Consider the following 230,686-nt stretch of genomic DNA (forward strand, 5'->3'; position numbering starts at 1 on the left):
GTGATGCGCACCTACGGCCCGGATGTCGTGGCCGACGAGGCGCTGATCTCCGCACTGCTGCTGCCCGATGCGCCGATCGTGGCCTGGTGGCCGCATGGCGTGCCGCAGGATCCGGCCGGCACCGCGCTGGGCAAGCTGGCGCACCGCCGCATCACCGATTCGGCGGAAACCGAAGACCCCACCGCCGCGCTGTTCAGCCGCATCGAGACCTACCAGGCCGGCGACACCGACCTCGCCTGGACGCGGCTGACCCTGTGGCGTGCCCAGCTGGCGAGCATCATCGACCTGATCGGCACCGAGGGGCTCTCGGGCATCACCGTGAAGGGCTCGGATAATTCCCCGTCCACCACCTTGCTGGCCGCCTGGCTGACCCTGTGCCTGGACGTCCCGGTGACCATCGCCGCGGACAAGTCCAATGGCGGGCTCTCCAGCGTCCGGCTGGCACGCGAAGCCGGCGACGTGGAGCTTTCGCGCCCTTCCGGCGCGGTAGCCCACCTTTACCTGCCCGGATCGGCCCCGCAACGCATCTCCCTGCCACGGCGTTCGGTGGCCGAATGCCTGGCCGAAGAGATGCGCCGCCTGGACGCCGATGACGTCTTCGGCGAGGTCATCACCAAGGGCCTGAACCTGACCAACCTGAGGAGCATCAGATCCAGTGATCGCTAGGCAAATACTGATCCATGAGAACCCGGAAGCTACCGCCCACGCCATTGCGGCCCGGCTGATCACCGCGATCGCCGATGCACTGGCCGCCCGCGGAGTTGCCCACGTGGTGGTGACCGGCGGTTCGCTGGGCATCGCCGCCCTGGAAGCCGTCGCGGCCAACCCCGCCAAGGCCTCGGTCAACTGGTCGCAGGTGCACTTCTGGTGGGGCGACGAGCGCTTTGTCGCCACCGATTCAGCAGATCGCAACGTGCTGCAGGCCGCAGCCCTGTTCGACGCGCTGGATGAATTGGGCCTGGACCGCGCCACCGTGCACGCCATGGGCGCCAGCGACAAGTACGAGTCCGCCGAGCAGGCCGCCGCGGCCTACGCCGAGGAACTGGCCGGGGAAGCCGAAGACAGCGCCTTGAACCCCGCGTTCGATGTGCTGATGCTGGGCATGGGCCCGGACTCGCATGTCGCCTCGCTCTTCCCGAACCACACCCGGTCCGATGAGCCAGGAGTCATCGCGGTCCACGACTCCCCCAAGCCGCCTGCGCACCGCGTCACGCTCACCATGGGCACCATCAACACCGCCAAGGAGGTCTGGCTGATCGTGGCCGGTGCCGACAAGGCGCCGGCGCTGGCCAAGGCCCAGCACGAGGTCAACGAGACTGCTGTCCCGGCCTCCGCCGTGCACGGCACCCAAGCGACCCGCTGGATCATCGACCGCGCCGCGGCCACCTTGCTCTAGCCTGCACCGCATCGCCGGTGCCGCGATCCTGCACTCCAGGATCACGGCACCGGCCTTTGCTTTCCCCTCGCCACCTGCCCGAAAGGTTCCCATGCATTCCGCCCCGCTGCCCGATGCCGCGCAGCCATCCCGCAAGGTCACGGTGATCGGCGCCGGCGTCATCGGGCTCTCCACCGCCCATGAGCTGGCTGCCGCCGGCCACCAGGTCACCGTCATCGCCGACCAGCTGCCGCTGCAGACCGTCTCCGCGGTGGCCGCAGCCATCTGGTTCCCGTACCACTCGGAGAACTCCGCAGCCGCCGATCTGCTGCTCGCCCGTTCGCTGGCACGCTTCGAGGAGCTCTCCGGCATCAAGGAAACCGGCATCGACCTGCGCCGCGGCCTGAATCTGGAAGCGTCCCCGGAGGAAGACCGCTCTTGGGCACAGATCGTCGCCAACGCCGCCGAAGCCCCAGCAGAAGACATCCCGCGCATTGCCGCCGCCGGCATGCGTGCCACCGTCCCGGTGATCACTATGCCTCTCTACCTCTCCTGGCTGCATGAACAAGCCTTGGCCAAGGGCGTCAAGTTCATCCAGCGCACCATCGAATCCATCGACGAGTTGCAGGAGGAGGCCGACGCCGTCGTATTGGCCGCGGGCCTGCGTGGCGGCGAACTCACCGGGGATGACGGCACTGTCTACCCCATCCGAGGCCAGGTGATTCGCCTGGCAAACACCGCAGGGTTGGTCCACTGGCTCTGCTATGACGAGCATCCCCAGGGCGTCACCTACATCATTCCGCGCCGCGATGACATCATTGTTGGCGGTACCGACGTGGCCAACGACTTCAACGCCGAGGTCGACCCGCAGACCGCCACCGACATGCTGCGCCGTGCCATCGGCCTGGTCCCCCAGCTGGCCGGCTGCGAGATCCTGGAGCACAAGGTGGGGCTGCGCCCGGCACGCGAGACGATCCGCCTGGAGCGCGTCGACGGGCACGCGGTGCCTGTCATTGCGGCCTACGGCCACGGCGGGGCTGGGGTCACCCTTTCCTGGGGTACCGCACAGCGGGTCGTGGAATTGCTCGAAACTTAGCAGTACCAGCGGCAAACCGGCAGCCACGCGTTTTCCGCGTGGCTGCCGGTCTGCTTTAACCGGCGGCGGGACTGTGGCAGAACGGACCAGGCGCTCCCGCAGGTCCGCTATCAACTACGGGCCAGGTGACGGGAATCACCATTGACACCGGCTTTTCCGAGCGTATTATTTCATTCGTACTACTCGTCCCACGGTTTCGCGAGACGTTATTTCGACCATTGCGATCTCCATGAATCTTCCCAATGCGCGGTCCGCCGCGCAGCACAGCGTGCTGGCCAAACCCGCACGCGCAGTAGCCTTCGCCTTTGCCGGCGCAATCCTCATTGGCGGATTGCTCCTGTCTTCACCGGCGGCCAACACGCAAGGCACCTTCACATCCTTGGTGGACGGGATCTTCACCGCGACGTCAGCGGTGTGCGTCACCGGCCTGACTGTCTTGGATACGGCAACCCACTACACCCTCTTCGGCAAGATCGTCATCCTGGTCCTGATCCAGGTCGGCGGCCTGGGTCTGATGCTCGTCGCATCATTGCTGAGCATGCTGGTCATGGGCCGAATCGGCTACCTCACCCGGCTCTCCACCCAGCGCGAAAGCTCCGCCGTTTCCGGCGCCGACGTGCGCACCTCGGCATTGATGATCATCAAGCTGTCATTGGCCATCGAATCCGCAGTGGCCTTCGTCTTGGCCCTCCGCTTCTGGCTGGCCTACGACTACGAACCCGCCAGGGCGATCTGGCATGGCCTGTTCCATGCGGTCTCTTCCTTCAATAACGCGGGATTCGCCCTCTACTCGAATAACCTGATGGATTTCGTCGCGGACCCGTGGCTATGCATCCCCATCAGCATCGCCATCATCCTCGGCGGCTTGGGCTTCCCGGTTCTGGTCCAGCTCAGGCATCACTGGCGGAATTCGCTGAAGTGGACGATGAACACTCGCCTGGTCCTGCTCATGACCGCATTGCTGCTGCTTGGCGGCACCATCTTCATCACCGCCATGGAATGGTCCAATCCGAAGACGCTGGGCGAGCTTGAACCTGCCCAGCGGATCCTGGCTGGATTCTTCCAATCGGTGCAGACACGTACCGCTGGCTTCAATTCCATCGATATCGGCGCGATGCATCCAGCCTCCTGGCTGGGCATGGATGTGCTGATGTTCATCGGCGGAGGGCCTGCCGGCACCGCCGGCGGCATCAAGATCACCACGGCTGCGATCCTGCTGTTCATCATCATGACCGAACTTCGCGGCGAGACCGCCGTCAATGTCCTGGGCAAGCGCCTGTCCCGCTCGGTGCACCGGCAGGCCATCACGGTGGCGCTGATGGGCGTAGCGGCCGTATTCGTCGGCACCATGGGCCTGCTGCTGCTGACCGGCTATTCCCTGGACCGCTGCCTCTTTGAAGCCACCTCCGCATTCGGCACCGTCGGGTTGTCCACCGGCATTACCCCGGATTTGCCGGACCCTGCCAAGGGCATCCTCATTGCATTGATGTACCTGGGCCGCGTCGGGGTCCTCTCGCTGGGCTCCGCGCTGGCCCTGCGCGATCGAAAAGCGCTCTACGAACTCCCCAAGGAAAGGCCTTCAATTGGCTAAGCTACTGAATTTTCGAAATGACGCCAAGGGCCTGTCTAAGGCGGACTCCGTTGCAGTGATCGGGCTCGGGCGATTTGGCGAATCCCTGGCCTTGGAACTGATGAAGTCCGGTACCCATGTCCTGGGCATTGACGTGCACGAGAACATCGTCCAGTCCCTGAATGGGGAATTGACTCAGGTGGTTCGCGCCGACGCCTCAAGCCGGGAAATCCTTGAACAGCTCTCGATCCACGAGTTCGACCGCGTGGTGGTTGCCGTAGGCAGCCACCTGCAGTCATCCATCCTGTGCTGCTCGCTCTTGGTCAGCATGGGGATCCCGCAGATCTGGGCCAAGGCGCAGGACGATCGGCACGGTCTGATCCTGGAGCAGCTCGGAATCCACCACATCGTCTACCCGGAGAAGGATATGGGCAAGCGAGTCGCCCACCTGGTGCGCGGATCCATGATGGACTACCTGGAAGTCGATCCAGGCTATGCCATGGTGAAAATGAGCGCACCAGCCACATTGCACGGTGTGAAACTCAGTGATGCCGGGGTACGCAATAAATACCGGGTGACCATCGCTGCCACGACCAATGCGGCCGGCGAATGGAAGAACACGGACGGAAACACCGTCCTGCAGACCGGAGACAAGATCCTCGTGCTGGGATCGATTGCCGATACCGAGAAGTTCGGGCAACTGGCCTGAGACGCGCAATAGGCGCCTTCCACATGATGTGGAAGGCGCCTATTGACTGCTACGGAAGGGTACTGCCTAGGCTTCGATGCTGAATCGCAGGACCAGAGCGAGGCCGATAATCACGGCACCCCAGATCAGACCAAGAATAATGGTGATGCGGTTCAGGTTGCGCTCGGCTACACCCGAAGATCCCATTGAGCTGGTCATGCCGCCGCCGAACATGTCGGACATACCGCCACCACGGCCCTTGTGCAAAAGGATCAGCAGGGTCAGCAGGACGCTTGTAATGCCCAGCAATACCTGCAAAATGATCTTGATAATATCCAAGTCGACGGTTCCTTAGTTAGATTCAGTCGGTGACGAGATGATGCTCGAACCTGACAATATTAGCAAATTCCTCGGCATCCAGGCTGGCACCGCCAACCAACACGCCATCAACATCGCGTTCGCGCATGATCGATGCGGCATTTGCTGCCTTAACACTACCGCCATAGAGCAGTTGAGTCTTCTCGGCAATCTCTGCACCGAAGCGTTCAGCCAGCGCACCGCGAATTGCGGCGCACATTTCCTGCGCGTCAGCTGGTCCGGCAACTTCGCCCGTACCGATGGCCCAGACTGGTTCGTAGGCGATGACCAGGCTTGCGGCCTGCTCAGCGGTTACGCCTTCCAGCGACTGAGCCAACTGGTCCAGGGTGAATGCCACATGCTCGCCGGCCTTGCGTACTTCCAGGCCTTCGCCGACGCAGAGCATCGGGGTCAGGTCGTGGCGGTAGGCAGCAGCCAGCTTGGCGGCAATCACCTGGTTGGTTTCATTGTGGTACTCGCGACGCTCGGAGTGGCCTACCAAAACGTAGGTGCAGCCGAGCTTCTTGAGGAACTGGCCCGAAATTTCACCAGTGTACGCACCTGAGTCCTGTGCGGACAGATCCTGGGCTCCGTAAACGATATCCAGTTTGTCGCCCAGGGTCAGTGTCTGCACGCCGCGGATGTCGGTGAAGGGAGGGAACACTGCGACCTCGGCACGATCGTAATCGTGCTCATGGTCCTTCAGGGTCCACGCCAGCTTCTGCACCAGGGTGATGCCCTGGACGTGGTCCATGTTCATCTTCCAGTTGCCGGCAATCAGCGGCTGGCGCACAAAGGCGCCGTTCTGCGAAATGGTCATTATTAGCCTTCCAATGCGGCAACACCCGGCAGGGTCTTGCCTTCGAGGTACTCCAGCGAAGCGCCGCCACCGGTGGAGATATGGCCGAAGTCATCCTCCGAGAAGCCCAGTGCGCGCACGGCTGCAGCGGAATCGCCGCCGCCTACGACGCTGAACGCTTCCGAGTCCGCCAGAGCCTGCGCGACGGTACGGGTACCTTCGGCGAAAGCAGGGATCTCGAAGACGCCCATCGGGCCATTCCAGAACACGGTATTTGCACTGGTGATGTAGCTTGCGAACAGTTCAGCGGACTTTGGTCCGATGTCCAGGCCAAGGCCGTTGGAGCCGAAGCTGGCTTCTTCGATCTTGTCTGCGGCCAGCACCTCGTGCTCTGCGTCGGCACCGAACTTGCTTGCCACTACGACGTCGCTAGGCACGATGATGTCGCAGCCGAGCTTCTCGGCCCGCTGCAGGTATTCCTGGCAGGTCGCGATCTGGTCTTCTTCAAGCAGCGAGCTGCCAATGGCGAAGCCCTGCGCCTTGAGGAAAGTGAAGGCCATGCCGCCACCGATCAGCAGCTGATCGGCCTTGCCCAGTAGGTTGTCGATGACAGCGAGCTTGTCCGATACCTTGGACCCTCCGAGCACCACAACGTATGGGCGCTTCGGGGCCTCGGTCAGGGTCTTGAGGACCTTGACCTCGGTAGCAACCAGGTCGCCCTGGTAGCTAGGGAGCAGACTGGCGATGTCGTAGACCGAAGCGTGCTTCCGGTGCACAGCACCGAAAGCGTCGTTCACGTAAGCGCCGTTCTGACCGGTCAGCGCAGCCAATTCCTTGGCGAACTCTTCGCGCTGCGCATCATCCTTGGAGGTTTCGCGAGCATCGAAGCGGACGTTCTCCAGAACCAGCACGGAGCCCTCTTCGAGGTTTGCCGCCAACTGGCGAGCGGAGTCGCCCACCACGTCTTCGGCAACAGCTACGTCGAAGTCAGCCAGTTCGTCCAGGCGGTTAGCCGCAGGAGCGATGGAGTACTTGGCATCGACCTGGCCCTTGGGGCGTCCCAAGTGGGCCATTACGATGACCTTTGCGCCAGCTTCAGCCAGCTTGCCGATGACTGGCAGCGACGCGCGGACGCGGCCATCATCGGTCACAGTTGCACCGTCGAGCGGTACGTTCAGGTCACTGCGGACCAGAACGTACCGTCCGCGGACGCCGTTGTCAGCGATCAATTCGTCAATGGTGTGAGAAGACATGTCTCTAGGTTATCGACTAGAGGCTGGATCCCACGAATTCAACGAGGTCAACAAGTCGCGAGGAGTAGCCCCACTCGTTGTCGTACCACGCGACGACCTTCACGCTGTTGCCCATCACGGTGGTCAGACCGGAGTCGAAAACTGCCGAGTGGGGGTTGGTCACGATGTCCGAAGAAACCAGTGGATCGGTGGAGTACTCAAGGTATCCGCTCAATGCACCCTCGGCAGCTGCCTTCTCGAATGCTGCGTTGATTTCTTCCACAGTTGCGGTGCGGGCCAGGTTCACGGTCAGGTCGGTGGCCGAACCGGTTGGAACTGGTACGCGCATAGCGTAACCGTGCAGCTTGCCCTTCAGCTCTGGGAGCACCACGCCGATGGCCTTTGCGGCACCGGTCGAGGTCGGGATGACGTTCAGCGCCGCGGCGCGGGCACGGCGTGGGTCGCTGTGCGGTGCATCCTGCAGGCGCTGGTCTGCGGTGTAAGCGTGGATGGTGGTCATCAGGCCATCAACAATGCCGAACTCTTCGTTCAGCACCTTGGCTACTGGAGCCAGGCAGTTGGTGGTGCATGACGCGTTCGAAATGATGGCGTGGTTTGCAGGATCGTACTTGTCCTGGTTGACGCCCATCACGATGGTGATGTCTTCATTCTTGGCAGGAGCCGAGATGATGACCTTCTTTGCGCCAGCAGCTACGTGCTTCTTGGCGTCTTCTGCGTTGGTGAAGAATCCGGTCGATTCAATGACGACATCGACGTTCAATTCGCCCCATGGAAGGTTGGCTGGCTCACGCTCAGACAGAACCTTGATACGGCGTTCTCCGACGACGATGGTATCGCCGTCCACGGATACCGGCTCGCCCACTGGGCCGAGCACGGAATCGAACTTCACCAGGTGAGCAAGCGAATCGATTGAACCAAGGTCATTGACGGCGACGATTTCAATGTCTGCCTTATGGGCCAGAACTGCACGCAGGAAGTTGCGTCCGATACGACCGAAACCATTGATTCCAACACGGGTTGTCACGTGACTATCTCCTCTAAATGGGATGATGATGCCACGACCGCACGCGAGCGGAGGTGGCCTTCTTTAAGAGGACACTCCGTTGTGCCGTGCTTGCGGATCCCAACGAATTGCCGGGATCCGCAACACACTTGAAACATACTACGCTACATTAGCGCAGAATGTGAGCTAACTTACCAGATAAGTCTTACTTACCTGGAAGGATCAGCGCTGCTGCGCCGTTGCGGGCAGCTTCGAAACGAGCCTGGACATCTGCCCAGTTCACGATGTTCCAGAATGCCTTGACGTAGTCAGCCTTGACGTTGACGTAGTCCAGGTAGAAGGCGTGCTCCCACATGTCCAGCATCAGCAGCGGGGTGGTTGCCACTGGGATGTTGCCCTGCTGGTCGTACAGCTGCTCGATGACCAGCTGGCCGCCCAGTGCGTCGTAAGCCAGCACTGCCCAGCCCGAGCCCTGCAGGCTCATGGCCGAAGCGGTGAAGTGGCCACGGAAAGCGTCGAACGAACCGAAGAAGTCGTCGATGGCCGCTGCCAGCTCGCCCTCAGGCTTGTCGCCACCCTCTGGGGACAGGTTGTTCCAGAAGATCGAGTGGTTGGTGTGGCCACCCAGGTGGAACGCCAGGTCCTTGGACAGCTTAGGGATATTGCCGAATTCGCCCTTTTCGCGAGCTTCAGCCAACTGCTCCAGTGCCGAGTTTGCGCCAGCAACGTAAGTTGCATGGTGCTTGGAGTGGTGCAGTTCCATGATGCGAGCCGAGATGTTCGGCTCCAGTGCGGCGTAGTCGTACTGCAGTTCTGGCAGTGAATAAACAGCCATGATTCTCCTCAATCTTCTCAATTGGTTGAATCTCCGCGGGAGGGCTCCCGCGGGGACATTTTAATGTTCCAGTTCATCTCCTGGAACGCTGGACTCCGTACCTGGTATTCCCAGATCGCTCGCCTTTTTATCCGCCATAGCCAAAAGGCGGCGGATTCGGCCAGCGATGGCGTCCTTGGTCATTGGCGGTTCGGCCATGCGGCCGAGCTCATCCAAGGAGGCTTGCTTGTGCTCAAGGCGCAGCAGTCCCGCATAGCGCAAGTGCTCGGGAACCTCGTCGCCCAAGATGCCCAGTGCACGCTCAACGCGGGCACCGGCAGCTACCGCTGCCTGGGCACTGCGCCGCAGGTTGGCGTCGTCGAAGTTCGCCAAGCGGTTCGCCGTCGCGCGAACTTCCTTGCGCATGCGCCTTTCTTCCCAGACCATGAGCGCATCGTGAGCGCCCATGCGGGTCAGCAGTTGGGCGATGGCATCGCCATCACGGATCACAACGCGGTCCACACCGCGCACTTCACGCGCCTTGACCGTCAGTCCCAGGCGGCGAGCTGCACCGACCAGCGCCAAAGCGGCTTCTGGCCCAGGGCAGGTGATTTCCAAAGCGGAGCTGCGTCCGGGTTCGGTCAACGATCCGTGGGACAGGAATGCGCCGCGCCATACAGCTTCAGCGTCGGCGGTGGAACCGTTGACGATCACCGAGGGCAGGCCGCGTACCGGCCGGCCGCGCTGGTCAAGCAGGCCAGTTTGGCGTGCAAGCACTTCGCCGTCCTTGGAAACACGCACAATGTAGCGGCTCCCCTTGCGGATGCCCGATCCGGAAACCATGACGATTTCGGCATCGTGGCCGTACAGCTCGCCGATAGCAATCTTCAACCGCCGGGCCGTCGCCGCGAGGTCCACTTCTGCTTCGATGACAATTCGTCCGGAGACGATGTGCAGCCCGCCGCTGAAGCGGAGCATGGTCGAAACCTCGGCTTTGCGGACCGATGGCTTGCGAATCTCTACCCGCGACAGCTCGTCTTTGACGGAAGCCGTCAATGCCATGAATCAAACTCCCTTACTTGGATCTTCCTAAGACCCGATCGCGGTAAACACCTCGTGATAGGCCGCCGCTAGTCGCAACGGGTCGTGCACAGCACGACCGTCAGATACTCCTACTGTACTAAAAAAGACACGCGCACCGAGTTTTTGCGCTGCCAGCTCAAATCGATCCCTGTTAAGAATCTTTGATTCGTCGGCAATAATTGCATCGAATTTGACCTCGGGTGCGTAACGTCCCAGCACCTCCAAGTGCGCCGCGGCGTCCATCCCGGAAGTCTCTGCCGTATCAAAGGCCAGGTTCATGGTCAGCAGCTTCTTGGCCGTGGTCGATGCCAGGGCCTGGCGCATATCCGGCAGCAGCAGATGCGGGAGCACCGAGGTGTACCAGGAACCGGGACCGAGAATCACCCAGTCCGCCAGATCGATGGATTCCAGCGCTTCGGAGCAGGCCGGCGCATCGGACGGTTCCAGGTACACGTGGGTAACCAGGCCGCCGGAACCGGCGCGAGCCAGCTTGGCCTGCCCATCGATTCGGCGACGCACCAAGGTGTCGTTCACCGGGTCGGATTCAAGAACCTCGCCATGGATGGACAGCGGAACCGTGCTCATTGGCAGGACCTGCCCGCGCGCGCCAAGCAGGGCACCTGCCCAACGCAGGCCAGCTACCGGGTTATCGAGCAACTCCCACAGCGCCAGGATCAGCAAATTGCCAACGGCATGGCCGTTCAATGGCTCGTCGGCGTTTTCGGTCGATTCAAAACGGTACTGCATGACATCGCGCCAGGTACGGCCCCAGTCATTGTCGTCGCACAGCGCAGCCAGCGCCATGCGCAAGTCTCCCGGGGGCAGCACATCGAAGGATCCCCGAAGCCGCCCGGAACTGCCGCCGTCATCGGCCACCGTTACTACGGCGGTGAGGTCGGTAGTCAGACGGCGCAGGGCAGAGAGCGACGAGGACAGCCCGTGTCCCCCGCCCAAGGCCACCACCGATGGGTTGCGGTAATCATCACTTCGAGTCAGTCCCTGGATCGGGATCGGACCTGTAGCAAAGGCCATGGCGGCTACTCACGCCCCAGATCACGGTGGCTGATATTCACCCTGACGTTCGGGAACTGCGCCAGGCGCCGGCCCAGCTCAATGGTGGTTGCTACCGAGCGGTGCTTGCCGCCGGTGCAGCCCACGGCAATAGTCGCGTAGTGCTTATTCTCGCGGCGGTAACCTTCAAAGACCGGTTCCAATGCCTTGAGGTAGTTCTCGATGAACTCGCTCGTGCCTTCCTGGCTCAGCACATAGTCCGACACTTCCTTGTCCTTGCCTGTCTGCGGGCGCAGTTCAGGTACCCAATGGGGGTTGGGGATGAAACGGACATCTGCCACGTAGTTGGCATCAGCGGGCAGGCCGTACTTGAACCCGAAGCTCATCACGTTGATGCGCAGGATGATCGGCCCGGATTCGCTGAACAGTTCGTTGACTGCACGTGCCAGGTCGTGCACCGACATGGTCGTGGAATCCAAGATGATTTCGGCAGCTTCACGCAATTGATCGGTGATCCCGCGTTCGCGCTTGATGCCGTCGACAATGCGGCCGTCATCCTGCAGCGGATGCGGCCGGCGACCCTGCTCGAAGCGGCGGATCAGCACCTCGTCGCTGGCGTCGAGGTAGACCAGGCGGAACTTCACCCCGCTGGCTGTCAGGTTCGCCAAGGCATCGCGGATTTCCGGGAACATTTCCTTGGAGCGCACGTCCATCACGACGGCCATCTTCGGGATGGAGCCCTGCGAACGGCTCATCATCTCCGTCAAGGGTCCAAGCATGGCCGGTGGAAGGTTCTCCACTACGTACCAGCCCTGGTCTTCCAGAGCATGCGCGACTGTGGTGCGACCGGCACCTGACATGCCGGTTACGATCACGAGTTCGGACTCAGGGGGTTTTACTGCTTCATACTCAGCGGTCATATCACAAGGCTAGTCGACAATTTCGCCTGTAGTCATATTCACACCGGTTAATGAAGCGTCTTCTAGGGACTCTTTGATGGAAGTCGCAAGTTTTTCACCGACTCCTGGCACGTCCATCAGCTCCTCGATGCTCGCCGCACGGATCTTCTTCATCGACCCGAAGTGCTTGCGCAGGGCAGCCTGCTTGGACTTGCCCAGCCCCGGGATCGCGTCCAAATCCGAGGCGATCATGGATTTAGCACGCTTGGCGCGGTGGAAGTTGATCGCAAAACGGTGCGCCTCGTCGCGAAGCCGCTGCACCAAATACAGGGCAGCTGAGGCACGCGGCAGGATCACCGGGAACGGATCGTCGGGCAGCCACAGTTCTTCCAAGCGCTTAGCCAGGCCGACCACAGGAATGTCATCGATTCCCAGGTCGTCCATGGCCTTCTGCGCCGCGGCCACCTGGGGCGGTCCGCCGTCAACGATCACCAGAGATGGCGGGTAGGAGAATCGCTTCTTTTCCTGCTCACCGGTTTCTTCATCCATTTCCCCGGTTGCAAAGCTCTTGGGGTAGATCTTCTCCTTCAGATAGCGGCTGAAGCGACGGTAGATCACGTCGTACATGCTGGCGGTATCATCGCGTGCTGCATCACCGGTGATGGAGAACTTTCGATATTCGCTCTTCTTGGGCAATCCATCTTCAAAGACCACCATGGAAGCAACCACGTTGGTGCCTTGGGTATGCGACGCGTCATAGCATTCGATGCGCAGCAGTGCTTGTTCGGCTCCCAGTGCATCCTGCAGTTCCTGCATCGCCAGCGAACGCGTGGTGATATCACCTGCTCGCTTCGACTTGTGCAGGCGCAACGCTTGCTCCGCGTTCTCCACGACCGTGGATGCCAGTGCCGCCTTGTCGCCGCGTTGGGCGACGCGCAAGGAGACCTTGGAACCACGCAGCTCAGTGAGCCAGGTCGTGACATCCTCAATGTCTTCGGGCAGAGTCGGAACCAGGATTTCCTTGGGAATCCGGTCCGCGTGATCAGCGTAGACCTGGGTGAGAAGCTGCTCGACGAATTCAGCGCCGGTGGTATCCGCAACCTTTTCGACGACCCAGCCTCGTTGCGAACGGATACGGCCGTCGCGGACATGGAATACCTGCACGGCAGCTTCCAATTCATCGCCATGAATACCGAAGATATCAGCTTCGGTACGGTCATCAAGGACCACGGCATTGCGTTCAAAAACTCTGTTCAGTGCGGCAATGTCATCGCGATAGCGGGCGGCCTTCTCGTATTCAAGTTCGGCCACCGCCTCTTGCATCTTGGCGCTCAGGGCCTTGGTGAACTTAGTCGCCTCACCGCTCATGAAGGTGCATAGGTCATCAGCCAGTTGCCGATGGTCTTCTTCGCTGATGCGCCCCACGCAAGGTGCCGAGCATTTGTCGATGTACCCCAACAGGCAAGGACGACCCGATGCTTCGGCACGCTTGAACACGCCCGGCGCACAGCTGCGCACAGGAAAGACCCGCAACAGCGTATCGAGGGTTTCCCGGATGGCCTTGGCCGGATAGAACGGCCCGAAATACTTCACGCCCTTGCGCTTGTCCCCGCGCATCACCAGGGCACGCGGGTACTTTTCGTTCAAGGTGACAGCAAGATACGGGTAGGTCTTGTCATCACGGAAAACAATGTTGAACCGGGGATTGTATTCCTTGATCCAGGAGTACTCCAGCTGCAACGCTTCCAATTCGGAACCCACCACGGTCCACTCCACGCTGCCGGCGGTGAATACCATGGCCCGGGTTTTGGGCGTGAGCCGGTCAGGATTGGCGAAGTAGGAGGTCAAGCGGTTGCGCAGGACCTTGGCCTTGCCAACGTAGATGACACGGCCGTGTTCATCGCGGAAACGGTACACGCCCGGTTTCGTGGGAATGTCCGAAGTTCTCGGACGGTAACTTGCCGGATCAGCCATGGTCTATTTCGCGTCCGGTGGCAGCTGGTTGTAGGAATCGACGCGTTCCTGGCCGGAAAGCTCGGCAATCGCATCAACGATCCGGTCCGTGGCCTGGCGGCGCTGCGGCAACGGGTGCTTGCGTCCCAGCTGGTCGAAGTACAGCGGCTCGCCATAGTGGATATGGAATTTGGCAGGACGGAAACCCTTTGAACCAGCAGGCTGCAGCTTCTCCGTGCCGATCAAGCCCACCGGTACCACTGGTACACCGGTGGTCAGCGCCAGCCAGCCCACGCCGGTGCGTCCGCGGTACAACTTGCCATCGCGCGAGCGAGTGCCCTCGGGGTAGATGCCGATGCCCTTGCCGCCTTCGACGATTTCCACCAGGGAATCGAGGGCGGCAACCGAAGCGGCCTGTTCGCCACGCTGCACCGGAATGGATCCCACGGATTCGAAGAAGGTCTTCATCACCTTGCCCTTCAGTCCCGGGGTGGTGAAGTATTCCGCCTTGGCGAAGAACGCCACGTCGCGCGGGGTCAACGCCTGAATGATCAACGAGTCGAAGAAAGACAGGTGGTTGGAGGCGACAATGAAGCCGCCTTCCTTGGGAACGTTCTCAAGCCCGGTCACTTCCGCACGGCATACACCGTGGATGACGCCCCGAATCGACGAACGGGTCATGGTGTAGATGCTCATCTACTTTGCACCTTCCTGCATGAGGTCATCGTCGAGGTTCAGCGTGTTTGCCAGCTGTGCTCCGAGCAGGAGCTCAGCAAGGTCCCGGGTTGTCGCCACAGTTGCGCCTGCCTGCTGCAGTTCATCGTCCTGGGCAAAGCCCCACGCGACGCCGACCGAAGCCACCGAATTCTCGCGGGCGGCATCCCAATCGTAGTAGCGGTCACCCACAACGACGCTGCTCGCCGGGTCCAGCTGCCCGTGCTCCAAAGCCTCAGCGACAATGTGCGTCTTGCTCGAACCCATGCTCCCGTGCTCATCCGCGTTGCCGTGAATCGCATCGAGATGCTCATCCAGCCCCTTGCGTGCAATGAGCTGGCGCGCAATGTTGATGGGCTTGGCCGTGGTCACTGCGACGTAGATCCCGGCCGATCGCAACGCGTCCAGGAGCGCCACAATGCCCGGGTAGATCACGGATTCTGCCATGCCCACCTCGGCATAGCGGGCGCGGTAGGCCGCGATGATGGAGTCGATGTTCTCGTCGGTGACGCCGTCAAGCGTACGCAGCCCGATTTGGAGGGGCGGGCCTACCAGCGCTTCAACTCGTGCTTCGCCCGGATCGGCCAAACCATGGGAGGTGACCGCGTGGCGGATACCCGAAGTTATGGCACCGGCAGGGTCCACGAGGGTCCCATCCAGATCGAAGAGCACACTTGTTACCGACATATTCACCTAGCCATCTTCCCATGAAGCGGACGCGGGTTAGCAATCCATAACTGAAATCGCATATGTCGAACATTCTCCGCCAGGCATTACAGGATCTCGGAGAGGAACTTCCCGGTGTGCGATTCGCTCACCTTGGCCACCTTTTCCGGGGTGCCAGCAGCCAGGATCGTGCCGCCGCCTGAGCCGCCTTCCGGGCCGAGGTCGATGACCCAGTCAGCCGACTTGATGACATCCAGGTTGTGCTCGATGGTCAACACGGTGTTGCCCTTGTCGACCAATCCCTGCAGCACCTTGAGCAGCTTGCGGATATCTTCGAAGTGCAGACCGGTGGTCGGCTCGTCCAGGACGTAGATGGAGCGGCCATTGGAACGCTTCTGCAGTTCCGCAGCCAGCTTCACGCGCTGGGCCTCGCCACCGGAGAGGGTGGTTGCCGGCTGACCCAGGCGCACGTAGCCCAAACCCACGTCCACCAGCGTGCGCAGGTGGCGGGCGATCGGGGTGAAGGCACTGAAGAACTCGGCGCCTTCGGCAATCGGCATATCCAGCACATCGGCAATGTTCTTGCCCTTGTACAGCACCTGCAGGGTTTCGCGGTTGTAGCGGGCGCCCTGGCAGACCTCGCAGGGCACGTAGACGTCCGGCAGGAAGTTCATCTCGATCTTCAGCGTGCCGTCACCCGAGCAGGATTCGCAGCGTCCGCCCTTGACGTTGAAGGAGAAACGGCCCGGCTGGTAGCCGCGCAGCTTCGCCTCGTTGGTTTCCGCAAACAGCTTGCGGATGTGGTCGAACACGCCGGTGTAGGTCGCAGGGTTCGAACGCGGGGTCCGGCCGATGGGCGACTGGTCAACGTGGACCACCTTGTCCAGGTGTTCCAGGCCCTGCACGCGGGTGTGGCGGCCGGGCACCTGCTTGGCGCCGTTGAGCTTGTTGGCCAGCACCTTGTACAGGATGTCGTTGACCAGGGTGGACTTGCCCGAGCCGGACACGCCGGTCACCGCGGTCAGCACGCCCAGCGGGAACTCCACCGACACGTTCTGCAGGTTGTTCTCGTTGGCACCGACCACCTTGAGCTTGCGCTCCTTGTCGATCTTGCGCCGCTTGGACGGGATGTCGATCTGCTTGCGGCCCGAAAGGTAGTCTCCGGTCAGCGACTTGGTGTTCTGCTTCAGGCCCTCCAGGGATCCGGAGTGCACCACTTCGCCGCCGTGCTCGCCGGCGCCCGGGCCGATGTCCACGATCCAGTCGGCTTCGGCAATGGTGTCTTCGTCGTGCTCCACCACGATCAGGGTGTTGCCCAGCGATCGCAGGTGCAGCAGGGTGTCGATCAGGCGGCGGTTATCGCGCTGGTGCAGGCCGATGGACGGCTCGTCCAGAACGTAGAGCACGCCGACCAGGCCCGAACCAATCTGCGTAGCCAGGCGAATGCGCTGCGCCTCGCCGCCGGACAGGGTGCCAGCAGCGCGTTCCAGGGTCAGGTACTCCAGCCCGACGTCCAGCAGGAACTTCATGCGCGCGTCGATTTCCTTGAGCACCTGCGCGGCGATCTGCGCCTCGCGTGCGGTGAGCACGATCGTGGAGAGGAATTCCGCGGCGCTGCGCAGGTCCATGGCGGCAACTTCAGCGATGGAACGCCCGCCCACCAAGACCGAGAGCGACGCCGGGTTCAGGCGCGCGCCGCCGCAGGTAGGGCACGGGATCTGGCGCATGTACTGCTCGTAGCGGTCGCGGGCGTGATCCGATTCGGTTTCCTGGTGCTTGCGGTGCACGTAGGAGATGACGCCCTCGAAGCCGGTGGAGTACTTGCGCTCGCGGCCGAAGCGGTTCTTGTACTGCACGACCACCTTGTGGTCCTTGCCATTCAGGATCGCTTCGCGGGCGGCAGCCGGCAGCTCCTGCCACTGGGTATCCATGGTGAAGCCCAGCTCATGGCCCAGGCCTTCGATCAAGCGGTTCCAGTATTCGGTGGTTGCCTTGCCTAGCGACCATGGGGCGATCGCGCCCTCGGCCAGGGTGACCTCGCCGTCCGGAACGATCAGGTGCTCATCGACCTCCAGCTTGGTGCCGATGCCGGAACAGGCCGAACAAGCACCGAACGGGTTGTTGAAGGAGAAAGTGCGCGGCTCGATCTCATCGATGGCCAGCGGATGCTCATTGGGGCAGGCCAGGTTCTCGGAGAACGCGCGCACGCGCTGGGGATCATCCTCGTCCAGGTCCACGAAGTCGGCCAGCACGCGTCCTTCGGCGATGCCCAGGGCCGTTTCGATGGAGTCAGTCAAGCGCTGGCGGGCATCTTCCTTGATGGCCAGGCGGTCGACGACCACCTCAATGGTGTGCTTGACCTGCTTGGCCAGCTTCGGCGGATCGTTCAGCTGGATGGTGGTGCCGTCAACGCGGGCACGGGCGAAGCCCTTGGAAGAGAGCTCCGCGAACAGGTCGACGAATTCGCCCTTGCGCGAACGCACTACCGGGGCGAGGATCTGGAAGCGGGTTTTCTCCGGTAGCTCCATCAGCTGGTCGACGATCTGCTGCGGAGTCTGCTTGGAGATCGGTTCGTGGCAGATCGGGCAATGCGGACGGCCCACGCGTGCCCACAGCAGGCGCATGTAGTCGTACACTTCGGTAATCGTGCCCACGGTGGAACGCGGGTTGCGGCTGGTCGACTTCTGGTCTATGGACACCGCTGGCGACAGTCCCTCGATGAAATCCACATCGGGCTTGTCCACCTGGCCGAGGAACATGCGGGCGTAGGCAGAGAGCGATTCGACGTAGCGGCGCTGGCCTTCGGCAAAGATGGTGTCGAAGGCCAAGGAGGACTTGCCCGAGCCGGACAGGCCGGTAAAGACAATCATTGCGTCACGCGGGAGATCAATGTCCACGTTTTTCAGGTTATGCTCGCGTGCACCCTTGACGACCAGGCGAGTCAGATCAGTTCTTTTACTCTGCGATGAAATAGCCACGAGGCAATACTAATCGAAAACTACTTCGAATACGTGTACGAATGGACGCAACTCACAGTTAATTCTCCAAACCCCTGATCCGGCGCACGGCGAGCGCTATGCGTGCCCGGCCACCCACCCGGAATGTCGACCGGTGAGCCAGCGTCCCCATGAATCCAGATCGGACCACGACCTCCCTATGGAGGTACCGGTTGCCCTTGGATTCCCGCTTGTGCCTGTCACGTGTGCGTCCCATCCCCAAGTTCGCAGCTATCTCGTAGATGCCAATGAGCGGCGAGCGCATGCTCTGTGTTGCACGAGCGGGAAAACGGATAAAATTCGACGTTCGGTTCACGCCGCCAACCAGGGGCACCGCAACCGCTGATCCGCAATGCAACAACATAGCGAACCTGGCCAAATGTTCCGCGCAATGGCATCGTCCGCGGTGCATGTCATCCGACAGCAATTGTTTTCTGTGCAAGCATTCGACATCATGAGGCAGCGCCACACCGTTCCGTTTCGCGCCCCCCTCACCGGTCACTACACGGACGGGGCATACGGAACGGCCGGTGTTCCTGTAAATCCATGAAACTTCTGCGATGCGAGTCAGCACGTGGCGCGATCCTATTTGTGACCGGCTTTCGGGACACTTTGAGAAAAGTGAGCACTAAGCAACACTGAACGAACCTACAACGTGAATCTGCTCGACCGATAGTAGCGTTGCAATACTTATGGATGCAGGGTTACTCGCACAGCCCGAACAACCTGCAGTCACCAATCATCTACGTCAACAGGAAATCAACATGCAAACTACCGAAGCCGCGCAACGCTGGGCGACAACATGGGCCAACGCTTGGCCACTCAAGGACGTGAATGCAATTGTCCAGTTGCAAGCTGATGACGGCGACCACTGGGCCTCGATGTTCAGACGATTACGTGGGCCTAACGGGCTGCGCACTTATCTAGAGGAATGCTTCGCGGAGGAAACCCAACCGGCAGAAACATGGTTCAGCGAACCAATCGTCAACGGAAGTTCAGCTTCCGTCGAGTACTGGGTCGTGATGTTCATCAAGGACCAGCCAATGACCGTCTCGGGATGCACTGTGCTTTCATTCGACGATTCAGGCTTAGTAACAACAGCGCGAGACTACTCACACGTCAAAGACGGGCACCACTTGCGACCTGAGCTTCCATTCAGCGCCTGACATCACACTCTGTCCCGTTCAAGGTTCCGTTCACGGGCGGCACAGCACTAAGGAGCAAAGACATGAGGCGTTGTCAGCTTTGAACACTCACACCAGCCGTCGATACGTTAGCTGAACCTCTTGAGCTTCCACTGCCGTCCGTGATTACTCGGCATGCAGAGATAAGACCGTCGAAAAATGGAGCTTTCACGAACCACCAGCGGTTCCGAGCTGAGGACAAAAGACGCTACATCGTCAATCGTTTCTTCCGCGAATTCAATGACCTCGTCCAACCCTTCAGGAATCGTTTGGTATCCGATATATCGCTCATCGTAGACGAGTTCCGGTGACTCGCTTCCCAACACTAGAGTGAAGACGCCAAGTCTAGGGCCCTGAAGATCTAAGTGGATAGAGTGTTTACGATCGTAGGCTCGACCACTGATATCCTCCGGTAAGGTCATGATGACCTCCTCAACCCGAGCCCTCAGCAGGGCGAGGTAATTCAGAACCTTTGGGTCATCTCTCATGGATCGAACACTATATCCCTCTCGTTTGAAATGCGTTCAAGTGTCTGAGCAATACAGGAACGATCGCATCCGTTCCCGGAGGAGGTCCCGGAACGGTCGGTTCAGAGTGCGCGATCTCGGCATGCCCCAGGGCCGAGAGGACAAATAGAAGCGCTTATTCTTGGGGATACTCTCCCTCAACATCCGAAGCTCCGATAGGTTTGTGGCATGAATAACCTTTCGATTCGCAAAGCCACCCTTGATGATGTTCAGGCTATCCGGTCTATCGGGATTCTTACATGGCCAGCAACATACCTTGGTTTCACGAGCCCGGATTTCGTCATGGATAATCTCAATACCTGGTGGTCACACGACTCTGTCAGTGCTTCAATCACCGATGATACGACGTACGTTGCTCTGCAGAATGGCGAAGCCGTTGGAACTCTAACGGTCGGGCAGTTTGAGGGCGAACCTGTCATATGGAAAATTTATGTGTTGCCGGAATCCCATGGCCACGGCATCGGCACCGAACTAATGAACACAGCACTTGATGCCTTCGGCCGCACTCAAGATCTGAGGATCGAGTTCGTGAGAGGCAACCCGTCGGCCCAGGCATTCTATGAACGGCGTGGCTTCAGATTCGATTTCGAAGAAAAAATGGCGGAGGGGCTGGCTACAGTCTGGCTTCGACGACCAGCTGGCCGGGTCACCTGAGGACTAGCAACGTTCCCACAGAGGGTTCGACTTAACGAACACTGAGCTGTTGTGCAGACAGCCTGTGAATTCGAGATCGATAGCGGGTATTCGCTGTCACGAAGTCACCGAGAGCGGGAGATCAGAGTTCGTCGAAGTAGGGCTCCTCTGATCCGGGAAGCAGCGGATGCGACGCAATGCTGAAACTCTCGTCCCAATCATCCGGCCTGTGGGGCCACGCCTCGACCAGCCATTTTGGCGGATTGGTCGAGTATCCAACAGTGACCCTTTTAGCTTGCAGGTCCCAGAACGACGAGCCCGGGTCAAACCGGCGAACCCCTTCTAAATACAGGTATTGAAAGGGGCGGACCTTTGACGCCAGCACTATCCCCTTGAGAGACCCAATAATGGTAAAACTCACGACCTCGGGCCAAGCGCCAGCAGGTGCAACGACCTCTATGCTCCCCGATTGATTGATTTCGATCTGGTCCAGCTGGGTCAGCCTGTCCCAGGCCCTAGGGTCTGCGGCACCCTTCACGCGTTGCAATAGGACCTTGCGCACTGTTTCCGCCATGTGCCTGAGCAGATCGAGAGTTCCGCCTTCGATCTCCATATCTTGCAGGTGAGGGGAAGCAATGAGTTGCTCGGTGGCCCCTTGCGCGTACGGCATGAGCAATCGGGTCAAGGCCATGACTCCATTTCCCGAACCGCCATAGGGCAGTATGCCGTCGCATTGATGAATGATTAGTGATGAGAGCAACGGCAGGTTCTCAATCCCCGTCAAGTCAAGGTTGCCACCATCATCCAAGTCGATTGAAACAGCTTGGACATCCGGCGCTATGGCACCGACCTCGTCCGCGAACAATCCAGTTTCGGGTAGTTGGCGGATGTTGGCGAAACGAAGCCGTGCATAGGAATCCTGGGACATCCGGACTTTTTCCACTTTGTTGTTCCAAATCAGCCCCGAAGCCGATTCATGTCTAACCGACATGCCTGCCCTTCCTGTTTCATTCGGATTTTCCGCAGCTTCGGCACAACTATTACTAGTCGCCCGTTACCTTGCTGGCAGCTAATCAACCCCGGGAAATATTGGAGCTGCCAACAGCCAAACATACCTCTGTGCCATTTCGCATTCATCAGGTTCCACCTGCGGCTGGTTCCCGGATTCACTTCCAGAGGCGCCTTGGGTCTACCTTGGCAGGGAACTAAATGCCGCGCGCAAGTACTTCACCGCGGTCGCTTCGTCGACCGACCACAGTTGGGCGATGCGGGCCAGATCGGCGGCCGCATCGCTGACTTCCTGCTCTGCACGATTCTCCGCGGCTTGGACCACGGTTCCATGGCGGCCGCGGGTGACCACTGCACCCTGCAGCTCAAGTTCCTTGTAGACCTTGGCGACGGTATTCACCGCGAGGTTCAAGGTGCCCGAGAGCGCACGAACCGACGGCAATTTGGTGCCCGGAGCTAGTTTGCCCTTGGCGATAGCTGAGAGGATCTGCTCGCGGACCTGCTGATACGGCGCCACGCCCGAGTTCGGCTCGATCTTGATGAATTCCAGTTCGGTCATCCTGCACTCCATCCTTTGGACTGTGTTTGGCATTTATCCGAGCCTATCGCGTCAGCCGGGATCTGCACCGTAGTCTGGTTGCATGAACGAACTATTGCTGAACGATGTGACCGTCCGTTGGGTCTCAGTATCCGACATGGCAAACAACGTGTACCTGGTAACTAATCGGAAGACCGGCGAACAGCTGCTGGTGGATGCGGCGGATGACATGCCGGCCATCGAGCGGCTCATCCAGGCGGCCAGTGAAGACGCGAGCGATCCGCGCCTTATCGGCATCGCCACGACGCATCAGCACTGGGACCACGTGCGCGCGTTGGCCGAAGCCGTGGAGAAGTACCCGGTGCCAACCTACGCCGGTGCAGACGATGTCGCCGGCATCGCTGAAGAATGCGGGGTCAAGATCGAGCATGCGCTGAACCACGGCGACCAGCTGAAGCTGGGCGATGTGATCATCGAGGCGATCCACCTGCGAGGGCATACACCGGGTTCGCTCGGCTATGCGCTGGTTGATTCCTCCGGCCAGCCGGTAGTGCTCAGCGGCGACAGCTTGTTCCCCGGAGGCGTGGGCAACACATGGAAGGACCCGCAGCGGTTCCTCTCTTTGCTCACCGACGTCACCGAACGCATCTTCGACCGCTTCCCGGACGAAACCAAGGTTCTGCCGGGGCACGGAGATTCGACGACACTGGGGACAGAACGCCCGAATTTGGAGCAGTGGCGCGAACGCGGGTGGTAGCCCTTTGACTGCATTGCCAGCGGCATCCGTGCCGCTGGCAGCAGCGTTTAATGGTGCGGGACCTCTTCCAGCTGATGCTTGCAGCCGGAACAGATCCGTATAATCACCACTTGTGAATTCACGGTCCTCCGCACCAATTTCCGTCTTCCCTTCGCGGACAGCCATCATCGTCGCGGTTCTCGCCGTGCTGGCGATGGCCTCCTATCCGTTGCGTGATGCCTTGTACCTGGGGATTTCAGGAACTGTTGCCCAGTCGGCGCTGCTCTCCGCAGCGGCTGTGTTCTTTTCCGAGATCTTGCTCTTGATGCTGATGGCCGGGGCCTGCACGCTCGCCGTCCTGTGCTGGTTCCGTAATCGAGTTGCGTTTTGGCGCCTGGTTTCAGGCGCGATTGGTGCGGTAGCGGCCTATGGCCTGAGCGAGCTGGCCAAGATCCTGGTCGCCGAGGAACGCCCCTGCCGCGCCCTGGATGCTCTCACCGCAGTGGCATGCCCGGAAGCAGGCGACTGGTCCTGGCCCTCCAACCATTCGGTCGTCGCCGCCGGCGTCGCCGCAGCCTGCACGCTGGCCCTTCCGAAGCTGGCCAAGTACGCGATACCGGCCGTCTTGCTCATTGCCCTGTCCCGCGTGGGCGTAGGCGCCCACTTCGTCCACGATGTCTTCTCCGGGGTGGCGTTGGGCATCCTGGTTGTCCTGGTCTGCGTCCGCGTGCTGCCCGGCATCGTGCAAAGGTGCCTGGCGGGAAGCAATCGCTGAGCCAGCTCACCCTCGAAGCGCTCTGACGATGCCGAGCCTGGAGCAAATCAGCCGAGCTTGTGCCCGATCATGAAAATCCTGCGGAACGGGAAGTTCGTCAGGACGGTACCGTCCTGCGAAGCAAATGACGGGTAGTGCGTGGAGACTTCGGCCCGGTAGTCGTTTTCGAACTCCCGATAGTCTTCGTCGCTGAGCGTGTGGCGAATGGGCAGCAGCGCCGTCCCGCGAACCCAGTTCAGGATCGGGTCCTCCCCCGCGAGCAGCTGATGGTAGGTGGTTTCCCAGACATTAGCCTGGAACCCCGCGTCCAGGAAGATCCGCTGGTATTCGCCGGGCTCGCCCACCACGTCGTCATGGCGCAGCACCCCTGCCAGCTGGCCGGACCACTTCGGGCTGTCGGCAACTGCGCGCATCACCGCATGCGACGGAGAGCCGAAATTGCCCGGGACCTGGATGGCCACGTTCGCTCCGGGCTTCAGGTGCTCCAGCCAACCGGCCAGCAACTCGCGGTGCCCCGGAAGCCATTGCAGCATCGCGTTGGAGAACAGCAGGTCCGTGTCGGAGTCAGGGGTCCACGCCGTGGCATCGGCCAGCGCGAAGCCCAGGTTTTCCTCGTGCTCGCTCTGCGTGGCCCTGGCGATCATCTCCGGTGAGGAATCAAGTCCGGTGACCTGCGCTTGCGGCCAGCGCTGGGCCAGCAGCCGGGTCATATTTCCCGGCCCGCACCCCAGATCGATGACCTTCGACGCGTCAACCGAGACCAGCTGCCCCAGCAAATCCAGGTACGGGCGGCCCCGGTAATCGGAGAATTCGGTGTATTTCGTCGGATCCCATTTCATATTCCCGAGCCTAAACGAGAGGCGCACGCAACAACTAGCCCCCAGTCACAGTTCTCAACCGATAGGCTAGGAACATCATGTTGCTCACCGATTATCTGCCAGCAGACGCCAAGAACGTATCCGACGACGAAATCTACGAGGCTTTCGGCCAATGGGTCGCGACCCGTGGCATCAACCTCTACCCCGCACAGGACGAAGCGTCGATGGCGCTGGCCGGCGGCAACAACGTCATCCTGGCCACGCCCACCGGCTCGGGCAAGTCCATGGTTGCCATCGCAGCCCACTTCTACGCCATGGCCCGCGACCAGATCAGCTTCTACACCGCGCCGATCAAGGCGCTGGTCTCCGAGAAGTTCTTCGACCTGTGCAAGATCTTCGGCGCAGAGAACGTCGGCATGGTCACCGGTGATTCCTCGGTGAACGCCGACGCCCCGATCATCTGCTGCACCGCTGAGATCCTGGCGAACATCGCCCTGCGCGAAGGCTCCAAGGCGGACGTGGGCTGCGTGATCATGGATGAGTTCCACTTCTACGCCGATCCGCAGCGCGGCTGGGCCTGGCAGGTGCCGCTGATCGAACTGCCGCAGGCGCAGTTCCTGCTGATGAGCGCCACCCTGGGCGATGTCACCCGCTTCGAGCAGGAACTCGAAGAGCGCACCGGCACCCCGACGGTGACTGTCGCGCACACCGAGCGCCCAATCCCGCTGCACTTCTACTACTCCATGGAGCCGGTGCAGGAGGCCGTGGAGGAACTGATCAAGACCAAGCAGGTGCCGATCTACATCGTGCACTTCTCCCAGCTCGATGCCATCGACCGCGCCACCGGGCTGATGAGCGTGAATGTGGCCACGCGCGAGGAGAAGGAAAAGATCTCCGAGATGATCGGCGGATTCCGCTTTGCCGCCGGGTTCGGCAAGACGCTGAACCGCCTGGTGCGCCACGGCATCGGCATCCACCACGCCGGCATGCTGCCCAAGTACCGCCGCCTGGTCGAGCAGCTGGCACAGGCCGGCCTGCTCAAGGTCATCTGCGGCACCGACACCCTGGGGGTGGGCATCAATGTGCCGATCCGCACCGTGGTGATCACCGCGCTGTCCAAGTTCGACGGCACCCGTACGCGCATCGTGAACGCCCGCGAATTCCACCAGATTGCCGGGCGCGCGGGCCGCGCAGGTTTCGATACCGCAGGCACCGTGCTGGTGCAGGCTCCGGAGCATGCGATCGAGAACCACAAGGCCATGGAAAAGGCGCTGAAGAAGCACGGCGAGGGCTCTTCCAAGCTCAAGCAGATCCCGAAGAAGAAGCCGCCGCAGAACTTCGTGACCTGGGGCGAGAAGACCTTCGAGAAGATCGTCGAGGCCGCCCCCGAGACGCTGAAGTCCTCATTCCAGGTCTCGCACTCGATGCTGCTGAACCTGCTGGAGCGCGAGGACAATTCGTTCGAGGCCGCCCAGCGCCTGCTCAGCGAAAACCACGAGACCCCGGCGTCCCAGCGCAAGCTGAAGCTGCGCGCCCTGGGAATCCTGCGCGAACTGATCGCCACCGAGGTGGTCGTGCGCCGCAATGAGCCAGACGAATACGGCAACTACTATGAGCTGACCGTGCACCTGCAGCAGAACTTCGCGCTGAACCAGCCGCTCTCGCCCTTCGCGCTGGCCGCCCTGGACCTGCTGGATCCGGATTCGGCCAGCTATGCGCTGGATGTCGTTTCGGTGATCGAGGCGACCTTGGAAAAGCCGCGCCAGGTGCTCTCCGGCCAGGAGAAGAAGGCCCGCGGCGAGGCCATCGCCGCGATGAAGGCCGAAGGCATGGACTACAACGACCGCATGAACGCACTGGATGAAATCACCTATGCGATGCCGCTGGCCGAGAAGCTGGAAAGCGCCTTCGAGCAGTACCGCTCCGGCGCGCCGTGGCTCTCGGACTTCGAACTGGCGCCGAAGTCGATCGTGCGCGACATGTACGAACGCGCCATGGGCTTCTCCGATTTCGTCCAGTACTACCAGCTGGCCCGCTCCGAGGGCGTGCTGCTGCGCTACCTCACCGATGCCTACAAGGCCCTGCGACAGACCGTTCCCCAGGACGCGCTGCGCGAGGACCTCGAAGACCTGATCGAATGGCTCGGCGAGATGATCCGCCAGATCGACTCCTCGCTGCTGGACGAATGGGAAGAGCTCTCCCGCGGCGAGCTGAGCGAGGCAACCGAAACCGCACCGCCTCCGGCACCGGAAAAGCTGACCAGCAATGTGCGCGCCTTCCGCGTAATGGTCCGCAACGAGATGTTCCGCCGGGTGAAGCTCTTCGCCGATGAGCAGGACAAGGCCCTGGGCGAGCTCGACGGGCATAGCGGCTTCGACGCGGACACCTGGGCCGATGCCATGGACGACTACTTCGACGAGCACGAGGACATCGACGACGGTCCCGCCGGACGCGGCTCGAAGCTGTTCATCATCAAGGACATGCCCCAGCGCACCTGGGAGGTGCGCCAGATCTTCGCCGACCCATCCGAGCACCACGACTGGGGCATCACCGCCACCATCTCGCTGGATGACTCGGACGAGGCCGGCGAACCTGTGGTCAAGGTGACTTCGGTGGGCCGCCTGGACTCCTGATGCCCGCCATCAGCTACGCCATCTTGCGGCGCGCCGACGAAGTCCTGCTTCAACTGAGGTCGGGAACCGGCTACATGGACGGGTTCTGGAGCACGGCGGCCGCCGGGCACGTTGAGCCCGGCGAGGCTGCCGTTGCCGCCGCCGTTCGCGAAGCCCGTGAGGAACTGGGCATCCGGATCGCGGCAGACCAGCTCCAGCCGCTGTGCACGGTGCACCGCTACCTGCAAGCGGGCAGCGGCGCCCAATCCCCTGTGGATTTCTTCTTCCTGGCGCGCCAGTGGGACGGTACTCCGCGCCTCATGGAACCGGAGAAAGCCTGCGAGCTTCGCTGGTTCCCGCTCGATGCCCTGCCGCAGAACCTCGTTGCGCAGGAACACCTGGTACTTTCCCGGCTGGATTCCGGCTTGCCGCCAATTATCTGCATGGGATCCGGCACGGCGCTGGACCGGCCCCGGCATCGGGGCTAGTCGCGCACTCGATGCCCGAGGCATTTTCCCGGAGTCCGGTGGCAATGCTGCGGACAGTGCCGTAGGGTATGGCCATGAACGGGTACAAGCTTCGCCTGCTCGGGGCAGGCCTCCTGCTGCTGGTCCTGGTCGGGCTGCTCAGCGGCTGGTCCGAGCTCTTTGCTTCCGGCGCGTGGCTGGCGACCTTGGTCCAGCTCGGTTCGCTGGTCCTGGGCCTGGCCCTGGTCTACCGCGGGGAAAATGCCACGCCGGCCCGGTTCGGCTAGCCTCTGCAATCGCCAACTAGGCCAGCCGCGCCTTGAGCCATCCACCGGTGGCGGCCGCCTGCTTCGCGTGATAGCTGCGCAGCGTGGGCAGTCCCGGAACCTCGGGCCTGCGCGCCGCGTCCACATAGTAGGCGGCCAGTCCAGCTAAGACCGCGCTGACCGCGTCCGCGCCCACCGATTCGAAGATCGGGTGGGAGGCGGCAATGGCGTCCGCATCCAGCGCCGGGTCGAAGATCCGCGCTTTAACCAGCACCGTCAACGCGTCATACCATGCGGCGCCCCGCGAAGCCCACGGCCAATCCACCAGCAGCACTTCTCCGCCGTCTCCCAGCAGGATGTTGTCCGAGCGCAGATCCGAATGCACCAGCTGGTCTCCGGCCAGCGCCCCGATACCGTCCATGGCCAGCCCATGGAGTTCTTCCAGGTTCTGTGCCACCCAGGGATCAGCTGGAAGCCAGCCGTCCTGCATGATCCGCCCAAAACCGGCTACGTCCTCGCGCAGTTCCTCCTCCAGCGGCGGCAGCAGCTCAATCAGGGAATCGGGGGCCTGATGAGCCAGCTGCGCCAGCGTGTCCAGTACCCGTTCCAGCTGTCCGGCCGGCCAGGGATGCTGCGGGCTGGCCCCTGGGCCTTCGGCGAAGACCAAGGCCTCCCAGCCTTGCCAGCTGATGCGCCCCAGGAACTGCGGAACCGGCAAGGCCGCCGGGAGCTTGGCCGCTATTGCCGCTTCGCGCGCGTGCAATGCCGTGGCCGGGGCGCTGAGGCCCGGATGCACCGCCTTGGCGAAGACCCGCTGGCCATCGGCGGTGAGCAGCCGATCGGCGCTGCCCGGGGAAAACCCCGAGGCTTGGCTTAGCGCCCGGATCACCCGGGATCCAAGGTGCGATTCGATCCGCGCGCGCAGTTCTCCGGGAAGCTGATCCCAGGTGATGCGCCGGGTGAATTGAAACTGCATGGTTCGGATCATGCCAGATCACCGGCTGCCAGCCAAAGCGCGTTGCACTGCGGCGAGCCGGCAGCGGGCCGGGGGCCGTCAGGCGACGATCAGCGCGATGCCCACATAGGTAGTGAGCAGCGTCGCGAGCAGCCATTCTGCGGTGGAGCCCGTCTCGGCCAGAATCGGCAATGCCACCCGCCCATTGGACTTCCAGCAGCCGCCAATCAGCGGCAGCCGGCGGAACCAGCGCGGCGAGCCGATCTTGATCGGCCACAGCAGGTTGCAGCCGCCGATGGTCAGCATGTCGCCCAGCACGTGCACGATCGCGCCCAGGGAGACTGCCATCAGGAACCAGAGGTTCTGCTCCGGCGCATTCATCCCGACGAAAGTCCCGGCGGCCAAGGCGATAATCCAGCACAGCAGCGGCGGCATGAATTTCATGGTCTTCACCGCGAAGGAAATCAGCAGGATCGCGAACAGCGCCGCGGCCGGGTAGACCGTGCCCAACGCCGCGGTCTGCACATCCCAGCCGTTGGCCAGCCAGGCCAGGAAGATGAAGAAGGCGATGCCGATCAGCGAATGGGTGCCGTTGCGGTGCCCGCCCGAAACCGAACCGACAATCCGCGTGAAAATGCTGGAGAACGGGGGCAGCGAGCGGGCGATCGTGGCCCCATGGTGATCCGCGTCGGGCAACAGGGCCGCGCCAGCGCAGACGATCGCGCCGGCCAGGGTTTCCCAGCGGTCCATCTGGAAAGTTCCCAGCCCCAGGTTCACCGAACCCACGGTGACGTCAGTTGTAATTGCCAACCATGCGGCTGCGCCGCTCACCGCGTGGTGTCCACCCATCATGCATTCAACCTTAGGTCTGGTCACCGACGTTTTAGCGGTGCGACGGAGGTAAGCTGGAACACATGAGTATTGTGCGTGAAGCTGTTCCGGGCGACTGCCCGCAGATCTTGGCGATGATCCAGGAATTGGCCGACTATGAAAGGGAACCTGATGCGGTGCTCAACACCGCAGCAGACCTCCAATCCCATCTGTTCGGCCCCGATCCCCAGGTCTTCGCCCATGTTGCCGAGGATGAAACCGGGACGCTCAGGGGCATGGCCCTGTGGTATCTGACCTACTCCACTTGGGAAGGCCGGCACGGCATCCATCTGGAGGATCTGTATGTGCGCGAATCCCAGCGCGGTTCAGGCACCGGGACCGCGTTGCTGCGCACGCTGGCGCAGATCTGCGTCGAACGCGGCTACAAGCGCCTGGAATGGTCAGTGCTGGATTGGAACGAGCCGGCCATCAGGTTCTACGACGCCATCGGTTCCAGCTCCATGGACGGCTGGAGCACCCGGCGCCTGGACGGCGAAGCACTGCAACAACTTGGCATGCAAGGAGCGAGCTAATGCGCCACTACCGCGGTATGGATGTCACCGACCATCGCATCGAGGTTCCACTGGATCACGCCGATCCGCAGGGCGAAAAGATCTCGGTCTTCGCCCGCGAGATCAGCACCGGCACGGCCAAGCCCTGGCTGCTGTTCCTGCAGGGCGGTCCAGGGGGCAAATCCCCGCGCCCCGGTTCCTTGTCGGGGTGGTTGGCCGAAGCCACCAAGCACTTCCGCGTGCTGCTGCTGGACCAGCGCGGCACCGGACTGTCCACCCCGGCTAACCGCAAGTCCCTGCCGCTGCGCGGGGACTCGGCCGCCCAGGCCCGCTACCTCTCGCATTTCCGCGCCGACTCGATTGTGCGCGACGCCGAAGCCCTGCGCGAGCACTTGGGCATCGAGCAGTGGAGCACCCTGGGGCAGAGCTACGGCGGGTTCTGCACCCTGACCTATCTCTCGCTCTTCCCGCAGTCGCTCACCCGCTGCCTAGTCACCGGCGGGCTGGCCTCGCTGGATGCCGATGCGAAGACCGTCTACCGCGCCACCTACCAGCGGATGGCAGAACGCAACAGCGAGTACTTCTCCTGGTACCCCGAGGACTTCCAGACCCTGCACAGGATCTACGAGCATGTGCGCACCAATGACGATGAGCTGCTGCCCAACGGCCAGCGCGTCACCGTGCCGCTGGTGCAGATGCTGGGCATGTACCTGGGCGGAAACACCCGGGTGCACCTGCTGCATCACATCTTCGAGGAGGCCTTCAGCCACACCCCGGGCGGCGACCGCCTCTCGGATCACTTCCTCGAAGCGCTCCTGGCCCAGAGCTCTTTCGCCTCGAACCCGCTCTATGCGCTGATGCATGAAACCATCTACGCCCAAGGCGAGCCGACCAATTTCGCGGCCGAACAAGTCCTGCCGGAATTCGCCGACTTCACCCGCCACGCGGCGACCCCGCTGCTGACCGGCGAGATGATCTACAGCTGGCACTTCGCCGAAGATCCTGCCCTGCGCCCCCTGGAGGACGTGGCCCGCATCCTGGCCGAGCACGAAGGCTTCGGCCCGCTCTACGATCTGGACGTCCTGGCCAAGAACACCGTGCCTGTGGCCGCCGCGGTCTACCATGACGACGTCTATGTGGACCGCGAGCTCTCGCTGCGCACCGCCTCGCAGGTGGCCGGGTTGCAGACCTGGGTGACCGATCAATTCCACCATGACGGCATCGGCGACGATGGCCCGGCGATCTTCCGCCGGCTGCTGGCCATGGCCAACGGCGAAGACCCGGACGCCGCGGCCCAGGACAGCTAGCCCGCGCACCGGCTAGGTTAACGCGCAGGGCGCTTGAATCCCCCGGGGATTCAAGCGCCCTGCGCGTTAAGCCTTCGGCTGCTAATGGTCCAGCTTCGCGGCAACCTGGTCATTCAACCGTTGCAGCAGCGGCACAGCCTGCGCCAGAATCCGCCGTTCCTCGGCGCTGAAGGAATCGATGCCGCCGGCCAGCGAGGAAATCGCGCGCTGCCGGTAGGCTTCAATGGCCTCCTTGCCGTCGCCGGTCAGGCTCACCAGGCTGGCGCGGCCGTCCCCAGGGTCCGGTTGGCGCTGGACCAACTGGTCGTTTTCCATGCGGATGACCAGACCGGTCATGGTCGGCTGGGCCACGCGCTGCTCGATGGCCAAGTCGCCCACGCGCTGGGGGCCCAACCGGTCCAGGGTGGAAAGCACCCGCCAAGCGGTCACCGATCGGCCTTGCCCGGCCGCGCGTCCAAGCAGCCGGGACATGGTGCCCGACGCTAGTGCTACGCCGGTGGCAATGCCACTGGCTTCTGTCGATAGGTCGCTCATGGAAAATACCTTAGCAGAACAGCATAGGCACACTATGCGGGTACGGAAAACCCGCCGGGGCCAGTTGGAAGCAACTGATCCCGGCGGGCGATTGTGCGGATTACTTGGCCGCGTCCTGCTCTGCAGCTTCCGCTGCGCCGGCGAGCTCCGCGGCTTCAGCCGAAGCAGCAGCACGCTTGCCCCATGGGCTCCACAGCGACAGCACGGTTGCGATAACGATCGCGCCCAGGATGACCAGCAGCGAAACACCCACGGAAATGTCCAGCCACGCGTAATGCAGCGGCTCGCCGCCGTTGATGAACGGCAGGCTGTTCTCGTGCAGGGCGTGGAAGACCAGCTTCACGCCGATGAAAGCGAGGATGAAGCTCAGTGCGTGCTTCAGGAAGACCAGGCGGTTCATCAGGCCACCGAGCAGGAAGTACAGCTGGCGCAAGCCCATCAGCGCGAAGATGTTCGCGGTGAACACAATGAACGCGGACTTGGTCAGGCCGAAGATCGCCGGGATCGAGTCGAAGGCGAACAGCAGGTCGGTCATGCCGATGGTCACGAAGACCAGCACCATCGGGGTGAACAGCTTCTTGCCGTCGACCACGGTGCGCAGCTTGGCGCCATCGAAGTCCTTGGAAATCGGCAGCTTGGAGGTCAGCTTCTTGACCAGGCCGCTTTCCTCGTCCTCATCCTCGTCCTTGAGCTGGTTCCATGCGGTCCACAGCAAGAAGGCGCCGAAGATGTAGAAGACCCACGACCACTGCTCGATGATCGCGGCGCCGAGCACAATGAAGATTGCGCGCAGGACCAACGCGATGATGATGCCGAACATCAGCACTTCCTGCTGGTACTTACGCGGTACCGAGAAGCGCGCCATGATGATGATGAAGACGAACAGGTTGTCCACCGACAACGCGTATTCGGTGACCCAGCCGGCGTAGAATTCCTGGCCGAGCTGCGGTCCAGCCTGCGTCCAGATCACGGCACCGAAGATCAATGCCAAGGAGATGTAGATGCCGACAAAAATGCCTGCTTCCTTCATGGAAGGAATGTGCGGACGCTTGGTGACGTACAGCAGGTCTGCGATGAGCACCGCGCACAGAACAATCAGCGCGATGATCTCGAATTGAATAGTTAACCCATTAGTGCCCACGGACGAGCGACCTTTCGTTGGAGGGTATGGAAAATCGCCGCAAGTCTCTCCGCCGCCACACCAGAATTCGAAACGCTTAGATAGCTGGCTCAGTGATCGGCTGCTGTGCCCGGCGAAACATCATTGGTTCGCGTGTTGACGTCCACAGCATTGGGATACTCCCCTACGTCCAGTGATCAAGTGTAGCGCACAGGAACTGCACAGGCTTGGCGCATGTCCCAATACTGCGCTGGACAGCAGCAGGGCTACGCGTGCCCGGCAGCCTTCATCTGGCGCAATTCCTTCTTCAACTCGGACACTTCATCGCGGATCCGGGCGGCCAATTCGAACTGCAACTCAGCGGCCGCGGCGTGCATCTGCTCGGTCATTTCCCCGATCTGGGCCAGCAGGTCCTCGGCCGGGGCGGCGGCCAGCCCATCCTTGCGCACCGCGGACGAGGCCTTGGTGCGCTTGGCATTCTTCGCCAACCGGTTGTTGTTCAGCAGTTCCTGGGTGTCGGCATCCTCACGCGCCAGCTGGTCGGTGATGTCAGCGATCTTCTTGCGCAGCGGCGTGGGGTCGATCCCGTGCTCCTTGTTGTGCGCTTCCTGGATTGCCCGTCGGCGATTGGTCTCCTCGATCGCCTGGTCCATCGCATCGGTGATCTTGTCGGCATACATGATCACCTGGCCCGAGACGTTACGCGCGGCACGGCCGATGGTCTGGATCAGGCTGGTGGCCGAACGCAGGAAGCCCTGCTTGTCGGCATCCAGGATCGCGACCAGCGAAACCTCGGGCAAATCCAGGCCCTCGCGCAGCAGGTTAATGCCCACCAGCACGTCGAAGGAACCCATGCGCAGCTCGCGCAGCAGCTCCACGCGGCGGATCGTGTCCACATCGGAGTGCAGGTACTGCACCCGCACCTGGTGCTCGGTGAGGTAGTCTGTCAGGTCCTCGGCCATGCGCTTGGTCAGCGTGGTGACCAGCACGCGCTCATCGCGATCCACACGGGTACGGATCTCATCGAGCAGGTCATCGATCTGGCCCTTGGTGGGCTTGACGATGATCTCGGGGTCGATCAGCCCGGTGGGGCGGATGATCTGCTCCACGAACCCGTCGGACTTGCCCAGCTCGTACTTGCCCGGGGTGGCCGAAAGGTACACGGTCTGCCCGATGCGCTCAAGGAACTCATCCCATTTCAGCGGGCGGTTGTCCATGGCACTTGGCAGGCGGAAGCCGTGTTCCACCAGCGTGCGCTTGCGGGACATGTCGCCCTCGTACATGGCGCCGATCTGCGGCACGGTGACATGCGACTCGTCGATCACCAGCAGGAAGTCATCGGGGAAATAGTCGATCAGGCAGTGCGGGGCGCTGCCGGCATCGCGGCCGTCGATATGGCGCGAGTAGTTCTCGATGCCGTTGCAGAAACCCATCTGCTCCATCATTTCCAGGTCGTAGGTGGTGCGCATGCGCAGCCGCTGGGCCTCGACGAGCTTGTTCTGCGATTCCAGCTCCTTCAGGCGCACCGCCAGCTCGTCCTCGATCCGCTTGATCGCCTTGTGCATCCGCTCGGCACCGGCCACATAGTGGCTGGCCGGGAAGATGTACATCTCGGTCTCCTCGCGGATCACCTCGCCGGTGACCGGGTGCAGGGTGTGGATCGCTTCCACCTCGTCGCCGAAGAACTCGATGCGCACGGCCTGCTCTTCGTACATCGGGATGATCTCCACCGTGTCCCCGCGCACGCGGAAGGTGCCGCGGTGGAAATCCATGTCGTTGCGGGTGTACTGCATGGCCACGAACTGGCGCAGCATCGCGTCGCGGTTCAGTTCCTCGCCGGTGCGCACGGTGACCATCCCGGCCACGTATTCCTCGGGAGTGCCCAGGCCGTAGATGCACGAGACGGTGGCGACCACAATGGTGTCGCGGCGGGTGAGCAGGGAGTTGGTGGCCGAGTGGCGCAGGCGCTCGACTTCCTCGTTGATCGAGGAGTCCTTCTCGATGAAGGTATCGGTCTGCGGGACGTAGGCCTCGGGCTGGTAGTAGTCGTAGTAGGAGACAAAGTACTCCACCGCGTTATTGGGCATCAGCTCGCGGAACTCGTTGGCCAGCTGGGCGGCCAGGGTCTTGTTCTGCACCAGCACCAGGGTGGGGCGCTGCACCTGCTCCACCAGCCAGGCGGTGGTCGCGGACTTGCCGGTACCGGTGGCACCGAGCAGCACGATGTCCTTCTCGCCGGCGTTGATCCGCTCGGTCAGCTGCTTGATGGCCTGCGGCTGGTCGCCGGCAGGCTGGTACTCGCTGATGACTTCGAAGGGGGCGACCACGCGCTTGATCGGCTGTGCAAGACTCATGCTTCCAGCATATCCACTTGCCCCGACCGTTGGGGCTGCGCCCTAGCCAGCTTTCAGCTTAAATCCGGGGTGCTACTTGCGCATCCCGTAGCGGATCGCATTGCGCTTGACGGTGCGCTGGATGCTGCTGCCGAAGAATCCCACGGTCATGATGGTGGCGGCAATCAGCCCCAGCAAGGCCAGGCAGCCGGAAATGTAGACCACCGGCGAATACGGCCCGGATTCGCTGGCAACGAATTCGGCGCGGCCGCCAAAACCGAGCCACAGCACCAAGGCGACGGCGAAAGCGATCAGGGTGCTCCACTTGCAGATCTTGTACATTCCTACTCCTGTGCTGGCGCCAATTGGCGGTAGAGGGCAGAAACCTGCCCCTCCAGTTCTTCCAAGGTACCGGAATTATCCAGCAGGTAGTCGGCTACGGCCGCCCGCTGGTCATCCGTGGCCTGCGCGGCCATCCGGGCCTCGGCGTCTTCCCGGGTCCAGCCGCGATCCTGGACCATGCGGCGAATGCGTTCGGCGTGCGGGGCGGCCACGACGACCACCGCGTCGAAGCTGTCCAGCTGGCCGGTCTCGACCAGCAGCGGGATGTCCTCGACCACCAGCGAGCCGGCTGGCGCTCCTTGGCGCAACTTCGCCGCTTGCTCCCGCACCAGCGGGTGCACGATCGCGTTGAGCTTGGCCCGCGCCGCCTCGTCGGCGAAGACTATCGCGCCTAATGCGGGACGGTTCAGCGACCCGTCGGCCAGCAAAACGGCTTCGCCAAACGTGTCCTTGATCGCAGCCAGCCCGGGCGTGCCGGGTTCGACCACCTGGCGCGCCAACGCGTCGGCATCGATGACTACGGCTCCCAGGGCGGCCAATTTGGCCGCGACCGCAGATTTTCCGGAGGCCACTCCCCCGGTCAGTCCCACATGCATCATGTTCCCACCCTATAAACTAAGAGGGATGAACACCAACGACTCGGCCGCGACACGGTACACGACCTTGACCAGCGATTGCGTGCACGAGCTGGAAATCAAGCGTTCGCGATTCATCACCTACCTCTACCGGGTCGAAACCGAGGCCGCCGCCCGCGCGCAGATCGCGGCCCTGCGCAAGACCCACTTCGATGCCCGCCACCACTGCAGCGCGTTCATCCTGGGCCCCGATCGCATGGCCCAGCGCTCCAACGACGACGGCGAGCCCTCGGGCACCGCCGGCATCCCGATGCTCGATGCCCTGGCCAAGCGCGAAATCGCCGACGGCAGCGTGCTCTCGGACGTGCTGGCCGTGGTGGTCCGCTACTTCGGCGGGATCAAGCTTGGCGCCGGCGGACTGGTCCGCGCATATTCCGAGGCGGTATCTTCCGGGCTGGACAATGCGCAGCTGCACCTGCGCCAGCGCATGCGGATCTTCACCTTCGCCGCCGCCCACGCCGACGCGGCCCGCTACGAGAACGAGCTGCGCGCCGCCGGCTACCAGGTCGAACCGACCCTCTGGCAGGCCGATGCCGCAATCGTGCAGATCGGCATCCCGGACACGCCCGAAGCCGCCGCGCAGCTGCGCACCGGCATCGCCTCACTCACCTCCGGCGCCGGGGAACTGGCCGCCGCCAACACGCAATGGGTTGATCTGATTTGAACTCCGCCGCCAATCCCGAAGGCACGCCCGCTGCCGCCAGCAGCCTCCAGGCCCTGCTGCCCGCCCTGCGCCGCTGGCCCGATGTCGAAGCCGCCAACCTCTACGCCGCCGACGCCTGCGACCGGCTCATCCTGGACCCCTGCGCCGCCGCGGCCGGACCCTCGGACCGCTGGCCGGATGCCATCGCGGTCATCGGCGACCACTACGGCGCGCTGGCCCTGGGCGCACTGGCACTAGGCAGCACGAGCGTGCGCGTGCACACCGATTCGCTCACCGCGCGCCGGGCCATCGAGGCCAACCTCGCCCGGCTCATGCCCGAGCGGGCCGGACACCTCGAATTCTGCACCCTGGAACAGGTTGCCCAGGGCGCCAGTTCGATCCTGCTGGCCCTGCCTCGCGGACTGGACGTGCTGGGCGAACAGGCCGCCGCGGCAGCAGCCGTCGCCGATCCCGGCGCGAAGCTTTTCGCCGGGGGCCGCATCAAGCACATGAGCCGTTCCATGAACGAGGTGCTCGCGGAGCATTTCACCCGCGTCGACGTCTCGCTGGCCCGGCAGAAATCCCGGGTGCTCACCGCCAGCACCCCGCGCGCCGAACAGCCCGCCAGCAGCTTCCCGGCCACTGCCACCCACCAGGTGCGCGGCACCAGCTTCACGCTGCATGCCGGTGCCGGGACCTTCGGTGCCGCCCGGCTGGATCCGGGCACCCGGCTGCTGCTGGAAAACCTTCCGGACCTCTCCGGGCACGCCACGCTGGTCGATCTGGCCTGCGGCAACGGCGCGATCGGCATCTGCGCAGCACTGGAAAACCCGCAGCTGCGCGTGGACGCCTCGGACCATTCGGCCTCCGCGGTCGCCTCCACCCTGGCCGCCGCTCAACGCAACAACCTGGACGGTCGCCTCACTGCCGTGCAGGATGACGCCCTGGGCCGCCTGCCCGACGCCAGCGCCACCCTGGTCACGCTGAACCCGCCCTTCCACATCGGCAACACCGTCACCGCCGACATCGCGTTCAAGCTGATCGACGACGCCGCCCGCGTGCTCGCTCCCGGAGGCACCCTGCTGTGCGTGTTCAACTCGCACCTGCGCTACCGCAGCGAATTGGCCCGCCGCGTTGGCCCCACCGAACAGCTGGCCCGCGACAGGACCTTCACCGTGACTGCATCAACCCGCGCGCACTAGGCTTTTCCACAGGCCGTATTGCCGGCCGGCACGCCGCGCACCGCCTGGCGCATGCTGGGGCCATGAACAGAACTGTCAGCCAGGCGCTAGCCGGGCTTGCCCAAGCGATCAAGGACGCGCCGGCCCTCGCGGTGGACGACGCCCTGGCCGTCGCCGCGTTCATCCCCGTCCTGCACCAGACCCTGCTCTGCGCCGATCCAGCCACCGGCCCCGAGTCCCACTACCTGCACGATCCGCGCTACGCCTTGGCCCTGGCCACCGCGGCTGAAGCTTCGGCCCACCAGGCCCTTCGCACCCAGATCTACGCAGCCCACCTGGTCGATGACACCGCGGCGCACACCCTGGCCCAGGTTGAACTCGCCGCAGCCCGCCAGGGCACCACCGATTTCTCCGTCCCTGCCCAGCGCACCGGAAAGCGGCCCAGCTTCACCGGCCCTGCGGCACTGCTGGCATCCTGGCTGCGCACCGACCATTTCGAGGCCAAGCGCCGCATCCAGTCCGCCAGCCACGTCTTCGCGCAATACGACTACCAACATCAGCGGCACCAGGCACAGTTCCCTTTGCTGGCGCGGCGCTTCGCCGATCTGCGCCAGCCGCCAGCCGAAGTGCTCAGCGCGGCCCGGCGCCTGGGCGCTCTGGAACCCCAACGCGACGAATACGCCGCACCGGCCACCGCCTCGGCGCTCACCGAAGATGGCGAGCTGCTTGAATCCATCGTCAACCAGCAATTGGACGAGCCCGACCCCGGCACCCGCAGGCAATTGGTCAACAGCTTCCTGAAATCCCAGAAGGAACGCTTGGGCAAGAAGCGGCCCGAAGCCCAGGAAGGCCTGTACCGGCGGGGCGAACGCGGCGGCCTGGTCCACTACGACCTCGCCCTGCGCCCTACGCGCGCAGAACTCTTCGAATCGGGCATTTCGCAAAGCGACAATCCCCGCTCCGGTTCCGGCCAAGCCGCACGGGAGGCTTTTGCCCAGTCTCCGGGACAACGTACAGAGCAGGATGCTGCCCCTGGCACTTCCTACCAGGCCGACGCCGGAGGCCATCCGGACTTCTTGACCGATGAGGAAGCTACCGCCAGCGAAGATCCTGTTTCCCCACCGCTTTCTCCCGCGGCACGCCGCCTCAACGGCCTGATGAATCTGCTGGAGATCAACACGAAGCGGCTCCAGGAGCTGCTGGATGCCGCGCGCAATGGCGGGACCCCCAAGGGCGCCGATGGGAATGATGCAGGCACCGTGGATGTCCCCACCATCACCCCGCAGGTCGTGGTCATGCTGACCTTGGACGAGTTGGAAGGCCGCGCGAGAACCCATGGCATCACCCAGCACGGTTTCAAGCTCGATGCAACTGACCTGCGCCAGACCCTGTCCAGGGCACGCATCATCCCGATGGTGCTCGGCGGCAGGGGCGAGCTGCTTGATATCGGGCGCAGCCAGCGCAAGCATCCGAACTACATGCGTCTGGGTGTTGCGGTGCGCGATCGCGGCTGCATAGTTCCCGGGTGCACCATGGATCCCGAACGCTGCAACATCCACCACATCTGGTTCTGGTCCGAGGGCGGTGTCACTGCGGTCTACTGGAGCGCGATGCTCTGCGACACGCATCATCATGACGTTCATGCCGGGTTGATCAAGGTCATTGCCGACGATGGCGTACCCAAGGTCATCCTGCCCAGCTTCGTCAATCCCACCCAGACCCCGGTGCGCAACAGCTACCACATGGCCAAGGCCGCCTAGTTCGCGGCAATGCGCCGGCGCCATCCGGCTAGATCAAGAAAGGGCGTCCACCGTGCACGCGGACGGCTTGGGCGTTGATCCCCAATGGACGAAGGTCGATCCGGTCGATCTCGCCCCGCTCATTATTCTCGAAAGTATCAGCCGTAACCGAATCACCGGCAGGGGTCAGAACCGCCAGGCGGCGCTTGGTTCTGGCCAGAGGCTCGCGTGCCGATGCCGGGACGTAGTAGGCGCTGGCCTGCTTCCCTCCACCGTAGAGCCATGAAACGCGCACCGCGACCGGGCGTGAGCCCCAGCCGCTGAGCCCTGCAATGACCAAGCGCTGGCCGGTTGCCTCTAGCAGTTTCCCATTCAGGTTCTCCCCATAGACCCAGGGCTGGGAGGCGATGCCCAGGAACTCTTCGGCCGAGCGCTGGTTGACCGCATGCACCCCGTGCACCGGGCACACCTCTGAGCAGAAAATGAATCGCGGATCCTCAAATTTCTGCTTGGATCCGTTCTTGTCGTCGTTGCGGCACAGGCAGGCCCCGGTTTCTTCCGTTTCGATGAGGATCGCGTTGCCATAGGCCCGCAATGACGTTGGACCAATTCGGTGGTCCGCTGGAACTTCGAGTGCGAAAAGTCCCATCGATTTCAAGCGCATCCAGCGCAGCATGCTCAGCAGCAGGCTGATGCCCAGCAGGACGGCCGCGGCGTACACGTCAAGACGGTAGCCTTCATCCAAGTCATGCAGCGAATAAACTTCCGTGCTGACCAGTTCCCAGCCCAGCCGGAGCAGCGGGTAGATCAGTGCTCCTACCGCAAGCTTCCATACCATGGGCGACATTTGCTTGGTGATTCCAAAATCGCTCTCTTGCCCCGGCGCCAAGGCGATGCCTCCTGAGGCTTCACGCTTCCAGGTTCTCAGCAGGCGTCGGAACCGTGCGTCCATGAGACCTACGGACAGTGCGAGCAGCAGGAAATAGCCCAGCGCCAGCATCAGGATCCTTTGCAGGTCCCCGGCAGGAGCCAGCAGGAAATAGATTCCGGCGGCTACGCCCAAGCCCATCCAGGGTGATTGCCGTCCGCCGCCAAAGATCATGGCCAGGACGGTAGCGACCATGGAGAAGGAGAGGATGTCCATGAAGCCCTTGTCCAGGTACGGGGAATGCAGAAGATCCGAACGGACGAAGACCACCAGTGCAACCAGCGGAAGCCAGGTCGCTACGGCAACCCAGAAATTGGGAATAGTGCGCGGTACAGTTTCCCACTCCTCGCGGCTGACCTGGCGCACCGGGATCTGCTGTCCGGCAGTTGCGCCTGCCGCATAGTCTGCCGGCGAATTTCCTGTCGTTGCCATGTGCTACTACCTGCCGTTAGTGAGTCCACCTGATCGGTGCACTTTTAGTCTAACCTCAGCAAGTATTAAGAGGAGTGCTCCTTCGGAGCTATTCCTGCCCGGCGGATGTCAGCAGAAATAATAACGTGCCAGCCATGCCGGCAAGCAAAAAACCAGTTAAACAACGAAGGTCCAACCCTTGCAGGGTTGGACCTTCGTGAATCAGCTAAAGCTAATCACGATCTCTGCACGAGGCAGAAGCCGGAATTAGTTGCCGGTCAGCTTCTCGCGCAGTGCAGCCAGTGCTTCGTCCGAAGCCAGGGTGCCTGCATCGGTGGCTGGTGCCTCCGAGGAGTACGAAGCTGGAGCTGGCTCGGAACCACCGGCAGCAGCAGGCTCTGCTTCTGCGTCGGCAGCGATAGCGGCAACAACCTGCTTCTTGTGTGCTTCCCAACGCTCCTGGGCAGCAGCGTACTGTGCTTCCCATGCAGCGCGCTGGGTGTCGAAGCCCTCGAGCCATTCGTTCGACTCTGGGTCGAAGCCCTCTGGGTACTTGTAGTTGCCGGCCTCGTCGTACTCTGCAGCCATGCCGTAGAGTGCTGGGTCGAACTCGGTGCCCTCTGGGTCAACACCTTCGTTAGCCTGCTTGAGCGACAGCGAGATGCGGCGGCGCTCCAGGTCGATGTCGATGACCTTGACGAACAGTTCGTCGCCAACGGAGACAACCTGCTCAGCCAGTTCAACGTGGCGAACTGCAAGCTCGGAGATGTGAACCAGGCCTTCGATGCCGTCTTCGACGCGTACGAACGCACCGAATGGAACCAGCTTGGTAACCTTGCCCGGTACAACCTGACCCAGTGCGTGGGTGCGGGCGAAGGTCTGCCAAGGATCTTCCTGGGTAGCCTTCAGCGACAGGGAAACGCGCTCGCGGTCCAGATCGACTTCCAGAACCTCTACGGTTACTTCCTGGCCAACCTCGACAACCTCGGATGGGTGGTCGATGTGCTTCCAGGACAGTTCGGAAACGTGTACCAGGCCGTCTACGCCGCCCAGGTCCACGAATGCACCGAAGTTGACGATGGAGGAAACAACGCCCGGACGAACCTGGCCCTTTTCCAGCTTGTTGAGGAAGGTCGAGCGAACCTCGGACTGGGTCTGCTCGAGCCATGCACGGCGGGAAAGCACAACGTTGTTGCGGTTCTTGTCCAGCTCGATGATCTTGGCTTCGATTTCCTGGCCGATGTATGGAGCCAGGTCGCGCACACGGCGCATCTCGACGAGCGATGCTGGCAGGAAGCCACGCAGGCCGATGTCCAGGATGAGGCCACCCTTGACAACCTCGATGACGGTACCGGTAACGACGCCGTCCTCTTCCTTGATCTTTTCGATGTCGCCCCAAGCGCGCTCGTACTGCGCACGCTTCTTGGACAGGATCAGGCGGCCTTCCTTGTCTTCCTTGGTCAGGACCAAGGCTTCGACGCTGTCGCCAACGGTGACAACTTCACCTGGGTCAACGTCATGCTTGATGGAAAGCTCGCGGGAAGGGATGACACCTTCGGTCTTGTAACCGATGTCGAGCAGAACTTCGTCGTGGTCAACCTTGACGACGGTGCCTTCGACGAGGTCACCATCGTTGAAGTACTTGATGGTGGCGTCGACTGCGGCCAAGAAGTCCTCAGCAGATCCAATGTCGTTGATTGCGACGACTGGTGCGCTGTTGTTCTCGTTCGAGGTGATGGTCATGTAGTAGGGACTCCGATGTGGATAGATTTGATCAGTCGAAACCCCGGAAGTCCCGGAATTTCGAAGGGGGTAGAACATGAATGCGGACATGACGAAGCCATGGCACGCTGTTCAAGTCTACGCGCCTAGCACACCGCGGGTCAAAGCGTAACCCGCTAACATCCTCGCCAGCATTTTGTGAACTTCGTCATATCAACCGGATAATGCGACCCGTCCCACTAGAAACCGTGCGGCGTGAAACCCTCGCGAGCCACGCTGAACAAGTGAACCCAGTCCCCCGCAGCTCCCCCGCCGACCAGTTCGGCGCGTCCCGAATCCAGCAATTGGTCCAGCTGCACGGTGCCCAGGTACAGTCCAGCCAGCTCCCGCTCCGAAAGCGCCACGCGCGGCAGCCCGGAGTCGGCCTGCCCGTCCTCGATCCGGCTCACCGTGGCGCGGGAATCGGACACCTCGAAGAGGTAGGTTCCGGAGATCAGCTCCAGCCGGTCGCTCACGCTCAATAGCAGCCGGGCATCGCGCTGGTAGCCGCGCGCTTGGAAGGCGGCAACAACATCGAGCACGCGCAGCCACAGCACATCGTCAATGGAACGCACGTGGTAGTCCCGCACGTTCTCCAGCACCTGGCGCAGTGGATCGGCCACCGGGCCTTGGCCATGCACTTCTTCCACCAGATCATGGTTGCCCAGGTATTCGAAGAGCTTGATGCGCGCGGCGTCGCCGGTGGCCACCAACTTGTGCACCACCAGCTTCGCCTTGGGCTCGTCCCAGCCGCCGAACTTGTAGGTGGCGAATCCGCCGAGCTGGCCAGCGTCATCGTAGTAGGCGGCAAAACGCAGGTTCTTCGGCTTTTCCAGGGTCTCCCAGGTGTCCCAGCGGCCCAGGGCAAAGCCATTGTCGAACTCGGTGCTGTCCACGGAGCCGAAGGTCTGCTCGAGCGCGCGCACGGCCAGCGCGGCATAGCCGGGCCCGAAATGCTGCGGATCGGCATCCACCACCCGGCCGGGTACCTGCACGCGCAGCTTCACCCCGTGGGCGCACTTGAGCGTGAATCGGCTTTGGTAGGTAGCTGGCTCGAAGCCGTACCGCCCGTAGATCGTCGCTTCCGACGCGGTCAAAGCCGCAATAGGGAAACCCGCCTGCTGGGCATAGGCCAGGTCGGCGGTGATTTGCCTGGACAGGATGCCGCGTCGCCGATAGCTCGGCGCGACGGTGACCGCGGAGATCTTGTGCGTTGCCACCGGCGCCTCGCCGCCGGCATTGAGCAGCCCGGGGAATGCTCCATAGGTGTGCACCGGGTAGGTTGCATGGCGCGAGTGCGGTTCGGCCTGCTGATCGAACACCAGGGAGAAGCGCATTTTCTGCGCATAAGTCAGGTCCAGGTAGTGCGTCCAATTGGGCTCTTCGGGCAGCTGCTCGTAGAAGCCGATCCCGGTGGCCTGATGGAACAACTTGATCGATTCGTCGAGTTCCGGACTGCGGATCGCAGCCTGGCAGGTCCGGGTTTCCAGCTGCGGCGGGGTCTCTGGTCTCATCGTGCTCCTTGGCGAGGAAATCGGCTGATCACAGTCTATGCGCCTGTCCGGCCGGCGCAAGGGGTGCATTCACCAGGCTTCGGAGAGCGTGGTGAACCGCAGGCCGGAATCCAGCGCCTGCCCCAGCCCGAGCGCCACGCCCTTGGCAGTACCCGAGGCGGGCTGGTTGAAGTGCCCGATGCCGACGTCCCCGGCGGCCAGCTGGCGGACCTGGGCGGCCACGGCTTGCGCGCCAAAGGTCGCCCCGGCGTCCAGGTTGACGGTGAAGTTCATCGGCACCACGCCCAGGTCCCGGCACATTGCCGCGCCGGCTTCGTCCATATGGGCGGTGCCGGAGCGGAAGAATTTCGCGGTGATGCCGAATTGGTCGGCAAGATACCGCTGGTTGCCCATCACCTCGTCGTAGGCCTGGCCGATCGACTCCGTGCCCCCGATGCCGTAGGCTGCCTGCCCGGAAGTGGCCAGCGGGGCGTGGCTGGTTCCGTGGTTGGCGATCTCGAACAGCTCGTCGCTTACCAGCTCGTCCATCAGCCGCGCATTGGCGCGTGCCCAGCGTTCGTTCACGAAGAGGGTCGCGGGCACCTGCATAGCACGCAAGGCGTCCAGCAGGGCCCCATCCACTCCCGAGCCCCGGGGTCCCCCGCAGGCATCGAAGGTCAACGCCGCGGCGGCATTGCCCTTGGGCAGGCCCAGCTCGATGCCCGGGACTTCCAGCCCGAACTGCCCTGCAGGAACATTCTTGAACTTTTCCATGACCTGGCTCCGGCTCGGATACACCGTCTGGAGGCTGGCGGTAGGCCGGGGCGAAGCAGTGGCGGTGGGCGAAGGACTCGCCATTGCCGAGGCCGACGCGGACCCGGCTCGTTCCGCCGGTCCGCCGGTACTGCAACCGGAGACCACCGCGGCGGCCAGCGCCCCAAGCCCCAGGCTTCCGGTTTTCAGCGCCCAACGGCGCGAGTAGTGCTCCAAGTTCGTCTCTTTCCCCAAGCCCATTCGATCCTGCCGAAAGGGGCAGGAACACCCGCGGTGCCCCTGCCCCTTTCGATTGCTGCCCCTAGTGCGCGGCGTCGTGCCAGGTCCGGCCGATGCCCGGCTGGACATCCAGCGGCACCAGCAGAGCTGCGGCCTGTCCCATTTCGCGGGTCACCAGCTCCTGCACTGCTTCCAGCTCCCCCTCGGCGATCTCCAGGATGAGTTCGTCATGGACCTGCAGCAGCATCCGGGACTTGTACTGCCCAGCGCGCAGTCCCTCATCGATGCGCAGCATGGCCACCTTCACCAGGTCGGCGGCCGAACCCTGGATCGGGGCGTTCAACGCGGCACGCTCGGCGATGTCGCGCAGCCGGCGATCCGAGCTGTTCAGCTCCGGCAGGTAGCGGCGGCGTCCGAAAATGGTTTCGGTGTAGCCATCCTTGCGGGCCTGGTCGACGACCGAACGCAGGTAGGTGCGCACGGCACCGAAGCGGTCGAAGTAGTCCTTCATCAGCTTGCGGGCCTCGTCCACGCCGATCTTCAGCTGCTTGGACAGCCCGAAGCTGCTCAGCCCATAGGCCAGGCCGTAGCTCATCGCCTTGACCTTCGAGCGCATCTCCGAGGTGACCTCGTCCGGCTCGACGTTGAACACGCGCGAACCGACATAGCGGTGCAGGTCCTCGCCGTTCTGGTAGGCCTCGATCAGCCCCTCGTCTTCGGAGAGGTGCGCCATGATGCGCATTTCGATCTGCGAGTAGTCCACTGTCAGCAGGCTCTGGTAGCCGGCCCCGACCATGAAGACGTCGCGGATGCGACGGCCCTCTTCCGAACGCACCGGGATGTTCTGCAGGTTCGGGTTCAGGCTGGAGAGGCGCCCGGTCGCGGCCACGGTCTGCGCATAGGTGGTGTGGATCCGGCCATCATCGTGGGTGGCCTTGAGCAGGCCGTCCACGGTCTGGCGCAGCTTGATCGCGTCGCGGTAGGCCATCAGCGCGACCAGGAACGGGTGCCCGGTCTTGACCAGCAGATCCTGCAGCGACTCGGCATCGGTGGTGAAACCGGTCTTGATCTTCTTGGTGCGCGGCAGATCCAGCTCTTCGAACAACACCACCTGCAGCTGCTTCGGGCTGGAGAGGTTGACTTCGTGGCCGATCGCGGCGAACGCGTCGTTGGTGGCCTGGTCCACCTGCTCGGTGAAGTGGGCACGCAGTTCGTTCAGGCGATCCACGTCCACTGCCACGCCGGCGCGTTCCATCTCGAAGAGTACCGGAATCAGCGGCAGCTCCATCTCGGCAGCCAGTTTGTCCGCGTGCTTCTCGGCCAGCTTGGTAGCCAGGTAGGCGGAGAGGTCGTGGATGGCCTGCGCCTGGGCCAACGTTGGCTCGGCAAGATCCGAAGTGAGCCCCAGATCCAGTTCGCCCTTCTTGGCCTGATGCACCGGCACGGCGTACTTCAGGTGGTACTGCACCACGTCCACCAGGTCGTGGCTGCGGCGATCGGGCTGGATCAGGTAGGCGCTGATCAAGGTGTCGTCCTTGATGCCGGCGATCCGCAGCCCGCGCTCGATGAGCAGGTGCATGGCGGCCTTGGCATCGTGGAAGAGCTTCGGCGCGTTCTCATCGGCCAGGAACTGCGCAAGCACGCCTTCGGTGGCTTCATCGAGTTCGGCCAGTTCCAGCCAGAGGGCTTCCGACCCGCGGAAAAGGGCCAGACCCACGGCTTCGCCGTCAACCGCAGCAGGCTGGATTGCGATCGGCGCGCCCTTCCCGGCCCCGATGAATCCGTCCAGTGCGTCGGCATCGGCGCCGAGCACCCGGGAGAATTCGGCAACTTCGGGTGCCGCTTCCTCTTCCTGGGCTGCAAACAGGTCGAACAGGCGCTTGCGCAGGGTGTTGAATTCCAGCGCGTCGAACAGGTTCTCGATCTCTTCGCGGTTCGGGGCTTCGAGTTCCATCTGATCGAGCGTGACCGGGAGTTCCAGGTCGTGCTTGAGCTGGTTCAACCGGCGGTTGCGGGTCACGTTGTCCACGTGCTCGCGCAGCGACTCGCCGACCTTGCCCTTGATGTTCTCCACATTCTCCAGGATGCCAGCCAGGTCCCCGTAGAGGTTGATCCATTTGGCGGCGGTCTTCGGCCCCACGCCTGGCACACCGGGCAAGTTATCCGCGGTTTCGCCGACCAGAGCCGCCAAATCCGAGTAGCGCTCGGGACGCACGAAGTACTTGGCTTCCACCGCTGCGGCATCCATCGGCGGGATATCGCTGATGCCCTTCTTCGGGTACAGCACCAAGGTCTTGTCGGTGATCAGCTGGAAGGCGTCGCGGTCGCCGGACACCACCAGCACGTTGAAACCGGCTTCTTCGCCCTGGGTGGCCAGCGTGGCCAGGATGTCATCGGCCTCGAAGCTCTCCAGGGTGATCGAAGGGATGTTCATCGCCTTCATGACTTCCTGGATCAGATCGATCTGCCCGTAGAACTCTTCGGGCGTCTTATTGCGTCCGCCCTTGTACTCGGTGTACTCCAGCGAGCGGAAAGTCGGGGTGTCCAAGTCGAAGGCCACCGCAACGTGGGTGGGCTTTTGCTGGCGGATCATCGTCAGCAGCATCGATACGAATCCGTGCACGGCATTGGTGTGCTGGCCGGTGCTTGTTGCGAAGTTCTCTGCAGGCAGCGCATAGAACGCGCGGAAGGCCATGGAGTGTCCGTCAATAATCAGCAGTCTCTTGTCCGACGAGGCAGTCGGTTTGGTAGTTTCGCTCACACCTGAAAGCCTAGTTGCCATGAGCGACAATTTCACTTCTCGAACCACGCAATCTTCGGCACATCCGTTTGCCGCGCAGCTGGCCCGCCACGGCATTCCCGAATCCATGTGGCCCTACCTGCTGCACAATGGCGTGGGCGAACTCGTGGAGAAACTGGAAATCATCTTCACCGGGTTCGAACCGCAGCGCGTTGCCGCCACCATGCCGGTGGCGGGCAACACCCAGGTCTACGGCATCCTGCATGGCGGCGCTTCGGCGGCACTTGCCGAAACCCTCGGTTCGATGGCCGCTGCGCTGCACGGTGCCGGCCGGGCCAACCCGGTCGGCGTGGATTTGAACATCACCCACCACAAGGCCGGGCGCACCGGGCTGGTCACCGGGGTATGCACGCCGGTGCATCTGGGCCGCAGCAGCACCTGCCATGAGATCGTGATCAGCAATGAGCAGGGCCAGCGTGTCGCGACCGCTCGCATCACCAATATGCTGCTGCCGGTCGAAAACTGATCCCCGCAGGCGCCGTTCGCGCCAAGCGCGGCGGATCCGGCTTCTCCGGAACGCGGACCTGGCCGGCAGATTCCTTTGGCCGCTTAGCCGATCGCGTAGCGCGAGAGGAAGATATCCGCGCCGAGCTCGGTGATCCCCAGGGCCGAGAGCTGCGTGCTGATCCCGCGGCCAAAGATATTGGCCCCGTCGCCCAGCACCTCCGGAACGGTAACCAGAAGCAGCTCATCGAGCGCATCGGCTTCGACGAACGCTCCAGCCAGGTCGGCACCGCCAACCACCCACACGTCCCCGGCCCCTGCGCTCTGGGCGATGTCCCGGCTCCAAAAGCCCACCTCGCCGCGGATGAAGGTCAGGTCCGCTCCGGGCAGTGTCGGCAGTTCATGGTGTGTGAAGACCCACACCGGCTTCTCGCCGAACACCCACGGCACGGTTCCCTCGGCAGCATCACGGACGATGTTCTCGTAGGTCTTGCCACCGATCACTACGGCGCCGACGCTCCCGAAGAACTCGTCGAAATGCTTTTTCACTCCCGGCTGCGTGGCATAGGGGATGAACCATTGGACGCTTCCGCTGCGATCGGCGATAAAACCATCGATGGAGGCACCCACGTAGTACTTGAAGCTAGTCATGGCTCCAGTCTAGGGGTGCCTCCATCGAAGGCAATATCAAGTTGTCGAGGGACCCGAAAATCGTGTCGGATCCACCCGCAGCCGCGAGCAGTTCCTAGTGGCTCGAGGAGAAGCCCAGGATCGCTTCGCTCAGCTGCGGCACGATCAGCACCACGCCGAAGAGGACGATCAGGCCGCAAATCGCGAAGCAAGCGTAGGCTCCGGCATTGCTCAGGCTCTGGTTGCGGCCCTCGTCCTTGGCAACTGCCAGCAGGCGGACGCCGAAGGAGTAGGCCGCCACGATCGCCATCGCGGAAAACCAGGTGATGGCGGCGACGATGAGAAAGGCTGTCCAGTCAATCATGAATTATCGGCTTCCTTCTGCGCTGCGGCAGCCTTGGCCAGCTTGGCTTCCGCCTTGGCCTTGGCACGGCGTTCCTTCTTGGTCAGGATGTTCACCGCTGCGCCCGAGTTATCGATGTCGGAAATGTTCGACTCGTGGTCATGCGGCTGCTTGCGCGAGAGGAACCAGATGGTCAGCATGGCGCCGGTGCCGGCGATCGCGACAATCACGATGCCGATGGTGCCCAGGTGGGTGATCGCTGCGGCCACGCCGCCAACGGCCGCGGCTGCTGGCAGGGTGAACAGCCAGCCCAACGCGATGCGTCCTGCGGTGCCCCAGCGGACTTCGCCGCCCTTGCGGCCCATGCCCGAACCGATCACGGAGCCGGAGGCTACCTGGGTGGTGGACAGCGCGAAGCCCAGGTGCGAGGAGGTCAGGATCGCCGAAGCGGTGGACATCTCGGCTGCGAAGCCCTGCGCGGGCTTCACGTCGGTCAGGCCCGAACCCATGGTGGCGATGATGCGCCAGCCGCCGGTGTAGGTACCCAGCGCGATGGCGAAGGCACAGGTGGCAACAACCCAGAACTGCACGCCGGAGTCGGAATCCTGCAGGCCAGAAGCCACCAGGGTCAGGGTGATGATGCCCATGGTCTTCTGCGCATCGTTAGTGCCGTGGGACAGCGCGACCAGCGAGGAAGAGAAGATCTGCCCGTAGCGGAAGCCCCCGCGCTTGGGCGCCGCTCCATTCTCGCGCTTGGTGATCGCGTAGGCCAGCTTGGTGCACAGGTACGCGGAGATGCCGGCGATCACCGGCGCGCACAGGGCCGGAAGCAGCACCTTGGAGAGCAGCACGCTGTAGTTCACCGAGGCGAAGCCTGCACCGACGATCGCGGCGCCTACCAGGCCGCCGAACAATGCGTGGGAGGAGCTCGAAGGCAGTCCCAGCAACCAGGTGAACAGGTTCCAGATCACGGCGCCCATCAGGCCGGCGAAAATCATCGCCGGCCCAATAGCCACGCCCGAGGTCGGGTCTTCGTTGATGATGCCACCTGAAATGGTCTTCGCTACCTCGGTGGAGAGGAATGCGCCAACCAGGTTCAGAATTGCGGCGAGGGCAACTGCCTTCTTAGGGGAAATTGCTCCGGTTGCGATTGGGGTGGCCATCGCATTGGCCGTGTCATGGAAACCATTGGTGAAGTCGAAAAACAACGCCAAGGCAATGACCAGGACGACGATAAGCGTCAAATCCATTGAATACCAGCCTGAGGGGTCGAACGGCAAGGAAAAAGAGAACGGGCCAGAAATAGGATCCTGCGAAAGGCATTGGCGTGCAGGACTTCGTTCTAAGCGCAATTTCCATCTTAGGCGTACGGCGCAGTACGTCAATCCGGAACTTCAACCCCATCCGGGGAAAACTCGGATGAACAACTGGTTACCAGAGGGTTAACTAGCCTCCAAGCGCGGTATCGGCGCATCGCAGGCATAAAAAATGTGCGCCAAACCATAAGTGGCTTGGCGCACAATCCAGTGCTTGGCGGTCCCTACTTGACCTGGTCGACGACCGTCTCGGCAACCTGGCGCATGCTCAGGCGGCGATCCATGGAGGTCTTCTGGATCCAGCGGAACGCTTCCGGCTCGGTCAAGCCCATCTTGGTGATGAGCAGCGACTTGGCGCGATCAACCAGCTTGCGGGTTTCGAACTGCTCGGCCAGGTTGCTGACTTCTTCCTCCAGCGCGCGCAGCTCGTCATTGCGGGAAATCGCGATTTCGATGGCCGGAGTGAGGTCTGCCGGGGTGAACGGCTTGACCACGTAGGCCATGGCACCGGCTTCGCGGGCACGCTCCACCAGTTCCTTCTGGCTGAAGGCGGTCAGCAAGACGACCGGGGCGATGCGTTCCTTGACGATGGCTTCGGCGGCGGTGATGCCATCCATGACCGGCATCTTCACGTCCATGAGCACCAGATCGGGCTTCAATTCGCGCGCCTTCTCCAGGGCGGTCTGGCCGTTGTCGGCTTCGGCGACGACGTCGTACCCTTCGGAACGGAGAATTTCGACGATATCCAAGCGGATCAGGGTTTCATCCTCGGCAACGACCACTCGACGCGGAGTGGATTGCACCTCGGATGGGATGCGGGTGATTTCAGGTAGTTCGCTCATTGGCGCCTTCCTCCATGGTCAGAAATCCTGCCCGCTGAATGGGCAGTATCTAGATGGTTTCAGTTCAGCGAAGCCACGTTGCCTCGGTTTCACATCTAAGCCTACTGGCATGTACTCTTGTTGAGGCGAAGACGCGAGGTTCCTGATTAGGAAATCTGGAAAACCTCTAGTAAAGTAGTCAAAGTGCCAGCCCAAGTGGCGGAATCGGTAGACGCGCCGCACTCAAAATGCGGTATCGAAAGATGTGTGGGTTCGAGTCCCACCTTGGGCACCAGCATGAAGGCCGTTGGATCGGAAATTGTCCGGTTCAACGGCCTTTTTTTGCGCGCGCAACCACAGGGCACGTGCTCGAGTTCACAATCGCGCTTTGCGGGCGCCAAGGCAAAAAATCCGCCCTGCTCCAGAATTCTGGAGCAGGGCGGATTTTCTTGCCTCAGCTAGTGCGCGAAAGAGCGTCTACAGGTTTTTCGGCGTGGAGACGTTTTCCGGTGCCCACGGACCGACCTTCTCGCGAGCAGGCATCGGCTTGCCATTGACCAGCTGGCCGGCATCGGCGAGGTCGCCGACCTTGTGCACGCGCAGCGAGTTGGTGGACCCTGCCTGTCCCGGAGGGGAGCCGGCGGCGATGCACACGATATCGTTGAGCTCCGCCAGGCCTTCGGAGAGCAGCGCCTCGTCCACCTGGGCAGTCATCTTGTCAGTGTGGTCGGCGTAGGCCACCAGGCGTGCCTGCACACCCCACATCAGGGTCATGATGTTGTAGGTCTGCTGCAGCGGGGTGAAAGCCAGGACCGGCTTCTTCGGGCGCAGGCGCGAGAGGCGCCGTGCCGAGTCGCCGGACTGGGTGAAGGCGACGATGTACTTCGCGTCGAGCTGATCGGCGATCTCCACCGCGGCACGGGTGATCGCGCCGCCGCGGGTCTTCGGCTGGGAGCCCAAGCGGGGAATGCGATCCAGGCCGTGCTGCTCGGTCGAGGAGATGATGCGCGACATGGTCTCCACGGTTTCCACCGGGTACGCGCCCACGGAGGTCTCCCCCGAGAGCATGACCGCGTCGGCGCCGTCGAGCACCGCATTGGCGCAGTCCGAAGCCTCGGCGCGGGTCGGGGTCGGCGATTCGATCATCGATTCGAGCACCTGGGTGGCGACGATGACCGGCTTGGCCCAGCGGCGTGCCAGCTCCACGGCACGCTTCTGCACGACCGGAACTTCTTCCAGCGGCAGCTCCACGCCCAAGTCGCCGCGGGCGACCATGATGGCGTCGAAGGCATTGATGATTTCTTCCAGCGCGGCCACGGCCTGCGGCTTCTCGATCTTGGCGATCACCGGCACGCGTCGGCCTTCTTCGTCCATGATCTCGTGCACGCGCTCGATGTCCTCGGCATTGCGCACGAAGGACAGTGCGACCATGTCGATGCCGGCACGCAGTGCCCAGCGCAGGTCGTCCTCGTCCTTTTCGCTCAATGCGGGAACGTTCACCGCGACGCCTGGCAGGTTGATGCCCTTGTTATTGGACACCTCGCCTCCGACGACGACCTCGGAACGCACCGAGGTCTGGTCAACTGCCAGCGCCTTGAGCTTGACCTTGCCGTCGTTGATCAGCAGGAAATCGCCCGGCTGGACATCGGTGGGAAGGCCCTTGAAGGTGGTGGAGCACAGGTTGCGGGTACCTTCGATGTCCTCGATGGTGATGGTGAATTCCTCACCAGCCTCGAGGGTGTACTTGGCGTTGTCCTTGAAGCGGCCAAGGCGGATCTTCGGACCCTGCAGGTCGGCGAAGATGCCAACCGCGCGGCCGATCTCCGCGGCCGCATTGCGCACATTCGCCAGGGATTGTGCGTGCATGGAGTGGTCTCCATGGCTCATGTTCAGGCGGGCTACGTCTACGCCCGCCTTCAGTACCGCTACAGTATTTTCATAACTTGCCAGGGCCGGGCCCCAGGTTGCCACAATCTTTGCGCGTCTCATTCCGTCAGCCAAATGCCTTTCATGTTCACATAGGCAAAATGCGGCCCACCCGGCATCCGGGTGCGCCGCATTCAAGCCTATGTCACTCAAATGATGCTGATGGCCCTATCGGTTGGAGCAACCGGTGCAGGAAGGGTAGTCGAACCCATGAGGAACTTGTCGACCGCGGCCGCGCAAGCGCGTCCTTCGGCGATAGCCCACACGATCAGCGACTGTCCCCGACCGGCGTCTCCGGCGACGAATACCGATTCGGTGTTCGTCATGTAGTAGCCATCTCGGGCGACGTTGCCCCGGTTGTCGAATTCGATACTGACCTGTTCGTCCAATCCGGAAACTTCCGGACCGGTGAACCCGAGGGCAAGCAGAACCAGATCCGCTTTGATTACGCGTTCGGTTCCAGGCTTCGGGAGGCGCTTGCCAGCAACAAATTCTGTCTCTGCAACTGTAACACCGATCACCTTGTTTTGCTCAGTTCCCTCGCCGGAGATGAAGTTCACGGTCGAAGCCAGGTAGGTCCGCTCGCCGCCTTCCTCATGGGAGGTCTGCACCTCGAAAAGCACCGGCATCATCGGCCACGGCTGGTCTTCGCGGCGCTCGGTGCCCGGCTGCTGGCCGATGGCCAGCGTCGTGACGCTCGCCGCGCCCTGGCGCAGGGCGGTGCCGATGCAGTCCGAGCCGGTGTCTCCGCCGCCCAGCACGATCACGTGCTTGCCCGCCGCATCGATGCGCGGGGCATCGAGCTGGCCGGCGACCACGCGGTTGCTCTCGGTGAGGAACTCCATGGCATGGTGCACGCCCTCGAGCTTGTTGCCCGGCACCGGCAGCTCGCGCGGCACCGTGGCACCGGTGGCCACGATGACCGCGTCGTAGTCTCGGCGCAGCTGCTTCCAGGAGATGTCCTTGCCGATCTCGATGCCGGTGCGGAAGATCGTTCCTTCGGCTTCCATCTGGGCCAGGCGCAGGTCGATGACCTGCTTCTCCAGCTTGAAGTCCGGGATGCCGAAGCGCAGCAGGCCGCCGATGGCTTCGTCGCGCTCGTAGACGGCCACGGTGTGCCCGGCACGGGTCAGCTGCTGGGCGGCGGCCAATCCGGCCGGCCCCGAACCGACGATCGCCACGCGGTGCTCGGTGTGGCGGGCAGGCGGCTGCGGCACGAAGTCGCCGGCGTCCATCAGGTGGCCAGCGAGTTCGGCTTCGACCTGCTTGATGGTCACCGCGGGCTGGTTGATGCCCAGCACGCAGGAGGACTCGCACGGGGCCGGGCACAGCTTGCCGGTGAGCTCCGGGAAATTGTTGGTGCTCAGCAGCCGGGCGGCCGCATCATCCATCCGGCCCCTGTAGGCCAGGTCGTTGAACTCCGGGATCAGGTTGCCCAGCGGGCATCCCGAATGGCAGAACGGGACGCCGCAGTCCATGCAACGGCCGGCCTGCTCCTCCAGGATGCCGGACTTCTGGCGCTCGACGACCTCCTTGTAGTCCATCAGGCGCACCGGCACCGGGCGCTTGGGCTGGGTGACACGTTCGGTCACCTTCAGGAATCCACGTGGATCAGCCACGGGTCACCTCCAAAATCTTGTTCCATACCTGCGGCGAATCCGGGTTCTGCCCGTTGGCTACTGCGTCGCTGCGCAGCTGCTGCACGGCGGCGAAGTCGCGCGGGGTGATGCTGGTCAGCCGGCTGCGGGTTCGTTCCCAGTCCAGCAGCAGGCGGGAGGCCAGCGGGGATGCGGTCAATGCGATGTGCTCGGTGAGCAGCTCGTGGATGCGTTCGGCTTCGGCATCGGTAATCGGCGCTACCAGCAGGTCCGACTGCCCGGCAGCCAGCGGGTTCAGCTTGGCTGCATCGAAGTCCAGCACCCAGGCCACGCCGCCGGAGAACCCGGCGCCGAAGTTGCGGCCGGTGGCTCCCAGGATCAGCACCTGTCCCCCGGTCATGTACTCGCAGCCGTGCTCGCCGATGCCTTCGGTGACAATCGTGGCCCCGGAGTTGCGCACCGCGAAGCGTTCGCCGACCATGCCGTTGATGAACAGCTCCCCGCTGGTGGCGCCGTAGCCGACCACGTTGCCGGCGATGACCTGCTCCTCGGGTTTGGACAGGGTGGTGTGCGGCGGGTGGATCGCGATCCGGCCGCCGGACAATCCCTTGCCGACGTAGTCATTCGCGTCGCCCGAGAGCTTGAGAGTAATGCCCTCGGGAAGGAAGGCGCCCAGCGACTGGCCGGCGCGGCCCGAGAGGTTCACCTTGATGGTGTCCCGCTCCAGGGTCTGCAGCCCGAAGGTCTTGGTCACATGGTGGCCCAGCAGCGTGCCGGTGGAGCGGTCGGTATTCACGATCGCCGCGTCGATGCTGACCGGCAGGCGGTCAGCCAGCGCCGGTCCGGCCGCGGCGAGCAGCTGCTGGTCCAGGTGCGTGTCCAGCCCGTGGTCCTGGCCGATGCGGCGGCGGCGCGCCGCCAGTTCGGTATCCGGCACGTGGGTAATCGCATCCAGGGCCAGCCCGGAGACCTTGTCGTGCGCGGCGAACTGGGCGGGATCGGCCTGGAGCAGTTCGACCTTGCCGATCACCTCGTCCAGGGTGCGCGCCCCCAGCGAGGCGAGCAGCTCGCGCACCTCCTGGGCGATGAACTCGAAGAAGTTCACCACGAACTCGGCCTTGCCGGTGAAGCGTTCGCGCAGCGCAGGATTCTGCGTGGCCACGCCCACCGGGCAGGTGTCCAGGTGGCACACGCGCATCATGATGCAGCCCGAGACCACCAGCGGGGCGGTGGCGAAGCCGAATTCCTCGGCACCCAGCAGGGCGCCGATCAGCACGTCGCGCCCGGTTTTCAGCTGGCCATCGACCTGCACGGTGACGCGGTCGCGCAACCCGTTGAGGATCAGCGTCTGCTGCGCTTCGGCCAAGCCGATTTCCCACGGGGTGCCGGCATGCTTCAGCGAATTCATCGGCGAGGCGCCGGTGCCGCCATCGTGCCCGGAAATCAGCACGACGTCGGCCTTGGCCTTGGCCACGCCGGCCGCGACGGTGCCGATGCCGGACTCGGAGACCAGCTTCACGTGCACGCGGGCGGAAGGGTTGGCGCACTTCGCGTCGTGGATCAGCTGGGCCAGGTCCTCGATCGAGTAGATGTCGTGGTGCGGCGGCGGGGAGATCAGCCCGACACCCGGGGTGGAGTGGCGAGTCTTGGCGATCCAGGGGTAGAGCTTGGCGCTCATCAGCTGGCCGCCTTCGCCGGGCTTGGCGCCCTGGGCCATCTTGATCTGGATGTCATCCGCGTTGGCCAGGTACAAGCTGGTCACCCCGAAGCGGCCCGAGGCGATCTGCTTGACCGCGCTGCGGCGCACCGGATCGAGCAGCCGCTCCGGATCCTCGCCGCCTTCGCCGGTGTTGGACTTCGCGCCCAGCTGGTTCATCGCGATGGCCAGGGTTTCGTGGGCCTCGGCCGAAATCGAGCCGTAGCTCATCGCGCCGGTGGCGAAGCGCTTCACGATGGAGCTGACCGGCTCCACCTCGTCGATGGCGATCGGGGTGATCCCCTCGGTCTTGAACTTCAGCAGCCCGCGCAGGGTCTTGAGCTGTGCGGCCTGGTCGTCGACGGCCTTGGTGTACTCCTTGAACACGTCGTAGCGGCGGGTGCGGGTGGAGTGCTGCAGGCGGAAGACGGTTTCCGGGTTGAACAGGTGCGGCGGGCCTTCGCGGCGCCACTGGTACTCTCCCCCGGTTTCCAGTTCCAGCGGCTGGGCGCCGCCGTCGATCTCCGGGTAGGCGCGGGCATGGCGGGCGGCGGCCTCGGCGGCCACCACATCCAGCTCGATGCCCGAGAGCTTGGTGGCGGTGCCGGTGAAGTACTGGTCGACCACGCGCTGGGACAGGCCCACGGCCTCGAAGGTCTGCGCGCCGCAGTAGCTGGAGACCGTGGAGATGCCCATCTTGGACATGATCTTCAGCACTCCCTTGCCCAGCGCCTTGATCAGGTTGCTGCTGGCCTGGTGCCCGTCAACTCCGGGCAGCTCGCCGTTCTCGGCCATCTGCTCGACCGATTCCAGGGCGAGGTAGGGGTTGATGGCGCTGGCGCCGTAGCCGATGAGCAGGGCGATGTGGTGCACTTCGCGGGCGTCGCCGGACTCGATGATCAGCGAAACGCGGGTGCGGTTGGAGCTCTTGAGCAGGTGGTGGTGCACCGCGGAGGTCAGCAGCAGCGACGGGATCGGCGCCCAGGCCGCGGAGGAATCGCGGTCCGAGAGCACGATGTAGCGCACCCCGCGGTTCACCGCGGCGGAAACCTTCTCGCAGATTTCCTGCAGGCGGGCGCGCAGCTCGGATTCGCCGCCGGCCGGGCGGTACAGGCCGCGCACCTTCAGCGAGTACTTGGACCCGGATTCGTCGCGCAGGTGCACGATCTTGGCCAGCTGGTCGTTGGTCAGCACCGGGTAGTCCAGCGCGATCTGGGTTTGCGGGACACGGTCCAGGGACAGCAGGTTGCCGTCGGGGCCGATCGCGGTGCCCATCGAGGTGACCAGCTCTTCGCGGATTGCATCCAGCGGCGGGTTGGTGACCTGGGCGAAGGACTGGGTGAAGTAGTCGAACAGCAGGCGCGCCCGGTCAGCCAGGGCGGCAATCGGGGTGTCGGTGCCCATGGCGGCCAGCGGTTCGGCACCGGTGGCGGCCATGGGAGCGAGCAGCACGCGCAGCTCCTCGGTGGTGTAGCCGAAGGTCAGCTGGCGCAGGGCCACGGAGGCGGAGTTGTGGCGCACGTGCTCCAGGTCCGGGAAGTCGGCCAGCGTCTTCAGGTTCTGCGAAACCCATTCGCGCCATGGCTTGGCGGTGGCCACTTCGGCCTTGATCTCGGCGTCCTCGACAATACGCTGGGCGTCCAGGTCCACGGCGAACATCTTGCCCGGGGCGACACGGCCCTTCTTCACGATGTGCTCTTCGTCGACGTCGATCACGCCGACCTCGCTGGCCAGGACCACCAGGCCGTCGTCGGTGACCCACCAGCGGGCTGGGCGCAGGCCATTGCGGTCCAGCACCGCGCCGGCCATCGCGCCATCGGTGAAGCAGACGGCGGCGGGGCCATCCCACGGCTCGATGAGCATGGACTGGTACTGGTAGAAGGCGCGCAGGTCCGCGTCCATCTGATCGTCGTTTTCCCACGGCTGCGGGATCATCATCATGATGGTCTCGGTCACGTTGCGGCCCGAGAGCATGAGCATTTCGGCGACCTCGTCGAAGGAGGCCGAGTCCGAGGCGCCGGCGGTGCAGATCGGGAACAGTTCTTCGGGCACCTCGCCGAGCAGCTCGGATTCCAGGGTCGACTGGCGGGCGCGCATCCAGTTGCGGTTGCCCTTGACGGTGTTGATCTCGCCGTTGTGCGCGATGGTGCGGAAAGGCTGGGCCAGCGGCCACGACGGGAAGGTGTTGGTGGAGAAGCGCGAGTGCACGATCGCGCAGCGGCTGGTGAAGCGGGCGTCGGACAGGTCCGGGTAGAACGGCTCGAGCTGCGCGGTGGAGACCATGCCCTTGTAGACGATGGACTGCGAGGAGAACGAGGCGAAGTACACGCCCATCTTGTTGTGCGCGCGACGGCGGATGCGCCAGGCGGCGGCGTCCAGCTCGCGGCGGGTGGCGGCCGGGGCGCCAGCGTGGGCGCCGATGAAGATCTGGGCGATGTACGGCATCACCTTGCGGGCCGAGGCGCCGAGCACGTCGGAATCAACCGGTACCTCGCGCCAGCCGAGCACCGCCAGGTTCTCCTCGGCGGCCATGGTTTCCAGTTCTTCCTGGGCGAAGGCACGTTCGCCGGCGTCGGCCGGGAGGAAGCCCATGCCCACGGCGTAGGAGCCGGCGGCGGGAAGATCGAATGCGGTGACGCTGCGCAGGAAGGCGTCGGGCAGATGCAGCAGGATGCCGGCGCCGTCGCCGGTGCCTTCATCGGCCCCGATGGCGCCGCGGTGCTCAAGCCGGCGCAGGGCGGTCAGCGCGTGGGCGACGATCTCGTGGCTGGCATCGTTCTTCAGGGACGCGATCATCGCCAGGCCGCAGGCATCCTTTTCGGCCGCTGGGTCATACAGACCCTGCGCGCCAGGCAGCGCGGAAAAACGGGTGTAGGGCGAGGGGACCTCCTCGCCAAAACCTGGCGAGGCGTTCATCTGGACTCCGGTCATGCTCATGAGCGTGCCTTTCTTTGGTTCATGCAGGATAGGCGCGCGGCAGCCCCCGGTAAAGGGCTTATTCTTGGCAAGGGCTTCCGGCCGCCTGGATGTTTCATCTAGCTGAAACTTTTCGACAGTGCTAAGCGGGGTCTGCTTGCGCATCGAGGTTTCGGGGACGAACATTTCCCACCTCGTTGTGGTGCTGCACCAGCTGGCCTTTCCAGGGGTCGATCGACCAGCGTGGCGCGTGGATCACACGTTACGCAGGTTTTGTTTCTCGCATGCGCGTGCTTGTGTTTCAGGAATGTTAAAAACTTCTGCCGCTACCGGCGCGGAAAAAGCAGTTTTTTGCGGGCGGGGATCGCGAAAACCGGTTTTGCCAGCCGGTTTTGATAGCCGCCCAATGTTTCGGGCATGTTGCGCCCGAGGGACGGAAAACTGCCCAGATTTTCCGGACATTTCGCCATATTGGGGCCAGAGCGCGTCATGAAAGCGGATCCGGGCAGCTGCTGGCGCGGCTTAAACCACCGGTGGCCGGCAAGCGTGGATGCTTGCCGGCCACCGGAATGGTGCTATGGAATTATTGCTGCCGCTCTGTGGCGTCGTTGCCCGGATCGGGGCTGGTGCCCGGATCGGAGCTGGACTCCGCCGGTGAGTGCGCGGCGGGCTTGGCGCGATCTGCTTCGACCGGCTGCGCCGGGGCCCTGCCTGGCAGGTAGAACGGATCGACCTGCTGCTTGCGCAGCTTGCCCAGGACCACGATCAGCGCGAGGATGCCGGCGATGGCGATGCCGATCGCCAGCCACTGGTGCACGCGCAGGGCCAACGGCCCGATGGCGATGATTTCGGCCGGGTCCAGGCGCAGCGATTCGGTGAAGGTGCGGCCGATGCCGTACCAGATCATGTAGCAGCAGAACAGTGCGCCGCGGCGCAGCTTGAACTTCCGGTCCAGCGCGATCAGCACGAAGGCGCCCAGCACATTCCACAGCGACTCGTACAGGAAGGTCGGGTGGAAGAGCGTGTCCGCGGGCAGCCCGGCCGGGAAGTTGTAGCTGTCCGCATCGATCTCCAGGCCCCACGGCAAGTCGGTCGGCGCGCCGAACAGCTCCTGGTTGAACCAGTTGCCCCAGCGCCCGGCCGCCTGCGCCAGCAGCAGGCCGGGCACGGCCGCGTCGACGAAGGCCGAGAGCCGGATGCCGGCTTTCCGGCAACCGATCCACGCTCCGAGTGCACCGAGCGACACCGCGCCCATGATGCCCAGCCCGCCAAGCCAGATCTGCGGGATCTCGGCCAGGTGGGCGGTTTGCCCGCCGAGTCCGAAGTAGTACATCGGGTCGGTGATCAGCACATGGTAGAGGCGTCCGCCGATGATGCCGAAGGGGATCGTCCAGATGGCGATGTCCCAGAGCATGTCGGAGTTGCCGCCGCGGGCACCGAGGCGCTTGTTGGTCAGCCACAGCGCGATCAGGATGCCCGCGAGGATGCACAGCGCGTAGGCGTGGATGGTCAGCGGGCCGATCGAGATCCTGGCGAATTCCGGCGGCGGCGAAGGGATGGAGGCGGGCAAGGCAAGCGCCAGCTGCGCGGCAAAAGCCATCAGGCCCGTCCGCTCAGTTCGGCGGCCAGGGCGCCCACGGCCGGCACTCCCCCGTCACGCAGGGCGGCGACCAGCGCGGTGCCGACGATCACGCCGTCGGCGTAGGCGCCGATTTCTTCCACGTGCTCGCGGCGCGAGACGCCCAGGCCCACGCAGGCATTCTCGGCGCCGGCGTTGTGGGCGGCGGCGACCACTGCCTGCGCGGCGGAGGAAACCTCGGTACGGGCGCCGGTGACGCCCATCAGCGACACGCAGTAGACGAAGCCGGAGGACGCATCCACGGTGCGCTGCACCCTCGCTTCGGTGGACGAAGGGGCAATGAGGAACACGCGCTCCAGGCCGTGCTTCTCGCTGGCCTGGATCCATTCGGCGGCCTCGTCGGGCACCAGATCCGGGGTGATCAGGCCGGCGCCGCCGGCTTCGGCGAAGCGCCGGGAGAACTCGTCCACGCCCAGGCGCAGCACCGGGTTCCAGTAGGTCATGACCATTACTGCCACGTCGGTGCGTTCGGTGATTCCGCGCACGATGTCGAAGATCTGCGGGACCTTGAAGCCGTTGGCCAGCGCCTGCACGGTCGCTTCCTGGATCACCGAACCGTCCATCACCGGGTCGGAGTACGGGATGCCGATCTCGATGACATCCACGCCGTTCTCGGCCAGCGCCACGGCGGCCTCGATGCTGGTGGCGACGTCGGGGAAGCCGGCAGGCAGGTAGCCGATGAGGGCCGGGCGGCCCTCGGCGCGGGCTGCGGCGATCTTCTGGGCGCTGGTCACGCGGGTCATCTACTTCTCCTCGGATTTCTGCGAGCCGGAGTTCTGCGCAGTGGCCGCGTTGATTTCGGCCTCGGCGTCTTTTTCGTCGATCATGTTGAACCAGGCGGCAGCGGTGCCCACGTCCTTGTCCCCGCGGCCCGAGAGGTTCGCGATGATGATGGTCTCTTCGGGGACCGCGCCTTCGGCGATCTTGCGCGCCGCCAGGCGGATGGTGCCGGCCAGGGCGTGCGCGGACTCGATCGCCGGCAGGATGCCCTCGGTGCGGCACAGCGCCTTGAACGCGTCCATCGCCTCGGTGTCGGTGACCGGCTCGTACTTCACGCGGCCGATGTCGGCCAGGTAGGCGTGCTCCGGGCCGACGCCCGGGTAGTCCAGGCCCGCGGAGATGGAGTGCGATTCGACGGTCTGCCCGTCCTCGTCCTGCATCAGGTAGGACTTCGCGCCGTGCAGCACGCCCGGGCGGCCCAGGGTGATGGTCGCGGCGTGGCGGTCGGTGTCCACGCCGTCGCCGCCGGCCTCGTAGCCGTAGATCTCCACCTCGGGATCGTCGAGGAAGCCGTGGAAGATGCCGATCGCGTTCGATCCGCCGCCGATGCAGGCGGTCACCGCGTCGGGCAGGCGGCCGGCCTGGGCCAGGATCTGCTCGCGGGCCTCGTCACCGATGACCTCGTGGAAGTAGCGGACCATGGCCGGGAACGGTGCGCCGCCGGCGGCGGTGCCCAGCAGGTAGTGGGTGTTATCCACGTTGGCCACCCAGTCGCGCAGCGCCTCGTTGATCGCGTCCTTCAGCGTCTGGGAGCCGACGGTGACCGGGATGACGGTGGCGCCGAGCAGGCGCATGCGCGCGACATTCAGCGCCTGCCGGCGGGTGTCTTCCGCGCCCATGTAGACCACGCATTCCAGGCCCATCAGGGCCGCGGCGGTGGCCGAGGCGACGCCGTGCTGGCCGGCACCGGTCTCGGCGATGATGCGGGTCTTGCCCATGCGCTTGGCCAGCAGCGCCTGGCCGAGCACGTTGTTGATCTTGTGGCTGCCGGTGTGGTTCAAGTCCTCGCGCTTGAGGAAGATCCGCACCCCGCCGCAGTACTGCTCGGAAAAGCGCTTGGCTTCGGTGAGCAGCGAGGGGCGCCCCGAGTAGTTCTTGTTCAGGTCCTTGACCTGGGCGATGAACTCGGGGTCGTTCTTGGCCGCTTCGAAGGTCTCGTTCAGCTCGTCCATGGCGGCCATGAGGGACTCGGGCATCCATCGCCCGCCGTAGGCACCAAAGTACGGGCCGCTTGCGTGCCTTAGCGACTGTGCATCGATCGACTGGCGGTGCTCGGAGTTTTCCGGAGTGCTCATCGATTCCCTCTTTCCTCGTACGGAGCTTGATTCGTGGTAAGTCTCGTGCCCCGCCGGAAACTCCTGCGGGGCACGAAAAGCAGTTCTGGGTCCTTCGCCGCCGTGCGCGGCTAGCGCTGCGGCTTGGCGCCGGTACCGGCCTTGATGAACGCGGCGACCGAAGCGCGCGGATCGGCATGCTTCACCAGCGCTTCGCCCACCAAGACCGCGTCGGCGCCGGCCGCACCGTATTGGACGACCTGTTCGGTGGATTCCACACCGGACTCGGCGACGATCACCGCCTGGGCCGGCAGCAGCGGAGCGAGCTTGCCGAAGGTGGCTGGATCGACGTCCAGCGTCTTCAGGTTGCGCACGTTCACGCCGATGATCCTCGCTCCGGCCTTGCTGGCGCGGGCGATTTCCTCCTCGGTGTGGGTCTCCACCAGGGCGTTCATTCCCAGCTGGTGAGTCAATTCTAGGAAAGATGCCAGCAATTCATCATTCAGCGCCGCAACAATGAGCAACACGAGGTCAGCGCCGTGGGCGCGGGCTTCGTAGATCTGGTACTCGTCGACCGTGAAATCCTTGCGCAGCACCGGAATCTGCACGGCAGCGCGTACCGCGTCGAGATCCTGGAGCGAACCGCCGAAACGGCGGGCTTCGGTGAGCACGGAAATCACCGAGGCGCCACCGGCCTCGTATTCAGCGGCCAGTACGGCAGGCTCCGGGATATCTGCCAGCGCGCCCTTGGACGGGGACTTGCGCTTGACCTCGGAGATGACACGCAGCGTGGTGTCGCGGGCGGCCTGGTCGGCATGGCCACCGAGCGCGGCGAAAGCATCGCGCGCAGGAGCTGCCGCTGCCGCGGCCTGCTTGATCGCTTCCAGGCTGGTGATTGCGCGACGGGCGCCCAGGTCTTCCCGGACGCCCGCGATGATCTCATCAAGAACAGTCAATTTAGTGCGATGCTCCGCTGCGAGCGCCGCCCACGCCGAAACCGGCTGCCTTCAGGATCCAGCCCAGGAGCAGGCCAACCACCATGATGCCGCAACCGACCCAGACGATGGACCAGGCGAAGTAGGCGAAGGCGATGCCGGCCACGATTGAACCGGCAATCATGGTCAGTACGCAGGCCCACGCTGCGATGGAGTTACCGTGGCCAATCTCTTCGGTGTATACCGGATCGAGCTCGGTGTTCTGCGACATGTTCGATGTCTCCTCATGTTGTGATGCTGCGTCCCGGCAGGGCGTTGCTGCCCGGGACGTTGGTCTTCAGGTTCCATTCTGCCACCTGCGCGCGGGAACCTCCTATTCCGGAAGCCTTCGTTTCGCGCCGGTGGTGCGAATCACGATCCGCCCGGGTTATTTCCGGCCAGCAGTCGGGTCTTCGCCGTCCGAGAGCTGCTCCCAGCTGGCGATGTTGCGCGAGGACTGGTCCTTGGGCTCCGCGCTGGACCTTGCCGCCTGCCGATCGTACTTGCTGGCCTTGGCGGGCCAGCGGCCGGCGAAGACGAACACCAGCACGGCCTGCAGCACCATCAGCGCTCCGGCGAACACCGCCACCGCTGGCCACGCGCTGAGCGTGTACTCGCCGACGTTCTGGGCCAATCCGGTAGCTTCGGCCACGGTGGTGGAGGCGACGGCCTGCGGATCGCGCAGCGCCCCGAGGCCGGCGGCAACCACGGTGGCACCGGCGAGCAGGCAGATCGCCGCAATGATGTAGCGGGCGATCTTCCCGGCGATCAGCAGCGCCAGCGAACCGGCCAGCACCACCACGGAGACCGCGGTGACCGAGGCGGCCGCGGTGGCGCCGTCGATGGCGATCTGCGGGATCTGCACGGAGCTGGAGGCCACATCGACGGTGATCCATGTGCGGGTGGCCGACCAGAGGCCGATCAGTGCGCCGGCCATGCCGAAGAGGGCGAGGGTGCGGGCGCTGGTCAATTTCTTCACTTCGTTTCACCTGATTCGGTGTTGATGTTGTGGGCCGCACGCATCGACTGCGCAGCCCAGACGGCGCGCAGCGGGGCGGCTGCCTTGTTCACGGTTTCCAGGGCTTCGTCGGCGAACTTCGAGTCATTGACGATGCCGCCGCCGGCTTGCATATAGGCGCGTTCCCCCTTGAGCAGGGCGGAGCGGATGGCGATGGCCATGTCCATGTCGCCGGCGAAGTCCAGGTAGCCGACCACGCCGCCGTAGATGCCGCGGCGGTACGGTTCGTACTCGTCCAGCAGCTGCAGGGCGCGGGGCTTCGGTGCGCCGGAGAGCGTGCCGGCCGGGAAGGTCGCGGCCAGCACGTCGTAGGCGTCCACGTCGTCGCGGGTCTTGCCCACCACATTGGAGACCAGGTGCATGATGTGGCTGAAGCGCTCGACCTCCATGAACTGGGTGACTTCCACGGTGCCGGCCTTGCAGACCCGCGAGAGGTCGTTGCGCGAAAGGTCAACCAGCATCAGGTGCTCGGCGCGCTCCTTCTCGTCGTTGAGCAGCGACTTCTCGTGCAACTGGTCGTCCTCGTAGTTCGCCCCGCGCGGGCGGGAACCGGCGATCGGGTGGGTGACCACGTGCGAATCGTTGACGGTGACCAGCGCTTCGGGCGAGGAGCCGACGATCTCGAACCGTTCGCCGTGCTCGTTGACGAAGTTGAACAGGTACATGTACGGGCTCGGGTTAGTCGCGCGCAGCACGCGGTAGACATCCAGCGCGTCGGCCTGCGTTTCCAGCTCGAAGCGGCGCGAGACGACGATCTGGAAGACCTCTCCGTCCACGATCGCGGTCTTGGACTTGGCCAGCGCCTTGAGGTACTCGTTCTCATCCCAGGAGTGGGTGACAGCTTCCATCAGGGTTTCGCGCGGCACATCGGTACCGGTGAGCACCGCCGCGGCCGAATCCACCGGCACCGCGAGCTGGTCGAGCATCGCCTGCAGGCGGGTGACGGCACGGTCGTAGGCGTCGTCGACATTCTCGTCGCTGCCATCGAAATTGATCGCGTTGGCGATCAGCGTGACGGTGCCTTCGGCCGCATCATGGGCAGCCATGTCTGCTACCAGGTTCATGCTCAGCTCAGGCAGGTTCAGATCATCGGCCGGCGGGTTGGGCAGCTTCTCCCAGTGGCGCACGCATTCCCAGCCGATGAAGCCGACCATGCCGCCGGTCAAGGGAGGCATGCCGGGAACGGGTTCGGTCTTCAGCGCGCGCACGGTGTCGCGCAAGACATCCACGCCCGCACCGCCGGTAGGCAGGCCAGCTGGCGCATGGCCCTGCCAGTAGGCTTCTGAACCACGGGTGCTCAGCGTTGCCGGGGAGTTCACTCCAATGAAGGAATAGCGGCTCCAGACACCGCCCGGGGCAGCCGATTCCATCAGGAAAGTGCCCGGGCGGCCCTGCGCCAGGGTGCGGTAGAGGCCGATGGGCGTGAGCGAGTCAGCCAGCACGGTGATAGTCACGGGGATGACACGACGGTTCGCGGCCATGGCGCGGAAGGACTCGCGGGACGGGGAAATCTTGCCAAGGGTTTTCATCTGTGTTCTTCTTCTACGTATTCTTCGAGCGCGTGCTGCGATGCGCAGCTGGGCGCGGCATTCCCGGCGCTAGCCAACCGCGTGTGCCGATGCTTCGAAAGTCCTACTCGGGGCGGTGGCCCACGACGGCCGGCAATTCACGATCGGTGAAGCAGGATTCGGTGCCGGTGTGGCAGGCGGCGCCTACCTGGTCGACCTGCACCAGCAGCGCGTCCCCATCGCAATCCAGGGCAACGGACTTCACGAACTGGAAGTGGCCGGAGGTGTCGCCCTTGCGCCAGTACTCCTGGCGGGAACGGGAGTAGAAGGTGACCCGACCAGTGGTCAACGTGCGGTGCAACGCTTCATCGTCCATCCAGCCGAGCATCAGCACTTTCCCGGAGTCGTACTGCTGCGCGATGGCAGCAAACAGGCCATTGGCATCTCGCTTGAGACGCCTGGCAATAGCCGGGTCGAGGCTATGGGATTCAGGGCTCGGATTCGAGCCGTCGTTAGAAGTAGACATCACCATTAGCATACTGGTTTTCCGCGGAATCCAGAGACCTGTGACGTACCGCTCGTCGACGCGCCACGCCGTCTTGGCGACACCACTTTCACCTTGCACAATTAGTCACTTGGAGCGTGCTAGTTTCAGAAGTGATGCACTTAGTTCAGGCTTCCAGACTTGCGTTGGCCGAGACCCTGCTTGCGGCAGGACCTACCGCCGACACCCTTTGCGACGGTTGGCAGACCCGCCATCTCGCCGCTCACCTTGTGTTGCGCGAAAGCTCACTGCTTTCTGCCGGCATGTTCTTCAAACCGCTGTCCAAGAAGCTCGAGGCGAAGCAGAACCAAATGGTGATCGCGGCGCAGACTCCCGAAGGCTATGCCGGGTTGGTCCGCAGCTTCCGATCGGGTCCACCCGCTTTCTCGCCCTTCGCCATCGACAAGGTCAACCAGTCGGCGAACCTCTCCGAGTTCTTCATCCACACCGAAGATGTGCGGCGTGCCCGCGGCCAGTGGGCTCCGCGGGTCCTGGACACCGAGTACACCGAACTGCTCTGGCAGTCGCTGACCCGCATGTCTCGCCTGCTGTTCCGCCATGCGCCAATTGGCATCATCCTGACGCGTCCCGATGGCCAGCGTCATGTCGCCAAGAAGGCTCCGAACGCTGTTTCGATTACCGGCCCGGTCACCGAGCTGATGATGTACTCGTTCGGCCGCATCGACCAGAGCCTGGTCTTGTTCGAAGGCGGGGAAACCGCATTGGAAATCGTCAAGGGCTTCAAGCCAGGGCTATAAAGCTCCCTTGGTTATCCACATTCGTGGGTGTGCCGTCCAAGTTCGCGTCGCACCGGCCTAGGATTTCGAGCAATCGATATCCAACAGGTCTGGAGCTTGGCCATGAACACGCGCAGAGTCCTTGAGCATTACCCCAGTGTCGCTATCGCCATCGTGCCCGCGTTCGTCTTGGTTGCCCTGGTATCAGCACTCTTCGTTTCAGTCGCTCCCGCCGATCCGGCGTCCTCGGCTTCATTGCCGACTTCTTCAAGTACCACGCAGGCACCTCCATCAAGCGAACTGGAGCTTCCGGAGTCGGCAGATATCACGTATGAAAAATCGGATTACGGAGTCCAGGACGCCGGAACGTACTTCTTCGACTTGCTCAATTATGAAATCATCTACCAGGACTCCGCCGATTTCACCCCGATAGTTACCGGAACATGCAAAGCGGAACAGTGCTGGAAGACCTTCCGCGAGCAAGAAGACCTCCGAACAGGTCCGGAATACATGCAAACCGGCGGCTACTACTTCCTGCACACGGACTATATCGTCCGGTTTGACGGTAATTCTGCTTATCTGATGGGCGAGCTGACCTTGTCTGAACGTTCGCTCCTTCGTCCCGATCAGGAAAACATCATTGTCGAAGAACAAAATCTGGGTGAAATCACCATGGGACTTGAATACACCGACAGCGGATGGAAAGTTTCTGCCATCGCGCTTGAGAGTCTCCCGAGTAAGGCACCGCTCAGCTAATTGAACGTGCCTGATTTCAGGCTAGGCGATTCCATGAGTCCTGAAATCAAACGTCGCCAGTCGCATCGTTTCACTCCAGACCGTCATCAAACGTGGTTACAGGTAATTGGGATTCGGGATTTAGCTGCCCTGAGTTTTCCACAGATTCCTCGAAAACTCTCCACTTTCTTGAAACACGGGCATAGGATGGCGCACAACCTGGCATTCCCAATGATCATGGAGAGTTCGAATGGACACTCGGAAAATTGCAGTTGTCGCGTCCGTTGCAGCTGTTGCACTCGCACTATCAGGTTGCAACGCAGGGAACGCTGAAGGGCCAACTGCATCACCGACTGAAGCCTCTAAGTCTTCTTCGGCGCCAGGTTCAACGTCGGCTCCGCCGTCGCCGAGCAATACGGAAAAATATGAACCAGCCACGGCAAAAGGTCCAGCGCAAAACGTCCCTGTTCCGAAAATGCCAGAGGCAGCCAAAGTGAAATCGAAGGAAGGCGCAGCCGAGTTCACCAGATATTACTTCGATCTCATCAATTACACTGCCGAAACAACGAAGACTGGGCCGATCAAGAACGTGACTTCTCGCAGTTGCAAGTTATGCGCCGAAGCGATTATCGACTCTGCTGACGAGAGTGCATCAGTCGGTGAATGGCAAGTCGGAGGCGAATATAAGGCATCAGTAATCGACTCTTACATTTCTGCACCAGGAAGGGCCATCGTCACCGCTAGATTCTCCGCAGAACCGTTCGATACTTACGTAGTGCCTGATTCTGTAGTTGCGGAATATTCAGAAGTAAAGTCTTCTTTATCAACTTTTCAATTGTCCTTTGACACCAAATGGACAGTTGAAGATTTACTCGTCGCAGAAGAGTAATTCTCATGCTTTATCTTCGCCTAGCAATGGCCTCACTCCTGCTCTTTTCTCCACTCAGTTCCGTTTCGCTAACGGAGCAACAATCGAATCTCGTACCTTGCAAAAAGAAAGAATCTCTCGGTCAAAAAGATGTAAATGTAAAGTGGTCATTCTGCCCCAAGAAGGATAGAGACGGAGGCTACCACAGAGAGGATCCGCCAATAACGGAAAAGCAAGAGAAACCGAAATATGATTTCCGTGACTTTGATTCATGCAGCCCTACAAATGATTCCTTCATGGGATGCCGATCGAATCCAGACCTAAAGGTTTGCGACGATGGATCTTATCCGATAATCCGCCAAATCTTGGTCTTGGAAGGGAATGATAAAGGCGGCATCCTGGATTCCTTCCGCGTTTGCCCAGAAGACCCCAAGGACGAAAGAATAGAAAGAATTAAAAAGGAATCAGTCAGCGTCTCGCTCGAACAATTCCGATCATTTCCAATCATCGCTTCGAACATCAGCAGTTCCCCGGCGAAATTTTCGTTGCGAAATGGTCATAGTCATCTTTGGGCAACTAGGGAAGTTCAATCTTTCGACTTGGAGATAGGACAAAGTTCGGTACGAATCAATGCGATACCGATTCAGTGGAACTGGAACTATGGGGATGGGACGACTCGAAATCTAAGTTTCCCTGGCGAACCGATGCCGCACCATACGCTGAGAGATAAAACCCCCACGAGTCACTCGTATGGAGAGACGGGAACTTTCAAGGTCGGGGTGACCACTCTCTACCGCGGAGAATTCAGCGTCGATGGTGGCGCGTGGCAAGCTATACCCGGCCAGGCTGCCGTCGCCAGCGTTCCTATTGAAATTGACGTCTGGCGGACCGAGAAGGAACTGATTGCCAACGATTAGCCGGGTACAGCTAAGGCCCAGCTCCATTTGGTGCTGGGCCTTCGGCTTACGTGCCTAGCGAACTGGGTAGCCAGCTTCGCGGATGGCCTGTTTGACCTTGGCGATCATGTCCTTCGGACCGAAGTGGAAAATCGAGGCGGCCAAAACAGCGTCGGCGCCTGCTTCGATTGCTGGAGGGAAGTCCTCAGGCTTTCCTGCACCACCCGATGCGATCAGCGGGACCGAGACCTCGGCGCGAACTGCACGGATCATTTCCAGATCGAAACCATCCTTGGTGCCATCAGCATCGATCGAGTTCAGCAGGATCTCCCCCACGCCTCGTTCAGCCGCTTCCTTGGCCCAAGCTACGGCGCACATGCCCGTGCCGGTCCGACCACCATGAGTAGTAACCTCGTAGCCCGATGCAATCGTCGGATCATCTGTGCGTCGGGCGTCGAGCGACAGCACGAGTACCTGGGAGCCGAAGCGCTGGGTAATCTCGTTGATGACCTCAGGACGGTTCACCGCCGCGGTATTGATCGAGGCCTTGTCGGCGCCGTTGCGCAGCAGGCGATCGACGTCTTCGGCAGCGCGGACGCCTCCGCCTACGGTCAGCGGGATGAAAACTTCTTCTGCGGTATGGCGAACGACCTCATAAGTAGTTTCACGATCCGCGCTGGATGCGGTGACATCCAAGAAGGTCAACTCGTCGGCACCTGCATCATTGTAGCGACGGGCAAGCTCAACGGGATCGCCAGCATCGCGAAGCCCCGCAAAGTTCACGCCCTTCACAACACGTCCGGCGTCAACGTCGAGGCAAGGAATAACACGAATTGCAACGCTCATCAGCGAATTTTCCTTGTCTACTTAGATGCGGCAGGCGTGGATCTGGCTGACCAAGATGGCGCGGGCGCCAACTTCGTACAGCTCGTCCATGATGTTATTGGTCTGCGACTTCTTGACCATGGCGCGCACGGCCACCCAATCGGAGTTTGCAAGGTCCGACACGGTTGGCGATTCCAGGCCAGGGGTCAGCTCGCAAGCCTGGTCGGCAAGCTCGCGGCGGACGTCGTAGTCGAGCATGACGTACTGGCGGGCAACGAGCACACCGTTCAGGCGGCGGATCAGTACGTCCAAGCCGGATGGCTTGTGGCCGACACGGCCGATCATGACTGCTTCGGAGTTCAGCAGCGGATCGCCGAAGATCTCCATGCCAGCGGCCTTGATGGTATTGCCGGTTTCTACAACGTCAGCGATGGCATCGGCCACGCCCAGCCGGACCGAGGATTCGATGGCACCGTCAAGGCGCACGATCGAAGCCTGGATGCCGGACTTTTCGAGGTAGTGGCGCAGCAGCACGTCATAGCTGGTGGCAATGCGCTTGCCATTGAGCTGCTGTGCATCGTTGAAGGCGCCAACCGGGGCAGCGAAGCGGAAAGCCGATTTCCCGATGCCTAGCGAGAGCTGCTCTTCGACAGCGTCGTCGACATCTGCGTCAAGGTACAGATCGCGACCGGTGATGCCTACGTCCAGGATTCCCCGGCCGACATAGACTGCGATGTCGCGCGGACGCAGGTAGAAGAATTCAACTTGGTTTTCCTCATCGACCAGGACCAGTTCGCGGGAATCGCGGCGCTGGAGGTAGCCGGCTTCCTTGAACATGGTGGAAGCGATTTCGGATAGGGCACCCTTATTGGGTAGGGCTACGCGGAGCATTATTGACTCATTTCGTCATGAATGGCGCTGCGGCGATTAGCCATAAACAAGCGCCAAGGATTAATTCGTTGGCCGTTGTTTCTGCCGCCGTGCGTTGACTGCGCCCTGATCGGCAGTGGATCAGGCCGCAATCGCGCGACGGCTATAGATGCTTGTAAACGTCGGCCAAGGTCATTCCCTTGGCGATCATGAGGACCTGAAGGTGGTACAGCAGCTGGGAGATCTCCTCCGCCGCGGCCTCATCGGTTTCGTACTCCGCAGCCATCCAAACTTCGGCGGCTTCCTCGACGATCTTCTTGCCGATGCCATGGACACCAGAGTCGAGTTCGGTGACGGTACGTGAGCCTTCCGGGCGGGATTGTGCCTTGAGCGATAGTTCGCTGAAGAGCTCGTCAAAAGTTTTCACGGAACTTATCCTAGCTGTTTTCTCTGCAGGGGCTGCATTCTGGTGGCCCTTTGTGACAGGGCCACCCGAATGCTATGGCAGTGCGGCTACCGTCATGACGGCAGCCGAGTAGGCTTCATAGCCTTTGTCCTCGCTGGAGTTTTCCAAGCCAGCGCGGTCAAGGGCCTGCTCTTCGTTATCGCAGGTGAGCACGCCAAAACCGATTGGTGTTTTGGTGTCCACGCTCACATTGGTTAAGCCATTGGTCGCGGCCAAGCAGACGTAGTCAAAGTGCGGGGTACCGCCACGGATGACCACGCCCAGCGCGATGACCGCATCGTAGTCGCCGGCAAGAGTGGAGGCAGCGACCGGCAATTCGAAGGTGCCCGGTACGCGGATCAGGGTGGTGCTCGATTCCAGACCGGCATCCTTGGCGGCGCGCTCGGCGCCGTCAATCAGTCCGTTCATGATCACCTCGTGCCAGCTCGCGGCCACGATGGCCACCTTGAGCTGTGAGAACTTCTCCTGAACGGCCAGGGCCTTCAGCTGTTCGCTGACATCGGCAGGTGCGCCATGCTTGCTCATCTTGATGCTCCTTCTATTCTTCTGGATTCGTGGGGTTCAGGCGCCGTGGTAGGCGTCGGCCTGCTGGTCATCGTCGGCGTCGGGCAGATCCAGGTGGTGGCCGAAGCGCGTCTGCTTGGTGCGCAGGTAGGCCGAGTTCTGCTCACGCGGTGCAATCTGCAGGCCGATCAGCTCTGCTACCTTGATTCCCGCGTCATTCAGCTGTTCCTGCTTGTCCGGGTTGTTGCTCAGCAATCGGATTTCGTCCATGCCCATGGCCTTGAGGATGGCAGCGACGGCGAAGTACTCGCGTGCGTCGGCAGGGAAGCCCAGATGCAGGTTGGCGTCCAGGGTATCCATGCCGCCTTCCTGCAGGGCGTAGGCGCGCAGCTTGTTGGCCAGGCCGATGCCGCGGCCTTCGTGCCCGCGGATGTAGATGACGTGACCGCCTTCGCGGGCGATGGTTTCCATCGAAGCATGCAGCTGTTCGCCGCAGTCGCACCGGTAGGAACCGAAAATGTCCCCGGTGAGGCACTCCGAATGGATGCGCACCAGGTTGCCGGGCTTAGCGCCGTCGGGGCCGGCGTGGCTGAGCACGACGTGCTCGTGGCCTTCTGCGGTAGCAGCGCGGGCGGTGAAGTCCCCGAAGGCGGTGGGCAGCTTGATCGGATCGGTCAGCTCGATCTCGTCGTTGACACGGCGCCAGCGGGCCAGGTCGTCGATGGAGATCAGCGGCAAGTTGTGTTCAGCTGCGAAGACGCGCAGGTCATCCAGGCGCATCATTTCACCGTCGTCCTTGGTGATTTCGCCGATCACCCCAACCGGTTCCAAGCCGGCGGCTTGGCACAGGTCGACCGCCGCTTCGGTGTGCCCGCGACGTTCCAGCACTCCCCCGGCCGCAGCTCGCAGCGGGAAGATATGGCCCGGGCGGGAGAGCTGGGCCGGTTCGGTGGCCGGGTCGGCCAGCAGTCGGCTGGTCAGCGCACGATCGGCAGCGGAAATACCGGTGGTGATCCCTTCGGCGGCGTCGCAGGTGACGGTGAAGGCAGTGCCCTTGGCATCCTGGTTGATGCCGACCATCGGGGCCAGGCGCAGCGCGTCGGCCCGCTTGGCGCCCAAGGGCACGCAAATCACCCCTGAGGTGTAGCGGATGGTGAAGGCCATCAGCTCGGCCGTAGCGTGCTGGGCGGCGAAGATGATGTCGCCCTCGTTTTCCCGGTCCTCGTCGTCGACGACCACTACGGCTCGGCCGGCGGCCAGGGCTGCCAGCGCGGTAGGGATGGAATCCAAAGTCGAGGTGCCCATTACTGCTGGCCTCCGAATTCATTCAGGCGTGCCACGTACTTGGCGAGCACGTCGACCTCGATATTGATCTTCTCGCCCACTTGGCGGGTGCCCATGGTGGTCTCGGCGAGGGTGATCGGGATGATGCCGACCTCGACCCAGTGCCCACCGGAATTCGTTGCCGGGGAGACTGCGGTAATGGTCAGCGAGATGCCGTCCAGCGCAATGGAACCCTTTTCCGCGGTCAGCGGCGCGTAAGCAGCGTCGATTCCAATGCGGAAGGTGGTCCACTGGCCGTGGTCTTCGCGGGCCAGCACCTCGCCGACGGAGTCTACGTGGCCCTGCACCACATGCCCATCGAGCCGGCCTCCGGCGGGGGTGCAGCGTTCGAGGTTGACCTGGTCGCCGGTTTTCAAGGCGCCGATGGTGGTGCGGCGCAGGGTTTCGCCCATGACGTCGACGCTGAGCGTGTCGCCTTCCAGCTCGGTGGCGGTCAGGCAGACCCCGTTGACGGCAAGAGAACCGCCAAGGCCCAGGTTTTCGGTGTGGCCCGGGGCACGCAGGGTCAGTACTGCCAGATCCTTGCCGCTGAAGGTCTCGATGCCTTCTATGACTCCCTGGCCGGTGACAATTCCGGTGAACATGATTACTCCTTGAAAAGTTTGGGGTTGCTGGCGCTTAGGCGCGGGGCAACGGTTCTAGATGCAGGGCAATATCATCGCCCAGCCGGGTCAACGATTCGTTGCTGGCCGAATCCAGCCGGAAACGCTGCGCGTCACTGAGTGTGGTGGTGCTTGGCATGTTGACCGATGAGCTGCCTGCGCCGATCAGCACTGGTGCTTGGTAGCAGTAGATTTCGTCGGCCAGATCTGCTGCGATGAAGGCCGAGGCGACCGTGGCGCCACCTTCAATCAGCAGGTGGGCCAGGCCCAACTCGTTAGCCCGGGCGATGGCCTCTTGCACGTCGTGGCTGCGGATCTGCGACCAATCGCTTCCCTGGGCGAGTGCCAGATCTGCTGGCAAATCGCGTTCGCCCATGACCAGGCGGAAGGGCTGGCGTTCATGCAGCTGCCCCTCGGGAGTGCGGGCGGTCAGCCGCGGATTGTCGATGATCGCCGTGTTCGTGCCGACCAGGATGCCATCCACGCGGGAGCGCAGGGTGTGCGCGTGGTTGCGCGAGGCCTCGGAGGTGATCCATTGGCTCGTGCCATCCGGTGCGTTGATCCGGCCGTCGAGCGACTGGGCAATTTTTACCGTGATGAACGGTCGGACTTCGGCCTTGGCGATGAACCAGCGGTGGTTCAGCTGCTTCGCCGCGGAGAAATCCTCCAGCTGGGTGGCTTGGGTTCCGTGGCTGCGCAGGTAGTCGGCACCTCCGCTGGCGGCGGTGTTATCCGAGACTGCGTAGTACACCTGCCCGATGCCGGCTTCCACGATGGCTCGGGCACAGGGACCTGTGCGACCGGTGTGGTTGCACGGTTCGAGGGTCACTACCATCGTTAGTTCGCGGGCCTTGGCAGGAGGCATCTTGCCCAGGCGCCGCAGTGCGTCGACCTCGGCGTGCGGATGCCCCGCCCCGATATGAAAACCGGTGGCGATGATATTTCCCTCGGCATCCAGGACGCAGGCGCCGACCAGCGGGTTGGCCCCGCGGTGGCCGCGTCCGGCGGTTTCCAGCGCGGTGCGCAATGCGGCGTCGAGCTGCTGGGTCGTAATCATGGTGCTGCTCCCCTTTCAGCGTTGGCGCGAGATGGTTGGATCGAGCATTTCGGTTTCAATCTGGGGTTTCGCGTCGCGCTTGGACTTGGCCCAGACGAAGAAGCCGACCAGGGTGAATGCCCCGTAGAACAGGTACATGAACGCGCTGGCGTAGTAGCCGGCGGAGAACAGCAGCGGCACGCCTACGGCGTCGACGGCGACCCAGATCAGCCAGAATTCGACCCAGCCCTTGGCCATGCCGTACGTGGCGAGCATCGAGCCAACGAAGGTCCACGCATCAGCCCAGACAGGTTCATAGGAGCCGAGGAGGCGGAAGATCGGTGTCACTGCGAGGGTACCGAGGATCAGCACGGCGATCAGGCCCAGGCGAGCCTTGTTGGAAGCCCATTCAGGGGTGACGGCGCTACCGGTGCCGTTCTTGGCCTGCTTCCAGCGGTACCAGCCGAAGACCGAGACGGCGATGAACATGATCTGCCGGCCGGCTTGGCCCCAGAGGTTGGCAGTGTATCCGGTATCGAAAATGCTGCCCAGGAACACCGTCAGCAGCAACAGGTTGCCGACGATTCCGATAGGCCAGGCCCAGACTTTGCGGCGCATGCCGCCCACGGCGCTGGCCAGGCCGAAGATATTGCCTACGACTTCGCGCACCAAAAGTGCCGACGAGCCGATCGCAATTTGTGAGTTGAAAGCTTCAATGAGCCACCGCAGGAAATCCATCATTCCACCCTTCTCGAAGCGGCGGCTCCGGGGGTGTGCATTTGATGGGCCTGTGGCTCTGCTTTAAGAGATAGACCCGGTGCGGGCTATCGGCAGTACCAGTAGGCATATCAAATTCGTGCTTCTCCCATCCAGACTTTAACTGTCGGTACCGGAATTTCACCAGTTCAACCGTTCCCTCAGCTTGTGGCTTTGGTTGCGGGTCGCGGACTATCACCGCCGGTTCGGACTTTCACCGACCCCGGAGCACGTATTCGTGTTTACTGGGTTTATTCTGACACACTTTGTGCGCCGCTAGTGACCGCCCAGCGCAAGATTGCGTAATACATCGATTTCCACCGATGGCTCCTGGGCCGAGTACACCGCGGAACCGGCGACGAAGACATCCGCACCGGCTTCGGCGGCGCGCAGGATCGTGTCGCGTGAAATGCCGCCGTCAACCTGCAGCGCAATCGGCTTGCCGCTGCCGTCAATGGCAGCCCGGGCACGCTTGATCTTGGGAAGGACGAGATCCAGGAACTTCTGGCCGCCGAAACCTGGTTCCACGGTCATCAGCAGAACCATGTCCAGCTCGCCGAGCATGTCCAGGTAGGGTTCGATCGGCGTGGCCGGGCGCAAGGCCATGGCGGCCCTGGACCCGGCGGAACGCAATTCACGAGCCAAGCGGACAGGAGCTGCCGAAGCCTCGGCGTGGAAAGTTACCGAATCCACGCCGAGCTGCGCGTATTCCGGGGCCCAGCGATCCGCGTTCTCAATCATCAGGTGCACATCGATCGGCAGCTTGCTGACCTTGTGCAGCGCATCAACCACGGGCAAGCCCAAGGTCAGATTGGGAACGAAATGGTTGTCCATGACATCCACGTGGACCGCGTCGGCAGTGTGGATGCGGTCCAGCTCGCTAGCGAGGTTCGCAAAATCGGCGGACAGGATCGACGGGTTGATCCGCGCATTACGCATGGATGCTCCTTGGAATACTCGGGCTTGGCTAGGCTTTTTTGGTCAGGATTGCCATGAACATGGCGTCGGTGCCGTGCACGTGCGGCCACAGCTGCACGGTGCTCCCATCGCCCAGTGCATGGCCTGCCGATGGCGCGTCCTGATACATCACCGAGGAAACCGCGGCGCTGGTATCCAGCAGTGCCGCGTTTTCGTGGTGCTTCAAGAAGTCTTCCACAACCAGGCGGGTTTCGGCCTGATGCGGCGAACAGGTGACGAAGCCGATGACGCCGCCGACGCGGACCGCGTTGAAGGCTGCAGCGAGCAGCTCGCCTTGCAACTTGGTCAGTTCCGGAATGTCGCGCGGGGCTTTGCGCCAACGCGATTCCGGGCGGCGGCGCAATGCGCCCAAGCCGGAGCAAGGGGCATCGACCATGATGCGATCGTAGTCCCCTGCATAGTCCAGACCGCCGAAGCTGCGTCCGTCGTCACCGGTGACCATCCAGTAGTCATGCGGCACCGCAGCCAACGAGTTCTCGACCAGGCGAGCGCGGTGCGGTGTTGGCTCGTTGGCAGTCAGGCGGGCGTCGCGCTGCACGGCGATCGCTGCGAGCAGCGCCGCCTTTCCGCCTGGACCTGCGCAAAGATCCAGCCAGTAGCGGTCCTCGCCAGCTTCGGGCAATTCGATAGTAGCCAGGGCGCGGGCCATGACCTGGCTGCCGGCATCCTGGACACGCACGGTGCCTTCCTTGACCCCTGGCACACGCGAGACGTCGCCGTGCTTGTAGGTGGCCGAATCAGCCAGCAAGGTGCCCGGTTCCGCCCCGGATTCCAGGGCGCCGGACAGATCGCCCAGCCCTGGCAGGGACACCAGGTTCACCAGCGGCGCCAGGTTATCCGCTTCCAGCAGGGCTTCAAGTTCGCTGGCGTCGCGGCCATGGGAAATCAGCGCGCCGCGCAAGGCACGGACAATCCAGTCCGGGTGCGAGTGCTCGATGGCCAGCCGCTCGGACTCCGAAGCGGCAGCATTGGCCAGCAGTTCGGTCCATTCGTCGGCTTCCTTGGCCGAAACGCGCCGCAGTACGGCGTTGATCAGGCCGGACGGACCGGCACCGATCTGCGCACGAGCCAGCGACACGGTTTCATCCAGGGCGGCATGCTTTGGCACACGCATGGCCAGCAGCTGGTGGGCGCCCAGGCGCAGGGCATCGAGGATGGCCGGATCCAGCTCGGCCAGCGGACGGTCAACCAGGGTGGTCAGGATCGCGTCGTAGAACCCCTGGCCGCGCAGTGCCCCGTAGGCCAGTTCAGTGGCGAAGCCCGCGTCGCGGCGGTCAAGCTGGTATTCGCGGATCATCTTCGGCAGCACCAGGTTGGCGTAGGCATCCGCGCCGGATACCTCACGCAGGGTCTTGAAAGCTACCAGGCGTGCCGGGTCGGCCGCGCGCTTTCGCTGGCCGGGTGCGGATGCCGAATACTTGCGCGGGCCGGCCTGGCCGCGGTTGCGGGTACGGCCCTGCTCATTGCGGCGATCATTGTCGCGGTATCCGCCGCGTGGTTCCTGTCCGCTCATGCGAAGCTCACTTTCGTTCCCTGGGTGAGCACTCCACGTGCCCAGTCGCTGGCGTTCATCATTTTCTTGCCCGGAGGCTGGATTTCGGTGGGCTGCAGGGCCCAGGTGGCGGTGCCGATGTATACCTTCGGCTGCTTGCCTGGCTCGATGCGCACTTCGCCTGGAGCAAGGTCGGCGATCTCGCGGTGCTCACGCAGTGGACCGAATTTGAAGCGCTTGTCTTCGGCCTTGACCCAGGCGCCCGGGGACGGGGTGGTTCCGTGGGCGCGCCGACGGATTTCCGTGGCGGTCCGGGTGAAGTCCAGCTCCGCATCCACGTCGGTAATCTTCGGTGCGTAGGTGTGCGATCCGGACTGCGGAATGGCAATGGCCTGCCCGGAATCCAGAGCTTGCAAGGTCTGCACCAGCAGGTTCGAGCCGGACCGGCTGAGCCGTTCGAGCATGATGCCTGCGGTGTCCAGTTCACCAATTCTCTCGGTGAACTGTCCGAATACCGGACCTGTGTCCAGTCCGGTTTCCAGCTGGAAGGTGACTGCACCGGTGATGTCATCGCCGTTGATAATGGAATGCTGCACCGGAGCGGCACCCCGCCAGTGCGGCAGCAAGGAGAAGTGCAGGTTGATCCAGCCATAGGTTGGAACTGCCAATGCCGCCTCCGGCACTAGCCCTCCATAGGCGACGATGGCCGCGGCTTCAAGGTCCAAGGCCGCAAGTTCGGCGGTAGTTTCTTCGGTGATCTTGGCAGCCTTAATGATCGGCAGGCCAAGTTCTGCGGCGCGAGCGGCAACCGGCGATGGGGTCAGCACGCGTTTACGTCCCAACGGGGCATCGGGACGGGTGAGCACTGCGGCAATTTCAAAACCGGCCTCGTGCAGGTAATCCAGGGAAGTGACGGCGACCTGTGGTGTGCCGGCGAATAAAATACGCATGAGTTAGAACCCCAATCCTGCGCCAAAGCTGGAGCCCAGGGCTCCGGAACGTTTCTTTACGGTGGCGTTAGCGGTCTGCGAGTAGTTGTTGGCCCGCAAGGTGCGCCACGCCGCTTTCTTTTCTTCTGGTGCCAGCCGGTCCAGGAACAAGATGCCGTCCAGGTGATCGGTTTCGTGCTGGAAGCAGCGGGCGAGCATGTCGGCGCCTTCGAGTTCTACCGGGTTGCCGAACTTATCGAAGCCGGCGGCCCTGGCATAGCGCCGGCGCCGAACTGGTGCTGCAATGCCCGGGATGGACAGGCAGCCCTCCACCTGGTCTTCCTGGTAATCCTCGCTGAGCTCCAGCACCGGATTCACGATATGTCCGCGTTTTTCGCCAATTTGGTAGGTGAAGACGCGCAGGGAAACACCGACCTGCGGTGCGGCAAGTCCTGCACCGGTGACGTTTTCCATCGTCTGGTCCATGTCTTCGACGAGCTTCTGGAGCTCCGGGCCAAAGTCGGTCACCTCCTGCGCTGGGGTGCGTAGAACGGGGTCTCCGATGATCCGAATTCCCAAAATCGCCATAATCCGCTGATACCTTCCCTGCCGTGGACATTGGTATTAGGTTTCGCAATGCCGAAAGCTAACCGTTCCAGTCTACGCGGTGGGCGTGCGACTTTATTGAGCTGGCGGCGTGATTTCGGCCAGTGAGGCACGCGACTGCGCGATCCTGAATGAGGCTTCCCAATTCCGGCGCAAGGCATAGAACTTGGACCAGTAGTCGGGCAAAGCTGGAGGCGGGGCCATGAAGGTGCGCGCCCCGGTCTCGCCCAGGGCTACGGCGAGCAGCATGGCATCGGTCCCGTGCTCCCACTCTTCCCACGTGCCTTGTTCGGCATCGACGACTTGCTCTTCGGCTTTGCATGCGGCCGCGAGCTGCATGATCACCTTGTCGTCAGGACGCTTGACGAAGCCGTCGCGGTCGGTGTTTTTGGTCTTGTAGTCAACGAGACAGGTTCGACCGCCGATCTTGGCGACCAGGTCGATGGTGCCGGCGTAGCCGACGCTGTGATTCCAAACCGTCACCTCGGCGGCAAGGGGCCGGACATCGTAGTCTTCCCACCATTGGTCGAAGTGGCGTGCGAAGCCCAGCTCCTTATTCGCTTCGAGCGCGGCTTGGGCTGAGCCTAGGTCATGTTCCAGATCCAGCGCTTGCAGGGCGCGCTGCTCCGCGTAGTTATGCACCCGGTCCCCGCGCATGGCCGCGGAATCCCGATAAGCTTCGGCCGCACCGGCTGCATCTCGCACGAGTGAGCGCAATTGGCGCGGGTCCCCCACCGCTTGCACCAGCCGATGATCATCGGAAAGCGACTTGGCCGCCATGTACCCGGCCCAGCCGGAGAGGTCGAGCTTGTCCATGCCAATGACTGTGGTGATGGATGGGACAATCGCTTCCCCGCCGACTTTTCGGCTGTACATGCGGCCCAGGTCTGTTTGAATAGCCAGTTTTGGTGACGTCATGCACACGATCATGGCATGCGCTCGGCTTGCTTCGCTCCTAGTCGAGACGGAAAAATCAATTTTCCGCGTAGTTCCGCGGTTTTTAGGCCATGTGAACCAGATCTCAGCGTCTCGATTTGTGGGGATGCGAAAACTCGTATAGAGTTTTTACTCGTTGGAGCGAACGGAAACGTTCACAAAACAACACATTTTGCGGACATAGCTCAGCTGGTAGAGCGCAACCTTGCCAAGGTTGAGGTCGCGAGTTCGAACCTCGTTGTCCGCTCGCAAAAAGATTCACCGACTAGGTAAAACTAGTCACTCTGACTTCGGTCAGTATGGTGGGGTGGCCGAGAGGCGAGGCAGCGGCCTGCAAAGCCGTATACGCGGGTTCGAATCCCGTCCCCACCTCGCAATGAAGATTGCTTGATCTTTTTTGCGCGATTGGCGCAGCGGTAGCGCGCTTCCCTGACACGGAAGAGGTCACTGGTTCGATCCCAGTATCGCGCACGGAATCATGGTTCACCAGACCATGGATCTAATAACTAAATATATGCGGTCATAGCTCAGCTGGTAGAGCGCAACCTTGCCAAGGTTGAGGTCGCGAGTTCGAACCTCGTTGACCGCTCTGTGAATTCATAAGGCAATTTTGAATTCTGTCGAGATTCCTTGCGAATCTTCGGCGCGATTGGCGCAGCGGTAGCGCGCTTCCCTGACACGGAAGAGGTCACTGGTTCGATCCCAGTATCGCGCACGGAATCATGGTTCACCAGACCATGGATCTACTAATTAAATATATGCGGTCATAGCTCAGCTGGTAGAGCGCAACCTTGCCAAGGTTGAGGTCGCGAGTTCGAACCTCGTTGACCGCTCCAAATAATTGAATATAGTTTTGCGGTCATAGCTCAGCTGGTAGAGCGCAACCTTGCCAAGGTTGAGGTCGCGAGTTCGAACCTCGTTGACCGCTCCAAATAATTGAATATAGTTTTGCGGTCATAGCTCAGCTGGTAGAGCGCAACCTTGCCAAGGTTGAGGTCGCGAGTTCGAACCTCGTTGACCGCTCCAAATAATTGAATATAGTTATGCGGTCATAGCTCAGCTGGTAGAGCGCAACCTTGCCAAGGTTGAGGTCGCGAGTTCGAACCTCGTTGACCGCTCCAAATAATTGAATATAGTTTTGCGGTCATAGCTCAGCTGGTAGAGCGCAACCTTGCCAAGGTTGAGGTCGCGAGTTCGAACCTCGTTGACCGCTCCAAATAAAGATGGGAATCACTTTTCGTGATTCCCATCTTTGCTTTAACCATCGTTCCAGGCGGCCACCACTTCCCTGACTAGTAAATAGCTAACCTGTGTGCAATCTGACAGCCACCAGCAAAACACCTAGGCAACTGGGGAAATGTCCCTAATGCACTTCCATGCGTTGGCCTGAGCCTTTAGGGTGGGTAGTAGTTGTGGAGCTACAGGGGTTCCCACAGACGAATGGAGGTGCAGCATGGCAGGATTTGATGATCTGCGTGGCAAGGCAGAGGAATTCGCCAAGGAGAACCCGGAGCAGGTATCCCAGGGTATCGAACAGGCTGGTGATTTTGTCGATGACAAGACCGGCGGCAAGTTCGCCGAGCAGGTAGACGGTGTCCAGCAGGGCGCTGGCGACTACCTCAATGGCCTTGGCGGAGACGAAGGCGAGAATAACGAGGCCTAATTCCTCGACGCACTCCCCTCGGCTTGCCCGAGCATCCTGGGAAGGTACCGACCGAGGTCGGTACCTTCCCTGCTTTAACGTCATATCAGGGGAATTAATTCATGCCGATTTTCGGCCAACCGGCGCCACCCTGTAGAAAAAGAGTATGACTCGTCACACGCCCCCAGATGGAGCTGGCCTTTTCCATTCCGTGCTTGCGGGATTGATCACCACCATGGTGGGGTTTGTAGCATCCTTCGCCGTCGTACTGGCCGGATTATTCCAGGTCGGAGCTTCTAGCGAACAGGCCGCCTCAGGCTTATTCGTCCTGTCCCTCTGCATAGGCCTGAGCACCATTGCGCTTTCGCTGCGATACCGCCAGCCGATCAGCATTGCATGGTCCACTCCCGGTGCCGCGATGCTCGCCTCACTGGCTCCCGGAGTGTTCGGGTTCAATCAGGCAGTGGGGGCATTCATCGTCAGCGGCGCACTGATCATGTTGACCGGTCTGGTACCGTCCTTGCACCGGCTGCTCACTCGTATTCCGGTCCCAATTGCCCAAGGCATGCTCGCCGGTGTCTTGATCCCGCTGTGCCTGAAACCATTTACAGCCGTGGCCAGCATCCCGTTGCCCGCGTTGGGTATCCTCCTGGTGTTCTTCGTCGGGCTCAGGATCCTTCCGAAATTCGCTGTAGCGCTGAGCATGCTGGCGGCGGTGGGGTTCGGCCTATGGCATATTGGACGCACCGCGACGTGGGATTCACTCGAAGTTCTTCCGCAGCTGCAGTGGGTCGGTCCTGAATTCTCCTGGCAGGCCATTGCCAGCATCAGCGTTCCGTTGTTCGTGGTGACGATGGCATCGCAGAATATTCCGGGCGTGGCCGTGCTCAGCTCCTTCGGGTACACAGCGCCGTGGCGCCCCACCATGCTGGCGACCGGAGTGGGGTCGGCTAGCGGCGCGTTCTTCGGCGGGCATGCCATCAACCTGGCGGCAATCACCGCGGCGCTGGCTGCCGGAGAGCAGGCCGGCCCGGACCCCCGGCTGCGCTGGCGGGCGGCGGCGAGTTCAGGCGTCTTCTACTTGGTCTTCGGTGCCTTGAGCGCGCTGATCGTATCGGTGGCCAGCGCCTCGCCCGAGGGGCTGTTCCAGGCGGCGGCGGGCTTGGCGTTGCTGGCAACACTCGCCAATGCGCTGCTCGGAGCGATGGCCGATTCCTCCTGGCGGTTGAGCGCATTGGCCACGGTCCTGGTCGCTGCCGGCAATCTCACGCTCTTCGGGATCGGCGGTGCCTTCTGGGCCTTGGTGGCAGGGCTCTTAACGCACTTCATCGTCGAGCGCAGGGCTCGACGATGAAGTGGCGGGACCGGTGTTTCCGGCTTAGAGCGCTGGTTCTCCAACTTGGCCTTCACGAGCCAAAGCGGTCAGGCGCGAGACGGCGCGGAAGTACTTTTTCTGGTAGCCGCCGGACATCATTTCCGGGGTGAACAGTTCGCTGAATGGCTTGCCTGAGGCAACGATTGGCACGTCCTTGTCGTACAGGCGGTCAGCAAGAACCACGAAACGCAGGGCGATGGCCTGATCGGTGATGGTATCCACGTTGTGCAGAACCAGCACATCAGTCTCGGAAAGCAACTGGCGGTAACGCGACGGGTGAACCTTCGAAAGGTGAGCCACCAGATCGTCGAAGTTGTCATCGGCCAAGGTCTTGTCCGGGTAGCGATCCAGGGCGAATGCCTCGATGCTCGCATCGTCCAAGGGCTCGGGGGCATCGGGCAGGCCACGGTGGCGGAAGTCTTCGCCTTCGACGCGGTGCACGTCGAACTGCTCTGACAGGGTCTTGATTTCACGCTGGAAATCCACTGCCGCGAAGCGCCCCTCGCCCAGCGCACCAGGCAGGGTGTTGGAGGTTGCAGCCAGCTTCACGCCAGCATCGGACAGCTCGCGCATCAACCGGGACATCAGCACGGTGTCCCCCGGATCATCCAGTTCGAACTCGTCGATGCAGACCAGCGAGTATTGGCTGAGCACTTCAACGGTCTGGCGGAAGGACAGCGCGCCAACCAGGTTGGTGTACTCAACGAAGGTGCCGAAGGCCTTGCGGCCCGGGGCTGCATGCCACAGGGAGGCGAGCAGGTGGGTCTTGCCCACGCCGAAGCCGCCATCGAGGTAGATGCCGTTCTTGGTTTCCTTCTTCTTGCCGAAAAGCTTGGAGAAGAACGAACCGGAGTTGTTCTTGCCCACGGTTTCTGCGAAAGCCTTGAGCTTATTGACGGCTTCGGTCTGCGAAGGCTGGTTAGGATCCGGGCGATAGGTATTGAAGGACACTTCACCAAAGCGGTAGGACGGGTGGAATCCGGCCAGCAGTTCTTCGATTGAAAGATTCGGCTTGGTCTCGCTCAGGTGGGTGATCGTCGCCATTGGCTGTGGGAGTCCTTCAGTTGATTGCTCAGGAAATGGTCGGGAAGCCGTGGCTTTCCCATCGGCCAGTTTACCTTGAACGCGGCGAATCATTGCCGAAAATGTCGTAGAGCACACTGGGTTCGCAATGGATGAGGACTAGGCTAGAAGTAATGCCCGTGCCCGCTGTTTCCAGCGTGGCAAAAACTGACACCCGCAAGGATCGTGATTAGGAATGTCGTTGTCCGTCGAATCCAACGAGAAATATGCTGCCTATGCTCACCCAGAACGACTGGTTTCCACCCAGTGGGTGGCAGACAACCTCGGAGCCGAGAATCTCGTAGTACTGGAATCGGATGAGGACATCTTGCTGTATTCCACTGGCCACGTGCCAGGCGCGCTGAAGATTGACTGGCACACGGAGCTGAATGACGAAGTCACGCGCGACTACGTCGACGGCGAAGGCTTCGCACAGCTGATGGCCGCCAAGGGCATCACCCGCGAGTCGACCGTGGTCATCTACGGGGACAAGTCCAACTGGTGGGCCGCCTACGCGCTGTGGGTCTTCACACTTTTCGGCCACGAAGATGTCCGCCTGATGGACGGCGGCCGCGACAAGTGGATCGCTGAAGGCCGCGAGCTGAGCACCGAGAAGCCGGCCGTGACCGCCACCGAATACCCGGTAATCGAGCGCGTCGACTCCGAGATCCGCGCTTTCCTTCCGGAGGTCCTGAAGCACCTGGGCAACCCGCTGATCGACGTGCGTTCGGCCGAGGAATACACCGGCGAACGTACCCACATGCCGAATTACCCGGAAGAAGGCGCCCTGCGCGGCGGGCACATTCCAACCGCCGCATCGGTGCCATGGGCCAAGGCTGCGGCCGAGGACGGCACCTTCCGCTCGCGCGGAGAATTGGAAGCCATCTACCTCGACGGCGCCGGCCTGAAGCCGGGCGACGATGTGGTGGCCTACTGCCGCATCGGTGAACGTTCGAGCCATACCTGGTTCGTGCTCAAGCACCTGCTGGGCTTCGAAACCGTGCGCAACTACGACGGTTCATGGACCGAGTGGGGCAACGCGGTTGGCGTGCCCATCGTTCGCGGCGAAGCCGCCGGCGAGATGCCTGCACAGCGCGGAGCCCGCGCATGAGCCAGCTCCCCGATGCACTGAACGAAATCGTCGAGGAGTTCACCGAGGTGCCCGAGGCCGACCGCTTGGAACTGCTGCTGGAGTACTCGCGCGAGCTGCCCGAGCTTCCAGCACGCCTGGCTGATCATCCTGAACTATTCGAGCAGGTTGTCGAATGCCAGTCGCCGCTGTTCTTGGCCGTCGAGGTCTCGGCCGAAGCGAATAACCCGGTGGGACTGTTCTTCTCCGCTCCCCCGGAGGCTCCAACCACCCGCGGCTTCGCCTCGGTGCTGGCTGCCGGCCTTGACGGCGCGGAGGCCGCAGCGATTCTCGCCGTTCCCGATGACATGCCCCATCAGCTGGGTCTGACCCGTGCGCTGTCGCCGTTGCGCATGCGCGGCATGACCGCCATGCTCGGCCGCATTAAGCGCCAGATCTCAGAGCAGCTGCCTGCGTAGGTTTTGCATCGAACGCAGCTAGAAGCCAATAAGCAGTAGTTAAGGATCCCCAAGCACGTGGGCAAGAAGAAGCAGGCCGCCTCCACCCCGGCGACCGCCGCGCTGGATGCGGCAGGTATCAGCTATGTAGCGCACAGCTATGCGCATAGCGACTTGGCCGAAAGCTACGGCGCCGAAGCAGCCGAGCAATTGGGTGCCAGTGGCGACCGGGTCTTCAAGACCCTGATGGTCTCCACCGGGGCCAACGCCGCCCAGGATCTGGCCGTCGCAGTGGTGCCAGTGAATGCGAAGCTGGATCTGAAGGCGATTGGCACCGCGTTGGGCAAGAAGAAGGCGCAGATGGCTGACAAGGCTGCCGCCCAGCGACGCAGCGGCTATGTCCTGGGCGGGATTTCCCCGTTCGGGCAGCGCCAGAAAACCGCTACCGTCATTGACTCCAGTGCGCAGCAGTTCGAGACGGTATTCATTTCTGGCGGGCGCCGCGGTTTCAGCCTGGAGATCGCTCCGCGAGATGCCGCGAAGGCGACCGGAGCCATTTGGGCGCCGATCGCCTCCGGCTAGACAGCGATTGGCCAAAAAAGGGCCCTGCCTGCGGGATCGAGATCTGTTGATCGTTCTCGCGGGCAGGGCCCTTTGCCGCCTTGGGCTATTGGACTTGAGGCAGCGGCATGCGCTTGCTCAAGAAGTCGGTGATCGCCCGGGCAAAACCCTGTGGATCCACATTCGGCTCACGCGTGTGCCCTGCCTTGGCAAAGGTCTTGAGCGTGACCAAATCCGGGCGCAGCGCCGCCAGTTTCAAGCTCGGGCCATTAGGGACGAACTCGTCATCACGGCTGTGCATTATCAGCGTCGGGAATTTCAATTCGTCCGCGCGGTCCACCCAATTCAACCGGCGCAGATTGACCGGGGCCGCTTGGCCGGTGACCCAGCGCCCTGCCTTATTGGACAGCAGCCACTGGCCGAACAGGCCCACCGATTGCGGGATCTTATTGGCCCGGGCCTGGTGCGAAAGCACATCTACCCAATTGATTACCGGGCCGACCAGCATGAGCGAGTCAATATGGTGGGCCAGCTTGCTCCGATCGGCGGCCTGCAGGCTGATGGCACCTCCCATGGACCAGCCCAGCAAGATGATCTGCTTCGCTCCGCGGTCCAGTGCGAATTGGATACCCGATTCCACGTCATGCCATTCGGTATCGCCCAGACCGTAGCGGCCATCCGGGGCGCTCGGAGCCAAACCGTCATTGCGGTAGCTCATCAGCAAGGTCGTAACCCCGAGTTCGCTCAAGGCAGGCAGCGCCCGAATGGTCTCATTACGTCGGGCGCCTCGGCCGTGCACGCCAATCACCCAGACATCTTCGTTCGTGGAGCCACGCACCAGCCAGGCTGGACCGTCGCCGCCATCCAGGGGCACGACTACGTCTTCTGCGTCAAAGCCCAGGTCCGCGGGGTGCTCGTAAATTGCCCCGGATAGGTTGCCGCGGCGTACTCCCTGGAGGGTGCCGTGATAGATCTTCTCGATTTTGCGCGCCACCAGGCGGGATTTGCCCGGAACGGCTTCCGGCGCGGAAAGCCGCAGCGCGCAGGAGTCGAATTCGGTGAGGAAGCTGCACGGACCAGGTTCGCTGGTATCGGCGTCCTTGTTGAAATGCAACCAGAGTTTGCCCTCGGCATCGGTGACGACCTCCCGGATGATGCTGTTGCCGGTGCGGCGTTCTTCCGGGGTCACTACACGTCGGGCGAAGTAACCGGCGAGCGCTGATACGCTGGCGGCCACCAGGGAACCAGCGCCCAGTCCCAGCCCAACCCCAATCAGGGTTGCAGGCACTGCGCTGCGGGGTTGCATGGTATCTACGATGTTCCGAGCCATGTTTTCATCTTTCCATGACCTGGCCCGGGAATCATCTAGCCTGCTCAAGCGTTTTATATTGCATGAATGATGAATCGGTAAACCAATCAGCACAGCCAGCAGACGAAGCAACCGCGCGCAGCGATGTGCAGTGGCAGCAGATCCTCTCTTCCGAGGAATTCCGCGTATTGCGCCAAGCAGGGACCGAGCGTCCATTTACCGGCGAATACTGGGATACCACTACCGAGGGCGTGTACTCCTGCCGAGCCTGCGGTTCGGAACTGTTCGCCAGCACTACGAAGTTCGATGCCGGTTGCGGCTGGCCTTCCTTCTTCGCGCCGTTGGCCGAAGATCGGGTGCGCTATATCAGCGACGAGTCCATGGGCATGAAGCGTGTTGAGGTGCGTTGCGCCAATTGCGATTCGCATATGGGCCACGTTTTCGAGGGTGAAGGTTTCCAAACCCCAACCGATCTGCGTTACTGCATGAACTCTTTGAGCTTGACCCTGCGTCCTGCTCAGGGCTAATGCCTTTGTCGGTGGCAAGGCATGGATCACTTTTAGAGCAAGAGTTGCTTATTCACTGATGACTTAGCATCACCTTTTCTGTTGTTTGAGCGTAGCGTTCAAGGTAAGCACTTGAGCGCTGCCCCAAACATGAAAAGAAGGTGTATGAAATGACTCAGATTTCCTCCAAGCCAGTACCGGCCACCGACGCAGAAGTACTGCAGATCGCAAACTCGGAAGCTTGGCTGACGCTGAAGTCTGCCGCCACCGAGTTCCAGGGCCTCCAGGGACAGGACGGTTCCTTGGCCGACAGCGCATCTGCACCACAGGCTGCCAAGCTCGTTGATTCCATCATCGAGTCGGTGCAGTCCTTGCGCGTGCACTTCGAGCACGACGCAGAGTACCTCGAACAGGTGGTCACGGACCTGCGCCAGTGGGCAGATGCAGGCTTCGGCGTTCCCGACTTCCTCGATTCGCTGATGCAGTTCCAGCCCCAGGCCCAGCGCATTGACGGCCTGCTGCATCTGGTGCTTTTCCCGATGTACACCCAGAACGGTTCAACCAACCGCCACCTCGAAGCCGTGCTGGTGCAGGTCATGTGGCCTGAGTTCATTGCCGATCTGGAGAGCAAGGACTACGCCAACGCCCTGTTCGTGCCGCTGCGCTTCATCGACTTCACCGAAGGCTACAACACCAATTCCGCGGTGCTCTTCCCGGAGTCGGTCGCCATTCGGCAGACTCCGTCATTCACTTGGGGCGCGATCTTCCAGGATCGTGAGGCTGTACGCTTCCGCAAGGTCCTGCAGGAAGCTACACGCATCACCAACCTCGAACTGCCCGATGACGCCGCAGAGCTGCTCAAGGACCAGCACCTGACCGAAGAAACCTTCATCATGTGGGACCTGATTCACGACCGCACCCACATGCGTGGCGATCTGCCATTCGACCCGTTCATGATCAAGCAGCGCATGCCGTTCTTCCTGTACTCGCTCGAAGAACTGCGTTGCGATTTGACCGCGTTCCGCGAATGCATGAAGATCGCCGCCAACCCGGCTTCGGATCAGAAGAGCGCCAAGATGGCCAAGCTGGTGCAATACGCGGTGATCTTCGACCGCATCTTCCGCTTCGCCATCACCGGCTCGCGCGTACGCAACTACGACGGTCTCGGTGGCCAGTTGCTGTTCGCATGGATGCACCAGCACCATGTACTGCACTGGACCGACACCAAGTTGAGCATCGATTGGGATCAGGTACCCGAGGTGGTTGCAGCCTTGGGGGATGCGATCGACGAACTGTATTGGAAGTCCATCGACCGTCCGAAGCTGGCTCACTGGCTTGCTGCCTACGAACTGGTTTCGGCCACCGTCACCCCGAACCCCGCGTCGGTCTGGGCCAAGGGTCCGGATGCCCTGCCGCTGACCGCACCACTACGTGAAATCACCGACCAGGTCATGGACGATGAATTCCCGCTGTCGATGTTCTACGAAGCTCTGAATAAGAAAATGGCCACCGTCATCGAATCGACCAAGGGCATGACCGGGGCAACGAAAATCTAGCCTTTCCTCTAGGCTAGAAAATGTGAGCAAAGAAAGAATCTCCTTGAACGAGACATCCAGACTAGTGCTCCTTGCCGGTGCTACTTCCGCCTCCGGCATTGCCAGCGCCACCGCGCTGGTTGATGCCGGAGCGCGTGTGCTTGCAGTGGGAAGCAACCAAGAGCGCCTCGACGAACGCCTCCCGTTCGTTCATGCCCGCTATGAATGCGATCTGGGCGACTTCGCAGCGGTCAAGCAATTGGCACTGCGGATTCATGAAGAGCACGGCAGCATCGATGCGCTGATCCACCTGGTAGGTGGCTGGCGTGGCGGTAAGTCGATCACCGGCCAAACCGACGAGGACTGGGATTTCTTGCACAGCAGCGTGCTGACCACCCTGCGCAACACCTCCCGCGCCTTCGTCGATGATCTGGTCGCCTCCCCCGCAGGCCGCTTGGCGATAGTCAGTGCCGAGGCAGTGCTGAATCCGACCCCGTCCAATGCCAACTACGGTGCGGTCAAGGCCGCAGCGGAACACTGGGTCAATGCCATCGCCCGCCTGTTCGCCAAGCAGGCAGAAAATGCCGCCGCGGTGAGTTGGGTCGTCAAGGCATTGAGCGACAAGTCTCCCGAAGAAACGCCTTCCGGGCAGACCCCGGTGCAGTTTCTTGCCCAGGCCGCAGTGGCTTTGCTTGGCCAGGATGCCCGCGAGCTCAACGGCACCCGGGTTGCATTGCCCAAGGCCTGATTACTGGTCGGTGCACACCTCTGGGCGCTGCACTGGCATAGCTTTCGACTTCACCCCTTGAACTACTAAGGACCTCCACAGCATGACTTTTACCCACGACGCTTCGATTCGCGGATTCGCTTCGGATAATTATTCTGGCGTGCACCCGCGCATCATGGATGCGATTGCCCGCGCCAACGGCGGCCACCAGATCTCCTACGGTGAGGACCAGTACACCGAGGAACTAGGCAACGTCGCCCGCAATGCCTTTGGCCCGGAAGCCCAGATCTTCCCGGTTTTCAACGGCACCGGCGCCAACGTCATCGCCTTGCAGTCCTTGCTTCCACGCTGGGGCGCTGTCATCTGCGCATCTTCTGCACATATCAACGTGGATGAGAACGGTGCGCCGGAGCGCATCGGCGGCTTCAAGCTGCTGCAGGTTGACACTCCCGACGGCAAACTGACTCCAGAGCTGATCGACCAGGAAGCATGGGGCTGGGGCGACGAGCACCGCGCGCAGCCGCTGGCCGTGTCGATCACCCAGGCCACCGAGCTGGGCACCCTGTACACCCCTGGGGAAATCAAGGCCATCACCGACCACGCGCACAAGCTGGGCATGAAAGTGCATCTGGATGGCTCGCGCCTGTCCAACGCCGCGGCCTCCCTGGGCGTGCCGTTGCGCGCGCTGACCACTGACGTCGGCGTGGACATTGTTTCCCTCGGCGGTACCAAGAACGGCATCCTGCTCGGTGAGGGCATTTTGACCCTGCGCAGCGAACTGGCCCAGGACCTGAAGTACCTGCGCAAGATGAACATGCAGCTGGGTTCGAAAATGCGCTTCATCTCCGCACAGCTGATCGAGCTCTACGGCACCGATCTGTGGCGCGAATTGGCAAGCCACTCCAACGCCATGGCCGCCAAGCTCTCGCAGGCAGTTGAGGAAATTGACGGAGTCCAGCTGGTCTACCCGACTCAGGCCAACGGCGTCTTCGCCCAGCTGCCTACCGAGGTCAGCGACCAGCTGCGCGAGCACTTCCGCTTCTACGACTGGGATCGCGCGGCCGGCCAAGTGCGCTGGATGTGCTCGTTCGACACCACCGAGGAAGATGTTGCAGCGTTCATTGCCAAGCTGCACGAGCTGCTCGGCGCCTACGCCGCCGCTTAGCATGAACCCGCGGTCGGCGCGCCGTACCCATGCTCGGGTACGGCGCGCTTAGACTCAAATTGTGACCAATGATCGCCCTGCTTCCGCCATTCCGAAGGCCTTTGCCACGGCCCTTGAAGAGTTGTCGCATGCCAAGGTGCGCAAGGAACTGAAATTCACCGAAATTCCGGCCCCTGGCAGGCTGGCGCCGTTCGCGCTGGCACTCAGCGGCGACGTGATGGATGTGGTTGCTCCCGGACACGGCCCCCAGGGCCAGGAGATTGGCCGCACCCCGTTCCTCCAACCAGCCGAGCAGCTGGCCACCGGACGCTTCATCCTCCTCTTCGACCCCGCAGGCCAAGAACTGTGGAATGGCCAGTTCCGCATCGTCACCTACATTCGGGCCCGTCTGGATCATGAAATGGGCCAGGATTCCATGCTGGCTTCCGTCGCGTGGTCATGGCTCGAAGAAGCCCTGCGCGATCGCGACGCCGCATACCATTCCGCTGGCGGTACTGCGACTCGGGTAATTTCCGAATCCTTCGGCAATCTCGCCGGGGAACAAGACCATATCGATATCGAGCTGCGTGCTTCCTGGTCCCCGGACTCTGACCATCTGGGAACGCATCTGAGCGCGTGGGCCGATATGGTTTGCACTTTCGCCGGCCTGCCTCCCCTGCCCGAAGGTGTGCAGCAGCTGCCTCATCGCCGCCTGAGCTAGCGATTATCAATGCGATGGAGCCGAATAGTCCTAGAATGGAAGCACCATGCCGAATTCTGACTCTTCCGCTCCCGCATCATCCACCACTGCCAACGAGGCCGCCGCACCCGTTCTGACGCCACTAAGTGCGCCACGCGACGGGATCCCCGAAGTCATCGACACCGCACCTGCCTTGCGCCGTGCAGTGCGGGCGCTGGAAGCCGGCATCGGCGATCTGGCCGTGGATACCGAAAGAGCCAGCGGGTTCCGCTACGGCCAGCGCGCCTTCTTGCTGCAGATTCGCCGAGAAGGTGCGGGTACTTGGCTGATCGACCCTGAAACCCTGGACGATCTGTCCCCGCTGCGCGAGTTCGTCAACGAGCAGCCCTGGATCCTGCATGCGGCCACCCAGGATTTGCCGTGCCTGCACGAATTGGGCATGTCCCCTACCTCGCTGTTCGATACCGAGATGGCTGGCCGTCTTGCGGGATTCCCCCGCGTCTCGCTGGGTACCATGGTGGGCGAATTGCTCGAGCTGCAGTTGGCCAAAGAACATTCGGCAGTGGACTGGTCCACCCGCCCGTTGCCTGAATCATGGCTGAACTACGCCGCACTGGATGTGGAAGTTCTCGAAGAGCTGCGCCAGGCCATCACCGCGGTGCTGGAAGAGCAGGGCAAGCTGGATTTCGCCTTCCAGGAATTCGAGTACGAACGCAATCTGCCTGACCCTTCCCCGGCACAGGTGCCGTGGCGCAAATTGTCCGGCATCCATAAGCTCAAGAGCCGACGCAATCTGGCGGTAGCTCGCGAACTGTGGCTTTCCCGCGAAGCCCTGGCGCAGAGCCGCGACGTTGCCCCGGGTCGGCTCATTCCCGACCGCGCCATCATGGCCGCCGTGGATCAGCGCGCCACCAGCGTTCCAGCGCTCTTGCAGATCCCCGGGTTCCACACGCGCAATGCCAAACGCGATGCCGCACGCTGGGTCGACGCGATCAAGCGCGGCAATAGCACCAGGGACCTGCCCGACCTGCGCGCCCCCAAGCCGGACTTGCCGCACCCCCGCTCATGGGCCGAAAAGAACCCGGCCGCGGCGAACCGGCTGGACGCGGCCAAGCTGGTCGTCAATGAGGTGAGCGAGCACTGGAATATTCCCGGCGAGAATCTCTTGACCCCGAAGTACCTGCGTGAATTGTGCTGGAATGCGCCGGCTCGCATCAGCGAGGCAAGCGTAGCGGACATGCTGGAAAATCTCGGTGCCCGCCAGTGGCAGCGTGGACTTCTTGCGGACAAGCTGGCCATCGCGTTGAAGCAGGCCTAGGCGGTTTCCAAGAAGGATTCACCGCGGGTTCCCGGATTTGCGAGGTGCTGCACTTGCACTTCAAGTTACTACTGAGTAACGTATGGTTCAGGTCACAGTGATGCTGGCCACTGCCCGGTCTTCACGGGCAGCATGAACCAACCCCAAGGAGCCCGACGGTGAGTGCCAACGCTTCGACCGTGCGCAACAATGCGCGCCCTTCGCTCGACGACCGCGATGTCGTCTTCATCGACGGGGTACGCACCCCATTTGGCAAAGCCGGCGAGAAGGGGATCTACCACGGTACCCGCGCCGATGACCTTGCCGTCAAAGCCGTACGCGGCCTGCTGGAACGCAACCCGGAAGTTCCTGCCGAGAAGATCGACGAGATCTCCATTGCCGCAACTACGCAGTCCGGCGATCAGGGCTTGACCTTGGGCCGCACCGTGGGCCTGCTCTCCGGTATCCCCAAGTCCGTTCCGGGCTTCGCCATCGACCGCATGTGCGCCGGAGCGATGACCGCCGTCACCGCGACCGCCGGCGGCATCGCTTTCGGCGCCTACGACGTAGTGGTCGCCGGCGGCGTGGAGCACATGGGCAACCACCCCATGGGCGCCGGAGCGGACCCGAACCCGCGCTTCCTCTCCGAGCGCATCGTCGACCCGCAAGCATTGAACATGGGCAATACCGCGGAGAACCTGCACGACCGCTTCCCTGCGATCACCAAGGAACGCGCCGACCGCTATGCTGTCGCATCGCAGGCCAAGCTGGCCAAGGCCTACGAGAACCAGCAGATCCAGGCCGATCTGATCCCCGTGGCAGCCAAGCGGCCGGGCGAAGGCTGGGCCGTGAACTCGGTTGACGAGCCGCCACGGCCAGGCACCACCATGGAATCGCTGGCCGAACTGCGCACCCCCTTCCGCGCCCACGGACGCGTGACCGCAGGCAACGCAGCAGGCTTGAACGACGGAGCCACCGCCGCCCTGCTGGCCAGCGGCGAGGCAGTGCGCGAACTGGGCCTGGAACCGAAGATGCGCATGGTCTCCTTCGCCTTCGCCGGCGTGGACCCGGACGTGATGGGCTACGGGCCGGTGCCGGCCACCGAAAAGGCCCTGGCCAAGGCCGGCCTTGGCATCGACGACATCGGCCTGTTCGAAATCAACGAGGCTTTCGCCGTGCAAGTGCTGTCCTTCCTCGACTACTACGGAATCGACCAGGACGATGAGCGCGTGAACCGGTACGGCGGTGCCATCGCCGTGGGCCACCCGCTGGCCTCTTCCGGCGTGCGCCTGATGTCCCAGCTGGCCCGCCAGTTCTCCGAAGACCATTCGGTGCGCTATGGCATCACCACCATGTGCATCGGCTTGGGCATGGGCGGCACAGTGATCTGGGAGAACCCAAACCACGCGGACTTCGGCAGCAAGGCATAAGGAAGAGACAATGACTGCAATGAGCAAAGATTTCCAGGCTGTCGCGCAGCTGATGCACGATGAGACCGTCACCCACACCTTCGTGAAGGATGTGGCCTTGCCAAGCGGCAAGACAATGGCACTGCTGACCCTGGATAACGGCCTGGACCACAAGAAGCCGACCACCCTCGGGCCCAATGGCCTGCTGGAACTGCGCGCCGCGCTGGAAGTCCAAGCAGAACGCGCCAAGAATGGCGAGATCGATGCCCTGGCGATCACCGGCAAGCCGTACTTCCTGATTGCCGGTGCCGACCTGTCGGCCGTCACCCGCCTGAGCGCACCGGATCAATCAACCGCCATGGCTTCGCTGGGCCACTACACCTATGAGCTGCTTGCCGATTTGGGCGTTCCGACCTTCGCTTTCATCAACGGCCTGGCGCTCGGCGGCGGCTTGGAAATCGCGCTGGCTTGCAACTACCGCACGGTCAGCACCGCCGCGGGCGCTTTGGGCCTGCCAGAAGGTTTCCTCGGCCTGATTCCGGGTTGGGCCGGCGTATACCGCCTGCCCCGCCTAGTCGGCCCCGAGAACGCGCTGAAGGTCATGATCGAGAACCCGCTGAACAGCAACCGCACCCTCTCCGGTCCGGCAGCTGCCAAGATGGGGGTGGCCGACGCCCTGTTCGAACCAGCTGACTTCATCGAGCACTCCATTGCCTTCGCTGACGGTGTCATCTCCGGAACCACAGAGGTCAAGCGCCCCAATGCGGTCGATCCAACCGATCCCGAGGTTGCTCGCCGCTGGCTGGATGCGGCCGACGCTGCCGAAAAGTTCGTCGATGCGAAGCTGTCCGGCGCGGCCCCGGCACCGTACAAGGTGCTTGAGGTCTTCCGCAAGGGCCTGGCCATCTCGCAGCAGGAATCAGCAGTCCTTGAAGTCGAAGCGCTGACTGGCCTGATGAGCACCCCGCAGTTCCAGAACACCGTGTACGCCTTCCTGGACCTGGTCCAGAAGCGCGGCAAGCGCCCCGCCGGCGCACCGGATCCAAAGCTCGCGCGCCCCGTCACCAAAGTGGGTGTCGTTGGCGCAGGGTTGATGGCTGGCCAGCTGGCCCTGCTGTTCGCCCGCCGCCTGAACGTTCCGGTGGTTATCACCGATCTGGATCAATCGCGCGTGGACAAGGGCCTTGCCTACATCCATGGCGAGATCGACAAGCTGCACGCCAAGGGCCGCATGAGCCAGGATGCGGTCAACCGCACCAAGGCTCTGGTTACCGGATCGGTCACCAAGAAGGCGTTCGCGGATGCCGACTTCGTCATCGAGGCCGTCTTCGAAGAGCTGAATGTGAAGAAGCAAGTTTTCGCAGAGGTTGAAGCCGTGGTCTCCCCCGAGTGCATCCTGGCCACCAACACTTCCTCGCTCTCTGTCACCGAGATGGGCCGCGACTTGTCGCATCCAGAGCGCCTGGTCGGTTTCCACTTCTTCAACCCGGTAGCCGTGATGCCGCTGCTGGAAATTGCTGCTACGGAGTGGACCAACGATTCCTCGCTGTCCACTGCATTCGTGCTGGGCAAGAAGCTGAAGAAGACCACGGTGAAAACCAAGGATTCTGCCGCATTCGTGGTCAACCGCGTACTGCTTCGCCTGATGAGTGAAGTCCAGGCCGCTTTCGACGAGGGCACCGACGCGAAGACAGCTGACTCGGCACTGACCCCCATGGGCCTGCCAATGAGCCCGTTGACCTTGTTGGCGATGGTAGGTCTGCCGGTCGCGCAGCATGTCAACGAGTCGCTGAACGCCGCTTTCGGCGAACGATTTGCCGTCTCGGAGAATCTGCAGAAACTGATCGATGCCAAGATCACTGCCCTCTGGGTCAAGGATGAGGCAGGCAACCAGGTGCTGAATCCCGAGGCTGAAAAGCTGATGGCCTTCGGCGATCAGCACTCGAGCAAGGAACAGATCCTGGCTCGTGTTCAAGATGCTCTGGCCGAGGAAATCGGGCTGCTGCTGGATGAGGGCGTCGTTGCCGAAGCAGCCGACGTCGATCTATGCATGATCACCGGTGCCGGCTGGCCAATGCACCTCGGTGGCATCACCCCGTACCTGGACCAGGTTGGCGCCTCCGAACGTGTCAACGGGAAGAGGTTCAACGGCTAGTACCTTCCGGGCCGTTCTTGGTTCCGGTGCTTCTCCCTGAGTGCTGGACCCATGCGAGATGCCGTGACCGCTTCCCTCATGAGGAAAGCTGGTCCCGGCTTCTTGCTGCCCCGTTAAGATGCAGGAACCCCGTACAGCTGGTAAATGCTGCTGTACGGGGTTCCTGCGCTCCATGGAGCTGGGCTTCGCATGCCCAGTTACTTAGATGATGTCTTCACCATTGCGACGGGCTTCCAGCCATTCCTGGATAAATCCCCTGCTGATGAAGAACAGTACTCCGGCCACTATAACTGGCCATACCAGTACGTACAGGCTCAGGAAAAACGTCGTCATTATTTGCCTCCCAGGCTCTTTGGGTCGTGTCCGGCTTCTGCAGCCCCGGTCTTTGCAGGTACTGCGTCGAAGTCACCGGTGCGTACTGCGATGACATCGAAGTCGAATTCCATCTTGGATCTGAATGACATGAGGTAGCAGACGATGGTACTTACCGAGTAGGCAACCAGCGAGGCGCTCAAGGTCGTGTAGTCGCGCAAGAATCCGAAGACGAATGGTGCGCTGGCCAGCATCGCGACGACCCCAACAATTTTGGCGACGCGCAGACCGAAGAACCCGAAGCTCATCAATGCCAAGACCACGCCAATGCCAATCACCGACAGCAACTCGATCAGCAAGCCGGTGACGCCATTGATAGGGATCAGCTCGAAGCGAACCGGGATGAAGATCGCCAGAGCAACCAGTACTGAAACGGTGAAAGCCTTGTTCGTGACCTTCTTCCAGTAGAAGCTGGCCAAAACCGGGAAGACCAGCGCGCCCCAAAGAGCTCCTACGAAGACCAGCAGGTCCAGGATGTTCAGTTGCATGCTCGCGAAAGCGACTGCCAACGCGGTGGCAACGACCATGGTCGCACGGCCAATGAGAAGCATCTTCTTCGGATCAGCCTTGTCCTTGCCTGCGACGTTCTGTCCGTACACGTCGGCCATCATGATCGAGGACAAAGCTGCCAAGTCCGAGTCAGCAGTTGACGACAGTGCACCAATGATCATGATGAAGAACAGCGCCAGCAGTACACCTGGCAGGTAGCTGGCTGCCATCTCAGGGATGAGGTTGTTCATGTCGCCACCGGATGGCTCGAACCCAATGTACAGGGCGAGCACGCCGAGCATGCCCACGCCAATGACCATCGCGCCGTAGCCGATGGTTGCAGTGATGAAAGTTGGCTTGATCAGGTCCTCGCGTACTGCGAAGAGACGCTGGGCAATGGTCTGGTTGCCAATTGCGTAGGCCAGAACAGCGGCAATGTATGGTGCGCCCTGGCCCAAGAATGCTTCAGAAGAGAAGAAATTGGACTGCTGCGGGGTCAAGTTGCTCGCACCGGTTTCGAATGCGGCCGGGAACCCTGAGGCAAAGAAGATTACTGGGACAATAATTGCTACAGCGCCGAGCATGGCAACGACCTGGACAAAGTCGGTCAATACCGAGGCACGGAATCCGGACCACAGCGTGTAGAGCAGAACGCCGCCGGCAACGGCCAGCACGCCTTGGATGAAGTTGAAGGGCGAAAGCATCGAAATCAATACGCCACCGGCAATGAAGTTGGACATCAAGGAGATGACCGAACCAACGATATTCGACCCGGCGAGCATCAGCTGGCTGGAGCGCCCATGGCGTGCGTGCATGACCTCTGCGAGCGTGTGCGCGCGTGGCGCGACCTTGCGTATCCGCTTGCCGAATGGGTAGATGAACAGAATCATCAACGCACCCCAGAGCCCATAGTGGATCGGGCCGGAGATTCCGTAGGTGTACCCGGACGTGGCCGAGGCATACATCGATGAGGCCCAGATCCAGGTAGCGGTCATGCTTGCAGCGGAAATGCCGAATCCAATTTTATTTCCCGCCGTCATGTAGTCGTCGGCGTTTTCTTTCTTCTTCCCGATTCGGGTGGAAATATAGAAGGTTCCTCCATAGAAGAACACCAATAGCAAGACAACAGTTAGGGCGCTGAACTGCACTATTTCGTTATTCACGCGCCACCTCCCTCTAATAGACAGTGATGAGATTCGCGCCGGGAGCTAAATGCTCAACCGGCGACTTATCCTGCACGTCTTCCTGCGAGATGTCATCGCAAGGGGTAAATTTCAGCTGACGCGCACAAGCCCCTGGGCCCATGAACCACTTCCCAACACTCAAGTTTCGTTCGTTTCTCATTCGTATCGTTCATCCCTAGTCACGGGGAGCACCAGCTCGTGGATTCGCTCCAGAACCTGGCGCTTTTGGCTTCACAACGTGAATCCGGACCCATGGTTTGCCTGCATCGCACTTGCGGCTAGCCATATTGGCGCGCAATGGCGCTTCGGGTCAGTTCAGGCGCGGTACTCGCGTTGGCGAATGCCGCCTGCCTTCCATCGGAGGACTGCTGCCCGGAACTCAACACGCGATTACTGCGTGGAGTAACTCAGTCGGCGATAAAATGCCGCACGGGAAAACAGCGAAAGCTCTCTCCGAAATTAGTAGCTTCAACTAACTACATACAAATATTAGCATGAATGCAAAGATATTCGAATCTTCCGCCGCAAGGCAGCGGGGCAACCCAATCACCGATCGGCCGGCAGGGGGCACGATGTTGAATCAGCCCATCGCCTGTATCAATCACGGGACTACCTTGCAGATGCGTGTAACGGTGCGCACATAAGTGCGGAAAACCGGGGTAAAAAATATCTAGTTCTGGCCGTTCTATTCCCCACTGGGAGACGGGCGGGCATGCCCCAATTACACCACCCGAAATGCCCCACCTGGATTACTAACCTCTCCAAAGTGCGGGATTCAGAGCCATGCCGAGGGAGCACCCGGCGCTATGGATACTCTCGGGACTTCGAAAACACTGCATAAATATTCATAGTATTCGATACCGCCTGGCGAACGCATGCAGACCGCTCCCCCGCCGATCAAACTCACCGCATGCCGCATCCTCCTGACGCGGACGCTTTGCTCTTAGCGCCGGCACAGAGATCTCTGCCAGAATGGGTGCATGACTGACATCGCCCGACCAGCCCGTCGTACGTTCATGTGCGCCTCGGCAGCACTTGGTTCCGCCGCACTGCTCACCGCCTGCGGTGATGGACATTCTGAAGCCGACACCCCCGAGGCATTGCCGATCCCTGAACCAACCGGAGAAGGACAGGCGCTCATGAAGGCCAAGGACCTTGCCATCGGATCGCGTGCACTCGCTCCAGCCAAGGATCCTTCCGGAAAAGAAGTAGGCGTTTTGCTCTTCCGCAAGGATGAGAAGACAGTTTTGGCCTACTCGAACGTCTGCACCCACCAGGGTTGTGCCGTGAGCCCGAAGTCCAGCAAGGAAGATTTCTACTGCGCCTGCCATGGCTCACGATTCGCACCCGCTGACGGTACCGTGGACGAAGGTCCAGCTATCGCGGCTCTGCCACGCTACGCGGCGGCAATTGAAGGTGACGACATCGTCGCCTATATCACCGCCACAGAGTAGTTTCCCAGCTCTTTTAAAGCACGAAAGGCTGAACCCGGATGGGTTCAGCCTTTCGTGCTTTCTAATTGGTTCGTTTAGAACAATGCAACCTTCTGCGGGGTCGGGAAGAGCTCATCCATCTGGACCCGTTCCGCAGCGCTCGGAACCCAACGCACCGCTGCAGCGTTGGCTCGAATCTGCTCGGGACGGGTGGCACCGGCAATCACTGAGGCCACCGGCGACTGCGCTGCCAGCCACGAAAACGCCAATTCGATCGGCGTCAGATCCCGTTCGGCGGCAAACGCATCGAATTTATCCAACTGCTCGAAATCGCTGGTTTCCACGAGATGCTGACGAGCGTGAGTCAGGCGACTGCCTTCTGGGGCATGCCCCTTGGAGTATTTCCCGGTCAGCAGGCCGTTTGCCAGCGGGAAGTAGGGCAAGACGCCCAGATCGAATTCACGAGCCGCTGGAAGCACTTCCAGTTCTGCACGGCGGTCAATCAGGTTGTAGTGATTCTGTGCCGAGACGAATCGCTCGGTTCCCAATTCACGGGCCACGTACTCCGCCTGGGCGATTTGCCAGCCGGCCCGGTTGGAATGACCGATGTAGCGAACCTTGCCGCTGGTGACTAGCTCATCCATAGCCCGCAAGGTTTCTTCGATGGGAGTGTTCGCATCTGGGGTATGGAACTGATACAGGTCGATGTAGTCGGTACCGAGCCGCTTGAGCGACGCTTCGACGGCTTTGACGATATAACGGCGCGAACCACGTGCATTGAAGTCCGGACCATTTGCGCCCTGCATATCCATGCCGAATTTGGTGGCCAGCACGATGTCATTGCGTGCTTGCCCTAGCGCTTTGCCCAGACGGATTTCGGAAAGCCCTGGTTCCTTTCCATAGACATCCGCGACATCGAAGAGCGTAATACCCGCATCAAGCGCCGCATGGATAACCGCGTCGGTTCCTTCTTGGGATTCGGTCGCAGTACCTGCGCGGCCAAGATTGTTGCAGCCTAGCCCGACGACGGAAACACTCAGGCCGCTGCGGCCTAGCTGACGGAATTCCATGGACACCTCATCTGTTGGTTTGTTCATCCGCTTCACTGAGCGACGTTATACCCATAGGCTATCCGGTAGGTAGTTGTGCTCAACATTTCACAGCACAATTCACTGCATTGCATATTTATCCATTAGGATGGAAACATGTCTAAAGTTCTTACCAATCTCCCTGTAGGCGAGCGCGTAGGTATCGCGTTCTCCGGTGGCCTCGACACCTCGGTGGCAGTAGCCTGGATGCGCGACAAGGGCGCCATCCCTTACACCTACACTGGCGACCTCGGCCAGTACGACGAGCCAGATATCGACGCTGTACCTGGCCGTGCACTGGAGTACGGTGCAGAGAACTCCCGCCTGGTTGATTGCAAGCCTGCTCTGGTTGAAGAAGGCTTCGCAGCACTCGCCTGCGGCGCTTTCCACATCCGCACTGGCGGCAAGACCTACTTCAACACCACCCCGCTGGGCCGCGCCGTCACCGGCACCCTGCTGGTCCGCGCAATGCGCGAAGATGGCGTGGATGTCTGGGGCGACGGTTCGACCTACAAGGGCAACGACATCGAGCGCTTCTACCGCTACGGCTTGATGGCCAACCCTAAGCTGCGCATCTACAAGCCATGGCTCGACCCCAACTTCGTTGCAGAGCTTGGTGGCCGCCAGGAAATGTCCGAATGGCTGCAGGAGCACGGTTTCCCTTACCGCGATTCGGCCGAAAAGGCCTACTCAACCGATGCCAACATCTGGGGCGCAACCCACGAGGCGAAGACCCTGGAACTGCTGAACAGCTCCATCGAGTCTGTTGAGCCGATCATGGGCGTGAAGTACTGGGACGAGAACGTAGAGATCAAGACCGAAGATGTCTCGGTTTCCTTCGTCGCTGGCCGCCCGGTAGCCATCAATGGCAAGGAGTTCACCGATCCGGTGGCTCTGGTCAACGAAGCTAATATCATCGGCGGACGCCATGGTCTGGGCATGAGCGACCAGATCGAGAACCGCATCATCGAGGCCAAGTCCCGTGGCATCTACGAAGCACCAGCAATGGCGCTGCTGTACATCGCCTACGAACGCCTCGTGAACGCGATCCACAACGAAGACACCGTGGCCAGCTACCACAACGAAGGCCGCCGCTTGGGCCGTCTGATGTACGAAGGCCGCTGGCTGGACCCGCAGGCCCTGATGCTGCGCGAATCGCTGCAGCGCTGGGTCGGCTCGGCCATCACCGGTACCGTCACCATCCGCTTGCGCCGTGGCGACGACTACACGATCGTGAACACCGAGGGCGAGAACCTGAGCTACCACCCGGACAAGCTTTCGATGGAGCGCGTAGGCGACGCCGCTTTCGGCCCAGTGGACCGCATCGGCCAGCTGACCATGCGCAACCTGGATATCGCGGACTCCCGCGGCCGCCTGGAGCAGTACGCCAACATGGGCCTGGTCGGCGGCACCACCGCTGAACTCGTCGGCTCGCTGGAAGCTGGCGGAGCTGATGACATCGTGAACGCAACCCAGGTTGATAGCGATGACCTGGCGACCGACCGCGCTATCGAGTCTGCTGCATTCGACGCAGGCACCGACTAGACGCCAAGGCACAGCTAGAGGATCGGCCAGGTTCTCCCTTCACGGGGAGAACCTGGCCGATCTTTTATTCTGCCCGGAAACCGGTCAGCGCAAAAAAATAGTCCCAGACGTGTGAACGTCCGGGACTAGCCTGGGTTGCAGGCTGTCAGCCCTCGATCAAGGACAGCAGCGGGCTCACCGCGATGGTGAAACCAATCAAGGAAATCAGTCGAAGTACCATGCGGACACGTGCTCCCTGCTTGGTATTCGGTTCTGGCAGGCGGAAGCCCTGTTCAACGATCCACACCAATATGGCAATGACAACTCCGGTCAAGGCAACCTGCGCTGGGGCGAGGCCAGAAAGCAGGGACACCACTCCAATGCCGATGATGACACCGACGCAAGCCTGGAAAACCAGGTGCAACGGCGTGCGGGTTGCTCCCATCCGCGGGACTTTACGCTGGGCACCGGGGGTCTCGTCCCGGTCTTCTTGTGGAATCATTTCTCCTTGTTTCCTGCTCGTTTAAACCTGTGCTTTCGCGGGGCCGCGCGAAGACACCACATCCTTGGACAACAGCAGGCCACTGCCGCCGTTAAAAACCACAGTACCGAACCGTGGAGCCCGGGCTACTTCTTCGAATCCCAGGGCACGATGAAGCGCCAAAGACGCAGTATTCTGCGCGTTGACCACGCACCATGCGGTCGAAGCGCGCTGCGCAATCCATGACAGCCTGGCCTCGGTTAGGCTTCGTGCCACGCCCCGTTGCCGGTATCCGCAGGCAACCTCGATCCCGGCAAGGTAATAGCCAGCTGGCGCCAACGGATCAGCAGGCTCCCACCAATGGGCTCGAGCCCAGCCAAGCAGCTCTCCGGCCGGGTTCTTGACGACTACCTGGCATTCACCAGCGCCCCAATTTCCAGGTTCAGCCTGACGCCCCAAACTCTCCGACAGCCGACGGATGGCCGGGTGGTCCGCTGCCTGCATTGGCTGCGTCGCAACTATGGGGCTTATCATTCGTGATCAGTCGATGGACATCGGCTTTGGTGGCATCGGGTGCGCCATCTTCAGCTTGTTCAATTCCGCATAGGGCGCAACACCGATACTCATCTTGGTGAAGTCCAGCTTGGCTTCGCGGATGCACGTCTTGATCGCAGCGACTGCAAGCTTTGGAGCTGGTGATAGGACTCGGATGTTCAGCTTTCGGTTACCGAAATCGCTGGACTCCACCGTGCCAAGTCCGCGCCATGCCAAGTGGCCGGTCAGCGCTTCCTTGGCCTTCTTGTCCAGGTACTGGTCGCGCTCGGTGCCATTTGCGGATTTCAGCGCGTACTGCACGATAACCCACGACTGATCTTCTTCCTTGATCTCTGCATAGCCTTCGGCAGCACAGGCTTCAGCGAAACCAGCGAACAATTCGTCGGCGCGGTCGGTGTTTACGTTCTGGACTTCATTGGTCTTGGACATATGTCCCACGGTGCCGTGATTGATCACGAACTGACCCAATTCATCGTCCTCGAACTGCTGGAACCATGCTTCGCGGAATTCCAGTTCGTTCTTTTCGTTCATCCGGTAGGTGCGAATGATCGCCATGTGATTACCCCTTGGGTCTACGGTGTGCTTAGTTATCTAAATTTTTGGAGGCTTCGGCAAGCTGTGCGGCTAGGCGCTCAGCCTTGGATTGCCAGGTGGCGCGGTGTTCGGCATTGAACGGTGCATCGTTGTTGATCACGGTGCCGAGCAACAGTCCAGCTTCTCTTCCAATACTACGAACTAGGGAAGCTGGATAGTTCATGCCTATTTCATGTTCGGCGAATTCATCTTCATCATCAAGGAACACGCCTTGGCTACGTGAACGAATCACGTCCAAATCCATGTCAATGGAGTTGACTTCCCAAGCGCCACGCTTCATCCGTCGCCATCCGATGTTGCTGGACAGGTCGATGTAGACATCAAAATCTTCCAGTGCATCCGCATAGAGGGTGGCAATCCACTGGCCCGAGTGTGGAATCAGGCAGAGCGCATTACTCGCTGCCAAGTGTGCGGTGCCCGGACGGGCTACCAGTGCGCCGGCCGGCTGGTGAAGCCAATGTCCGTATTTGTCCTGTCCGAGATAAAATCCGGGCACCACCCAGTGCGGGCTGGAATCATACTTCCAGGCGCGCGCTACCACCAAGGAACCCTCGGCGATAGTTTCTGGGCTACGGGGCAGGTCTACCGGGCAGCCGGACGGTGAGCTCACAGCTTCGGAATCTGACCGGTAGGCAGGTCTTGTCCAGGGAGGGGCCGGGCGAATGGAACCTTGGTTCCCAGAACCTGCGCCAGGGTATCGCGGGCTACCTGCTGTGCAGTCAGTCCAACGCGGTCCAAGACCTCAGCACGAGTTCCGTGCGCCAAGAATTCGGTAGGCAAACCTACTTCGTTCAGAGCCGTATCGACACCCGCTGCACGCATTTCGGTGCGCAAGCGCGAACCCACACCGCCGGCTCGGACGCCATCTTCGATGCAGACCACAATGCGGTGACGGGCTGCCAGTGAAATCACCGAGGTTGGCATTGGTAGAACCCAACGAGGATCCACCACGGTCACCGATACGCCCTGGCTGTTCAGTCGTTCTGCGACATCCAGCGAAAGCTCGCTCATGGCGCCCACGGAAACGATGAGAACATCCGGTGCGGAACGGTCCCCCAAGCGTGCCAGAACATCCACGCCATCTGGCAGGCGGTCCACAGCTTCGATGGGTTCACCCACCGAGCCCTTGGAGAATCGCACGACACTTGGCGCATCATTGATGTCAAGGGCTTCACGCAGTTCCTCCCGCAGGCGGTCGGCATCGCGCGGCGCAGCCAGATGCAGGTTAGGCACGATCTGGGTCAGCGCCATATCCCACATGCCGTGGTGGCTGGCGCCGTCCGGGCCGGTGACTCCAGCGCGGTCCAGCACGATGGTGACACCTGCCTTATGCAGGGCCACGTCCATCAGCAATTGGTCAAAGGCACGGTTGAGGAAGGTCGCGTAGACGCAGACCACCGGGTGCAGTCCGCCAAAGGCAAGGCCGGCGGCAGTAGTCATGGCGTGCTGTTCGGCGATGCCCACGTCAATGACGCGTTCAGGGTGTTCCTGGGACATTTTCTTCAGGCCCACTGGCTGCAGCATGGCACCGGTGATCGCCACAATGTCCTCGCGCTCGTTGGCCACCGCCGCGATCTCTTCGCCGAAGACGCTGGTCCAGCTCTGCGCGCTGGACTTGGAAACCGGCAGACCGGTGATTGGGTCGATAACGCCAACGGCGTGGAACTGGTCAGCTTCATCGGCGCGGGCCGGAGCGTAGCCGTGGCCCTTCTCAGTCAGGGCATGCACGAGCACTGGGCCCGCGTACTGCTTGGCCTGCTGCAGCGCTTCTTCTACTGCGCGCTGGTTGTGGCCATCGATCGGGCCGATGTACTTCAGGCCCAAGTCCTCGAACAGGCCTTGCGGTGCCCACCAGTCCTTGATGCCCTTCTTGGTGGCGTGAAGGGACTTGTAAGTGAAATCGCCTACTGGCCCGGATCCCTTGAGCTTGACCTTGAGCTTGTCCATGGCGTTCTCGTAGGCCGGGTGGGTACGGAACTTGTCCAGCTGCTGGCGCAGTCCCGAAAGCTGGTTGGCCAGGCCGCCGATGGTCGGGGCGTAGGAGCGGCCGTTGTCGTTGACCACGATGACTGCTTTGCGGTCCTTGTCGGCAGCGATGTTGTTGACTGCTTCCCAGGCCATGCCGCCGGTCAAGGCGCCATCGCCCACCAGGGCTACGGCGTAGCGGTCATTGTTATTCATCAGCTTGTTGGCGCGGGAAATTCCATCAACCCACGACAGCGAGGAGGAAGCATGGGAGGACTCAACCACATCGTGTTCTGATTCACCGCGGTCAGGGTAGCCCGACAGGCCTCCTTGCTGGCGCAAGGTCTCGAAATTCTGGCGTCCGGTAACCAACTTGTGCACATACGACTGGTGTCCCGTATCGAAGACGATGGAGTCAGTTGGGGAATCGAAGACACGATGGATGCCCAAGGTCAGCTCGATAACACCGAGATTGGGACCCAAATGGCCGCCAGTACGAGCAACATTGTCGATGAGGAAGCCGCGGATTTCCTCCGCCAAGTCGTCGAGCTGCTCGAGGGTAAGCGCCCGCAGGTCACTTGGTTTCTTGATGGTCTTCAATAAAGACACGTTCATCCCCTTCACAAATTCGCCGACAATAGGCTGGAAAGCCCATGCGAAATACCTAGTTTACCGCGTTCAAGGCTTCTTTCATTATCCGTCAACGTCCGTGCTGGTGCTAATTTCCTAGCAATGACGTTCACTACCCCGAACGCATGTGCCCGTTCGCGTGCGAGCCTAGTTGCGGTCCAGCGTATCGGCCAGCATTTGCAGCCCTTGCGCTTCGAAGGATTCATCTCCAACTTCATAAGACCAGACGGCCGTGCCCAGGCCTTCACGTAGTTGCATCATTTTCCATGATAATTCTTCGCGCGGATCATAGCCGTAGCCCTGAAGGAAGGCTTGTTCCAGCTCCGGATGCCCCACCCACTGCTGTAGTGAGAGTCGCGCGAAGTCGCTGGAAGCTGGACGGAATTCAAAACGTCCAAAATCAATGACTTTCAGTTTTCCTTGGTCTACGAGCCAATTACGAGGCTGCCAGTCTCCGTGCGTTGGGACGACGGCCACGGATTTAGGCTCGTAGCTGGTGAACAGGTCCCTGATCTGCCGGCACCGTGAAGCACCAATGCGGTGCTTGCGTTCAAGCAGCTGAAGGAATTTTGCCGTCAGCCGGGCTTCGTAGCCATGAGCAACACGCTGTTCTTGATCGTGCAGCAACCTGAGCGCGTGTCCCGCCTGTCGATGCGAATCCGGCGCGTATTCATGTTCTGTCCCTACGCACAGTTCTCCGGGTTGGTAGTCCAGCACTGCCAGGCGGTGCACATCGCTTGAAAAACGCAGCCGCGCGGCCAGCCCGGCTTCGGCAAGTACACGCGTGTACCGGCGATGTGCTTCCAGCTCCCGGATGATGTGATGGTTGCTTTCGCCCGCGGTCTTGAGCACGAAGTGCTTTCCGGCTGCATCCAAATGGAGGACTTTAATGTCTGTCAGCCCCCAAGACATGTCCGAAACGACTGTTGCCTCTCCGAGCCAGGAACGCACTTGGTGCACTTGGCCCGCATTCAGCAGATCTTCAAGGGCAGGTGACGTCATCGGAAGTTCCTCTCCGCCAACAGTTTTCTGGAAGTGATTCCCGAGTCTAGCAATTGATCTCCAGGCTCCCTGCGGGCGGCGCTAAGCTGAGCGTATGCCATCTTCCTTCGATCCTCATCACGTCTCAGCGAGTTATTCGAGTCTCGCCAGCGCCTATATCGATCTGTTCGCTTCGCCCGAGCAGGCGGAGCTTGAAGACCGGGAGCTGATTGCGGCGTGGGCGGGGCAGCTGGAGGGGCCGGTCCTGGACGCTGGCTGCGGGCCTGGGCATTGGACACAGTTCATCGCCGATGCCCATCGGCCGGCTACAGGCGTTGACCTCGTTCCGGAGTTTCTGCACTTCGCACGGCGCAACTTCCAGAAGCCCGATTTCCTGCGTGCGGACTTGGCACAGTTGCCGTTCGAAGACCACCATTTTTCCGGGGTGCTCGCCTGGTACTCGGTAATCCATGCTCCTCCAGCCGAGCTTCCGCAGCTGTTGGGCGAGTTTGCCCGGGTGCTCAAGCCACGCGGCAAGCTGCTGCTCGGATTCTTTGCCGGGGATCAGCTAGAAGCCTTTGGCCACCAGGTCGCCCCGGCCTGGTATTGGCCGCCCGGGGAATTGGAGCTGTTGTTGGAAACGTCAGGCTTCAGCGTGCTGGAAGTTGGCACCCGCACCCGGTCCACGGCCCGCACCCATGGTCAGCTGAGTGCGCAAAAGGCTGGTTAAAAACCTGAGACCCAAGGCAATTGCCTTGGGTCTCAGGTTTTCCCGCGATGCGGAACTACTTAGAGATTCGCTTCGACCGGAGCCGAGGTGGATCTGCTAGTTGGCAGCGGCGATCTGGCGCAGTACGTACTGCAGGATGCCACCGTTGCGGTAGTAGTCAGCTTCACCTGGGGTGTCGATGCGCAGAACTGCGTCGAACTCGGTAACCTTGCCGTCTTGTGCGGTTGCGGTAACCTTCAGGGTCTTCGGGGTGGTGCCGTTGTTCAGCTCGGTCACGCCGGAGACAGCGAAGGTCTCGGTTCCGGTCAGACCCAGCGAATCAGCGGATTCGCCCTCTGGGAACTGCAGCGGCAGAACGCCCATGCCGATCAGGTTCGAGCGGTGGATACGCTCGAATGATTCGGTGATGACGGCCTTGACGCCCAGCAATGCGGTGCCCTTGGCAGCCCAGTCACGCGAGGAGCCCGAGCCGTATTCCTTGCCGCCAAGAACGACCAGCGGGGTGCCGGCAGCCTTGTAGTTCTCTGCAGCGTCGTAGACGTAAGCCTGCGGAGCATCAGCCTGGGTGAAGTCGCGGGTGAAGCCACCCTCGACGCCGTCCAGCAGCTGGTTCTTGATGCGGATGTTGGCGAAGGTACCGCGGATCATGACTTCGTGGTTGCCACGGCGCGAGCCGTAGGAGTTGAAGTCCTTGCGATCCACGCCGTTCTCGATCAGGTAGCGGCCAGCCGGGGTTTCCGACTTGAACGAACCTGCAGGCGAGATGTGGTCGGTGGTCACCGAGTCGCCCAGCTTCAGCAGCACGCGTGCGCCGCTGATGTCCTGGACTGGCTGCGGCTCGGCGGTCATGCCGTCGAAGTACGGTGCCTTGCGTGCGTAGGTCGACTTCTCGTCCCATGCGAAGGTCGAACCCTCCGGGGTGTCCAGTGCCTTCCAGCGAGCGTCGCCTTCGAAGACTCCGTCGTAGCCCTTGGCGAACATTTCCTTGTCGATCGACGAGTCAATGATCTCCTGGACCTCGACAGGCGATGGCCAGATGTCCTTCAGGAAGACATCGTTGCCCTCGGCGTCCTGGCCCAGTGCGTCGGTCTCGAAGTCGAAGTCCATGGTGCCAGCCAGTGCGTAGGCGATGACCAGTGGCGGGGAAGCCAGGTAGTTCATCTTCACGTCTGGGTTGATGCGGCCTTCGAAGTTGCGGTTGCCCGAAAGAACTGCGGTAGCTGCGAGGTCGTTGGCGTTGATGGCCTCGGAGATCTCGGCATCCAATGGACCGGAGTTGCCGATGCACGTTGCGCAACCGTAGCCAACAACGAAGAAGCCGAGCTTCTCCAGGTATGGCAGCAGGCCGGACTTCTCGTAGTACTCGGTAACGACCTTCGAGCCTGGCGCGACCGAAGTCTTGACCCATGGCTTGGAGGTCAGGCCCTTGTCAGCTGCGTTGCGAGCCAGTACGGCTGCGGCCAGCATGACCGAAGGGTTGGAGGTGTTCGTGCACGAGGTGATCGAAGCGATCGAAACCAGGCCGTGGTCCAGGGTGAACTGGGTGCCATCTTCCTTGGTGACATCGACGGCTACCGACGGGCGGCCAGCGCCCTGGGTGTCTTCGGCGTTCGATACGTAGTTGTGCAGGTCCTTGCGGAACTGTTCCTTCGAGGAAGACAGCTCGATGCGGTCCTGTGGACGCTTCGGGCCGGCGATCGATGGAACCACGGTCGACAGATCCAGCTCGAGGTATTCCGAGAAACGGATCTCGCGGCTTGGATCGTGCCACATGCCCTGTTCCTTGGCGTAAGCCTCGACCAGTGCCACGTTCTCGTCGCTGCGGCCGGTCAGGCGCAGGTAGTCGAGGGTGACATCGTCGATCGGGAACATCGCGGCAGTGGAGCCGAATTCTGGGGACATGTTGCCGATGGTTGCACGGTTGGCCAGTGGCACTGCTGCCACGCCTTCGCCGTAGAACTCAACGAACTTGCCAACAACGCCGTGCTTGCGCAGCATTTCGGTGATGGTCAGCACCACGTCGGTTGCGGTGGCGCCAGCTGGGATCGAGCCAGCCAGCTTGAAGCCGACAACGCGTGGGATCAGCATGGAGACAGGCTGGCCGAGCATTGCTGCCTCGGCTTCGATGCCGCCAACGCCCCAACCCAGCACGCCCAGGCCGTTGACCATGGTGGTGTGGGAGTCGGTGCCTACGCAGCTATCCGGGTAAGCGCGCAGTACGCCGTTGACCTCGCGGGTCATGACGGTGCGTGCCAGGTACTCGATGTTGACCTGGTGCACGATACCGGTGCCCGGTGGGACGACCTTGAAGTCATCGAATGCAGTCTGGCCCCAGCGCAGGAACTGGTAACGCTCGCCGTTGCGCTGGTACTCGATCTCCATGTTGCGCTCGACAGCGCCTTCGAAACCGAAGGTGTCGATCTGCACGGAGTGGTCGATGACCATTTCGGCTGGTGCCAGCGGGTTAACGCGGGTTGGGTCACCGCCGAGGTCCTTGACGGCCTCGCGCATGGTTGCCAAGTCAACGACACAAGGCACGCCGGTGAAGTCCTGCATCAGCACACGTGCAGGGGTGAACTGGATTTCGGTGTTCGGCTGAGCCGAAGCATCCCACTGACCCAGTGCATTGATGTGCTCGTTGGTTACGTTCGCGCCGTCTTCGGTGCGAAGCAGGTTCTCAAGAAGAACCTTAAGGCTGTAAGGAAGGCTGTCCGAGCCTTCAACCGTATTTAGTCGGTAAATTTCGTATTCGGTTCCATTGACGTCAAGTACGCCCTTGGCACCGAAGCTGTCCACATTGCTCACGTGGGACTCCTCTCGCCAGACACTCATTCTGTTGCACACGCACACTGTAATTCCAGTTAGGAGTTCCTAACTGAGATAGTCAGGCTCCTAGCGTGGCAGAGCTAAAAACAGTCTATCGCCTAAGCTCATAAAAAGACTCCTCGGAATAAATTTTCATCCGAATTCGTGTCTAATCGGACAATTTCAGGTGTTTAACGGCGCACGAAGAGCCCGATGGACTCCATATGGTGGGTATGCGGGTACAAATCGTGAATCTCCATATGCTCTAATTCGTAGCCGCGGCCCATCAAACGCGCGGTATCACGGGCGAAAGCCGCAGGGTCGCAGGACACGTAACAAATCCGGGATGCAGCAATGGAAGCCAGCTCCGCAGCCACCTGCTTATCGATCCCGGTGCGGGGCGGGTCAAGTACCACGGCGTCCAGGGAGGCATCCCCGGCGACCTGCCGTAACACTCGCTCAACACGGCCTCGGATCACCGTGGCCTGCGAATAGGAGCGCAGATTCTTCTTCGCATCGGCATGCGTGCCCGGAGCGCCTTCAATTGAGAAGACCCGGCCCTGGGAGCCAACTGCCTTAGCCAACGGGACGGAGAACAAGCCAGCACCCGCATAGAGGTCGGCGATTTGCTCGCCAGCGGCTGGCTCGGTCAGTTCAACTACGCGCTGGGAAAGCAGGCTGGCCGCCTCTCGATGCACCTGCCAGAAGCCTTCACCGGTAATCCGGAACTTCTCCCCCAGTACCTTTTCGGTCAGGAACGCCGAACCAGCCAAGGTCTGCAAGCTGCCTTTGCCGTCAGCCGCCGCGCCGCCCCGCTGGCTGAAAGCGGCGACATTGACACCCTCCGGGAACTGCTTTGCCACCTTTGCCGCGGCGCCGGTACTTGCTTCAGCCAGCAGGATCAACACGGTCTGGTCATCCTGGCTGGATACCGCAGCCTCGACACGCTCGATTCCGCTGTAGTCCACAGAGTACAAGCCGGTGGCCTCGATAGCCGGATGGGCCAATGGCATCTGCGCGATGCCGGTCAACTGGTTACTGCGGAATGCGCTCATCGCGAGCTTGCCCTGTGCGTCCACCGAATAGGACATCCGGGTACGCCAGCCCAGGCCGTCGGCCGCGCCCTTGACCGCTTGCACCGCAGGGAAGTTGTAGTCCTCCGCCTTCAGGCCGCCTAGACGGGTCATCTGCTCGGCAGCAACCTGCGACTTGAGCTCACGCTGGTGCTCAAGGGTGATGTGGCCGAACTCTGCGCCACCCACCGGGTCACGATGCTTCAGGGCATCAGCGGCATCCCAGAAGTGGGGCACGCGGTGCTCGCTGGCTTCGAGCACCTCGGCGACGTCGGCACGCCAGAATTTGGCCTCCGGCGCACTGTCCGTCAGGCGCACATTCACCAACTCTCCGGGAATGCCGTGGCGCACGAAGATCACGCGGCCCTCATGGCGGGCGACGGTGTGGCCGCCATGGGCAATCTTGCCCAGGCGGACGGTGAGCATTGGTGTTTCAGTCATCGATCTTGTCTTTCATCAGAAGCATTGAATTCAGCGGTGTGCCGAAGATTCTTCGGTCGGCCCGCCGCCCAGGGCATGCGAAGCACTGAGCAAGCGCCATGGAACCGAGGCGATCAAGACGCCCGGTTCATAGTGCAGCCGGTTTTTCACTCGTAAAGCGGTTTGGTTGTGCACCAGCTGTTCCCACCAGTGGCCCACTACGTATTCAGGGATGTACACGACGATCAGTTCCCGCGGGGATTCACGCTTGATGGAACGAATATGCTCAATCAGCGCCCCGGGGATATCGCGGTACGGAGAAGCCAGGGCGGTGATCGGCACCGGAATCTGCAGGCGTTCCCAGTCCCGGAGGGTCTTTTCGGTTTTGCTTCGTTCCACATCCACGATGATTGCTTCGAGCTTCGAGGGACGCGAAGCTCGGGCGAAGGCCAAGGCCCGCAGCACCGGCTTGCGCACGGTGGAGACCAGCACCAGTGCATGCACCCGGGAGGGCAAGGCCGTGGCGGCAACGTCCTCATCCACCGCCAGCTCGTCGTCAACCTTCTGGTAGTGGCGCTGCAGTGAATCCATGATCAGCATCAAGGCCGCAATGCCCAGCACGGCCAACCACGCGCCGTGGACCAAGCGGGTGGCCAAGACGACCACCAGCACCAGTGCCGATAGGACCAGGCCCACCAGGTTCAGCAGGCGCTTGCGCTGCTTGGCCGCACGGATCCTGCGGTCGGCAATGGGAACCAGCACGCGTTTCCAGTGCTTGAGCATGGCCAGCTGGCTGAGCGTAAAGGAAACGAACACGCCCACCACGTACAGCTGGACCAGCAAGGTGACATCGCCTTGGAACAGCAGCACCAGTGCAATCGCGGCAACGCCCAGGGACAATATGCCGTTGGAGAAGCCCAGCCGATCACCGCGGGTACGCAGCTGGCGTGGCAGGAAGCCGTCGGTAGCCAGATGGCTGGCCAGCAGGGGGAAGGAGTTGAAGGCCTGGTTTCCGGCCAGCAGCAGCACGGCAATGGTCAGCACCGAAACAATGACCAGGCCGAAGGTGAAATCGCCGAACACGGCTTGCGCCAGCTGGCCAAGGACCGGGACCTGCACAAACCCTTCAGGGATCGGGGCACCGTCGAGCAAGAATGAGGCCTGCGGGTCGGCGACGACCTTGATGCCGGTGGCACGGGCAAGCATCAGCGTGCCAAGTGTCAGCACCCCGGAGAGCAGGCCCAGCACCAGCAGGATCCGCGCCGCGTTCTTGGCCCGCGGCTTGGCCAGGGTCTGCACGTTCGAGATCGGGACCTCGATACCGGTCAGCGCCGCCGAACCCGTACTGAAAGCACGCAGGATCAGCAATGCACCGACGACACCGTGCAGCCCATTGGCAAACTCTTCTTCCGGCACAATCGTGAAATCCGCGCTCGGGGCAAGCCCGAGGGTACCGGTCAGCGCCATCACCCCGCCGATAGCGACCAGCAGCAGCATGCCGATCACGAAGAGGTAGACCGGAATGGCCAGGGTCCAGCGCCCTTGTCCCCTGCCGCGCAGATTACCGACCACGAGGAATGCGACAAGTCCAGCAGCCACCCAAGCCTTGTACTCGGCCACTGCAGGGAAAATGGCGGCGAGATACAGGGCAGCTGATGAGCTGGACACAGCAACGGTGAGCACGAAGTCGACCAGCAGCGCAGCGGCGACCGCTGTTCCCGGGCGCGCACCCAGGTTCTTCTTCACGATCTCGTAGTCGCCACCGCCAGAGGGGTACTCCATGACCGATTGCCGGTAGGACAGCACCAGCACCACCAGCACGGCAAGGACAGCAAGTCCGACCATCGGCGAAAGCGCGGTGGCCGCGATGCCCGCAATGGCCAGGGTCAGCAAGATTTCGTCTGGCGCGTACGCCAAGGACGACAGGGCGCTGGACGAGAAAATCGGCAACGCGACGTTAGGTGGCAACGGCTTCTTTTTCAGCTGTTCAGTTCTGAAAGGCCGGCCCACCAAGATCCGCTTCAGACCGTCAAATAATGCAGGCACGACACAACGTTATCGCAGGGTGCAAGGCACATGGGTGCTGCACCACCGATAAACTGGGTGCGATCAGCGCTATTGTTGCATTCGGAGCACACAGCTTGTGTGCGCCACTGGACATGCAGCAAGCAGTAGACCCAAGGAGTTCTCGGTGGCACATTTCGTGATCATGGGGTGCGGACGCGTCGGTGTCTCGCTAGCCCACACGCTGGATTCAGCGGGGCATTCCGTGGCAGTCATTGACCAGGACCCGCATGCCTTCCGCCGGCTGAGCAAAGGCTTCTCAGGTTCCACGGTGACCGGCATGGGGTTCGACAAGGACACCCTGGAAGCTGCCAAAATCGATGAGGCCTATGCTTTCGCCGCCGTATCCAGCGGTGATAATTCCAACATTCTCGCCACTCGCGTATCGCGCGAAACCTACAACGTCCCCCATGTCGTGGCCCGCATCTACGATCCAGGGCGCGCCGAGATCTACCAGCGCCTGGGTATCCCCACCGTGGCCGCGGTCCGTTGGAGCACCGATCAGGTGCTGCGCCGGATCCTGCCCGACTATTCGATGCGCGGTGACTTCCGGGAGCCATCGGGGCGCCTGATGCTTTCCGAAGTTGCCCTGCACCGCGACTGGTATGGACGGCTGGTCAAGGAGCTGGAAGCGGCCGCCGGGGTACGAGTGGCCTATCTGACCCGCTTCGGCGAAGGCACCATCCCCGAGAGCCGCACCCGATTGCAGGGCGGCGACCTGGTGCACGTGATGATGCGGCTCGATGAGTCCAAGGACATCGAAAAGATCCTTGCCAGCCCGCCGGCTGCGCAGGCCAACGAATAATCTGAGAGGCACCCCCATGAAGGTCATGATTGCCGGGGCCGGCTCGGTCGGTTCCTCCATTGCCCGCGAACTTGTGATCAACCATCACGAAGTCCTGCTTATCGACCTGCAGCCGGAAATGGCCGAGCGCGCCGACCTGGAAGCGGTGAAGTGGCTGATTGGCGATGCCTGCGAATTAGCTGTCTTGCAGCAGGCACAGCTGGAAGAGTACGACGTGGTCGTTTCGGCAACCGGCGATGACAAGGTGAACCTTGTGGTCTCGTTGCTGGCCAAGAGCGAATTCGGCATCCGGCGCACCGTAGGCCGCGTGAACAATCCGAAGAATGAGTGGATGTTCGATGACGCCTGGGGCGTAGATGTAGCGGTCAGCACCCCGCGGCTGATGACCGCGCTGGTGGAAGAAGCCGTGGAGGTGGGCGACCTGGTGCGGCTGCTGACGCTGAAGACCGGAGAGGTCTACATGGTCGAGTTCACCGTCCCGCACGATTCGGCGTTGATTGGCCGCAGCATCGGGCGCATCTCCTGGCCCGAAGACACCACCATGATGGCAGTGGTTCGCGATAAAACGCCGTTCCCGCCCAGTGCCGATGATGTGATTGAGGGTGGCGATGAAATCTTCTTCATCACCACCCCGCAAGCCGAAGCCTTGTTGCGCCGCACGCTTCGCGACGCCACCCGCTAGACGGCTTGTGCTGGAGGGCTGGTCCCGTTGCTGGCTTCTGCTGCAGGCTTCGAGACCAGCCAGGCGAACCAGAGCCCCGCTGCATACAGCGGCACCCCCATCAAGGCGCGGGCCAAGCCCAAGGCCACGACGTCATCTGCGATGTACATCGGGATCTGCACTGCAAGGCGCAGCGCGAAAACAGCAATGATGATCCAGGTGGCCACCTGGTAGCGGCGCAAGCGCGCGGGTTTCTTGCGCCACTCGGTGCCTTCATTGCGGATGAACCCGAAGAGCAGGCCGATCAGCGGCCAGCGGGCCATCACCGAAATCAGCAATCCCGCCAAGTAGGCGGCCGATACGTAGAACCCTGGAATGTAGTAGTCCTTGGCATTGCCTGAATTGCGTGCGGCGAAGGCGCAGATCAGGATGCCGATCAGCCCGGAGCCGGCCTGGATCAGCGTCGAGCGCTTGGCTAGGCGGATGATCATGAACACCACGCCAAGACTGATCGAAGCGATCAGCCCCCAGCCCAGATTGGAGGTCAGCGCGAAGACCATGATGAACACGAAACCGGGAAGCACCGTTTCCAGGATTCCGCGCACGCCACCGACGGTGGAGAGCAGATCTATCCCGCCGTCGGCATTTTGCGCGATGTTGGCGTTCGAGCCAATCATTTCCGCGAAGCTTGGATGCTTTGCTTCCGGCGTGGATCCATCTTCCGGACGCGATTCGTCGTTGTTCATCATGTTTTCTTCCAGTTAGACGCCAGCATGCTCTCGTTCCCAAGACCTTGAGGGAACGCGCGGATCACCCGCGGGCCTCCGGCACGATTACGTAGCGCGGATTAAAGATCGTCGGAACTTGATCCACGGGAGCGACCATTCCCGAGTATTCCACCTTCACGCCCGGCTTGATTCCCGGAACGGATTTCTGGCCCATGAACGCCAAACGCACATGCGGTACAGTCCCGCGACGAGCAGACACCGCACCGAGCCGGTCGACCACCACCGCGGTCAGCGTGGGTGCGACGTGTGGCGCGGAATAGCTAACCGATTGGATGTAGCCCGTGTGCTCCACCCTGCCCTTGACAGGCAGCTGTTCCAAGCTGTCCAGCCGCTGGTAGCTGAGCTTTTGGCCCGAGGGGCCAAGCAGCGCAGTGACGGGTTTGTCCTTCAGCGACATGCATTAGCCGATCTGGGTGATCTCTGGTCCGCGTTCTGGACGCTTCAGCTCAGAGTTCTGCTCAGGGTTCTGCTCAGTGCCTGCCGGGCGGGCCTGCGCATTGGCCGGAACACTCAGGGGCAAGAGTTCGGCCGGTGGCAGTGGCTTGTCGCCGCGGTTGACCACGACAGTGCGCAGGATCCCGTCAACGATGCCAGCCGCTTCTTCGTCTCCAATGGCAGCGCCGCCAATGACCGCACGCAGGAACCAGCGGTGGCCGTCGATGCCGACAAAGCGCAGGGCGACATGCCCGGCGCGACCATCAGGCAGCTGCTGCGGCACCTTGGCGAGCAGCTCCTGGCCGTAATCGCCGTCGCGGGTGAAAATTTCGCCGTTCTGGGCACTGATATCGCTCTTGATCTTGTCGCTGATGCCAGGCCACAGCGATTCGGACTTCGAGGAAGAGAAAGCCATCAGCTGGATACGCGACTCGGCGATCTCCAGCGACACCGCGATGACACGCTTGTTGGACTCTTCAACGTCCATGCGGACCTTCAAGCCTGCTACTGGCTTGATCAGGATCGAGCCGAAGTCAAGGTATTCCTGCGTATTCTCGACCTCGCTGTAGTCGAACGGGCCGTCCTTCGGCTCGGCCTCGCCCTGGCCTGCCTCAGCAGCTGGTGCGTCGACTGGCTGGTCTTGGGCTTTCTTGCGCTTGAAAATCATGGTGTCCTTAGAAAATCTCGTCTTGCACTCAAGGGTACTTACTTGGAACTGAATCCGCCGGTCGAACCGAACCCGCCAGCGCCGCGAGCACTGCCGTCCAGCGAATCGACTTGGATGAACGCTGCCTGCTCGACTTTCTGGATTACCAGCTGGGCGATTCGGTCGCCTCGGCTGACTTCGAAAGACTCAGACGTGTCGGTATTCAGCAAGGTGACCATGATCTCACCACGGTACCCCGCGTCAACAGTACCCGGTGCATTCACAACGGTAATGCCGTGCTTAGCAGCCAAGCCGCTGCGCGGATGCACGAGACCGACATAGCCATGCGGGATGGCCAGCGCAATGCCTGTTGGAATGAGCGCGCGGGCGCCAGGCTCCAGCACCAGCGACTCGCGAGCATGCAAGTCAGCACCGGCATCTGACGGATGCGCGTAGCTGGGAACCGGCAGTTCGGTGTCAAGCATCTTGATGGCAATGGAAATTGATGGCTCACTCATCGGTGTAGGTCTTCCCCCGGAGTTATGTGAAATAGTCACTCGATAGTTTCTCGTGGCTAACTCTATCGCGCGCGCAGGGCAATCCCCTGCCGCCAGCCCCGAGGTCATGGAACCAGGAAATATTGCCTAAACTTGGAACCATGAGTAATTCCAGCCCCGAGGGTTCGAACGTCCTGTACAGCGAAAAGCTCTGGCCATCGGCCAGTACCTGGATTTGGCCGATCATCATTTCCATCACCGCAGGTATCGCAGTAGCACCGATTAACGGCATCCTTGGATGGGTTGCCGGTGGCGTAGTTTTGATTTCACTGGTCGCGGTGTTCCTGCTGCGCGTGCCAGCCATCGAAGTCACCGATGATCTGGTCACCGTTGGCCGGGCCAGCATTGAACGCAAGTACATCGGCAACGTCGTCGGCTACCGTGGCGACGAAGCTTTCAAGCAGCGTGGACAGAAGCTTCACGGCTTGGCCTACATGCTGTTGCGTGGCTGGATCGACGGTGCCGTGCGCATGGAAGTGACCGACGAGCGAGACACCACGCCGTACTGGCTGACTTCCACCCGCCGCCCCGAAGAGCTGGCTGCCGCACTCTCGGGCGTGATGTACGAATTCACCGAGGAAGGCAAGGCCGAAGCAGCCAAGGAGGAGCAGGCAGAAGACGCTTCAGGCGAATAGCATTCACGGCTCCATAGAATAAAGCGATGGCGTCCTGGACCTTCCGGTCCAGGACGCCATCGCTTTCAGAACTGTTGCGTAAGCTTCCTAGCCTTCGCACTCGCTGCAGAATTTCTGCCCGTTGTCTTCACGGGCCAGCTGCGTGCGGTGACGCACCATGAAGCAAGATGCGCAGGTGAACTCGTCTGCCTGCTCCGGCAGGATCTCGATGCTCGCTTCTTCCTGCGATGCTTCGCCGCCGGGCAAAACATATTCCTCAGCCAAGGGTGTTTCGGCCTCGTCAACCAGGTTGGCCATGGCTGCGGTCTTGCCTGCCTTGAGCTGAGCGATTTCCTTGGCTCGTTCCGCTTCTGACATTGCTACGGGTGCAGCAGATTCATTTGCCATAATCGTTTTTCGCTCTTTCCTGCAGGTCTTCGTCCTAGCCGGCTGCTTCACAAGGTGAAAACTTATACCGGCATAGAAGTATAGCGTTATTCCGGGTCATCCATTCCCGTTCATGCCACGCTATGCCATGGGCGGAAGGTTCAAGGAATTACTGCGTGAGGTTGATGACTAATCTTGCGCCACACCCTGCGCGGTGGTAGGAATTCAGGCTTCGAGGTGGCAGAGTTTTACACAGGAAATAGAGCGTGTGGAGGGTAGGAATGCGTCAGCTGAGACTGGTAGGAATTCATGAAAATGGTTCCAGCCTGCAGGTCAGCAGCGACGACGGGATGAGCTTCGAGCTACCTGTTGACGATGCACTGCGCAGTGCAATGGCCGAAATTGCCCGTTCGCGGGCTCCAAGGAACCGTGAGGAGTCCTCGGTCCATTCGCCGCGCGAAATTCAAGCGCGAGTGCGCGCTGGTGCTTCCGCCTACGATCTGTCTCTTGAGTGGGATATCCCAGTCGAGGACATCGTCAAGTACGAAGGTCCGGTGCTGGCTGAGCGCGAGCACATCGCCGAGCTAGCACGTCGTGTCGAGGTTTCAGGACCACAAACCGATGCCGAATACCGCGAAGTATTCGGCGAAGAGCCTGCGGATCTTGGTTCCATGGTGGTCCACCGCCTGCACCAGCTGCACATCGACGCCGACTCGGCTCGATGGAACGCCTGGAAAGATCCAGAAGGCCAATGGATCGTTACCGTGCAGTTCGATTCCCCGCTGCCGACCGAGAATGTCGAGTCCCTGGGCTCGGATTCCACTGAAGCTTCCTCGAACAGTGCGCGGTGGGCATTCACCCCGGCACGCAAGTCGTTGAAAAATCTGAACCGCTGGGCACAAACCTTGAGCGAACAGGTGGCCCCTGAATACTTTCGCCCGGTCTCTGCGCTGAACCAGCCAGAGCCTGAGCAGGCTCCTGCAGCCAGCACACCGGAACCGGATGAGACCGAAGAACTGGTCACGTTGCTGAACGCTCGTCGTGGGCAGCGCACGAAGGACCAGGATCCGGAGCGCGAGTCACGCTACAACGAGATCATCGAACGCAGCATGAGCAAGTACGACGCCGACGATGAGGACTCGCTGCCGCACCTTCCGCAAGGAATTTCGGCACGCACTTCGCAGCTGGTGGTCGTCACCGATCAGGATGCCGGCGGTGCGAACAGCACTGAGGACAAGCCGTCCGAGCAGAATGCCGAGGAGTCCGCTCCGCGCAAGGCCAAGCGGTCTTCGGTCCCCAGCTGGGATGACATCATGTTCGGCAAGCGCAAGAAGGACACCGATTCCTGACGCGCCGCCGGGCTAGAGCGCATACGGGTGCGGGAGCAGCATTTATTCAATGCTGCTCCCGCACCCGTATGCGCTTGTTCCGTTGAGAACTAGGTGGTGCGGTGCACCAGCAGCGGGATGAAGCGCTCCCCCGCAGTGAGCGATCCGTGCTGCCCTACCATGTCAAACGCCATCGGCGTAACGCGTCGGCCGTCGTAGAAAGCGATAGCTTCCGCTGCCAGAATCATCAGATCACCCAGCCGGGCTGCATGCTCTTCGGTAATGGCGCCGAAGTAGCCCAGTTCAATGGCTTCCTCGCGCGTCATCACCCAGGCTTTGGTGCCGTAGGCCTGCTGCCAGGCCTCGCGTACGCGTAACCGGCTAGCCGCGTCGGTCTGCGTGTCGAAGGTCAATTGGACTCCACGAGGTTCGCCGCTGGTCAGCTCCACGCCTTCGATAAGCTCCGGCTGCTGGCTGTAGTCGATGCGTTGGGATGCGGGGATGTCCACCATTCCATGGTCACCGGTAATCAGCACCGTGGTTTCTTCTGGCAGTTTGGAGACCAGGTTCTTAATGACGTAATCCAACTCTTCGAGCGTGTCCCGCCATTGGCTGGAGTCCACGCCGAATTTGTGTCCGGCCTTGTCCAATTCATTGAAGTACGTGTAGACCAGCGAATTGCGGTTCGACTCGAAAATGGTTCGGGTAGCACGCGCACGGGCCGCAGGCTGGTTCGCCGGCACGAATTTGGGGCCGCGCAACGACGCGCGAGTCAGGGCCGACTTGGCGAACATCGGAATAGACACGGTAGCCACGTGGATGCCGTGCTCGGCGACTTTCTGGAAAACGGTCGGGCGAGTCTGCCACGCTTCGGGGTCCAAGTCCCCTGGCCATCCTCCGAGCTGGTTAACTACACGGCGCTTGGCCGGATCGATGACGTCATAGCCAACCATTCCATGTTCGCCGGGAGCCAGGCCCGTGGCCAGGCTGCTCAGGGACGTCGCGGTGGTGGAAGGGAATCCCGTTCCCAGCTTCTGCCCCTTTTCGAACAGGCCGCGCAGGAAGGGTACATGCCCGAGATGGCTCTTGAGCTGGTTCCAGCCCAGTCCGTCAACCATAATCAGTGCCACACGTTTTGTCGGGGCAAAGCCCAAAGCGTTCTCGTAGCCCGGAACGCCCATTGCAGCGGCTGCCGACGGAAGGATCTCCGACAGCGTAGCTTGGCCGTATTTGGGCGCGTCCGGGATTTTCTGTGCCGGGACAGGCAGGTTGCTGCGTTTCTGTTCCTCGATCATGCTCAGGCGATCGTGGCCAGGCGCAGGCGGACAGCGAATTCCCGTGCCTTGTTCACGGCCTGCTGGCCGTCGGCCTCGGCGCTGACGCGGATGACCAAGTCCTCAGGCTGCGAGGTGCCGTTCAGCCCGTGGTCGGCATCGCACTGCGGATCGGCACAGGCGGCAGGGGCCAGATCAATCCGCTTGGTTCCGTTCCAGGACAGTCCAAAGGTCAATTCCTTGACCGGGTCAGCGGCCGAGTAATGCTGCGGCTGGTGGTAGACGTAACTGGTGGCAACCGAGGCGATGCGGGCCAGGGAAATCATTTCGACGGAGACCTGCGCCATGACGTCCTTGCCGTGGTCGTCAAGCTGCTGGTCATCGACGTGCACAATGAAAAGCACCTTTTCACTCATCACCATAACGGTGATATGGCGGTGCACTTCGGTATGGTCGAAGTGAGTTTCCAGATGTACATAGTGGTCAAGCACTGGTTGGCCCATCATGGCTTCAGCCAGTACATCCTGGACCATCTGCGGATAAAAACCCGCACGGACCAGATCATGCTGAAGCTCAGCGCCAGGAGTGGTCGAATACGTTGGAGAACTCATGCCCCAATTCTACTCAGTCGCCACAGGCAATTCACGTTTCGGCGATTGCACTCAATTACGCAATGCCCGGCGGACGCTATCTGTGCGTTGCTCAGCGTTGCTGATCTGGATGTTCACCGCCAGCACGCTCAACGAATCGGTGGCAACGGTGATCGGCGCGAATTTGGCAACGGTCACTTCAGGATGGTTGTCCTTGAAGAGCGAGACGCGGGTGATGAAGTCCTTCAGGGCATCAAGATCCACCGCCGGCAATCCCTGGTAGCCGAAGAGCCGCACGCTGCTGCGCGGACGGCGGATGAGCTGTTCCAGATCATGGGTGGAGAACGGCGCCACGCCGTGGGCCCAATCATCGAGCAGGTTTACCGGATCGCCGCTGAGCCCGAAGGAAATGACTGGACCAAGCAACGGGTCTTCCACGGCCTTGACCACGCAAGCCTGGCCAGCAGGAGCCATGCTCTGCACTTCCAGGGAGTCCACGCCGTAAACCGCCATCAGCGACTTCATATGCGTGAAGTTCGCTTCCAGGCTCTGCTTGTCCGGGATGCTCAAGCGCACGCCGCCCAAGTCCAGGCGTTGGCGCAGATCAGGGTCGTTGGCTTTCAGTGCCACCGGCCAGCCGAATTCTTCGGCCGCCGCAACAGCTTCTTCTGCGGTGTGCACCACCCGATGGGACAGGAACTTGATCCCGTAGAAGTCCAGCAGCTTCTGCACCTGCGCGTCGTCCAATTCCAGCAGGTTGGTCCCCGAGATGGTCTGCACCAATTCATCAAGGTACTCCGCGGCACCGTCCACGTCGATTCCAGCTGGATCCTTCATCGGCTCGTAGGGAACGTCAACCCACTGCTGGTATCCATAGGCCTTGGCCAGGGCGCCGATGACGGTGGTTGGCGAGGTGTATACCGGAATCCCCTGCTTCAGGCCGCCAGTAATTTTCGTATCCGCCAGGCCCGGAACCAATGCCACCACTGGTTTTGGCTGGCCAATGAACTCCTTGGCGACCTTCAGAACTGCGCTGGTATCCAGCTCCGAGTAGGGCAGGTGCGCCAGCAGAATGGTGTGGATCTGCGGGTCTTCCACCAGTTCCTTGATCCGGGCGCGCAGCACCGGAATGGCCTTGGACTGGCCCATGCTGTAGTCCAGCTCTTCGCTCTGCACGACGGTGTTCAGGTTCCTGTCCTCGGCGACGTCGCACACCACCTCTGCGATGGTCGAGGAGTTGGACAGGATCGCAACGTTCGGGCCCTTCGGCGCAGGGAAGACCGAAAGCAGGGCCGTGACATCCAGCAGCTCTTCTGATGAACGCACGCGAATCACGCCAGACTGGCGAAGAATTGCGTTCATTGCACCTGGTGGCGCTTGGCCTACGCGCACCGAGTGGCCCGGAGGAAGGCGGCGGCCCATCACATCGGATTTAGCCACGATCACAGGCTTGCTGCGGGCCAGGCGCCGGGCGATGCGTGCGAACTTGCGTGGGTTGCCAAAGGATTCCAGGTACAACGCGACAACATGGGTACGCAGGTCGTCCTCAAAGAACTGCATCGCGTCGTTGCCGGATACGTCAGCGCGCAGGCCTGCGGAAATGGCGCTGCTGGGGCCAACACCTTGCTGCAAGGCCACACCCTGGATGATTGTGCCCATGGCGGCCGATTGGGTGAAGAATCCGACGTTTCCGGATGGCGGAACGTGGTGGCTTCCGGTGGCATACAGCTTCACCTGCGGGTCGGTATTCATCAGCCCGGCAGAACCCGGCCCTACCACCCGCATGCCGTTGGCACGAGCCAGCGACACAAGTTCACGCTGGGCACTCAACCCTTCCGGAGTTTCGTAGCCGGTGGTCATGATGACCAGGGATTTGACCCCGTGGGTGGCGCAGTCCCCGATGGCTTCCATGACCCCTTCGCGCGGAATGCACAGGAAGGCGACATCCACCGGTCCCGGGATTTCGGTGATCTTCCCATAGGCCACCATGCCGCCCACTTCCAAGGCCGCATCGTTCACCGCATACACGGCACCGGTGTACCCGGATTCCACAATTTGTTCCAGCACGTCGTGCCCCAGCTTGCCCCAGGTGCGGCTGGCTCCGATGACGGCAACGGACCTAGGCGCCAGAAGAGCAGCAACACTGCTCGCCTCGGCGCGGTGTTCTCGCGCCTCGGTCACTTCGCGGGATTTCTCGGTGGGACTGATGGAAAATTCGAGCATGACTACGCCGTCTTCAAAATGCCGTGCGACCGCGTACCCGGCATCGGAGAAGACGGTGAGCATCTTCCGGTTCTCTGGAAGAACCTCGGCCGAGAACTTCTCGATGTCGTTTTCACGGGCCGCCGCGGCCAGATGCTCCAAGAGGATCGAGCCGATACCAGTGCCCTGGTATTCGTCCGAGACGTTGAAGGCGACTTCCGCCTCCCTCGGGTCATCCAAGCGGTCGTAGCGGCCGACGCCGATGATCCTTGCGCCACGAACCACGGTGAAGGCGACGCGATTCACATGGTCGACATTGGTGAACCGTTCGAGCTCTTTAGGGGTCAGTGACGACTTATACGTAAAATAGCGTAAGTAGACTGACGTCTCAGACTGCTGCTTGTGCATCTCCTGGAGCGCTTGGGCATCCTGCGGAGTAATCGGCCGCAGGTGTGCAGTTGTCCCATCGCGAAGCACAACATCTGCTTCCCAATGCGCCGGATATGCCGCCGAAAGTTTACGATCCACCATAGGCTTAGGATAGTCGGCAGTTCGGCGTTGCGCCCAGATGCAACACGAAGATTCGGCAGTTCCGGCCCTAAGACAGTAGATGAAGGACGAACAGAGTAATGGCTCGTAAGAAGTCTGAAGAGATTCCAGCGGATTTCGTTGAAAATATCGTCGATATAGACGTCACCAATGAAATGGAATCATCCTTCTTGGAGTATGCCTACTCGGTGATCTACTCCCGCGCGCTTCCCGATGCCCGTGATGGGCTGAAGCCAGTTCAGCGCCGCATCCTCTTCCAGATGGCGCAAATGGGCTTGCGCCCGGAGAAGGGCCATGTCAAGTCTGCCCGCGTGGTCGGCGAAGTGATGGGCAAGCTGCACCCCCATGGCGACACCGCGATCTACGACGCCATGGTCCGCCTGGCCCAAGACTTCTCCCTTCGGCTGCCGTTGATCGATGGCCACGGAAACTTCGGATCGCTCGATGACGGCCCGGCAGCCCCGCGTTACACCGAGGCCCGTCTGGCAGCCTCCGCTGTTGCCATGACCGCTAACCTGGATGAAGAGGTCGTGAACTTCGCCCCGAACTACGACAACCAGTTCATGCAGCCCGAAGTGCTGCCGGCAGCATTCCCCAATCTGCTGGTCAATGGCACCACCGGCATTGCCGTGGGCATGGCCACCAACATGGCTCCCCACAATCTGGGCGAAGTTGTCGCTGCTGCGCAACACCTGCTCAAGGAACCTGACGCCACCGTCGAAGAACTCATGAAGTTCATTCCGGGCCCGGATTTGCCCTCGGGCGGCAGCATTACCGGTTTGGACGGCATCAAGGATGCCTACCGCACCGGTCGTGGCTTGTTCCGCACCCGAGCTACCGTGGCCCTGGAGAAGATCTCCGCACGCAAGTCGGGCCTGGTAGTCACCGAACTGCCTTATGGCGTGGGCCCTGAAAAGGTCATCGAGAAGATCAAGGATGGCGTCAACAGCAAGAAGATCTCCGGCATCTCCGATGTTGTCGACCTGACCGACCGGCATCACGGCCTGAAGCTGGTTATCGAGCTGAAGAACGGTTTCAACCCGAACGCTGTCCTGGCCAGCCTGTACAAGTACACCCCGATGGAAGACTCCTTCGGCATCAATAACGTTGCCCTGGTCGACGGCCAGCCACGCACCATGGGGCTGGGCGAACTGCTCACCGTGTATGTGGACCACCGACTGGATGTTGTACGCCGTCGCACCGCGCATCGCCTGGCCAAGCGTGAAGACCGTTTGCATCTGGTGGAGGGCCTGCTGATTGCCATCGTTGATATTGACGATGTCATTGCCATTATCCGTTCCTCCGAGCAGACCGCAGAAGCACGCGAACGCCTGATGACGGTCTTCGACCTGAGCGAGCCGCAGGCCAGCCACATCCTGGAACTGCGGTTGCGCCAGCTGACCAAGTACTCCACGCTGGAGCTGGAGACCGAAGCCGAGCAGCTGCGCAACGAAATCGAGGAACTGCGCGCCATTTTGGAGTCCGATGAGCTGCTGCGCACCCTGGTTTCCGATGAGCTCGGGGAAATGGCCGACACTTTCGGCACCCCGCGCCGGACCAAGCTGCTGAAGTCTGCTCAGCTGGCACCGCTGAAGGGCACCGCGTTGCCTGAAGAAGTCGGGACAGGCAAGAAGGCCAAGTTGGCCATGGAAGTCTCCGACAGCCCGTGCTGGGTATTGCTCTCGGCCACGGGGCAGCTCGCCCGGACTCCTGATCGGGACGTCGTGGACTACTCCGCGGCGCGCATCAAGCACGACGTGCTCACCTCGCAGGTTGCTTCCAGCGCCCGTGGTGAGATCGGAGCGCTGACGAGTGTCGGACGGATTATTCGCATCTCGCTGATCGATGTTCCGGTGCTTCCCGAATCCCATGGCTTCCCGCAGCTGGCCCACGGCGTGCCGATCTCCGAGTTCCTCAAGCTGGGCAAGGGCGAAAGCGCGGTGGCACTGGTTCCGCTGAACCAGGTGATTGCCGTGGGCACCAAGAACGGTGTGGTCAAGCGGGTCACCCCGGACTACCCGCTGAACCGTGACGAGTTCGAGGCGATCACGCTCAAGGACACCGACGTCGTGATTGCCGCGGCGCCGGCCGAGGATGCCGATGAGCTGGTGTTCCTGACCAGGCAGGCTCAGCTGCTGCGTTTCAGCGCTTCGGCGGTGCGTGCCCAGGGCCGCACCGGACAAGGCATGGCCGGCATCAAGCTCGCCGCCGATGACCAGGTGATCTTCTTCGGTGTGGTTCCTGCCGGTGCTGGCGACGCGGTGGTAGCCACGATCGCTGCCGGTTCGCAGACCCTTCCTGGCACCTCGGGCCAGTCGGTGAAGCTCACCGACTTCTCCGAGTTCCCGGCGAAGGGCCGCGCCACCGCGGGCGTGCGCGCTCACCGTTTCGTCAAGGGTGAGGACTACCTGCAGCTGGGCTATGCCGGCCAGGGTCCTGCGCGTGCCAGCTCCAAGGCAGGCGTAGTGCGTGCTTTGCCTACCGAATATGGCAAGCGCGATGGTTCGGGCGCGCCTTTGGCCCAGTCAGTGAACATCATTGGCGGAACCATTGCCGGCGGGCACGATGCTTCTGCAGCACCTGCTGCCCAGGACCTCCAGGCAACCGCGCGGCAAGAAGCGTTGATTCCCGAGACAACCAAGGCAAAAGCGGCCCCGGCCATCACGCCGGGCGAAGACGCGCTGCCTTTCGACGACGGTGGAGTAATCCTCTAATCCAGCAGCGCCAGAACTGAACGCGGCGTCGTTTCCACCTCCTATCCGTGGGTGGAAGCGACGCCGCAGTCCTATGCGCTGACCCTGGGCTTCTGGCTTCCCAGTTCAATGCGGTGGGTGCACTGCCCGGCAAGCATCTGGTCATGGGTGATCAAGACGACGGTTCGTCCGGCAAGGGCGAGATGCAAGGTGGAAAGCAGGTCCTGGGCTTCATCCACCCCCAGATGGGCAGTCGGTTCATCAAGCAAGATGATCTGGTGGCCGCCCACCATGGCACGGGCCACGGCGAGCTTGCACCGCTGACCGCCGGAGAGCTGGTGCCCGCCGGAACCGATGCGTGCCTCGAGGCCTTCTGGCTGTGTTGCCAACCAGTCCGACAGCCCGACTTGCTCCAGCACTTCTTCCAGCTGCGCATCGCTGCGCAGCTGGCCTTCAGTGACGCCCAGCATCAGGTTCCGGCGAATCGAGGAGTCGAAGAGGTGCGCCTCTTGCGGGCACCAGGCAACCGATGACAGGTCTGCCTGCTCTAGATCCAGCAGGTTCCCGCGGGCATCGATGCCCTTCAACTTGCCCGATTGCGCTGGCAACGCGCCCAGCAACGCGGTGAGCAACGTCGATTTGCCAGAACCCGATGGACCGGTAATGGCCGTCCATTGCCCTGCCGGGATGCGGGCGTTCAGATTCTCCAGAACTGGCGTTCCCTGCTCGTACCCGAGGCTCAGCGCTTGCGCATCGAAGCCGGCGATCCTGCTTTGCTTCACCGGCGGGTTGTGCTGCGCTGCTCGTGCGCCGTGGCTTTGCATGCCGCGTTCTTCCAGCCTCGATGACAGTACCTTCAGCGCCCGCCCCTGCTGCACCGCCAGCAGGGCATTGCCAGCGCTCTCCCCCAAGGCCAGGCCCAGGAGCACGGCCAGTGCCGTAAACGATGCGCTGCTGTGCGATAGCGCGGTGATGGCAATGGCAAGCAATACGCTGGTCAACGTGGCCAGGGCCGTGGCGCTGCCTTGGCCCAGGGCATGCCGGCGAGCGCGCTGCGTATTGCGTGCTTCGGCGTCCTGGAACCGGCCAATGGTCCGTTCCATGGCCTGATTGCTGCGCAGTGCGGACTTGTGCCGCAAGATGCCCAGCACGCTCTGGTTCATCTGCATCCGGTGGCTGAGCTGATGCACGAGGTGTTCGCCTTCAATGCGCTGCACAAGCCAACGCACCGGGAAGACCAGCACCAGCAGCGCACCGAGGGCCAGATATCCGAATTCGGGCTGGATGAAGTACAAGGCCGTTGCTGCTGCAACCCACACTACGATTGCCTGCAGCGGCGGGAACAGCACCCGGGCCAATAGGTCGCGCAGTTCATCGACCTCGGCCAGCAAGAATCGCAGGATGACCGAGGAACGGGTCAGCAAGCCCCACTGTGCGGGGTTGGCCACCATCGCGTTCCACATCTTCTCGCGCAAATCCGAGGCATAGGCCAGCACCGCGTCGTGAATCGCGAGCTGTTCCAGGTAGCGGAAGGCAGCTCGTCCGATTCCCAGGCCTCGGACCATCGCGAAGGCTACGGTCAGGTGCAAGATGGGAGGCTGGTAGCTGGCTTCAACGATCAGCCAACCGCTCAGGGCCGCGAGCGCCACGGCGCATAGCACGCTGACTGTCCCCCAGAGCACGCCCTTGGGGGCAGCTTTGTACCCGGCAAGCAAGTCGCGCATCGGGGTGAACTTGGACTTCACCGGCCGTTGGCCAGTGGCGCCAGGCTGCGTTGCCGCGGTGGCTCGCGACCGGTTGCCTGCGGATTCTTCACGGTGGGCAGGGCCAGCACCATGCGCTATGCTGCCCGCACGTTCGTCCTGCCCGAAGGCGGGGTCGTGGCTGGCGACCAGCATCGCGCAGCGGGCTGGAAGTCCACTCAGCAGTTCGCGTACTTGCTGGGCGTTGCGCTCATCGAGGTGCGCGGTAGGCTCATCGGCCAGCAGCACGGTGCAGTGGTCGTCGCTGTGAACCCGCAGCAACGCGCGCAGCACTTCCAGGCGGCGCAGCTCGCCGGGTGAATATTCACCGATCGGGCGCTCGAGCATGGACTCCATCGATAGCCGGGAGCTGAGCTCTCGGCGCAGTTCAGCCGATGCCGCGGGGGCGTCCTGGTCCAGTTGCCCGTTGCCGGTTGCTGCGTTGAATTGCGGATGCTGGCTAATCACTGCAAGCTGGCCGGCTATGAAGACCCGCCCGGTGGCCAAGGCCGGATCGAAGGTGTTGTCGCTGCTGTGCGCCTCGGCGATCAGCTTGAGCAGCGTGCTCTTGCCCGAACCGCTGGCAGTGGACAATACCAGGCGCTCCCCCGCGCGCAACTGAATATTCACGGCTTGGTGGATTGGATGCATGCCATCGTAGCTGATCCGCAGGTCCGCGACGTCCAGGACGCTATCTGCGTTCCTGGCCGTGCTGGCACGAAGCTGATGGACCGGGGTGGCAGCGGTGATGGCTGTGTACTTCTGGTAGGCAGCCAGCCCGTCATCGGCCGCATGGTAGGCAGAGCCCACTTCGCGCAGTGCCGAGAACAGCTCGGGTGCCAGAATGAGGATTATCAGCCCGGCGGCGAGATCCATATTCCCGCTGACCAGTCTCACGCCGATCATCACCGCGAGTACCGCCACCGAAAGGGTTGCGATCAGTTCCAGCCAGAAGCTGGACATGAATACGGTTTTCAGGTTGGCCATGGTGGCCGCCCGGTATTTGCTGCTGACGGCGGCGATGGCGCTGCCGTGCGCCCGTGCCCGGCCCAAGCCCAGCAGTGCGGGCAAGCCCTGGGCGAGTTCGTAGAGCTGGTGGGCAAGCCGATCCAAGGTGGCTTGGGATTCGTTGAGGGTGTCCTGGGTGTGCATGCCGATCAATGCCATGAACACCGGCACCAGCGGGATCGTCAGGAGCAGCACCACTGCGCTGATCCAGTCCAGCTGCAGAATGTAGAGGCCAAGCAGTAGCGGGACGGCCAGGGCGCCGATGAGCGCAGGAATGAATTTGGTGAAGTAGTCATCGAGCTTCTCAAGGCCATGGCTGGCCAAGGTGGCGGTGACCGGTATGGAATGCTGTTCCGCCGCGGGGACGATGGCCGGTTGCGCGGCTTGCCTGCGCACCAGGTTCAGCCGTAGCCGTTCCTTCGCGCCCAGGCCCATGCGGCGGGCGCCGGCGTTCAATCCCCATGCGCTGAGCGCTCGAAGCGCGGCGCCGGCCAGCGCCAGGATCAGCAGGTGCGATTCATTGGCCCCTCCATCGGCCATGGTGGCGATCCATTGGCCCAGCGCGTAGGCGACGAATACCAGCCCGACGACTTTGAGCGCGGAGAACAGCGCCAAAACCAGGAATTGTCGTGGCGTGATCAGTTCACGCGGCAGGAATCGCGGGGCTGGCATTACTACTTCTTTCCCTCGGAAATGCGGTTACTTGATGATGGAGACGACTCGATGAGTTTCTGGAATGTGCTCTTCGCGCAAGCGCTTGCGGAAGACCCAGTAGCTCCAGGCCTGGTACGCCAGGACCATTGGCACGCCGAAGGCGGCCACGACGCTCATGAGCTTCAGGGTGTAGGCAGTGCTGGACGCGTTAGCCACGGTCAGGTCGAAGGCCGGGTCGATGGTCGATGGCAGCACTACCGGGTAAGCGGCGGTGAAGATCGCTGCGACCCCGGCGAGCAAGGTGGCGCCCAGGGCGATGAAGGAGAGTCCCTCGCGCCCAGCGCGGCCGCTGGCTATCGAAATGGCCAGGCAGACCGCTGCCAGGCCCAACACCGCCCAGGCGATGGTGGAATCGTTGTCCAGCAGCACCAGCAGGACCCACGCAACTAAGGGCAGGATTGCTAGCGGCAGCCAGCGGCCTACGAGCTTTCCTGCTTCATGGCGGACTTTTCCGTCGGTTTTCAACCGCAGGAATGCCAACGCATGGATCCAGCAGAACGCCACCACTGCTGCGCCGCCGAGGACGGCATGCCAGTTCAGCCACGCGAAGGCCCCTCCGATTCGGTCGCCGTTCTCGTTCAAAGGCAGACCCAAGGTGGTCAATGCCAGCATGGCACCGACACCGAAGGCGGCCACCAGCGATCCGATTCCCAAGGCCAGGTCCCAAGCTTTCCGGGTTGCTGCGGTGATCGCCTTGCCTCGGTACTCAATGGCAACGGCACGGAAAATCAACGCCAGCAGGACAAAGGTCAGCGGAATGTAGAGGGCCGAGAACAGCGAGGCGTACCAGTGCGGAAACGCTGCGAAGGTCGCACCGCCGGCGGTCAGCAGCCATACCTCATTGCCATCCCAGACCGGGCCGATGGTATTGAGCAAGAGCCGTTTGCGCTTCTCGGTGGAACGGCCGAGACCGATGAGCATGCCCACCCCGAGGTCAAAGCCTTCGAGGAAGAGATAGCCGCACCAGAGCAGCGCGATCACAATGAACCAAAGTGTTGGAAGCCAATCCATTGATGTTCTCCTTAGTCCGTGCCGCTAGTAGGCGAAGGCCAGTACGTCGTCGTCATCGTTGTCCGGGTCCGAGGGGCCGTCCGCTGGTGAATGATCTGACGGTTCAAGCTCCGGCATTGCCGATGCCACGCCGCCACGAATGTAGCGGCTGAGCAGCACCAGTTCCACGACCAGCAGCACACCGTAGATTGTCGTGAGCGCGATCAGCGAGAAGAGCAGTTCTCCTGCGCTCACTGTCGGAGAGACCGATGCTGCGGTGTACATGAACACCTGGTCCACGCCACCCATCTGCGGGTTGGGGACTACAGTGAATGGCTGCCGGCCCATTTCGGTGAAAATCCAGCCAGTGGCGTTTGCGCCGAAGGGTGCGGCAATGCCTAGCAGGGCAAGGCGCGAGAGCCATTTGTTTTCTGGGACGGTGCCCTTGCGAGTGATCCATAGCGCAACGCCAGCAGCCAATGCCGAGAGCCCGCCGAGGGTGATCATCAAGCGGAAGCCCCAGTAGGTCACTTCCATCACTGGCAAGTAGTTGATTTCCTGGCCTGCGTACTTGCCGAAGGATTCATCGTTCGGATAGTACTTGCCGTATTTTTCCTGGTATTCCGGAATCAGCGTGTTCACGCCCTTGATTTCGGTGGTGAAATCCCCATTGGCCAGATACGAGAGAATGCCCGGGATTTCGAAGACCGCTACGACGTTGTCGCAGTTGGTTGAACCCTTGGCGGTGATATCTCCCAAGGACAGCACCGAGAAGCCTGTTCCATCGTGGCAAGCTGCCTCCGCAGCAGCCATTTTCATCGGCTGCTGCTCGAACATGAGCTTTGCTTGTTCGTGCCCGCTCAGTGCCACACCGAGGAACGCGACCATTGCTACCGCGGCGCCGATGCGCAGGGACTTGATCCAGACTTGGTAGTCCACCTTGTCACGGCTTTTACCGCGGCTGGGATCTTCGCCCACGACAACATATCCGTTGGCATCCACCGAGTCGATGCCTTCTTTGCGTCGGCGGTAGAGATGGAACCATGAGATGCCCAGCAGGAAGCCGCCGGCAACGGCGAAGGCACCGAAAATAGTGTGCGGGAACGTCACTAGCGCCGTGTTGTTGGTGAACACCGCCCATGCGTCGGTCATCACGGCTCGGCCGTCAACTATTTTCGTTCCAACCGGGTGCTGCATCCATGAGTTCGCAACAAGGATGAAGTAGGCGGAAAAGATCGTTGCCAGGGATGCGCACCAGATGGTTGCCAGGTGCACGCGTTTGGGAAGCTTCTTCCAGCCGAAGATCCAGAGCCCCAGGAATGTAGATTCTACGAAAAAGGCCAGCAGTGCTTCCATGGCCAACGGCGCTCCGAATACGTCCCCTACATAGCGGCTGTATTCGCTCCAAGCCATGCCGAACTGGAACTCTTGGACAATGCCCGTGGCGATGCCCATGATGAAGTTGATCAGGAAAAGCTTGCCCCAGAATTTTGTCATTCGCAGCCAGTGCTCGTTGCCGGTGCGATGCCACATGGTTTGCAGCGTGGCCACGGTCAGGCCTAGTCCAATGGTCAGGGGCACCATCAGGAAGTGGTAGACCGTCGTAATGCCGAATTGCCAGCGGGCAATCTCTAGAGCATCCATGGATTCCTCAACTATCGTGGGATCGAAGTTCAATCACTTTTCTACGTTCCGTAGAAAAGTTCTCCAAGGCCACCATAGACGATTTCGACAGCGTGTAGAAATCGAGACGATAAGCAATTTCAGAAACTGGAAACTTCGCCAGTGCGCACGTGGGCGCAAATACTAAGCCTATTGACAGGGTTGTGTCTACGGTTCTTAAAAAACCCAAGTCAACAAGTTTCACCCGCGACATTCTCGCACCTCATTGCGAAACGGGTAAAGCATGTACTCACCCCTCTCTTTTACATGCCGTAGAAATATTGTGGAAAGATGGCTACAATTAAGAACCCAAGCAGTGTGCTTGCACTCCATGAGTCAAGCAACCGCGTCAAAACTAATGCAAGTGAGGTACGACCTAGTGGCCAGCCTTGGCGATCTGGAACGCTCCGTCATGGATCTTCTGTGGGATTCTGCAGAACCACTCACCGCGAATGACCTTCGTGATGATTTGGCGGCGCTTGGCACCGACGCGAAAGAACTCGCAGTCACTACGGTGCTGACTGTGCTAGCCCGTCTCGAAAAGAAGGGTTTGGTAGAGCGCGAGCGCACTACCCGCCCTCACCGGTACGCAGCTTCATCCTCCCGTGAGGATCACACCGTTGGACTGCTCAACGACGCCCTGGGCACCGCCCAGGACCGTGAAGCAGTCCTGGCACGATTCATCGGAGGCATCTCCCCCGACGAGGCAGCATCCCTGCGTGCTATCTTGGACTCAGTAAAGTCCGCATAATTTAGAAGAACTTCGGGGACTGAGTGCTTCTCACCTCATATTTCCTAGCGGCGTTGGCTATCGCATTGGCGTGGCCGACGCCGTTGGCTTTATCCAAGGCTAAATGGACCGCCCGCTCACCAGTGCAAGCGGTACTCCTTTGGCAAGCCATCGCATTAGGCGGTGGACTTTCCATGATCGGCTCGATGCTTGTCTGGGGCTTGGCCCCATTGGGCGATGACCTCATCTCCGCGCTTCATGGCGGCTGGCTCCTGATAATGGGAGATCCCAGTGTGCCCGACCCCGGCGAAGTGCACCTGTTCGCCTTGAGCGCAGCACTGCTCTTCGGATTTCACCTGGTATTAACCCTCATACGAGCGGCTTGGCGCATCTCTCGCCAACGAGCCAAGCACCGGCATCTGCTGCGCCTCTTGAGCAACCCGTCCCAGACGCGGCCAAATACCCTAGTGATTGATCACGACATGCCTGTTGCATATTGCGTGCCGGGGATTTCGCAATCGGTGACCGTGCTATCGCGCGGATTGCTCACCCAGCTCTCTGCCGAAGAGCAACAGGCGGTTATTGCCCATGAACGCTCCCATTTGGATCAACGGCATGATCTGCTGATCCTGGCATTCACGGCGTGGCACGAAGCATTGCCTTGGCTACCGACTTCACGCCTTGCCCTCGACGCAGTGCGCCAACTGATAGAAATGCTCGCCGACGACAAAGCACTGGAAAAGGTCAATAGGCACACTTTGCTCAAAGCCATTGTCACTGTCGCCACCGCCGCAGCAATGGATGATTCGTCGTCAAAGAATCATTCGTCCAGTGCCGGCCTAGTTGGCATGCCAGATGGTGAAGTCTCCTCCCGCCGGCTGCAACGCTTGCTCTCCCCGCAGGATCCGCTGGGCCGCCCGCAGCGCGCACTAGTGCTCCTGAGCACCATCATGTTGCTGATCTGCCCGACAGTCCTGCTCATCGCACCGCGGTTGCTGGACTGGTAGCACTCTCTTGGCGCAAACAGCGAAGTCCCTGGACCCCGTTAGGGCCAGGGACTTCGCCGTTTGCATTGCTCTAGACGTCGATACGATCTCGTTCAAGATCGTCGGCGCCGTCGATAATGAACTTCTTGCGAGGCGCTACGTCGGAGCCCATCAGCAGATCAAAGACCTCCTCGGCTGCCTGCGCATGCTCGATGCCGACACGGCGCAGCATACGATGACGCAGGTCCATGGTGGTTTCAGCCAGCTGGTCCGCGTCCATTTCGCCTAGGCCCTTATAGCGCTGGATCGGCTCCTTGTAGCGTCGGCCTTCCTTCTCCAAGTTGGCCAGCAGCTTGGTCATTTCCGCCTCAGAGTAGGTGTAGATAACCTCATTCTGCTTCGACCCCGGATTGATCACCTCAATGCGGTGCAGCGGCGGAACCGCTGCATAGACGCGACCGTGCTCGATCATGGGACGCATGTAGCGATAGAACAACGTCAACAGCAATGTCCGAATGTGCGCACCGTCAACATCAGCATCAGTCATCAAGATGATCTTGCCGTATCGGGCTTGCTCAATGTCGAAGCTGCGCCCCGAACCGGCCCCAATCACCTGGATCATCGCTGCGCACTCCGCGTTCGAGAGCATGTCCGAAATCGAGGCTTTTTGCACGTTGAGGATCTTGCCTCGAATTGGCAGCAGCGCCTGGTACTCGCTGGAGCGCGCGAGACGGGCAGTGCCCAATGCGCTGTCGCCCTCGACGATGAACAGTTCAGACTTTCCAACTTCCTTGCTGCGGCAATCGAGCAGTTTGGTTGGCAGCGAAGAAGACTCCAAAGCGGTCTTGCGACGCTGGGTTTCCTTGTGCATACGTGCCGACACGCGAGATTTCATCTCGTTGACGACCTTCTCCAGCAGCGTGGACGCTTCAGCCTTCTCGTTGCGCTTATTGGATCCCAGTCGGTCGTTGAGTGCCTTCTCCAGCACCTTGGAAACAATCTGGCGCACCTGCGGTGTACCCAAAATTTCCTTGGTCTGCCCTTCGAACTGCGGCTCTGCCAGTCGGACGGTCAGCACGGCAGTCATGCCCGCCAGCACGTCGTCCTTCTCCAGCTTGTCCTTCTGGCCGAACTTGAGCTTCCGCGCATTGGCCTCCACGTTCTTGCGGAAGGACTTGAGCATGGCCTGTTCGAAGCCGGCAGTATGCGTACCGCCCTTGGGGGTCGCAATGATATTCACGAAGCTGCGCAGCGAGGTTTCGTAGCCGATTCCCCAACGCACCGCGACGTCAACTTCGCAGACACGCTGCACATCTTCAATATGGCTGCGACCACTGCCATCGATGACCGGAACCTTTTCATGGAACGATCCGCTGCCATGGAAACGCCAGATGTCCGTGACCGGCGAGTCGCTGCTCAGATAGTCGACGAACTCGCTGATGCCGCCATCATGCTGGAACACTTCCTCATGAGGCCCGTCCGCACCCGGGGTATCCGGTAATCCACGTTCATCGCGCAGGGTGATGCGCAACCCAGGAACCAAGAAGGAGGTCTGGCGCGCTCGATCCTGCAAATCCTTATAGGAGAACTTCGCATCCGGGGTGAAGATATGGTTATCCGCCCAGTAGCGAATGCGCGTTCCAGTCACGCCCCGCTTGGCTTTGCCGATAACGCCCGGAGCCGTCGCCGTCTCATGAGCCTTGAAAGAAGCGTCCGCTTTCTTGCGGCCCTTATCGGTAAATTTGCCTGGCTCTCCACGACGGAACTGCAGGCCGTAGGTCTTGCCGCCGCGGTCAACTTCGACGTCCAAACGGGCCGACAAGGCGTTGACGACCGAGGCGCCCACGCCGTGCAGACCGCCCGAAGCACTGTAGGAGCCACCACCGAACTTGCCGCCAGCGTGCAGCTTGGTGAAGACAACTTCCAAACCGCTCAAGCCTGTCTTGGGTTCAACATCGACAGGAATGCCGCGGCCGTCATCCTGGACTTCAACGGAGCCGTCAGAGTGCAAGATGACGTCAATTGCCTGGCCGAAACCGCCCAGCGCTTCGTCAACTGAGTTATCGATGATCTCCCAGAGGCAATGCATCAAGCCACGGGAGTCGGTGGAGCCGATGTACATGCCTGGGCGCTTACGAACCGCTTCCAGGCCTTCCAAGACCGAAAGGTGCCGGGCGCTGTAATTGTCGGATGAAGCCACTGAGCTGTTGTCTCCTACTTGCATGAGAAAGTACGTCTTATTCCATATTCTAATCGTTAATGTGTTCGAATACCCGCTATTTTCCGGTGCTGCCCAGCACGCCGGTCTCCTATGACCTTATCCACATGCGCTACGCGGTGAGCGAAAGAACAGGCAAATCGGGATAGAGTCGGAGCCCAAGCTGGTTGTATAGAGTAACCATCAACTTTAGGAGGCTGGCAATGACTACTACGACCGCTAGTCGTGAACTGAACGCCCTCGACCGGTGCGACCGCTGCGGCGCACAGGCCTACGTGCGAGCCGTGCTGGCTTCGACAGGCGGTGAGTTGCTCTTCTGCGCTCACCATGCCCGCGATGTAGAACCGAAACTGCGTCCGCAGACTTCGGTCTGGCAGGATGAGTCCTCGCGACTCTATGAAAAGCCCAAGGTGGACGCCAACGACTAAACTCGTTGCCAGCCACTAATTCGAGAAGGTGACCCAATTCTGGGTCACCTTCTTCTTGCATTAACGGCAAATAAAAATGTGGCCAGCAGTTCAATGAATGAACTACTGGCCACATCCTCAGATTCTTAGTCTAGGTAATCGCGCAGTACCTGGGAACGCGATGGGTGACGAAGCTTGGACATCGTCTTGGACTCGATCTGGCGAATGCGTTCACGAGTCACACCGTAGACCTTGCCGATTTCATCCAAGGTCTTAGGCTGGCCATCGGTCAGGCCGAAGCGCATGGCCACCACGCCTGCTTCACGCTCTGAGAGCGTGTCGAGCACCGAGTGGAGCTGCTCCTGCAACAAGGTGAACGAAACTGCATCGGCTGGGACTACTGCTTCCGAGTCTTCAATGAGGTCACCGAATTCGGAGTCGCCGTCTTCACCCAATGGGGTGTGCAAGGAAATTGGTTCGCGACCATACTTCTGGACTTCGACAACCTTTTCAGGGGTCATGTCCAATTCCTTGGCCAGCTCTTCTGGGGTTGGTTCGCGGCCCAGGTCCTGGAGCATCTGGCGCTGGACACGTGCCAGCTTGTTGATGACTTCAACCATGTGCACTGGAATACGAATGGTACGTGCCTGGTCAGCCATGGCACGGGTAATTGCCTGGCGGATCCACCAGGTGGCGTAGGTCGAGAACTTGAAGCCCTTGGTGTAGTCGAATTTCTCCACTGCACGGATCAGGCCAAGGTTGCCTTCCTGGATCAGGTCCAGGAACAGCATGCCGCGGCCGGTGTAGCGCTTGGCCAGCGAAACTACGAGGCGAAGGTTGGCTTCCAGCAAGTGGTTCTTGGCGATCTTGCCGTCGTGGATGATCTGCTCATAGTCCCAGCGCAAGCGCTGGTCCATCGAGCCGTCGTCCTTTTCCAACTTGTCAGTTGCGAACAGGCCCGCTTCGATGCGCAGAGCCAAGTCAACTTCCTGCTCAGCGTTCAGCAGCGCGACCTTGCCGATCTGCTTCAGGTAATCCTTGACTGGGTCAGCGGTCGCTCCAGCGACCATGACCTGCTGCTGTGGAGCATCATCGTCACCGGTTGAAAGGGTGAAGCCCTTCGAATCATCGTCAGACTTCGAGTCCTTCGAATCGGTGCCTTGCTCAACATCGTCATCGGCGTCAGCCGACGCTCCGGTTGATTCGTCTTGCACTGCAGTTTCAGCAGCGACCTTTTTAGTCCGAGGCTTGGCCTTGGTAGCGCGCTTCTTCGCTGCAGGGGCGGCTGCCTCGACCTCGGCCGCTTCAACCTCGGCCTCAGTTGCTTTGCGATTAGCGTTCGTCTCAGAAGATGACACGAATAACCTTTCTAACGATGCGTTCCGGATGCACCTGCCGGTAACACCACTATGACCCTGTCAAGTCCGATGGCGTTTAATCATTGACTAAACACCGAGGGCTGGCACATTGATATCAACGCATCAAGCCCGCCTAATGTTCCCGAAATCCGGAGATTTCAAGACATAGGCAATTCGAACCTAACCGGGTCTGTTGTCCCATTATCCATGAATTGCCACCAGGACACCACTTGAGACACTCCGGCTGTTGCTGCTCAACTGAAACTAGCACGCCATGCCCGCAATTGGTCGGTCGCCCATTCTGGCATGATTCCATGGGACATCAGCTTTTGCAGCAGCCTGGCCAGCTCGTAATTCGGGTTTTCCTCGACCGCTCGCCCCAACAGGCACAACGCCATGGATCCCCTGCCTCGCGCCCACTCGATCCACGCAAGAATGCACAGCAGGGCCTGCCGCGCGTTGCCTTCAGCAACGCCGAGCAGGTCTCTGGCGACCAGCCACAACCGGTCAATCCTCTGCCAGTCCGGAGCATGCCAACCACGTCCCAGCAAATAGTTGGTCAACGGCGCGGCGGCAGCTTCGCGATCCCCGCGCATCACGCCGAACAGCACATCCAGTGATGCTTCAAGTCCTTGACCAGCCAGGTACGGAAGAAGGTCACGCACGATTTTCACTTCCAAGGAACCCAGTAGCAATGCGGCATGCTCATGCTCATCGTGAATCCAGGCCCGGGCTTCTGGCTCAGCTAGGTCCATGGTCTGCAGCCACGCTTCCAAGCAGTTGACGACGTTGTGCTGCTGATTCGAGATGATCTTCAGGATCTCAGCAGCCTGCGGCCATTGCGGGATTCCGCTACCGTCCCATGGAATATCCAACGGAGCCGACCCGGCGAAGACCAACGACAAATGCGTTTCGTTCGTTTCCACCGGGCGCACGGGCGTCGGCTCTGCGTAATCATCGGTCGCGTAGTTCCAGACCACACGATCCTGCCGGCACCAGCTGTGACGCAGCAAGACCTTTTTGCTTGTCAGCCCCTGCTCTAGCTGCGCGACCAGATCCGCGTAGGGAATCCCGGAGCCGGCCGACGTTCCTTCGGGCGCATAGACCACCAGAACCACCCCTTGGATATGGGGCATTCGTTCTAGCAGACTCAGCAGCTGCGCGGTCCACGTCCCAAGCTCTGCAGCCGTGTTTTCCTCGGGCAGATCAACTCGCAAGGTCGCTTCCAGATGGTCCTCGTCTATCAGCATCAGCACGGCCGAATTCTGAGGATAGAAACCTAGGGCATGGGGCACATACGCCAAGATGTCCTCGCAACTGGACAGCGAGAGAGGGTGGCGTTCCGGTGTAGTTGTCATGGCTCCACGGTGCAACGCTGCGCTTGGCGCATGAGGTCAGAGGCTGCGAGCTGTGGAGAACCTTTCGGATCGCCCCGGTGCGGGCTTACTGCTCGGCGAGGAAGCGGCGTGCCTTGCGGCGTTCAACGACCATGAACACCATACCGAGCAATGCCATGGCGAACTGGACTGACAGGGCCACGCGGAAGGCCTGAAGATTGTAGAGCTCGCCCACCGAGCCGTTGGCCTTATACAGCATGTCCATGATGAATCCGATGACGTAGATCGTGACAAAGGCACCTATGAACCCGCCGGTGTTCACCAGGCCGGTGGCCGTTCCCAGCACCTGCGGCGGGTTGAACGTTCGGGCGAAGTCGAAGCCGATTACGGAGGCCGGGCCACCGGCGGCAATGGCGATCATCAATAGCACCAGAATCCATAGCGGGGCCTGCCCTGGCCAGAATAGGACGACTGCCCACATCACCAGGATTGAGCCGACAATGCCCAGGGCAAAGTTGGAACGCTGGCTGGCATGGCGCGAGGTCAGGGCGCCGAGGATCGGTCCCACCACGATGGAAACGACAACGAACACCGCCATCAAGCCCGATGCCAGCGCACCGTCTATGCCTTGGCCTTCGACAAGGAAAGGATAGCCCCAGGTCATCATGAAGGTGTTGATCATGAATGCCGTGGAGAAGTGGGTCCAGAACCCCAAACGGGTTCCTGGCTGTTTCCAGGCCCGGGCGATCCGCGAGCCGGTCTCCTGCTCCCCCTGGCCGGACCCTTCCCAGGTCCTGCCATTGCGCACGAAAGCGATCGTGGTGATGAAGGTGGCAAAAGCGAAACCGGACATGACCGAGAACGCCGCGGACCAGCCGACGCCCAGCAAGATCATATGGAAAGGAAAGAGGCTGATGAGCTGGCCGAGCTGGCCGAAGGTACCGGTGAGCTGGGTCAGCACCGGGATTCGCGAGCCGGAGAACCATAGGGGCAACAGCTTGAGCACCGATACGAAGACCATCGCATCGCCCATGCCAACCATGACGCGCCCGGCCAACCCCATGGGGACGTTGACTGAAATCGCAAGGAACGCTTGACCTGCGGCCATCAGCAGGGCGCCGCAGGTAATCAGGATGCGCGGACCGAATTTATCCAGCAGCAGCCCTACGGGCACCTGCGCGCCGGCATAGACAACCAGCTGCACGACGGAGAAGGTCGCCAAAATCTGCGCGCTGGCATCAAATCGTTCGGTGGCTTGGATGCCAGCGACGCCGAAGCTGGTGCGCTGCGAAATTGCAGAAATGTAGGCAAGAATTGCGAAGCCGAAGACAACCCACGACTTTGGTGAATTCAGATGGGCCTGGCTCACTGGTCGTGATCACCTGGCAACGGTTCGATGTGACCGTTTTTCAACCAATCTTCAGTGTTCTCAATGGCCGCAAGGAAATGCTCGGCGCTGGCGCCCAATTCCTCGGCATCCGCCATCTGCTCGTCTTCATCCAGCAACAGCGAGCGCGGTTCATGCTCTTTGGCATGCGCATCGAACCGTTCTTCGAATCCCTCGACCATTTGGCGAACATCGCTATTGGTTTCAAGCTGTTCGGCTAGCTGCTGGTCGACCAGTCGACCTGCCTCACGCAGCTTGTCCGTTGGCAAAGCCAGCTTCAGTGCCGCTCCTACGTATTCCAGCGTCGCAACGGCAACGGCCGGGTACTCGGATTCGGCGAGGTAGTGCGGGGTGTGCAGGGAGTATCCCACGACATCACGGCCAGCTTCGCTCAGGCGAATTTCGAGCAGCGAGGCCAGACCTGCTGGCGATTCCACCGTAGGGCTCCACGTCGAGATGTTCTCGATCAGATCCTTGCGGTTTCCATGTGCGGTAACGCCTACCGGGCGGGTATGCGGCACCGGCATCGGCAACGATGCGGTCCCCACAACCAGCGATACGTTGAAGGCTTCAATGAAGGAATGCAGTTCCGCGATCACGCGTTCCCACTTCAAGTCGGGTTCTACACCGGTGAGGAACCAGAACTTGCGGTCCATCTCATCGGTCATCAGGTAGATCTCCATGCGTGGAGCCTGGTATCCAGCGAAGTGGTCACCCAGGAAAGAGACCCGCGGGCGCTGGGAGGTGTAGGCGATCAGCTCATCGGCGTCGAAAGTGGCGAAGAGCTCCGAGTCGAGGCGTCCGAAAAGCTCGTTGGAGACCTGCGAATGGTTATGCCCGGCATCGCTGATGCTCTTCAGCGAGACGAACATGCCAAGACCTTGAAGGCGCGAGTCATCCAAGTCGTCTGCGACCAGCGTCATCAACGATTCCTTGGACATTTTCTCCTCATTCAGGGTCGGCATCCGGCAAAGCGGGAGCGGCAACCATCGGCTGGGACTGCACTTCAAGTACAGATCAATGGTCCATCTTATCGCTACTTGGCTTTCGCTCGCTGTGAAGTAACGCACGATGACGCGGAACCTCGGATAACCTTGGGGTAGGAGACGCACAGCCCGCCGGCATGACCTGTTCCGGAAAACCACAGGGGCTGTCGCGACCTTAGACCCTACAAAGGCATAGAAGGAATGATTTTGTGATCAACTCCAGTGATCTCACTTTGAGCGCCATTGGCGCCGACATCAAGCGCAAGAGCGCTGACACCCTCATCCTGGGTGTACTCAAGAACGGCGAAAAGGTGTCCATCGCGGCATCCCCATTCACCGCCGAAACCACCACTTCCCTGGAGCATTCGCTTTCAGCTTTGGGCGTTGCCGGGAAGGCCGACGAAATCACCGCGCTGCCAGGCGTAGACGGTGCCAAGACCAAGACCTTGCAGTTCATCGGCCTGGGCGTTGACGAGCTAGCTGATCTGACCGAGGAGAAGCTGCGCCGTGCCGCCGGTTCGGCTGCCCGCCAGCTGAGCAACGCCAAGAGCGCCATTTTCGCCCTGCCTGCTGACAGCGTGGAGCGCGTGGCCGCCATCGCAGAAGGCATCGCGCTGGGCAGCTACCGCTACGAGAACCACCGTTCGAAGAAGAGCGAGAAGCCGGTACTGGCCGAAGCCCAGATCGTCACCTCGGTAGCGACATCCAAGGACCTGCCAGCAGTACTCAAGCGCGCTGCCATCCTGGGCCGCGCAGTACGCGGCACCCGCGATCTGATCAACGCCCCAGCCAACGTGCTGTACCCGGAGTCCTTCGCCGCAGCAGTGAAGGACCACTCCAAGTCCCTGCCGCTGAAGGTCACCATTTTCGACGAGAAGCGCCTTGCTAAGGACGGCTTCGGCGGCCTGATCGGTGTTGGCGGCGGTTCGGTTCGCCAGCCGCGCATGGTCAAGATCGAATACGCGCCGTCGAAGGCCGCCAAGCACATCGCCTTGATCGGCAAGGGCATTACCTTCGACACCGGTGGCACCTCGCTGAAGCCTGCTGCCGGCATGCACGCCATGAAGTCCGACATGTCCGGTGCCGCCGCGGTTTTCCAGACCGTTGCCGCAGTCGCCGAGCTTGGCCTGAATGTCAAGGTCACTGCATGGCTGTGCCTGGCAGAAAACATGCCTGGCGGCGCCTCGACCCGTCCGGGCGATGTGCTGACCATGTTCGGCGGCAAGACCGTTGAAGTGCTCAATACCGACGCCGAAGGCCGCTTGGTCATGGCCGATGGCCTGGCAGCTGCCAGCTTGGAGAAGCCGGATGTCATGATCGACATCGCTACGCTGACCGGCGCCCAGATGCTGGCCCTGGGCCTGCGCACCGCAGGTGTCATGGGCGACAAGCAGGTCGCCAGCGACTTGGTTGCCGTCTCGGACAAGGTGGGCGAATTGGCTTGGGCCATGCCGCTTCCGGAGGAGCTGCGCCCGTCCATCGAGTCGCAGGTTGCCGATCTGGCGAACATCGGTGAGCGCATGGGCGGCATGATGACTGCCGCCGTGTTCCTCGAAGAGTTTGTCGGTGAAGTGGACGGCAAGAAGATCCCTTGGGCCCACATCGACTTCGCTGGTCCTGCGTTCAACGAAGGCAGCGCCTGGGGCTACACTCCGAAGAACGGCACCGGCTCCCAGGTACGCACCCTGGTTGCCTACGCAGAGCAGCTCGCTGCAGCAAACTAGCCGCAGCAACGCAGGACTAATGGCAGTTCCTGTGTCCTGGAACTCATCCCGGTATCGCCAGAACTATCTGCACGATGCCGGGATGAGTTTAAAAATAAGAGACATACCTGACTTTTAATGCCCCGAAGGTGACTGCAACCATTGGACGGTACTAAGGTAAGTTTTGAAACATCACCGTGGATTAATGGTGCGCGCCCGCATGTGTCACGCTCCAGGAAGTCCACACCCGATCCCCTGGTCGGCCTAAGCCGGCCTCACTAAGCGAATACGAGGGAGCGTTCACGTGGCCGATTCGGCAGCAACGCAAGAATTTGATGTCCTCATCCTCGGCGGCGGATCCGCTGGATACTCGGCAGCATTGCGCGCCATCCAGCTGGGCTACACCGTTGGATTGATCGAGAAGGAAAAGCTGGGCGGCACCTGCCTGCACACCGGCTGCATCCCAACCAAGGCTTACCTGCACGCAGCAGAGCTGGCCGAGAACGCTCGCGAGGGTGCCAAGTTCGGCATCAACTCCTCGCTGGAGTCGATCGACCTGGCTGGCGTGCGCAAGTACAAGGAAGACATTGTTGCTGGAAAGCACAAGGGTCTCCAGGGCTTGCTGAAGATGAAGAAGGTCAACGTTATCACCGGTAACGGCCGACTGGTCTCCCAGGATTCCATCGATGTTGATGGCACCGTCTACAAGGGCAAGTACATCATCCTGGCTACCGGCTCCACCTCCAAGACCATGGGTCTGGAAATCGGCGGCCGCGTACTGACCAGCACCGAAGCACTGAACATGGAAGACCTGCCAAAGAGCGCCATCGTGCTCGGCGGCGGCGTCATCGGTGTCGAGTTCGCTTCCGTATGGAAGTCTTTCGGCGTCGACGTCACCATCGTCGAGGGCCTGCCTTCGCTGGTTCCGAACGAGGACCCAGCCATCATCAAGAACCTGGAGCGCGCTTTCAAGAAGCGCGGCATCAAGTTCAACACCGGCGTCTTCTTCGAGAAGGTCGAGCAGGATGCTAACGGTGCCAAGGTCTCCCTGGCTGACGGCAAGGTCCTGGAAGCAGAGATCGTTCTGGTTGCAGTGGGTCGCGGTCCGGTAACCGAGGGCCTCGGCTTCGAAGAGCAGGGCATCACCATTGACCGCGGCTTCGTGATCACCGATGAGCGCCTGCACACCGGCGTTGGCAACATCTACGCAATCGGCGACATCGTTCCAGGCGTACAGCTTGCACACCGCGGTTACCAGCATGGCCGCTTCGTAGCCGAGGAAATCCACGGCATGAAGCCAACCATCGTCGAGGACATCAACATCCCGAAGGTGACTTTCTGCGAGCCAGAGATCGCTTCCGTGGGCTACTCCGAGCCGAAGGCCAAGGAGAAGTTCGGTGCCGACCAGATTGAAACCACCGAGTACAACTTGGCTGGCAATGGCAAGTCCTCGATCCTGGGCACCAGCGGCATCATCAAGATGGTTCGCGTCAAGAACGGCCCAATCGTTGGCGTTCACGGCATCGGCGGCCGCATTGGCGAGCAGATCGGTGAAGCCCAGCTGATCGTGAACTGGGAAGCTTACCCAGAGGACGTATCGCAGCTGATCCACGCACACCCAACCCAGAACGAGTCCCTGGGCGAAGCCGCAATGGCTTTGGCCGGCGCCCCGCTGCACGGTTAATCACGCTTTGGTCATACAGGCAGCGCGTTAGTTCAACGCGCTGCCTGTATGCACTAGGCTCGGAGGCAACGCCTCCCACCACTTTTCAAGCTTTATAAAACAAGGAGATACGGGACGATGTCTGAAACCGTAAACCTACCCGCACTGGGTGAAAGCGTTACCGAAGGTACGGTAACCCGCTGGCTGAAGCAGGTCGGCGACCGTGTAGAGGTAGACGAGCCGTTGGTGGAAGTTTCCACCGACAAGGTTGACACTGAAGTTCCTTCGCCGGTTGCCGGCATCATCGAGGAAATCTTCGTAGCCGAAGACGAGGACGCTGAAGTTGGCGCCCCACTGGTTCGCATTGGCGATGGCTCCGGCGCTGGCGAAGCTGCACCAGCAGCTCCGGCCGCTGAAGAAGCACCTGACGAACCAGCCGCTGAAGAAGCACCAGCAGCACCTGCAGCCGAAGAAGCTCCAGCAGCTGCACCAGCCGCCGGCGCTGCTTCAGGCACCGAAGTGACCCTTCCAGCTCTGGGCGAGTCGGTTACCGAAGGTACCGTCACCCGTTGGCTGAAGGAAGTTGGCGAGGAAGTCTCCGTCGACGAGCCACTGCTTGAGGTTTCCACCGACAAGGTTGACACCGAAGTTCCTTCCCCCGTTGCAGGTACCCTGCTGGAAATTCGCGTTCCAGAAGATGAGACCGCTGAAGTTGGCGCTGTTCTGGCTGTTATCGGTGCAGCTGGCGCTGCTCCAGCTGCCGCCCCAGCCAAGGAAGAAGCACCAGCTGCTGCTCCGGCTCCTGCAAAGGAAGAGGCTCCGGCCGCTCCGGCTCCCGCTAAGGAAGAGGCACCTGCCGCTCCGGCCGCTCCCGCTCCTGCAAAGGAAGAGGCACCGGCTGCTGAGGCAACCAATGAGTCCGGCTACGTCACCCCACTGGTCCGCCGCTTGGCTAACCAGCACAGCATCGACATTGCTTCGGTGAAGGGTACCGGCGTTGGCGGTCGCATCCGCAAGCAGGATGTCTTGGACGCTGTTGCCGCCCAGGAAGCTGCTGCACCAGCTGCCGCCCCTGCTGCCGCCCCTGCTCCTGCCGCCGCGAAGCCAGCTGCTCCTGCAGTTGAGGTTTCCTCGCTGCGCGGCACCGAGGAGAAGGCTCCACGTATCCGCCAGGTCATCGCTCGCCGCATGCGCGAATCCCTGGACGTATCGACTCAGCTGACCCAGGTCCACGAGATCGATATGACCCGCATCGTGAAGCTGCGTGCTTCGGCAAAGGCCAACTTCAAGGCCACCAACGGCGTGAACCTCACTTACTTGCCATTCATCGCCAAGGCTGTTGCCGAGGGCCTGAAGGCACACCCTAAGTTGAACGCCGAGTACAACGAAGAGACCCAGAAGATCACCTACCACAATGCCGAGCACTTGGCATTCGCAGTCGACACCGACAAGGGCCTGCTGGTTCCTGTTGTATCGAACGCTGGCGATCTGAACCTGGCTGGCATGGCTTCGCGTATCGCTGATGTTGCTGCACGCACCCGCAGCAACAAGATCGGTCCGGATGAGCTCTCCGGTGGCACCTTCTCGATCACCAACATCGGTTCGGTTGGCGCACTGTTCGACACCCCGATCATCAACCAGCCACAGGTAGCCATCCTGGGCACCGGTGCGATCGTGAAGCGTCCAATGGTCGTTACCGACGCAGAGGGCAACGATTCGATTGCCATCCGCCACATGATGTACCTGTGCCTGACCTACGATCACCGTCTGGTAGACGGTGCCGATGCAGGCCGCTTCCTGCAGACCGTCAAGGCTCGCCTTGAAGGCGGCGCTTTCGAAGGCGAACTGGGACTGTAAAGATCCAGCTTTCGCTTTCGCAGCCTAGGTAGATAATCGCCCCTGTCGTTGGTTCGACAGGGGCGATTCTGCGTTTTCTACGATCAGTCGAAAATAGATTAGGCTAGCATCATGACTATTCTTCTTTCAATCCTGATTTTCGTGCATATCTTGGGTGCAGCAGCTATCTTCGGCGGCTGGCTTGCTAATTTCAAGACTCCAACCGTCTCCGTATGGCAGTGGTATGGCGCTATCGTTCAGGTCGTAACGGGTCTGGCCATGGTCGGTATTCTCGAGGCTGGCGACGGTTCGCCAAACCACATGAAGATTGGAATCAAGTCGCTGATTGCAATCATTATCTTGGTGGCAGCGTTCCTTGGCCGGAAGAAGATGAAGAACGGCGAGGAAGTTCCTACGGGGATCGCTCACGCCGTGGGTGGCATGGCCTTGATCAACATCGCCATCGCGGTACTCTGGAACTAATCAGCATTAGCATTGACGGCGGGAGCCGCAACCATCAGCTTGGAGCAAGCTGTGGTTGCACCTCCCGCCGTTTCGCTTTTAACGGCGCAATACCTTGCCAATTTTCCAGCGCTCGTCTTCCAGCACTAGTTCCACTTCGATGCGTTGCGGCTGCGCGGTCTGGACGGCGTGAACCGTGGCTCCGCGGGCATCCACGTAGCGGTATTCCTCTTGGGTAGAAGTGGCAGCAAGAATGACAGAGTCCCCCTGCCCACGCGCCGATACCGTGACGTCCGTGAGTCTCGTGCGCAATCCCGCAAATTCCAAACCCATTTTCCGAAGCTGATCGATTGTTTCGAGATCTCGTTGCAGCTGCTCCGCTCCTGAAGTGTAGAGCCCCTTGAGCTTCTCCCCCGCCAGCTGCCCCATCGCTTCATCGCGCTCTCTTGAAAGCGCGAGGAATGCAGAGATCACGGTGTCCCGATTCAAGGCACAAGCTGGAACGTGCGCCCCGTCTTCAATTCTGCAGCTTTGCTCTGCTGACGGTACTGCCGTAGCCGCAGTCGTTTCGGTGGCCACAGCCGCACGGAAATGATTGACGCCCACGAGGCTCCCGATAATAACCAAGGAGCCCAGTGCTGCGGCACCGGCCAATTTCACGGCCCCGGGGGTCCGGCGCAATCGATGGCTATGCCAGGAGTCATCGCGGCTGGGGCTTCGCTGCCTGCTTGCGGTATCGGCCTGGCGCTTGAAGCGCTTGTGCGCAGCATTCTGTTCCGCGGATGGATGGATGGTCTCCATCAGATGAGTAGCTTCTGGAGCTACATGCCCTTCCCAGCTGATGGGCTCTGCCGGACAGCTTGCGAACAACGTTCGAGCAAACTGATCTGCGGTCGGTCGTGCTTGCGGATCTGGATTCAGCGAATCGATCAACAGTTCATGAATGATCGAAGGGATTCCGGGGAACATCACGCTTGCCGGTGGACGCATCAGTTCCTCTTCGGGAATCCGTCCGGATAGGAGAAACCACAAGCAGGCGCCCAGCGAAAACACGTCCTGCTCTCCAACTTGGCTTTCCCGTACCCCGGCCTGCATTTCAGGGGCCATGAATCCTGGCGTACCGGAGCCGGTGAGCGCCTGCCGTGCTGAAGCTGATTCCTGGAAGTCAATGATCTTCGGCATTCCCTTGGCAGTGAGCAATATATTGGCCGGCGATAAGTCTCCATGGCGTTGGCCCTGCGCATGCATCACCGAAAGCGTCTGCGCGATGGGTGCCAGCGCGGTCACGCACTCCCCCAGGCCAAAGGCGCTTCGACTTGCCACAAGATCAGCCACGCTGCCACCGGGGCAATATTCCATAGCCAGCCCCTCGCCCAATTGTGTCGACAGGGTTCCGTAGAAATCAACGACATATTTCCTTGACTGCTTTACCTGCTCTTGGCGAAGCGAAGTGATGTTTTCCATAGTCAGGCTAAGTTTTAGCGTGAGGTACAACTGGTCGCTTTCCCTCCGGATCAGCCAAACTTTACACGGTGACTTGGAACTTAGCGGCCTTACCGTGACATGCCCGGGGCTTGTCGGCCACGCTAGAACATTCGTAGAATCATCCATGACTCCGTTGTAACCCAGAATCGTAAATTGCAAGCTGGATATCCACAGATGGGTTCGACGGCTCTGAATTAGCGACCGATCGTTCAAGAGCGTAGGCTAGCCGTCATGGCGATCGAATTCGAACGAGTCGGACTAGGCTCAAAATTTGTGCCCTACATGGAAGCTTGGGATTACCAAATCCAACTGCATGATGCGGTAGCCGCGGACACGCAAACCCCAAAAGTCCTGTTCCTGGAGCACGAAGCGGTTTACACCGCAGGCAAGCGAACTGAACCTGAAGATCTCCCGATGGACGGGACCCCCGTGGTGGATGTGGATCGCGGTGGAAAGTTGACCTGGCATGGCCCGGGACAGCTCATTGGCTACCCCATCGTCAAGCTACGCAAGATCAGCGCAATCCGACTTTACGTGGAGACCTTGGAAGAAGCCCTGATTAACGTGGTCAGCGAGCTAGGCATTCCGACGGCCCAGATCAAGGGCCGCTCCGGGGTCTGGGTACCGGGCAAAGATGGCGCTCAGGACCGCAAAATCGCAGCAATTGGAATCCGCATCAACCACGGTGTCACCATGCACGGTTTCGCATTGAACTGCTCTAACGCGCTTTCCGCCTACGAACAGATCATCCCCTGCGGCATCTCCGATGCAGGTGTCACCACCATTTCCGAAGAACTCGGCCGTACCGTCACCCCCGAAGACGTCGTTGACCGCGTACAAACCGAAATAGAGCGTCTGCTCACCCCTCAAGTCGTCTAGACAGTCACGCCCTCACCAAAGAAAGAGCTGTTTAATGAGCGTCGAACCAGAAGGCCGCCGTATGCTGCGCGTAGAAAAGCGCAACGCTGCCGTACCTGTGGAGCGTAAGCCAGAATGGATCAAGGCCAAGTTGAGCATTGGCCCTGAATACGTTGGCCTGAAAAATCTCGTACAGAGCGAAGGCTTGCATACGGTCTGCGAAGAAGCAGGCTGCCCGAACATCTTCGAGTGCTGGGAAGACCGCGAGGCTTCCTTCCTGATCGGCGGTTCAGAGTGCACCCGCCGTTGCGACTTCTGCCAGATCGCCACCGGCAAGCCCTTGGCAATTGACCGCTCAGAGCCATTCAAGGTCGCCATGAGCGTGAAGAAGATGGATCTGCGCTACGCCACCGTAACCGGCGTCGCCCGTGATGACCTCGAAGACGAGGGCACCTGGCTGTATGCCGAGACTGTGCGGCAGATCCACAAGATGAATCCAAGCACCGGCGTAGAGCTGCTGATCCCCGATTTCAGCGGCAAGCCGGAGAACCTGGATACCATCTGCGATTCGGAGCCAGAAGTCTACGCCCACAACGTAGAGACTGTGCCTCGCCTGTTCAAGCGCATCCGCCCGGCTTTCCGTTACGAGCGTTCCATGGATGTGATCACCCATGGCCGCAAGCGTGGCTTGATCACCAAGTCCAACCTGATTCTGGGTATGGGCGAAACTCGAGAAGAAATTTCCGAGGCCATGCGTGATCTCCATGAGGCAGGCTGCGATCTGCTGACTTTGACCCAGTACCTGCGCCCAACCGACCTGCATCTGCCAGTCGACCGCTGGGTCACCCCGCAGGAGTTCCTGGAGCTTCAGCAAGAAGCCGAAGAACTCGGCTTTGCCGGAGTCATGGCGGGGCCACTGGTCCGTTCTTCCTACCGCGCTGGCCGCCTGTGGGCCGGCGCCATGCGCAAGAAGGGCCGCGAAATCCCAGAGGCATTGGCACATATCGAGTCCTCGGGCAACACGCGCCAGGAAGCAGCTTCGCTGATCAAGTAGCTCGGTCCAGTGGACCCCACGGCTAAGGCCCCGGAACTCCTGATGGAATCCATCGAGGGTTCCGGGGCTTTCCCACTGCCCGTCCATGGGCAATTCAGCTGAAAATGCCGTGTTGGATCCGGCTCGGCTTAGAACTATCAACTTCATCGCGTAGAATTAAGGCACTATGGCCAAAAACTCCGACAACGACGCAGCCGCGCCTAAGCGTGGCTTGTTTTCGCGTAAACCAAAAGCTGAGAAGAAGAACAAAGAACCGGGCCGCCTGAAGCAAATTGGCCAGGTCTTCCAGATGACTCGCCGCAATGACCCGATGGTCGTGTGGTGGATGGCATTGGCAGCCTTGGCCGTCATTGCTGTCTGCTTGGTCATCGGCTTCTTGATCAAAAACTGGATCACGATGTTGATCATCGCAATCCCGCTGGCGCTCCTTGCTGCAATGTTCGTGATGTCCCGCCGCGCAGAGAAAGCTGCGTTCTCGCAGCTTGAGGGCCGCCCCGGCGCTGCCGGCGCCGCCATGAGTGTGCTGCGTCGCGGCTGGATCCTGAAGCAGGAACCAGTTGCCTACAACCGCCACCAGGATCTGGTGTTCCTCGGTATCGGTCGCCCGGGCATCGTCCTGGTCACTGAGGGACCAAAGAGCCGGGTTCGTGAGCTTGCCTCTTCCGAGCGCAAGCGCATCGCCCGCGTTCTGCCGAACGTTCCCGTGCACATCATCAACGCTGGTTCCGAAGAAGGCCAGACTCCGTTGGCTGAAGTCGGCAAGGCAATGAAGAAGCTTCCAAAGTCGATTACGAAGCTGGAAGTCAGCGCAATCGACAAGCGCTTGAGCACTTTGACCGCGAATCGTCTGCCTATCCCCAAGGGCGTAGACCCGAACCGCGTCCGTCCAAACCGCCGCGCTACGCGCGGACGCTAAAGACAACTACTAAAGAAGCCGCAACTGGAATTTCTAGTTGCGGCTTCTTTCTTGCTGTCCGGATCTATTGCTAGGAGATATTCACCAGGATGGTCTTGGGCAAACGATCATGCAGTCCACGCTGGTCCTTGTCGGTGACGAAGGCCGGAATAGCCAGGCAAAGCAGCAAGGAACGAATCAGGCCTTGGAACGGCTTGATTGCGGTTCCATCCAGCGACTGCACCTGCATTCCAAAGGTACGGTGCCCGATCGTGTGCCCGGTGAACCCGACACCGATGATCTGCCCGGCGCAGAACAGGCTCAATGTTGCCAGATCGTGGCTGTCAAACAGCCACCAGCTCAGCAGCATCGAGAGCCCCCAGTCCAAGAGCAGTGCACCGACCCGTCGCGGGAATCTGGCAATGGAGCCGGGGCCCTTCTCGGGGCGCCCCATATCCTGCCCGGGCCATTGTTGCGTATTATGCTGCGGCGGCCCTTCAAGCCACGAGCTGAAGTCTTTTCTTTCCACCAATACAGTCTATCCAGCGATTCTGTGCGCCAGTTAGAACGCGATAACCAGGTAGCAAGTATCCAAGTCAGATTGTTACAGCAGGCAATCAGCGCAGATCAGCGCGATACGACACGCCCGGATTCTCCGCTTGTAACAGGTTGGAAACAATAGAGACACCATTCAGAAATGGATTATAGGTAAGCTTGATACGTAAGCAAGAGGACCAGCCGGATCATTCCGGCTACCGGTTCCGTTTACCAAACCTTATATCTCACCAGGGAGTCACCTGCACATGTTTACCAGTCCAGAAGAAGTCTTGGCATATATTGCCGAAGAGGACATCAAGTTCGTCGATATCCGTTTCACCGACCTACCAGGTGTACAGCAGCACTTCAACGTGCCTGCCAAGTCCGTGGATGCCGACTTCTTCGTCAACGGCCAGCTCTTCGATGGTTCTTCCATCCGCGGCTTCGCCGGCATCTCTGATTCCGACATGCAGCTGATCCCGGACGTCACCACCGGCTTCATCGATCCCTTCCGCCTGGAAAAGACCCTGGCCTTCAACTTCTCGATCATCAACCCACGCACCGGTGAGCCGTACCACCGCGACCCACGTGGCGTTGCGGAACGTGCCGAGGCATACCTGGAATCGACCGGTATCGCTGACACCGCGTTCTTCGCCCCAGAAGCAGAATTCTTCATCTTCGAAGACGTTCGCTACGAATCCAAGCCACAGGGCGCGTTCTACTCGATCGATTCCGACGAGGCACCTTGGAACACCGGCCGCAAGGAAGAAGGCGGCAACCAGGGTTACAAGACCCCGTACAAGGGCGGCTACTTCCCAGTTGCACCGACTGACAAGCAGGCTGACCTGCGCGACGCGATCTGCGTCGAGTTGGACAAGGCTGGCCTTGAGGTTGAACGCAGCCACCACGAGGTGGGCGCTGCCGGCCAGGCAGAAATCAACTACAAGTTCAACACCATGGTTCACTCCGCTGATGAACTGATGCTCTTCAAGTACATCGTGAAGAACGTCGCTGACGCGTGGGGCAAGTCCGCAACCTTCATGCCAAAGCCAGTCTTCGGCGACAACGGCTCGGGCATGCACGTGCACCAGTCGCTGTGGGCCAACGGCGAACCGCTGTTCTACGATGAAAAGGGCTACGCTGGCCTGTCCGATACCGCACGCTGGTACATCGGCGGCCTGCTGAAGCACGCAGACGCCGTGCTCGCGTTCACCAACCCAACCGTGAACTCCTACCGCCGCCTGGTCAAGGGCTACGAAGCTCCAGTGAACATGGTTTACTCGCAGGGCAACCGCTCTGCCGGTATCCGTATCCCGATCACCGGTTCGAACCCTAAGGCGAAGCGCATCGAGTTCCGCGCTCCGGATGCTTCCTCGAACCCATACCTGGCGTTCGCAGCCCAGCTGATGGCTGGCCTGGACGGCATCAAGAACCGCATTGAACCTGCAGAGCCAATCGACAAGGACCTCTACGAGCTTCCTGTCGAAGAGGCCAAGGAAATCCAGCGCGCACCTGAAAGCCTCGAAGAGGCGCTCAAGGCCCTGGAAGCTGATCACGAGTTCCTGCTCGAAGGCGGCGTCTTCACCGAGGACCTGATCCAGACTTGGGTCGAGTACAAGCGTGAAAACGAAATCAAGCCATTGAGCCTGCGCCCGAACCCATACGAGTTCGAGCTCTACTACGGTTGCTAATCAGCTGACGGGGCATCGCCCCGTGTAGTTTGCAGAGGAGTCTGCACAAAGCGCAAGAACTATGTTCTGGCACTTGTGCGGACTCCTCTGTTTAAGCATCAGTGCGGGCCCGCACATGGGCGGCCATCGCGCTCAGGGCAAGTGCCGCCCCGATAACAAGTACTAGTATTCCTGCTTGTCGCTCTTTGCTTCCCAAAGCTCAAATGCCCTGAGCGCACCGGAATCTTCAACCTTGGTAAACGGAATTTTCCGCTCGCTCATGGGAAGCTCAAGCTCCTTGTAAATGAAATCATCATCGAAGCCGATCTTCGCGGCTTCGTCGCGCGTATTCGCGTAGTAGACATGCTCGAAGCGGGACCAATAGATGGCACCCAGGCACATGGGACATGGCTCGCAGCTGGTGTAGAGCTCGCATTGCGACAGATCGAAGGTTCCCAGTGCTTGTCCCGCTGCGCGGATGGCATTGATTTCGGCGTGCGCCGTTGGATCCTGGCTACCCACCACCGAGTTGTAGCCAGCGGAAACGACTTTTCCGTCAAGGACTACCACCGCGCCAAATGGTCCGCTGTCATTGGATTCCAGGGCCAGCAAGGACTGATCAATGGCAGCCTGCAGCATCTTTGGGTCCAGCATTTTCGAAGCTCCCCTGCACTCATTATTCGCGTAGAGATTACAATCCCCACCCTAGTCCCCCGCATCCTGTTCCGGCGGGAAGCGCAGGAAATTGCCGGTTGCGGACTAAGGTTTCAGCGCACGAAGGTAACGCTGACGTGTCACCCACTGCGCCAGGAGCAGCGCCTTGAAGACTCGACGCCAAGCAGGCACATCAGAAGGTGCCGTGACCGACCTGATCAGCAGGAAAACTTGCTCGTCCGCGCGTTCAAGAATGAAAGCTTCCACACCCTGAACCGGATGCCCCGGCAGCGTCCGGTAGGAAAACCCTACCCAATCACTTTCCGCAACGACGTCAACGACCTCCACAGGTTCATGGATGCGCAACGGTCCGACACCGATGGTGATCAAGGGTTGCTGGCCCACGGCGACCGGCAACTGCGGCTGAAGCCTGAACCCGCTGCGTGTCTTGACTTCCCAACGGAGCAAGGCAGCGCACGCAACGTTCCACAGGGCTACTCCCCTACCTAGCAGCACGCGGCGTTGCCACGGCCTGGATGAAGCAGCCAGCGGGCTCCAGGTACGTTCCAGCAGCGTTTCAACGGCCACCGCGGTTCCTAGTTCTCAAAGCCGTAGAACAGCAGTTCAAAGATGCCACGCGCGTGCCGGGTTGCACGCAAGTAGTCCTCTTCGAGTTCCACGCCAAAGTGCGGCTCATAGCCGCACCACCGAGCCACGGCTTCCATATCGCGCGCCGAACTCGGCAAGACATCGCTGGAACGTCCGGACGTGATGATTTCAGCACTGCGAATCTGCGTAGCCAGCCGCCAAGCAATCGCCAGCAGTTCGCTATCGTCTTGCGCAATGAGCTCCAATTTCGCCAGCTCTTCCAACGCCTGGAGCGTCGAGGTGGTGCGCAGGGATTCGTGCTTCCAGGCGTATTGCAACTGGTAGAACTGCACCAGCCATTCAATGTCCGAGAGCGAGCCTCGTCCCAGTTTCAGGTGGCGGTTGGGGTCGGCACCTCGCGGGAGCCGTTCGGATTCAACGCGGGCCTTGATCTTGCGGATATCCCGGATCTCCGACTCGTCCAGTCCCTTGCCGTAGCGCACCGGCCTAATCAATTCCATGAAATCTTCAGCCAACTGGTCATCGCCGGCAAACGGGCGTGCACGCTGCAACGCCTGGCGTTCCCAGATTTCCACCCATCGCTGGTAATAGGTGGCGTAGGCGTCGAGAGAACGGACCAGCATTCCCTGGCGGCCCTCGGGGCGCAGATCCGAGTCCACTTTCAATTTCACTTCAGCTGGAATGGCCGGTTTCAACGGTTTGGCGGTCCACGACACCAGGTCGGTAACTACCCGAAGCGCTTGTTCTTGAGCAGCTTGGGCCGTGGCGCCAGGAACCGGGCGCTGCACGAACAGGACGTCCGCATCAGAGCCGTAACCGATTTCCCGACCGCCTTGGCGGCCCATGGCAATGACCGAGACGACAGCATGTTCCCCGTGCTTGGCCTGGTCAGCAGCCAAGAGGACCTTCAGCACCCCGTCAACCATGGCGGCGTCGATGTTAGAGAGTGCTACGCCAACTTCGTCAACGGTCAGCAGGCCAGCGCCGTCGGCAAGCGCGACACGCAAGAACTCGCGGCGGCGCACCATGCGGATCATGCGGATGGCAGCTTCTGGCTGCTTCGTGCGATGGATGATCGAGGTGTTCTGCTGCAGCAGGTTCTCGAATGTCTGCGGCGTCAAGGACGCGTCGGAGCCCAGCCAAGCGGCCGCCGCCGGCTCATTGGCCAGCAGGTCGGTCAGGAAGCGCGTATTGGAGAGCAAGTGGCTCAGCCGTTCGGCGGCAGCGTTGGTATCGCGCAGCATGCCGAGGAACCAATGGGACTTGCCCAGCGCTTCGCTGAGCCGGCGGAAGCCCAGCAATCCAGCATCCGGGTCAACCCCGCGGGCAAACCAGTCCAGGAGTACCGGCAGCAATTGCCGTTGCAATGACGCACTGCGTGAAACCCCACCGGTCAGGGCTTCAATGTGCCGCATCGCCGCCTTCGGGTCGAGATAGCCCAGGGCGCGCAGGCGGGCTTGCGCCGATTCGGCGGTGAGCTTGACATCATCGGCCGAGAGGTTGGAACTACTGACCAGGAGCGGACGGTAGAAAATACGCTCGTGCAGCGAACGCACCATGCGCTTGGTTTCATTCCAGCGGCGCATCAGCTTCTCCGGGCTGCTGAGCTGCAGGTCTCCGGCACCACGGATCGATCGTGCAAGCACGCGCTGGGCGCTTTCTGCCCGGGGCATCAAGTGGGTACGGCGCAATTGGCTGAGCTGTATCCGGTGCTCCAGCAAGCGCAGGAAACGGTATGAGTCATCGAAATTCGTCGCATCATCACGGCCGATGTAGCCGATATCGCTCATCGCTTGGATGGCCAGGGTGGTGGTTGGCACCTGGATGGCGGGGTCGACTCGACCATGGACGAGTTGGAGCAGCTGGACGGTGAATTCGACATCGCGCAGCCCACCGGGGCCCAGCTTGATTTGCCACGCAACATCTTGCATGTCGATGTTGTCGCTGACGCGTCGGCGCATGGCCTGGACGGATTCAACGAAGCCCTCACGCTCGGAACTGGACCAAACCATTGGCGAAACCATCCGCTCATAAGAGCGTCCCAGTTCCTTGTCGCCGGCAATCGCGCGGGCCTTGAGCAGGGCTTGGAATTCCCATGAATGGGCCCACCGGCGGTAATACGCTTCATGGGATGAGAGCGTACGGGTCAAGGCCCCGTCCTTGCCCTCGGGGCGAAGATTCGCATCCACTTCCCAGAGCATCGGCTCAGGGCCAGGGACCATCAGTGCACGTGCCGTGTTCCCGCAGATCACCGTCGCGATCGCGGCGGCCAGGTCGTCATCGATTCCCGGCGTGGAATCGTGGACGTAAATGACATCGACGTCCGAAATATAGTTCAGTTCACGTGCACCGCACTTGCCCATGCCAATGATGGTGATCTTAACCCGATCAACGTCGCCAGCATCATATTGTTCGGCGGCTTCGGCCCGGGCAATGGCCAATGCCCCCTCCAACGCGGCACCAGCCATGTCGGCCAGTTCGGCGGCGACCAGGGGCAGAATGCGCTGCGGCTGGGTGGAACCCAAGTCCCGGTGGGCCAGCGAGAGCAAGGCCTTGCGGTAGGCGGTGCGCAAGCGCTGTCGCGCTTCAGCACCGGTATGGGAAGAGACCCAGTGCCCGCCGTCTGATTGCTTGGCCTCGATCGATGCCAGCAAGTCCTCGACCAGCTGTTCCGCGGGCACGGGGACGAATTCACCGGGTGGGGCGTGGCGGACGATCTCCAGCGCCTCGGGACAACGCATGAGGAACTCCCCGAGCGCAGAAGAGCTGCCCAGAAGCCTGACGAGCCCTTGGCAGCTATCGGGCTCCAGGAAGATATCGATGACTTCCGGGTGCCGATCTACCAACCGCAGGGCCAGCAGCAGTGCCTGGTCCGGATCTGGCGCATGCGCCATCTTGCTCACGATCAGGCTGGGATCAATCCGGGACAGTTCCTCGGCCTGAAGGAATTTCTTGGCCCTTTCGATGTCGCTGAAGCCAGCGTTGAGCAATGCTCGCGAGGGTACTTCCGGCATGGTGTCTCGTGTTCTCCCGCATTTCGCCGCGCAGCTTCACGCGGCGAAGTCTCTAGAGGATTCCCAAATACTTGTTCAGTTCGTAGGGGGTAATGACCTGGCGGTACTCTTCCCATTCGGTGCGCTTGTTCGACAGGAACGAGTTGAATACCTGCTCGCCGAGGATCTCGGCCATCAGTTCCGACTCTTCCATGGCGCGCAATGCGTCGTGCAGGCTGCCAGGCAGCGGAACGTGGCCCGAGGCGCGGCGTTCTGCCGTGGACAGGCTCCAGACATCATCCTCGGTTGGCTCTTCCAGCTCGTAGCCTTCGCGGATGCCTTTCAGCCCAGCGCCCAGCAATACTGCGTAGGCCAGGTACGGATTAGCTGCCGAGTCGATACCGCGGTATTCCACGCGGGCGGACTGTCCCTTGCCTGGCTTGTACAGCGGCACGCGGACCAGTGCCGAGCGGTTGTTGTGCCCCCACGAACGGTGGCTCGGCGCCTCCCCTCCACCCCACAACCGCTTGTACGAGTTCACGTACTGGTTGGTGATGGCGGTCATTTCCGGCGCATGGTGCAAGATGCCGGCGATGAAGGACCGGGCCACATCGGAGAGCTGGTATTCGCGGCCAGCTTCGAAGAACGCGTTAGCGTCACCTTCGAACAAGGAGAAGTGGGTATGCATGCCGCTGCCCGGATGGTCGGCAAATGGCTTGGGCATGAAGGTTGCATGGATGCCTTTCTGCATCGCCATCTCCTTGATGACGGTACGGAAGGTCATGATGTTATCGGCGGTCTGCAAGGCATCTGCGTAGCGCAGATCGATTTCGTTCTGGCCTGGACCTGTTTCGTGGTGGGAGAACTCCACCGAAATGCCCAGCGCTTCCAGCGTGGTCACGGAAGCACGGCGGAAGTCCTGCCCCACGCCATCTGGCACGTGGTCGAAGTAGCCACCGTTGTCGATCGGCTGGGGACGGCCATTGGCATCCAGTTGATCGTTCTCCAGCAAATAGAATTCGATCTCCGGGTGGGTGTAGCAAGTGAAACCCATATTCGATGCTTCGGCCAGCTGGCGCTTGAGCACCTGGCGCGGATCTGCATTGGACGGCTGGCCCTCAGGGGTCAGGATGTCGCAGAACATGCGGGAGGTCGGTTCGACTTCGCCGCGCCACGGCAGGATCTGGAAGGTGGCAGGATCTGGCTGAAGCAACATGTCAGACTCGGAGATCCGGGACAGTCCATCAATGGAGGAACCATCGAATCCCAGACCTTCTTCGAAAGCATCTTCAACTTCAGCAGGAGCCAACGCCACCGACTTGAGCGAACCAACGACGTCAGTAAACCACATTCGCACAAATCGAACGTCGCGTTCTTCAATGGTGCGCAGTACAAATTCCTGCTGACGATCCATTTTCCACCACCTTTGGGATTCTGATATCCGGCGCTGATCACAACCGGTAAGAAAATTGACCTGTGGCAACACTATATCGGTTCAGAACCGTCCCAACGATCAGCATCGCCCTGTGCAAGTGCGATAAAGTCGATTCATGCCACAACCATACCTAGGGAACCCTGAAAAAGGCCCGTCCCGTATCCGACTTCATCATTTGCAGCAGGCCAAGGACAATGGCGAAAAATTCGCGATGTTAACTGCTTATGACGTAATGATGGCAGAGATTTTCGATTCGGCCGGGATCGAGATGCTGCTGGTTGGCGACTCCGCTGCCAATACCGTACTCGGCTACGAGTCCACGTTGCCCATTACCCTCGACGAAATGATCATGTTCACCAAAGCTGTCGCCAACGGGGCCAAACGCGCCATGGTCGTTGCCGACCTCCCGTTTGGCAGCTACGAGCAGTCCCCTGCTCAGGCCGTTGCCACTGCGGTGCGCCTGATGAAGGAGGGCCATGCCCACGCGGTCAAGATGGAGGGCACCGCGCAATACGCCGAGCATGTCCGCGCCATGGTCCTTGCCGGAGTTCCCGTTATCGGGCACATCGGATTCACTCCGCAGTCCGAGCATGCATTGGGCGGGTACCGTGTGCAGGGCCGTGGCGACGCTGTAGAGCAGATGAAGCACGACGCTGTGCAATTGCAGGATGCAGGCGCCTTCTGCATCCTGATGGAAATGGTGCCAAGCCCGGTCGCTGCCAAAATCGATGCCGCGCTGCAGGTGCCGACCATCGGCATCGGCGCTGGCAATTCCACCACCGGACAGGTCCTGGTTTGGCAGGACATGCTGGGTCTTGGCGGGGGCCGCACCCCGCGCTTCGTGAAGAAGTACGCTGATCTGCGTGAGGTTGTCGGCAACGCGGTGCGCGAGTACCACCAGGACGTGGTTTCCGGCACCTTCCCCTCGGCAGAGTACGAGTTCAAGGAATAGAAGCCGGCTCACGTCATATCGCAAAGCGGTGCGCTGCCTCGATGTCATCCATCGTGGCAGCGCACCGCTTTGCCATTCGCCGCACCGGCCTAGCTCGGTGCCCTTGACTTCTACTCGTCGTCTTCCTCTGCGTCGTCCCACGCCTCATTGCGTGCCTGGACCTTCGCCATTGCCGCTTCGGCTTCAGCAACCGTGTCATATGGGCCAAGCAACTGCGACCAATCAGACTGCGGGCCATTCTCCACGGTCTTGGTCGAGACGTTGTACCAGTACTGCCCCTCGCCCGGGGTGCCAACTGAGCTCATGGAAAACTCCTCTATTCTCGATTCTTGCTGCTTCTTCCACGGTATCCCAACCGGCGGAAAATAGGTGCAACACCACCTGTTCTATCGGCTATCTCCTAGCGAAGCGGCAGATACGTGAAGCTAGAATAAAAGCATGGCTATTGCTTCAACTGCACCCCTTGGAAATCTCACCGCCGGCACGGTCTCCCCGGAACTTCCGGCACCGAAACACATTGAACGCCCCGAATACGTTGGCAAGAAGGAACCTGCCAGCAACACGGCTTCGGAAATCAAAAGCCCAGAAGTCATCGAACGCATTCGCATAGCTTCAAGGATTGCCGCTCAGGCACTGCAGGAAGTTGGCAAGGCTTGCCAGCCGGGAGCCACCACCGACCAGCTCGATCGGCTTGGCCACGAATTCCTCATGGATCACAACGCCTACCCGTCAACCTTGGGCTACCGCGGATTCCCCAAGTCGCTGTGCTCCTCGTTGAACGAGGTCATCTGCCACGGCATCCCGGACACCACCGTGTTGCAAGATGGCGACATCATCAATATCGATATCACCGCCTTCATCGGTGGCGTTCACGGAGATAACAACGCCACCTTCCTGGTCGGTGACGTGGATGAAGAATCGCGCCTGCTGGTCGAGCGCACCGAAAACTCGCTGAAGCGCGCCATCAAGGCCGTGATGCCAGGGCGTGAGATCAATGTGATCGGCCGAAGCATTGAAACCTACGCCAAGCGGTTCGGCTACGGCGTGGTCCGCGACTTCACCGGCCACGGCGTCGGCGAGGCCTTCCATTCCGGCTTGATCATCCCGCATTACGATGCGGCGCCGGCCTACAACACTCCCATCGAGCCGGGCATGGTTTTCACCATCGAGCCGATGCTCACCTTGGGCACCGTCGAATGGGACATGTGGGAAGACGACTGGACCGTGACCACCAAGGACAAGAAGCGCACCGCGCAGTTCGAGCACACCCTGCTGGTCACCGACGATGGCGCGGAAATTCTCACCCTGCCATAGCCGCTGCGACGCCTACGCCAAACGCCAGTGCCCGCGACCTCGAAAGGTCTGGGGCACTGGCGTTTGCTCTACGCGAAAACTGCTAGTCGGCCGAGAGCGGACGCTGGTTTCCCTGCGGAACCTTGCCACGGCGATCGCGCAGCCGGGCAATGGCGGTCTCGAAATCAGTCAGCGACTGGAAGTTGTGGTAGACACTGGCAAAGCGCAAGTAAGCGACCTCGTCGAGGCGCGACAATGGCTCCAAGATGGCCAGGCCCACCTGGTGGGCCGGGATTTCAGCAGCCCCGGAGGTCCGGACTGCCTCTTCGACTTCCTGGGCCAGGACGGCAAGGTCGTGATCGGTGACCGGGCGGCCCTGGCAGGCCTTGCGAACACCGTTAATGACCTTGTTGCGCGAGAACGGTTCTACGGCACCGGACTGCTTGAGCACGTTGAGGCTGGCAGTTTCGGTGGTGGTGAAACGGCGCGAACAAGCCGTGCACTGGCGTCGGCGGCGGATCGAGACGCCGTCGTCGGCAACTCGACTATCGACCACTCGGGAATCCGCATTGCGGCAATACGGGCAGTTCACGGCACCTCCATCTGTAGCCTAAGAAGCATTCTCGGTTCACCCATGGTGGCAAGAATCAACTCATGTCACCTAACAGTTTAGCGTCTATTGCGCGTTTCGCACCGCGACCGCGTCTCCATGGGCTGGCAGGTCCTCGGCATTGGCAAGATTAATCACGTGAGCGGCCACTTCGCCCAGCGCGGCCTTGTCGTAGTTGATCACCTGGATGGCTTTCAAGAAGGTATTCACGTTCAGCCCCGAGGCGTGCAGCGCGGTGCCACTAGTCGGCAGCACGTGGTTGGATCCTGCGCAGTAGTCGCCCAGCGAAACCGGGGCATAGGCGCCGACAAACACGGCGCCAGCAGCGGTGATGCGGGCCGCGGTGGATTCCGCCTCGGCCACCATGATTTCCAGGTGCTCGGCGGCGTAGGCGTTGCACACCTCGATCCCCTGCTCCAGGTCCTTGACCAAGATGACGGCCGATTGGGATCCTGACAGTGCCTCTGTCACACGGGCGGAGTGCTTGGTGGCGGCAACCTGCACCATGAGTTCCTTGCGCACGCCAGCAGCTAGTTCAGGTGAATCGGTAATCAGCACGGCCGCGGCGTTGGCATCGTGTTCTGCCTGCGAAATCATATCGGCAGCGACGAAGCCCGGGTTAGCTCCCTTGTCGGCAAGAATCGCGATTTCCGTAGGACCAGCTTCAGCGTCAATGCCTACCACGCCCTTGACCAAGCGCTTGGCGGTTGCCACGAACACGTTGCCTGGACCGGAGATCACGTCAACCGGTTCGATCCCGCCACGCTCATCGTTCGGCATGTCCACCCCGTAGGCGAACGCGGCAACAGCCTGGGCACCGCCCATGGCGTGCACCTCGTCGATGCCCAGCAGCTTGGCGGCAGCCAAGATGGTGGGGTGCGGCAGTCCGGCGAATTCCTTCTGCGGCGGGCTGGCCAGGGCTAGCGAGCTGACGCCGGCTGCCTGGGCAGGTACGGCGTTCATGATGACCGAGGACGGGTAGACGGCCAGGCCACCTGGCACGTACAGGCCGACGCGGCGCACCGGGACCCAGCGCTGGGTGACAGTTGCCCCGGTAGCGTAGCGGACTTCGGCGTCGTCCGGGCGCTGGGCCTTGGCGAATACGCGGGCGCGGTCAATGGATTCTTCCAGCGCCAGGCGAACCTGCGGGTCCAGTTCTTCCAGGGCGCGGTCCAGCTCATGCTGCGGCACACGGGTATGCTCCAGCTCAACGTGGTCAAAGCGCTGGGCCAGGTCCTTGAGTGTTTCCATGCCATGGGCGCGGACATCATCGATGATCTGCTGCACGGTTTCGGCTGCGGTCTGGGAGTTCATCTCCGGGCGCGGCAGCTTGGCTTTCAGCTGTGCGTAGCCCAGGGATTCGTTGCGCCAATCAAGGGTGGCGAGTGCTGAGAATTCGGTTTCTGGAATAGTGCTCACCTACCTAGTTTAACGCCGATGACCGGGGAAGGTTCATTAGTTACCTTCCCCGGTCATCCAAGCCGTGATCCGTTTCCCTATACGTCCAGGCAGTGAGGGCCCAGCAGCACCTTCAAATCGCCGAACAGGGCAGGATTGGGGTTCACCCTGAAGTTCATGCCCAGGCGCAGCAGCGAGGTGCCGCGGCTGCCGGTGAGCTTCACCCGCACCTCGGTGTTGCCGCTGTGGGTGCGCAGCACATCGCCCAGCTTCTGCACCAGGGTCTCGGTGGCCTTGTGTGTCGGAATGCCGATGACTACCGGTCCCCCGTTGGCATCCTCGGAAATTTCCGGGATCATCATTTCCTGCGCGTTCAGGGTGATGGAGCCGTCATCGCGGCGCTGCACGCGCCCCTTGATGACCACGATCAGGTCATCGGCCAGGATCTCGGCGATCGGCTGGTAGGCCTGGCCGAAGAACATGACCTCCATCGAACCGGAGAGGTCTTCGATCTCGCAGCGCGCATACGGGTTGCCGCTCTTCTTGGCGATGCGCCGCTGCAGACCGGAAATCATGCCGGCGATGGAAATGATGTGGCCATCCTGCGGGCCGTCATCCGAGAGCACGTGCGTGACCGGCATGTCAGCGTACTGGTCCAGGGCCGAGCCCAGTCCCTGCAGCGGGTGGTCGGAAACGTACAGGCCGAGCATGTCGCGCTCGTAGGCCAGTTTTTCCTTTTTGTCCCAATCGGGCATGTCGGGGATCGCCACGTGCATCGACTCCGAGGACTCATCCGCGCCCAGGGCGCTGAACAGGTCGAACTGGTTGGCCGCCTCGTTGCGCTTGACCTGGATCACCGAATCCACGGCTTCTTCGTGGATGGCCACCAGCGCCCGGCGTGGATGCTTCATGGAGTCGAAGGCACCGGCCTTGATCAGCGATTCAATGGTTCGCTTGTTGCAGACCACGGCCGGGACCTTGCCCAGGAAATCGTTGAAGTCGTTGTAGTTGCCCTTCTCCGTGCGGGCCTCGACCATGCCGGCCACCGCATTGGTGCCGACGTTGCGGATGGCGCCCATGCCGAAGCGGATATCCTTGCCCACTGGGGTGAAGTTCAACGCCGATTCGTTGACATCCGGCGGCAGCACGGTGATGCCGATGTGGCGGCATTCGTTCAGGTACAGTGCCAGCTTGTCCTTGTCATCGCCCACCGAGGTCAGCAGCGCGGCCATGTATTCGGCCGGGTAGTGCGCCTTGAGGTAGGCGGTCCAGTAGGAGACCACGCCGTACGCGGCCGAGTGGGCCTTGTTGAACGCGTAGTCGGAGAATGGCAGCAAGATGTCCCACAGGGTCTGCACGGCGGCGTCCGAGTAGCCGTTGTCGTTCATGCCCTGCTTGAAGCCGGCGAACTGCTTATCCAGTTCCGACTTCTTCTTCTTGCCCATGGCACGGCGCAAGATATCGGCCTGGCCCAGCGAGTAGCCGGCCAGCTTCTGCGCAATAGCCATAACCTGCTCCTGATACACGATCAGGCCGTAGGTGCCGCCGAGGATCTCTGCCAGCGGTTCAGCGAGCTCCGGGTGGATTGGGGTGACTTCCTGCAACCCGGTCTTGCGCAGGGCGTAGTTGGTGTGGGAGTTGGCGCCCATCGGGCCCGGACGGTACAGCGCGATCACTGCGGAGATGTCTTCGAAGTTATCGGGGCGCATCATCTTCAGCAGCGAGCGCATGGGACCGCCATCGAGCTGGAACACGCCCAGGGTGTCGCCGCGGGCCAGCAGGTTGTAGGCCTCGGGGTCCTCGATACTCAGGGTCTCGAGGTCGATTTTGGTGCCGGTGTTGTACTCGATGTTCTCCAGGGCATCGGAAATGATGGTGAGGTTGCGCAACCCCAGGAAGTCCATCTTGATCAGCCCCAGGCCTTCACAGGTCGGGTAGTCGAACTGGGTAATGACCTGTCCATCCTGGATGCGCCGCATGATGGGGATGACGTCGATGATCGGGTCCGAGCTCATGATCACGCCGGCGGCGTGCACGCCCCACTGGCGCTTCAGGCCTTCCAGGCCCTTGGCCGTCTCGAAGACGCGGGCCGCCTCCGGGTCATTGGCCACCAGGTTGCGGAAGTCCCCCGCCTCCGAATAGCGCTTGGATTGCGGGTTCTCGATGTCGTTCAGCGGGATGTCCTTGGCCATCACCGCCGGCGGCAGCGCCTTGGTCAGGGTCTCGCCCATGCTGAACGGGTAGCCGAGCACGCGCGATGAGTCCTTCAGCGCCTGCTTGGTCTTGATTGAACCGTAGGTCACGATCATCGATACGCGCTCATCACCGTACTTCTCGGTCACGTACTTGATGACCTCGGAACGGCGGCGATCATCGAAGTCGACATCGAAGTCGGGCATGGAAACACGTTCCGGGTTCAGGAAACGCTCGAAGATCAGGCCGTGCACCAGCGGATCGAGGTCCGTGATCCGCATGGCGTAGGCGACCATGGAGCCTGCACCCGAACCACGCCCCGGGCCAACACGGATGCCGTGGTCCTTGGACCAGTTGATGAAGTCGGCCACGACCAGGAAGTATCCCGGGAAGCCCATCTTGATGATGACGTCCAGCTCGTAGTCTGCCTGCTTGCGCGAAGCTTCTGGGATGCCGTTCGGGTAGCGGTAGTGCAGTCCCTTGTCGACTTCCTTGATCAGCCAGCTGGTTTCGTCCTCCCCCGGCGGGCAAGGGAATTTCGGCATGTAGTTGGCGTTCGTGTCGAAGGAGACCTCGACCCGGTCGGCGATCGCCAGGGTGTTGTCGCAGGCTTCAGGAAATTCCTTGAACAAATCGCGCATTTCGCGCGCCGATTTCAGGTAGTAGCCGGTGCCGGAAAAAGCGAAGCGGCTGCCGCCCTGGTCATAGGTGGGCTCGTCGAGCGTGGAGCCGGAGTTGATGGCCAGCAGCGCCTCGTGGGCCTTGGCATCGGATTCATGGGTGTAGTGCAGGTCGTTGGTAGCCACCAGCGGAATGCCCAGTTCCTTGGCCAGGCGCAGCAGGTCCTTGGTGATGCGGCGTTCGATCTCCAGACCGTGGTCCATGATCTCGCAGAAGTAGTTTTCCTTGCCGAATAAATCCTGCAGTTCAGCCGCGGCCGCCTTCGCCGCATCGTACTGGCCCAGGCGAAGCTTGGTCTGGACTTCACCCGAAGGGCAGCCGGTCGTGGCAATGAGGCCTTCGTGGTGCTCGTTGAGCAGCTCGCGGTCCCAGCGCGGGTATTTGCCGAACACGGAGTCCAGCGAGGCGCGGGACGAACCCTTGAAAAGGTTGTCCATGCCCTTGTTGTTGTACGAGAGCAGGGTCATGTGGTTGTACAGGCCGCCACCGGAAACGTCATCGCCCTTTTGCGATTCGTCGGTACGCCATTTCACGCGGGTCTTGTCGTCGCGCGCGGTGCCCGGGGTGACATAGGCTTCTACGCCGATGATCGGCTTAACGCCAGCTCCGGTGGCTTGGCGCCAGAAATCGAAGGCACCGAACAGGTAGCCATGGTCGGTAATCGCCATGGCTTCCATGCCCTGCCGGTTAGCTTCGGCGAAGAGTTCGCCTAGGCGCGCCGCACCGTCCAGCATGGAGTATTCGGTGTGGGTATGAAGATGGACAAATCCGTCACGTGTAGCACTCACCCAACCAGTCTAGCGATCAAACCCGGACTTGGGCCCACCCCGGCGCGGTGCTGTGGCTAGCACGACACAAGGTGCTGCCGGCCAGTGGCCAACAGCACCTTGGAACTCAGTATCCGCCTTCGCGCAGCAGCTCGACGGCGCCTGCCAGATCCGCAGGATATTCGCTTTCGTATTCCATCCACTGGCCGGAGACCGGATGGGAGAATCCAAGACGTTTTGCATGCAGCCACTGCCGGGTCAGGCCCAGAGCGGCACCCAGCTTGGGATCCGCTCCGTAGGTCTGGTCTCCGGCACAAGGGTGCCCGAAGGCTGAGAAGTGGACGCGGATCTGGTGGGTGCGCCCGGTTTCCAGTTGCACCTCGACCAGCGAGGCGCGGCCGAAGGCCTCGATCACCTTGTAGTGGGTGACCGAGTCCCGCCCGCCATCCAGGACAGCGAACTTCCAGTCGTGGCCCGGGTGGCGCCCGATCGGCGCCTCGATGGTGCCTTCCAGCGGGTCAGGCAGGCCCTGCACCACCGCATGGTAGATCTTCTTGGGGGTGCGTTCCTTGAAGGCGCGCTTCAGTTCGGTGTAGGCGCGTTCGGTTTTCGCCACGACCATCAGGCCGCTGGTGCCCACGTCCAAGCGGTGCACTATGCCTTGGCGTTCGGCGGCACCGGAAGTGGTGATGTTGTAGCCCTCGGCCATGAGTGCGCCGACAACTGTCGGGCCCACCCACCCCGGGGATGGATGGGCTGCGACACCCACGGGCTTGTCGATGACCACATAGTCATCGTCGTCCGCGATAATCTTCAGCTCTTCCACTTTCTCAACCTTAATTTCTAATGGGTCTGCCTGCGGCGGGATGGTGACTACCAGCTGGTCCCCCGCCTTGATCTTCAGAGATTTGGCAATGGTTCGTCCGTTGACCTGGATCTGCGAATCCTTGCAAAGGCTCGAAGCCAAGGTGCGCGGGATCTGCAGGGACCGGGAGATATAGGCGTCAAGGCGTGCGCCGGCATCGGCTGGGTCAACCAGCAGTTCGTGAATGGTGGTTTCGTTCGAGATCATGCGTTTGGTTCTGCTTCCTCCTTGTTGGACTTGTCTTTCTTTGGAGGATCGCCAATGCTGCCATCGAGGTTGCGCCCGCGGATGAGCATGTACGCCACCGCGATCATGGAACAGACGATGAAGGAGTCGGCGACGTTGAAGATAGCGAAGTGGGTGACGGAAAACATGTCTACCACATGGCCGAATCCGAAGCCCGGTTCACGGAACAGCCGGTCCACGACATTGCCCAGGACACCGCCGAGCAGGCAGCCCAGGGCTATGGCCCAGCTTCTGGACAGCACCTTGCGGAAAAACAGGTAAATGACGTAGACCGCGACTGCCGATTGCAGGATCGCGAAGACTATGGTGAAGTCTTCGCCGATGGAGAAGGCGGCACCAGGGTTCAGGATGTAGTGGATGTTGAAGAATCCGGGAATCACTTCAATCGATTGGCCAAGCCGCATGTTCTGTTCAACGGCAATTTTGACGGTTTGGTCCAGTACCAGCGCGATCAGAGCGATCACGAGGCCAAGGCCAACGTATTTCTTCGCCTTCGCGCCCGCGTTTCCGGATTGAACTGCGTCCACAGTGGTACCCATTATTTCCTCTTAAACGTCAACGGTGGTGATCGGAATGTATCCGTTCACCACCGTTGATCTTACTTGATAGCTAGATCAAGTTATGAACTGTCAGCGACTAGCTGGTCTTGCCTGCCGCACCAGCATCGATCGAACCCTGGGACTCAAGGTCACGCAGCTGTCCTTCGATGTAGGTCTTCAGGCGAGCACGGTAATCGCGTTCGAAGCCACGCAACTGCTCGAGCTTGCGCTCCAGAACCGACTTCTGCTGCTCCAAGGCCGACAAGGTCTTGCGGCTCTTCTCTTCAGCGGTGGTGACCAAGGTGTTAGCTTCGGTCTTCGCTTCGGAGATGATCTTGTCGCGCTGCTCGACACCGGCAGCGACGTACTCGTCGTGCAGACGCTGAGCCATGGACAGCACGTTGGCTGCCGACTCTGCGGATTCGGAGCGAGGAGTTGCAGCTGGCGCTGCTGCTGCGGCCGGAGCTGCAGGTGCCTTCTCAGCGGCAGCTGGCTTAGCTTCTGCCTTCTTTTCCTCAGCTGGCTTGGCAGCTGGGGTTTCTGCCTTCGCTGGCTCTGCAGGCTTAGCTTCTGCCTTCTTCTCTTCAGCTGGCTTAGCAGCTGGAGCAGCAGGAGTAACTGGAGCGGCCGAAACAGGTGCAGGAACAGCCTGCTCCTTCGATACCGAACCCGCATCTTCGCCAAGTTCGGCAAGGCGGCTGCGCAGAGCCTCGTTCTCACCGGTTAGGCGACGCAGCTCCACAACGATTTCGTCGAGGAAGTCATCTACCTCGTCTTGGTCGTAGCCTTCACGGAACTTGGTCGGCTGAAACCGCTTATTGACTACGTCTTCTGGCGTCAGAGCCATTGGGTCACCTCAATACTGGGATCATTTCCGCACGACCATTGTCTTGCCTTGCGAAACACTTACCGTTTTTGTCAGTGTCGCGACCGGTGAAGTCGGAGCACCATTTCCTAAAGGATATAACGATTTGGACAATTATTACGAAATCGAGCTTACGCGCGAGTCTCTTATTCTTTGAATCTACAGCTTTTGACTGCTCAGGACAATCCCCGTGAAGCACGGAAATGCCCTAATCAGATCCCTGTCCTGAGACCCAGGTTGGCTACCACCGCTTTAAGAATGATTACGACGATGAACAACACAAGAAAGGACAGGTCAAGACGGATTCCGCCGAGATCCAGGGGTTTGATCTTCCGGCGCAACCAGCGCAGCGGAGGATCGGTAATCGACACGATTGCACTTGCGACAATCAATGCGATGCCTTTGGGTCGCCAGTGGCGAGCAAAGCTTTCCGTTACATCCAACACAATTCTCATTAAGAGCAGAATCTGGAGGATGGCTAAGGCGAGATAGATGATCCCGAACACCATTTTGTGCTTGTGCTCCTGGTGTCTTAGCTCTGATTAAAGAAGGTTGCTTGCGCTTCGGACTGCTTGCGATCTTCACCGAGGACCTCAACGGTCGCTGGTGAGAGCAAGAAGACCTTGTTCGTGACTCGCTCAATGGAGCCGTGCAGGGCGAAAACAAGACCGGCCGAGAAGTCGACGAGGCGCTTGGCATCGGTTTCACCCATGTCGGTGACATTCATAATCACCGGGATGCCGTCACGGAAGTTCTCACCGATGATCTTGGCATCGTTATAAGAACGAGGGTGGACGGTAGTAATCTGACGCAATTCGGAATCCTCATCCCGTACTGAAGGGGCACGCTTAATAGGGGTGACCGGAGCACGGTATTCCGTCTCTGGTTCTCTAGCTTGTGTTTGCGGCGCAGCCTGCCTTGCAACAGGCTGTGGGCGTGGGGCTTCGGCAGGTCGCTTTGGAGCTGTGTCCTCAACTACCCGAACCTGGGTTTTGGGCTCAGCGTGTTGTGTCTGGGTCTCTTCCTGCTCGACGGCGTCCGCCAAGCCGAGATATACCATTGCCTTACGCAGTCCGTCAGCCACGATGTTTCTCCTCGTTTATCCCATGCATGCAACCCCATTGCACGCTTCCGCTACTTCGACGCTACCGCACAAAATAATGCAGGCATCGTTCATTCGATCAATTCTTGGCGGTGTGTCGCGCACGCCTACGCGGCGGTCCAGATGAGTCCGGCAAGTCGTCCTGCACGGCTTGAACGCCGGTAGGAATAGTAACTTTCGTCTTCCAAGGTGCAGACACCGGATTGCCGCACGTCCACCCCGAGGCCGCGCAGTTCTTGTTCGGCTGAGGCCGGAAGGTCCAGCCCATGGGTCCCCCAGCGAGTCGTGGTGCGAATCCCGGTGCGCAACTCTTCGGATTCCTGGGCCATGCTTTCTGGAACTTCATAGCATCGGCCGCAGATCGAAGGGCCGATCACGGCTTCCACTGTGTCGGCACCATGAGCCTTCAGGCCCTCGACCGTTTTTGCCAGGATCCCGTCGAGCAGCCCGCGCCGGCCGGCGTGGGTTGCGGCACTCAGGGTTTGCCCATCGCGCGTGTTTCTTCCGACAAAGAGCACCGGAAGGCAGTCGGCGACCATCACTGCCAGGGGCTGGGTGCCAGTTGGGTCCAGCAATCCATCGCAGGTTGGCGCTGCCGGCTCTAGCCACGAGGTGCGCCGCACCGGCGTGACCTCATATACATCGGCGGAGTGCACCTGGTTCATGAAGTTAAGCGAGAAGCGTCGAACCCCGATCAAGTCCTCCAATTTGGCTCGATTCTCCGCCACAAGGCGGGGATCGTCATTCACGTGCAGGGCGAGGTTTCCCTCAGCCTGCGATGTGAATGCCAGTTGGATGCTCGGATCGAGGTTCGACGCGAAATGTAGCACTGCTCAGCTTCTTGCTGTTTTTACTTCAGGAAGTCCGGGACATCCAGGTCGTCGTTCGAACCATTCAGGTCCGAGTCGACAACATCTGGAAGGTCCTGGAAGGAGCTAGCCTGCTCTGCGGCAGCTGGCTTCTCATGAGCAACCTGGGCTGGCTTCGCAGCTTCGGTTGCAGCAGGTGCTGGTGTTTCTGGAATGCTCGCTGGCACTTGCTCAGCCGGGCGCGCGGAGACAGCTGGCTTTGCTGCGACCGGTGCCATTGGCTTGCTGGTGACATCTGGCTCGTCGAAGCCGGCTGCAATCACGGTGACACGTGCTTCGTCGCCCAAGGCGTCGTCAATGACGGCACCGAAGATGATGTTGGCTTCCGGGTGGGCAACTTCCTGCACGAGGCGTGCAGCTTCGTTGATTTCGAACAAGCCGAGGTCGGAGCCGCCCTGGATGGAGAGCAGGACGCCGTGGGCGCCATCGATAGAAGCTTCGAGCAGTGGCGAGGCAATAGCCAGCTCCGCTGCCTTCACTGCACGGTCTTCGCCCCGCGCCGAACCGATGCCCATCAATGCCGAGCCTGCGCCCTGCATAACGGACTTCACGTCGGCGAAGTCGAGGTTGATCAGGCCCGAGGTAGTGATCAGGTCGGTAATGCCCTGCACGCCGGAGAGCAGAACCTGGTCTGCCTGGCGGAATGCATCGAGCACCGATACGTTGCGATCCGAGATCGACAGCAGTCGATCGTTCGGGATCACAATGAGGGTATCCACTTCGTCGCGCAGGGCTTCGATGCCCGACTCGGCGGAGTTAGCGCGGCGGCGACCCTCGAAGGTGAATGGACGGGTGACCACGCCGATGGTCAGCGCGCCAAGCGAGCGGGCAATGCGGGCCACGACCGGCGCGCCGCCGGTACCAGTACCGCCGCCTTCGCCAGCGGTCACGAAGACCATGTCCGCGCCGCGCAGGACGTCTTCGATTTCTTCTACATGATCTTCCGCTGCCTGGCGTCCCACATCAGGGTTGGCGCCAGCGCCCAGGCCACGAGTCAGTTCGCGTCCTACGTCGAGTTTGACGTCGGCATCACTCATAAGCAGAGCCTGGGCATCGGTGTTAATGGCGATGAACTCTACGCCCTTGAGACCGACTTCGATCATTCGATTGACTGCGTTTACACCGCCACCGCCGATTCCGACGACTTTAATGACCGCGAGGTAATTCTGTGGAGCTGCCACGTCCCGCTTCCCTTGTTAGATGTGCTACATATTTCACGACTCCAGCTAAAGACCTTCACCTTTAGCCTTAAGGTTAAGATTCTGTCAAGCTGTCGTTATTAGAAACGCTATGAGTCGTGTGGTCTTTCTGCAACGACCGCCTAGGCGTGTCGCTTATTCAAAACTATCTTTCCAGAATTTCTTGGCTTATTGGTCTTCCCGCGCCCAGAGCACCGCGACTTAATAGACCACGGGATTTTCTGGGTTGGTGACGTCGATGGTCGTCTTGGCCGCGTGCTTTTTCTCAAGCTCTTTCAAGAAGATCGTCGCCACTTCATTTTTCAGGGCCGCTTTCTTGGCGTCTCCCCAAATCAAAGTGCGGTTCTTCGGCAACGCCAGTTCGGCGAACCCTGCCTTGGACAAGGATGCCGTTGAGACTTCCTTGAGCACTTTCTTGTCAACGGTGCTCAAGATTCCGGTCAGCAGCTTGAACTGCTCCGGATCAGCAGTGACGTCGGTGGCCTTGATCTTGGGCAACTGGTCCTTGTCATTCTTGCCGACGGTGCGAAGCTTCTTGCCGGTCTCGGAGACCAGGTACTGCTTCTTGCCCTCCAGCAAGATGGCCACCGGCACAGCTTCGATTACCTCAACGACCAAGGTGTTGGGCATCTGGGCCTTGACCACGATTTCGTCGATGGCCGGCTGCTCGCCGATCAGCTCCTGGACCCTCGATTCAGAGATCCGCGGCAGCGGAACGCCCTTCAATGGTTCCAGGGACTTCCCCAGCTTCTCGGAATTGACCAGCTTGGTGCCGGTTACTTCGATCTTCTTGGCAGCGATCACCGGTGAGAAGCTCAAGATCAAAACCGCAGCGAGGCTGAGCACGACGATGCATGCCGTGAGAATAATCAGGATCTTGCGCCGTTTTTTCTCCGGGCTCTCCGGAAGTTCTACGACTTTTGCTGCTTCACCCATGGATCACCTTGGTAGACGGAAGTGGACCAACTGCGATGGCCTCGGACTCGGGACGGAATTCGTCAGCTCAGCGACTTGACGATGTCTGGGCCTAGCGCTGTGACATCGCCGGCGCCAATGGTCATGATGACATCGCCCGGCTCGGACTGCTCAACCACGTGCGCTACAGCGGCTGCCGGCGAAAGTACCTGGGCAGGAACCTCGATGCGCGATGCGATCAGTTCGCTGTCCACGCCATCGATAGGTTCTTCACGTGCCGGGTAGATATCCAGCACGGCCACCGAATCGGCCAGGGACAAGGCCTGGGCGAATTGGCGGAAGAACTCTTGGGTACGGCTGAACAGGTGCGGCTGGAAGACAATGTGCAGCCGGCCGTTGCCGGCCACCGTACGGCCGGCGGTCAGCGCTGCCTGCACCTCGGTCGGGTGGTGCGCGTAGTCGTCGTAGACACGGACCTCTGCGGCTTCACCCTTGAATTCGAATCGGCGAGCTGCCCCGGAGAAACTGGAGAGCGCCTGCAGCGCTTCGTCAACGTCCACACCTGCATCAATGCCGACAGACAATGCGGCGGCAGCATTAAGCAGGTTGTGCTGGCCGGGCACTGCCAGATCCAGGATGCGGCTTTGTCCGCTGCCCCATTCGATGGTTGCGGTGAAGCGGCCGTCTTCGGTGGCGCGGGCATCGGAAAGGCGGCGGTCGGCGTGATCGCTGAAGCCGTAGGTCTGCACGCGGATTTCCGGACGCTCTGCGCGCATCTTGTGCGCCAGATCGTTGGAACCCTCATCATCTGCACAGCAGATCAGCAAGCCGTCTGCCGGCAATAGCCTGGCGAAGTCCACGAAGGCCTGGTGCACTGCTTCAGCGGTACCGTAGTGATCCAGGTGGTCGGCTTCGACGTTGGTCACGATGATGGCATCCGGCCGGTAGTTGAGGAAGGAAGCGTCGGATTCGTCCGCTTCGGCCACGAAGTAGGATCCGGCCCCGAGCTCGGCGTTGGTGCCCAGGCTTGGAATATTCGCTCCCACGGCGAAGCTCGGACGCGCGCCAATGGTCTTGAGCATATGGGCGGTCAGCGAAGTGGTGGTGGTCTTGCCGTGAGTACCGGCGATGGCCACGATCTTCTCGTGGCCGCGCATGGTAGCTTCCAGGCCTTCGGAGCGGTGCAAGATTCGCAGTCCGCGGCGCAGGGCTTCGTCATATTCCGGGTTTCCGGCCTTGATGATCGAGGAGATCACCACGGTGTCGGCGTCGCCGAGGTTCGCTGGGTCGTAGCCTACGTGGATTCGCGCGCCGCGCTCACGCAAGCCATCGAGCACCGGGAGATCCTTGGCATCGGTGCCGGAGACAGCCAGGCCGTAGTCGAGCAGCAGCCGTGCAACCGCTGATACGCCAACCCCGCCTACACCCATCAGGTGTACCTTGCCCAGATCGGCGTTCAGTTCGTCGGCTCGCAGTGCCATGGTTCTAGCCTTCCTGACCCGCACGGCGGCGGGTTGAAACTTCATCAATAATCCGTCGCGCCATGATCTGCGCGGCGTCGCGCTGCCCCAATGAGGCAGCGGCTTGAGACATCTTTTCAATTTTATGCTGATCGGTCAGCAGATTGATGACATTTTCGCTGATATAGGACTTTGTGAACTCCGCGTCGGAAACCAGGACGGCTCCCCCGGCAGCGACCAGTTCACGGGCGTTGAGCTTTTGCTCGCCGTTGCCGATGGGCAGCGGAACCAGTACCGAGGCCGTGCCAGCTACGGCCAGTTCGCAGACGGTGCCCGCGCCGGAGCGGCAGATCATCAAATCCGCGACGGCGTAGGCGTAGTCCATGCGGTCCACGTATTCGGTCTGGCTGTAGCCTTCATGGGACAGCAGATTGCCCGAGGCGTCCAGAATCTGCTTTCCGCGTCCGGTGATGTGGATAGTGTGGATGCCAGCTGCGTTCAGCTCGTCCAGGGACTGCTCGATGGCGGTATTGATGCTCTGCGCTCCGGAGGATCCACCGGTGACCAGAAGTACCGGCTTCTGCCCGGTGATACCGAAGTACCCGCGTGCTTCGCCTCGCAGCGCGGCTTTGTCCATGGTGGCAACGTTGGAGCGCATCGGCATGCCCACCTGCATCTCACCGGGCAGCCCGGTGTTGGCGAAAGTGGTTCCGACGAATGCCGCGTTCTTTGCCCCGAGCTTGTTGGCCATGCCGGCAACGGAGTTGGCCTCATGCACGAAGATCGGCAGCTTCAGCTGCTTCGCGGCAAGATATGCCGGGGTGCAGACATAACCGCCGACGCCCAGGACGGCCTCGGCCTTGGTAGTGCGCAGAACGTTCTTGGCGTTGTTAATGGCCTTGATGAAACGGAAAGGGAACTTGAGCAGATCCACGTTGATGCTGCGTGGCATCGGGGCCTTGGGGATGAGTTCGAGCGGGTAGCCGGCTTCCGGCACCAGCTTGGTTTCCAGGCCACCGGGAGAACCCAGTGCTGTGACCATTGCTTCGGGATGCTCGGCCTTCACGGCATCAGCTATGGCCAGCATGGGCGAGATATGGCCGGCAGTTCCGCCGCCGGCGACGACTAGACGAAGTGCTTCGCTCATCTGTTGCTGTACTCCTTCGTCCTGCCAATGGGCAGGATCAACGTCCACCGCAGATTCAGCGATGGGCCTCTGCTTCTGATAGCGGCCGCTAGCGGCGCACTATTTGGTTTTCTTGCTCTTTGCCGGTTTCTTTTCCAGCGTTGCTTCGAATTCAAGTTTTTGCGCCCGGGCCGAGGAGAGGACATAGCCCATTGCCAGCATGATGGCGAGCATCGCCGAGCCGCCGGAGGAAATGAACGGCAGCGGAACACCGATCACGGGAAGTACGCCGGTGACGGTACCCAGATTCACGAAGGTCTGGCCGATGACCCAGGACATCAGGCAACCCATGAGCACCTTGGTGTACAAGTCCTTGGCGCGTGCTGCAATGCGATACATCGCCAAGGCCAGCAGCATGAACATGACCAGGACGAACAGCACGCCGATCAGGCCGAACTCTTCACCCAGGATGGAGAAGATGAAGTCGTTCTGCGCCTCAGGCACATAGGACCACTTCATGCGGGACTGGCCTGCGCCCACACCGAACCAGCCGCCGGAGGCGAAGGCGTGAAGGCCCATGCTGGCCTGGTAGCAAAGGTCGCTGCTCGGGCCGCAATCGGTATCAAGCCAAGCGACGATGCGCTGGCGGCGGTTGGAGGAAGCGAAGATCGCCACGGACAGGCCCAGGACACCGACCACCGAAAACGCCGCCAGCCACTTCATCCGGATGCCGCCCAAGAACATCGCCGAGGCAATGATCATCAACAAGACCAGCGCTGTACCTACGTCCTTGCCGACCACGATGAGGCCAACAATGAAGACCCCCACCGGGGCAATCACTGGGACGACCAAATGCTTGATGTCGTGCAGCAGATGCTGCTTCTTTTCCAGCATGAACGCGGCAAAAACAGACAACGCCAGTTTGGCGAACTCGCTGGGCTGCAGGCCGAAGCCGCCGATGCGGATCCAGTTTCGGTTGCCGAGCACCGTATGGCCCAATGGCGTGAACGCCACGAGGAACAACAGGACCACTGCCGCAATAACGGAAGGCCAGGCCAGCCGCTTCAGCGTTTCCGGCTTGATCCGCTGCATGACCAGCATGCAGAGAATACCCAAGGCGGCAAAGCCACCCTGGGACAGCGCCACGGTGAAACCGTCCCTGCCCTTCGCGATCGCTTCAACCGACGCCGATGACTGGACCATGACCACACCGAAAACGGCCAGCACGATGGAGCCCACGAGCACCAGCCAGTAGTCCGTGGAGGCCATGCGGCCGCTGGAGTTCTCGACGGTTCCGAGCATCCTGCCGAATCTCGCGTACCAAGGGAGTTCGGCTTTGGAACCTGCTGGCTTCTTGTTCATTTTCATCGCCATCGGTGCCTCCTGCCTCGGTGTCGTTTATTCGGTCAGCTTTCGATTACTGGTCTTCGCCAGTTTTATCCATCAGATCACTGACGGCAGCGATAAATGCGTTGCCACGCTGGGCGTAGGAACTGAATTGGTCCATCGAGGCCGCGGCGGGAGCCATGAGCACGGTATCCCCTGCTTCGGCTACTTCGGCAGCCTTGGAGACCGCACGCGTCATGACCTGGGCGCCGCTTGGAACCGAACCGTCACCGCCCTGCGCTGCCCCAGTGATGTCGATGACTTCAACCTCTGGCGCGTGGGCAGCGAGTGCTTGGCGCAAACCGGCGGTGTCGGTGCCGATGAGCAAGACCTTGGCCAGGCGCTGCGCGTGCTTGGCGATCAAGTCGCCGTATTCCACGCCCTTGGACAAGCCACCGGCAATCCAGACCACACGGGTGAATGCAGCCAACGAAGCATCGGCCGCATGCGGATTAGTGGCCTTGGAATCATTGATCCACAGGATGTCGTTCTTGCGGGCGACGGCCTGGATCCGGTGATCGCCGGAGTCGAAGTTCGCCAAACCCGCAGCGACAGCTTCTGCATTCACTCCGTACGCGCGGGTCAGCGCCGCCGCGGCAGCCGCGTTCGCGGCGGTGTGGCGCGGAACAATCTCGCCGATGTCCTTCAGGGCGATCAGTTCCACGGCACTGGTCTTGCGCTCTTCGATGAAGGCGCGGTCCACCAGCAGGCCTTCGACAACACCCACCATCGATACTGCTGGGGTATCGGTGGTGAAGCCGATAGCACGGCAGCCTTCGATGACTTCAGCGTTTTCCACCATGGTGATGGTGCGCTCATCGGCGGCGTTGAAGATCGCTGCTACCTGGGTGCGTTCGTAGATCTTGGCCTTGGCGGCCTTGTAGTTGTCGAAGCCGCCATGCCAGTCCACGTGGTCTTCGGCCAGGTTCAAGACCACCGAGGCAAGCGGAGAAATGCTATGCGTGTAGTGCAGCTGGAAGCTGGAGAGCTCGACGGCGAATACGTCATAGTCCACCGGTTCGCGTACGGCATCCAGGATCGGGGTGCCGACGTTGCCGACGGCGATGGCCTTCAGCCCATCGGCGCGCAGGATCGCCTCGGTCATGCCCACAGTGGTGGTCTTGCCGTTGGTGCCGGTAATCGCCAGCCACTGTGGTGCTGTGTGGCCGGCACGGTTCTGCACGCGCCAAGCCAGCTCGATATCGCTCCAGATCTCGATGCCCTCGGACTCGGCCTCTGCGATGACCGGATTACGGGGATTCCAGCCTGGGGAAACCATGACCAGCTGGGCCAGCTTGCCATCGACCAACGGCAGGGCTTGTACGTTCCCGTCGCCCAGCAGCACCTCATGGGCCCCGACGATCTTCAGCGTCTCGGCACGTTGCTGGTTCAGCTGGTCATCGCGGCCGTCGATGACGGTGACGATGGCACCCAGCTCGATGAGGGTGTCGGCCGCAGAGAATCCGGAGAGTCCCAGTCCGGCGACGACTACGCGCAGGCCTTTCCAATCAGCATCCCAGCTGGTTAGCGAGTCAAGAGATTTGCCAGCGTCTACGCTCACAGTGCGACAACCCATTCAGAGTAGAAGAGACCCAGGCCCGCGGCCACGAACAGGCCGGCAAGGATCCAGAATCGGATAACAACGTTTTCTTCGGACCAGCCCGAAAGCTCGAAGTGGTGCTGCAGCGGCGCCATCTTGAACACGCGCTTGCCGCCCGAGAGCTTGAAGTAGCCCACCTGGATGATCACCGACAGGGAGATGATCACGAACAGGCCGGCAATTACCACCAGCAGCAGCTGGGTGCGCGAGAGGATCGCGAAGGCAGCCACGGCGCCGCCGATGGCCAGCGATCCGGTGTCGCCCATGAAGATCTTCGCCGGCTTGGCGTTGAACCAGAGGAAGGCGATCAGCGCACCGGAGAGGGTGGCCCCCAGCAGGGCCAGGTCCTGCGGGTCGCGTACCGAGTAGCAGACGTCCAGCGAGTCCATGTTGCTGCAGGCCTGGTTCTGCTGCCAGATGCCCATCAGGGTGTAGGCGCCGAAGACCATGATCGAGGCACCGGTAGCCAGTCCGTCCAGGCCATCGGTCAAGTTCACGCCGTTGGTAGCACCGGTAACGATGAAGTTCGCCCAGAGCACGAACAGGATCATGCCCAGCATCGGGCCTGCGAAGGCCAGGTCGATGTTGGTGTCGCGCAGGAAGGAGATCGCGGTAGAGCCCGGAGTCAGGCCCTGGTCATTGGGGAACTGCAAGGCCAGCACGGCGAAGCTGATGCCGAAGAATGCCTGCAGGACAATCTTCTGCCAGGCGCGCAAGCCCAATGAGCGCTTCTTGAAGATCTTGATGAAGTCATCGAGGAAGCCGACCAGTCCCATGCCGCCGAAGAGCATCAGGACCAGCATTCCGCTGGCGGTAATTCCCGAAGAAGTGCGTCCCATGAGCGAAAGGATGCCATGGGTGGCGAAGTACGCCACGAACACGGCCAGGACGAAGACCACTCCGCCCATGGTCGGGGTGCCGGACTTGATGGCGTGCGAGTTCGGCCCGTCGTCGCGCACGACCTGCCCGTATTGCTTCTTGGTGAGCAGGCGGATGTACAGCGGCATGGCCACCATGGTCAGCACGAGGGCAATGCCGGCCCCCAGAATCAATGCGATCATGCGTTGTCGCCTTCCTTCGCGAATGCTGCAATGTCGTCGCCGAGGAAGCGTAGACCGGCCCCGTTAGAGGACTTGAACAAGGCGATGTCGCCTGGCTGAAGCTGCTCTTGCAGCAGCGCGCGAGCCTCATCTACGTCTTCAACGTAGAAGGCCTCGTCGCCCCAGCTGCCTTCGAGCACAGCGGAGTTGTAGGCGGGCTTTGCGCCACGGCCTACCACTACAAGTTTCTTGATGTTCATGCGAACTGCCATGCGGCCCAGCAGGTCGTGCTGGTGGATGCTGTCATCGCCCAGTTCCAGCATTTCGCCCAGGACTGCCCAAGTGCGTCGGCCCGGTGCGCCGTCGGCGCCCAGGCCCAATTCGGCCAGGGTCACCAGCGCAGCGCGCATTGATTCAGGGTTCGCGTTGTACGCGTCGTTGATGATGCTCACGCCGTCAGCGCGCTCGATGCGCTCCATGCGCCAGCGGCTGCCGGCAGCGCGGCCTTCCAGGCCTGCGGCGATCAATTCCGGGGCGATATCCAGGGCCAGTGCAGCGTTGGCCGCGGCGAGGATATTCGAGACGTGATGGCGTCCCAGGAGGCCCGAGGTGATGCGCTTGCTGTAGCCGCCAGGGAATTCAAGAGTGAGTTCTGGCTGCCCGTGGGAATTCACAACAACGTCGGTGGCCCAGACCCCAGCGTTTTCCGGCTTGTTCTTTCCGGTGCCGAAGAAGCGCACGGCTCCCCCGGAACGCAAGTCCATGCGTGCCACGCGGGGGTCTTCAGCATTCAAGATGGCCGTGCCATCGGCTGGCAGGGCTTCAACGAGTTCGCCCTTGGCCTTCTCGATGTTCTCCACCCCGCCGAATTCGCCGGCATGGGCGGTACCGACGCACAACACGACACCGACCTGCGGGTGCACCATATCTGTCAGGTACGTCAGGTGGCCAATGCCGGTGGCCCCCATCTCGATGACAAAGTACTTGGTCTCTTCGGTGGCGCTGAATACCGTCAGCGGGACGCCGACTTCGCCATTGTACGAGCCGATTGGCGACACGGTCGGCGCCACTTGCGACAGAATACCGGCGAGCAGGTCCTTGGTGGTGGTCTTGCCGGCCGAACCGGTGATGCCCACGACCTTGGCGTCGTTCTTTTCCTTGAGAAGCGCAACGATGTGCGCGGCAATTTTGCCCATTGCTTCTACCGCGTCTTCAATGATGATCGCCGGGTGTTCCCTGCGGTCTTCATCGTGGGTAATGCGTTCAGCTAGGGCCAGCACTGCGCCGGCGGCGCGTGCACGGTCGATAAAGGCGTGCCCGTCGGAGAGTTCTCCGGGCTTGGCGACGAATAAGGCACCCGGGACGACTTCGCGCGAGTCAGTGGTCACGGAAGTGATCACCGTGTCGGAGGCGGCTGTAGCAGTCGCTTTTCCGCCGGTGATTTCCAGCAGGTCGGTCAGAGACAGTTCAATCATGGCAATAAGGACTTTACACTTGAGCGGTGGCGATAGTGGACTTGTACGTTCTAGGAATTGGTCACAAATCCATGAAGATTCAGTGCTTTCGCTAGTTCCACTCGATCATCCAGTTCCACGTCAATTCCCGCGACGTCTTGGCTGACTTCATGTCCCCGCCCGGCCACGAGAATCGCGTCGTTGGCTTCGGCCAAACTCACAGCGAACTCTACGGCTTTGGCGCGTGGCGCGATGTTGTGAAGCTGCACCTGCGGACGCTCGGAATCGAGAACTTGCTGTGCTCCGGCGGCAACCTGGGCGCGGATCGGAGCCGGGTCTTCGCTGTGCGGGTCGTCGTCGGTCACAATGACGATATCCGCGTGGCGGGCTGCCACCGCTCCCATATCCGGGCGCTTGGTCTTATCGCGCTCTCCGGTGGCGCCGAAGACGACGATCCGGCGTCCCTGCTCCCCCGGACGGATGGAATCCAAAGCCTTTGCCAGTGCATCCGAATTATGGGCGAAATCGACTACGGCTACCGGAGATTCGGCTACGACCTGCATCCGCCCTGGAACGGCGACCGACAGCGGATCCTTGGAGTCCAAGGCCTGCTGCAGGGCTTCGAGGTCCGCACCGCCGGCCAGCACCATCAAGGCCGCCAGTGCTCCGTTGGCGACGTTGAACATGCCTGGAAGCAGGGTCCGGGTCCGCAGCTGGCGTCCATCCCGGTGCACCAGGGTGAAACTGTGGCCCAATCCGCAGTGCGCCAGTTCGGCAACCCTCCAGTGCGCCGAAGGGTGTTCGCCGTCGAGGCTCAGGGTCTCGGTAGGCACCAGGGCGCGCTCGGCCAGGCGCTGGCCGTATTCATCGTCTACCATGACCACTGCGCGCTCGGAGCGTTCCGCGGTGAATAGTTCGGCCTTGGTTTCGAAGTACTCGTCCATCGTGCCGTGCAGGTCCAAGTGGTCCTGGGTCAGGTTGGTGTAACCGGAAACGGCAAAGCGCAGGGCATCAACGCGGCCATAGCTCAGCGAGTGGCTGGATACCTCCATGGCCACCGACGTGACTTCCTGCTGCGCCATGCGCGAGAGCACGCCGTGCAGCTGGGTGGACTCCGGGGTGGTCAGCACGCTGGGGATGATCTGCCCGCGGGCGGACATCTCAATCGTGCCGATCAGGCCGGTTTCTTCACCCAGCGCATCCAGGATCGCGCGGATCATGAAGGTTGTGGTGGTCTTGCCGTTGGTGCCGGTGACAGCGAACAGCTTCGGGCTGCGCTGGTCGGTTCCGTAGACGCTCTGCGCGATCACGGCTGCGGATTTGCGTACATCTGCAACGACGGCCACCGGGATCGAGAGGTCATCGCTGAGGAATTCGAGTCCTGCAGTATCGGTGATCAGTGCGACAGCACCGTTGCCGATGGCGGTTTCCACGAATTCGGCACCGTGGCGCTTGGCGCCGGAAATACCCAGGAAGACGTCACCGCTCTGTACGATCTGCGGGTTGAGGCTGACGCCGAGGATTTGCGGAGCGGCATTGAGCAGCGCTCCAGTTCGCACCGCGCCAGCTGTGCCGCAGAGCTGGTCGAAGCCAAGACCGGCGATGCTCTCTGGGCGTAGGTACCGTTCTAGCTCACGCGGAGTGTCGGGGTTCTGGACTACCAAGATTTCTTCTGATCCTCACCTACAAAGACGTCATACGCCTCTGACTTTGTCGTGCTCGGTGGCACATTGAATGTGTTGAGAGTATGGCTCATAACATCGGTAAACGTGTCAGCTACCGAGAAGTCTTTCCAGTTGCCCTTTGGCCTGTACATGGTTGCCACGACGACGAACTGCGGATCTTCCAAGGGAGCGACACCTGCAAAGGAATAAGTATATCCGTCATAGCCCTTGGCGCTTGCCGCCTGGCCTGTACCGGTCTTGCCGCCCACGCGGTACCCGGGAATGCGCTCCTTGTAGCCGGTACCGTCGTCAACGACCGATTCCATGAGCTTGAGCATTTCGTCAGCGGTGCTTTTCTTGACCACGCGCTTCTTTTCCGGTGCGGGGATCTTGGTGATGGTACCGTCTTCGTTGCGGTAGCCCTCAATCAGGCTTGGCGAAAGGCGAACGCCGCCGTTGGCCAAGGACTGGAAAATTGAAGCGGTGTGCAGCACGGTCTGCGAATAGCCCTGGCCGAACATGGTGGTGTACTGCTGGCGGCGGTCCCAATTATCGGGATGCGCCAATTGGCCAGCGCTAGCGCCATTCAAGCCGACGCGGATGGGCGAACCCAATCCGAAGGCACGCATGTAGTCGTAACGGGTCTGCTTGCTCATGGTATTTCCGACCATCACGGTGCCGGTGTTGTAGGAACGGGCGAAGATGCCCGAGACCGTCATGTCGTACGTTGGGTGTTCCAACGAGTCATTGATGGTTTCCTTGGTGAACGTCTTCTTATTCGGCACACGCATCTCGGTCAGCGGATCCACTCCGCCCTGGTCGATGGCCGCCGCGAAGATCGCGGCCTTGCCGGTGGAACCTGGCTCGAAAGCACGGGTGATGGAGGTGGAGCGGCGGAACTCCGGCTTGGTAGCGCCTGGATCATTCGGGTCCAATTCAGCGGAGTCGCCGATGGCGAGGATCTTGCCGGTATCCGCTTTCATGACGACCACGGAAACCCACTCAGCGTTGAACTGAGCTTGCTTCTTTTCTGCTGCACGCTGGGCAACGTAGTTGATGTCGGAGTCGATGGTCAGGATGACGTCCTGGCCATCGACTGCAGGGGTTTCTTCGACCTCGGTGACGGGAATGCGCACGCCATCGGCGCTGATCTCGAACTTGCGGCTGCCGGCCGTGCCGGCCAGGTGTTCCTCCTGGCTCAGTTCCAGGCCTTCGGCTCCCACCACGGCTGTTTGGTCTTCGGAGTTGCGCACGAACCCCAGCAGTGGTCCTGCAATTACGCCTTGCGGGTACTGGCGTTCGCTGCGCAGCAATGAGGCAAGTCGCGGAATACCGATTTCGAGGACTTCGTTGCGTACTTCCGGGGTCACGCTCTTGGCGAGCATGACGTACCCTTTGGGCTTGGCATCGCCCTGCGGGCGAACCTTCGTGGCAAGTTCCTCACGGTCCTGGTCAAGGGTATCGGCTAGTTCGTCAATGGCTTGGTCCCACGTGATGCGTTCCTGGCCATTGGTTCCATCCCGCTTCGCACGGCGAATGTTCTCACCCTGCTCGCGCTGGTCGATGACCAGATCATAGCGGTCTACTGAGACGGCGAGGGTGGTGCCATTGCGGTCTTCGATGGATCCTCGATTTGGCGCAATGTTTTCAACGCGTTCGCGGTTTTCCTGTGCAGCGTTGGCAATGGTTGCCGAGTTGATGCCCTGGACCCAGACCAGCCGGCCCAGGATCACCAGCAGCAAAACCACGGAGAGGAGCAGCACAAAGCGCATTCGCTTTTTCGCAGTGTCGATTGCCGTCGAGCTCACAAAAGAACCTAACTTTCCCTCAGCGTGGTTTTCCAGCAGCGTAGGCCACCTGTATCTAGCTTAGAAAGGGCTAACTACTCTGCTGGGGATTTGATGCTTGGTGCAGGGATCGTGCCCCCGTTAAGCTCAGCGTCATTGAACACTGGGCGGCCATCACTGGCAACTTCACGTTCAGCTTTCTCCGGCTTCACCTCTGGTTCCTTGGAACCTTCAGTGGCACCGGACTCCTTCTGTGAATCTGCTGAGGCTTTACCCACAGTGGTCTTCGGCGTGTTTGATGCGTTGGCTTCAGTTTTGCTTTCACCCTTGCGGATGCTGTCGCCCGGCAGCGGAATAGTTCCGTATTCCTGCTTGCTGTTCTTTGCCTTGACCGCCTTCTCAGCGTCTTGGGCAACCTTGCCCTCAGACAGGCTGATCAGCCCTGGAGCACCTGGCGAAACCAAACCGAGGTCCTTTGCCTTGGCGGCCAGTGCCTGTGGCGCCGCCAACGACTGGGCCTCCTTCAGCAGTGCCTGATTCTCTTGGGAAAGCGCACGCTCTTGCGAACGCAAGTTCACGATGTCGTACTGCCGCTGAGCTACAGAAGTATTGAGCAGCACCAGCGTAACAATCACGCTGAATGCCAAGACAACGAGCACCGCAGACATGGTGAACATGGAGCGCTTGCTGGTTTCGTTCATCTTAGGAACCAACGAAAGAGTTACGCGCTGACGCGAATCGCCTTTAGGCAGGTTGCTAGCTGGGACGGGCTCGGGTCGCATTGCACGCGCAGTATTACCGTCGACAACAGGCTGGTTGTTCACGGCTGCGGTCTTCTGCACGCGGCGCTGGGCTCGTTGGCTCATGCTAGCTCCTCTTCAACACTCGTTCCACAGCTCGCAAGCGGGCTGAGGCTGCACGTGAATTTTCTGCTATTTCGTGGTCGCTTGGCTTCTCGGTGCCCTTGGTGAGCACCTTGTATTCAGCTTTGTGTTCGTCCAGCTCCACCGGGAATCCCGGAGGGGCCGACGAGGTAGATCCATGGACGAAGTGCCGCTTGGTGATTTTGTCTTCCAAGGAGTGGTAACTCATCACGACGACTCTTCCGCCGACGTTCAAAGCTCCCATTGCCGCCGGGATCGCACGTTCCAAGACGTCAAGTTCCTCATTCACTGCAATACGCAATGCTTGGAAGGTCCTCTTGGCCGGGTGTCCATGGTTTCGAGCAGCCGCCGCGGGCACAACGCTGCGGATCACTTCAACTAGTTCAGCAGTGGTAGTGATGCGGCTCTTGGCGCGTGCCTCGACGATTGCCGTCGAGATGCGTCCAGCAAACTTCTCTTCGCCCCACTGTCGAATAATTCGAAGCAGTTCGTCGCGTTCCAAGTCGTTGACCAGGTCCTCGGCAGTTGGGCCAACAGAGGTGTCCATGCGCATATCCAGCGGTGCATCATACGAATAGGCGAAACCCCGTTCACGCTCATCGAGCTGCAGCGAGGAAACGCCAAGGTCGAACAGAACGCCGTCGACCCCCGGGAACCCAAGATCTTCCACGACATCCGCAATTTCGTCATACACCGCGTGCACGAGGTCGATGCGGTCCTGGAACGGGGCGAGTCGTGCACCGGCAAGTTCGTGAGCCTGCTCGTCACGGTCTAGACCGATCAGGTGCAAGTTGTCGAACCGCTTGAGGATGGCTTCGGAGTGCCCACCCATCCCGAGGGTGCAGTCAACCACAATTGCCCGACGGCCTTCAGCATTGGCTCGCTCAATACCTGGAGCTAGCAAATTAACGCATCGGTCCAGAAGTACTGGAACGTGGCGTTCGGATGCTGGTCGCTGGGAATCCTGATTTGGCACTGCGCCCCCTTTCGCTTTCGATCTGCTGTTGAGATCAGATCCCCCTCCAACCAAGTGGCGATCCAACCTTCTGGCTCCGGGGAAGTGAAGCCAGACGATTTTCTACCCCAAGGTGGCTGGAGATCTCATCTCAACAAACGTGGTGTTTTGTCGGTGTAGGGCACAAAGCCCTAATCTTCGTCAGTATCGGAGAACACGTCTTCTTGTTCATCCAAGTACTGCTGCCATGCGGTCGAATCCCAGATTTCAATACGGTTGCCCGCACCGATAACTGTGACCTCCCGATCAAGGCCTCCATAAGTGCGCAGCACTTGCGGAATCGTTACGCGCCCCTGCTTATCTGGAACTTCATCCGAGGCCCCTGAGAGGAACACACGCGCATAGTCGCGTGCTCGCCGGGAGGTCAAGGATGCCTGCGCCAGCTGCTCGTGCTGCTTCTCAAATTCCCGCTGGCTGAAAACGTATATGCAACGCTCTTGGCCGCGAGTGAGAACCAGCCCATAGGACAGCTCATCTCGATATTTAGCTGGAAGAATCAACCGACCTTTTTCATCAAGACGCGGTGTGTAAGTTCCAAGGAACATGCACACCACCTTTCCCGTGAAGTGGCCAGAAGCCCCATTCTTCTCTACTTGCCTCCACTTTACTCCACAACCCTCCACTGTCAATGCAATTTCAGTGGTTTCGCGAGGGTCTGGACTTAAAAAACACCTGAATCTAGCGGATGCTCAGCCTATGTTCAGGTGGAGGGATGGGAATCGTCCAGCTGCATGATCCAGTATTTTTCAGAGATTCCACACGCAAATCCGCGGAATATTGCTATTTTTAGGCGCGGTGGTGGGAAGTGGAGGAACCTGGGGAGGGAAGTGGGGGCCTGCCTGACCGGCGAGGTGGACGTGAACCTTGGAATCTGCAGAGAATTCAAGATCACTTGCAAAGTCGCGCGGCCTTCAGATAGGCGCACCGAATATCCAGGACATCCAACTTCCCGAATTGAATGAAACCCATGCGCCCCGGCATGAGGTGCACGGTGACCGTAGGGATGTGAGAAGCGGGGCTTAAACAGAAAAGAGGTGCAACCCTAGGGGTCACACCTCAATATCAATGCAGATCAGCTATCGGACTGATCACGCTTTCGCTGGTTCCATTTTTCTTCCAGGCCGGAAAGGAACTGCGAATTGTTCTTGGCTGCAGATTTTGATCCCGTTCCGTTGGACGGACCAATTTTTCCAGTAGCCGATTTAGTCAGGGCAAGCAGTACACCCGCGAACATCACCGCAAAGCCGAGAACGCCTACGATGATGATGTGCTGCGAGATTCCAAAGATGAGTCCCGCTAGGCCGACGATTACCAGCAAGATACCCAGAGCAATATTGCGGGTCGACAAACGTCCCGTGCCCGATGGGCCTTTCATGCTCGAAGCGAAGCGACGGTCTTCATGCAGCTGCTTTTCCAACTGCTCCAACAAACGCTGCTCGTGTTCCGATAGCGGCATCGTCTTCTCCTTCCAAAGGCAATCTCGACGGTCGTCCACCGTCTTCAAGTTCAACGTCGGGTCGAAGGGAAAAGTTCCCTGGATTCGATCGAACTTAATTCAAGGATAGTCTCTTTTGCACCCGCCCTGCTAGTTGATCTTCCCCACTGTCCAGATATCCATACGTTCTACACAGAATGTGTTTATTCCTTGGGGCGCAGAAAACGTGCTGGGGTCACGATGGACTGCGGGAATCTCTGTCCGATCTGGTCAGCGATGCGTTCCGCTTCTCGGGCTTTCTCTTCGCGGGGGTCCAAGCTAAATTGCAGACCCAACTCGTAATCTTGCAACCGTTCAGCTTTCACCCCGATCAGCCGGACCGGTTGCGGCATAGGGGTCAATTTTCGCAGAAGGGCCAGCGCGGACTCGCTAATTTTCGTTGAAGAATCTGTCGCAGCTGCGAGCGCCTTCGAACGCGTAATTCCAGAAAAGTCCTTGTACTTGATCTTGAGCCCAACACCGTTGGCTGATTTGCCGTGCTGCCGCAGCCGTTGACCGACCTTATGGCTCAGCCGCAAAAGTTCGCCCTCAAGCACCTGGGGATCGGTGATATCCACCGCAAAGGTATGTTCCGATGAAATGCTCTTCTCATCCCGGCTAACCTCCACCGGACGGTTATCGATCCCCCGCGAGAGCAAATGAAGGGCGCGGCCGTGTTCCCCCAACCGGCTAATCAATCTTGCTTCTGGCTCGCCAGCGAGTTGCCCCACGGTCTCAATCCCCAAGGAGTGAAGCTGACTAGCGGTTCGTTTTCCCACGCCCCACATTTTCGACACGGGTAATTCGTGCAGGAATTCTTCGGTTCGCTCGGGCGCAACTACCGCCATGCCGTCAGGCTTGGCGTACGTCGAAGCGAGTTTCGCAACGAATTTATTCCTTGCAATGCCCACGCTGGCCGGCAGTCCCATTTCTTTGCGTATATATTCGCGGATCTGCTGAGCGATCTGCACTGGCCCGCCAAGCATGCGCATGCTTCCAGTAACGTCTAGGAACGCTTCGTCGACACTGACTTGCTCAACCAGAGGCGTCAATGTGCGGAAGTACGCCATGATCTGGGCCGAGGCTTGCGTGTACTTGTGATGGCTCGGCTCGATCACGGTAGCTTGCGGTAGCAGCGGGATGGCTTGGCTCATCGGCATGGCCGAATGGATCCCGCGAGCTCGGCAGTCATAAGACGCAGAGAGCACCACGCTCCGGCCTGAACGGTGGCCTACAATAACTGGCTTGCCTACTAGGTCAGGGCGGTCCCGCAGTTCCACTGAAACAAAGAAGGCGTCCATATCGACATGGAGGATTGCACGATCCACCATTTCAATTCCTCTCCCCTCGTTCGGCTGCACCACCAGCTTACTCGAATGTATATTCGGATTCCGTTCCCACCCCGCGTACTTTGGGTGCCTTCTTCGCCGGGCGGGAATCACCGGTAGAGTTGTTGCTAACCACTAGTTGTTTACCCGTAGAAATGATTTTGCATGTCGATGCCTGATTCTGTGCCGGACCTCAACACTGAAGCCCAGAGCTTGAGCCGTACCTACACTTCTGACGTTGCTCAGTTATTGGAAGAATTCCTGGCTGCGAAAAGCGTTGAAGTTGGTCAGATTACTAGCAGCGCCGTCGAAATCGTCAATGCGATCACGTCACTGACCCGTGGCGGCAAGCGGCTTCGCGCCCTGTTCGCTTTCTGGGGTTACCTCGGTGCAGGTGGTCGGCCCGATGAACGCGACATCGTCCAACTCGGGGTGGCCTTGGAACTCTTCCAAGGAGCCGCGCTGATTCATGACGACATCATCGACAATTCCGATACACGACGCGGTCAGCCGAGCGTTCACAAGCGCTTCGAGGCCCAGCACCGAGAACTTGGGCTTGCGGGGAGCGCAACGAGCTACGGCATGGCCAGCGCAATCCTTACCGGCGACCTATGCCTGTCGTTGAGCGAGGAAGTCTTCTCAGGTATTGCTTCCCTCAACGCTCGGGCGCGTACCATCTTCAATCAGATGCGCACCCAGGTGATGGCCGGGCAGTATCTTGATGTTCTAGAAGAGTCTGCGGGCCCCGCCTACGATCCGAAGGAAGCGGTCAAGCGAGCTCGCACTATCGTGCGCTTCAAGTCAGCCAAATACTCCACTGAAAACCCATTCTTGCTTGGCGGCGCGTTGGCCGGCGCCAGCGAGGCTCTTATGGAGCGCTACTCCGCATTCGCGCTTCCGCTGGGTGAGGCATTCCAGCTACGTGACGATGTTCTGGGCGTGTTTGGCGATCCAGCAGTCACAGGGAAGCCGACCGGCGGCGATTTGCAAGAAGGCAAGCGCACGGAATTGATTGCCCACGCCCTCTTGCTATCAACTTCTGACGAACAGGACTTCATTCAGAGTCGCCTCGGCGCAGTGGATCTCAGCGAAGAAGAAGTGTTGAGACTAAGCGGTATTCTGCGCGATAGCGGCGCCCTGGCGGCCACCGAGCAGAGCATTAGTGAGTTGACCACCCAATCAGATCTCGCCCTGAACGCATTGCACGTCACGCCCCTCGCCTTAGCGGGAATGCAGCAGCTCAGTGATGCAGTGACAAAGAGAAGTAAATAGCGATTCGTTACTAAGACATAACGAAAGGTCTCAACCATCCATGCGATATGGAATACGGTTGAGACCTTTTGTTATTACTGAGGCTAGTTCGTCCGGGCCATTACCAGCCCATGGCCTGCGCCCGCCGACGGATTTCAGTTTTACGTCCGGTGCGCAGAGCATTCATTGGAGTGCCGGGCAGCGATTCATCCTCGGTGAACAGCCAAATAACCGATTCCTCATCGGAGAAGCCGGCATCCAAGAGTACCGAAAGAGTGCCCTTCAGGCTTTCCACCACTACTCCGTCTTGGAGAAAATCTGCAGGGATCGAACGGACATTGCGAGCGCCAATTCTCAACGAAACAATGGCACGCTCATCCAGCAGTCGGTGCACGCGGCGAATATCTACATCTAATTCTTCAGCCACATCGGGCAGGGTCAGCCACTGGCCGACGAGATCTACGGTTTCCTTCACCCCTTAAGGTTCCCACAAATTCCTGATCCGCGCAGAAATTTGGATGAAACTCACCTCAGCAGTTCCCATGAGTCACAGGAGTAGTGTAAATTTTCTTGTATCACTTTGATAACAATTGCATCACAGTCAACATGGGGTACCACTTCCCCTCTGTTACCTGCGGAGCAAAGCCCGTTATTTTCACCGTATAAATGAGGATTGACTCCATGCCCCACGAATCCAAACATGCTTCCAAGCATGCGTTAGGCGTTGTAGCAGGCGCGGCCATTCCCGCTGCGGTCATTGGCAGCCTCGCCTTAGCTCCCGCAGCGCAGGCAGCACCGATGACTGTTCCCAACACCTCAGGAAGCTTTGCCAAGTCGGTAACTCCGGAGACCATCAAGGTCGCTGAAGACCAGATCAAGGCCCACCTGATCGCTTCGCGAGTATCTACGCTGGGATTACCAGCTAAACGAGATGTTTCTGAAATCAAGATCCCGGCAGGTGCGTCCCTATGGAGCATCGCTCGGGAATATGACACAACCGTGTCAGAGCTGAAGAAGCTCAATAATCTTAAGAATGATTCAATCGTCGCCGGCAAGACACTCAAGGTCTCCGGTCATGCTTCGAAAAACAGCCCCAAGGGCAAGTCTTCGAGCTCGTCATCTTCAAGTACCGCCACTTACACCGTCAAGAACGGTGACACCCTCAGCGGCATTGCGAGCAAGCACGACATGAGCTTGTCTGATCTGTTGAAGAAGAATGACATCTCTGCAAGCAAGGTAATCTTCCCCGGCAATAAGCTGAAGGTCAAGGGTTCGGCGTCGAGCTCCAGCAATACGACGCAGACGAAGAAAACTTCTTCTTCGTCGGGTTCTTCAACCTACACTGTGAAGAACGGTGACACCCTCGGAAGCATCGCCATCAAGCACAATATGAGCTTGTCTTCGCTCCTTAGCAAGAACGATATCTCGGCCAGCAAGGTGATCTTCCCTGGCGACAAGATCAAGGTCAAGGGTTCTTCGTCCTCTGGCTCTTCGTCGAAGTCCTCCCAGAAGAAGTCCTCCTCCTCCGGTTCTTCAAGCTACACCGTCAAGTCCGGTGACACGCTCAGCGGCATTGCGGCCAAGCACGGCATGAGCTTGTCCGATCTGTTGAAGACCAATGACATCTCTGCCAGCAAGCCGATCTTCCCAGGCAGCAAGATCAAGGTCTCGGGTGGCACGTCGTCTTCGAGCTCCTCGCCGAAGAGCACTGCTGCGCCCAAGGCCAAGGCCAAGACGTCGACCTACTCCGTGAAGTCCGGCGATACTCTCAGTGGCATCGCGACCAGCCACGACATGAAGCTGGCCACCTTGCTGGATTTGAACCCCGAGTACAGCTCGAGCACGCCATTGAAGATCGGCGCCAAGCTGAAGGTTTCGGGCTCCTCGGTTGCACCGTCGGGTCAGGTCAAGAAGCAGAAGATCGGCAATAGCTTCGCTGGTCGTACCTACGCAGATCACGTTGTGCGAGATGCTAACTCGAACAAGGACTACCTTGACTCGATCAGTGTCCCGAGCCGCGGCGAGATGCAGGACCTGATCCGTTCCACTGCAAAGAGCATGGGCGTTGACCCGGCTCTGGCGTTGGCTCACGCGTACCAGGAGTCTGGCTTCAACATGCGTGCGGTCTCCCCTGCTAACGCCGTTGGCGCCATGCAGGTACTGCCAAGCACCGGTGACTGGATCGCATCGGTCATTGGCCAGGACCTGAACGTCCTGAACCCACGGGATAACGTTGTCGCTGGTGTCGCAGTAATTGCCTACAATTTGGACAACACCGACAACCTGGACAACGCAATCGCATCGTACTACCAGGGCCTGGCCGGTGTTCGTAACAACGGCATGTACGAAGACACCAAGCATTATGTAGCCAGCATCAAGGCTCACATGAAGAATTACCGCTAAATAGCCAAAAGGAGAGGCGCTTCCAACACGGTGTGTTGGAAGTGCCTCTTTTTTTGTTGCAGCTGATCAGGCTGCTCCTAGCCTGTACGGTGGTCAAGATCCAATGGCATGTCGATTACCACCTTGGTCCCGCCCTTCTCGCTCTGTACCCAACGGATTTCACCCGATAGTTCGCTGGTAACCAGAGTGCGGACAATTTGCAGCCCAAGTCCCTCGCGGCGTGGCTCTTCTGGCAACCCGTGGCCGTCATCTTCAATGACAACCCGTAGCCAATCCTTGCTATCGGCACCCTTGTAGCGTTCGGCAACCAGCGCGACTTCACCGTTGCGATGCGCTAGTCCATGTTCCACGGCATTAGTCACCAGCTCATTGATCACCAGTGACAACGGTGTCGCCAAATCAGCGTCAAGCATGCCGAATTCGCCTTCACGACGCGTGGATACCCTTTGCTCCGGAGAAGCGATTTCCACGATCAGACGGAACTGGCGATCCATCAGATCATCAAATTTGACGGTTTCGTTCAGGCCCTTGGACAGGAAGTCGTGGACCGAAGCGATAGTGGAGACTCGTCGCATTGCCTGCTCCAGGCCCTGCTTGCCGTCCTCTGAGCTCATCCTGCGCGATTGCATGCGCAACAGCGCCGCGACAGTCTGCAAGTTGTTCTTCACGCGATGATGGATTTCACGGATCGTAGCGTCCTTGGTGACCAGTTCTTTTTCGCGACGGCGCAGTTCGGACACATCGCGGCACAGCACCAGTGCGCCCCAGCGCTTTGATTCGTTGCGCAGCGGAATGGCACGCAGGGAGAGGGTGACTCCGCGATGTTCCACCTCGGTACGCCATGGCATCTTGCCCTGGAGCACCAGCGGAAGAGTTTCGTCGACTACACGACGGTCGCTGACCAGTGCCATCGTCAGATCAGCCAGTGGCTGGCCCTGGAGGACATCAGCTGCGCCTAATCGGCGGAAAGCTGAAACAGCGTTCGGGCTGGCGAATTCGACGGCTCCATCAACGTTGAGCCGGATGAAACCATCACCGACGCGCGGCGCGCCACGGCGGGAGCCGGTAGGGCTGGCGAAGTCCGGCCACAGCCCTTGGGTACCCATCTGCAACAGGTCATCAGCGCTTTGCCGGTAGACCAATTCCAGATTGCTGGGTGTGCGGGACTGGTTCGGATCGAAGTGGGAAGTGATGACCGCAACCGGTTGGTTCTGGCGCACTAGCGGAATCGCCTGCACCGTGGTCAACCCCATGATGATATCTTTGCCGGCTTGTTCGGCCGAGCGTTGCACTTGCTTGGTTTCCCAAGCGCGGTCCACCATGATGCGCAGATCCTTGCGGATCCGTTCTCCCACGAAGTCGCTATGGAAGGCGGTATGCGAGGTGGAAGGGCGCACGTGTGCCAAAGCCGTATAGGAACCGTCCCCGGTGGGGAACCAGAGCACCAGGTCTGCGAATGCTAGATCCGAGACCAGTTGCCAGTCCCCCACCAGGAGGTGGAGCCAATCCTCATCACCGGGCGCTAGTGCAGCACGTTGACGTAATTCTTCGGTGATGAGGGCCATTGGCGGTATTTACCTTCGGACGATGGAACGCAAGAGGCGAAGTGCCACGGAAAGTGAAGCCATGTCGTCTCGTTCCAGGCTGTTCACTTCCGCGAACATAGTCTTCGCACGATCAAGGTTAGCCGCGTTTGCCTCTTCCCATGCAGCAACACGCTCTGCCGGGTCAGCAATATCGCCGTGGGCATCCAGGATGTTGCCGGTCAGGTCGATGATCGTGGTGTACAGGTCATCGCGCATTGCGGCACGAGCCAGCGCCTGCCAACGATCCGAGCGAGGAAGGTTGGTGATGCGATTCAGCAGGCTGTCCACATCGAACAAGTCGTAGAGCACGTAGTATGTTTCTGCAACCTTGACCGGAGCGGTCCCGGTGCGGTGCACATATTCTGCCACGTCCAGCAGCGCGTAGGATTCGAACTGAGTCGCCCACATGCTGGCACGACGCTCCGGGATCCCCTGGTCCATGGCCTCTTCACGCCACTCCTGGAATCTCTGGAGGTCAGTGCCCCGAACCAAGGTTGGCAGGGCCTCACGCAGTTCGGTAACCGTCGCTTCGTAGCGTTTGACCGCTTCGGTGACCAGCAGTTCCTGATCGACGCGGTTGATGAACCAGCGGGTGGCACGGTCCAGCAGGCGGCGCATGTCGTGGTGCTGGCGGCCCCAGTGTTCCAGATCGGTTCCGGCAGGCTGTGCATTGATCGCATCGAACTGGCGGTCGAATCCGTAGATCTCACGCAGCGCGCAGAAGACCTTGGCAATCTGGACTTCGCTGGCACTGGTTTCTTCCATGGCACGGAAGACGTAGGTGATGCCGCCCATGTTCACGATGTCGTTGGCGATCACGGTCGCGATGATTTCTCGGCGCAACGGATGGCTTTCGAGCTGATCCCCGAAACGCTCTACCAACTTGGTTGGGAAGTAGCGGCGCAGGGTCCGGGTGAAGTACGGATCATCGGCGAGATCGGATTCGGTCAGCGCGTTCGCCAGCTGGATCTTCGCGTATGCGGCCAGCACCGAGAGCTCTGGGGTGGTCATCGCCTCGCCAGCGGCGCGGCGCTCTTCCAGCTGATCCGCGTTTGGCAAGAACTCCAAGCCACGGTTCAAGTCAGCATGGGCTTCCAGCCACTGCATCAGGCGCTCGTACGCTGGTGTCCAGGTCAGTGCCGCATGCTTCTCATTGAGCAACAACACGTTCTGTTCGAAGTTGGTCGTCAGCACCAGATCACCGATGTTATCGGTCATCGAGAGCAGGAACTCCGTGCGTTCAGCCGCGGTGAGATTGCCCGCCTTGATCTGGCGGTCCACGAAGATCTTGATGTTCACTTCGCGGTCAGAAGTGTCCACGCCAGCAGAGTTGTCAATGGCATCGGTGTTCAGCAGGACGCCCTTGCGGGCTGCCTCAATACGGCCCAGCTGGGTCATGCCCAAGTTGCCGCCTTCGCCAACAACTTTCACGCGCAGATCTGCGCCGTCGACGCGGATGGCGTCGTTGGCTCGGTCGCCGACCTGGCCGTGGGTTTCAGCCGCTGACTTCACGTAGGTACCAATACCGCCGTTGTAGAGCAGGTCCACTGGCGCTGAGAGGATGGCCTTGAGCAGTTCGTTAGGGCTCAGCTTGGTGGTGCCGGCGTCCAATCCCAGGACCTCGCGGACCTCGGCGCTAACCGGCACGGACTTGAGGCTGCGCGAGTACACGCCGCCTCCGGCCGAGAGCAGCTCCTTGTTGTAGTCTGCCCAGCTGGAGCGTGGCAGATCATACAGGCGCTGGCGCTCGTCAAAGGCGACCTGGGGATTCGGGTTCGGATCCAGGAAGATATCACGGTGGTCGAAGGCCGCCACCAGCTTCACGGTGGGGGTACGGCGCAAACCGTTGCCGAACACGTCTCCGGACATATCGCCCACGCCGACGGCGGTGAATTCGTCCTTCTGGGTGTCGATGCCCAACTCGAAGAAGTGGCGCTTCACCGATTCCCAGGCGCCGCGTGCGGTGATGCCCATGCCCTTGTGGTCGTAGCCCACCGAGCCGCCCGAAGCAAAGGCATCGCCCAGCCAGTGGCCCTTGTCGGCCGAGATCGAGTTGGCGATATCGGAGAAGCTCGCGGTGCCCTTGTCGGCAGCGACCACCAGGTAGGAATCATCGCCATCGCGACGAACCACGTTGGCAGGGGCTTCGATGTGCTCACCGTTTTCGTCGGTAACCATGTTGTCGGTCAGCTCCAGCAGGGTGCGGATGAAGACCTTGTACGCGCCCTTGCCTTCTTCCATCCATGCACCGCGGTCGAGAGCTGGATTGGGAAGCTGCTTGGCGTAGAAACCGCCCTTGGCACCAGTTGGCACGATGACGGAGTTCTTGACCATCTGGGCCTTGACCAGACCTAGCACTTCCGTACGGAAATCTTCTCGGCGATCGGACCAGCGCAGGCCACCGCGGGCCACGGCGCCGAAGCGGAAGTGGGTACCCTCAACACGCGGCGAGTAGACCCACAGTTCGTGCTTCGGACGCGGGAATGGCGCGAAATCGATCTCTTCCGGGGCCAGCTTGAATGCCAGTGCCTTGTGGGTGGTGAAGTAGTTGGTGCGTTTGGTCGCTTCGATCACCTTCACGAAACGGCGCAGCAAGGTGTCGGCATCCAACGTTGGCACGGATTCCAGCGCTTCGGCGACCTTTGCGTGCGCCTTCTGCCGAGCAGCTTCCGAAGCCACGGAGCTCAGCTGCGGGTCGAAGGTGGCCTGGAACAGCTCCACAATGGCGTGGGTGACTGACGGGTTGCCAACCAGGGTGCTGGCGATGAAGCCAGTGGAGTTCGGAACCCCGAGCTGCAGCAGGTAGTGGGCGTAGGCACGAAGCATCGAGACTTCCTCCCACGTGAGTCCCTCGTGCAGCACCAGTGCGTTAAGGCTGTCGGATTCGGCGAGGTTGCGGACCACTGCGCAGTAGGCCTCAGCCAGCTTGGCTTCCACGGCCTGGAAGTTGATCTCCTCATCGATCTTCAGGCCCATGTCGTAGATGTAGCGTTCGCCGATTCCTTCTGGATTCAGCTCGTAGGGGCGTTCATCGACGACTTCCAGACCCAGATGCTGCAGAACTGGCAGTATGCGCGAGAGCAGCAGCGGCTTGGTCACATAGATCTTCATGCGCTTGGAAACAGCAGAATCCTCATCCTGCTTCTCGTCATCGTAGAAGGAGACAACCGGGCCATCGACTTCTGGACTGCTCAACTCGGTGAGCAGGTCAATATCCTTCAGCGCATCTTCGATTTCGAACTGCACCTTGTAGGAAGCCGGGAAAGCTTCGGCCCAAGCATTGGACAGCGTGTTGGCATCGCCCAGTTCCAGGCGCGCGCGGGCGGTGTCAACGATGGCGTCAGACCAGGAGCGCACGGCCTTGGCAATACGATCCTCCAGTGCCTTGCGGTCAACCACGGGGGCCAGTCCGTGGCGTTGCAGGCGCAGCCGGTAGAACAAGCGAACGAGCGCGCCGGCACCCAGCTGCGCTTCATATTCAACGGATTCTGCGTTGAAGCTGCGCTGCAGCTCCTGCTCCACCCGCAGGCGCACTGCGGTGGAGAAACGATCACGTGGCAGGAACACCATGGCAGTGACGAAGCGGCCGTAGTCGTCCTTGCGAAGGAAGACCGAGGTGCGGCGGCGTTCCTGCAGGCGCAGGATACCGAGGGCAATCTTGGTCAACTCGTCGACAGAGATCTGGAACATCTCATCGCGTGGGTAGCTTTCCAGAATGGTGGTGATGTCCTTGCCCGAGTGGGAATCAGGCGCGAAGCCGGTGCGCTTCAGCACCGCTTCAACCTTTTCGCGTACCAGCGGGACGGTCTTCACGCTCGAGGTGTAAACACTGGAGGAGAAGAGGCCGATGAAACGGCGTTCGCCGTTGACTTCGCCATTGGCATCGAAGCTCTTGACTCCGACATAGTCCAGGTACACGCCACGGTGAACGGTGGAACGGGAGTTCGCCTTGGTCACGATCAGCGCACGCTTGTCGCGAGCGGTGATGCGGCCGCGCTTGGTCAGGTGCTGTGGACCTTGGTCCGCCAGATCGCGCATCAGTCCCAAGCCGCTGCCTGGGCGGGCGACCAGGACGTCTTCGCCGTTGATGGTTTCCAGCGAGTAGTCGCGGTAGCCCAGGAACGTGAACTTTCCGTCAGCTAACCAGTCCAGCAGCTCCGATGCCTGCTGCACCTCGGCGATTTCCTCAGCCTTCGGAGTCTGCGGAAGGCTCTGCGCAATATCCTTGGCCCGGTCCAGCATGGCCGGCCAGTCCTTCACTGCAACACGCACATCTGCCAGAACGCTATAGAGGCGCTCAACAAATTCCTTGGCCTGCTCATCGCTGAGCTCGCGAGCGAGCTCGACTGAAATCCACGATTCGATGCGGGTTTCTGCACCGGCCGAAATCAGGGTGCTCAAATCCGAGAGCGCAGCGGTGTCACCGCTGGCAACATGCTGCAGACCAGCATGGCTGATCTTTGAAATTTCGCCGGTCTCGGTCTTGCGGGAGACAACGAACGTCGGATGCACTACCAGCTGAATTGGTGAATTCAGCTGCACTAGTGCGGCAGTTACCGAATCAACAAGGAATGGCATGTCATCGGTGACGATGTGGACCACTGAAATTCCGTTGTTGCGGGTAATGGCGACATTAGCGTTTTCAGCATCACGCTGATACCCGATTTCCAGATGTGCTGCCACGCGAGCTTCGAGTTCGTCTGGCCGGTAGGCCGCCACGTCTTCGGTCGCAATTTGGCCATAGTACTCGCTCACCAATTTCGAGGTGAGTGTCTCATCCATGAATGATTCTGACATGCTGGATTCCGACGAGTTCAAAAGAACGCCTCCAAGAACAAAGTTCGATCAACCCGCGCCTTTGCGGATCTCTAGTTTTACCCACATTACTCGGTTTTCACCTCTGGGGTTCAAGCTTCGGAGTGAAATCGACGACTATTCCATTTCTTGGGTGAATCCGTGGAATTTATGCCGGCCAAAGACCGTATTTCCATACGCAATAGGCACCGAGGTGCGATTTCGAGCAATGGGCTTCCTCCCAGCACTGCCGCGTTGCACGCGGCGCTGTCCTCGGGCAGATACCCTGCGATTTGGTGCGTCGGCCCAAACCGGTCCCACGCTTCAATCAACCTGCGCTTCGGGCTGCGCCCGGTACTGCTGGCTCCCACGCGGTTGAAGACGATTTTCGGATTCAGCCCGGGCAGTGCATCCTCCAATTCGTCGATGGCGCGAAGTGCACGCGGAATTCCCAAGCTGTCGGCACGCACGATCATGAAAAGCTCATCGGAGCACTGGAGCATCTCGACGGTGACAGCGTTTCGCTGTGGTGCTTGGGTATCGAAACTGAGCTGTTCGTCCAATTCAATGTACGGAGCCAAATCCAATACGACCAGGTCGTAGTGAACTTTGAGCAGCATGGCCGCTCGCCGCAGCGCCGAGGCCCGGACCTCGGGCCACCGGCTAGCACGCGGGATTCCGGTCGCCACGCGCATGGTCGCCTCCCCGACCTGGACCAAGGAACATGCAGCGTTAAGTCGGGCAACATCCATCGAGCCGGCGTCGATGGCACGGCACAACTGCGCGATGGATGCCGATTCGTCCATGAGCCCCAATTGAATGGCGATGCTGGCGGCGTAGGTATCTGCGTCCAGAAGCACCACGGTTTTTCCTGCTGCCGCCGTTTCCACCGCATAATTCAGCGCGACGGTACTGCGCCCGGGAGATCCAGGGGCGCTCCAGAAGCTGACGATTCTTCCGTTCCGGCCCGTAGAGTCGTCCTCCGGTTCGGGAACCGCGAGCGTTCCGTCGGTTCCAGAATGATTCAATGACTGAACTACGCCCCTGATGCGTCCTTCCAGCTCGGCCATGCCGGAATCCGCAGGCAGATGAAGGACATCAGGCAATGGCTTCCAGTCTTCGGGCCGGTCAAAGAACAGGACAACCGCTGTCTGGCGCATCAGCAACGCATCAAGTTGTTCCATGGGCGGCACCAGCTGGGCGTCGGCAACGATCAGCACATCAGCCATTCCGGTATCGCAAGCGGCAATGGCTTCGGCTATGCCGGAGCAGACGCGGGTGACCATCAGTTCCCCGCGGTACCCTTCGATTTGCCGGACGATTTTCTCCTGGTCGCCGAGCACTACGACCGAAATACTCATTGTTCGGTCCCGGCCGGGTTGTAGACGACGATAATTCTCGATTCGTTTGCCAGCGCTTGAAGCAGCGGTTCAAGCTGATTCGGTTCCACCAGCAGTTCCAGGTTGGTGCCTTGGGTTCCCACCAGTCCCCCGCCGCTTTCAACGCGTGCGGCGACTTCGACCATGGAGGAGAGCTTTTCCGGGACTCCGTAGGTGCTGCCGCTGGTTTCGCGTTTGGCAATCCATACGTCAACAAAGCTACCGGGGGTAATCGACGAAGAAAGGTCTGCCGGAAGATCGACATTGACCGGCCTGCGCGATCCCACTTCACTGTGCATTATCGAGGTGACTGGAATCAGCTGCCCTTCGCTGATAAAGGTGTTCGCTCGGGCGTCCTGGCCGAGCTGCGCATCTGTGTGCAGGTAGTTCTCGAGAGTTTCGCCAAGCTGGACTTCTTGAGTTTTCATGTTCTCGCTGGTCAGCTTTTCTCCGAGGGTGATATTGGTGCTGGCGACATACACCGTGGACGTCTGATGCAATTCGCCGACCAGGTACACGGTTCCCGCGACCGAAGCGACTACGAGCACCGCGCCGAGAGCCAGGCGTGGGTCCTTCCAACTAGGCCGTCGCACACGCGAGGCCGAGGTTGTCCGCGCGTCCTGGGCGATCTGTTCTGTGATCAAGGCTTTGACCTTCCGCCAGCATAGGTGCTTATGGATGGTGAGCCTACGACAACTTGGTCCTGCTGGAAAGACCTTGCGTGCACTTGTGGATCACGAAAGAGTGATCGCTTCGACCCATCCGATAGCATCCAGTGGAATCAGCAGTTGCGTTGAGGCCTGCTGGGCTCTGGCGAATTCATCGCGAGGATGCACCAGAATAATCAAAAAATCCTTGGCTACCTGAGTCAGAGTTCCTTCAGCCATGGAGCTGCCCGCACGGCCAAAAACATGGCATCGTGCGCGGTCCCGGAGCAATCCCCGCAGAACCGAGGAAAACTTCACCGAGCGGCCCGGCGCCCGCCGTTCCACCGCAGGTGCGCGCCTCGGCGGAAGGGCAAAGGATTCAATCGCTCCACTGCGGATCACCCATTGGGCCTGCTCTGTTTCCAGGCAGATGTAATCGGTCGCGCAAGGGCCGAGCTTCGCGCGGAGTTCGCTTCCCCCGGCCAGCCGGAGGCTCAATTCGTGTCCGTAGAACCGCATCAGAGTAGGCAGCAGTTCGGCAGTTGCCCGTTCAACCCTGATGTTTTCGGCAATTTCTTCACGCAGCTGCGCCCGGCTCTGTTCTGCTAGCTGAGCCTCCAAGTCGTCGAAGAGTGAATCCCACCGCATGCGCCCACTGTACGAGAATAAACATTTTTGCGTAACCCTATTCACAAAACGATCTCTAAGTGTCACTATGAACATCAAACAACATCAAATGACATCAAAATTCATTCAAGGAAGTGATTCGGGTGTCTCGCCAACGGCAAATATTCGTGCTGCTGCTCTTTTCGGCAGCGTCATTGGTCATTATCTATGTGGGAATCCAGTGGATATCTGATTACTTCCGGTCCCCAGTCGATGGGCTCGCCACAGCGGACCACATAAGGCTTCTCGTCAGCCTTTCGTTCCTGGCGTTACTTACGCTGTACTTGCTGCGCGTGGCCTTGGCCCAGATGATCCGCTGGGCGTTCACCCACCGCAAGCCGAAGCTAGCGCGGTTCTTCGAACGAATCGCCCCCGCACTGAGCAGAAGAATTCTAGGCTCAATGCTTGGAACCTCGATTGCCCTCTCTTCAGTCGCTGCAGCCTACGCGGGTGAACCACTGGCAGTTTCCCTGGCACAGGTCCCGGCGGAAAACGCCAGCCAAGAACTAGCCAGCTATGCAGGCCCGCAGCAAAACTCCGTACCGAGCCCGCAATGGTTCCCCGAATCCATGAGCGTTCCCCTGAGCCCACTGGTATCCCCCGGGGCCAGGAATCCAGGCCAACGTTCGGTGCAACGCACAGAAGTTGTCGTCGCTGAAGGGCAGAATCTGTGGACCATAGCGGCAGAACATCTAGGTGCCCAGGCCACCGTGGAAGAAATTTCTGCCTATTGGCCAAAGATCTATCAACGCAACAAGAAGTCCATCGGCACCGACCCGGACCTGCTGCGAGTTGGAACGGTACTTGAACTACCGCCAGCCGGCTAAGCGCATTCAAGAACTTCCCCACGCCCAACTAGGAGTCATCATGAGCACCATCGCCATCAGCCCCCGTAGCGCCAACACCGGCTACTATCAACCGGACATCTACGCAGCCAACCTCCCAGACCCGAACCCGGCTGGCGCCACCTCGGCCGCCGAGCCTTGCCAGGCTCCGGCTCACCTGCGTCGGGCAATGGACAATATCTTCCATCGCTCTGCTGTCTACCGCAGCGAGCACCGGGCCATCGTTGAGATTTCGCATGCAGTAGCCCGCGCGGTCTTCGAAATCGTGGCTGGGTACCGCACCGTGAATCAGCTGGCATTCGTGATGGAGCCCTCTTGCATTGCCAAGCTCCGGCGCCGGGCCCTCCTGGAGACCCAGTGCTACACGCTCGAGCCGCTGCCGGGCACGGCACACGGGCAGATCATCTCATTGCACCTGGACCGGTGCATATCAGGTTCTTGGGAATGCACCGTCATCTTGGGCTTTAAATACCGCGTCCGTGCCGTGGCTCTGAAAATTGAGCCCTGGCACGGACGGTGGCAGGTGACCGATGTGGAGCTAATCTAGCTGCGCTTGGCCTTCTTGTTCTTCTTCTTGCTCGACGTTGCCTGGGCGCGAGTGGTGCTGGCTTCGCCATCTTCATCCGGGCCGGTGAACTGCAGGTTCTTCGGCTTCGCCGATTCGTCAACCACTGGCGCGGCAGCTGCTTCAGCTCCGGTGGGGATCTCCAAGTTGAAGAGGGTTCCGATGCTTTCCTCGCGGATGCCTTCCATCATGGTCTGGAACATGGTGTAGCCTTCACGCTGATATTCCACCAGCGGGTCGCGCTGGGCCATGGCACGCAGTCCGATTCCTTCCTTGAGGTAATCCATCTCGTACAGGTGCTCCTGCCACTTGCGACCGATGGTCGAGAGCACTACACGGCGCTCCAGATCGCGCATGGTGGAAGAACCAACAAGCTTTTCCCGCTCTTCGTACTGGTACTGGGCATCCGAGAGGATTTCGCGTTCCAGGAACTGCGCGGAGAGGTGCCCCACTCCGCCGGCCTCTTCGAGAACTTCATCGATGGTGATGCCGATCGGGTACAGCTGCTTGAGGTTGGTCCACAACGACTTGAGCTCCCAATCGTCCGGGTCGCCGACCTGGGTCGCTTCCAGGACCATTGCCTTGACGACATCTTCCAGGAAGTGGCCGACCTTTTCTTCGAGGTCGTCGCCTTCCAGGATGGAACGGCGGTCAGCGTAGATCGCTTCACGCTGGCGGTTCATCACGTCATCGTATTTCAGCACATTCTTGCGCTGCTCGGCGTTGACGCCTTCCACCTGTGCCTGGGCGGACTCAATGGCGCGCGAAACCATCTTGGATTCCAGCGCCACGTCATCTGGCATCGACGGGTTGTTCATGATGCGCTCGGCCATCCCGGAGTTGAACCGGCGCATCAGGTCATCGGTCATCGACAGGTAGAAACGCGATTCGCCCGGGTCGCCCTGGCGGCCGGAGCGACCACGCAGCTGGTTATCGATGCGACGTGATTCGTGCCGTTCGGTGCCCAGCACGTACAGGCCGCCGAGCGCCGCAACTTCCTTCGATTCGTTGGCGACGGTTTCCTTCGCCTTGTCAAAGACTTCGTCCCAGACCGTGTTGTACTCTTCCGGGTTGTTCTCCGCATCCAGGCCACGGCGCTCCATCTCGGCCACGGCCAGGAACTCAGCGTTGCCGCCGAGCATGATGTCGGTACCGCGGCCGGCCATGTTGGTAGAAACGGTCACCGCGTTCTTGCGGCCGGCCATCGCGACCACGGCAGCTTCGCGAGCGTGCTGCTTGGCGTTGAGCACCTCGTGGCGGATGCCCTTCTTGGAGAGCAGCCGGGAGAGGTATTCGCTCTTTTCCACGCTGGTGGTGCCCACCAGGATCGGCTGTCCCGTCGCATGGCGCTCGGCAATGTCCTCAACCACAGCATTGAACTTGGCGACTTCATTCTTGTAGATGTAGTCCGACTGGTCCATGCGGATTGCTGGCTTATTGGTGGGAATCTCCACCACGCCCAGCTTGTAGGTACCCATGAATTCCGCGGCCTCGGTCTGCGCCGTACCGGTCATGCCCGAGATCTTGGCGTACATGCGGAAGTAGTTCTGCAAGGTCACGGTGGCCAGAGTCTGGTTCTCGGCCTTGATCTCAACGTTTTCCTTGGCCTCGATGGCCTGGTGCATGCCCTCGGAGTAGCGGCGGCCAGCCAGTGCACGGCCGGTATGCTCGTCAACGATCATGACTTCGCCGTTGACAACGACGTAGTCCTTGTCCTTCTTGAACAGTTCCTTGGCCTTAATGGCGCTGTTCAGGAAGCCGATCAGCGGGGTGTTGTTCGCTTCGTAGAGGTTATCGATGCCCAGGTAGTCCTCGACCTTTTCGATGCCCGACTCCAGCACGCCGATGGTGCGCTTCTTTTCGTCGACCTCGTAATCGTCTTCACGCTTCAGTCGCGAGACGATCTTGGAGAATTCGGTGTACCAGCGGTTCACATCTCCCGAAGCCTGTCCGGAAATGATCAGCGGGGTACGCGCCTCATCGATCAGGATCGAGTCGACCTCATCGACGATGACGAAGTTGTGTCCGCGCTGGACCAGCTCGTCCTTGCTCCACGCCATGTTGTCGCGCAGGTAGTCGAATCCGAACTCGTTGTTCGTGCCGTAGGTGATATCGGCTTCATACTGCTTGCGCCGCTCGGCAGGCTTCTGGCTGGAGAGAATGCAGCCGCAGGTCAGACCGAGGAAGCGGAAGACGCGACCCATCAGATCCGACTGGTACTGGGCGAGGAAGTCGTTGGTTGTCACCACGTGCACGCCGTCACCGGTCAACGCGTTCAGGTAAGCCGGTGCGGTAGCGACCAGGGTCTTGCCTTCACCGGTACGCATTTCAGCGATGTTTCCCAGATGCAGGGCAGCACCGCCCATGAGCTGGACATCGAAGTGGCGCATGCCAAGGACCCGGTCCGAGGCTTCGCGGACCACCGCAAAAGCTTCTGGGAGCAAGTCATCCAACGTCTCACCGTTAGCCAAACGTTCGCGGAACTTGTCGGTTTCACCCTTGAGCTCTTCGTCCGAAAGTTCGCGAATTTCGACTTCCAACGTATTGATCGTGTCGGCGTACTTACGAAGAGTCTTCAGAATCTTCTTGTCGCCGGTACGCAAAATACGTTCTAGCAATGATGCCACGTGGTAGCTCCCAATATCTCAAGCACAGTAATTTCTGGCGTCTTCAGTCTACGTGAGGAAAACAGCACATCTGGCTATTTCAATCCCATTTGCGCTGTTCTTATAGCGAACAGCGATTTGATCAACAGGCCCTTCACAGCCCGATTTCCACTCGTTCAAGTTCCAGCCAGCGCGCCATGCGATCCAGCTCGGCTCGCAATCCAGCCTCGACACTGGCGTCGACACCCTGCTCGTAATGCACCTGCTTTGCGTGCAGCACCGACCTGGCCCGGTCAGCTTTCAGATCCACTCGGCCCACGAACTCTTCGCCGAAAAGCATCGGGAAAACGTAGTAGCCGTAGCGGCGCTGATTTTCCGGCACGTAGATTTCGATGCGGTATTCGAACCCGAAGAACTTCTCCAGCCGGCGGCGATTGAAAACCATCGAATCAAAAGGTGACAGCAAACGCAGGTCAGGATCGATCCTGCGCGGAATCTCGGTGCCGGCCTGCAAATAGCAAGGCTCGGCAATGCCGGCAACCTGTACTTCTTCGATGAGACCAGCACGTGCCTGCTGGGCGAGCTCTTCTTTCGCCGCGCGCACCAGAAGACGGAAATACTCTGCGACGCAGTGAGCGGTGGCGATGCCAAGGGCATCCATGGCCCGGACAACCAGCCGGGCGAGGGCCTCGTGCCGCTGCGCCGCATCGAGTTCCTGTTGCGTGCCCACCACATCCGCGGCTAGTGCGTAACGGCGTTCAAACTGGGAGTTGCGTCCCAGCGTCAAGATCTTGGCTTGGGCGAAAAGCGACTCGGTGACGAACTTGGTGTCATTCCAATTCCACCCCCAATGCTTTTTCTCCCCGACCGGGGCGACGTCCAAAGCCTGGCTGATTTGCCGGGCGCTGGAGCCTGGATTATTGGACAGGTATTCAAGGACGCGATCCGAGAGGTCATGCTGTTCGGCGGAGAACCCATCTGATTTATCGATCCAGGTTCGGCGCTGCCATACCCGCAGGTCTTGAATGAGTTCGGAGCTGACCACCGAGGCCTCATGGGCCCAATATTCGGTGATAGGGCTGAGCGGTTTGGCCAGAAGCTGGTCCAGCACCTTGGTGTCATAGGCGCCGAGCCGGGCGAACATCGGCATGTAATGGGCCCTGCGAACGACGTTCACCGAGTCAATCTGCAATTGCGCGATACTGCCGATAGCGCTGACGATTCTCCGCGCGGTGACGGGTTGTTCTTTCCTGCCCTTGGACAGGCCTTGGGCGGCCAACGCGATTCTTCGTGCCTGCTTGAGGCTGAGAATGCGTTGGCCGCCCACGCTAGTTGTGGTTCCGATGACTAGCCTTCTGTTGCCAAGGCTTTGTCACGGTAGCCGCGAGTTTCCCTGGTGGCTTCTTCATTGGAGTTCAGTGATGGATCCAAGGAGATGACACCGTACTGGTACTGGGTGCGGCCATAGACCACGGCGTGCTCGCCGGTGGCTTCATCGATGAAGAGGTAGAACGGATGGCCGACCAGTTCCATGCGGTCCACTGCGTCATCAACGCTCATCACTTCTGCAGGGAAGGACTTGCGGCGGATGACCACTGGCGAGTACTCGGCGTTGGCCTCGACTTCGGCAGCTTCCGCGGCTTTCTGGGCTTCGATGGTTTCTTCAACCAACGACTTGCCGCTCGATGCGGTAGGCAGGCCGCCAGTTGCCTGGTGGACAGCCAGCGGGGTGTGGTTGCCGCGATGCACCTTGCGCTTGTCGCGGGCCTTGCGCAGGCGTTCAAGCAGTTTTGCGAACGCGATGTCGAAAGCCGCGAACTTGTCAGCGCCGCGAGCCTCGGCTCGAATTGCTGGGCCACGGCCAACAACGGTCAATTCAACGGACAGTGCAGTGCTCTGATCACGAGCGTGTGCTTCTTTGAGGACCTTGACGTCGATGCGCTGTATTTTGGTGGCCAGCTGGTCAACCTTGGTGATTTTCTCGTCAACATACTCACGGAAACGATCCGAAATGGTGATGTTGCGTCCGCTGTAGTTCAGCTCCATGGTGTCCTCCAATAGGGAGTCGGGTGACACAACAGTCCGAAAGTTCCATCCTTTCGGACTGAAGATGGGCTTTTAGCTGCATCTGTGATGCATCCCATACTTCACCTTATGCCACCGTGGCCAAGATTCAAGTATCCGGGCTCACAATTTCCGATCGCGGTAAGCGTAATTACTGTTCAGGTGCATTATTTGGCGGTCTCGTCAAAGCCAGTACCACCGCGCTGGTGACGTCATATCCTGCCTCATGGCAGGCCATGGCCGCGTGCCGCAACGTCGAACCGGTGGTTAGGACGTCGTCGACCAGGATGACCGGCTGGCCATTAGCGCTGGCACGCTCGGCAACGAAATGGGTTCGGCCGCCGCGCCGGTCTGAACCGCTCTTGGTTTTCTGCGCCCCGCCCAAGGCGGAACCGAGGCGGTAGTGCAGCAGCGTGCGGCACTCTAGATCTGCCGACAGCAGCCCGCGAGCGAAGCCGTGGTCGAGCATCGTCTTCACCGGAGAGTAGCCACGCTGCGCTGTTGCCTTGAGCGAACTGGGCACCGGCACCACCAGGGTAGGAAGATTCGCGCGCTGCGGGATGCATCCGGCGTTCAGCGCGGCAGCAAGATAAGGGGCGAAGAGCGAGACGAGGAAGTAGCGCTGCTTGTTCTTGAATGCCAGCAAAGCCCGAGCCAGCTCCTTGCCGTAAGCGCCGCAGGAACTAACGGCAAGCTGCTGGCCGAGCGCGGGAAGCTCGACATAGAGATGATGCGTGTCCGGCAGGGGCGGCAGGCTCAGTTGGCGTTGGATTTCACTGCGGCATTCGGGGCAAAGCCGAAAATCTGCCCGGGCGCAGACCGCGCAACAGGCCGGAAGCAGGAAGTTCGCGATTTCCCTGGTGCCGAATCCCAGCCAGCGCATGGGCCTGCTGCGGGACAGCTCATCGAAGTACCGCAGCCACTCTTCGGGAATTTCCATACGGCCAGACTGGCCGATGAACCGCGTCGATCGGTCTGGTCGCCAACGAGCTGTGGAGCAAGGTCCTGCTTAGCCGGGATAGGCGACGTCCTGGGCAAAATCCTCAAGCTCGTGCCAGGAATTGCCCACGCGGGTATACAGCTTCTCGTTGGTCTCGGCATACACTTCGCGGCGGCTGCCGACACCGGTAGCGATGCCGACCATGCCCAACAGCAGCTGCAGGTGCTCGCTGCCGCCTTCGAAGGTGATCTGGGCCGCTTCAACAGCTTGGTCATCACCGAGCTCGGCAACAATAATGGATCTGTCCGAATCCCATAGCGCGGTATTCACCGGAACTTCTGGATAGATCTTCATTGGCGAATCCGTGAGTCCGCGGGGCACACCTTCAGCATCGCGGATCACGCCGGCGACGTAAACCGACGTGGTCTTGCCGATGGTTGCCACGATCAGCGCCCGCGCGCCGTCGCGGGAAATCCGCAAGGAATCGATCTGGGCATCTTCCAGCCAGGCCACATCGATTGGACGGGCTTCACCCTTCATTTCGGTGTCGGCAGGGACCGCCCTGATCGGGGTAGCTGCCCCGTTATCCGCGGTCCAGGTCCAGCCGGCCAGATCCATGGACGGCTGGATGAGCTCCTCGCCCTCCAGCGAAAGGCGCAGGCTGCCCTTGTCGTCAATCCCCCACAGCTGGGTGCGGCGGCCGTTGAGGAAGGCATAGCGATTGCCGACCGGAGACATGGCCGGGTCCCGTGGGTTGTATCCGGAAATATCCGGGACGCCGCCCACCGGAATGATCGAGAGTCCCTTGACGTAGACCAAGTACTGGTCCGAAATGCCGATCAGCGTATCCTGCGTGCTGGGGTTGGACGTAGCCGGCTCGAAGTTAGTGTCTTCGGTCGAAAGGTTGACTTCGTTTTCCTCCCGCAGCAGCTTTACCGAGTCCACCGGAGCTAGGCTGGTCAGCGTGGCTTCCATCTGCTGCTTCATCAGCAAGATGCTCCGGTCGGTAGCATCTGCGAAGGTATTGGAGTTCAAATCGATGGTCGCTTCGCCATCGCGCACCGGCACCGCTGAACGCACCAGTCCGCTGGCCGTCGAGAAAGCGGAGACGACAGCATTTTGCAGGTACGGGGCTGGTCCTGCCAACAAGGCTTCCACCATCGACGTGGTGGTGCCCGAACCCGAGGTGAACCACCGTATGTCGGGAACCAAATAGGCGAAGCTCGCATCGTAGAAGTACAGGGTCTGCGCGGCAAAGATCTTGGTGAACGTCGAGGCTTCGAGCATCGTGCCGTCCGGGGCTTTGGTAATGCGCCATTCGTCGTCTACCTTGGCGACTTCGATATCCACTGCACGGGTCGAGTGATCCGGGTAGTCGGTGCGCACGCCATGCGCGTCGACTTCACCGGTGATTTCGAGCTGGATGGTGTACTTGTTCGCATCGGCCCCGTTGACCACATTGAAGGCATCGTAGATCAGCGTCTGCGTATCACCGCGCCAGGTGTTGCTCAGCTGCGCGTCCATGAATTCGCGGGAGACAGCATAATCTTCGGATACCGAACGCCCAGCCTCGACGAACCCCTCGACGATGGCCCTGGCATCAGCACCTGCTGCCGGTCCATCGGCCGCATAGCTGTAGCTTTCAGCCCCGCTAGTGTCGGTTCCGGCTTCAATCTGCTGGACGGTGGAAGTTCTAGGAATCGAGGCGCAGCCAGAGATCGCAAGCGCAGCAGCAAGGATGATCGCGAGGCTGGAAAAGAATTTCTTCCGCATCAGCTCTCCCCTTCCTTCTTCTGCTCGTTGCTGCCGAGGTTCGGATTGGTGACATCGTCATCTGGCGAATCCGCATCCAAATCCGGATCAAGAACCAGCGGCGTGTATCCGATCTTTGGCACTTCACCGGTCAGCGGGAAGCTGTCTCCCAAAATCACCGTAGCCAGGCTTTCAGGAACTGGCGGTTCCAGTGGAAGCGGCGACGAAGCGATCTCCAGGTCCTCGCTGCGTGGCAAGGTCAGGCGGAAGACCGAGCCGACCCCCGGCTTGCCCCACGCTTCCAATCGGCCATCGTGCAACCTGGTGTCCTCCATCGAGATCGACAAGCCCAGGCCGGAACCTCCGGTGGTCCGTGCACGGGCCGGATCAGCGCGCCAGAATCGGTCGAAGACGTGGTTGCACGCCTCTTCGGACATGCCGATGCCGTAGTCGCGCACGGTGATCGCCACCGCGCTCTGGTTGGCGCCGATGGTGATATCGATTGGCTTGCTTTCACCGTGCTCCACCGCGTTGAGCACCAGATTGCGGATCACACGCTCGACGCGGCGCGGATCCACTTCTGCGACGCAACCGTCGCTGGGCGCGTTCAGGCGGATGAGCGAACCGTATTCATCAGCCACCGGGGTGGCGGTATCGATAACCTTGCGGGCTATGACGTTCAAGTCCGTTGACTCACGGTCAAGCACCGCGACGCCGGCATCGAAGCGGGACACTTCCAGCAGGTCATTGAGCAGGTGCTGGAAACGCTCGATCTGGTTGTACATCAGTTCGGCGGACCGCGCGGTAAGCGGATCGAAGTCCTCGCGGGCATCGTGGATCACTTCGGCAGCCATGCGCACGGTGGTCAGCGGGGTGCGCAATTCGTGCGAGACATCGGAAACGAAGCGTTGCTGCATGGCCGAGAGATTATTCAATGCGGTGATCTGCTCTTGCAATGAATGGGCCATGTGGTTGAAGGCCGTCCCCAATCGGGCCACCTCGTCCTTGCCGGCGACCTTCATTCGGCGGTCGAGGTCACCGGAAGCAATCCTCTCCGAAACATACGCGGCATCGGCCACCGGGCGGACCACGGTACGGGCGACCGACCACGCAACGAAGCCAACCACTGCCAGCAGAATCAGCCCGGTGAAAGCCATCGCACGATTGATGAATTCGAGGGTATCCTGCACGCTGGACAGGTCGTAGACCAGATACAGTCCGTACTCGCGTCCAGGCGGAATCAGTACCTTGGTGCCGACAATGAGACCGGGCTTGGTTGCGGTATCGGCACCCAGCTCGATGGAACGCCAATAGATGCCTTGCTCCCCTGCAACCCGCTCCGCGAGATCGCCAGGGATCACGCGGGTGGTCAGGGAACCGGAAGCCATTGGCCCAACATAAAGGCTTTGGTCACCGGCAATGGGCATCAGCACGAAATCGCGGACTACGGTTGCGCCATCGCCTTCCAGGGAAGCCAAGGTCGAATTCACCAGGGCCTGGGTGGAGGCGCGATCGGTGGTGGAAGCCGATTCGAGAATGGAGCGGGCCTGGACCAGGCCGCGTTCCGATTCCTTGGATATCTGGTTCACGCGCTCTTCGAAAAGCGTGGAGGCGATCTGGTTGGAAAGGAAGGCGCCGGCGGCAACCAAAGCCAGCGCAGTGAAAAGCAGCGTCGAAATGACGGTGCGGAACAGCAGGTGGCGTTGCCAACGCAGCTTGGCGGTGTGCCAGGGACGCTTGATCCACTGCTCGATTTTGCTCCACCGGGCGGGTTTGGACTGCGACTGGGCATGCACATCGACCGGAACCAACTCTGCACCGGTCGACGTGTGCGAACTCAACTTGCCGAACCAGCCTTGTATCCGACACCGCGAACGGTCTCGATAATCTGCGGCTTCTCCGGGTCAATTTCAATCTTCGAGCGCAGGCGCTGCACGTGCACGTTGACCAAGCGGGTATCTGCAGCGTGCCGGTAGCCCCAGACGGCTTCCAGCAGCTGCTCGCGGCTGAAGACCTGCCATGGCTTGCGGGCCATGGTGACCAGGAGGTCGAATTCCAGCGGGGTCAGCGACACGACATCGGTTCCGCGGGTCACTCGGTGCCCGGCCACGTCGATGGTCACTTCGCCAACTTGCAAAGTCTCCGCGGCGTGGGTTTCGCTTGGACGCAAACGGGCTCGCACGCGGGCCACCAGCTCGGCTGGTTTGAAAGGCTTGGGCACGTAGTCATCGGCACCGGATTCCAGCCCGCGGACAACGTCGGCAGTGTCCGACTTGGCGGTGAGCATCACGACGGGAACGTCGGATTCCGCGCGGATCTGCTTGCATACCTCGATGCCGTCAATGCCAGGCAGCATCAGGTCAAGGAGCACCAGGTCGGGGTTCGCTTCACGGAATGCTTCCAGAGCACCGGAACCGTCGTAGCAGAATGAGGCATCGAAGCCGTCATTTTGCAGGACAATGCCAATCATTTCCGACAACGCTTCGTCATCGTCAACGACTAAAATCCGTGCCTTCATCCCATGTCCCCCTGAAACCGTAGGTTTGAGGTTTCAGCCAACTGGCCAAACCGGGTAGATCCGCTACCCCACTATTCCTAAGATACATGATCAACCGCCCTTTTCGGGCTGTGACCGGCAGGAATCAGGCAGTTAGCTACGCATCGACGCGTGTCTGCTCCAACGCTTGGGCATAACTGGCCAGCCGTCGCAGGTTCTCGATGGCCTGCGCCGAGCTGCTGCGCGAGAAGTCTCCACGCGGCATCAGGGTTAGTGCACCTAGCTGCCCCAAGCCCAAGCCCAGCTGACGCCAAGGACGAAGAATGGAGTTCACCCCTTCTACAACACCTGGTGCCCGGGTTCCGGGGGCGAGCACCTGCAAGAAGACGCGGCCCCCGCCTTCGACAAGTCCCGCTACCCGCTCCCACTTGCGGTGCGTCAAGCCTCCAGGGTCGATGACCAGCGCGCCGGCACCGGCTTGGTGCAGCAGATCCACCCGTTCAATCCAGTGTTCATCCTGGGTAGGCAGATTCAGCAGCGAGGTGACCCGTTGGCCTTCGGCCTCGCCAGCGAGCACCTTGAAGAACTGCGCATAGGCGCTTCGCACTTCGGCGCGTGGGATCGAGCGCAGGGTCCGGTATCCGCTGGCGGTACTGATTGTGCCGTCGAGCGCGTCGCCCAGCAGCGGCTCATCAATCTGGATAGTGAAGTCCGCCAGCGAGGTAATGCGGGCCAGTCGGTCCAGATGCTCGCGTGCTCCGTGGGCGTAGGACTCGATGATGTCGCGGCGCGCCCCATGATCGCTGATCACCCGCTCCCCGTTCGACAGGTACAGGCTGGCGGCCAAGGTCCACGGACCGAGCAAGGTGAGCTTGAGGCGCTGGGCAGGTTTCGCTTCCGCGCCGAGTACATCAGCTAGCAGATTCTCGTCACTGCGCAGGATGCTGCGGGCACGACGGGCATCGATACCGTCCTTGGCACCGATCCTCCAGCCGTGCGGCTGCAGATCGAAGCCGAGGTCTGCCAGCAAGGTGGCGCTGCGCCCTACCGCATCGGCGCCGACGCCACGATCCGGCAGCTGCGGGAAGACCGCGAGGTTGGGTTCTCCCAATTCCCCGCGCACCACTTCGTGGATGGCCGACGGGTCGCTGCCCGGGAACTGGCAGAAAGCGGTGGCGTGAACATCGCGGCGTTCAGCGGCCTCGTGTTCCTGCTCAGTCATTGTTGTGCGAGTCAGAAATGTTCTGGTGGTGGCGGATGACTTCAGAGATCACGAAATTCAGGAATTTTTCGGCGAATTCTGGATCAAGATGCGCTTCGTGGGCCAGGGCGCGCAGGCGCTCGATCTGCGCCTTCTCGCGGCTAGGGTCGCTCGGCGGCAACTGGTGCTCGGCCTTCAGGACCCCTACGCGCTGGGTCGCCTTGAAGCGTTCAGCCAACAGGAAAACCAGCTGCGCATCGAAGTTGTCGATGCTGCCGCGGATGGCGTACAGCTCTTCGAGGACTTCATTCTGGACCTCGCCCTGCAACGAGCTGGCGTGCGGGTCGAATGACTGGGTGGTCTCAGTGTTCTTCGGCTCGTTCATGATCACCAGTTTACGGGTTCGCATGACGGATTACCCACAAGGTGACATGCCCCGGACACGGTGCCTGACCGTGCCCGGGGCATGCCCGTTGTTCCTTGATTGCCAGCTGCTCAGGAGGCGTTCAGCTGTTCAATCAGTTTGCGTCGCTGCGCCTGTTCGCGCGGGTCCGGAACCGGAAGCGAGGCGATCAGGCGCTGGGTGTATTCATGCTGCGGGTTGGCCAGGACCTTGGAGCCCAAGCCTTCTTCCAGCAAGGTGCCCCGGAACAGGACGCCCACCCAGGTAGCCAGCTGGTCCACCACTGCCAGATCATGCGAGACGAACAGGGCTGCGAAGCCCAGTTCGGTCTGCAATTCGCGGAACAGCTCCAGCACCTTGGCCTGCACCGAAACGTCCAGTGCGCTGGTTGGCTCATCGGCAATCAGCAGCTTCGGCTCCAAGGCCAGTGCGCGGGCCAGCGACGCGCGCTGGCGCTGGCCGCCGGAGAGTTCGTGCGGGTAGCGGTTGGCAAAACCGGCTGGAAGCTGCACGGCCTCAAGCAGTTCGGCCACCTTGTTGCGGGTCTGCAGCGGGTTCAGATCACGGTGCACGGCCAGTGGCTCGGCCACGCATTCGCCTACGGTCAAGTGCGGATTGAAGCTTGCCGCTGGATCCTGGAACACGAAGCCGATCTGCTCACGCAGCGGCTTGAAGGTGCGTTCCTTGAAGTGGGCCATCTCGTAGCCCAGCACCTTCAGCGAGCCACCGGTGATGCGGTTCAATCCCGCGATGCTGCGTCCGATGGTGGTTTTCCCCGAACCGGACTCGCCCACCAGTCCGTAGACCTCGCCGGCGTGGATCTTCAGATCCACCTCATCGACCGCGGTGAAGCCCGGGGCCCCGAGGCGTCCCGGGAAATGCACCTTCAGGCCCTTGGCTTCCACCAGCAATTCAGCATCCTGGTTCGGACGTTCGACTAGTCCCTCCGAGGCGCTTTCGCGCCCCAGGTGCGGCACGGCAGCCAGCAGGGACTTGGTGTAGTCCTCTTGCGGTGCTTCGAAGAGCTGGATCGATGGTGCTTGCTCAACGATCTGCCCCTGGTTCATCACGATCACGCGGTCGGCGATATCGGCCACCACCCCCATATTGTGGGTGATGATGACGATGGCGGTACCCAGCTGATCACGCAGGTCGCGCAGCAGCTGGAGAATTTCAGCCTGCACCGTGACATCCAATGCGGTGGTTGGCTCATCTGCCACAATCAGTTCCGGCTTCAGGGCCAGCGCCGCGGCGATGACCACGCGCTGCTTCTGGCCACCGGAGAACTGGTGCGGGTAGTAGTCCACGCGCTGCTCTGGATCCGGGATGCCGACCTGGCGCATTGCCTCGATGGCGCGCGTCCTGGCCTCCTTCTTGGAAATCCTGTTGTGCGCGCGGATGCCCTCCATGATCTGCCACCCCACGGTGTACACCGGGTTCAGTGCCGTGGATGGTTCCTGGAAGACCATGGCCACATCCCGGCCGCGAGCCGCGCGCAGCTCGCGGCCGCGCAGGGTGAGCATGTTCTTGCCTTTGAGGTAGACCCCGCCGTGCGAGGCACCGTTCTCGGCCAGGATGCCCAGAGCAGTGCGTGCCGTGACGGACTTGCCGGATCCGGATTCGCCCACGATGGCCAGGATCTCGCCGGCCCTGACTTGCAAATCAACGCCGCGCACTGCCGGCACTGCGCCGGCGTCCGTGACGAAATCAATGTTCAGGTCTTCGATGCGCAAGACAGCGGGTGTGCCGACGTTGGCCTCGGAGTCGAGGAGAGGACTGTTGGTCATTTGTTTGCTCCTACCTGTCCGGACTGGGTGATGCGCTTGGCCTTCTTGCGGCTGAAGCGGCGCAGGCGCGGGTCATTGAGGTCATTCATGGACTCGCCAACCAGGGTCAAGCCCATCACGGTGAGCACGATGGCCAAGCCCGGGAACAGGCCGGTCCACCAGATTCCGCTAGTGGCATCTGACATCGCTCGGTTCAGGTCGTAGCCCCATTCCGAAGCACTGGTCGGTTCGATGCCGAAGCCCAGGAAGCCCAGGCCCGCCAGGGTCAGCAATGCCTCGGTGGCATTCAGCGTGAAGATCAGCGGCAAGGTGCGGGTGGCGTTGCGCAGCAGGTGCGCGAACATCACTCGCCATGGGCTGGCGCCGATCACCTGTGCGGATTCTACGAAGGGTTCCGCCTTCAGCCGCAGTACTTCGGCGCGGACCACGCGGAAGTACTGCGGGATGAATACCACGGTGATGGAGATGGCCGCTGCCATCACGCCGCCGAAGAGCGAAGACTGGCCCTGGGAAATCACGATGGACATCACGATGGCCAGCAGCAGGGATGGGAACGCGTAGATCGCATCGGCCAACACCACGGCGATGCGGTCGAACCAGCCGCCGAGGTAGCCGGAGATCAAGCCCAGCAATACGCCCAGGAACAGGGACATGACCACGGCCGTCAGGATCACCCAGATGGCCGTCTGCGCACCGAAGAGGGTCCGCGAGAACACGTCATAGCCGGTGGCGGTGGTGCCCCAGATGAATTTGCTGTCCGGAGCCGCCTGGCGCGGGAAGTCCCCGGATGCATCCGAGGACTGCGCGAAATCGAAAGGCGCAATCAGCGGCGCGAACAAGGCGGTAACGATGAACAGGCCGGAGAGCGCCAGACCGGCAACCAGCATGCCCCGCTGCAGGCCCGAGGACATGCGCAGGTGGGAGATGACCGGGAGCCGGTCCAGCCAGGACTTGTTCGAAGCCGGCAAGGTAGCTGTACTCATGATTAGTACCTGACTCTCGGGTCGATCAAGGCGGCCAGCACGTCAACGATGAAGTTGGTGACGGCGACGATAATGGCCAGCAGCACCACGATGCCCTGCACAGCCACGAAGTCGCGGGCGGTGAGGTATTCGGCGAGCTTGAAGCCCAATCCCGACCATTCGAAGGTGGTCTCGGTCAGCACTGCTCCACCGAGCAGCATGGCAATCTGCAGGCCCATGACAGTGATAATCGGAATCAGCGCCGGACGGTAGGCGTGCTTGGTGGTGAGGCGGAATTCGCTGACACCGCGCGAACGGCCGGCTTCCACGTATTCGCGGCCCAGCGTGCCAATTGCGTTGGTGCGCACCAGGCGCAGGAACACGCCGCCGGTGAGCAGGCCCAGTGCCAGGGCTGGCAGGATCGCATGCTCGGTGACATTCCAGAAGGCAGCGCTATTGCCGCTGCGCAGCGCATCGAGCCAGTAGATGCCCGATGGGCTCTGCAGGCCGGTCAGTTCAAGCTCGGTCTGCCAGTCGGCACGGCCGCTGATCGGCAGCCAGCCTAGCCATACGCCGAAGACCAGCTTGAGCAGCAAGCCGGCGAAGAACACCGGGGTGGCGTAGGAGAGGATTGCAAGGATGCGCAACACGGCATCCGGGTAGCGGTCGCGGAACTTCGCGGCAACCAGGCCCAGCGGGATGCCGACCAGCAGTGCGACGAGGACCGCGTTGATGGCCAGTTCCAAAGTTGCTGCGCCGTAGGTGGCCAGCACCTCGGTGACCGCCCGGTTATCGCTCATGGTGCGGCCCAGGTCGCCGGTGAAGATCTGGCCCAGGTACTCGAAGTACTGGATCAGGATCGGCCGGTCGTATCCGGCTTCATGGATGCGCTGGGCCAGCTGGTCCGGGGTGAGCCGTCCGCCCAAGGCTGCGGTGATCGGGTCTCCGGTCACGCGCATCAGGAAGAACACCACTGTGATGAGGATGAAGACAGTGGGAATGATCAGCAAGAATCGGGTAATCAAGTAACGGAGGAATCCTCCGCCTTTTTGCTTTGCTGGTTTGGGTGTTGCTAGCGGGCTTGCTTCTTTGCCCGGTGGCGACGTGATAGTCATCGTCTGTCCTTATGGTTCAGGATGCGTGGCAATGCGCCGCCTTGAGCGGTCAATGACGGCGCATGCCAAGGGGATCCACCGCGCGCGCCAAGGGTTGGCGCGTGGCAGATCCCCTCAGGTTTGGTGTCTGCGAGGCGAGAGCCGAATTACTTGCTCAGCACACCGAGACGGAACTTGAACGATGCGTCCAAGGTCTTGTCAACGTCCTTGACGTCCTTGCCTGCAATGGCCACCTGGGCACCCTGCAGCAGTGGAAGCGTGGACAAGTCCTCAGCCACCATCGTCTGCAGTTCTTCGATGGCCTTGGTGCGCTCCGCAGCGTCGACCATTCCTCGCTGATCGGAGATCAGCTTGTCAACCTCGGGGTTGTCGTAGTTGTTCGAAAGGAAGTTCTCCTTGGCAAAGAACGGCGACAGGTAGTTGTCGGCATCCGAGTAGTCCGGGAACCAGCCCAGCTGGTAGGCCGGGTAATCCGTGACGCGCTGCTTCTGGTAGGTCACCCATTCGGTGGACTTCAAATCCACTTCGAACAGGCCATCGGCCTCCAGCTGCTTTTCAACCAGTGCGTATTCGTCACCGGAGTTCGGGCCATAGTGATCCGGGTTGTACTGCAGCGCGAGCCTGACCGGGGTCTTCACTCCGGCATCTTCCAGAACCTTCTTGGCCTTGGCTGCATCCGGCTTGCCGTCGGTGCCGTACATGTCCTTCAGCGGCTCGGTGGCGCCGGTGAAGCCTTGCGGCACGTACGAGTAAGCCGGGGTGTAGGTGTCCTTATAGACGTTCTTCGCGATGGCTTCGCGGTCCACAAGGTGCGCCGCTGCCTGGCGTACGGCCAGTGACTTCGCTTCATCAGCATCATCGGTCTTGGCACCGTATGGCATGGAATCGAAGTTGAAGACGATGTAGCGCAGCTCGCCACCCGGTCCCTTGTGGACCGCCAGATTCTCATCCTTGCCCAAGTCTTCGATGTCGGTTGGGGTCAGCGAACGCCATGCGACGTCGATCTTGCCTTCTTGGACTTCGAGCTTCAGGTTATTGGCGTCCGCGTAGTACTTGATCGCTGCCTTGTCGTTGGCTGCAGGGCCCAGAACGCCCTGGTAGGACTCGTTAGCGCTGAAGGAGATCAGGTTGTTCTTGTTGTACGAATCAATAACGTATTGGCCTCCGAAGGCCTTGGCCTCAACGATCTTCTGGTCGTCCATGACTGCGTCTGCGGGGAAGACTTCGTCATCGACGATCGGGCCGACCGGGGAAGTCAGCACCTGCGGGAAGGTCTGGTCATTGCCGACCTTCAGCTTGAAGACTACGGTAGTGGCGTCAGGCGCCTCGATGGACTCAACGTTGCCCAGCAGCGAGGATGGGCCGTTAGGGTCCGCGATCTTCAGCTGGCGGTCGAAGGTGAACTTGACGTCCTTGGAATCAAGGTCGTGGTCATTGGCCCACTTCAAGCCCGGCTTCAGCTTGACCGTGTATTCAGTCGGGGTGGTGAACTCTGCGGACTCGGCAAGGCTCATCGATGGGTCCGGGCTGCCCGGCTCGGAGTTGAGCAGGAATGGGTAGATCTGGTTCATGACCATGAACGAACCGTTGTCGTAAGATCCAGCAGGGTCCAGGGAGGTCACTTTGTCGGTGGTGCCCAGGGTGATTGGAGCGCTGGCATCGCCGCTGCCGCCCTCTTCATTGCCACTGTCTGCAGCTTGGGTGCAGCCGGTCAGAGCCAGGGCAGAGATACCCACAACGGCTGCTGCGAGTCGCAGCCCGTTCTTCTTGCGAGTCATGAGTCATCCTTCGTCTAGGTACATGCATGGGCTGTGATGATTAACACATGCTTCACATAGCCTAAGTGATGCAGGGCACAAAATACGAATGGAACCGGCGGAAATTGGCAAAAACGTGGTCTCGACGCCCACTTTTTGTGCTTCAGCCCATAGCCTTTCTAACTCAATGGTGAGATGGGTTGGGATTCCTTCCGGCTCGTTGGCCAGGTGGCATAAGCTAGATGTCAATGATGACTCGTAGAGACGCGGCAATCGCGTTGGATATCCCAGTAGAAATGGCCAAGCGCCACGGCATTCCTTCCAAAATGAGCGAAGCAGAATTCCGTGAGCTGAACACCAATCCACCAGCTTGGTTGGAGCAGTCGCGCGCCAACCGCACCGGCAAACGCCCCGTGTGGATTCATCTGGTCTGCGAAGTCTGCGGCTTCAGCGAATACGAACGCCCCAAGAAGTGGTGGCCTGCCTTCGATTTCGTTCACTGCCACACCCACTCCCCGGCGCAGCTTCCAAAGCTGGAAAAGGGCAAGACCCGGGTGGAGTACCAAGATATTTCCGCTCATATGTTCGGCATTGTCGATGAAGGCTAAAAGCTGAATACAACACAATGGCGAAGGGTGCCGGACCGATATTGGTCCGGCACCCTTCGCTGTCGCGCAAGCTCGTGCTCTTCACTCGGTTCATCCCCCTGGGCGTCCTTTCCGCCACGGGAATGCATGCAGCGGGCAACCGGACAGAGTCCAGCATCATCCAGTGCAGGTTCCATGCACCGGCCGTCGGCTGGATCTTGCGAAGGCCTTGAGTACTGCTGCCCGAGCCCCTCGGGCATCTAGCTCGTGGAGGCCTTCCGGATTGGTACGAATTGGTTCTGCCGACTGGAATGATCCGTTGTTCTGGACGATGCGCCCCTATCCGCCCAGCTACCGCTGGTGAGCATTCTCGAGAACATCGCAGCGAGCGCATTGGAAGCCAGGGCATCCGGTGGCGCAACAGGGTCGGCAGCCCAATTCAATAGCGAAACCTAGAGGGTCGAACCAATGCAGTGAGCCAGCAAGCCCCAAGCGGCCCTTGAAGACAGGCCGAATCCCACACACCACCGGTAATCGCCGGCAATGCCGGGCGAATACGTGCCGGACGCCCACGGCCGAAGCGGATGGCCGCCGAGCTCCGTTGCAACCAGCCGTTCGTCTAACTTGAATCACGACGCGAAGAAACCCTTGGTCCAGTTCATTATCTTGAACTGGACCAAGGGTTTCTTTGGATGGCTAATTAATTGACCATGCTGGAGTCCCATTCGCTGGAACGAGCAGAATCGATGGTCGCTTGGCCCAGCACGCGGCTGTCCTGGTAGACGACCATGGTCTGGCCCGGCGCGACTCCACGCATGCCTTCGGGAAGGTTGACAACCAACTCGTCGCGGCCTTCTTCCGAGCGCTCCATGTGGGCTACCGCGGCGACCGGATCGCCGTGCGCGCGCACCTGCACCATGCAGTCGAACTTGTCTCCGCTGAAAACTTCAGCGATCGGCAGGCCAGCCCAGGAAATGCGGATGCCGCGCAGCTGGTCCACAGCCAGCAGGGCCTCTGGACCGACGATGACCTTGTTGTCCTTCGGACGGATTTCCAAGACGAAGCGCGGTTTGCCGTCGGCGGCCGGACGACCCAGTCGAAGACCCTTGCGCTGGCCAACCGTGAAGGCTTGGGCGCCTTCGTGCTCACCGAGCTGGTTGCCCTCGTGGTCAACGATCTCGCCTGGTTTCATCTCGATGCGTTCAGCCAGCCAACCGCGGGTATCGCCATCGGGAATGAAGCAGATGTCATAGCTATCTGGCTTGTTCGCCACGGTCAGTCCGCGCGCTGCGGCTTCGGCGCGAACTTCCGCCTTGGAGGGAGTCTCGGCTAGCGGGAACATGCAGTGTTCCAGCTGTTCGTGGGTCAGCACGCCCAAAACGTAGGACTGGTCCTTGGCCCAGTCTGCGGCTCGGTGCAGCTCCGGGTTGCCCTCGGAATCGCGCAGCACCTTGGCGTAGTGCCCGGTGCATACCGCGTCGAAGCCCAGGGCCAATGCCTTTTCCAGCAAGGCAGCGAACTTGATCTTCTCATTGCATCGCATGCAGGGATTCGGGGTGCGGCCAGCTTCGTATTCATCCACGAAGTCCTGCACCACGTCTTCTGCGAAGCGGTCCGAGAAGTCCCAGACGTAGTATGGGATGCCCAGCTTGTCGCAGGCACGCCATGCATCATTGGAGTCTTCCAAGGTGCAGCAACCGCGCGAACCGGTGCGAAGGGTCCCCGGCATGCGAGACAGGGCCAGGTGCACGCCGACCACATCATGGCCGGCTTCAACTGCGCGGGCCGCGGCTACCGCCGAGTCCACGCCTCCGGACATCGCTGCTAGTACTTTCATCGTGTAAAACCTGTTCCTGCCGTGTGGATGCTGCTTTCATCGGCTGCCATGCCAGCCTTCTTTGCCTGAGCATACGCTTGGGGCAAAGCCTCTAATAATGCGTCAACGTCGGCGCGTGTGGATGTATGCCCCAATGTGAAGCGTTGCACACTGCGCGAGGTGCGCGCATCGCGTCCCATAGCCAGCAAAACATGCGAAGGCTGCGGAACACCAGCGGTGCACGCCGAACCGGTGGATGATGCGATGCCAACCATGTCCAAGCCGAATAGCAAGGAGTCCCCCTCGCATTCCGGGAAGGTGAAGTGCAGATTGCCCGGGAGGCGCTGGCCCTCATTGCCCTGATCCCGTGGTCCGTTCAGCACCGCTTCCGGAATCAAGCCGGTGATCTTCTCAATCGCATATTCACGCAGTTCGCTCAGCCGCGCAGCTTCCTGCCGCAATCCAGAACGCACCGCGGTAGCCGCGGCGGCAAAGCCGGCCGCGTGGGCAGCATTCAAAGTCCCCGATCGCAGCTTGCGTTCGTGTCCACCGCCGTGCTGGACCGGGGTGAGCACAATATCGCGGCGAACCAGTAGCCCGCCGATGCCTACCGGGCCACCGATCTTATGCGCGCTAATCGCCATGGTGGCCAGATTCGAGGAGCCGAAGTCGACCGCGAGCGCACCAAAGGCCTGCACCGCATCCGAATGCACCGGGACCCCGTACTTGCCAGCTAGGGCAGCAAATTCACGGATCGGCTGAACGGTGCCGACTTCATTGTTGGCCCACATCAAGGTGGCCAAAGCGATCTGCTCGTGCTGCTCTTCAAATAGCTTTTCGGCCGCCTGCAGATCAACGACACCGTCTTCATCCACGGCGAGCCACAGCAAGGTGGCATTCTCATGGTCCTGCAGCCAGGTAGCCGTATCCAGGACCGCGTGGTGCTCAATGCCGGTGAGCACGATGGCACGCGCCTGCTCATTGGCCGCCACGCGGTTCCAGAACAGTCCCTTCAGCGCCAAGTTATCCGATTCAGTCCCACCAGATGTGAAGATCAATTCGCTGGAGTGCGCCCCGGCGGCCATGGCGATAGCTTGGCGGGCATCATCCACCGCACGGTTGGCGCGACGTCCGGCCCCATGCAAAGAAGACGGGTTTCCGGTGCGGGAATACTGTTCGGTGATGGCAGCCAGAGCTGCTGGATTCAGATCGGTGGTTGCCGCGTGATCCAGGTATACGGCGGAAGTTTTCATAACACTTCAATGGTACGGGGTGGGGCGCCCTAGTTTGAATGGCCGATCCGTGTGAATTGGCCAACCTCAATGGCCTCCAGCGCCGGATTGTTCAAGACCGCCTCAATCAATGAAGCAGGACCACCCAGGATGGTGCAATCATCAAACGGTTCTGTCGACAGCATCCAGGAATGGTCCGCCGCAAACGCCAGCGCCGGGCGCTGGCGTTGGGCGCCGTCGGCAGTTCTGGCCCATTCGGGCTGCGCCAGGAACTCCGCGTCCGCTTCGAACAGGTGGTAGTTCCGGTATCCGCCACCCAGGTCGAACGGTTCTGCCTGGATGATCTCGGGACCAAAGGCAGGTTTCTGCGCCTCGGCGAGCGCCAACTCGTACACCCGCTGGTTCTCGTCATCGCTCAATGCAGGATCCGGCTCGCGCTCAATCTGTATGCGTTCCCCGCCCGCGATAA

Annotated in this window: 204 protein-coding genes, 11 tRNA genes and 1 riboswitch (2 of these 216 cut by a window edge); of the genes, 74 read left to right on the forward strand and 141 right to left on the reverse strand. The window is 60.9% G+C overall.

The genetic code is table 11. The features are described from left to right. The 5 genes from CQ012_RS03430 to CQ012_RS03450 all read left to right on the forward strand — a co-directional run. Positions 1-666: the 3' portion of a glucose-6-phosphate dehydrogenase assembly protein OpcA gene (locus tag CQ012_RS03430; RefSeq protein ID WP_105656658.1), read on the forward strand. 276 nt of this gene lie to the left of the window's left edge; only the last 666 of its 942 coding nucleotides appear in the window; its start codon lies off the left edge, out of view; it ends in the stop codon at positions 664-666. Continuing rightward, positions 656-1,396 carry a 6-phosphogluconolactonase gene (pgl, locus tag CQ012_RS03435; RefSeq protein ID WP_105656659.1) on the forward strand — a complete coding sequence of 247 codons (741 nt, stop codon included), beginning with the start codon at positions 656-658 and terminating at the stop codon, positions 1,394-1,396. Before CQ012_RS03430 ends, pgl begins: the two co-directional genes overlap by 11 nt. A gap of 91 nt (positions 1,397-1,487) precedes the next feature. Next, a complete protein-coding gene (locus tag CQ012_RS03440) occupies positions 1,488-2,471 on the forward strand; it encodes an FAD-dependent oxidoreductase (protein WP_105656660.1) in 984 nt (327 codons plus the stop codon). Between the two features lie 229 nt (positions 2,472-2,700). Continuing rightward, on the forward strand, positions 2,701-4,062 hold the full coding sequence (locus CQ012_RS03445) for a TrkH family potassium uptake protein (RefSeq protein WP_105656661.1): 1,362 nt from the start codon (positions 2,701-2,703) through the stop codon (positions 4,060-4,062). Next, on the forward strand, positions 4,055-4,750 hold the full coding sequence (locus CQ012_RS03450) for a potassium channel family protein (RefSeq protein ID WP_181148794.1): 696 nt from the start codon (positions 4,055-4,057) through the stop codon (positions 4,748-4,750). Before CQ012_RS03445 ends, CQ012_RS03450 begins: the two co-directional genes overlap by 8 nt. A 66-nt stretch (positions 4,751-4,816) precedes the next feature. Here CQ012_RS03450 and secG read toward each other — a convergent pair whose 3' ends face one another. From secG to uvrA, 12 genes are all read right to left on the reverse strand, one after another. Then, the gene (gene secG / locus CQ012_RS03455) at positions 4,817-5,068 is read right to left on the reverse strand and encodes a preprotein translocase subunit SecG (protein WP_105656662.1); all 252 of its coding nucleotides are present in this window, start codon (positions 5,066-5,068) and stop codon (positions 4,817-4,819) included. Positions 5,069-5,090: 22 nt separating this feature from the next. Beyond that, positions 5,091-5,906 (reverse strand): triose-phosphate isomerase, encoded by an 816-nt coding sequence (gene tpiA, locus CQ012_RS03460; RefSeq protein ID WP_105656663.1) that lies wholly within the window; start codon positions 5,904-5,906, stop codon positions 5,091-5,093. 2 nt (positions 5,907-5,908) lie between these two features. After that, on the reverse strand, positions 5,909-7,138 hold the full coding sequence (locus CQ012_RS03465; protein ID WP_105656664.1) for a phosphoglycerate kinase: 1,230 nt from the start codon (positions 7,136-7,138) through the stop codon (positions 5,909-5,911). Positions 7,139-7,154: 16 nt separating this feature from the next. Further along, on the reverse strand, positions 7,155-8,162 hold the full coding sequence (gap, locus tag CQ012_RS03470; RefSeq protein WP_105656665.1) for a type I glyceraldehyde-3-phosphate dehydrogenase: 1,008 nt from the start codon (positions 8,160-8,162) through the stop codon (positions 7,155-7,157). A gap of 184 nt (positions 8,163-8,346) precedes the next feature. Continuing rightward, a complete protein-coding gene (locus tag CQ012_RS03475) occupies positions 8,347-8,976 on the reverse strand; it encodes a superoxide dismutase (protein WP_105656666.1) in 630 nt (209 codons plus the stop codon). A 60-nt stretch (positions 8,977-9,036) separates the two neighbouring features. Then, complete coding sequence (gene whiA / locus CQ012_RS03480; RefSeq protein WP_105656667.1) at positions 9,037-10,017, reverse strand: DNA-binding protein WhiA; 981 nt, start codon at positions 10,015-10,017, stop codon at positions 9,037-9,039. A 27-nt stretch (positions 10,018-10,044) separates the two neighbouring features. Then, positions 10,045-11,070, reverse strand: coding sequence for a gluconeogenesis factor YvcK family protein (locus tag CQ012_RS03485; protein ID WP_105656668.1), 1,026 nt, complete (start codon positions 11,068-11,070; stop codon positions 10,045-10,047). A gap of 5 nt (positions 11,071-11,075) precedes the next feature. Further along, a complete protein-coding gene (gene rapZ / locus CQ012_RS03490) occupies positions 11,076-11,969 on the reverse strand; it encodes an RNase adapter RapZ (protein WP_105656669.1) in 894 nt (297 codons plus the stop codon). Positions 11,970-11,978: 9 nt separating this feature from the next. Next, a complete protein-coding gene (uvrC, locus tag CQ012_RS03495; protein ID WP_105661453.1) occupies positions 11,979-13,922 on the reverse strand; it encodes an excinuclease ABC subunit UvrC in 1,944 nt (647 codons plus the stop codon). A 3-nt stretch (positions 13,923-13,925) separates the two neighbouring features. Next, positions 13,926-14,597: a lysophospholipid acyltransferase family protein gene (locus CQ012_RS03500; RefSeq protein ID WP_105656671.1), complete on the reverse strand. Its 672-nt coding sequence runs from the start codon at positions 14,595-14,597 to the stop codon at positions 13,926-13,928. Then, positions 14,598-15,302, reverse strand: coding sequence for an HAD hydrolase-like protein (locus CQ012_RS03505; protein ID WP_286134095.1), 705 nt, complete (start codon positions 15,300-15,302; stop codon positions 14,598-14,600). It abuts the gene before it with no gap. An 86-nt stretch (positions 15,303-15,388) separates the two neighbouring features. Continuing rightward, positions 15,389-18,259, reverse strand: coding sequence for an excinuclease ABC subunit UvrA (gene uvrA / locus CQ012_RS03510; protein ID WP_286134096.1), 2,871 nt, complete (start codon positions 18,257-18,259; stop codon positions 15,389-15,391). 782 nt (positions 18,260-19,041) lie between these two features. Between uvrA and CQ012_RS03520 the strand changes: the two genes are divergently transcribed. Further along, positions 19,042-19,443 (forward strand): nuclear transport factor 2 family protein, encoded by a 402-nt coding sequence (locus tag CQ012_RS03520; RefSeq protein ID WP_181148795.1) that lies wholly within the window; start codon positions 19,042-19,044, stop codon positions 19,441-19,443. Positions 19,444-19,550: 107 nt separating this feature from the next. On the opposite strand, the gene CQ012_RS03525 is transcribed toward CQ012_RS03520, so the two are convergent. Continuing rightward, positions 19,551-19,949, reverse strand: coding sequence for a hypothetical protein (locus CQ012_RS03525; protein WP_105656675.1), 399 nt, complete (start codon positions 19,947-19,949; stop codon positions 19,551-19,553). 207 nt (positions 19,950-20,156) lie between these two features. Here CQ012_RS03525 and CQ012_RS03530 point away from each other — a divergent pair, with 207 nt between their 5' ends. After that, on the forward strand, positions 20,157-20,642 hold the full coding sequence (locus CQ012_RS03530) for a GNAT family N-acetyltransferase (protein WP_105656676.1): 486 nt from the start codon (positions 20,157-20,159) through the stop codon (positions 20,640-20,642). Positions 20,643-20,763: 121 nt separating this feature from the next. Here CQ012_RS03530 and CQ012_RS03535 read toward each other — a convergent pair whose 3' ends face one another. Together CQ012_RS03535 and CQ012_RS03540 are read right to left on the reverse strand one after the other, a co-directional pair. Next, on the reverse strand, positions 20,764-21,612 hold the full coding sequence (locus CQ012_RS03535; protein WP_105656677.1) for a hypothetical protein: 849 nt from the start codon (positions 21,610-21,612) through the stop codon (positions 20,764-20,766). A gap of 198 nt (positions 21,613-21,810) precedes the next feature. Further along, positions 21,811-22,188: a GntR family transcriptional regulator gene (locus CQ012_RS03540; RefSeq protein ID WP_105656678.1), complete on the reverse strand. Its 378-nt coding sequence runs from the start codon at positions 22,186-22,188 to the stop codon at positions 21,811-21,813. A gap of 82 nt (positions 22,189-22,270) precedes the next feature. On the opposite strand from CQ012_RS03540, the gene CQ012_RS03545 reads away from it, so the two are divergent. Together CQ012_RS03545 and CQ012_RS03550 are read left to right on the forward strand one after the other, a co-directional pair. After that, positions 22,271-22,924, forward strand: a complete 654-nt coding sequence (locus tag CQ012_RS03545) for an MBL fold metallo-hydrolase (protein ID WP_105656679.1) — start codon at positions 22,271-22,273, stop codon at positions 22,922-22,924. Positions 22,925-23,036: 112 nt separating this feature from the next. After that, entirely contained in the window at positions 23,037-23,678 is a 642-nt protein-coding gene (locus CQ012_RS03550) for a phosphatase PAP2 family protein (RefSeq protein ID WP_219844113.1), read from the forward strand. Positions 23,679-23,725: 47 nt separating this feature from the next. Here the strand turns inward: CQ012_RS03550 and CQ012_RS03555 are convergent, their stop codons facing one another. Beyond that, on the reverse strand, positions 23,726-24,517 hold the full coding sequence (locus CQ012_RS03555) for a trans-aconitate 2-methyltransferase (protein WP_105656680.1): 792 nt from the start codon (positions 24,515-24,517) through the stop codon (positions 23,726-23,728). 77 nt (positions 24,518-24,594) lie between these two features. Here CQ012_RS03555 and CQ012_RS03560 point away from each other — a divergent pair, with 77 nt between their 5' ends. The 3 genes from CQ012_RS03560 to CQ012_RS03570 all read left to right on the forward strand — a co-directional run bounded on the left by CQ012_RS03560 (position 24,595) and on the right by CQ012_RS03570 (position 27,862). Then, entirely contained in the window at positions 24,595-27,129 is a 2,535-nt protein-coding gene (locus CQ012_RS03560; RefSeq protein WP_105656681.1) for a DEAD/DEAH box helicase, read from the forward strand. Beyond that, the gene (locus tag CQ012_RS03565; protein WP_105656682.1) at positions 27,129-27,596 is read left to right on the forward strand and encodes an NUDIX domain-containing protein; all 468 of its coding nucleotides are present in this window, start codon (positions 27,129-27,131) and stop codon (positions 27,594-27,596) included. The genes CQ012_RS03560 and CQ012_RS03565 overlap by 1 nt, the downstream gene beginning before the upstream one ends. 74 nt (positions 27,597-27,670) lie before the next feature. Beyond that, complete coding sequence (locus tag CQ012_RS03570; RefSeq protein WP_133834220.1) at positions 27,671-27,862, forward strand: hypothetical protein; 192 nt, start codon at positions 27,671-27,673, stop codon at positions 27,860-27,862. A gap of 16 nt (positions 27,863-27,878) precedes the next feature. Here the strand turns inward: CQ012_RS03570 and CQ012_RS03575 are convergent, their stop codons facing one another. Next, entirely contained in the window at positions 27,879-28,817 is a 939-nt protein-coding gene (locus CQ012_RS03575; RefSeq protein WP_181149007.1) for a phosphotransferase, read from the reverse strand. A 78-nt stretch (positions 28,818-28,895) separates the two neighbouring features. After that, the gene (locus CQ012_RS03580; RefSeq protein WP_105656685.1) at positions 28,896-29,648 is read right to left on the reverse strand and encodes a metal-dependent hydrolase; all 753 of its coding nucleotides are present in this window, start codon (positions 29,646-29,648) and stop codon (positions 28,896-28,898) included. 62 nt (positions 29,649-29,710) lie between these two features. Between CQ012_RS03580 and CQ012_RS03585 the strand changes: the two genes are divergently transcribed. Continuing rightward, complete coding sequence (locus tag CQ012_RS03585; protein ID WP_105661456.1) at positions 29,711-30,199, forward strand: GNAT family N-acetyltransferase; 489 nt, start codon at positions 29,711-29,713, stop codon at positions 30,197-30,199. Further along, on the forward strand, positions 30,199-31,485 hold the full coding sequence (locus CQ012_RS03590) for an alpha/beta fold hydrolase (RefSeq protein WP_105656687.1): 1,287 nt from the start codon (positions 30,199-30,201) through the stop codon (positions 31,483-31,485). The genes CQ012_RS03585 and CQ012_RS03590 overlap by 1 nt, the downstream gene beginning before the upstream one ends. Positions 31,486-31,566: 81 nt before the next feature. On the opposite strand, the gene CQ012_RS03595 is transcribed toward CQ012_RS03590, so the two are convergent. From CQ012_RS03595 to coaE, 5 genes are all read right to left on the reverse strand, one after another. Then, the gene (locus CQ012_RS03595; protein WP_105656688.1) at positions 31,567-32,019 is read right to left on the reverse strand and encodes a MarR family winged helix-turn-helix transcriptional regulator; all 453 of its coding nucleotides are present in this window, start codon (positions 32,017-32,019) and stop codon (positions 31,567-31,569) included. Positions 32,020-32,119: 100 nt separating this feature from the next. Next, a complete protein-coding gene (locus tag CQ012_RS03600; protein WP_105656689.1) occupies positions 32,120-33,160 on the reverse strand; it encodes a TerC family protein in 1,041 nt (346 codons plus the stop codon). 245 nt (positions 33,161-33,405) lie between these two features. Next, entirely contained in the window at positions 33,406-35,493 is a 2,088-nt protein-coding gene (gene uvrB, locus CQ012_RS03605; protein ID WP_105656690.1) for an excinuclease ABC subunit UvrB, read from the reverse strand. A gap of 72 nt (positions 35,494-35,565) precedes the next feature. Continuing rightward, the gene (locus tag CQ012_RS03610) at positions 35,566-35,814 is read right to left on the reverse strand and encodes a hypothetical protein (protein WP_105656691.1); all 249 of its coding nucleotides are present in this window, start codon (positions 35,812-35,814) and stop codon (positions 35,566-35,568) included. Between the two features lie 2 nt (positions 35,815-35,816). Next, positions 35,817-36,413 carry a dephospho-CoA kinase gene (gene coaE, locus CQ012_RS03615; RefSeq protein WP_105656692.1) on the reverse strand — a complete coding sequence of 199 codons (597 nt, stop codon included), beginning with the start codon at positions 36,411-36,413 and terminating at the stop codon, positions 35,817-35,819. A 25-nt stretch (positions 36,414-36,438) separates the two neighbouring features. Here coaE and CQ012_RS03620 point away from each other — a divergent pair, with 25 nt between their 5' ends. The 3 genes from CQ012_RS03620 (at position 36,439) to CQ012_RS03630 (ending at position 40,033) form a co-directional block, all read left to right on the forward strand. Continuing rightward, positions 36,439-37,113: an IMPACT family protein gene (locus CQ012_RS03620; RefSeq protein ID WP_105656693.1), complete on the forward strand. Its 675-nt coding sequence runs from the start codon at positions 36,439-36,441 to the stop codon at positions 37,111-37,113. Next, positions 37,110-38,294 (forward strand): class I SAM-dependent methyltransferase, encoded by a 1,185-nt coding sequence (locus tag CQ012_RS03625; protein ID WP_286134568.1) that lies wholly within the window; start codon positions 37,110-37,112, stop codon positions 38,292-38,294. Before CQ012_RS03620 ends, CQ012_RS03625 begins: the two co-directional genes overlap by 4 nt. Before the next feature lie 62 nt (positions 38,295-38,356). Beyond that, on the forward strand, positions 38,357-40,033 hold the full coding sequence (locus CQ012_RS03630; RefSeq protein WP_105656694.1) for an HNH endonuclease signature motif containing protein: 1,677 nt from the start codon (positions 38,357-38,359) through the stop codon (positions 40,031-40,033). Positions 40,034-40,061: 28 nt separating this feature from the next. On the opposite strand, the gene CQ012_RS03635 is transcribed toward CQ012_RS03630, so the two are convergent. The 4 genes from CQ012_RS03635 to CQ012_RS03650 all read right to left on the reverse strand — a co-directional run bounded on the left by CQ012_RS03635 (position 40,062) and on the right by CQ012_RS03650 (position 45,379). Then, positions 40,062-41,372 (reverse strand): hypothetical protein, encoded by a 1,311-nt coding sequence (locus tag CQ012_RS03635; RefSeq protein WP_105656695.1) that lies wholly within the window; start codon positions 41,370-41,372, stop codon positions 40,062-40,064. 246 nt (positions 41,373-41,618) lie between these two features. Further along, positions 41,619-43,094, reverse strand: a complete 1,476-nt coding sequence (gene rpsA / locus CQ012_RS03640; RefSeq protein WP_013349277.1) for a 30S ribosomal protein S1 — start codon at positions 43,092-43,094, stop codon at positions 41,619-41,621. Positions 43,095-43,312: 218 nt separating this feature from the next. Continuing rightward, a complete protein-coding gene (locus tag CQ012_RS03645) occupies positions 43,313-44,626 on the reverse strand; it encodes a GNAT family N-acetyltransferase (RefSeq protein WP_181148797.1) in 1,314 nt (437 codons plus the stop codon). Positions 44,627-44,695: 69 nt separating this feature from the next. Then, complete coding sequence (locus CQ012_RS03650; RefSeq protein WP_286134099.1) at positions 44,696-45,379, reverse strand: polysaccharide deacetylase family protein; 684 nt, start codon at positions 45,377-45,379, stop codon at positions 44,696-44,698. On the opposite strand from CQ012_RS03650, the gene CQ012_RS17850 reads away from it, so the two are divergent. Then, positions 45,366-45,587, forward strand: coding sequence for a hypothetical protein (locus tag CQ012_RS17850; RefSeq protein WP_286134100.1), 222 nt, complete (start codon positions 45,366-45,368; stop codon positions 45,585-45,587). The two genes, CQ012_RS03650 and CQ012_RS17850, sit on opposite strands and share 14 nt — an antisense overlap. Positions 45,588-45,680: 93 nt before the next feature. On the opposite strand, the gene polA is transcribed toward CQ012_RS17850, so the two are convergent. Further along, the gene (gene polA, locus CQ012_RS03655; RefSeq protein ID WP_286134579.1) at positions 45,681-48,293 is read right to left on the reverse strand and encodes a DNA polymerase I; all 2,613 of its coding nucleotides are present in this window, start codon (positions 48,291-48,293) and stop codon (positions 45,681-45,683) included. A gap of 85 nt (positions 48,294-48,378) precedes the next feature. On the opposite strand from polA, the gene CQ012_RS03660 reads away from it, so the two are divergent. Continuing rightward, a complete protein-coding gene (locus CQ012_RS03660) occupies positions 48,379-48,864 on the forward strand; it encodes a hotdog fold thioesterase (protein WP_105656699.1) in 486 nt (161 codons plus the stop codon). Between the two features lie 83 nt (positions 48,865-48,947). Here CQ012_RS03660 and CQ012_RS03665 read toward each other — a convergent pair whose 3' ends face one another. From CQ012_RS03665 to CQ012_RS03680, 4 genes are all read right to left on the reverse strand, one after another. Beyond that, positions 48,948-49,493 (reverse strand): dihydrofolate reductase family protein, encoded by a 546-nt coding sequence (locus CQ012_RS03665; protein WP_105656700.1) that lies wholly within the window; start codon positions 49,491-49,493, stop codon positions 48,948-48,950. A 94-nt stretch (positions 49,494-49,587) separates the two neighbouring features. Then, positions 49,588-49,836, reverse strand: coding sequence for a hypothetical protein (locus CQ012_RS03670; protein ID WP_105656701.1), 249 nt, complete (start codon positions 49,834-49,836; stop codon positions 49,588-49,590). Further along, entirely contained in the window at positions 49,833-51,065 is a 1,233-nt protein-coding gene (locus CQ012_RS03675) for an inorganic phosphate transporter (RefSeq protein WP_105656702.1), read from the reverse strand. Before CQ012_RS03675 ends, CQ012_RS03670 begins: the two co-directional genes overlap by 4 nt. 290 nt (positions 51,066-51,355) lie before the next feature. Next, complete coding sequence (locus CQ012_RS03680) at positions 51,356-51,973, reverse strand: ANTAR domain-containing response regulator (protein ID WP_105656703.1); 618 nt, start codon at positions 51,971-51,973, stop codon at positions 51,356-51,358. A gap of 189 nt (positions 51,974-52,162) precedes the next feature. Here CQ012_RS03680 and CQ012_RS03685 point away from each other — a divergent pair. Further along, positions 52,163-52,247: transfer RNA gene (locus CQ012_RS03685), tRNA-Leu, on the forward strand. Between the two features lie 182 nt (positions 52,248-52,429). Here the strand turns inward: CQ012_RS03685 and pyk are convergent. The 12 genes from pyk to hisI form a co-directional block, all read right to left on the reverse strand. Next, a complete protein-coding gene (pyk, locus tag CQ012_RS03690; RefSeq protein ID WP_105656704.1) occupies positions 52,430-53,941 on the reverse strand; it encodes a pyruvate kinase in 1,512 nt (503 codons plus the stop codon). Positions 53,942-54,027: 86 nt separating this feature from the next. Further along, complete coding sequence (locus tag CQ012_RS03695) at positions 54,028-55,497, reverse strand: glutamate synthase subunit beta (RefSeq protein ID WP_105656705.1); 1,470 nt, start codon at positions 55,495-55,497, stop codon at positions 54,028-54,030. Continuing rightward, complete coding sequence (gene gltB, locus CQ012_RS03700; protein ID WP_483561241.1) at positions 55,490-60,109, reverse strand: glutamate synthase large subunit; 4,620 nt, start codon at positions 60,107-60,109, stop codon at positions 55,490-55,492. The genes CQ012_RS03695 and gltB overlap by 8 nt, the downstream gene beginning before the upstream one ends. 305 nt (positions 60,110-60,414) lie before the next feature. Then, a complete protein-coding gene (locus CQ012_RS17560) occupies positions 60,415-60,579 on the reverse strand; it encodes a hypothetical protein (RefSeq protein ID WP_181149008.1) in 165 nt (54 codons plus the stop codon). 92 nt (positions 60,580-60,671) lie between these two features. After that, positions 60,672-61,688 carry a prolipoprotein diacylglyceryl transferase gene (gene lgt, locus CQ012_RS03705; RefSeq protein ID WP_286134569.1) on the reverse strand — a complete coding sequence of 339 codons (1,017 nt, stop codon included), beginning with the start codon at positions 61,686-61,688 and terminating at the stop codon, positions 60,672-60,674. Continuing rightward, the gene (gene trpA / locus CQ012_RS03710) at positions 61,688-62,470 is read right to left on the reverse strand and encodes a tryptophan synthase subunit alpha (protein WP_105656706.1); all 783 of its coding nucleotides are present in this window, start codon (positions 62,468-62,470) and stop codon (positions 61,688-61,690) included. The genes lgt and trpA overlap by 1 nt, the downstream gene beginning before the upstream one ends. Continuing rightward, a complete protein-coding gene (gene trpB / locus CQ012_RS03715; RefSeq protein WP_105656707.1) occupies positions 62,471-63,802 on the reverse strand; it encodes a tryptophan synthase subunit beta in 1,332 nt (443 codons plus the stop codon). It lies immediately after the preceding gene. Between the two features lie 110 nt (positions 63,803-63,912). After that, positions 63,913-64,737, reverse strand: coding sequence for an indole-3-glycerol phosphate synthase TrpC (gene trpC, locus CQ012_RS03720; RefSeq protein ID WP_105661458.1), 825 nt, complete (start codon positions 64,735-64,737; stop codon positions 63,913-63,915). 1 nt (position 64,738) lies between these two features. Beyond that, entirely contained in the window at positions 64,739-64,987 is a 249-nt protein-coding gene (locus CQ012_RS03725; RefSeq protein ID WP_105656709.1) for an HGxxPAAW family protein, read from the reverse strand. A 156-nt stretch (positions 64,988-65,143) separates the two neighbouring features. After that, positions 65,144-65,734 (reverse strand): Trp biosynthesis-associated membrane protein, encoded by a 591-nt coding sequence (locus CQ012_RS03730; protein ID WP_105656710.1) that lies wholly within the window; start codon positions 65,732-65,734, stop codon positions 65,144-65,146. Further along, a complete protein-coding gene (locus CQ012_RS03735; protein ID WP_105661459.1) occupies positions 65,731-67,302 on the reverse strand; it encodes an anthranilate synthase component I in 1,572 nt (523 codons plus the stop codon). The genes CQ012_RS03730 and CQ012_RS03735 overlap by 4 nt, the downstream gene beginning before the upstream one ends. A gap of 103 nt (positions 67,303-67,405) precedes the next feature. After that, positions 67,406-67,807, reverse strand: a complete 402-nt coding sequence (gene hisI / locus CQ012_RS03740; protein WP_105656852.1) for a phosphoribosyl-AMP cyclohydrolase — start codon at positions 67,805-67,807, stop codon at positions 67,406-67,408. Between the two features lie 134 nt (positions 67,808-67,941). Between hisI and CQ012_RS03745 the strand changes: the two genes are divergently transcribed. The 4 genes from CQ012_RS03745 (at position 67,942) to CQ012_RS17375 (ending at position 71,082) form a co-directional block, all read left to right on the forward strand. Further along, positions 67,942-68,583 carry a TIGR03085 family metal-binding protein gene (locus CQ012_RS03745; protein WP_286134102.1) on the forward strand — a complete coding sequence of 214 codons (642 nt, stop codon included), beginning with the start codon at positions 67,942-67,944 and terminating at the stop codon, positions 68,581-68,583. Positions 68,584-68,685: 102 nt separating this feature from the next. Continuing rightward, the gene (locus tag CQ012_RS03750; protein ID WP_105661460.1) at positions 68,686-69,318 is read left to right on the forward strand and encodes a hypothetical protein; all 633 of its coding nucleotides are present in this window, start codon (positions 68,686-68,688) and stop codon (positions 69,316-69,318) included. Between the two features lie 229 nt (positions 69,319-69,547). Beyond that, positions 69,548-70,186, forward strand: a complete 639-nt coding sequence (locus CQ012_RS17370; protein WP_146112905.1) for a DUF6318 family protein — start codon at positions 69,548-69,550, stop codon at positions 70,184-70,186. Positions 70,187-70,191: 5 nt separating this feature from the next. Next, entirely contained in the window at positions 70,192-71,082 is an 891-nt protein-coding gene (locus CQ012_RS17375) for a PKD domain-containing protein (RefSeq protein WP_146112906.1), read from the forward strand. Between the two features lie 54 nt (positions 71,083-71,136). Here CQ012_RS17375 and hisF read toward each other — a convergent pair whose 3' ends face one another. From hisF to CQ012_RS03815, 13 genes are all read right to left on the reverse strand, one after another. After that, positions 71,137-71,907, reverse strand: a complete 771-nt coding sequence (hisF, locus tag CQ012_RS03755; RefSeq protein ID WP_105656715.1) for an imidazole glycerol phosphate synthase subunit HisF — start codon at positions 71,905-71,907, stop codon at positions 71,137-71,139. A 21-nt stretch (positions 71,908-71,928) separates the two neighbouring features. Beyond that, on the reverse strand, positions 71,929-72,777 hold the full coding sequence (hisG, locus tag CQ012_RS03760) for an ATP phosphoribosyltransferase (RefSeq protein ID WP_105656716.1): 849 nt from the start codon (positions 72,775-72,777) through the stop codon (positions 71,929-71,931). A gap of 142 nt (positions 72,778-72,919) precedes the next feature. Continuing rightward, a complete protein-coding gene (locus CQ012_RS03765) occupies positions 72,920-73,183 on the reverse strand; it encodes a phosphoribosyl-ATP diphosphatase (RefSeq protein WP_038991810.1) in 264 nt (87 codons plus the stop codon). A gap of 72 nt (positions 73,184-73,255) precedes the next feature. Continuing rightward, positions 73,256-73,747, reverse strand: a complete 492-nt coding sequence (gene ribH / locus CQ012_RS03770; protein ID WP_105656717.1) for a 6,7-dimethyl-8-ribityllumazine synthase — start codon at positions 73,745-73,747, stop codon at positions 73,256-73,258. A 36-nt stretch (positions 73,748-73,783) separates the two neighbouring features. Continuing rightward, positions 73,784-75,031, reverse strand: coding sequence for a 3,4-dihydroxy-2-butanone-4-phosphate synthase (gene ribB / locus CQ012_RS03775; protein ID WP_105656718.1), 1,248 nt, complete (start codon positions 75,029-75,031; stop codon positions 73,784-73,786). After that, positions 75,031-75,654 carry a riboflavin synthase gene (locus CQ012_RS03780; RefSeq protein WP_105661461.1) on the reverse strand — a complete coding sequence of 208 codons (624 nt, stop codon included), beginning with the start codon at positions 75,652-75,654 and terminating at the stop codon, positions 75,031-75,033. Before CQ012_RS03780 ends, ribB begins: the two co-directional genes overlap by 1 nt. A gap of 34 nt (positions 75,655-75,688) precedes the next feature. Continuing rightward, positions 75,689-76,729: a bifunctional diaminohydroxyphosphoribosylaminopyrimidine deaminase/5-amino-6-(5-phosphoribosylamino)uracil reductase RibD gene (ribD, locus tag CQ012_RS03785; protein WP_105661462.1), complete on the reverse strand. Its 1,041-nt coding sequence runs from the start codon at positions 76,727-76,729 to the stop codon at positions 75,689-75,691. Positions 76,730-76,744: 15 nt separating this feature from the next. Further along, positions 76,745-77,446, reverse strand: coding sequence for a nicotinamide riboside transporter PnuC (gene pnuC / locus CQ012_RS03790; RefSeq protein WP_105661574.1), 702 nt, complete (start codon positions 77,444-77,446; stop codon positions 76,745-76,747). Between the two features lie 115 nt (positions 77,447-77,561). Beyond that, positions 77,562-77,699, reverse strand: a riboswitch (FMN riboswitch). Positions 77,700-77,740: 41 nt separating this feature from the next. Next, complete coding sequence (gene rpe, locus CQ012_RS03795; RefSeq protein WP_105661463.1) at positions 77,741-78,403, reverse strand: ribulose-phosphate 3-epimerase; 663 nt, start codon at positions 78,401-78,403, stop codon at positions 77,741-77,743. Positions 78,404-78,431: 28 nt separating this feature from the next. Continuing rightward, on the reverse strand, positions 78,432-79,955 hold the full coding sequence (locus tag CQ012_RS03800; RefSeq protein WP_105656722.1) for an RsmB/NOP family class I SAM-dependent RNA methyltransferase: 1,524 nt from the start codon (positions 79,953-79,955) through the stop codon (positions 78,432-78,434). Then, positions 79,952-80,884, reverse strand: a complete 933-nt coding sequence (gene fmt / locus CQ012_RS03805; RefSeq protein WP_105661464.1) for a methionyl-tRNA formyltransferase — start codon at positions 80,882-80,884, stop codon at positions 79,952-79,954. Before fmt ends, CQ012_RS03800 begins: the two co-directional genes overlap by 4 nt. 3 nt (positions 80,885-80,887) lie before the next feature. After that, positions 80,888-81,451 (reverse strand): peptide deformylase, encoded by a 564-nt coding sequence (def, locus tag CQ012_RS03810; protein WP_105656724.1) that lies wholly within the window; start codon positions 81,449-81,451, stop codon positions 80,888-80,890. Positions 81,452-81,544: 93 nt separating this feature from the next. Continuing rightward, a complete protein-coding gene (locus tag CQ012_RS03815; protein WP_286134103.1) occupies positions 81,545-82,387 on the reverse strand; it encodes a PD-(D/E)XK nuclease family protein in 843 nt (280 codons plus the stop codon). A 192-nt stretch (positions 82,388-82,579) separates the two neighbouring features. Here CQ012_RS03815 and CQ012_RS03820 point away from each other — a divergent pair. The 12 genes from CQ012_RS03820 to CQ012_RS03875 all read left to right on the forward strand — a co-directional run bounded on the left by CQ012_RS03820 (position 82,580) and on the right by CQ012_RS03875 (position 85,401). Then, positions 82,580-82,652: transfer RNA gene (locus CQ012_RS03820), tRNA-Gly, on the forward strand. A gap of 54 nt (positions 82,653-82,706) precedes the next feature. After that, positions 82,707-82,777: transfer RNA gene (locus tag CQ012_RS03825), tRNA-Cys, on the forward strand. A gap of 27 nt (positions 82,778-82,804) precedes the next feature. Beyond that, positions 82,805-82,876: transfer RNA gene (locus CQ012_RS03830), tRNA-Val, on the forward strand. Positions 82,877-82,921: 45 nt separating this feature from the next. Continuing rightward, positions 82,922-82,994 (forward strand) — tRNA-Gly (locus CQ012_RS03835). A 54-nt stretch (positions 82,995-83,048) separates the two neighbouring features. Continuing rightward, a tRNA-Val gene (locus CQ012_RS03840) sits at positions 83,049-83,120 on the forward strand. A gap of 45 nt (positions 83,121-83,165) precedes the next feature. Next, positions 83,166-83,241 (forward strand) — tRNA-Gly (locus CQ012_RS03845). 19 nt (positions 83,242-83,260) lie between these two features. Further along, positions 83,261-83,336: transfer RNA gene (locus tag CQ012_RS03850), tRNA-Gly, on the forward strand. Between the two features lie 19 nt (positions 83,337-83,355). Then, positions 83,356-83,431: transfer RNA gene (locus CQ012_RS03855), tRNA-Gly, on the forward strand. Between the two features lie 19 nt (positions 83,432-83,450). After that, positions 83,451-83,526, forward strand: a tRNA-Gly gene (locus tag CQ012_RS03860). Between the two features lie 19 nt (positions 83,527-83,545). Further along, a tRNA-Gly gene (locus CQ012_RS03865) sits at positions 83,546-83,621 on the forward strand. Between the two features lie 237 nt (positions 83,622-83,858). After that, on the forward strand, positions 83,859-84,068 hold the full coding sequence (locus tag CQ012_RS03870; RefSeq protein WP_105656725.1) for an antitoxin: 210 nt from the start codon (positions 83,859-83,861) through the stop codon (positions 84,066-84,068). Positions 84,069-84,213: 145 nt separating this feature from the next. After that, the gene (locus tag CQ012_RS03875; protein ID WP_105661465.1) at positions 84,214-85,401 is read left to right on the forward strand and encodes a benzoate/H(+) symporter BenE family transporter; all 1,188 of its coding nucleotides are present in this window, start codon (positions 84,214-84,216) and stop codon (positions 85,399-85,401) included. 24 nt (positions 85,402-85,425) lie between these two features. Here the strand turns inward: CQ012_RS03875 and zapE are convergent, their stop codons facing one another. Continuing rightward, complete coding sequence (gene zapE, locus CQ012_RS03880; protein ID WP_105661466.1) at positions 85,426-86,466, reverse strand: cell division protein ZapE; 1,041 nt, start codon at positions 86,464-86,466, stop codon at positions 85,426-85,428. A 214-nt stretch (positions 86,467-86,680) separates the two neighbouring features. Between zapE and CQ012_RS03885 the strand changes: the two genes are divergently transcribed. From CQ012_RS03885 to ybaK, 3 genes are read left to right on the forward strand one after another with little or no spacing between them, the layout of a single operon-like run. After that, positions 86,681-87,595: a sulfurtransferase gene (locus CQ012_RS03885; RefSeq protein ID WP_105656728.1), complete on the forward strand. Its 915-nt coding sequence runs from the start codon at positions 86,681-86,683 to the stop codon at positions 87,593-87,595. Beyond that, positions 87,592-88,032 (forward strand): SufE family protein, encoded by a 441-nt coding sequence (locus CQ012_RS03890; protein ID WP_105661467.1) that lies wholly within the window; start codon positions 87,592-87,594, stop codon positions 88,030-88,032. The genes CQ012_RS03885 and CQ012_RS03890 overlap by 4 nt, the downstream gene beginning before the upstream one ends. A gap of 57 nt (positions 88,033-88,089) precedes the next feature. Then, on the forward strand, positions 88,090-88,593 hold the full coding sequence (ybaK, locus tag CQ012_RS03895; protein ID WP_105656730.1) for a Cys-tRNA(Pro) deacylase: 504 nt from the start codon (positions 88,090-88,092) through the stop codon (positions 88,591-88,593). A gap of 85 nt (positions 88,594-88,678) precedes the next feature. Here ybaK and CQ012_RS03900 read toward each other — a convergent pair whose 3' ends face one another. Further along, positions 88,679-89,902 (reverse strand): alpha/beta hydrolase family protein, encoded by a 1,224-nt coding sequence (locus CQ012_RS03900; RefSeq protein WP_105656731.1) that lies wholly within the window; start codon positions 89,900-89,902, stop codon positions 88,679-88,681. Positions 89,903-89,964: 62 nt separating this feature from the next. Here CQ012_RS03900 and msrB point away from each other — a divergent pair, with 62 nt between their 5' ends. From msrB to CQ012_RS03940, 8 genes are all read left to right on the forward strand, one after another. After that, positions 89,965-90,408: a peptide-methionine (R)-S-oxide reductase MsrB gene (msrB, locus tag CQ012_RS03905; RefSeq protein WP_105656732.1), complete on the forward strand. Its 444-nt coding sequence runs from the start codon at positions 89,965-89,967 to the stop codon at positions 90,406-90,408. Between the two features lie 149 nt (positions 90,409-90,557). After that, positions 90,558-91,943, forward strand: a complete 1,386-nt coding sequence (locus tag CQ012_RS03910) for a DUF6421 family protein (RefSeq protein ID WP_105656733.1) — start codon at positions 90,558-90,560, stop codon at positions 91,941-91,943. A 22-nt stretch (positions 91,944-91,965) separates the two neighbouring features. After that, positions 91,966-92,670 carry an SDR family oxidoreductase gene (locus CQ012_RS03915; protein WP_286134570.1) on the forward strand — a complete coding sequence of 235 codons (705 nt, stop codon included), beginning with the start codon at positions 91,966-91,968 and terminating at the stop codon, positions 92,668-92,670. Between the two features lie 82 nt (positions 92,671-92,752). After that, entirely contained in the window at positions 92,753-93,814 is a 1,062-nt protein-coding gene (locus CQ012_RS03920) for a threonine aldolase family protein (RefSeq protein WP_105656735.1), read from the forward strand. Between the two features lie 61 nt (positions 93,815-93,875). Continuing rightward, entirely contained in the window at positions 93,876-94,514 is a 639-nt protein-coding gene (locus CQ012_RS03925) for a DUF3000 domain-containing protein (RefSeq protein WP_105656736.1), read from the forward strand. Positions 94,515-94,560: 46 nt separating this feature from the next. Further along, complete coding sequence (locus tag CQ012_RS03930) at positions 94,561-95,811, forward strand: HRDC domain-containing protein (RefSeq protein ID WP_105656737.1); 1,251 nt, start codon at positions 94,561-94,563, stop codon at positions 95,809-95,811. A gap of 158 nt (positions 95,812-95,969) precedes the next feature. Beyond that, the gene (locus CQ012_RS03935; protein ID WP_181149009.1) at positions 95,970-97,220 is read left to right on the forward strand and encodes a thiolase family protein; all 1,251 of its coding nucleotides are present in this window, start codon (positions 95,970-95,972) and stop codon (positions 97,218-97,220) included. 10 nt (positions 97,221-97,230) lie between these two features. Further along, on the forward strand, positions 97,231-99,354 hold the full coding sequence (locus CQ012_RS03940; RefSeq protein WP_105656738.1) for a 3-hydroxyacyl-CoA dehydrogenase NAD-binding domain-containing protein: 2,124 nt from the start codon (positions 97,231-97,233) through the stop codon (positions 99,352-99,354). Between the two features lie 201 nt (positions 99,355-99,555). Here the strand turns inward: CQ012_RS03940 and CQ012_RS17740 are convergent, their stop codons facing one another. After that, entirely contained in the window at positions 99,556-99,687 is a 132-nt protein-coding gene (locus tag CQ012_RS17740; protein WP_219844114.1) for a putative transporter small subunit, read from the reverse strand. After that, on the reverse strand, positions 99,687-101,378 hold the full coding sequence (locus CQ012_RS03945) for a sodium:solute symporter family protein (RefSeq protein WP_105656739.1): 1,692 nt from the start codon (positions 101,376-101,378) through the stop codon (positions 99,687-99,689). Before CQ012_RS03945 ends, CQ012_RS17740 begins: the two co-directional genes overlap by 1 nt. Before the next feature lie 1,001 nt (positions 101,379-102,379). On the opposite strand from CQ012_RS03945, the gene CQ012_RS03950 reads away from it, so the two are divergent. Next, complete coding sequence (locus tag CQ012_RS03950; RefSeq protein WP_105656740.1) at positions 102,380-102,853, forward strand: Rieske (2Fe-2S) protein; 474 nt, start codon at positions 102,380-102,382, stop codon at positions 102,851-102,853. A 74-nt stretch (positions 102,854-102,927) separates the two neighbouring features. Here CQ012_RS03950 and CQ012_RS03955 read toward each other — a convergent pair whose 3' ends face one another. Then, positions 102,928-103,902, reverse strand: a complete 975-nt coding sequence (locus tag CQ012_RS03955) for an aldo/keto reductase (protein ID WP_105656741.1) — start codon at positions 103,900-103,902, stop codon at positions 102,928-102,930. A gap of 135 nt (positions 103,903-104,037) precedes the next feature. On the opposite strand from CQ012_RS03955, the gene argG reads away from it, so the two are divergent. Continuing rightward, positions 104,038-105,465 (forward strand): argininosuccinate synthase, encoded by a 1,428-nt coding sequence (gene argG / locus CQ012_RS03960; RefSeq protein ID WP_105661468.1) that lies wholly within the window; start codon positions 104,038-104,040, stop codon positions 105,463-105,465. Positions 105,466-105,610: 145 nt separating this feature from the next. Here the strand turns inward: argG and CQ012_RS03965 are convergent, their stop codons facing one another. From CQ012_RS03965 to CQ012_RS03990, 6 genes are all read right to left on the reverse strand, one after another. Beyond that, the gene (locus tag CQ012_RS03965; protein ID WP_105656743.1) at positions 105,611-105,946 is read right to left on the reverse strand and encodes a hypothetical protein; all 336 of its coding nucleotides are present in this window, start codon (positions 105,944-105,946) and stop codon (positions 105,611-105,613) included. A gap of 21 nt (positions 105,947-105,967) precedes the next feature. Beyond that, positions 105,968-106,429: a GNAT family N-acetyltransferase gene (locus CQ012_RS03970; protein ID WP_286134571.1), complete on the reverse strand. Its 462-nt coding sequence runs from the start codon at positions 106,427-106,429 to the stop codon at positions 105,968-105,970. Positions 106,430-106,465: 36 nt separating this feature from the next. Then, positions 106,466-107,035, reverse strand: coding sequence for a hypothetical protein (locus CQ012_RS03975; RefSeq protein WP_105656745.1), 570 nt, complete (start codon positions 107,033-107,035; stop codon positions 106,466-106,468). Positions 107,036-107,063: 28 nt separating this feature from the next. Then, the gene (locus tag CQ012_RS03980) at positions 107,064-107,615 is read right to left on the reverse strand and encodes a DUF402 domain-containing protein (protein WP_286134572.1); all 552 of its coding nucleotides are present in this window, start codon (positions 107,613-107,615) and stop codon (positions 107,064-107,066) included. A gap of 65 nt (positions 107,616-107,680) precedes the next feature. Further along, positions 107,681-109,648 carry a 1-deoxy-D-xylulose-5-phosphate synthase gene (dxs, locus tag CQ012_RS03985; protein WP_105656856.1) on the reverse strand — a complete coding sequence of 656 codons (1,968 nt, stop codon included), beginning with the start codon at positions 109,646-109,648 and terminating at the stop codon, positions 107,681-107,683. Positions 109,649-109,816: 168 nt separating this feature from the next. After that, positions 109,817-110,581 carry a phosphotransferase gene (locus CQ012_RS03990; protein WP_286134573.1) on the reverse strand — a complete coding sequence of 255 codons (765 nt, stop codon included), beginning with the start codon at positions 110,579-110,581 and terminating at the stop codon, positions 109,817-109,819. 184 nt (positions 110,582-110,765) lie between these two features. On the opposite strand from CQ012_RS03990, the gene CQ012_RS03995 reads away from it, so the two are divergent. Continuing rightward, complete coding sequence (locus tag CQ012_RS03995; protein ID WP_105656748.1) at positions 110,766-111,380, forward strand: class I SAM-dependent methyltransferase; 615 nt, start codon at positions 110,766-110,768, stop codon at positions 111,378-111,380. A 96-nt stretch (positions 111,381-111,476) separates the two neighbouring features. Here the strand turns inward: CQ012_RS03995 and acnA are convergent, their stop codons facing one another. The 3 genes from acnA to CQ012_RS04010 all read right to left on the reverse strand — a co-directional run bounded on the left by acnA (position 111,477) and on the right by CQ012_RS04010 (position 117,724). Then, positions 111,477-114,185, reverse strand: a complete 2,709-nt coding sequence (gene acnA, locus CQ012_RS04000; protein WP_105656749.1) for an aconitate hydratase AcnA — start codon at positions 114,183-114,185, stop codon at positions 111,477-111,479. 191 nt (positions 114,186-114,376) lie between these two features. Continuing rightward, on the reverse strand, positions 114,377-115,699 hold the full coding sequence (locus CQ012_RS04005; RefSeq protein ID WP_105661469.1) for a class I SAM-dependent RNA methyltransferase: 1,323 nt from the start codon (positions 115,697-115,699) through the stop codon (positions 114,377-114,379). Between the two features lie 30 nt (positions 115,700-115,729). Continuing rightward, positions 115,730-117,724 carry an APC family permease gene (locus CQ012_RS04010; RefSeq protein ID WP_181148801.1) on the reverse strand — a complete coding sequence of 665 codons (1,995 nt, stop codon included), beginning with the start codon at positions 117,722-117,724 and terminating at the stop codon, positions 115,730-115,732. Positions 117,725-117,869: 145 nt separating this feature from the next. Here CQ012_RS04010 and CQ012_RS04015 point away from each other — a divergent pair, with 145 nt between their 5' ends. Together CQ012_RS04015 and CQ012_RS04020 are read left to right on the forward strand one after the other, a co-directional pair. Beyond that, positions 117,870-118,547 (forward strand): potassium channel family protein, encoded by a 678-nt coding sequence (locus tag CQ012_RS04015; protein ID WP_105656751.1) that lies wholly within the window; start codon positions 117,870-117,872, stop codon positions 118,545-118,547. 16 nt (positions 118,548-118,563) lie between these two features. Next, positions 118,564-119,229 carry a potassium channel family protein gene (locus CQ012_RS04020; RefSeq protein WP_105656752.1) on the forward strand — a complete coding sequence of 222 codons (666 nt, stop codon included), beginning with the start codon at positions 118,564-118,566 and terminating at the stop codon, positions 119,227-119,229. Here CQ012_RS04020 and CQ012_RS04025 read toward each other — a convergent pair. From CQ012_RS04025 to dut, 4 genes are all read right to left on the reverse strand, one after another. After that, on the reverse strand, positions 119,226-119,957 hold the full coding sequence (locus CQ012_RS04025) for a DUF3159 domain-containing protein (protein ID WP_286134105.1): 732 nt from the start codon (positions 119,955-119,957) through the stop codon (positions 119,226-119,228). The genes CQ012_RS04020 and CQ012_RS04025 overlap by 4 nt on opposite strands. Before the next feature lie 61 nt (positions 119,958-120,018). Next, positions 120,019-120,393 (reverse strand): hypothetical protein, encoded by a 375-nt coding sequence (locus tag CQ012_RS04030; protein ID WP_105656753.1) that lies wholly within the window; start codon positions 120,391-120,393, stop codon positions 120,019-120,021. A gap of 3 nt (positions 120,394-120,396) precedes the next feature. Next, positions 120,397-121,098: a DUF3710 domain-containing protein gene (locus CQ012_RS04035; protein ID WP_105656754.1), complete on the reverse strand. Its 702-nt coding sequence runs from the start codon at positions 121,096-121,098 to the stop codon at positions 120,397-120,399. Positions 121,099-121,136: 38 nt separating this feature from the next. Then, positions 121,137-121,595 carry a dUTP diphosphatase gene (dut, locus tag CQ012_RS04040; RefSeq protein WP_105656755.1) on the reverse strand — a complete coding sequence of 153 codons (459 nt, stop codon included), beginning with the start codon at positions 121,593-121,595 and terminating at the stop codon, positions 121,137-121,139. A 140-nt stretch (positions 121,596-121,735) separates the two neighbouring features. Between dut and CQ012_RS04045 the strand changes: the two genes are divergently transcribed. Next, positions 121,736-122,269 (forward strand): DUF3093 domain-containing protein, encoded by a 534-nt coding sequence (locus tag CQ012_RS04045; RefSeq protein ID WP_105656756.1) that lies wholly within the window; start codon positions 121,736-121,738, stop codon positions 122,267-122,269. A gap of 87 nt (positions 122,270-122,356) precedes the next feature. Here CQ012_RS04045 and CQ012_RS04050 read toward each other — a convergent pair whose 3' ends face one another. Further along, entirely contained in the window at positions 122,357-122,656 is a 300-nt protein-coding gene (locus CQ012_RS04050) for a DUF4193 family protein (protein WP_105656757.1), read from the reverse strand. A gap of 260 nt (positions 122,657-122,916) precedes the next feature. Between CQ012_RS04050 and sepH the strand changes: the two genes are divergently transcribed. After that, a complete protein-coding gene (sepH, locus tag CQ012_RS04055; protein ID WP_105656758.1) occupies positions 122,917-123,984 on the forward strand; it encodes a septation protein SepH in 1,068 nt (355 codons plus the stop codon). An 89-nt stretch (positions 123,985-124,073) separates the two neighbouring features. On the opposite strand, the gene CQ012_RS04060 is transcribed toward sepH, so the two are convergent. The 3 genes from CQ012_RS04060 to CQ012_RS04070 are packed head-to-tail and all read right to left on the reverse strand — an operon-like array spanning position 124,074 to position 128,560. Continuing rightward, positions 124,074-125,258: an alkaline phosphatase family protein gene (locus CQ012_RS04060; protein ID WP_105656759.1), complete on the reverse strand. Its 1,185-nt coding sequence runs from the start codon at positions 125,256-125,258 to the stop codon at positions 124,074-124,076. A gap of 2 nt (positions 125,259-125,260) precedes the next feature. After that, positions 125,261-125,848, reverse strand: a complete 588-nt coding sequence (locus CQ012_RS04065; protein ID WP_105656760.1) for a DUF5998 family protein — start codon at positions 125,846-125,848, stop codon at positions 125,261-125,263. A gap of 51 nt (positions 125,849-125,899) precedes the next feature. Then, positions 125,900-128,560, reverse strand: coding sequence for a bifunctional acetate--CoA ligase family protein/GNAT family N-acetyltransferase (locus CQ012_RS04070; protein WP_105656761.1), 2,661 nt, complete (start codon positions 128,558-128,560; stop codon positions 125,900-125,902). A 98-nt stretch (positions 128,561-128,658) separates the two neighbouring features. Here CQ012_RS04070 and CQ012_RS04075 point away from each other — a divergent pair, with 98 nt between their 5' ends. After that, on the forward strand, positions 128,659-131,292 hold the full coding sequence (locus CQ012_RS04075) for a DNA gyrase/topoisomerase IV subunit A (protein WP_105661470.1): 2,634 nt from the start codon (positions 128,659-128,661) through the stop codon (positions 131,290-131,292). A 71-nt stretch (positions 131,293-131,363) separates the two neighbouring features. On the opposite strand, the gene cydC is transcribed toward CQ012_RS04075, so the two are convergent. From cydC to CQ012_RS04090, 3 genes are read right to left on the reverse strand one after another with little or no spacing between them, the layout of a single operon-like run. After that, on the reverse strand, positions 131,364-134,693 hold the full coding sequence (gene cydC / locus CQ012_RS04080) for a thiol reductant ABC exporter subunit CydC (protein WP_105661471.1): 3,330 nt from the start codon (positions 134,691-134,693) through the stop codon (positions 131,364-131,366). A gap of 27 nt (positions 134,694-134,720) precedes the next feature. Beyond that, complete coding sequence (gene cydB, locus CQ012_RS04085) at positions 134,721-135,746, reverse strand: cytochrome d ubiquinol oxidase subunit II (protein WP_105656764.1); 1,026 nt, start codon at positions 135,744-135,746, stop codon at positions 134,721-134,723. Between the two features lie 24 nt (positions 135,747-135,770). Next, a complete protein-coding gene (locus tag CQ012_RS04090; RefSeq protein WP_105656765.1) occupies positions 135,771-137,369 on the reverse strand; it encodes a cytochrome ubiquinol oxidase subunit I in 1,599 nt (532 codons plus the stop codon). A 397-nt stretch (positions 137,370-137,766) separates the two neighbouring features. On the opposite strand from CQ012_RS04090, the gene CQ012_RS04095 reads away from it, so the two are divergent. Beyond that, complete coding sequence (locus tag CQ012_RS04095; protein ID WP_066144398.1) at positions 137,767-138,138, forward strand: BlaI/MecI/CopY family transcriptional regulator; 372 nt, start codon at positions 137,767-137,769, stop codon at positions 138,136-138,138. Positions 138,139-138,293: 155 nt separating this feature from the next. On the opposite strand, the gene CQ012_RS17990 is transcribed toward CQ012_RS04095, so the two are convergent. Beyond that, positions 138,294-138,473 carry a hypothetical protein gene (locus CQ012_RS17990; protein ID WP_353615986.1) on the reverse strand — a complete coding sequence of 60 codons (180 nt, stop codon included), beginning with the start codon at positions 138,471-138,473 and terminating at the stop codon, positions 138,294-138,296. Between CQ012_RS17990 and CQ012_RS04100 the strand changes: the two genes are divergently transcribed. Further along, complete coding sequence (locus CQ012_RS04100; protein WP_332727150.1) at positions 138,396-139,124, forward strand: M56 family metallopeptidase; 729 nt, start codon at positions 138,396-138,398, stop codon at positions 139,122-139,124. The genes CQ012_RS17990 and CQ012_RS04100 overlap by 78 nt on opposite strands. A gap of 70 nt (positions 139,125-139,194) precedes the next feature. Here CQ012_RS04100 and CQ012_RS04105 read toward each other — a convergent pair whose 3' ends face one another. After that, positions 139,195-141,303 (reverse strand): DNA gyrase/topoisomerase IV subunit B, encoded by a 2,109-nt coding sequence (locus CQ012_RS04105; protein ID WP_105656859.1) that lies wholly within the window; start codon positions 141,301-141,303, stop codon positions 139,195-139,197. Positions 141,304-141,524: 221 nt separating this feature from the next. Between CQ012_RS04105 and CQ012_RS04110 the strand changes: the two genes are divergently transcribed. Then, complete coding sequence (locus CQ012_RS04110) at positions 141,525-141,749, forward strand: DUF7455 domain-containing protein (protein WP_105656767.1); 225 nt, start codon at positions 141,525-141,527, stop codon at positions 141,747-141,749. Positions 141,750-141,874: 125 nt separating this feature from the next. On the opposite strand, the gene CQ012_RS04115 is transcribed toward CQ012_RS04110, so the two are convergent. The 4 genes from CQ012_RS04115 to CQ012_RS04130 all read right to left on the reverse strand — a co-directional run bounded on the left by CQ012_RS04115 (position 141,875) and on the right by CQ012_RS04130 (position 146,751). Then, complete coding sequence (locus tag CQ012_RS04115) at positions 141,875-143,086, reverse strand: RNA polymerase sigma factor (RefSeq protein ID WP_105656768.1); 1,212 nt, start codon at positions 143,084-143,086, stop codon at positions 141,875-141,877. 254 nt (positions 143,087-143,340) lie between these two features. Continuing rightward, positions 143,341-144,444: a DUF4192 family protein gene (locus tag CQ012_RS04120; RefSeq protein ID WP_105656769.1), complete on the reverse strand. Its 1,104-nt coding sequence runs from the start codon at positions 144,442-144,444 to the stop codon at positions 143,341-143,343. 85 nt (positions 144,445-144,529) lie between these two features. Continuing rightward, positions 144,530-145,792, reverse strand: coding sequence for an MFS transporter (locus tag CQ012_RS04125; RefSeq protein WP_105656770.1), 1,263 nt, complete (start codon positions 145,790-145,792; stop codon positions 144,530-144,532). Further along, on the reverse strand, positions 145,789-146,751 hold the full coding sequence (locus CQ012_RS04130) for a proteasome assembly chaperone family protein (protein WP_105661472.1): 963 nt from the start codon (positions 146,749-146,751) through the stop codon (positions 145,789-145,791). The genes CQ012_RS04125 and CQ012_RS04130 overlap by 4 nt, the downstream gene beginning before the upstream one ends. Before the next feature lie 254 nt (positions 146,752-147,005). Here CQ012_RS04130 and CQ012_RS04135 point away from each other — a divergent pair, with 254 nt between their 5' ends. The 4 genes from CQ012_RS04135 (at position 147,006) to CQ012_RS04150 (ending at position 152,481) form a co-directional block, all read left to right on the forward strand. Then, a complete protein-coding gene (locus CQ012_RS04135) occupies positions 147,006-148,520 on the forward strand; it encodes a leucyl aminopeptidase (protein WP_105661473.1) in 1,515 nt (504 codons plus the stop codon). Between the two features lie 283 nt (positions 148,521-148,803). Further along, a complete protein-coding gene (gene lpdA, locus CQ012_RS04140; protein ID WP_105656773.1) occupies positions 148,804-150,183 on the forward strand; it encodes a dihydrolipoyl dehydrogenase in 1,380 nt (459 codons plus the stop codon). Between the two features lie 117 nt (positions 150,184-150,300). Then, the gene (gene sucB / locus CQ012_RS04145; RefSeq protein ID WP_105661474.1) at positions 150,301-152,019 is read left to right on the forward strand and encodes a 2-oxoglutarate dehydrogenase, E2 component, dihydrolipoamide succinyltransferase; all 1,719 of its coding nucleotides are present in this window, start codon (positions 150,301-150,303) and stop codon (positions 152,017-152,019) included. Positions 152,020-152,130: 111 nt separating this feature from the next. Next, on the forward strand, positions 152,131-152,481 hold the full coding sequence (locus tag CQ012_RS04150) for a hypothetical protein (RefSeq protein WP_105656775.1): 351 nt from the start codon (positions 152,131-152,133) through the stop codon (positions 152,479-152,481). 78 nt (positions 152,482-152,559) lie between these two features. On the opposite strand, the gene CQ012_RS04155 is transcribed toward CQ012_RS04150, so the two are convergent. Beyond that, positions 152,560-154,158: a serine/threonine-protein kinase gene (locus CQ012_RS04155; protein WP_146112907.1), complete on the reverse strand. Its 1,599-nt coding sequence runs from the start codon at positions 154,156-154,158 to the stop codon at positions 152,560-152,562. Between CQ012_RS04155 and lipB the strand changes: the two genes are divergently transcribed. The 3 genes from lipB to CQ012_RS04170 all read left to right on the forward strand — a co-directional run bounded on the left by lipB (position 154,150) and on the right by CQ012_RS04170 (position 156,773). Beyond that, positions 154,150-154,824: a lipoyl(octanoyl) transferase LipB gene (gene lipB / locus CQ012_RS04160; RefSeq protein ID WP_286134117.1), complete on the forward strand. Its 675-nt coding sequence runs from the start codon at positions 154,150-154,152 to the stop codon at positions 154,822-154,824. The two genes, CQ012_RS04155 and lipB, sit on opposite strands and share 9 nt — an antisense overlap. Before the next feature lie 34 nt (positions 154,825-154,858). After that, complete coding sequence (gene lipA / locus CQ012_RS04165) at positions 154,859-155,857, forward strand: lipoyl synthase (protein ID WP_105656778.1); 999 nt, start codon at positions 154,859-154,861, stop codon at positions 155,855-155,857. Between the two features lie 166 nt (positions 155,858-156,023). Beyond that, positions 156,024-156,773, forward strand: coding sequence for a DUF4191 domain-containing protein (locus CQ012_RS04170; RefSeq protein ID WP_105656779.1), 750 nt, complete (start codon positions 156,024-156,026; stop codon positions 156,771-156,773). A 70-nt stretch (positions 156,774-156,843) separates the two neighbouring features. Here the strand turns inward: CQ012_RS04170 and CQ012_RS04175 are convergent, their stop codons facing one another. Next, positions 156,844-157,281 (reverse strand): RDD family protein, encoded by a 438-nt coding sequence (locus CQ012_RS04175; protein WP_105656860.1) that lies wholly within the window; start codon positions 157,279-157,281, stop codon positions 156,844-156,846. A 274-nt stretch (positions 157,282-157,555) separates the two neighbouring features. Here CQ012_RS04175 and glnA (CQ012_RS04180) point away from each other — a divergent pair, with 274 nt between their 5' ends. Then, positions 157,556-158,980, forward strand: coding sequence for a type I glutamate--ammonia ligase (glnA, locus tag CQ012_RS04180; RefSeq protein ID WP_105661475.1), 1,425 nt, complete (start codon positions 157,556-157,558; stop codon positions 158,978-158,980). A 162-nt stretch (positions 158,981-159,142) separates the two neighbouring features. Here the strand turns inward: glnA (CQ012_RS04180) and CQ012_RS04185 are convergent, their stop codons facing one another. From CQ012_RS04185 to glnA (CQ012_RS04200), 4 genes are all read right to left on the reverse strand, one after another. Next, positions 159,143-159,613 (reverse strand): nucleoside deaminase, encoded by a 471-nt coding sequence (locus tag CQ012_RS04185; RefSeq protein WP_105656781.1) that lies wholly within the window; start codon positions 159,611-159,613, stop codon positions 159,143-159,145. Positions 159,614-159,718: 105 nt separating this feature from the next. After that, positions 159,719-160,201, reverse strand: a complete 483-nt coding sequence (locus tag CQ012_RS04190; RefSeq protein ID WP_105661476.1) for a DUF1990 domain-containing protein — start codon at positions 160,199-160,201, stop codon at positions 159,719-159,721. Positions 160,202-160,209: 8 nt separating this feature from the next. Further along, the gene (locus CQ012_RS04195) at positions 160,210-163,236 is read right to left on the reverse strand and encodes a bifunctional [glutamine synthetase] adenylyltransferase/[glutamine synthetase]-adenylyl-L-tyrosine phosphorylase (protein WP_105661477.1); all 3,027 of its coding nucleotides are present in this window, start codon (positions 163,234-163,236) and stop codon (positions 160,210-160,212) included. 52 nt (positions 163,237-163,288) lie between these two features. Then, complete coding sequence (gene glnA, locus CQ012_RS04200) at positions 163,289-164,629, reverse strand: type I glutamate--ammonia ligase (RefSeq protein WP_105656784.1); 1,341 nt, start codon at positions 164,627-164,629, stop codon at positions 163,289-163,291. Between the two features lie 136 nt (positions 164,630-164,765). Here glnA (CQ012_RS04200) and panB point away from each other — a divergent pair, with 136 nt between their 5' ends. Next, positions 164,766-165,602, forward strand: a complete 837-nt coding sequence (gene panB / locus CQ012_RS04205) for a 3-methyl-2-oxobutanoate hydroxymethyltransferase (protein WP_105661478.1) — start codon at positions 164,766-164,768, stop codon at positions 165,600-165,602. 110 nt (positions 165,603-165,712) lie between these two features. Here panB and CQ012_RS04210 read toward each other — a convergent pair whose 3' ends face one another. Continuing rightward, positions 165,713-165,907, reverse strand: coding sequence for a hypothetical protein (locus CQ012_RS04210; RefSeq protein ID WP_105656786.1), 195 nt, complete (start codon positions 165,905-165,907; stop codon positions 165,713-165,715). Between the two features lie 133 nt (positions 165,908-166,040). Here CQ012_RS04210 and map point away from each other — a divergent pair, with 133 nt between their 5' ends. After that, a complete protein-coding gene (gene map / locus CQ012_RS04215) occupies positions 166,041-166,916 on the forward strand; it encodes a type I methionyl aminopeptidase (protein ID WP_105661479.1) in 876 nt (291 codons plus the stop codon). An 82-nt stretch (positions 166,917-166,998) separates the two neighbouring features. Here the strand turns inward: map and nrdR are convergent, their stop codons facing one another. The 24 genes from nrdR to dinB form a co-directional block, all read right to left on the reverse strand. Beyond that, entirely contained in the window at positions 166,999-167,487 is a 489-nt protein-coding gene (gene nrdR, locus CQ012_RS04220; protein WP_105656788.1) for a transcriptional regulator NrdR, read from the reverse strand. 84 nt (positions 167,488-167,571) lie between these two features. Continuing rightward, entirely contained in the window at positions 167,572-168,924 is a 1,353-nt protein-coding gene (gene hisD, locus CQ012_RS04225) for a histidinol dehydrogenase (protein ID WP_105656789.1), read from the reverse strand. A gap of 77 nt (positions 168,925-169,001) precedes the next feature. Continuing rightward, positions 169,002-172,565, reverse strand: a complete 3,564-nt coding sequence (gene dnaE / locus CQ012_RS04230) for a DNA polymerase III subunit alpha (RefSeq protein ID WP_105656790.1) — start codon at positions 172,563-172,565, stop codon at positions 169,002-169,004. Between the two features lie 106 nt (positions 172,566-172,671). Continuing rightward, positions 172,672-173,616: an RluA family pseudouridine synthase gene (locus CQ012_RS04235; RefSeq protein WP_105661480.1), complete on the reverse strand. Its 945-nt coding sequence runs from the start codon at positions 173,614-173,616 to the stop codon at positions 172,672-172,674. Next, positions 173,613-174,194, reverse strand: coding sequence for a signal peptidase II (lspA, locus tag CQ012_RS04240; RefSeq protein ID WP_105661481.1), 582 nt, complete (start codon positions 174,192-174,194; stop codon positions 173,613-173,615). The genes CQ012_RS04235 and lspA overlap by 4 nt, the downstream gene beginning before the upstream one ends. A gap of 97 nt (positions 174,195-174,291) precedes the next feature. Beyond that, the gene (locus tag CQ012_RS04245) at positions 174,292-175,041 is read right to left on the reverse strand and encodes a DivIVA domain-containing protein (protein WP_105656793.1); all 750 of its coding nucleotides are present in this window, start codon (positions 175,039-175,041) and stop codon (positions 174,292-174,294) included. Positions 175,042-175,271: 230 nt separating this feature from the next. Beyond that, positions 175,272-175,568 carry a YggT family protein gene (locus CQ012_RS04250; RefSeq protein WP_105656794.1) on the reverse strand — a complete coding sequence of 99 codons (297 nt, stop codon included), beginning with the start codon at positions 175,566-175,568 and terminating at the stop codon, positions 175,272-175,274. Positions 175,569-175,591: 23 nt separating this feature from the next. After that, positions 175,592-176,143 (reverse strand): cell division protein SepF, encoded by a 552-nt coding sequence (locus CQ012_RS04255; RefSeq protein WP_105656795.1) that lies wholly within the window; start codon positions 176,141-176,143, stop codon positions 175,592-175,594. A 125-nt stretch (positions 176,144-176,268) separates the two neighbouring features. Further along, positions 176,269-176,991 (reverse strand): purine nucleoside phosphorylase YfiH/LACC1 family protein, encoded by a 723-nt coding sequence (locus tag CQ012_RS04260; protein WP_105661482.1) that lies wholly within the window; start codon positions 176,989-176,991, stop codon positions 176,269-176,271. A gap of 20 nt (positions 176,992-177,011) precedes the next feature. Then, complete coding sequence (ftsZ, locus tag CQ012_RS04265) at positions 177,012-178,211, reverse strand: cell division protein FtsZ (RefSeq protein WP_105656797.1); 1,200 nt, start codon at positions 178,209-178,211, stop codon at positions 177,012-177,014. 219 nt (positions 178,212-178,430) lie between these two features. Continuing rightward, positions 178,431-179,165 carry a cell division protein FtsQ/DivIB gene (locus CQ012_RS04270; protein ID WP_105656798.1) on the reverse strand — a complete coding sequence of 245 codons (735 nt, stop codon included), beginning with the start codon at positions 179,163-179,165 and terminating at the stop codon, positions 178,431-178,433. A 62-nt stretch (positions 179,166-179,227) separates the two neighbouring features. Beyond that, the gene (gene murC, locus CQ012_RS04275) at positions 179,228-180,625 is read right to left on the reverse strand and encodes a UDP-N-acetylmuramate--L-alanine ligase (RefSeq protein ID WP_105661483.1); all 1,398 of its coding nucleotides are present in this window, start codon (positions 180,623-180,625) and stop codon (positions 179,228-179,230) included. A gap of 4 nt (positions 180,626-180,629) precedes the next feature. Next, entirely contained in the window at positions 180,630-181,751 is a 1,122-nt protein-coding gene (gene murG / locus CQ012_RS04280) for an undecaprenyldiphospho-muramoylpentapeptide beta-N-acetylglucosaminyltransferase (RefSeq protein ID WP_105661484.1), read from the reverse strand. Between the two features lie 99 nt (positions 181,752-181,850). Then, positions 181,851-183,104 (reverse strand): putative lipid II flippase FtsW, encoded by a 1,254-nt coding sequence (ftsW, locus tag CQ012_RS04285; RefSeq protein WP_105661485.1) that lies wholly within the window; start codon positions 183,102-183,104, stop codon positions 181,851-181,853. Positions 183,105-183,147: 43 nt separating this feature from the next. Continuing rightward, the gene (gene murD / locus CQ012_RS04290; RefSeq protein ID WP_105661486.1) at positions 183,148-184,692 is read right to left on the reverse strand and encodes a UDP-N-acetylmuramoyl-L-alanine--D-glutamate ligase; all 1,545 of its coding nucleotides are present in this window, start codon (positions 184,690-184,692) and stop codon (positions 183,148-183,150) included. Then, a complete protein-coding gene (gene mraY / locus CQ012_RS04295) occupies positions 184,674-185,777 on the reverse strand; it encodes a phospho-N-acetylmuramoyl-pentapeptide-transferase (protein WP_105656803.1) in 1,104 nt (367 codons plus the stop codon). Before mraY ends, murD begins: the two co-directional genes overlap by 19 nt. Next, on the reverse strand, positions 185,774-187,231 hold the full coding sequence (locus CQ012_RS04300; protein WP_105661487.1) for a UDP-N-acetylmuramoyl-tripeptide--D-alanyl-D-alanine ligase: 1,458 nt from the start codon (positions 187,229-187,231) through the stop codon (positions 185,774-185,776). The genes mraY and CQ012_RS04300 overlap by 4 nt, the downstream gene beginning before the upstream one ends. Before the next feature lie 50 nt (positions 187,232-187,281). Next, positions 187,282-188,874: a UDP-N-acetylmuramoyl-L-alanyl-D-glutamate--2,6-diaminopimelate ligase gene (locus CQ012_RS04305; protein WP_105656805.1), complete on the reverse strand. Its 1,593-nt coding sequence runs from the start codon at positions 188,872-188,874 to the stop codon at positions 187,282-187,284. Further along, the gene (locus CQ012_RS04310; RefSeq protein ID WP_286134108.1) at positions 188,868-190,682 is read right to left on the reverse strand and encodes a peptidoglycan D,D-transpeptidase FtsI family protein; all 1,815 of its coding nucleotides are present in this window, start codon (positions 190,680-190,682) and stop codon (positions 188,868-188,870) included. Before CQ012_RS04310 ends, CQ012_RS04305 begins: the two co-directional genes overlap by 7 nt. Positions 190,683-190,756: 74 nt before the next feature. Then, positions 190,757-191,527: a cell division protein FtsL gene (gene ftsL / locus CQ012_RS04315; protein ID WP_105656806.1), complete on the reverse strand. Its 771-nt coding sequence runs from the start codon at positions 191,525-191,527 to the stop codon at positions 190,757-190,759. Position 191,528: 1 nt separating this feature from the next. Continuing rightward, positions 191,529-192,521, reverse strand: a complete 993-nt coding sequence (rsmH, locus tag CQ012_RS04320) for a 16S rRNA (cytosine(1402)-N(4))-methyltransferase RsmH (RefSeq protein ID WP_181148802.1) — start codon at positions 192,519-192,521, stop codon at positions 191,529-191,531. Positions 192,522-192,691: 170 nt separating this feature from the next. After that, a complete protein-coding gene (mraZ, locus tag CQ012_RS04325) occupies positions 192,692-193,105 on the reverse strand; it encodes a division/cell wall cluster transcriptional repressor MraZ (protein ID WP_038990697.1) in 414 nt (137 codons plus the stop codon). 527 nt (positions 193,106-193,632) lie between these two features. Then, positions 193,633-194,016 carry an SCO2097 family morphological protein gene (locus CQ012_RS04330; protein WP_105656808.1) on the reverse strand — a complete coding sequence of 128 codons (384 nt, stop codon included), beginning with the start codon at positions 194,014-194,016 and terminating at the stop codon, positions 193,633-193,635. A 182-nt stretch (positions 194,017-194,198) separates the two neighbouring features. Beyond that, positions 194,199-195,365: a DNA polymerase IV gene (dinB, locus tag CQ012_RS04335; RefSeq protein ID WP_105661488.1), complete on the reverse strand. Its 1,167-nt coding sequence runs from the start codon at positions 195,363-195,365 to the stop codon at positions 194,199-194,201. A gap of 162 nt (positions 195,366-195,527) precedes the next feature. On the opposite strand from dinB, the gene CQ012_RS04340 reads away from it, so the two are divergent. Beyond that, positions 195,528-196,634 carry a polyprenyl synthetase family protein gene (locus tag CQ012_RS04340; protein ID WP_105656810.1) on the forward strand — a complete coding sequence of 369 codons (1,107 nt, stop codon included), beginning with the start codon at positions 195,528-195,530 and terminating at the stop codon, positions 196,632-196,634. Between the two features lie 100 nt (positions 196,635-196,734). Here CQ012_RS04340 and CQ012_RS04345 read toward each other — a convergent pair whose 3' ends face one another. Beyond that, the gene (locus CQ012_RS04345) at positions 196,735-197,088 is read right to left on the reverse strand and encodes an Rv2175c family DNA-binding protein (protein ID WP_105656811.1); all 354 of its coding nucleotides are present in this window, start codon (positions 197,086-197,088) and stop codon (positions 196,735-196,737) included. A 206-nt stretch (positions 197,089-197,294) separates the two neighbouring features. Here CQ012_RS04345 and CQ012_RS04350 point away from each other — a divergent pair, with 206 nt between their 5' ends. Then, positions 197,295-199,016, forward strand: coding sequence for a lytic transglycosylase domain-containing protein (locus tag CQ012_RS04350; protein WP_166650794.1), 1,722 nt, complete (start codon positions 197,295-197,297; stop codon positions 199,014-199,016). A gap of 77 nt (positions 199,017-199,093) precedes the next feature. On the opposite strand, the gene CQ012_RS04355 is transcribed toward CQ012_RS04350, so the two are convergent. The 5 genes from CQ012_RS04355 to CQ012_RS04375 all read right to left on the reverse strand — a co-directional run bounded on the left by CQ012_RS04355 (position 199,094) and on the right by CQ012_RS04375 (position 208,136). Next, entirely contained in the window at positions 199,094-200,581 is a 1,488-nt protein-coding gene (locus CQ012_RS04355; protein WP_105656813.1) for a sensor histidine kinase, read from the reverse strand. A 9-nt stretch (positions 200,582-200,590) separates the two neighbouring features. Continuing rightward, positions 200,591-205,384 (reverse strand): NAD-glutamate dehydrogenase, encoded by a 4,794-nt coding sequence (locus CQ012_RS04360; RefSeq protein WP_105661577.1) that lies wholly within the window; start codon positions 205,382-205,384, stop codon positions 200,591-200,593. Between the two features lie 125 nt (positions 205,385-205,509). Next, entirely contained in the window at positions 205,510-206,757 is a 1,248-nt protein-coding gene (locus CQ012_RS04365; RefSeq protein ID WP_105661489.1) for a CpaE/TadZ family protein, read from the reverse strand. Further along, entirely contained in the window at positions 206,754-207,419 is a 666-nt protein-coding gene (locus CQ012_RS04370; protein WP_166650796.1) for a CpaB family protein, read from the reverse strand. Before CQ012_RS04370 ends, CQ012_RS04365 begins: the two co-directional genes overlap by 4 nt. A 90-nt stretch (positions 207,420-207,509) precedes the next feature. After that, the gene (locus CQ012_RS04375; RefSeq protein WP_133834288.1) at positions 207,510-208,136 is read right to left on the reverse strand and encodes a hypothetical protein; all 627 of its coding nucleotides are present in this window, start codon (positions 208,134-208,136) and stop codon (positions 207,510-207,512) included. Between the two features lies 1 nt (position 208,137). Between CQ012_RS04375 and CQ012_RS17745 the strand changes: the two genes are divergently transcribed. From CQ012_RS17745 to CQ012_RS04385, 3 genes are all read left to right on the forward strand, one after another. Beyond that, entirely contained in the window at positions 208,138-208,281 is a 144-nt protein-coding gene (locus CQ012_RS17745) for a hypothetical protein (RefSeq protein WP_219844346.1), read from the forward strand. A 208-nt stretch (positions 208,282-208,489) separates the two neighbouring features. Beyond that, complete coding sequence (locus CQ012_RS17750; RefSeq protein ID WP_219844347.1) at positions 208,490-208,915, forward strand: LysM peptidoglycan-binding domain-containing protein; 426 nt, start codon at positions 208,490-208,492, stop codon at positions 208,913-208,915. A gap of 40 nt (positions 208,916-208,955) precedes the next feature. Beyond that, positions 208,956-209,480, forward strand: a complete 525-nt coding sequence (locus CQ012_RS04385; protein WP_105656818.1) for an Rv3235 family protein — start codon at positions 208,956-208,958, stop codon at positions 209,478-209,480. On the opposite strand, the gene secA is transcribed toward CQ012_RS04385, so the two are convergent. From secA to CQ012_RS04450, 13 genes are all read right to left on the reverse strand, one after another. After that, positions 209,477-212,125: a preprotein translocase subunit SecA gene (gene secA, locus CQ012_RS04390; RefSeq protein WP_105661490.1), complete on the reverse strand. Its 2,649-nt coding sequence runs from the start codon at positions 212,123-212,125 to the stop codon at positions 209,477-209,479. The genes CQ012_RS04385 and secA overlap by 4 nt on opposite strands. 133 nt (positions 212,126-212,258) lie before the next feature. After that, positions 212,259-213,431, reverse strand: coding sequence for a winged helix-turn-helix domain-containing protein (locus tag CQ012_RS04395; RefSeq protein ID WP_181149010.1), 1,173 nt, complete (start codon positions 213,429-213,431; stop codon positions 212,259-212,261). Positions 213,432-213,451: 20 nt separating this feature from the next. Beyond that, the gene (gene hpf, locus CQ012_RS04400) at positions 213,452-214,150 is read right to left on the reverse strand and encodes a ribosome hibernation-promoting factor, HPF/YfiA family (protein ID WP_105656863.1); all 699 of its coding nucleotides are present in this window, start codon (positions 214,148-214,150) and stop codon (positions 213,452-213,454) included. 169 nt (positions 214,151-214,319) lie between these two features. After that, entirely contained in the window at positions 214,320-215,108 is a 789-nt protein-coding gene (locus tag CQ012_RS04405) for a ComF family protein (RefSeq protein ID WP_105661492.1), read from the reverse strand. A 69-nt stretch (positions 215,109-215,177) separates the two neighbouring features. Next, positions 215,178-216,881 (reverse strand): LpqB family beta-propeller domain-containing protein, encoded by a 1,704-nt coding sequence (locus CQ012_RS04410; protein WP_105656822.1) that lies wholly within the window; start codon positions 216,879-216,881, stop codon positions 215,178-215,180. Then, positions 216,881-218,701 carry an MtrAB system histidine kinase MtrB gene (mtrB, locus tag CQ012_RS04415; protein WP_105656823.1) on the reverse strand — a complete coding sequence of 607 codons (1,821 nt, stop codon included), beginning with the start codon at positions 218,699-218,701 and terminating at the stop codon, positions 216,881-216,883. Before mtrB ends, CQ012_RS04410 begins: the two co-directional genes overlap by 1 nt. Next, positions 218,698-219,378 carry an MtrAB system response regulator MtrA gene (mtrA, locus tag CQ012_RS04420; protein ID WP_105656824.1) on the reverse strand — a complete coding sequence of 227 codons (681 nt, stop codon included), beginning with the start codon at positions 219,376-219,378 and terminating at the stop codon, positions 218,698-218,700. The genes mtrB and mtrA overlap by 4 nt, the downstream gene beginning before the upstream one ends. A gap of 136 nt (positions 219,379-219,514) precedes the next feature. Then, complete coding sequence (locus CQ012_RS04425; RefSeq protein WP_105656825.1) at positions 219,515-220,579, reverse strand: uroporphyrinogen decarboxylase/cobalamine-independent methonine synthase family protein; 1,065 nt, start codon at positions 220,577-220,579, stop codon at positions 219,515-219,517. Next, on the reverse strand, positions 220,572-220,943 hold the full coding sequence (locus CQ012_RS04430) for a chorismate mutase (protein ID WP_105656864.1): 372 nt from the start codon (positions 220,941-220,943) through the stop codon (positions 220,572-220,574). Before CQ012_RS04430 ends, CQ012_RS04425 begins: the two co-directional genes overlap by 8 nt. A gap of 110 nt (positions 220,944-221,053) precedes the next feature. Next, entirely contained in the window at positions 221,054-222,748 is a 1,695-nt protein-coding gene (locus CQ012_RS04435; protein WP_105656826.1) for a dipeptide ABC transporter ATP-binding protein, read from the reverse strand. Further along, positions 222,745-223,731, reverse strand: a complete 987-nt coding sequence (locus CQ012_RS04440; RefSeq protein ID WP_105661493.1) for an ABC transporter permease — start codon at positions 223,729-223,731, stop codon at positions 222,745-222,747. The genes CQ012_RS04435 and CQ012_RS04440 overlap by 4 nt, the downstream gene beginning before the upstream one ends. 2 nt (positions 223,732-223,733) lie before the next feature. After that, positions 223,734-224,825 (reverse strand): ABC transporter permease, encoded by a 1,092-nt coding sequence (locus CQ012_RS04445; RefSeq protein ID WP_105661494.1) that lies wholly within the window; start codon positions 224,823-224,825, stop codon positions 223,734-223,736. Positions 224,826-224,971: 146 nt separating this feature from the next. Continuing rightward, entirely contained in the window at positions 224,972-226,603 is a 1,632-nt protein-coding gene (locus CQ012_RS04450; RefSeq protein ID WP_105661495.1) for an ABC transporter substrate-binding protein, read from the reverse strand. Between the two features lie 227 nt (positions 226,604-226,830). Between CQ012_RS04450 and CQ012_RS04455 the strand changes: the two genes are divergently transcribed. Then, positions 226,831-227,190 (forward strand): hypothetical protein, encoded by a 360-nt coding sequence (locus tag CQ012_RS04455; protein WP_105656830.1) that lies wholly within the window; start codon positions 226,831-226,833, stop codon positions 227,188-227,190. 679 nt (positions 227,191-227,869) lie between these two features. Here CQ012_RS04455 and mnmA read toward each other — a convergent pair. The 3 genes in view from mnmA to CQ012_RS04475 are tightly spaced (at most 29 nt apart) and all read right to left on the reverse strand, a layout consistent with a single transcriptional unit that may run on beyond the window. Further along, positions 227,870-229,006 (reverse strand): tRNA 2-thiouridine(34) synthase MnmA, encoded by a 1,137-nt coding sequence (mnmA, locus tag CQ012_RS04465; RefSeq protein WP_105656831.1) that lies wholly within the window; start codon positions 229,004-229,006, stop codon positions 227,870-227,872. Continuing rightward, positions 229,003-230,238 (reverse strand): cysteine desulfurase family protein, encoded by a 1,236-nt coding sequence (locus CQ012_RS04470; protein WP_105656832.1) that lies wholly within the window; start codon positions 230,236-230,238, stop codon positions 229,003-229,005. The genes mnmA and CQ012_RS04470 overlap by 4 nt, the downstream gene beginning before the upstream one ends. 29 nt (positions 230,239-230,267) lie before the next feature. Continuing rightward, positions 230,268-230,686, reverse strand: the 3' portion of a protein-coding gene (locus tag CQ012_RS04475) for a hypothetical protein (RefSeq protein ID WP_105656833.1). The gene runs 391 nt beyond the window's last position; 419 of the gene's 810 nt are visible here — the last part of the coding sequence; its start codon lies beyond the right edge, outside the window — the gene reads right to left on this strand; it ends in the stop codon at positions 230,268-230,270.

It is taken from the genome of Arthrobacter sp. MYb214 (assembly GCF_002979865.1).
Classification (GTDB): Bacteria; Actinomycetota; Actinomycetes; order Actinomycetales; family Micrococcaceae; genus Glutamicibacter.

Excerpts from the sequence above, each read along its gene's own strand:
- CQ012_RS04360 (WP_105661577.1), bottom strand. The coding sequence starts at position 205,384 with ATGGATGAGACACTCACCTCGAAATTGGTGAGCGAGTACTATGGCCAA.
- CQ012_RS04340 (WP_105656810.1), top strand. The coding sequence starts at position 195,528 with ATGTCGATGCCTGATTCTGTGCCGGACCTCAACACTGAAGCCCAGAGC.
- CQ012_RS04355 (WP_105656813.1), bottom strand. The coding sequence starts at position 200,581 with ATGGCCCTCATCACCGAAGAATTACGTCAACGTGCTGCACTAGCGCCC.
- CQ012_RS03725 (WP_105656709.1), bottom strand. The coding sequence starts at position 64,987 with ATGTCGCAGAACACCGAGCTCGATCCGGTATACACCGAAGAGATTGGC.
- CQ012_RS04405 (WP_105661492.1), bottom strand. The coding sequence starts at position 215,108 with ATGGAAATTCCCGAAGAGTGGCTGCGGTACTTCGATGAGCTGTCCCGC.
- CQ012_RS03745 (WP_286134102.1), top strand. The coding sequence starts at position 67,942 with ATGCACTTAGTTCAGGCTTCCAGACTTGCGTTGGCCGAGACCCTGCTT.
- CQ012_RS03875 (WP_105661465.1), top strand. The coding sequence starts at position 84,214 with ATGACTCGTCACACGCCCCCAGATGGAGCTGGCCTTTTCCATTCCGTG.
- mraZ (WP_038990697.1), bottom strand. The coding sequence starts at position 193,105 with ATGTTCCTTGGAACTTACACACCGCGTCTTGATGAAAAAGGTCGGTTG.
- lgt (WP_286134569.1), bottom strand. The coding sequence starts at position 61,688 with ATGGCTTTTGCCGCGCAGCTGGCGCTTGCCTTGCCCGCCTCCATCCCT.
- whiA (WP_105656667.1), bottom strand. The coding sequence starts at position 10,017 with ATGGCATTGACGGCTTCCGTCAAAGACGAGCTGTCGCGGGTAGAGATT.
- CQ012_RS04470 (WP_105656832.1), bottom strand. The coding sequence starts at position 230,238 with ATGAAAACTTCCGCCGTATACCTGGATCACGCGGCAACCACCGATCTG.
- CQ012_RS03885 (WP_105656728.1), top strand. The coding sequence starts at position 86,681 with ATGTCGTTGTCCGTCGAATCCAACGAGAAATATGCTGCCTATGCTCAC.
- CQ012_RS03580 (WP_105656685.1), bottom strand. The coding sequence starts at position 29,648 with ATGATGGGTGGACACCACGCGGTGAGCGGCGCAGCCGCATGGTTGGCA.
- map (WP_105661479.1), top strand. The coding sequence starts at position 166,041 with ATGGCTATTGCTTCAACTGCACCCCTTGGAAATCTCACCGCCGGCACG.
- CQ012_RS04150 (WP_105656775.1), top strand. The coding sequence starts at position 152,131 with ATGACTATTCTTCTTTCAATCCTGATTTTCGTGCATATCTTGGGTGCA.
- CQ012_RS03800 (WP_105656722.1), bottom strand. The coding sequence starts at position 79,955 with ATGAGCGGACAGGAACCACGCGGCGGATACCGCGACAATGATCGCCGC.
- CQ012_RS04050 (WP_105656757.1), bottom strand. The coding sequence starts at position 122,656 with ATGGCAAATGAATCTGCTGCACCCGTAGCAATGTCAGAAGCGGAACGA.
- trpB (WP_105656707.1), bottom strand. The coding sequence starts at position 63,802 with ATGAGCACTCCGGAAAACTCCGAGCACCGCCAGTCGATCGATGCACAG.
- CQ012_RS04070 (WP_105656761.1), bottom strand. The coding sequence starts at position 128,560 with ATGGTGGATCGTAAACTTTCGGCGGCATATCCGGCGCATTGGGAAGCA.
- CQ012_RS03575 (WP_181149007.1), bottom strand. The coding sequence starts at position 28,817 with ATGCAGTTTCAATTCACCCGGCGCATCACCTGGGATCAGCTTCCCGGA.
- lipA (WP_105656778.1), top strand. The coding sequence starts at position 154,859 with ATGAGCGTCGAACCAGAAGGCCGCCGTATGCTGCGCGTAGAAAAGCGC.
- pyk (WP_105656704.1), bottom strand. The coding sequence starts at position 53,941 with ATGAGACGCGCAAAGATTGTGGCAACCTGGGGCCCGGCCCTGGCAAGT.
- CQ012_RS04065 (WP_105656760.1), bottom strand. The coding sequence starts at position 125,848 with ATGAGTTCTCCAACGTATTCGACCACTCCTGGCGCTGAGCTTCAGCAT.
- CQ012_RS04250 (WP_105656794.1), bottom strand. The coding sequence starts at position 175,568 with ATGGTGTTCGGGATCATCTATCTCGCCTTAGCCATCCTCCAGATTCTG.
- CQ012_RS04365 (WP_105661489.1), bottom strand. The coding sequence starts at position 206,757 with ATGAGTATTTCGGTCGTAGTGCTCGGCGACCAGGAGAAAATCGTCCGG.
- CQ012_RS03955 (WP_105656741.1), bottom strand. The coding sequence starts at position 103,902 with ATGGAATTCCGTCAGCTAGGCCGCAGCGGCCTGAGTGTTTCCGTCGTC.
- CQ012_RS03780 (WP_105661461.1), bottom strand. The coding sequence starts at position 75,654 with ATGTTCACCGGAATTGTCACCGGCCAGGGAGTCATAGAAGGCATCGAG.
- CQ012_RS04025 (WP_286134105.1), bottom strand. The coding sequence starts at position 119,957 with ATGATGAACAACGACGAATCGCGTCCGGAAGATGGATCCACGCCGGAA.
- rpe (WP_105661463.1), bottom strand. The coding sequence starts at position 78,403 with ATGCGTAATGCGCGGATCAACCCGTCGATCCTGTCCGCCGATTTTGCG.
- CQ012_RS17560 (WP_181149008.1), bottom strand. The coding sequence starts at position 60,579 with ATGACGCGCTCTGGCCCCAATATGGCGAAATGTCCGGAAAATCTGGGC.
- CQ012_RS04045 (WP_105656756.1), top strand. The coding sequence starts at position 121,736 with ATGAGTAATTCCAGCCCCGAGGGTTCGAACGTCCTGTACAGCGAAAAG.
- CQ012_RS04110 (WP_105656767.1), top strand. The coding sequence starts at position 141,525 with ATGACTACTACGACCGCTAGTCGTGAACTGAACGCCCTCGACCGGTGC.
- CQ012_RS03590 (WP_105656687.1), top strand. The coding sequence starts at position 30,199 with ATGCGCCACTACCGCGGTATGGATGTCACCGACCATCGCATCGAGGTT.
- dinB (WP_105661488.1), bottom strand. The coding sequence starts at position 195,365 with ATGGTGGATCGTGCAATCCTCCATGTCGATATGGACGCCTTCTTTGTT.
- CQ012_RS04435 (WP_105656826.1), bottom strand. The coding sequence starts at position 222,748 with ATGACCAACAGTCCTCTCCTCGACTCCGAGGCCAACGTCGGCACACCC.
- CQ012_RS03910 (WP_105656733.1), top strand. The coding sequence starts at position 90,558 with ATGACTCAGATTTCCTCCAAGCCAGTACCGGCCACCGACGCAGAAGTA.
- CQ012_RS03620 (WP_105656693.1), top strand. The coding sequence starts at position 36,439 with ATGAACACCAACGACTCGGCCGCGACACGGTACACGACCTTGACCAGC.
- CQ012_RS04185 (WP_105656781.1), bottom strand. The coding sequence starts at position 159,613 with ATGCTGGACCCAAAGATGCTGCAGGCTGCCATTGATCAGTCCTTGCTG.
- trpA (WP_105656706.1), bottom strand. The coding sequence starts at position 62,470 with ATGACCCGCGTGACCAGCGCCCAGAAGATCGCCGCAGCCCGCGCCGAG.
- pnuC (WP_105661574.1), bottom strand. The coding sequence starts at position 77,446 with ATGGATTTCCTGCGGTGGCTCATTGAAGCTTTCAACTCACAAATTGCG.
- CQ012_RS03545 (WP_105656679.1), top strand. The coding sequence starts at position 22,271 with ATGAACGAACTATTGCTGAACGATGTGACCGTCCGTTGGGTCTCAGTA.
- CQ012_RS03570 (WP_133834220.1), top strand. The coding sequence starts at position 27,671 with ATGAACGGGTACAAGCTTCGCCTGCTCGGGGCAGGCCTCCTGCTGCTG.
- CQ012_RS04075 (WP_105661470.1), top strand. The coding sequence starts at position 128,659 with ATGGCTCGTAAGAAGTCTGAAGAGATTCCAGCGGATTTCGTTGAAAAT.
- CQ012_RS04060 (WP_105656759.1), bottom strand. The coding sequence starts at position 125,258 with ATGATCGAGGAACAGAAACGCAGCAACCTGCCTGTCCCGGCACAGAAA.
- CQ012_RS04450 (WP_105661495.1), bottom strand. The coding sequence starts at position 226,603 with ATGACTCGCAAGAAGAACGGGCTGCGACTCGCAGCAGCCGTTGTGGGT.
- CQ012_RS03485 (WP_105656668.1), bottom strand. The coding sequence starts at position 11,070 with ATGGCCTTTGCTACAGGTCCGATCCCGATCCAGGGACTGACTCGAAGT.
- coaE (WP_105656692.1), bottom strand. The coding sequence starts at position 36,413 with ATGATGCATGTGGGACTGACCGGGGGAGTGGCCTCCGGAAAATCTGCG.
- argG (WP_105661468.1), top strand. The coding sequence starts at position 104,038 with ATGTCTAAAGTTCTTACCAATCTCCCTGTAGGCGAGCGCGTAGGTATC.
- CQ012_RS17745 (WP_219844346.1), top strand. The coding sequence starts at position 208,138 with ATGAACATCAAACAACATCAAATGACATCAAAATTCATTCAAGGAAGT.
- def (WP_105656724.1), bottom strand. The coding sequence starts at position 81,451 with ATGGCGATTTTGGGAATTCGGATCATCGGAGACCCCGTTCTACGCACC.
- polA (WP_286134579.1), bottom strand. The coding sequence starts at position 48,293 with ATGGCCTTCCGCGCGTTCTATGCGCTGCCTGCAGAGAACTTCGCAACA.
- mraY (WP_105656803.1), bottom strand. The coding sequence starts at position 185,777 with ATGATCGCATTGATTCTGGGGGCCGGCATTGCCCTCGTGCTGACCATG.
- CQ012_RS04120 (WP_105656769.1), bottom strand. The coding sequence starts at position 144,444 with ATGACAACTACACCGGAACGCCACCCTCTCTCGCTGTCCAGTTGCGAG.
- hisF (WP_105656715.1), bottom strand. The coding sequence starts at position 71,907 with ATGAGCGTTGCAATTCGTGTTATTCCTTGCCTCGACGTTGACGCCGGA.
- rpsA (WP_013349277.1), bottom strand. The coding sequence starts at position 43,094 with ATGACCATCACCTCGAACGAGAACAACAGCGCACCAGTCGTCGCAATC.
- mtrA (WP_105656824.1), bottom strand. The coding sequence starts at position 219,378 with ATGAAGGCACGGATTTTAGTCGTTGACGATGACGAAGCGTTGTCGGAA.
- CQ012_RS04005 (WP_105661469.1), bottom strand. The coding sequence starts at position 115,699 with ATGACTGAAACACCAATGCTCACCGTCCGCCTGGGCAAGATTGCCCAT.
- CQ012_RS04130 (WP_105661472.1), bottom strand. The coding sequence starts at position 146,751 with ATGTCCAAGGAATCGTTGATGACGCTGGTCGCAGACGACTTGGATGAC.
- CQ012_RS04330 (WP_105656808.1), bottom strand. The coding sequence starts at position 194,016 with ATGCCGCTATCGGAACACGAGCAGCGTTTGTTGGAGCAGTTGGAAAAG.
- CQ012_RS04445 (WP_105661494.1), bottom strand. The coding sequence starts at position 224,825 with ATGACTATCACGTCGCCACCGGGCAAAGAAGCAAGCCCGCTAGCAACA.
- sepH (WP_105656758.1), top strand. The coding sequence starts at position 122,917 with ATGCGTCAGCTGAGACTGGTAGGAATTCATGAAAATGGTTCCAGCCTG.
- hisI (WP_105656852.1), bottom strand. The coding sequence starts at position 67,807 with ATGTCTACTTCTAACGACGGCTCGAATCCGAGCCCTGAATCCCATAGC.
- CQ012_RS03665 (WP_105656700.1), bottom strand. The coding sequence starts at position 49,493 with ATGACTAGCTTCAAGTACTACGTGGGTGCCTCCATCGATGGTTTTATC.
- CQ012_RS03505 (WP_286134095.1), bottom strand. The coding sequence starts at position 15,302 with ATGTCGGTAACAAGTGTGCTCTTCGATCTGGATGGGACCCTCGTGGAC.
- murD (WP_105661486.1), bottom strand. The coding sequence starts at position 184,692 with ATGGGTTGTCGCACTGTGAGCGTAGACGCTGGCAAATCTCTTGACTCG.
- CQ012_RS04030 (WP_105656753.1), bottom strand. The coding sequence starts at position 120,393 with ATGTCGCTGAAGGACAAACCCGTCACTGCGCTGCTTGGCCCCTCGGGC.
- CQ012_RS03440 (WP_105656660.1), top strand. The coding sequence starts at position 1,488 with ATGCATTCCGCCCCGCTGCCCGATGCCGCGCAGCCATCCCGCAAGGTC.
- CQ012_RS03900 (WP_105656731.1), bottom strand. The coding sequence starts at position 89,902 with ATGGCTCGGAACATCGTAGATACCATGCAACCCCGCAGCGCAGTGCCT.
- CQ012_RS03965 (WP_105656743.1), bottom strand. The coding sequence starts at position 105,946 with ATGATTCCACAAGAAGACCGGGACGAGACCCCCGGTGCCCAGCGTAAA.
- zapE (WP_105661466.1), bottom strand. The coding sequence starts at position 86,466 with ATGGCGACGATCACCCACCTGAGCGAGACCAAGCCGAATCTTTCAATC.
- CQ012_RS03670 (WP_105656701.1), bottom strand. The coding sequence starts at position 49,836 with ATGATTGACTGGACAGCCTTTCTCATCGTCGCCGCCATCACCTGGTTT.
- mnmA (WP_105656831.1), bottom strand. The coding sequence starts at position 229,006 with ATGAAAGTACTAGCAGCGATGTCCGGAGGCGTGGACTCGGCGGTAGCC.
- CQ012_RS17740 (WP_219844114.1), bottom strand. The coding sequence starts at position 99,687 with ATGACGACGTTTTTCCTGAGCCTGTACGTACTGGTATGGCCAGTTATA.
- CQ012_RS04430 (WP_105656864.1), bottom strand. The coding sequence starts at position 220,943 with ATGAACGAGCCGAAGAACACTGAGACCACCCAGTCATTCGACCCGCAC.
- dut (WP_105656755.1), bottom strand. The coding sequence starts at position 121,595 with ATGAGTGAGCCATCAATTTCCATTGCCATCAAGATGCTTGACACCGAA.
- CQ012_RS03940 (WP_105656738.1), top strand. The coding sequence starts at position 97,231 with ATGACTGCAATGAGCAAAGATTTCCAGGCTGTCGCGCAGCTGATGCAC.
- panB (WP_105661478.1), top strand. The coding sequence starts at position 164,766 with ATGCCACAACCATACCTAGGGAACCCTGAAAAAGGCCCGTCCCGTATC.
- lspA (WP_105661481.1), bottom strand. The coding sequence starts at position 174,194 with ATGGGTACCACTGTGGACGCAGTTCAATCCGGAAACGCGGGCGCGAAG.
- CQ012_RS03750 (WP_105661460.1), top strand. The coding sequence starts at position 68,686 with ATGAACACGCGCAGAGTCCTTGAGCATTACCCCAGTGTCGCTATCGCC.
- ftsL (WP_105656806.1), bottom strand. The coding sequence starts at position 191,527 with ATGAGCCAACGAGCCCAGCGCCGCGTGCAGAAGACCGCAGCCGTGAAC.
- msrB (WP_105656732.1), top strand. The coding sequence starts at position 89,965 with ATGAATGATGAATCGGTAAACCAATCAGCACAGCCAGCAGACGAAGCA.
- CQ012_RS03870 (WP_105656725.1), top strand. The coding sequence starts at position 83,859 with ATGGCAGGATTTGATGATCTGCGTGGCAAGGCAGAGGAATTCGCCAAG.
- CQ012_RS03970 (WP_286134571.1), bottom strand. The coding sequence starts at position 106,429 with ATGCAGGCAGCGGACCACCCGGCCATCCGTCGGCTGTCGGAGAGTTTG.
- CQ012_RS03500 (WP_105656671.1), bottom strand. The coding sequence starts at position 14,597 with ATGAGCATCTACACCATGACCCGTTCGTCGATTCGGGGCGTCATCCAC.
- CQ012_RS03530 (WP_105656676.1), top strand. The coding sequence starts at position 20,157 with ATGAATAACCTTTCGATTCGCAAAGCCACCCTTGATGATGTTCAGGCT.
- CQ012_RS03520 (WP_181148795.1), top strand. The coding sequence starts at position 19,042 with ATGCAAACTACCGAAGCCGCGCAACGCTGGGCGACAACATGGGCCAAC.
- CQ012_RS03560 (WP_105656681.1), top strand. The coding sequence starts at position 24,595 with ATGTTGCTCACCGATTATCTGCCAGCAGACGCCAAGAACGTATCCGAC.
- CQ012_RS03975 (WP_105656745.1), bottom strand. The coding sequence starts at position 107,035 with ATGGCGATCATTCGCACCTACCGGATGAACGAAAAGAACGAACTGGAA.
- CQ012_RS03525 (WP_105656675.1), bottom strand. The coding sequence starts at position 19,949 with ATGAGAGATGACCCAAAGGTTCTGAATTACCTCGCCCTGCTGAGGGCT.
- CQ012_RS04235 (WP_105661480.1), bottom strand. The coding sequence starts at position 173,616 with ATGATCTCGAACGAAACCACCATTCACGAACTGCTGGTTGACCCAGCC.
- CQ012_RS04410 (WP_105656822.1), bottom strand. The coding sequence starts at position 216,881 with ATGCGGAAGAAATTCTTTTCCAGCCTCGCGATCATCCTTGCTGCTGCG.
- CQ012_RS04035 (WP_105656754.1), bottom strand. The coding sequence starts at position 121,098 with ATGATTTTCAAGCGCAAGAAAGCCCAAGACCAGCCAGTCGACGCACCA.
- CQ012_RS04350 (WP_166650794.1), top strand. The coding sequence starts at position 197,295 with ATGCCCCACGAATCCAAACATGCTTCCAAGCATGCGTTAGGCGTTGTA.
- CQ012_RS03675 (WP_105656702.1), bottom strand. The coding sequence starts at position 51,065 with ATGGATTTGACGCTTATCGTCGTCCTGGTCATTGCCTTGGCGTTGTTT.
- tpiA (WP_105656663.1), bottom strand. The coding sequence starts at position 5,906 with ATGACCATTTCGCAGAACGGCGCCTTTGTGCGCCAGCCGCTGATTGCC.
- CQ012_RS03445 (WP_105656661.1), top strand. The coding sequence starts at position 2,701 with ATGAATCTTCCCAATGCGCGGTCCGCCGCGCAGCACAGCGTGCTGGCC.
- CQ012_RS04385 (WP_105656818.1), top strand. The coding sequence starts at position 208,956 with ATGAGCACCATCGCCATCAGCCCCCGTAGCGCCAACACCGGCTACTAT.
- CQ012_RS03650 (WP_286134099.1), bottom strand. The coding sequence starts at position 45,379 with ATGGAAAAGTTCAAGAATGTTCCTGCAGGGCAGTTCGGGCTGGAAGTC.
- CQ012_RS03815 (WP_286134103.1), bottom strand. The coding sequence starts at position 82,387 with ATGACGTCACCAAAACTGGCTATTCAAACAGACCTGGGCCGCATGTAC.
- CQ012_RS04100 (WP_332727150.1), top strand. The coding sequence starts at position 138,396 with ATGGGAGATCCCAGTGTGCCCGACCCCGGCGAAGTGCACCTGTTCGCC.
- CQ012_RS04300 (WP_105661487.1), bottom strand. The coding sequence starts at position 187,231 with ATGATTGAACTGTCTCTGACCGACCTGCTGGAAATCACCGGCGGAAAA.
- CQ012_RS17370 (WP_146112905.1), top strand. The coding sequence starts at position 69,548 with ATGGACACTCGGAAAATTGCAGTTGTCGCGTCCGTTGCAGCTGTTGCA.
- CQ012_RS03660 (WP_105656699.1), top strand. The coding sequence starts at position 48,379 with ATGAGCGACAATTTCACTTCTCGAACCACGCAATCTTCGGCACATCCG.
- glnA (WP_105661475.1), top strand. The coding sequence starts at position 157,556 with ATGTTTACCAGTCCAGAAGAAGTCTTGGCATATATTGCCGAAGAGGAC.
- CQ012_RS04020 (WP_105656752.1), top strand. The coding sequence starts at position 118,564 with ATGAAGGTCATGATTGCCGGGGCCGGCTCGGTCGGTTCCTCCATTGCC.
- ribB (WP_105656718.1), bottom strand. The coding sequence starts at position 75,031 with ATGGGCACCTCGACTTTGGATTCCATCCCTACCGCGCTGGCAGCCCTG.
- CQ012_RS03680 (WP_105656703.1), bottom strand. The coding sequence starts at position 51,973 with ATGAGCGAACTACCTGAAATCACCCGCATCCCATCCGAGGTGCAATCC.
- uvrC (WP_105661453.1), bottom strand. The coding sequence starts at position 13,922 with ATGGCTGATCCGGCAAGTTACCGTCCGAGAACTTCGGACATTCCCACG.
- CQ012_RS04090 (WP_105656765.1), bottom strand. The coding sequence starts at position 137,369 with ATGGATGCTCTAGAGATTGCCCGCTGGCAATTCGGCATTACGACGGTC.
- CQ012_RS03920 (WP_105656735.1), top strand. The coding sequence starts at position 92,753 with ATGACTTTTACCCACGACGCTTCGATTCGCGGATTCGCTTCGGATAAT.
- cydB (WP_105656764.1), bottom strand. The coding sequence starts at position 135,746 with ATGGATTGGCTTCCAACACTTTGGTTCATTGTGATCGCGCTGCTCTGG.
- CQ012_RS03990 (WP_286134573.1), bottom strand. The coding sequence starts at position 110,581 with ATGTCTTGGGGGCTGACAGACATTAAAGTCCTCCATTTGGATGCAGCC.
- CQ012_RS03535 (WP_105656677.1), bottom strand. The coding sequence starts at position 21,612 with ATGTCGGTTAGACATGAATCGGCTTCGGGGCTGATTTGGAACAACAAA.
- cydC (WP_105661471.1), bottom strand. The coding sequence starts at position 134,693 with ATGCCAGCCCCGCGATTCCTGCCGCGTGAACTGATCACGCCACGACAA.
- CQ012_RS03610 (WP_105656691.1), bottom strand. The coding sequence starts at position 35,814 with ATGTACAAGATCTGCAAGTGGAGCACCCTGATCGCTTTCGCCGTCGCC.
- CQ012_RS03585 (WP_105661456.1), top strand. The coding sequence starts at position 29,711 with ATGAGTATTGTGCGTGAAGCTGTTCCGGGCGACTGCCCGCAGATCTTG.
- CQ012_RS17375 (WP_146112906.1), top strand. The coding sequence starts at position 70,192 with ATGCTTTATCTTCGCCTAGCAATGGCCTCACTCCTGCTCTTTTCTCCA.
- CQ012_RS04245 (WP_105656793.1), bottom strand. The coding sequence starts at position 175,041 with ATGGCTCTGACGCCAGAAGACGTAGTCAATAAGCGGTTTCAGCCGACC.
- CQ012_RS03930 (WP_105656737.1), top strand. The coding sequence starts at position 94,561 with ATGCCGAATTCTGACTCTTCCGCTCCCGCATCATCCACCACTGCCAAC.
- CQ012_RS04425 (WP_105656825.1), bottom strand. The coding sequence starts at position 220,579 with ATGACTGAGCAGGAACACGAGGCCGCTGAACGCCGCGATGTTCACGCC.
- hisG (WP_105656716.1), bottom strand. The coding sequence starts at position 72,777 with ATGCTCCGCGTAGCCCTACCCAATAAGGGTGCCCTATCCGAAATCGCT.
- CQ012_RS03630 (WP_105656694.1), top strand. The coding sequence starts at position 38,357 with ATGAACAGAACTGTCAGCCAGGCGCTAGCCGGGCTTGCCCAAGCGATC.
- CQ012_RS03465 (WP_105656664.1), bottom strand. The coding sequence starts at position 7,138 with ATGTCTTCTCACACCATTGACGAATTGATCGCTGACAACGGCGTCCGC.
- CQ012_RS03565 (WP_105656682.1), top strand. The coding sequence starts at position 27,129 with ATGCCCGCCATCAGCTACGCCATCTTGCGGCGCGCCGACGAAGTCCTG.
- murG (WP_105661484.1), bottom strand. The coding sequence starts at position 181,751 with ATGAGCGAAGCACTTCGTCTAGTCGTCGCCGGCGGCGGAACTGCCGGC.
- CQ012_RS03890 (WP_105661467.1), top strand. The coding sequence starts at position 87,592 with ATGAGCCAGCTCCCCGATGCACTGAACGAAATCGTCGAGGAGTTCACC.
- ribD (WP_105661462.1), bottom strand. The coding sequence starts at position 76,729 with ATGATTACGACCCAGCAGCTCGACGCCGCATTGCGCACCGCGCTGGAA.
- CQ012_RS04455 (WP_105656830.1), top strand. The coding sequence starts at position 226,831 with ATGATGACTCGTAGAGACGCGGCAATCGCGTTGGATATCCCAGTAGAA.
- CQ012_RS17750 (WP_219844347.1), top strand. The coding sequence starts at position 208,490 with ATGCTTGGAACCTCGATTGCCCTCTCTTCAGTCGCTGCAGCCTACGCG.
- CQ012_RS04210 (WP_105656786.1), bottom strand. The coding sequence starts at position 165,907 with ATGAGCTCAGTTGGCACCCCGGGCGAGGGGCAGTACTGGTACAACGTC.
- uvrB (WP_105656690.1), bottom strand. The coding sequence starts at position 35,493 with ATGAGTCTTGCACAGCCGATCAAGCGCGTGGTCGCCCCCTTCGAAGTC.
- rapZ (WP_105656669.1), bottom strand. The coding sequence starts at position 11,969 with ATGACCGCTGAGTATGAAGCAGTAAAACCCCCTGAGTCCGAACTCGTG.
- CQ012_RS03635 (WP_105656695.1), bottom strand. The coding sequence starts at position 41,372 with ATGGCAACGACAGGAAATTCGCCGGCAGACTATGCGGCAGGCGCAACT.
- murC (WP_105661483.1), bottom strand. The coding sequence starts at position 180,625 with ATGGCACTGCGAGCCGACGAACTGAACGCCGATCTGGGCAAGGTACAC.
- CQ012_RS03645 (WP_181148797.1), bottom strand. The coding sequence starts at position 44,626 with ATGAGACCAGAGACCCCGCCGCAGCTGGAAACCCGGACCTGCCAGGCT.
- CQ012_RS03540 (WP_105656678.1), bottom strand. The coding sequence starts at position 22,188 with ATGACCGAACTGGAATTCATCAAGATCGAGCCGAACTCGGGCGTGGCG.
- CQ012_RS04195 (WP_105661477.1), bottom strand. The coding sequence starts at position 163,236 with ATGCCGGAAGTACCCTCGCGAGCATTGCTCAACGCTGGCTTCAGCGAC.
- CQ012_RS03595 (WP_105656688.1), bottom strand. The coding sequence starts at position 32,019 with ATGAGCGACCTATCGACAGAAGCCAGTGGCATTGCCACCGGCGTAGCA.
- CQ012_RS03950 (WP_105656740.1), top strand. The coding sequence starts at position 102,380 with ATGACTGACATCGCCCGACCAGCCCGTCGTACGTTCATGTGCGCCTCG.
- CQ012_RS03995 (WP_105656748.1), top strand. The coding sequence starts at position 110,766 with ATGCCATCTTCCTTCGATCCTCATCACGTCTCAGCGAGTTATTCGAGT.
- ftsW (WP_105661485.1), bottom strand. The coding sequence starts at position 183,104 with ATGGCGATGAAAATGAACAAGAAGCCAGCAGGTTCCAAAGCCGAACTC.
- fmt (WP_105661464.1), bottom strand. The coding sequence starts at position 80,884 with ATGCGTATTTTATTCGCCGGCACACCACAGGTCGCCGTCACTTCCCTG.
- CQ012_RS03475 (WP_105656666.1), bottom strand. The coding sequence starts at position 8,976 with ATGGCTGTTTATTCACTGCCAGAACTGCAGTACGACTACGCCGCACTG.
- CQ012_RS03735 (WP_105661459.1), bottom strand. The coding sequence starts at position 67,302 with ATGAAAACCCTTGGCAAGATTTCCCCGTCCCGCGAGTCCTTCCGCGCC.
- CQ012_RS04270 (WP_105656798.1), bottom strand. The coding sequence starts at position 179,165 with ATGGGTGAAGCAGCAAAAGTCGTAGAACTTCCGGAGAGCCCGGAGAAA.
- gltB (WP_483561241.1), bottom strand. The coding sequence starts at position 60,109 with ATGAGCATGACCGGAGTCCAGATGAACGCCTCGCCAGGTTTTGGCGAG.
- glnA (WP_105656784.1), bottom strand. The coding sequence starts at position 164,629 with ATGGATCGTCAGCAGGAATTTGTACTGCGCACCATTGAAGAACGCGAC.
- CQ012_RS04440 (WP_105661493.1), bottom strand. The coding sequence starts at position 223,731 with ATGAGTACAGCTACCTTGCCGGCTTCGAACAAGTCCTGGCTGGACCGG.
- CQ012_RS03555 (WP_105656680.1), bottom strand. The coding sequence starts at position 24,517 with ATGAAATGGGATCCGACGAAATACACCGAATTCTCCGATTACCGGGGC.
- ribH (WP_105656717.1), bottom strand. The coding sequence starts at position 73,747 with ATGAGCAAGCATGGCGCACCTGCCGATGTCAGCGAACAGCTGAAGGCC.
- sucB (WP_105661474.1), top strand. The coding sequence starts at position 150,301 with ATGTCTGAAACCGTAAACCTACCCGCACTGGGTGAAAGCGTTACCGAA.
- CQ012_RS04170 (WP_105656779.1), top strand. The coding sequence starts at position 156,024 with ATGGCCAAAAACTCCGACAACGACGCAGCCGCGCCTAAGCGTGGCTTG.
- hpf (WP_105656863.1), bottom strand. The coding sequence starts at position 214,150 with ATGGAGCTGAACTACAGCGGACGCAACATCACCATTTCGGATCGTTTC.